This window comes from Pseudomonas sp. TWR1-1-4 (assembly GCF_049897165.1).
GTDB classification, from domain to species: Bacteria; Pseudomonadota; Gammaproteobacteria; order Pseudomonadales; family Pseudomonadaceae; genus Aquipseudomonas; species Aquipseudomonas canadensis.
Window position 1 is genome coordinate 57672 of the sequence record NZ_JAFCVS010000008.1, and the last position, 230686, is coordinate 288357.

General features: G+C 61.5%; 198 protein-coding genes, 1 tRNA gene and 5 pseudogenes (2 of these 204 only partly in view). 88 read left to right on the plus strand and 116 right to left on the minus strand.

What is annotated here, in order from left to right:
* Together ACP7C6_RS24830 and ACP7C6_RS24835 are read right to left on the minus strand one after the other, a co-directional pair.
* Positions 1 to 2735, minus strand: partial view of an amino acid adenylation domain-containing protein gene (locus ACP7C6_RS24830; protein WP_426109356.1) — the start only. It extends 5047 nt beyond the left edge of the window; the window shows 2735 of its 7782 coding nt (coding positions 1–2735); it begins with the start codon at positions 2733 to 2735; its stop codon lies beyond the left edge, outside the window.
* Positions 2736 to 2738: 3 nt separating this feature from the next.
* Positions 2739 to 13739, minus strand: a complete 11001-nt coding sequence (locus tag ACP7C6_RS24835; RefSeq protein WP_426109357.1) for an amino acid adenylation domain-containing protein — start codon at positions 13737 to 13739, stop codon at positions 2739 to 2741.
* A 209-nt stretch (positions 13740 to 13948) separates the two neighbouring features.
* Here ACP7C6_RS24835 and ACP7C6_RS24840 point away from each other — a divergent pair, with 209 nt between their 5' ends.
* Complete coding sequence (locus ACP7C6_RS24840) at positions 13949 to 14200, plus strand: type II toxin-antitoxin system HicA family toxin (protein WP_122684445.1); 252 nt, start codon at positions 13949 to 13951, stop codon at positions 14198 to 14200.
* The gene (locus ACP7C6_RS24845) at positions 14197 to 14562 is read left to right on the plus strand and encodes a type II toxin-antitoxin system HicB family antitoxin (protein WP_068936147.1); all 366 of its coding nucleotides are present in this window, start codon (positions 14197 to 14199) and stop codon (positions 14560 to 14562) included. Before ACP7C6_RS24840 ends, ACP7C6_RS24845 begins: the two co-directional genes overlap by 4 nt.
* On the opposite strand, the gene ACP7C6_RS24850 is transcribed toward ACP7C6_RS24845, so the two are convergent.
* Entirely contained in the window at positions 14563 to 15735 is a 1173-nt protein-coding gene (locus ACP7C6_RS24850; RefSeq protein ID WP_068936149.1) for an MFS transporter, read from the minus strand.
* A 141-nt stretch (positions 15736 to 15876) separates the two neighbouring features.
* Between ACP7C6_RS24850 and ACP7C6_RS24855 the strand changes: the two genes are divergently transcribed.
* A complete protein-coding gene (locus ACP7C6_RS24855; protein ID WP_068936151.1) occupies positions 15877 to 16464 on the plus strand; it encodes a TetR/AcrR family transcriptional regulator in 588 nt (195 codons plus the stop codon).
* Here the strand turns inward: ACP7C6_RS24855 and ACP7C6_RS24860 are convergent.
* Entirely contained in the window at positions 16448 to 17803 is a 1356-nt protein-coding gene (locus ACP7C6_RS24860) for an MATE family efflux transporter (protein ID WP_028619828.1), read from the minus strand. The two genes, ACP7C6_RS24855 and ACP7C6_RS24860, sit on opposite strands and share 17 nt — an antisense overlap.
* A gap of 25 nt (positions 17804 to 17828) precedes the next feature.
* Positions 17829 to 18401, minus strand: a complete 573-nt coding sequence (locus ACP7C6_RS24865; protein WP_122684437.1) for a DUF2239 family protein — start codon at positions 18399 to 18401, stop codon at positions 17829 to 17831.
* 294 nt (positions 18402 to 18695) lie between these two features.
* Here ACP7C6_RS24865 and ACP7C6_RS24870 point away from each other — a divergent pair.
* Both ACP7C6_RS24870 and ACP7C6_RS24875 read left to right on the plus strand, forming a co-directional pair.
* A pseudogene (locus ACP7C6_RS24870) lies at positions 18696 to 19196 on the plus strand (MCP four helix bundle domain-containing protein); the annotation flags it as partial.
* 417 nt (positions 19197 to 19613) lie between these two features.
* Positions 19614 to 20321, plus strand: a complete 708-nt coding sequence (locus tag ACP7C6_RS24875; protein ID WP_426109471.1) for a methyl-accepting chemotaxis protein — start codon at positions 19614 to 19616, stop codon at positions 20319 to 20321.
* Between the two features lie 253 nt (positions 20322 to 20574).
* Here ACP7C6_RS24875 and ACP7C6_RS24880 read toward each other — a convergent pair whose 3' ends face one another.
* Positions 20575 to 21723: a hypothetical protein gene (locus ACP7C6_RS24880; RefSeq protein ID WP_426109358.1), complete on the minus strand. Its 1149-nt coding sequence runs from the start codon at positions 21721 to 21723 to the stop codon at positions 20575 to 20577.
* 298 nt (positions 21724 to 22021) lie between these two features.
* Positions 22022 to 22852 carry an IclR family transcriptional regulator gene (locus ACP7C6_RS24885; RefSeq protein ID WP_028619825.1) on the minus strand — a complete coding sequence of 277 codons (831 nt, stop codon included), beginning with the start codon at positions 22850 to 22852 and terminating at the stop codon, positions 22022 to 22024.
* Positions 22853 to 23095: 243 nt separating this feature from the next.
* Here ACP7C6_RS24885 and ACP7C6_RS24890 point away from each other — a divergent pair, with 243 nt between their 5' ends.
* Genes ACP7C6_RS24890 through ACP7C6_RS24920 form a run of 7 tightly spaced genes read left to right on the plus strand, consistent with a single transcriptional unit; the run spans position 23096 to position 29535 of the window.
* Positions 23096 to 24124, plus strand: coding sequence for an ABC transporter ATP-binding protein (locus ACP7C6_RS24890; RefSeq protein WP_426109359.1), 1029 nt, complete (start codon positions 23096 to 23098; stop codon positions 24122 to 24124).
* Complete coding sequence (locus ACP7C6_RS24895; RefSeq protein WP_028619823.1) at positions 24121 to 24966, plus strand: ABC transporter permease; 846 nt, start codon at positions 24121 to 24123, stop codon at positions 24964 to 24966. Before ACP7C6_RS24890 ends, ACP7C6_RS24895 begins: the two co-directional genes overlap by 4 nt.
* 4 nt (positions 24967 to 24970) lie before the next feature.
* Positions 24971 to 25765, plus strand: coding sequence for an ABC transporter permease subunit (locus ACP7C6_RS24900; RefSeq protein ID WP_122684427.1), 795 nt, complete (start codon positions 24971 to 24973; stop codon positions 25763 to 25765).
* Positions 25765 to 26055 (plus strand): (2Fe-2S)-binding protein, encoded by a 291-nt coding sequence (locus ACP7C6_RS24905; RefSeq protein WP_426109360.1) that lies wholly within the window; start codon positions 25765 to 25767, stop codon positions 26053 to 26055. The genes ACP7C6_RS24900 and ACP7C6_RS24905 overlap by 1 nt, the downstream gene beginning before the upstream one ends.
* The gene (locus tag ACP7C6_RS24910) at positions 26052 to 27395 is read left to right on the plus strand and encodes an NAD(P)/FAD-dependent oxidoreductase (RefSeq protein ID WP_311895643.1); all 1344 of its coding nucleotides are present in this window, start codon (positions 26052 to 26054) and stop codon (positions 27393 to 27395) included. Before ACP7C6_RS24905 ends, ACP7C6_RS24910 begins: the two co-directional genes overlap by 4 nt.
* The gene (locus tag ACP7C6_RS24915) at positions 27392 to 28489 is read left to right on the plus strand and encodes an NAD(P)/FAD-dependent oxidoreductase (protein WP_426109361.1); all 1098 of its coding nucleotides are present in this window, start codon (positions 27392 to 27394) and stop codon (positions 28487 to 28489) included. The genes ACP7C6_RS24910 and ACP7C6_RS24915 overlap by 4 nt, the downstream gene beginning before the upstream one ends.
* 14 nt (positions 28490 to 28503) lie before the next feature.
* Entirely contained in the window at positions 28504 to 29535 is a 1032-nt protein-coding gene (locus ACP7C6_RS24920) for an ABC transporter substrate-binding protein (protein WP_028619818.1), read from the plus strand.
* Here ACP7C6_RS24920 and nadE read toward each other — a convergent pair whose 3' ends face one another.
* Genes nadE through ACP7C6_RS24935 form a run of 3 tightly spaced genes read right to left on the minus strand, consistent with a single transcriptional unit; the run spans position 29536 to position 32223 of the window.
* On the minus strand, positions 29536 to 30345 hold the full coding sequence (gene nadE / locus ACP7C6_RS24925; RefSeq protein ID WP_338569700.1) for an ammonia-dependent NAD(+) synthetase: 810 nt from the start codon (positions 30343 to 30345) through the stop codon (positions 29536 to 29538).
* A 1-nt stretch (position 30346) separates the two neighbouring features.
* Complete coding sequence (gene pncB, locus ACP7C6_RS24930) at positions 30347 to 31564, minus strand: nicotinate phosphoribosyltransferase (protein ID WP_028619816.1); 1218 nt, start codon at positions 31562 to 31564, stop codon at positions 30347 to 30349.
* Between the two features lie 11 nt (positions 31565 to 31575).
* On the minus strand, positions 31576 to 32223 hold the full coding sequence (locus ACP7C6_RS24935; RefSeq protein WP_028619815.1) for a nicotinamidase: 648 nt from the start codon (positions 32221 to 32223) through the stop codon (positions 31576 to 31578).
* A gap of 147 nt (positions 32224 to 32370) precedes the next feature.
* Between ACP7C6_RS24935 and ACP7C6_RS24940 the strand changes: the two genes are divergently transcribed.
* A complete protein-coding gene (locus ACP7C6_RS24940; RefSeq protein ID WP_122684417.1) occupies positions 32371 to 33063 on the plus strand; it encodes an NUDIX hydrolase in 693 nt (230 codons plus the stop codon).
* A gap of 105 nt (positions 33064 to 33168) precedes the next feature.
* On the opposite strand, the gene ACP7C6_RS24945 is transcribed toward ACP7C6_RS24940, so the two are convergent.
* Together ACP7C6_RS24945 and ACP7C6_RS24950 are read right to left on the minus strand one after the other, a co-directional pair.
* Entirely contained in the window at positions 33169 to 33942 is a 774-nt protein-coding gene (locus tag ACP7C6_RS24945; protein ID WP_426109362.1) for an L-iditol 2-dehydrogenase, read from the minus strand.
* Between the two features lie 18 nt (positions 33943 to 33960).
* Complete coding sequence (locus ACP7C6_RS24950) at positions 33961 to 35220, minus strand: ABC transporter substrate-binding protein (RefSeq protein ID WP_426109472.1); 1260 nt, start codon at positions 35218 to 35220, stop codon at positions 33961 to 33963.
* Positions 35221 to 35481: 261 nt separating this feature from the next.
* Between ACP7C6_RS24950 and ACP7C6_RS24955 the strand changes: the two genes are divergently transcribed.
* The 3 genes from ACP7C6_RS24955 (at position 35482) to ACP7C6_RS24965 (ending at position 38563) form a co-directional block, all read left to right on the plus strand.
* Positions 35482 to 36420 carry an AraC family transcriptional regulator gene (locus ACP7C6_RS24955; protein ID WP_123476620.1) on the plus strand — a complete coding sequence of 313 codons (939 nt, stop codon included), beginning with the start codon at positions 35482 to 35484 and terminating at the stop codon, positions 36418 to 36420.
* Positions 36421 to 36575: 155 nt separating this feature from the next.
* Entirely contained in the window at positions 36576 to 37523 is a 948-nt protein-coding gene (locus ACP7C6_RS24960; protein ID WP_028619810.1) for a nucleoside-specific channel-forming protein Tsx, read from the plus strand.
* Between the two features lie 14 nt (positions 37524 to 37537).
* The gene (locus ACP7C6_RS24965) at positions 37538 to 38563 is read left to right on the plus strand and encodes a purine-nucleoside phosphorylase (protein ID WP_122555194.1); all 1026 of its coding nucleotides are present in this window, start codon (positions 37538 to 37540) and stop codon (positions 38561 to 38563) included.
* A 9-nt stretch (positions 38564 to 38572) separates the two neighbouring features.
* Here ACP7C6_RS24965 and ACP7C6_RS24970 read toward each other — a convergent pair whose 3' ends face one another.
* The 3 genes from ACP7C6_RS24970 to ACP7C6_RS24980 form a co-directional block, all read right to left on the minus strand.
* Positions 38573 to 39532, minus strand: a complete 960-nt coding sequence (locus ACP7C6_RS24970; RefSeq protein WP_028619808.1) for a quinone oxidoreductase family protein — start codon at positions 39530 to 39532, stop codon at positions 38573 to 38575.
* Positions 39533 to 39562: 30 nt separating this feature from the next.
* Entirely contained in the window at positions 39563 to 39736 is a 174-nt protein-coding gene (locus ACP7C6_RS24975) for a DUF1427 family protein (protein WP_122684409.1), read from the minus strand.
* Between the two features lie 89 nt (positions 39737 to 39825).
* Positions 39826 to 40590, minus strand: coding sequence for an AraC family transcriptional regulator (locus tag ACP7C6_RS24980; protein ID WP_028619807.1), 765 nt, complete (start codon positions 40588 to 40590; stop codon positions 39826 to 39828).
* A gap of 146 nt (positions 40591 to 40736) precedes the next feature.
* Here ACP7C6_RS24980 and ACP7C6_RS24985 point away from each other — a divergent pair, with 146 nt between their 5' ends.
* Complete coding sequence (locus ACP7C6_RS24985) at positions 40737 to 41009, plus strand: hypothetical protein (protein WP_068936173.1); 273 nt, start codon at positions 40737 to 40739, stop codon at positions 41007 to 41009.
* Positions 41010 to 41038: 29 nt separating this feature from the next.
* On the opposite strand, the gene ACP7C6_RS24990 is transcribed toward ACP7C6_RS24985, so the two are convergent.
* The 3 genes from ACP7C6_RS24990 to ACP7C6_RS25000 all read right to left on the minus strand — a co-directional run bounded on the left by ACP7C6_RS24990 (position 41039) and on the right by ACP7C6_RS25000 (position 42244).
* Positions 41039 to 41209 (minus strand): metallothionein, encoded by a 171-nt coding sequence (locus tag ACP7C6_RS24990; RefSeq protein WP_016977247.1) that lies wholly within the window; start codon positions 41207 to 41209, stop codon positions 41039 to 41041.
* 89 nt (positions 41210 to 41298) lie between these two features.
* Complete coding sequence (locus ACP7C6_RS24995) at positions 41299 to 41751, minus strand: DMT family transporter (protein ID WP_068936175.1); 453 nt, start codon at positions 41749 to 41751, stop codon at positions 41299 to 41301.
* Positions 41752 to 41755: 4 nt separating this feature from the next.
* Positions 41756 to 42244 (minus strand): DMT family transporter, encoded by a 489-nt coding sequence (locus ACP7C6_RS25000; RefSeq protein WP_028619804.1) that lies wholly within the window; start codon positions 42242 to 42244, stop codon positions 41756 to 41758.
* Between the two features lie 118 nt (positions 42245 to 42362).
* On the opposite strand from ACP7C6_RS25000, the gene ACP7C6_RS25005 reads away from it, so the two are divergent.
* From ACP7C6_RS25005 to ACP7C6_RS25015, 3 genes are all read left to right on the plus strand, one after another.
* On the plus strand, positions 42363 to 43295 hold the full coding sequence (locus ACP7C6_RS25005) for a LysR family transcriptional regulator (protein ID WP_028619803.1): 933 nt from the start codon (positions 42363 to 42365) through the stop codon (positions 43293 to 43295).
* A gap of 141 nt (positions 43296 to 43436) precedes the next feature.
* Positions 43437 to 43796 (plus strand): type II toxin-antitoxin system Phd/YefM family antitoxin, encoded by a 360-nt coding sequence (locus ACP7C6_RS25010; protein ID WP_240035868.1) that lies wholly within the window; start codon positions 43437 to 43439, stop codon positions 43794 to 43796.
* Positions 43793 to 44170, plus strand: a complete 378-nt coding sequence (locus ACP7C6_RS25015) for a type II toxin-antitoxin system VapC family toxin (RefSeq protein WP_426109363.1) — start codon at positions 43793 to 43795, stop codon at positions 44168 to 44170. The genes ACP7C6_RS25010 and ACP7C6_RS25015 overlap by 4 nt, the downstream gene beginning before the upstream one ends.
* Before the next feature lie 24 nt (positions 44171 to 44194).
* Here the strand turns inward: ACP7C6_RS25015 and ACP7C6_RS25020 are convergent, their stop codons facing one another.
* The 3 genes from ACP7C6_RS25020 to ACP7C6_RS25030 form a co-directional block, all read right to left on the minus strand.
* Positions 44195 to 45517, minus strand: coding sequence for an Nramp family divalent metal transporter (locus tag ACP7C6_RS25020; protein ID WP_028619800.1), 1323 nt, complete (start codon positions 45515 to 45517; stop codon positions 44195 to 44197).
* A gap of 41 nt (positions 45518 to 45558) precedes the next feature.
* Positions 45559 to 47112 (minus strand): DUF726 domain-containing protein, encoded by a 1554-nt coding sequence (locus tag ACP7C6_RS25025; protein ID WP_426109364.1) that lies wholly within the window; start codon positions 47110 to 47112, stop codon positions 45559 to 45561.
* Positions 47113 to 47215: 103 nt separating this feature from the next.
* Positions 47216 to 48013 (minus strand): AraC family transcriptional regulator, encoded by a 798-nt coding sequence (locus ACP7C6_RS25030; RefSeq protein ID WP_028619798.1) that lies wholly within the window; start codon positions 48011 to 48013, stop codon positions 47216 to 47218.
* A gap of 107 nt (positions 48014 to 48120) precedes the next feature.
* Here ACP7C6_RS25030 and ACP7C6_RS25035 point away from each other — a divergent pair, with 107 nt between their 5' ends.
* The 5 genes from ACP7C6_RS25035 to ACP7C6_RS25055 all read left to right on the plus strand — a co-directional run bounded on the left by ACP7C6_RS25035 (position 48121) and on the right by ACP7C6_RS25055 (position 53335).
* Entirely contained in the window at positions 48121 to 48906 is a 786-nt protein-coding gene (locus tag ACP7C6_RS25035) for a crotonase/enoyl-CoA hydratase family protein (protein WP_016977256.1), read from the plus strand.
* Positions 48907 to 48985: 79 nt separating this feature from the next.
* Complete coding sequence (locus tag ACP7C6_RS25040; protein WP_028619797.1) at positions 48986 to 49945, plus strand: diiron oxygenase; 960 nt, start codon at positions 48986 to 48988, stop codon at positions 49943 to 49945.
* 45 nt (positions 49946 to 49990) lie between these two features.
* Positions 49991 to 51895: an asparagine synthase (glutamine-hydrolyzing) gene (asnB, locus tag ACP7C6_RS25045; protein ID WP_028619796.1), complete on the plus strand. Its 1905-nt coding sequence runs from the start codon at positions 49991 to 49993 to the stop codon at positions 51893 to 51895.
* A gap of 53 nt (positions 51896 to 51948) precedes the next feature.
* A complete protein-coding gene (locus tag ACP7C6_RS25050) occupies positions 51949 to 52851 on the plus strand; it encodes an EamA family transporter (protein ID WP_028619795.1) in 903 nt (300 codons plus the stop codon).
* Positions 52852 to 52933: 82 nt separating this feature from the next.
* Positions 52934 to 53335, plus strand: a complete 402-nt coding sequence (locus tag ACP7C6_RS25055) for a RidA family protein (RefSeq protein WP_426109365.1) — start codon at positions 52934 to 52936, stop codon at positions 53333 to 53335.
* Here ACP7C6_RS25055 and ACP7C6_RS25060 read toward each other — a convergent pair.
* Positions 53325 to 54221 carry a LysR family transcriptional regulator gene (locus ACP7C6_RS25060; RefSeq protein WP_426109366.1) on the minus strand — a complete coding sequence of 299 codons (897 nt, stop codon included), beginning with the start codon at positions 54219 to 54221 and terminating at the stop codon, positions 53325 to 53327. The two genes, ACP7C6_RS25055 and ACP7C6_RS25060, sit on opposite strands and share 11 nt — an antisense overlap.
* Positions 54222 to 54253: 32 nt before the next feature.
* Positions 54254 to 54559 carry an XRE family transcriptional regulator gene (locus tag ACP7C6_RS25065; protein ID WP_122555195.1) on the minus strand — a complete coding sequence of 102 codons (306 nt, stop codon included), beginning with the start codon at positions 54557 to 54559 and terminating at the stop codon, positions 54254 to 54256.
* Between the two features lie 186 nt (positions 54560 to 54745).
* Between ACP7C6_RS25065 and ACP7C6_RS25070 the strand changes: the two genes are divergently transcribed.
* Together ACP7C6_RS25070 and ACP7C6_RS25075 are read left to right on the plus strand one after the other, a co-directional pair.
* Positions 54746 to 56554, plus strand: coding sequence for a monovalent cation:proton antiporter-2 (CPA2) family protein (locus tag ACP7C6_RS25070; protein WP_305384790.1), 1809 nt, complete (start codon positions 54746 to 54748; stop codon positions 56552 to 56554).
* 72 nt (positions 56555 to 56626) lie between these two features.
* The gene (locus ACP7C6_RS25075; protein ID WP_028619790.1) at positions 56627 to 57181 is read left to right on the plus strand and encodes a hypothetical protein; all 555 of its coding nucleotides are present in this window, start codon (positions 56627 to 56629) and stop codon (positions 57179 to 57181) included.
* Between the two features lie 131 nt (positions 57182 to 57312).
* Here ACP7C6_RS25075 and ACP7C6_RS25080 read toward each other — a convergent pair whose 3' ends face one another.
* The 4 genes from ACP7C6_RS25080 to ACP7C6_RS25095 are packed head-to-tail and all read right to left on the minus strand — an operon-like array spanning position 57313 to position 59995.
* A complete protein-coding gene (locus tag ACP7C6_RS25080) occupies positions 57313 to 58032 on the minus strand; it encodes an alpha/beta hydrolase (protein ID WP_028619789.1) in 720 nt (239 codons plus the stop codon).
* A gap of 11 nt (positions 58033 to 58043) precedes the next feature.
* A complete protein-coding gene (gene cobF / locus ACP7C6_RS25085; protein WP_028619788.1) occupies positions 58044 to 58799 on the minus strand; it encodes a precorrin-6A synthase (deacetylating) in 756 nt (251 codons plus the stop codon).
* Between the two features lie 45 nt (positions 58800 to 58844).
* Positions 58845 to 59399 (minus strand): histidine phosphatase family protein, encoded by a 555-nt coding sequence (locus tag ACP7C6_RS25090; protein ID WP_426109367.1) that lies wholly within the window; start codon positions 59397 to 59399, stop codon positions 58845 to 58847.
* Positions 59400 to 59452: 53 nt separating this feature from the next.
* On the minus strand, positions 59453 to 59995 hold the full coding sequence (locus tag ACP7C6_RS25095; RefSeq protein WP_028619786.1) for a DUF4865 family protein: 543 nt from the start codon (positions 59993 to 59995) through the stop codon (positions 59453 to 59455).
* A 93-nt stretch (positions 59996 to 60088) separates the two neighbouring features.
* Here ACP7C6_RS25095 and ACP7C6_RS25100 point away from each other — a divergent pair, with 93 nt between their 5' ends.
* On the plus strand, positions 60089 to 60955 hold the full coding sequence (locus tag ACP7C6_RS25100; protein ID WP_426109368.1) for a LysR family transcriptional regulator: 867 nt from the start codon (positions 60089 to 60091) through the stop codon (positions 60953 to 60955).
* Here ACP7C6_RS25100 and ACP7C6_RS25105 read toward each other — a convergent pair.
* The 11 genes from ACP7C6_RS25105 to ACP7C6_RS25155 form a co-directional block, all read right to left on the minus strand.
* Positions 60952 to 61929, minus strand: coding sequence for a LysR family transcriptional regulator (locus tag ACP7C6_RS25105; protein ID WP_426109369.1), 978 nt, complete (start codon positions 61927 to 61929; stop codon positions 60952 to 60954). The genes ACP7C6_RS25100 and ACP7C6_RS25105 overlap by 4 nt on opposite strands.
* 51 nt (positions 61930 to 61980) lie before the next feature.
* Positions 61981 to 62922 carry a peptidylprolyl isomerase gene (locus ACP7C6_RS25110; protein WP_068936195.1) on the minus strand — a complete coding sequence of 314 codons (942 nt, stop codon included), beginning with the start codon at positions 62920 to 62922 and terminating at the stop codon, positions 61981 to 61983.
* Positions 62919 to 63371: a YbjN domain-containing protein gene (locus ACP7C6_RS25115; RefSeq protein ID WP_426109370.1), complete on the minus strand. Its 453-nt coding sequence runs from the start codon at positions 63369 to 63371 to the stop codon at positions 62919 to 62921. Before ACP7C6_RS25115 ends, ACP7C6_RS25110 begins: the two co-directional genes overlap by 4 nt.
* A gap of 20 nt (positions 63372 to 63391) precedes the next feature.
* Positions 63392 to 64018, minus strand: coding sequence for a hypothetical protein (locus ACP7C6_RS25120; protein ID WP_028619781.1), 627 nt, complete (start codon positions 64016 to 64018; stop codon positions 63392 to 63394).
* Positions 64019 to 64036: 18 nt separating this feature from the next.
* A complete protein-coding gene (locus tag ACP7C6_RS25125; RefSeq protein WP_016980093.1) occupies positions 64037 to 65737 on the minus strand; it encodes a putative porin in 1701 nt (566 codons plus the stop codon).
* 41 nt (positions 65738 to 65778) lie between these two features.
* A complete protein-coding gene (locus ACP7C6_RS25130) occupies positions 65779 to 66483 on the minus strand; it encodes an energy transducer TonB family protein (protein WP_068936199.1) in 705 nt (234 codons plus the stop codon).
* Between the two features lie 3 nt (positions 66484 to 66486).
* Positions 66487 to 66912, minus strand: a complete 426-nt coding sequence (locus ACP7C6_RS25135; protein WP_016980095.1) for an ExbD/TolR family protein — start codon at positions 66910 to 66912, stop codon at positions 66487 to 66489.
* Positions 66913 to 66923: 11 nt separating this feature from the next.
* Positions 66924 to 68723: a DUF2341 domain-containing protein gene (locus ACP7C6_RS25140; RefSeq protein WP_068936201.1), complete on the minus strand. Its 1800-nt coding sequence runs from the start codon at positions 68721 to 68723 to the stop codon at positions 66924 to 66926.
* A 24-nt stretch (positions 68724 to 68747) separates the two neighbouring features.
* Positions 68748 to 70331, minus strand: coding sequence for a ShlB/FhaC/HecB family hemolysin secretion/activation protein (locus tag ACP7C6_RS25145; protein WP_028619778.1), 1584 nt, complete (start codon positions 70329 to 70331; stop codon positions 68748 to 68750).
* 59 nt (positions 70332 to 70390) lie between these two features.
* Positions 70391 to 70984: a transposase gene (locus tag ACP7C6_RS25150; protein ID WP_028619777.1), complete on the minus strand. Its 594-nt coding sequence runs from the start codon at positions 70982 to 70984 to the stop codon at positions 70391 to 70393.
* 945 nt (positions 70985 to 71929) lie between these two features.
* Entirely contained in the window at positions 71930 to 72394 is a 465-nt protein-coding gene (locus ACP7C6_RS25155; protein WP_028619776.1) for an Lrp/AsnC family transcriptional regulator, read from the minus strand.
* A 158-nt stretch (positions 72395 to 72552) separates the two neighbouring features.
* Between ACP7C6_RS25155 and ACP7C6_RS25160 the strand changes: the two genes are divergently transcribed.
* From ACP7C6_RS25160 to ACP7C6_RS25170, 3 genes are all read left to right on the plus strand, one after another.
* Positions 72553 to 74340 carry a tyrosinase family protein gene (locus tag ACP7C6_RS25160; protein ID WP_426109371.1) on the plus strand — a complete coding sequence of 596 codons (1788 nt, stop codon included), beginning with the start codon at positions 72553 to 72555 and terminating at the stop codon, positions 74338 to 74340.
* Positions 74337 to 76070: a hypothetical protein gene (locus tag ACP7C6_RS25165; protein WP_028619774.1), complete on the plus strand. Its 1734-nt coding sequence runs from the start codon at positions 74337 to 74339 to the stop codon at positions 76068 to 76070. The genes ACP7C6_RS25160 and ACP7C6_RS25165 overlap by 4 nt, the downstream gene beginning before the upstream one ends.
* 67 nt (positions 76071 to 76137) lie before the next feature.
* Positions 76138 to 77727, plus strand: a complete 1590-nt coding sequence (locus tag ACP7C6_RS25170) for a hypothetical protein (RefSeq protein ID WP_426109372.1) — start codon at positions 76138 to 76140, stop codon at positions 77725 to 77727.
* A 105-nt stretch (positions 77728 to 77832) separates the two neighbouring features.
* On the opposite strand, the gene ACP7C6_RS25175 is transcribed toward ACP7C6_RS25170, so the two are convergent.
* From ACP7C6_RS25175 to gspG, 9 genes are all read right to left on the minus strand, one after another.
* Positions 77833 to 90405: a filamentous haemagglutinin family protein gene (locus tag ACP7C6_RS25175; protein ID WP_426109373.1), complete on the minus strand. Its 12573-nt coding sequence runs from the start codon at positions 90403 to 90405 to the stop codon at positions 77833 to 77835.
* A 184-nt stretch (positions 90406 to 90589) separates the two neighbouring features.
* Complete coding sequence (locus ACP7C6_RS25180) at positions 90590 to 91771, minus strand: substrate-binding domain-containing protein (RefSeq protein WP_426109374.1); 1182 nt, start codon at positions 91769 to 91771, stop codon at positions 90590 to 90592.
* 316 nt (positions 91772 to 92087) lie between these two features.
* Positions 92088 to 93299: a type II secretion system inner membrane protein GspF gene (gspF, locus tag ACP7C6_RS25185; protein WP_426109375.1), complete on the minus strand. Its 1212-nt coding sequence runs from the start codon at positions 93297 to 93299 to the stop codon at positions 92088 to 92090.
* Positions 93299 to 94717, minus strand: a complete 1419-nt coding sequence (gene gspE / locus ACP7C6_RS25190; protein ID WP_068936209.1) for a type II secretion system ATPase GspE — start codon at positions 94715 to 94717, stop codon at positions 93299 to 93301. The genes gspF and gspE overlap by 1 nt, the downstream gene beginning before the upstream one ends.
* Before the next feature lie 796 nt (positions 94718 to 95513).
* The gene (gspD, locus tag ACP7C6_RS25195; protein WP_122724559.1) at positions 95514 to 97781 is read right to left on the minus strand and encodes a type II secretion system secretin GspD; all 2268 of its coding nucleotides are present in this window, start codon (positions 97779 to 97781) and stop codon (positions 95514 to 95516) included.
* On the minus strand, positions 97778 to 98290 hold the full coding sequence (gene gspM, locus ACP7C6_RS25200) for a type II secretion system protein GspM (protein WP_426109376.1): 513 nt from the start codon (positions 98288 to 98290) through the stop codon (positions 97778 to 97780). The genes gspD and gspM overlap by 4 nt, the downstream gene beginning before the upstream one ends.
* On the minus strand, positions 98283 to 99341 hold the full coding sequence (gene gspL, locus ACP7C6_RS25205) for a type II secretion system protein GspL (RefSeq protein WP_426109377.1): 1059 nt from the start codon (positions 99339 to 99341) through the stop codon (positions 98283 to 98285). Before gspL ends, gspM begins: the two co-directional genes overlap by 8 nt.
* Positions 99338 to 100207: a type II secretion system minor pseudopilin GspK gene (gspK, locus tag ACP7C6_RS25210; protein ID WP_164673008.1), complete on the minus strand. Its 870-nt coding sequence runs from the start codon at positions 100205 to 100207 to the stop codon at positions 99338 to 99340. Before gspK ends, gspL begins: the two co-directional genes overlap by 4 nt.
* An 8-nt stretch (positions 100208 to 100215) precedes the next feature.
* Positions 100216 to 100665 carry a type II secretion system major pseudopilin GspG gene (gene gspG / locus ACP7C6_RS25215; protein WP_028619764.1) on the minus strand — a complete coding sequence of 150 codons (450 nt, stop codon included), beginning with the start codon at positions 100663 to 100665 and terminating at the stop codon, positions 100216 to 100218.
* Positions 100666 to 100813: 148 nt separating this feature from the next.
* Here gspG and gspI point away from each other — a divergent pair, with 148 nt between their 5' ends.
* On the plus strand, positions 100814 to 101179 hold the full coding sequence (gene gspI / locus ACP7C6_RS25220) for a type II secretion system minor pseudopilin GspI (RefSeq protein ID WP_068933882.1): 366 nt from the start codon (positions 100814 to 100816) through the stop codon (positions 101177 to 101179).
* On the opposite strand, the gene ACP7C6_RS25225 is transcribed toward gspI, so the two are convergent.
* Positions 101166 to 101597, minus strand: coding sequence for a type II secretion system protein N (locus ACP7C6_RS25225; protein ID WP_028619762.1), 432 nt, complete (start codon positions 101595 to 101597; stop codon positions 101166 to 101168). The two genes, gspI and ACP7C6_RS25225, sit on opposite strands and share 14 nt — an antisense overlap.
* A gap of 93 nt (positions 101598 to 101690) precedes the next feature.
* On the opposite strand from ACP7C6_RS25225, the gene gspH reads away from it, so the two are divergent.
* Both gspH and ACP7C6_RS25235 read left to right on the plus strand, forming a co-directional pair.
* Entirely contained in the window at positions 101691 to 102143 is a 453-nt protein-coding gene (gene gspH / locus ACP7C6_RS25230; protein WP_353631484.1) for a type II secretion system minor pseudopilin GspH, read from the plus strand.
* On the plus strand, positions 102140 to 102760 hold the full coding sequence (locus tag ACP7C6_RS25235; RefSeq protein WP_028619760.1) for a type II secretion system protein GspJ: 621 nt from the start codon (positions 102140 to 102142) through the stop codon (positions 102758 to 102760). Before gspH ends, ACP7C6_RS25235 begins: the two co-directional genes overlap by 4 nt.
* On the opposite strand, the gene ACP7C6_RS25240 is transcribed toward ACP7C6_RS25235, so the two are convergent.
* Genes ACP7C6_RS25240 through ACP7C6_RS25250 form a run of 3 tightly spaced genes read right to left on the minus strand, consistent with a single transcriptional unit; the run spans position 102757 to position 104922 of the window.
* Positions 102757 to 103683, minus strand: coding sequence for a FecR family protein (locus ACP7C6_RS25240; RefSeq protein ID WP_028619759.1), 927 nt, complete (start codon positions 103681 to 103683; stop codon positions 102757 to 102759). The genes ACP7C6_RS25235 and ACP7C6_RS25240 overlap by 4 nt on opposite strands.
* A gap of 37 nt (positions 103684 to 103720) precedes the next feature.
* On the minus strand, positions 103721 to 104266 hold the full coding sequence (locus ACP7C6_RS25245; protein ID WP_016980117.1) for an RNA polymerase sigma factor: 546 nt from the start codon (positions 104264 to 104266) through the stop codon (positions 103721 to 103723).
* Positions 104263 to 104922 carry a TonB family protein gene (locus tag ACP7C6_RS25250; RefSeq protein WP_050587947.1) on the minus strand — a complete coding sequence of 220 codons (660 nt, stop codon included), beginning with the start codon at positions 104920 to 104922 and terminating at the stop codon, positions 104263 to 104265. The genes ACP7C6_RS25245 and ACP7C6_RS25250 overlap by 4 nt, the downstream gene beginning before the upstream one ends.
* 202 nt (positions 104923 to 105124) lie before the next feature.
* On the opposite strand from ACP7C6_RS25250, the gene ACP7C6_RS25255 reads away from it, so the two are divergent.
* The 4 genes from ACP7C6_RS25255 to ACP7C6_RS25270 all read left to right on the plus strand — a co-directional run bounded on the left by ACP7C6_RS25255 (position 105125) and on the right by ACP7C6_RS25270 (position 108709).
* Positions 105125 to 105424 carry a hypothetical protein gene (locus ACP7C6_RS25255; RefSeq protein WP_122724538.1) on the plus strand — a complete coding sequence of 100 codons (300 nt, stop codon included), beginning with the start codon at positions 105125 to 105127 and terminating at the stop codon, positions 105422 to 105424.
* A 94-nt stretch (positions 105425 to 105518) separates the two neighbouring features.
* Entirely contained in the window at positions 105519 to 106412 is an 894-nt protein-coding gene (locus ACP7C6_RS25260) for a VOC family protein (protein ID WP_028619756.1), read from the plus strand.
* Complete coding sequence (locus tag ACP7C6_RS25265) at positions 106409 to 107800, plus strand: alginate export family protein (RefSeq protein ID WP_028619755.1); 1392 nt, start codon at positions 106409 to 106411, stop codon at positions 107798 to 107800. Before ACP7C6_RS25260 ends, ACP7C6_RS25265 begins: the two co-directional genes overlap by 4 nt.
* A 90-nt stretch (positions 107801 to 107890) precedes the next feature.
* Positions 107891 to 108709 (plus strand): alpha/beta fold hydrolase, encoded by an 819-nt coding sequence (locus tag ACP7C6_RS25270; RefSeq protein ID WP_028619754.1) that lies wholly within the window; start codon positions 107891 to 107893, stop codon positions 108707 to 108709.
* 54 nt (positions 108710 to 108763) lie between these two features.
* Here ACP7C6_RS25270 and ACP7C6_RS25275 read toward each other — a convergent pair whose 3' ends face one another.
* Positions 108764 to 109150, minus strand: a complete 387-nt coding sequence (locus ACP7C6_RS25275) for a DoxX family protein (RefSeq protein WP_305384756.1) — start codon at positions 109148 to 109150, stop codon at positions 108764 to 108766.
* Positions 109151 to 109227: 77 nt separating this feature from the next.
* Positions 109228 to 110103: a LysR family transcriptional regulator gene (locus ACP7C6_RS25280; protein WP_068933888.1), complete on the minus strand. Its 876-nt coding sequence runs from the start codon at positions 110101 to 110103 to the stop codon at positions 109228 to 109230.
* A 186-nt stretch (positions 110104 to 110289) separates the two neighbouring features.
* Here ACP7C6_RS25280 and ACP7C6_RS25285 point away from each other — a divergent pair, with 186 nt between their 5' ends.
* Positions 110290 to 111276: an NAD(P)H-quinone oxidoreductase gene (locus ACP7C6_RS25285; protein ID WP_028619751.1), complete on the plus strand. Its 987-nt coding sequence runs from the start codon at positions 110290 to 110292 to the stop codon at positions 111274 to 111276.
* Here ACP7C6_RS25285 and ACP7C6_RS25290 read toward each other — a convergent pair whose 3' ends face one another.
* From ACP7C6_RS25290 to ACP7C6_RS25300, 3 genes are all read right to left on the minus strand, one after another.
* Positions 111277 to 112401, minus strand: coding sequence for an alkene reductase (locus ACP7C6_RS25290; protein ID WP_068933892.1), 1125 nt, complete (start codon positions 112399 to 112401; stop codon positions 111277 to 111279).
* Between the two features lie 79 nt (positions 112402 to 112480).
* The gene (locus tag ACP7C6_RS25295) at positions 112481 to 113158 is read right to left on the minus strand and encodes a type 1 glutamine amidotransferase domain-containing protein (RefSeq protein WP_122815046.1); all 678 of its coding nucleotides are present in this window, start codon (positions 113156 to 113158) and stop codon (positions 112481 to 112483) included.
* A complete protein-coding gene (locus ACP7C6_RS25300; RefSeq protein ID WP_236318341.1) occupies positions 113155 to 113784 on the minus strand; it encodes a TetR/AcrR family transcriptional regulator in 630 nt (209 codons plus the stop codon). The genes ACP7C6_RS25295 and ACP7C6_RS25300 overlap by 4 nt, the downstream gene beginning before the upstream one ends.
* 159 nt (positions 113785 to 113943) lie before the next feature.
* Here ACP7C6_RS25300 and ACP7C6_RS25305 point away from each other — a divergent pair, with 159 nt between their 5' ends.
* The gene (locus ACP7C6_RS25305) at positions 113944 to 114888 is read left to right on the plus strand and encodes a GlxA family transcriptional regulator (RefSeq protein WP_123474095.1); all 945 of its coding nucleotides are present in this window, start codon (positions 113944 to 113946) and stop codon (positions 114886 to 114888) included.
* Here the strand turns inward: ACP7C6_RS25305 and ACP7C6_RS25310 are convergent.
* A complete protein-coding gene (locus ACP7C6_RS25310; RefSeq protein WP_122815048.1) occupies positions 114866 to 115372 on the minus strand; it encodes a GNAT family N-acetyltransferase in 507 nt (168 codons plus the stop codon). The two genes, ACP7C6_RS25305 and ACP7C6_RS25310, sit on opposite strands and share 23 nt — an antisense overlap.
* Before the next feature lie 179 nt (positions 115373 to 115551).
* On the opposite strand from ACP7C6_RS25310, the gene ACP7C6_RS25315 reads away from it, so the two are divergent.
* Positions 115552 to 116421, plus strand: a complete 870-nt coding sequence (locus ACP7C6_RS25315) for an undecaprenyl-diphosphate phosphatase (RefSeq protein ID WP_426109378.1) — start codon at positions 115552 to 115554, stop codon at positions 116419 to 116421.
* Here ACP7C6_RS25315 and ACP7C6_RS25320 read toward each other — a convergent pair.
* The 6 genes and pseudogenes from ACP7C6_RS25320 to ACP7C6_RS25345 form a co-directional block, all read right to left on the minus strand.
* Positions 116414 to 116503 (minus strand): annotated as a pseudogene (locus ACP7C6_RS25320) (outer membrane lipoprotein carrier protein LolA); the annotation flags it as partial. The gene ACP7C6_RS25315 and the pseudogene ACP7C6_RS25320 sit on opposite strands and share 8 nt — an antisense overlap.
* A gap of 8 nt (positions 116504 to 116511) precedes the next feature.
* Complete coding sequence (locus ACP7C6_RS25325) at positions 116512 to 117468, minus strand: Dyp-type peroxidase (RefSeq protein WP_028619744.1); 957 nt, start codon at positions 117466 to 117468, stop codon at positions 116512 to 116514.
* Between the two features lie 50 nt (positions 117469 to 117518).
* Complete coding sequence (locus ACP7C6_RS25330; RefSeq protein WP_028619743.1) at positions 117519 to 118337, minus strand: sugar phosphate isomerase/epimerase family protein; 819 nt, start codon at positions 118335 to 118337, stop codon at positions 117519 to 117521.
* 1 nt (position 118338) lies between these two features.
* On the minus strand, positions 118339 to 119538 hold the full coding sequence (locus tag ACP7C6_RS25335) for an NAD(P)/FAD-dependent oxidoreductase (protein ID WP_426109379.1): 1200 nt from the start codon (positions 119536 to 119538) through the stop codon (positions 118339 to 118341).
* Positions 119539 to 119540: 2 nt separating this feature from the next.
* Complete coding sequence (locus ACP7C6_RS25340) at positions 119541 to 119861, minus strand: MocE family 2Fe-2S type ferredoxin (protein WP_028619741.1); 321 nt, start codon at positions 119859 to 119861, stop codon at positions 119541 to 119543.
* A gap of 136 nt (positions 119862 to 119997) precedes the next feature.
* The gene (locus ACP7C6_RS25345) at positions 119998 to 121083 is read right to left on the minus strand and encodes a fatty acid desaturase family protein (protein WP_426109380.1); all 1086 of its coding nucleotides are present in this window, start codon (positions 121081 to 121083) and stop codon (positions 119998 to 120000) included.
* Positions 121084 to 121246: 163 nt separating this feature from the next.
* Here ACP7C6_RS25345 and ACP7C6_RS25350 point away from each other — a divergent pair, with 163 nt between their 5' ends.
* Positions 121247 to 122296 carry a LacI family DNA-binding transcriptional regulator gene (locus tag ACP7C6_RS25350; protein WP_426109381.1) on the plus strand — a complete coding sequence of 350 codons (1050 nt, stop codon included), beginning with the start codon at positions 121247 to 121249 and terminating at the stop codon, positions 122294 to 122296.
* Positions 122297 to 122333: 37 nt separating this feature from the next.
* Here the strand turns inward: ACP7C6_RS25350 and ACP7C6_RS25355 are convergent, their stop codons facing one another.
* Positions 122334 to 124298, minus strand: coding sequence for a sigma-54 interaction domain-containing protein (locus tag ACP7C6_RS25355; protein ID WP_028619738.1), 1965 nt, complete (start codon positions 124296 to 124298; stop codon positions 122334 to 122336).
* Positions 124299 to 124482: 184 nt separating this feature from the next.
* Between ACP7C6_RS25355 and ACP7C6_RS25360 the strand changes: the two genes are divergently transcribed.
* From ACP7C6_RS25360 to ACP7C6_RS25370, 3 genes are read left to right on the plus strand one after another with little or no spacing between them, the layout of a single operon-like run.
* The gene (locus ACP7C6_RS25360; RefSeq protein ID WP_426109382.1) at positions 124483 to 125487 is read left to right on the plus strand and encodes a Gfo/Idh/MocA family oxidoreductase; all 1005 of its coding nucleotides are present in this window, start codon (positions 124483 to 124485) and stop codon (positions 125485 to 125487) included.
* Positions 125484 to 126263 (plus strand): TIM barrel protein, encoded by a 780-nt coding sequence (locus ACP7C6_RS25365; protein ID WP_068933906.1) that lies wholly within the window; start codon positions 125484 to 125486, stop codon positions 126261 to 126263. Before ACP7C6_RS25360 ends, ACP7C6_RS25365 begins: the two co-directional genes overlap by 4 nt.
* A 19-nt stretch (positions 126264 to 126282) precedes the next feature.
* The gene (locus ACP7C6_RS25370; RefSeq protein WP_236318331.1) at positions 126283 to 127209 is read left to right on the plus strand and encodes a sugar ABC transporter substrate-binding protein; all 927 of its coding nucleotides are present in this window, start codon (positions 126283 to 126285) and stop codon (positions 127207 to 127209) included.
* 131 nt (positions 127210 to 127340) lie between these two features.
* Here the strand turns inward: ACP7C6_RS25370 and yghU are convergent, their stop codons facing one another.
* The 3 genes and pseudogenes from yghU to ACP7C6_RS25385 all read right to left on the minus strand — a co-directional run bounded on the left by yghU (position 127341) and on the right by ACP7C6_RS25385 (position 129878).
* Positions 127341 to 128174, minus strand: a complete 834-nt coding sequence (gene yghU / locus ACP7C6_RS25375) for a glutathione-dependent disulfide-bond oxidoreductase (protein ID WP_068933910.1) — start codon at positions 128172 to 128174, stop codon at positions 127341 to 127343.
* A gap of 44 nt (positions 128175 to 128218) precedes the next feature.
* A pseudogene (locus ACP7C6_RS25380) lies at positions 128219 to 128601 on the minus strand (agmatine deiminase family protein); the annotation flags it as partial.
* Positions 128602 to 128651: 50 nt separating this feature from the next.
* Positions 128652 to 129878 (minus strand): MFS transporter, encoded by a 1227-nt coding sequence (locus tag ACP7C6_RS25385; protein ID WP_323990144.1) that lies wholly within the window; start codon positions 129876 to 129878, stop codon positions 128652 to 128654.
* Between the two features lie 65 nt (positions 129879 to 129943).
* On the opposite strand from ACP7C6_RS25385, the gene ACP7C6_RS25390 reads away from it, so the two are divergent.
* Entirely contained in the window at positions 129944 to 130942 is a 999-nt protein-coding gene (locus ACP7C6_RS25390) for an AraC family transcriptional regulator (protein WP_236318357.1), read from the plus strand.
* Between the two features lie 37 nt (positions 130943 to 130979).
* Here the strand turns inward: ACP7C6_RS25390 and ACP7C6_RS25395 are convergent, their stop codons facing one another.
* From ACP7C6_RS25395 to ACP7C6_RS25405, 3 genes are read right to left on the minus strand one after another with little or no spacing between them, the layout of a single operon-like run.
* Positions 130980 to 131639, minus strand: a complete 660-nt coding sequence (locus ACP7C6_RS25395) for a class I SAM-dependent DNA methyltransferase (RefSeq protein WP_311895618.1) — start codon at positions 131637 to 131639, stop codon at positions 130980 to 130982.
* 38 nt (positions 131640 to 131677) lie between these two features.
* Positions 131678 to 132499, minus strand: coding sequence for a pyrroline-5-carboxylate reductase family protein (locus tag ACP7C6_RS25400; protein WP_161634138.1), 822 nt, complete (start codon positions 132497 to 132499; stop codon positions 131678 to 131680).
* Positions 132500 to 132534: 35 nt separating this feature from the next.
* Complete coding sequence (locus tag ACP7C6_RS25405) at positions 132535 to 133473, minus strand: DMT family transporter (protein ID WP_122724504.1); 939 nt, start codon at positions 133471 to 133473, stop codon at positions 132535 to 132537.
* A 95-nt stretch (positions 133474 to 133568) separates the two neighbouring features.
* Here ACP7C6_RS25405 and ACP7C6_RS25410 point away from each other — a divergent pair, with 95 nt between their 5' ends.
* Positions 133569 to 134537, plus strand: a complete 969-nt coding sequence (locus ACP7C6_RS25410; protein ID WP_028619727.1) for a LysR family transcriptional regulator — start codon at positions 133569 to 133571, stop codon at positions 134535 to 134537.
* Here the strand turns inward: ACP7C6_RS25410 and ACP7C6_RS25415 are convergent.
* Entirely contained in the window at positions 134522 to 135316 is a 795-nt protein-coding gene (locus tag ACP7C6_RS25415; protein ID WP_071489123.1) for an SDR family oxidoreductase, read from the minus strand. The two genes, ACP7C6_RS25410 and ACP7C6_RS25415, sit on opposite strands and share 16 nt — an antisense overlap.
* Before the next feature lie 16 nt (positions 135317 to 135332).
* On the minus strand, positions 135333 to 136232 hold the full coding sequence (locus tag ACP7C6_RS25420) for a LysR substrate-binding domain-containing protein (protein ID WP_028619725.1): 900 nt from the start codon (positions 136230 to 136232) through the stop codon (positions 135333 to 135335).
* 144 nt (positions 136233 to 136376) lie between these two features.
* Between ACP7C6_RS25420 and ACP7C6_RS25425 the strand changes: the two genes are divergently transcribed.
* From ACP7C6_RS25425 to ACP7C6_RS25435, 3 genes are all read left to right on the plus strand, one after another.
* Positions 136377 to 136763, plus strand: coding sequence for a hypothetical protein (locus tag ACP7C6_RS25425; RefSeq protein WP_426109383.1), 387 nt, complete (start codon positions 136377 to 136379; stop codon positions 136761 to 136763).
* A gap of 11 nt (positions 136764 to 136774) precedes the next feature.
* A complete protein-coding gene (locus ACP7C6_RS25430) occupies positions 136775 to 137377 on the plus strand; it encodes a glutathione S-transferase (RefSeq protein ID WP_308908686.1) in 603 nt (200 codons plus the stop codon).
* Positions 137378 to 137445: 68 nt separating this feature from the next.
* Positions 137446 to 138120 carry a glutathione S-transferase family protein gene (locus ACP7C6_RS25435; RefSeq protein ID WP_426109384.1) on the plus strand — a complete coding sequence of 225 codons (675 nt, stop codon included), beginning with the start codon at positions 137446 to 137448 and terminating at the stop codon, positions 138118 to 138120.
* On the opposite strand, the gene ACP7C6_RS25440 is transcribed toward ACP7C6_RS25435, so the two are convergent.
* From ACP7C6_RS25440 to ACP7C6_RS25495, 12 genes are all read right to left on the minus strand, one after another.
* Entirely contained in the window at positions 138117 to 138605 is a 489-nt protein-coding gene (locus ACP7C6_RS25440; protein ID WP_028619721.1) for a flavin reductase family protein, read from the minus strand. The genes ACP7C6_RS25435 and ACP7C6_RS25440 overlap by 4 nt on opposite strands.
* A 16-nt stretch (positions 138606 to 138621) precedes the next feature.
* A complete protein-coding gene (gene gabT, locus ACP7C6_RS25445) occupies positions 138622 to 139926 on the minus strand; it encodes a 4-aminobutyrate--2-oxoglutarate transaminase (protein ID WP_068933922.1) in 1305 nt (434 codons plus the stop codon).
* A 71-nt stretch (positions 139927 to 139997) separates the two neighbouring features.
* Positions 139998 to 141686: an NAD(P)/FAD-dependent oxidoreductase gene (locus ACP7C6_RS25450; RefSeq protein WP_426109385.1), complete on the minus strand. Its 1689-nt coding sequence runs from the start codon at positions 141684 to 141686 to the stop codon at positions 139998 to 140000.
* A gap of 26 nt (positions 141687 to 141712) precedes the next feature.
* Entirely contained in the window at positions 141713 to 142222 is a 510-nt protein-coding gene (locus tag ACP7C6_RS25455; RefSeq protein WP_050587944.1) for a hypothetical protein, read from the minus strand.
* Between the two features lie 20 nt (positions 142223 to 142242).
* Positions 142243 to 143352: a beta-ketoacyl-[acyl-carrier-protein] synthase family protein gene (locus ACP7C6_RS25460; protein WP_028619719.1), complete on the minus strand. Its 1110-nt coding sequence runs from the start codon at positions 143350 to 143352 to the stop codon at positions 142243 to 142245.
* Positions 143353 to 143383: 31 nt separating this feature from the next.
* Positions 143384 to 144067 (minus strand): hypothetical protein, encoded by a 684-nt coding sequence (locus ACP7C6_RS25465; RefSeq protein ID WP_028619718.1) that lies wholly within the window; start codon positions 144065 to 144067, stop codon positions 143384 to 143386.
* A 9-nt stretch (positions 144068 to 144076) separates the two neighbouring features.
* Positions 144077 to 145519, minus strand: a complete 1443-nt coding sequence (locus tag ACP7C6_RS25470; protein WP_050587943.1) for a class I adenylate-forming enzyme family protein — start codon at positions 145517 to 145519, stop codon at positions 144077 to 144079.
* A gap of 1 nt (position 145520) precedes the next feature.
* A complete protein-coding gene (locus tag ACP7C6_RS25475) occupies positions 145521 to 145790 on the minus strand; it encodes an acyl carrier protein (RefSeq protein ID WP_032864610.1) in 270 nt (89 codons plus the stop codon).
* A 42-nt stretch (positions 145791 to 145832) separates the two neighbouring features.
* A complete protein-coding gene (locus ACP7C6_RS25480) occupies positions 145833 to 147095 on the minus strand; it encodes a cation:proton antiporter (RefSeq protein ID WP_426109386.1) in 1263 nt (420 codons plus the stop codon).
* 160 nt (positions 147096 to 147255) lie between these two features.
* A complete protein-coding gene (locus ACP7C6_RS25485) occupies positions 147256 to 148455 on the minus strand; it encodes an MFS transporter (protein WP_028619716.1) in 1200 nt (399 codons plus the stop codon).
* 14 nt (positions 148456 to 148469) lie between these two features.
* Positions 148470 to 148853 carry a RidA family protein gene (locus ACP7C6_RS25490; RefSeq protein WP_028619715.1) on the minus strand — a complete coding sequence of 128 codons (384 nt, stop codon included), beginning with the start codon at positions 148851 to 148853 and terminating at the stop codon, positions 148470 to 148472.
* Between the two features lie 442 nt (positions 148854 to 149295).
* Complete coding sequence (locus tag ACP7C6_RS25495; RefSeq protein ID WP_236319045.1) at positions 149296 to 150063, minus strand: SDR family NAD(P)-dependent oxidoreductase; 768 nt, start codon at positions 150061 to 150063, stop codon at positions 149296 to 149298.
* 137 nt (positions 150064 to 150200) lie between these two features.
* Here ACP7C6_RS25495 and ACP7C6_RS25500 point away from each other — a divergent pair, with 137 nt between their 5' ends.
* Positions 150201 to 151349 (plus strand): aldose epimerase family protein, encoded by a 1149-nt coding sequence (locus ACP7C6_RS25500; protein WP_426109387.1) that lies wholly within the window; start codon positions 150201 to 150203, stop codon positions 151347 to 151349.
* A 114-nt stretch (positions 151350 to 151463) separates the two neighbouring features.
* Here the strand turns inward: ACP7C6_RS25500 and araH are convergent, their stop codons facing one another.
* The 7 genes from araH to ACP7C6_RS25535 are packed head-to-tail and all read right to left on the minus strand — an operon-like array spanning position 151464 to position 159801.
* Entirely contained in the window at positions 151464 to 152432 is a 969-nt protein-coding gene (gene araH / locus ACP7C6_RS25505; protein ID WP_068933932.1) for an L-arabinose ABC transporter permease AraH, read from the minus strand.
* Between the two features lie 9 nt (positions 152433 to 152441).
* On the minus strand, positions 152442 to 153944 hold the full coding sequence (gene araG, locus ACP7C6_RS25510; RefSeq protein ID WP_122684335.1) for an L-arabinose ABC transporter ATP-binding protein AraG: 1503 nt from the start codon (positions 153942 to 153944) through the stop codon (positions 152442 to 152444).
* Positions 153941 to 154945 carry a substrate-binding domain-containing protein gene (locus tag ACP7C6_RS25515; protein ID WP_010211214.1) on the minus strand — a complete coding sequence of 335 codons (1005 nt, stop codon included), beginning with the start codon at positions 154943 to 154945 and terminating at the stop codon, positions 153941 to 153943. The genes araG and ACP7C6_RS25515 overlap by 4 nt, the downstream gene beginning before the upstream one ends.
* Before the next feature lie 36 nt (positions 154946 to 154981).
* A complete protein-coding gene (locus ACP7C6_RS25520; RefSeq protein ID WP_028619710.1) occupies positions 154982 to 155845 on the minus strand; it encodes an SMP-30/gluconolactonase/LRE family protein in 864 nt (287 codons plus the stop codon).
* Positions 155846 to 155881: 36 nt separating this feature from the next.
* A complete protein-coding gene (locus ACP7C6_RS25525; protein ID WP_028619709.1) occupies positions 155882 to 157462 on the minus strand; it encodes an aldehyde dehydrogenase (NADP(+)) in 1581 nt (526 codons plus the stop codon).
* An 11-nt stretch (positions 157463 to 157473) separates the two neighbouring features.
* Positions 157474 to 158463 carry an AraD1 family protein gene (gene araD1 / locus ACP7C6_RS25530; protein ID WP_028619708.1) on the minus strand — a complete coding sequence of 330 codons (990 nt, stop codon included), beginning with the start codon at positions 158461 to 158463 and terminating at the stop codon, positions 157474 to 157476.
* A gap of 15 nt (positions 158464 to 158478) precedes the next feature.
* Positions 158479 to 159801, minus strand: a complete 1323-nt coding sequence (locus ACP7C6_RS25535) for an MFS transporter (RefSeq protein ID WP_028619707.1) — start codon at positions 159799 to 159801, stop codon at positions 158479 to 158481.
* A gap of 192 nt (positions 159802 to 159993) precedes the next feature.
* On the opposite strand from ACP7C6_RS25535, the gene ACP7C6_RS25540 reads away from it, so the two are divergent.
* On the plus strand, positions 159994 to 161730 hold the full coding sequence (locus ACP7C6_RS25540; RefSeq protein ID WP_028619706.1) for an IlvD/Edd family dehydratase: 1737 nt from the start codon (positions 159994 to 159996) through the stop codon (positions 161728 to 161730).
* Positions 161731 to 161778: 48 nt separating this feature from the next.
* A complete protein-coding gene (locus ACP7C6_RS25545) occupies positions 161779 to 162501 on the plus strand; it encodes a FadR/GntR family transcriptional regulator (RefSeq protein ID WP_016978830.1) in 723 nt (240 codons plus the stop codon).
* Between the two features lie 64 nt (positions 162502 to 162565).
* Here the strand turns inward: ACP7C6_RS25545 and ACP7C6_RS25550 are convergent, their stop codons facing one another.
* A complete protein-coding gene (locus ACP7C6_RS25550; RefSeq protein ID WP_426109388.1) occupies positions 162566 to 164692 on the minus strand; it encodes a TonB-dependent siderophore receptor in 2127 nt (708 codons plus the stop codon).
* A gap of 200 nt (positions 164693 to 164892) precedes the next feature.
* On the minus strand, positions 164893 to 165984 hold the full coding sequence (locus tag ACP7C6_RS25555) for an NADH:flavin oxidoreductase/NADH oxidase (RefSeq protein WP_068933938.1): 1092 nt from the start codon (positions 165982 to 165984) through the stop codon (positions 164893 to 164895).
* A 78-nt stretch (positions 165985 to 166062) separates the two neighbouring features.
* Between ACP7C6_RS25555 and ACP7C6_RS25560 the strand changes: the two genes are divergently transcribed.
* Entirely contained in the window at positions 166063 to 166374 is a 312-nt protein-coding gene (locus ACP7C6_RS25560) for an ArsR/SmtB family transcription factor (protein ID WP_122724449.1), read from the plus strand.
* A 7-nt stretch (positions 166375 to 166381) separates the two neighbouring features.
* Here ACP7C6_RS25560 and ACP7C6_RS25565 read toward each other — a convergent pair whose 3' ends face one another.
* Genes ACP7C6_RS25565 through ACP7C6_RS25575 form a run of 3 tightly spaced genes read right to left on the minus strand, consistent with a single transcriptional unit; the run spans position 166382 to position 168517 of the window.
* Entirely contained in the window at positions 166382 to 166576 is a 195-nt protein-coding gene (locus ACP7C6_RS25565) for a hypothetical protein (RefSeq protein WP_028619702.1), read from the minus strand.
* A 10-nt stretch (positions 166577 to 166586) separates the two neighbouring features.
* A complete protein-coding gene (locus ACP7C6_RS25570) occupies positions 166587 to 167627 on the minus strand; it encodes a GGDEF domain-containing protein (RefSeq protein WP_426109389.1) in 1041 nt (346 codons plus the stop codon).
* A 26-nt stretch (positions 167628 to 167653) separates the two neighbouring features.
* The gene (locus tag ACP7C6_RS25575; protein WP_028619700.1) at positions 167654 to 168517 is read right to left on the minus strand and encodes a hypothetical protein; all 864 of its coding nucleotides are present in this window, start codon (positions 168515 to 168517) and stop codon (positions 167654 to 167656) included.
* A gap of 370 nt (positions 168518 to 168887) precedes the next feature.
* Here ACP7C6_RS25575 and ACP7C6_RS25580 point away from each other — a divergent pair, with 370 nt between their 5' ends.
* The 5 genes and pseudogenes from ACP7C6_RS25580 to ACP7C6_RS25600 all read left to right on the plus strand — a co-directional run bounded on the left by ACP7C6_RS25580 (position 168888) and on the right by ACP7C6_RS25600 (position 175960).
* A complete protein-coding gene (locus ACP7C6_RS25580) occupies positions 168888 to 169778 on the plus strand; it encodes a bestrophin family protein (protein ID WP_016978827.1) in 891 nt (296 codons plus the stop codon).
* 146 nt (positions 169779 to 169924) lie between these two features.
* Positions 169925 to 171004, plus strand: a pseudogene (locus ACP7C6_RS25585) (cache domain-containing protein); the annotation flags it as partial.
* Between the two features lie 96 nt (positions 171005 to 171100).
* Positions 171101 to 171868 carry a methyl-accepting chemotaxis protein gene (locus ACP7C6_RS25590; protein WP_370468632.1) on the plus strand — a complete coding sequence of 256 codons (768 nt, stop codon included), beginning with the start codon at positions 171101 to 171103 and terminating at the stop codon, positions 171866 to 171868.
* 359 nt (positions 171869 to 172227) lie between these two features.
* Entirely contained in the window at positions 172228 to 174636 is a 2409-nt protein-coding gene (locus ACP7C6_RS25595; RefSeq protein WP_068933944.1) for a glucose/quinate/shikimate family membrane-bound PQQ-dependent dehydrogenase, read from the plus strand.
* A 58-nt stretch (positions 174637 to 174694) separates the two neighbouring features.
* Entirely contained in the window at positions 174695 to 175960 is a 1266-nt protein-coding gene (locus ACP7C6_RS25600; RefSeq protein ID WP_122684322.1) for a carbohydrate porin, read from the plus strand.
* A gap of 2 nt (positions 175961 to 175962) precedes the next feature.
* Here ACP7C6_RS25600 and ACP7C6_RS25605 read toward each other — a convergent pair whose 3' ends face one another.
* Positions 175963 to 177132, minus strand: a complete 1170-nt coding sequence (locus tag ACP7C6_RS25605) for a XylR family transcriptional regulator (RefSeq protein ID WP_308908675.1) — start codon at positions 177130 to 177132, stop codon at positions 175963 to 175965.
* Between the two features lie 138 nt (positions 177133 to 177270).
* On the opposite strand from ACP7C6_RS25605, the gene xylA reads away from it, so the two are divergent.
* From xylA to ACP7C6_RS25625, 4 genes are all read left to right on the plus strand, one after another.
* A complete protein-coding gene (gene xylA, locus ACP7C6_RS25610) occupies positions 177271 to 178587 on the plus strand; it encodes a xylose isomerase (protein WP_028619695.1) in 1317 nt (438 codons plus the stop codon).
* Positions 178588 to 178832: 245 nt separating this feature from the next.
* Positions 178833 to 179825, plus strand: coding sequence for a D-xylose ABC transporter substrate-binding protein (gene xylF / locus ACP7C6_RS25615; RefSeq protein ID WP_028619694.1), 993 nt, complete (start codon positions 178833 to 178835; stop codon positions 179823 to 179825).
* A gap of 5 nt (positions 179826 to 179830) precedes the next feature.
* The gene (xylG, locus tag ACP7C6_RS25620) at positions 179831 to 181375 is read left to right on the plus strand and encodes a D-xylose ABC transporter ATP-binding protein (protein ID WP_426109390.1); all 1545 of its coding nucleotides are present in this window, start codon (positions 179831 to 179833) and stop codon (positions 181373 to 181375) included.
* Positions 181376 to 182512 (plus strand): sugar ABC transporter permease, encoded by a 1137-nt coding sequence (locus ACP7C6_RS25625; RefSeq protein ID WP_028619692.1) that lies wholly within the window; start codon positions 181376 to 181378, stop codon positions 182510 to 182512.
* A gap of 250 nt (positions 182513 to 182762) precedes the next feature.
* Here ACP7C6_RS25625 and ACP7C6_RS25630 read toward each other — a convergent pair whose 3' ends face one another.
* From ACP7C6_RS25630 to ACP7C6_RS25640, 3 genes are all read right to left on the minus strand, one after another.
* Complete coding sequence (locus ACP7C6_RS25630; protein ID WP_028619691.1) at positions 182763 to 184013, minus strand: glycoside hydrolase family 68 protein; 1251 nt, start codon at positions 184011 to 184013, stop codon at positions 182763 to 182765.
* A gap of 251 nt (positions 184014 to 184264) precedes the next feature.
* Positions 184265 to 185203 carry a pectate lyase gene (locus ACP7C6_RS25635; RefSeq protein WP_028619690.1) on the minus strand — a complete coding sequence of 313 codons (939 nt, stop codon included), beginning with the start codon at positions 185201 to 185203 and terminating at the stop codon, positions 184265 to 184267.
* A 240-nt stretch (positions 185204 to 185443) separates the two neighbouring features.
* Positions 185444 to 186943 carry a CoA-acylating methylmalonate-semialdehyde dehydrogenase gene (locus ACP7C6_RS25640; RefSeq protein ID WP_028619689.1) on the minus strand — a complete coding sequence of 500 codons (1500 nt, stop codon included), beginning with the start codon at positions 186941 to 186943 and terminating at the stop codon, positions 185444 to 185446.
* A gap of 109 nt (positions 186944 to 187052) precedes the next feature.
* Between ACP7C6_RS25640 and ACP7C6_RS25645 the strand changes: the two genes are divergently transcribed.
* The 5 genes from ACP7C6_RS25645 to ACP7C6_RS25665 all read left to right on the plus strand — a co-directional run bounded on the left by ACP7C6_RS25645 (position 187053) and on the right by ACP7C6_RS25665 (position 191176).
* Positions 187053 to 187994, plus strand: a complete 942-nt coding sequence (locus ACP7C6_RS25645) for a LysR family transcriptional regulator (protein WP_068933959.1) — start codon at positions 187053 to 187055, stop codon at positions 187992 to 187994.
* 133 nt (positions 187995 to 188127) lie between these two features.
* Positions 188128 to 188391, plus strand: coding sequence for a hypothetical protein (locus tag ACP7C6_RS25650; RefSeq protein ID WP_426109391.1), 264 nt, complete (start codon positions 188128 to 188130; stop codon positions 188389 to 188391).
* Positions 188392 to 188475: 84 nt separating this feature from the next.
* The gene (locus tag ACP7C6_RS25655) at positions 188476 to 189420 is read left to right on the plus strand and encodes an ornithine cyclodeaminase family protein (protein WP_426109392.1); all 945 of its coding nucleotides are present in this window, start codon (positions 188476 to 188478) and stop codon (positions 189418 to 189420) included.
* On the plus strand, positions 189417 to 190550 hold the full coding sequence (locus ACP7C6_RS25660) for an NAD(P)/FAD-dependent oxidoreductase (RefSeq protein WP_068933964.1): 1134 nt from the start codon (positions 189417 to 189419) through the stop codon (positions 190548 to 190550). The genes ACP7C6_RS25655 and ACP7C6_RS25660 overlap by 4 nt, the downstream gene beginning before the upstream one ends.
* On the plus strand, positions 190550 to 191176 hold the full coding sequence (locus ACP7C6_RS25665; protein ID WP_426109393.1) for a helix-turn-helix transcriptional regulator: 627 nt from the start codon (positions 190550 to 190552) through the stop codon (positions 191174 to 191176). The genes ACP7C6_RS25660 and ACP7C6_RS25665 overlap by 1 nt, the downstream gene beginning before the upstream one ends.
* Positions 191177 to 191297: 121 nt before the next feature.
* On the opposite strand, the gene ACP7C6_RS25670 is transcribed toward ACP7C6_RS25665, so the two are convergent.
* A complete protein-coding gene (locus ACP7C6_RS25670; protein ID WP_426109394.1) occupies positions 191298 to 192074 on the minus strand; it encodes an ABC transporter substrate-binding protein in 777 nt (258 codons plus the stop codon).
* A gap of 260 nt (positions 192075 to 192334) precedes the next feature.
* Between ACP7C6_RS25670 and ACP7C6_RS25675 the strand changes: the two genes are divergently transcribed.
* The gene (locus ACP7C6_RS25675; RefSeq protein WP_323990099.1) at positions 192335 to 194017 is read left to right on the plus strand and encodes an AMP-binding protein; all 1683 of its coding nucleotides are present in this window, start codon (positions 192335 to 192337) and stop codon (positions 194015 to 194017) included.
* 4 nt (positions 194018 to 194021) lie between these two features.
* Here the strand turns inward: ACP7C6_RS25675 and ACP7C6_RS25680 are convergent, their stop codons facing one another.
* Entirely contained in the window at positions 194022 to 196187 is a 2166-nt protein-coding gene (locus ACP7C6_RS25680; RefSeq protein ID WP_426109395.1) for a TonB-dependent receptor, read from the minus strand.
* 104 nt (positions 196188 to 196291) lie between these two features.
* Between ACP7C6_RS25680 and ACP7C6_RS25685 the strand changes: the two genes are divergently transcribed.
* The 10 genes from ACP7C6_RS25685 (at position 196292) to ACP7C6_RS25730 (ending at position 208556) form a co-directional block, all read left to right on the plus strand.
* Positions 196292 to 197464 (plus strand): MFS transporter, encoded by a 1173-nt coding sequence (locus ACP7C6_RS25685; protein ID WP_426109396.1) that lies wholly within the window; start codon positions 196292 to 196294, stop codon positions 197462 to 197464.
* 36 nt (positions 197465 to 197500) lie between these two features.
* Positions 197501 to 198016, plus strand: coding sequence for a sigma-70 family RNA polymerase sigma factor (locus ACP7C6_RS25690; protein WP_028619680.1), 516 nt, complete (start codon positions 197501 to 197503; stop codon positions 198014 to 198016).
* Complete coding sequence (locus ACP7C6_RS25695; RefSeq protein WP_426109397.1) at positions 198017 to 198985, plus strand: FecR domain-containing protein; 969 nt, start codon at positions 198017 to 198019, stop codon at positions 198983 to 198985.
* Between the two features lie 102 nt (positions 198986 to 199087).
* Positions 199088 to 201442, plus strand: a complete 2355-nt coding sequence (locus ACP7C6_RS25700) for a TonB-dependent siderophore receptor (protein ID WP_426109398.1) — start codon at positions 199088 to 199090, stop codon at positions 201440 to 201442.
* A gap of 20 nt (positions 201443 to 201462) precedes the next feature.
* The gene (locus tag ACP7C6_RS25705; RefSeq protein ID WP_305385533.1) at positions 201463 to 202596 is read left to right on the plus strand and encodes an ABC transporter substrate-binding protein; all 1134 of its coding nucleotides are present in this window, start codon (positions 201463 to 201465) and stop codon (positions 202594 to 202596) included.
* Positions 202593 to 203621, plus strand: coding sequence for a FecCD family ABC transporter permease (locus ACP7C6_RS25710; RefSeq protein WP_028619676.1), 1029 nt, complete (start codon positions 202593 to 202595; stop codon positions 203619 to 203621). The genes ACP7C6_RS25705 and ACP7C6_RS25710 overlap by 4 nt, the downstream gene beginning before the upstream one ends.
* Entirely contained in the window at positions 203615 to 204370 is a 756-nt protein-coding gene (locus ACP7C6_RS25715) for an ABC transporter ATP-binding protein (protein ID WP_311895597.1), read from the plus strand. Before ACP7C6_RS25710 ends, ACP7C6_RS25715 begins: the two co-directional genes overlap by 7 nt.
* A 151-nt stretch (positions 204371 to 204521) precedes the next feature.
* Positions 204522 to 204977 carry a (2Fe-2S)-binding protein gene (locus tag ACP7C6_RS25720; protein WP_028619674.1) on the plus strand — a complete coding sequence of 152 codons (456 nt, stop codon included), beginning with the start codon at positions 204522 to 204524 and terminating at the stop codon, positions 204975 to 204977.
* Positions 204977 to 207196 (plus strand): xanthine dehydrogenase family protein molybdopterin-binding subunit, encoded by a 2220-nt coding sequence (locus ACP7C6_RS25725; RefSeq protein ID WP_028619673.1) that lies wholly within the window; start codon positions 204977 to 204979, stop codon positions 207194 to 207196. Before ACP7C6_RS25720 ends, ACP7C6_RS25725 begins: the two co-directional genes overlap by 1 nt.
* Before the next feature lie 16 nt (positions 207197 to 207212).
* A complete protein-coding gene (locus ACP7C6_RS25730) occupies positions 207213 to 208556 on the plus strand; it encodes a c-type cytochrome (protein ID WP_426109399.1) in 1344 nt (447 codons plus the stop codon).
* Between the two features lie 2 nt (positions 208557 to 208558).
* Here the strand turns inward: ACP7C6_RS25730 and ACP7C6_RS25735 are convergent, their stop codons facing one another.
* Together ACP7C6_RS25735 and gabP are read right to left on the minus strand one after the other, a co-directional pair.
* Entirely contained in the window at positions 208559 to 209635 is a 1077-nt protein-coding gene (locus tag ACP7C6_RS25735; protein WP_016978374.1) for a GlxA family transcriptional regulator, read from the minus strand.
* A complete protein-coding gene (gene gabP / locus ACP7C6_RS25740; protein ID WP_426109400.1) occupies positions 209632 to 211041 on the minus strand; it encodes a GABA permease in 1410 nt (469 codons plus the stop codon). The genes ACP7C6_RS25735 and gabP overlap by 4 nt, the downstream gene beginning before the upstream one ends.
* Positions 211042 to 211300: 259 nt before the next feature.
* Between gabP and ACP7C6_RS25745 the strand changes: the two genes are divergently transcribed.
* From ACP7C6_RS25745 to ACP7C6_RS25770, 6 genes are all read left to right on the plus strand, one after another.
* Entirely contained in the window at positions 211301 to 211756 is a 456-nt protein-coding gene (locus ACP7C6_RS25745; RefSeq protein WP_068933981.1) for a GNAT family N-acetyltransferase, read from the plus strand.
* A 110-nt stretch (positions 211757 to 211866) separates the two neighbouring features.
* Positions 211867 to 213024 carry a serine hydrolase domain-containing protein gene (locus tag ACP7C6_RS25750; protein ID WP_426109401.1) on the plus strand — a complete coding sequence of 386 codons (1158 nt, stop codon included), beginning with the start codon at positions 211867 to 211869 and terminating at the stop codon, positions 213022 to 213024.
* A gap of 70 nt (positions 213025 to 213094) precedes the next feature.
* The gene (flgG, locus tag ACP7C6_RS25755) at positions 213095 to 213880 is read left to right on the plus strand and encodes a flagellar basal-body rod protein FlgG (RefSeq protein ID WP_068933984.1); all 786 of its coding nucleotides are present in this window, start codon (positions 213095 to 213097) and stop codon (positions 213878 to 213880) included.
* A gap of 64 nt (positions 213881 to 213944) precedes the next feature.
* Entirely contained in the window at positions 213945 to 214694 is a 750-nt protein-coding gene (locus tag ACP7C6_RS25760) for a response regulator (RefSeq protein WP_068933986.1), read from the plus strand.
* Positions 214691 to 215752 carry an ATP-binding protein gene (locus ACP7C6_RS25765; RefSeq protein ID WP_068933988.1) on the plus strand — a complete coding sequence of 354 codons (1062 nt, stop codon included), beginning with the start codon at positions 214691 to 214693 and terminating at the stop codon, positions 215750 to 215752. The genes ACP7C6_RS25760 and ACP7C6_RS25765 overlap by 4 nt, the downstream gene beginning before the upstream one ends.
* A 220-nt stretch (positions 215753 to 215972) precedes the next feature.
* Positions 215973 to 216302, plus strand: a complete 330-nt coding sequence (locus tag ACP7C6_RS25770) for a hypothetical protein (RefSeq protein ID WP_311895592.1) — start codon at positions 215973 to 215975, stop codon at positions 216300 to 216302.
* 40 nt (positions 216303 to 216342) lie between these two features.
* On the opposite strand, the gene ACP7C6_RS25775 is transcribed toward ACP7C6_RS25770, so the two are convergent.
* Positions 216343 to 217275 carry a glycine betaine ABC transporter substrate-binding protein gene (locus ACP7C6_RS25775; protein WP_426109402.1) on the minus strand — a complete coding sequence of 311 codons (933 nt, stop codon included), beginning with the start codon at positions 217273 to 217275 and terminating at the stop codon, positions 216343 to 216345.
* A 156-nt stretch (positions 217276 to 217431) separates the two neighbouring features.
* Here ACP7C6_RS25775 and ACP7C6_RS25780 point away from each other — a divergent pair, with 156 nt between their 5' ends.
* The gene (locus ACP7C6_RS25780; protein ID WP_426109403.1) at positions 217432 to 219468 is read left to right on the plus strand and encodes an FAD-dependent oxidoreductase; all 2037 of its coding nucleotides are present in this window, start codon (positions 217432 to 217434) and stop codon (positions 219466 to 219468) included.
* On the opposite strand, the gene ACP7C6_RS25785 is transcribed toward ACP7C6_RS25780, so the two are convergent.
* On the minus strand, positions 219465 to 220136 hold the full coding sequence (locus ACP7C6_RS25785) for a TetR/AcrR family transcriptional regulator (RefSeq protein ID WP_068933995.1): 672 nt from the start codon (positions 220134 to 220136) through the stop codon (positions 219465 to 219467). The two genes, ACP7C6_RS25780 and ACP7C6_RS25785, sit on opposite strands and share 4 nt — an antisense overlap.
* 140 nt (positions 220137 to 220276) lie before the next feature.
* On the opposite strand from ACP7C6_RS25785, the gene ACP7C6_RS25790 reads away from it, so the two are divergent.
* Positions 220277 to 221053 carry a hypothetical protein gene (locus tag ACP7C6_RS25790; RefSeq protein WP_311895591.1) on the plus strand — a complete coding sequence of 259 codons (777 nt, stop codon included), beginning with the start codon at positions 220277 to 220279 and terminating at the stop codon, positions 221051 to 221053.
* A 407-nt stretch (positions 221054 to 221460) separates the two neighbouring features.
* Here ACP7C6_RS25790 and ACP7C6_RS25795 read toward each other — a convergent pair whose 3' ends face one another.
* The 8 genes and pseudogenes from ACP7C6_RS25795 to ACP7C6_RS25830 form a co-directional block, all read right to left on the minus strand.
* Positions 221461 to 221748, minus strand: coding sequence for a hypothetical protein (locus ACP7C6_RS25795; protein ID WP_376713299.1), 288 nt, complete (start codon positions 221746 to 221748; stop codon positions 221461 to 221463).
* Between the two features lie 166 nt (positions 221749 to 221914).
* Positions 221915 to 221990 (minus strand) — tRNA-Gly (locus ACP7C6_RS25800).
* A 63-nt stretch (positions 221991 to 222053) separates the two neighbouring features.
* On the minus strand, positions 222054 to 222614 hold the full coding sequence (gene pgsA, locus ACP7C6_RS25805) for a CDP-diacylglycerol--glycerol-3-phosphate 3-phosphatidyltransferase (protein WP_003232771.1): 561 nt from the start codon (positions 222612 to 222614) through the stop codon (positions 222054 to 222056).
* A gap of 32 nt (positions 222615 to 222646) precedes the next feature.
* Entirely contained in the window at positions 222647 to 224470 is a 1824-nt protein-coding gene (gene uvrC / locus ACP7C6_RS25810) for an excinuclease ABC subunit UvrC (protein ID WP_122684278.1), read from the minus strand.
* Between the two features lies 1 nt (position 224471).
* Positions 224472 to 225113 carry a response regulator transcription factor GacA gene (gene gacA / locus ACP7C6_RS25815; RefSeq protein WP_016977368.1) on the minus strand — a complete coding sequence of 214 codons (642 nt, stop codon included), beginning with the start codon at positions 225111 to 225113 and terminating at the stop codon, positions 224472 to 224474.
* 151 nt (positions 225114 to 225264) lie between these two features.
* Positions 225265 to 225635 (minus strand): annotated as a pseudogene (locus tag ACP7C6_RS25820) (helix-turn-helix domain-containing protein).
* Between the two features lie 134 nt (positions 225636 to 225769).
* Positions 225770 to 226201, minus strand: coding sequence for a GNAT family N-acetyltransferase (locus ACP7C6_RS25825; RefSeq protein ID WP_426109404.1), 432 nt, complete (start codon positions 226199 to 226201; stop codon positions 225770 to 225772).
* Between the two features lies 1 nt (position 226202).
* Complete coding sequence (locus tag ACP7C6_RS25830) at positions 226203 to 226952, minus strand: carbon-nitrogen hydrolase family protein (protein ID WP_426109405.1); 750 nt, start codon at positions 226950 to 226952, stop codon at positions 226203 to 226205.
* Positions 226953 to 227565: 613 nt separating this feature from the next.
* Here ACP7C6_RS25830 and ACP7C6_RS25835 point away from each other — a divergent pair.
* Positions 227566 to 228636: a 3-deoxy-7-phosphoheptulonate synthase gene (locus tag ACP7C6_RS25835; RefSeq protein ID WP_426109406.1), complete on the plus strand. Its 1071-nt coding sequence runs from the start codon at positions 227566 to 227568 to the stop codon at positions 228634 to 228636.
* A 130-nt stretch (positions 228637 to 228766) separates the two neighbouring features.
* Here ACP7C6_RS25835 and ACP7C6_RS25840 read toward each other — a convergent pair whose 3' ends face one another.
* Both ACP7C6_RS25840 and ACP7C6_RS25845 read right to left on the minus strand, forming a co-directional pair.
* A complete protein-coding gene (locus ACP7C6_RS25840) occupies positions 228767 to 229468 on the minus strand; it encodes an NAD(P)H-dependent oxidoreductase (protein WP_308908660.1) in 702 nt (233 codons plus the stop codon).
* Positions 229469 to 229477: 9 nt separating this feature from the next.
* A protein-coding gene (locus ACP7C6_RS25845; RefSeq protein WP_426109407.1) for an ABC transporter ATP-binding protein crosses the window boundary here: on the minus strand, positions 229478 to 230686 show its 3' portion. 411 nt of this gene lie beyond the right edge of the window; the window shows 1209 of its 1620 coding nt (coding positions 412–1620); its start codon lies beyond the right edge, outside the window — the gene reads right to left on this strand; its stop codon occupies positions 229478 to 229480.

Here is a 230686-nt window from a genome sequence, read left to right on the forward strand (position 1 = left end):
TCACCCAATTCGATGCGCAGGCCACGCAATTTGACCTGATGGTCGATACGCCCGGCGTACTCAATCACGCCGTTGTCGCGGTAGCGCGCCAGGTCGCCGGTGCGGTACAGGCGTTCGCCCTTGACGAACGGGTGAGCGACAAAACGTTCGGCGGTGAGCGCCGGTCGACGGTGGTAACCCCGCGCCAGGCCGATACCGCCCAGGTACAACTCGCCCAGCACGCCCACCGGCACCGGTTCGAAGTTGCTGTCGAGGATGTAGCAACCGAGGTTGGCAATCGGACGGCCGATCGGCACCGCATCGCGGCCTTCGTCCGCGCAAGTCCAGTGGGTCACGTCGATGGCCGCTTCAGTCGGGCCGTACAGGTTGAAGAGTCCGGCGTGCGGCAGCTTGGCGAAGACCTGTTGCTGGGCATCCACCGGCAAGGCCTCGCCACTGCACACAATGCGTTGCAGGCTCTGGCAGGTCGACACCGCCGGATCCTGCAGGAAGGCCTGCAACATCGACGGCACAAAGTGCAGCGTGGTGACCTGTTGGTGATTGATCAGGTTGATCAGCTTGGCCGGATCACGGTGATCACCCGGCGCGGCGACCACCAGGCGCGCGCCAGTCATCAGCGGCCAGAAAAACTCCCACACCGACACATCAAAGCTGAACGGGGTCTTTTGCAGCACGGTATCGCCGGCGTCCAGCCCATAGGCTTCCTGCATCCATTGCAGGCGGTTGAGCAACGCCGAATGACGGTTGCCCGCGCCTTTTGGCTGACCGGTGGAACCTGAGGTGTAGATGACATAGGCCAGGTTTTCGCCATCCAGGGCAATGCTGGGGTTGGCGTCGCTGTAGCCTGAGCAATCCGACTCACCCAACACCAGGGTTTCCAGGCCTTGGGGAATCGGCAACTGATCACGCAGATGCGCCTGGGTCAGCAGCAGTTTCACGCCACTGTCTTCCAGCATGTACGCCAAGCGATCACGCGGGTATTCGGGGTCCAGCGGCACATAGGCGCCCCCGGCCTTGAGTACGGCCAGCAAGCCGACCACCATGTCGATCGAGCGCTCCACGGCCAACCCTACCAGCACGTCCGGCCCTACGCCGGTTTCAATCAGGCGATGGGCCAAGCGGTTGGCGCGGCTATTCAGTTGGGCGTAGCTCAGGGACAGGTCGTTGAAGCACAAAGCCGGCGCATCTGGCCGTGCCAGCGCCTGGGCTTCGATCAACTGGTGCACCCACTGCCCTTGCGGATAGCCGCGCTCGGTGGCGTTCCATTGATACAGGATGTGCTCGCGCTCATGGGCGTCGAGCGTCGCCAGGTCCTGCAAAGGCAATGCGCTGTTCGCCACCGCGTCACGCAGCAGGCCCAGCCAATGCTCACCCATCCGCGCGACAGTCGCGGCGCTGAACAGGTCGGTGGCATAGGTCAACGAGGCCCAGATGCCCTCGCCGCTTTCCTGGGTATCCAGGCTCAGGTCGAACTGGGCGCTGTGGCTGTCCAACTCCAAGTTGGCCACGCTCAGGCCAGGCAGTTGCTGTCCTGCGGAATGCGAACGGGCCTGATGGTTGAACATCACCTGGAACAGCGGGTTGTGGCTCAGGCTGCGCTCGGGTTGCAGCGCTTCCACCAATTGTTCGAAGGGCAGGTCCTGGTGAGCCTGGGCCTCCAACGCACGGCGCTTGGTGTGCTGCAGCAACTGGGCAAAGCTCATCTGGCCATCGAGGTCGGCCTTGAGTACTTGCGTATTGACGAAGAAGCCAATCAGCGATTCGGTCTCGACGCGGTTGCGGTTGGCAATCGGCACGCCGACGCGAATATCCGGCTGGCCGCTGTAGCGGTACAGAAACGCTTGGAAGGACGCCAGCAACAGCATGAACATCGTCACGCCTTCGCGCTGGGCCAGGGCCTTCAACCCCTCGACCAATGCCGGTTCCAGCGCAATATCCTGACGCGCGCCACGAAAGCTCTGTTGCGCCGGGCGTGGCTGGTCGAACGGCAGTTCCAGCACCGGCTGCGTGCCGCTGAGCAGTTCACGCCAATAGGTCAGCTGACGGGCCTTCTCCCCCGCTTCCATCCAACTGCGTTGCCATAGCGCGTAGTCGGCGTACTGGATCGGCAGCGGCGCCAAGGCACAGTCCTGCCCCTGGCTGTAGGCGGCGTAGAGCTGCATCAGTTCCTGCACCATCACGCCCATCGACCAACCGTCGGAGACGATATGGTGTTGCACCAATACCAGCACGTGCTCCTGGTCACTCAGTGCAAGCAAGCTGACACGCAGCAAAGGCCCCTGCTGCAAATCGAAGGGACGGGCGATTTCAGCTTCTACCGATGCCTTGAGGTTTGCCTCGTCAACCGCGCTTTCAGCGATCTCGATGACAGCCTGTGGGAGTACTGCCTGGGCGCGCTGCTCACCGTCCAGATGCAGACGGGTGCGCAGGCTTTCATGACGTGCCACCAGGGTGTCGAAGCTGCGTTGCAGGGCCGCCTTGTCCAGGCGCCCGCTCAGGCGCAGGGCACCAGGGACGTGATAGGCGGCACTGTCCGGGTCCAACTGCCAGAGAAACCATTGGCGTTCCTGGGCGTAGGACAGCGGCAGGTGCTGGCCGTCCTCGCGGACCGAGGCGATCGGCAGTTGAGCGAAGCTCATGCCCCGGCTTTGCAGGCGCTGGTAAAACTGCTGGCGCTGTTCCAGAGGCAGGCGAAGAAAGCGCGAAACCAGATCGATGTTTGGGTTGGAAAGCATGGGTCAAATCGCCTCTAGTTCGCTCAAAAAGTCACGAAGATCATCAAAATCTTCCGCGCTGCCAGCGCGGAAGGTGGCGGCGGCCTGCACATAGGCGCGCAGCGTTTCGGTCTGGAACACTTCCACCAACGGCACTTCCAGGCCCAGATCGGCCTGGACCCGCGAAGTGATCTGGATCGCTAGCAGGGAATGGCCGCCCACTTCAAAGAAGTTGTCGTTCAGGCCGACCTGCGGCAGGCGCAATATGTCGGCCCAAATCGCCGCGATCTGCTGTTCCAGCTCGGTTTCGGGGGCCACGTAGGCCTGTTGCAGCAGGCTCGTATCCGGTTCGGGCAGGCCCTTACGGTCGAGCTTGCCGTTGGGGGTCAATGGCATTTGTGCGAGGAACATGAAGTGCGCGGGCACCATGTAATCCGGCAGATGGGTTTTCAGCGCACGGCGCAAGGTTTCGCGCAATTGGGTTTCATTGGCGAGCGGGCCCTCGGCCGGCACGACATACGCCACCAGTTGTTTGCCGGTCGGAACGTCCTGGGCGACCACCACGGTTTCGCCAACGTTGTCCTGCTCACGCAGGCGCGCTTCGATCTCGCCCAGTTCGATGCGGAAACCACGGATCTTCACCTGATGGTCGACACGCCCGAGGTAATCCACCACGCCATCCGGACGGCCACGGGTCAGGTCGCCGCTGCGATACACGCGGCTGCCAGGTTTGCCGAATGGGTCCGGCACAAAACGCTCGGCAGTCAGTGCCGGCCGTTCCAGATAACCCCGTGCCACGCCTTCGCCGCCCAGGTACAACTCGCCAGCTACGCCGATGGGTTGCAGGTTGAGTTGCGAGTCCAGCACGTAGCCGCTGCGGTTGCCCAGCAAGGTGCCGATGGGGGCATAAACCGCGCCGCATGGATCGCCACGGCGAGCCTTCCACAGCAACGGCGTGACCACGGTTTCAGTCGGGCCGTAACCGTTGAACAGGTAAGTCGGCTTGAGTGCGCGCCAGGCCAGGTCGTAGCTGGCCTGGGCTACCGCATCACCGCCAAAGCAGTACACACGCACTTTGGGTGGGTTGCCGTCACGCTCGGCATGCTCGGCCAACTGTTGCAGGTACACCGGCGGGAACACCGCCATGGTCACATTGTGGCGGTGCATTTGTGCGTAGGTGTATTCGGGCAGCCACAGGCTGTCGTCACGGACCAGCACGCTGGCGCCATTGATCAGCGGGTGCATCCAGCCTTCGTGGGAGCCGTCGAAGGCGAACGACATGAAGTGCAGTTCGCAGTCAACCGGCGATGTTTCATAGCGCTCGCCGGTGGCGATGATGTGCGCCACCAAAGGACCGTGGGACACTGCCACGCCTTTTGGCATGCCGGTGGAGCCGGAGGTGTAGATCACGTAGGCCAGGTTATCGCCGTCCAGCTTCACGTCCGGCGCAGTGTCGCGGTAATCGGCCCAGTCTTCGGTGCGATCAATCGCCAGGGTGTCCAAGCCCTCGGGAATCGGCAGTTGCTGCAACGCGCGGCTATGGGTCAGCAACAATTGCGCACGGCTGTCTTGCATCATGTACAGCAGGCGGTCACGCGGGTATTCAATGTCAAGCGGCACATACACGCCACCGGCTTTCATCACCGCGAGGAACGCCACCAGGCTTTCGGCACTGCGTGGCATGGCAATCGCCACGCGCACTTCCGGGCCGACGCCACGGGCGATCAAGGCGTGGGCCAGGCGATTGGCCTGGCTGTCCAGCTCGCCATAGCTCAGGGTTTGCGCGTCGAATTTGACGGCGATCGCCTGGGGGTTTTCCCTGGCGCGATCGGCTACCAATTCATGCACAAGACGCTCGGCCGAGAAGCCAGCGTCAGTCTGGTTCCACAATCGCAGGATGTGCTGCCGTTCATCCTCGCCCAGCAGGTTCAATTGGCTGATGGGCTGTTGTTGATCGGCAACCATTGCCTGCAACAGGTTCTGCCAATGGCTGCCCATGCGCGCGATGGTCGCAGGTGCAAACAGATCGGTGGCATAACTCAGCGATGCGCCGAGCTGGTTCCCGGACTCCTCGATGTCCAGGATCAGGTCGAAATGCGCGGCGGTTTCATCCCAGGTCACCGGACTCATGTCCAGCTGCGCCAGGCGCTGCAAATGCTCGCCGGCCAGGCTGATGTGGTGGTTGAACGCGACCTGGAACAAGGGGCTCAAGCTCAGGCTACGCTCGGGTTGCAGGGCCTCGACCAGTTGCTCGAATGGCAAATCCTGATGCGCCTGGGCTTCCAGTGCGCGCTGTTTGACCTGGGTCAATAGCTGCCGGACAGTGGTCTGCCCGTCGACATCGGCCTTGAGCACCTGGGTATTGACGAAGAAGCCGATCAACCGCTCGGTTTCGACCCGGTTACGGTTGGCAATCGGCACACCGACACGAATGTCCTGCTGGCCGCTGTAGCGATGCAACAACGCCTGGTACGAAGCCAGCAGCACCATGAACAGTGTCACACCTTCGCGCTGGGCCAGGGTCTTGAGGCTGTCGACCAGCGTAGTCGGCAGCGCAATATTCAGGCGTGCACCCCGATGGGTCGGCACCGCCGGACGCTGGTGATCGAACGGCAACTCCAGCACCGGCTGCTCACCGCCCAGCAGGTCACGCCAGTAATCGAGCTGGCGCGCTTTTTCCCCGGCCTCCATCCAGTCACGCTGCCATTTTGCGTAGTCGGCATATTGGATCGGCATCGCCGGCAATTGCAGCGCCTGGCCTTGGCTGTAGGCGGCGTAGAGCTGCACCAACTCGTCGACCATCACTTGCATGGACCAACCGTCGGAGATGATGTGGTGCTGCACCAGGACCAGCACGTACTCCTCTGCTGCCAGGCGCAGAAGATTCACACGCATCAGCGGCCCCTGGCGCAGGTCGAAAGGTCGGGCTACCAGCGCTTCAACCCTGGTCTTGAGCTGGGCCTCGTCGGTAGGTTCCGACACCAGCTCGATCCGTGCCTGCGGGCTGACCACTTGTACCGTGCGGTCGGCCTCTTGCTGCAAGTGCGTGCGCAGGCTGTCATGGCGCGCTACCAGGGTATCGAAGGCACGTTGCAGGGCCACCTGGTCCAGCGGACCTTTCAAGCGCAGCGCACTGGGCACGTGATAGGCCGAACTGTGCGGGTCCAGCTGCCAGAGAAACCACTGACGCTCCTGGGCGTAGGACAGCAGCAAGGGTTGAGTGCGGTCTACCGCTACCAGCGCCGGTGCCGAACCCTGGACGTCGCCCAGGCAGCTGACAAAGTCGCCAAGCACAGGCTGTTCAAACAACGTCTTGAGCGCGACTTCGATGCCCAGGCCGTGACGCACCCGAGACACCACCTGCGTGGCGAGCAGCGAATGACCACCCATTTCGAAGAAGTGATCGTTGAGCCCTACCCGCTCGGCGCCCAGCACCTGGGCCCAGATGGCAGCGATGCGTTGCTCCTTCTCAGTCACGGGCGCGACCCATTCGGCCAGCGAATGGCTGGCATCCGGCTTGGGCAGCGCGGCACGATCTACCTTGCCGTTGGGGCTCAAAGGCAGGCGTTCCAGCACCAGTAGATGCGCCGGCACCATGTAGTCCGGCAGCTCCTCGCGCAGCACGGCCTTGAGTTGGGTGCGCAGTTCGGCTTGCCGGGATTCGTCGAGCGCTTGAGTGGCCACGACGTAACCCACCAACTGGTTGTCCGCGGCGATGACCAACGCCTCGCGCACACTGACCTGGGCCAGCAGGCGCGCTTCGATTTCGCTCAGTTCGATGCGGAAACCACGGACCTTGACCTGATGATCGATACGCCCCACGTACTCGATCATGCCATCGGCACGGTAACGGGCCAGGTCACCGGTGCGGTACAGGCGACCAGTGCCGTCGGTGCAAAACGGATCAGGAATGAAACGGTGGGCCGTCAGGTCCGGGCGGTTGAAGTAACCCCGCGCCAGCAACGGGCCGCCGATCACCAACTCGCCCGCCACACCTACCGGCACCGGGTTGAGGTTGGCATCCAGCAGGTAGATGGCACGGCCATCCAGCACGCGACCGATCGGCATCATCGACGGCAGGGCTTCACGGCCATCCACATAGGCAGCGCAGTCCAAGGCGGTGGCGGTTACCGTGGCTTCGGTGGGGCCATAGGTGTTGAGCAGGCGCACATGCTCCAGGCCCGCTGCCCGCCAGGCATTCAAGCCTTCCGGCGGCATGGCTTCGCCGCCGATGTGCAGTTGGCGCAGGCGTCCGTAGTCACGCGGGCCCCGGTCGGCAAAGTCGCGCACCAGCAGCAGCCAGTAGGCCGTGGTCAGGTCGACCACGGAGATGTCGTGTTCGATCAGCTGTTGATAGAAGGTGTCGCTGTCCCACAGGTCGCCGCCGCGTACCACCACCGCAGCGCCGCAGCACAGCGCCGGGTAGAGTTGCTCGACGAAACCATCGAAATTAAAGGTGCCGAACTGCAGCACGCGGTCATGGGCTTGCAACGCAAACAACTCGGTGAAGACTTCCACATGCCGAGCCAGGGCGCCCAGATCGATGCCCACGCCTTTTGGCCGGCCGGTAGAACCGGAGGTGAACATCACGTAGGCCAGGTTGGCCGGCTGCGTGCTGGAAGACGGATTTTCGCTGCTGTAATCGACGAGCCAGTCGACTCCGGTTTCCAGGCAAACGAGGGTCAGATCCTCGCTGAGCGGCAACTGCTCCACCAACGGCTGCTGGGTCAGCAGCAGTTGCAGACCGCTGTCCTCGATCATGCACTGAAGGCGCTCGGCTGGGTATTTCGGGTCCAGCGGCACATAAGCGCCGCCGGCCTTGAGCACCCCCAGCAAGCCGACGATCATCTCCAGAGAGCGGTCCACCGCAACACCCACCAGGGTGTCGGCGCTGACGCCCAACTCGATCAGGCGATGGGCCAGTCGATTGGCGCGCACGTTGAGGTCGGTGTAAGTCATGTGCTGCTGATCCAGGATCAGCGCGGTGTTTTCCGGGTGCAATGCCGCTTGTTGTTCGAAGCGTTGCAATACGCTGGCCTTGGCGGGCTGAGCAACACCCCGCGGGTTCCAGTCTTGCAGCACGCGGGTGTATTCGTGTTCCAGCAGCAACGGCACGGCGCCCAAGGCCTGTTCCGGCGCACTGGCGAATTGCTGTAGCAAGCCCTGCAGGTAGGCGCCGATGTGCTGCACCGCGTCGGCAGCAAACTCGGCTCGCAAGTATTCCAGGTGCAGGCTCAGGTGCTCGCCGCCCTGCACAGTGAGGGTCAATGGGTAATTGGTGCGCTCCTGATGGCTCACAGCACTGAAACGCAAGCCGCTCTCCCCCGACTGCTCCAGGCTCTTGGCCACCGGGAAGTTTTCGAACACGACGAGCGTGTCGAACAGCGCCTCACCGGCCGAGCCGGCCCAACGCTGGATGTCGAACAGCGGCGTGTGTTCGTGGTCACGCATTTCCAGGTTCAATGCCTGAACGCTACGCACCCAATCGCTGACGCTTTGCGCCGGGCTGGCGGCAGCAATCAGCGGCAAGGTGTTGATGAACAGGCCAACCTGCTGCTCGACATTCACCAGCTGCGCCGGGCGCCCGGATACCGTGACCCCACAGACGACGCTGGACTGACCCGTGTAGCGCTGCAACAGCAACAACCACGCCGATTGCACCAGGGTGTTGAGGGTCACTTGATGGGCACGTGCGAAAGCGGTCAGGCGCTGAGTCTGAATGACATCCAACTCACACAGGAGTTCGCCGTATTCGTCACCCGTGTGCGCGGCGCTTTTGGCCACAGCACGTGCCAGGTGCGTCGGTTCTTCCAACTGCACCAGGCGCTGGCGCCAGAACGCTTCGCCCACCGCAGGGTCCTGCTGTTGCAGCCATGCAATGTGCTGGGAAAACGCCGCGCATACCGGCGGCAGCGCCTGGCCCTTGCAGGCTTGCAGCACTTCATTGAGGACCAGGGCATTACTCCAGCCATCCATCAGGATGTGGTGGCTGGTGTAGATCAAGTGCCAGTGGTCTTCGCTCGTGCGGACCAGCGCCACCCGCAGCAACGGCGGGCTCGCCAGCTCGAAGCCCTGGCGATGGTGCTCGGCGGCCAGGCTGTCGAGGGCCGCCGGCAGATTCGGACGGTCGCGCCAGTCGTATTCGATGAAGGGCAAGCTGACTTGGCGATGCACCACTTGCAGGGCCTGGCCCTGGTCGTCTTGCCAGACAAAGCCGGTGCGCAACATGTCATGCCGTGCCAGCACTTGCTCCCAGGCGCCTTGAAATACTGCAACGTCCATCCCCTGCACGTCGGCGCGCAATTGGCTGACATAGACGTCATCCTCACCTTGCTGGTAGAGGCTGTGGAACAACATGCCCTGCTGCATGGGCGACAGTGGATACAGGTCTTGCACGCTCCGTGCAGGCAGTGCCAGGTCGTCCAGCTGGGCTTGGGTCAGGTGCGCCAGGCTTACATCGGCCGGTGTCAGGCCGCCGTGCTGCGGGTTGAGGCAATGCGCGATCAACGCCAGCAGTTCCTGCTGGTAATCGTCCGCCAGCTGCTGGATGGTTGCTCTGTCGAACATCTCGCGACTGAACCCCCATTGCAGGGCCAATTCGCCGCCATACACCTGCCCTTCCACCGTCAGCCAATTGGCCAGCGGCGCCTCCGGGTCCTGAGCCTGACCGCTGCCCTGGGTCGACGGAACGAACAGCGCCGACTCGTTGAATTGGCGGTCGAACTGGCCCAGGTAGTTGAAGGTGATGCGCGGCGCGGCCAGGCTCGATAGGGCTTCGCGGGCCTCAGGCGTTCCGAGGTAGCGCAGCAGGCCGTAGCCGATGCCCTTGTGTGGCACGGCGCGCAGTTGTTCCTTCACTGATTTGATTGCAGCCGACAGCTCGCCATCGGCTTGCAGGCGTACCGGGAACAGGCTGGTGAACCAGCCGACGGTGCGGCTCAGGTCGACGGTGTCGAACAGGTCTTCGCGGCCATGGCCTTCCAGCTGGATCAGCGCCGCGGGCTGTTCGCTCCAACGGCTGATGACGCGCGCCAGTGCGGTCAGCAGCAAGTCGTTGACCTGGGTGCGGTAGGCCGCTGGGGCGTCTTGCAGCAGTTGACGGGTCTGTTCGGCACTCAAGCGGATTTCGACTTTGCTGCCCAGGCGGTTTTGCAGACCGCCCTGGGGGTTATCGCACGGCAAATCGGCACTCGCAGTCTGGGCCTGCCAGTACGGCAGTTGGTCATCCAGCGTCTGCGCGTGGGCCTGCAATTGCTGCGCCCACCGCTGGTAGGCGCTGGTCTTGGCCGGCAATGCGACGTTGCGGTAAGCCTGTTGCAGGTCTTCGAGCAGGATGCGCCAGGACACGCCGTCCACCGCCAGGTGATGCACCACCAGCAACAAACGTTGGGCGCCGTCGGCCATCGTGACTAAGGCCGCACGCAACAAAGGGCCCTGTCCAAGATCGAGACTGCGCTGGGCCTCGTCGCAGAGTACGGCCAACTCAGCGTCGTCTGCGACCTGGGTTTGCCACAACCCGGGCGTAGTCACCGACTCGGCATGGGCTTGCTGCCAACCGCCAGCTTGTTGCACAAACCGCAGGCGCAGGGCGTCGTGGTGGTTGATCAGTTGGGTCAAAGCGGCTTCAACGCGCGCAGGCTCCAGGGTTTCCCGTGGCGTCAGCAGCAACGACTGGTTCCAATGCTGGCGCACCGGAATCGCCTGCTCGAAAAAGCTGCGTTGCACGGGCGTGAGGATCACCTCGCCGGTGACCGCCCCCTGGTCGATGACCATCGCCTGCTCGAAGCTTGCCACCAGCGCCAGGCTGCGCACGCTCTGGTACTGGAACAGGTCCCGTGGACTGAGGCGAATACCCGCCTGGCGCGCACGGCTGACTACCTGGATGGAGATGATCGAATCACCGCCCAGCTCGAAAAAGTTGTCTTCCAGGCCGATCTGCGCCACCCCCAGTACATCGCTCCAGATCGCTGCCAAGGCTTTCTGCAGGTCGTTTTCCGGTGCGACATAGGCCTGCTGTGGCGCGGCGTCCGGCACTGGCAAGGCCTTGCGGTCGAGTTTGCCGTTGGCGGTTACCGGCAGCTTGGCCAGGTACACCAGATGGGTCGGCACCATGTATTCCGGCAGGCTGCTAAGCAGCCAAGCCTTGAGATCGACCGGCGCCTGGTCTTCCAGCACCAGGTAGGCCACCAATTGCTTGCCGCCTTGCACCAACACCACGGCTTCGCGCACCGAGGGGTGTTGCATCAGGCGCGTCTCGATTTCACCCAACTCGATACGCAGGCCACGCAGCTTGACTTGATGGTCGAGGCGGCCGAGGTATTCGATGACGCCATTGGCGCGCTGACGCACGCGGTCGCCCGTGCGGTACAGACGCGTGCCGTCACCGAAAGGACTGGGCACAAAACGTTCGGCAGTAAGTGCCGGACGTCGATGGTAACTACGGGCCAGACCAGTGCCGCCCAGGTACAGCTCGCCGCTGACGCCAGCGGGAACCGGATTGAGCTGGGCATCGAGCACGTAGGTGCCGAGGTTGGCGATAGGCCGGCCAATGGGCACGCTGTCGGCGCCTTCGTCGACACAGGTCCAGTGGGTCACGTCGATGGCTGCTTCGGTCGGCCCGTACAAATTGAACAAGCCCGCCTGAGGCAACTTGGCAAATACCTGCAATTGCGCATCCAGCGGCAAGGCTTCGCCACTGCACACGATGCGCTTGAGGCGGGTGCACGCTTGCACTCCCGGCTCATGGATAAACGCCTGGAGCATCGAGGGCACGAAGTGCAAGGTGGTGATGCCGTGCTGCCCAATCGTCTCGATCAGGCGCGCCGGTTCGCGATGCTCGCCGGGCGCTGCGACCACCAGGCGTGCGCCGGTCATCAGCGGCCAGAAGAACTCCCACACCGAAACGTCGAAGCTGAACGGGGTTTTCTGCAGGACCGCATCGCTGGCGTCCAGGCCATAGACCTGCTGCATCCAGCACAGGCGGTTGACCAGCGCGCGATGGCTGTTGCCGGCGCCCTTGGGCTTGCCGGTGGAGCCCGAGGTGTAGATCACGTAGGCCAGGTTCAGCGCGTGAAGCGTAACGTTTACCGATTCGCGGCTGTAGCCATCGAGCCAGTCGGCAGGCTGGTCCAGGACAATCACTTGAATGCCCTCGGCAGGCAGCACTGGCAACAGGCTGTGCTGGCTGAGCAACAACTGAATGCCGCTGTCCTCGACCATGTAGGCCAGGCGTTCCTGGGGATACTCAGGATCCAACGGAACGTAGGCGCCACCCGCCTTGAGAATGGCCAGCAGACCGACCACCATTTCGATGGAGCGCTCGATGCAGATCCCGACCAGCACGTCCGGACCTACACCCTTCTCGCGCAAGGCATGGGCCAGCTGGTTGGCGCGGGCATTGAGCTGGGCATAGGTCAGCGCTGTGGCGCCGAACAACAGCGCGGGCGCGTCGGGCGTGGCCCGCACCTGGTCTTCGATCAGGTGATGGATGCCGCGCTCGGTCGGGTAAACCTCGGCGGTCTGGTTCCAGGTGTGGACCAGCACTTGCTGCTCATCCGCATCCAGCATCGGCAGTTCACCGATGCGCTGCGTACCGTCGGCCCCCATGGCCTGCAACAGACGCACCCAATGCCCGGCCATGCGCTCGATGGACGCCGCGTCGAACAGGTCATTTGCGTAGGTCAGCGCGGCGTAGAGGGTGCCGGATTTTTCATAGGTATCGAGGGTCAGGTCAAACTGAGTGGTGCGGCCTTGCCACTCCACCAGCGCCAGCTCCAGGCCGGAGGCCGTGCTGACGCTCGCAATGTCGGCCACCACCGGCTGATGGTTGTACATGACCTGGAACAACGGCGTATGGCTGAGGCTGCGTTCGACCTTGAGGGCCTCCACCAGGCGCTCGAACGGCAATTCCTGATGGGCCTGGGCGCCCAGTGCATGCTCCTTGATGCTTTGCAGCAGCTCAGTGACAAGGGTTTGCCCGCTCAGCTCGGTGCGCAGCACTTGGGTATTGACGAAAAAGCCGATCAGCCCTTCGACTTCAGTACGGTTACGGTTGGCGATTGGCACGCCGACGCGGATGTCGCCTTGCCCGGTATAGCGATGCAGCAGCACGTTGAACGCACCGAGCAACAGCATGAACAGGGTAACGTTGTGTTTTTGCGCAACGCTGCGCAGTTGTGCAGCCAGCGCGGGTTCGATCGCGAAGTTATGGCGCGTGCCCTGGTAGCTCGGCATGGCCGGGCGTGGGCGATCCGTGGGCAACTCCAGTACCGGGTGCTCATCGCCCAGGCGCGCCTGCCAATACTCCAATTGTCGAGCCTGCTCACCCGCTTCCAACCAGCGACGTTGCCACAGGGCATAATCGCTGTACTGGATCGGCAAGGCCGGCAGTTGCGGTATTTCATTGCGCTCATGAGCGTCGTAGCAGCGAATGAACTCCTCGATCAGCACGTTCATCGACCAACCATCGGAGACGATGTGGTGCAGGGTCAGCAGCAACACATGCTCCCGCGTGTCGAGCTTGAGCAATTGCACGCGCAGCAACGGGCCGTTTTCCAGGTCGAACGGCAGCAGCGATTGACGGACCGCGGCGTCGTTGACGGCCTGTTCGCGTTCGGCGGTAGCGAGGTGGCTGAAATCGACTTGCTCGACGGCCAATGACGTCGCCGTCGGCACTTGCAACAGGCGCTCGTCGGCCTGGCGCTGGAACACCGTGCGCAGGGTTTCATGCCGCGCGACCAGGCTCGTAAACGCTTGCTCCATCGCTTCCAGGCTCAACGTGCCTTTGAGGCGTACAGCACCGGGCAAGTTGTAGGCGCCACTGGCCGGGTCCAACTGCCAGAGAAACCACATGCGCTGCTGTGCATAGGACAGCGCCTGGCGATCCTCCGCTTCCACCCCTGCCGGAATCGGAAACCGGGAAAAATCCACACCTTCTTTCTGCAAGGCCTGCAGGAACAATTGGCGTTTTTCCAGGGGCAACCCGATAAACCGGCGAGCAAGTTTCAAGGAGTCTTCAGCATTCATTTCTTGGAGTCCGGAGCAATAGGCGGGAAGCACAAAGGCACGTCGTCCCTATAAAACGAACCGGACAGGGAAAAATTAGCGGGGAGTGGAAGGCGTGGAGCGGGGTGTCATTAAGGGTTACATCAATCTCGGCAGAGACACCCGAACCCGAGCTAGCATTGACGAACACCACTTTTTGCAACTACATTTAGTTACACGCAGGGAACGCCGTGTCCAAAAATGAAAAGCTGCTCGCCAAACTGCTCAATGAGCACATGGCATTTACCTGGCCTGAGCTCGTAACGCTGCTGCTACGGCTGGGCTACACACAGATTGAAGGGGCTGGAAGCCGGGTCAAGTTCGACATCGGCGACCCCAGTGCAATGATCACCTTGCACAAGCCTCACCCTGGCAACGAACTGAAACACTACATTCGGCGCCAGATCATTGAGCAATTGAGGTCAGGAGAACTGATTCAGTGAACAACCAACTGAAACACAAAGGCTACATCGGCTCTATCGAAGCCAGCGTCGAAGACAACTGCCTATTCGGCAAGATCCTGTTCATCAAGGCACTGGTGAGCTACGAAGGTAAAACCGTCGCAGAGCTGGACGCTGCATTCCGTGAGGCGGTGGATGACTACCTCACCACTTGCCAGGCCCTCGGGCAGCCACCGGAGAAGCCCTGCAAGGGCTCCTTCAATGTCCGGGTCGGCCATGACTTGCACTTGGCGGCTGCCCTGGCGGCGACCCGCAAAAAAGTGACCCTCAATGACCTGACACGCCAGGCCTTGAATGAGTTTTTACAACATCATGGCAATGACGCATGCCCTGCGGTTAGCTGATCACCCCAAGCGCCGATAACCCAACACTGCCGCCCCCAGCACCACCGCCCCCGCCGCCAACGCCACGTAGAACCCGCTGGTGGCGCCGAAGTGGTCGATCATCCAGCCGGAACTGGCAGCGCCAATGGCCACGCCGATGCTGAGGCCGGTGATCAGCCAGGTCATGCCTTCGGTCAGGCGGCTGGCGGGTACGATCCGCTCCACCAGGGCCATGGACACGATAAGGGTTGGGGCGAAGAACAACCCAGAGATAAAGATCGCCACGGCGAGCCCGGGAATGTTGGTTACCAGAAGCAACGGCAAGGTGGTCACAGCCGTAGCCACGCCACAGAACAGGAACTGCCGAGGCAACGACACCTTGAGTTTCAGGGTACCGAACGCCAGCCCTGCCAGGCACGAGCCAATGGCGTATACCGACAGCACGATACTCGCTGCCGCTGGTTGGCCCTGATGCTGGGCAAACGCGACGCTGACCACGTCCACCACGCCAACAATCACACCCATGGCCAGCAGCAGGATCATCAGGATCAGCACCGAGGGTGACGCAATCAGCCAGCGACCGTGGTGGCCCTGATGTGCATGCACAGGCGGTTCGGTCTCACGCTGCAATACAAAGGTGGTGACACCCACCGCCAGCAACAACGCGGCGACCAGAGGCCCCGCCTCCGGAAACAACACCACGCTCAACCCGACCGAAATCGGCGGGCCGATAATGAAGCACACCTCGTCCAGCACCGACTCCAGGGCAAACGCGGTTTGCAGCTTGGGCTGGCCCCGGTACAACTCGGTCCAGCGCGCCCGCACCATGGCCGACATATTGGGCATGCATCCGGCCAACGCGGCGAACAGGAACAGCAGCCAGTTCGGTGCTTGCAGCCGAGTACACAGCAGCAACATCAACAGCGCCCCGCCGCCAATCAATGCGGCAATCGGCAGCACTCGGCCTTGACTGTACTGGTCCACCAGCCGCGACACCTGCGGCGCACAAAACGCCGTCGCCAAGGCGAAAACCGCCGCGACCGAGCCCGCCAGGCCATAGCCGCCATGTACCTGCGAGAGCATGGTGATCAAGCCGATCCCCGTCATTGATACCGGCATGCGCGCAAGCATGCCCGCCAGCACAAAAGCCCGGGCGCCAGGGACTTGGAACAACTCGGCGTAAGGGTTTGCCATCTTGCTCGACCTCTTCATGAATGCCCTGGAACTTGCTATTCACAAGAATCGAGGCAAAATACATACGGTGCGTATGTGACAAATCATGCTTAACATACGCAGCGTATGTCAATCTTTCCCTTGCCGATTGTGAGCCCAACCATGAGCCGTGCCCGTGCCGAAATGATCGAAGACACCCGCGCCCGGCTGATCGCCAGCGCGCGTCAGGCTTTTGCTACACAAGGTTACGCGAATACATCGATGGACGACTTCACCGCCCGTGCCGGTCTGACCCGAGGGGCGCTGTACCATCACTTTGGAGATAAGAAAGGTTTGCTGGCCGCCGTGGTTGGCCAACTCGACAGCGAGATGGATGCGCGTTTGCAGCGCATTTCAGATGAAGCTGAAGACCCCTGGAGCGGCTTTTGCGAACGTTGTCGTGCCTACTTGCGTATGGCACAGGACGACGAAATCCAGCGCATTGTGTTGCAGGATGCGCCGGCCGTCCTGGGCGACACCGGCGCCCAGCAACATTGCGTGGAGTCATTGCGCCAGTTGCTGGAGGCGCTGATGCAGGCCGAGGTGATCCCCTGCGTCCCGAGCCTTGCACTGGCGCAATTGATCAACGGCAGCCTGGTCAGTACCGCCCTGTGGATCGCCCGGGATGAACACCCGGACGAGCGGCTCGAACAAGGCCTGCAAGGTCTTGAACTGCTGCTACGCGGCCTGAGCCTCACACCAACCGCTTGATCTGCTTGTGCCGCCACACCAACCGGTAATACGTAGTCTGCAAGGCCAGCATTGCCAAGTAGGTCACGGGGAACGCCATCCACACGCCTTCCAGGCCAAAATGCGCGTTGAACAAGTACGCCATCGGCAGTTCGACGCAGAGCACGCAGAAAATCGAGATCACCACCGGCATCAGCACCACGCCGCTGGCACGCATGATCCCGCCAACCACCGCCTGGAAGCCAAAAACCAAGATGCTCCACAGCATGATGTGCAGCAGGTGTTCAGCCTTGACCCGTGCCGCATCGTCGGTAATGAACAGCCCGAGCAACCAGTGGGACAACACATAGCCCAACACAATCAGGCCTCCGGTAAGGCACAGGTTGATCAACAAACCGGTGCGCAGAATCGGCCCGATACGCTCTAACCGCCCAGCACCAATCGCCTGCGCACCGAGGATCGAGGCAGTGATGGCGATCGACAACGCCGGGAACTGCACGTAGTTGACGATCTGCGTCACCGCGCCATACGCCGCCGTGGCCTGGGAGCCGTGGCCGTTGACCAGGGCGAGGATGACCAATTCCGACAGTGACAGCACCACCATCTGCAGGCCGGTAGGCAAGCCGATGCGCAGGACTTTGCCGAGAATCACAGGGTCCAGGCGCAAGGCCGCGAGCAGTTCGCGGTCCGGCGCCATCACATGGTTTTTATGCCGAAGGCGCAAGATCAAAAACAGCATGGCCAACGCGTTGCCCACCAGCCCGGCATACACCGCGCTCTGGATGCCCATGGGCGGCAGGCCGATCCAGCCCCCAATCAGTGCCGGCGTGAGCAGCAGGCCGACCAGGGTCGACACCATCAGCGCCAGCAACGGCGAGATCGTGTCGCTGACGCCGCGCAGCAACTGGGTGTAGAGGATGAACACCAGCAACAACGGCATGATCAGCATCATCTTCTGGGCATAGCCAACCGCATCGTCCAGCACATCAACCGGCGTGCCCAACGCCTGCAATGCGGGACGCGCAAACAGACTGCCCAGCACCGCCGCGGTCACCCCCACCAGCGCCCCCAACGTCAGGGTTGCGCCAGTGATCACCTTGACCATCGCCGTTTCCTGCGCCCCCCAGGCCTGGCCGATCAGCACCGAGGCGCCCGCCCCCAGGCCGATCACCAGGGCAATGAAGAAAAACACGATGGGAAACATGCCCGACACCGCCGCCAGCGCCTGGGTGCCGAGCATCTGCCCGACATAGATACCGTTGAGCGTGCCGGAAAAACTTTGCAGGAAGTTGGACAGCACCATGGGTGCCAGAAAGATCAGGTAGATCTGCCACAACGGCCGTTGTTGAGTGACTTCCATGAGGGTAGGGATCCAGGAATGGTGATCAGACTGGGAACGCGTTGCGCGTCAGCCAGGCCAAGTAGGTTTGCACGTCCACCGGCCAGTGCGCGATCTTGCCGGAGAAGTCCGTTGCGTCAAACGCAAACAGCGCGCGCGAAGCCTCTTCGAAACCGGGCAGGTCGCCGCCGATGGCGCTCATGAAACGATACCCGGCCTCCTTGGCCTGGCGTATCTGATCACGGGAAGCATGGGCAGTGCGAGCTTCATCCACCAGCCGGCGCAACGCAGCCGATGCACCGCCGCGCTGCTGGCCCAGCCATTCCCAATGACGCGGCAATAACGTGACTTCGCGTGCGACCACGCCCAGTTTAGGGCGCCCGACCGAGGGTGCAGCAGGAGGCTCATCGGGTACTTCGGCCTGGAGCGGTTGTGCGGGCGCATAGCCTGCCGGCCAGGGGAAATCGACTTGGAGGCCGGTGGCGTCATCGAATACCAGAAAGCTGCCCGCAGCATGATCAAGACTGGCGAGTATATCGGCAACGTCGGCGTAGGGACCCGCCGCTACACGCTGGTGGCCAACGAAGGCAGTGCACGTAGAAAGGTTTTGCGTAGGCATAGCTATTACCCGGATATTAATTGTTTTACCCGGATTATATTAGCCAAAGTTTTAGGAGATGCAAGGACTCTTGTGGTGAAACTCCTAACGGCTCACCCCTGAGCGGCGAACTAAATCGGATAACGTAGGAATCCAGGTTTTATTCCATCAATTCGCTCGATGGCAGAGTCAGTAATTTCTGATTGGACGCGTGACGGGCCTATCGATAGATTCCCCAGCGAAGATAGCTTTTAGCCATCACCTTTAACTCCCCTGAATATCGAGCTTTCCATGAAAAAACCTATCTCGTTGGCGATGCGTATCGGACTGGGCTTTGCGTCCATTCTGTCGTTGCTGGTGTTGGTCACTGCCGTCGGTATTCAACGCGTGGGTTTCATCGACAGCACACTCAAGGACGTGGCCGAAAAAGCCGCCGTGGTGCAGCGCTACGCAATCAACTTCCGTGGCAGCGTGCACAACCGCGCCATCGCCATTCGCGATGCGGTACTGGTCAAGGATGAATCGTCGCTCAGCCGTCACCTGGCCGAGATCGACCAGCTCAAGCGCGATTACCAGGACTCCGCAGTGATGATGGATCGCCTGTTCGCCAACACCGTCGCAAGCGCTGCCAGCGCCGAAGAATCCCGTCTTTTGGCGGATATCAAAGCCATCGAGACCCAGGCCCTGGCCTCCACCGAGCGGGTGATCAGCCTGCGTCGCAGCAATGACATCGCCGGCGCCCAGGACTTGCTGCTGGCCCAGTCGTCGGCCCATTACACCGAATGGCTCAAGCGCGTGAATGCCCTGATCGACTTCGAAGAAGCCCAGATCAAGCAACGCCTGGACACTGTGCAAGTCGCCGCCGGTAACTTTGCCGTGCTGATGCTGCTGGCCAGCGCCGTGGCAATCATCTTGAGTGTGCTGGTGTCCTTGTTGATCATCCGCAAGGTCAAGGCCACCCTCGGCGCCGAGCCGGAGGACGTCGCCGAGGCGATCCGCCGCCTGGCCAATGGCGACTTGAACCAGCCCATCGAAACCCGCTACCCCGACAGCGTGATGGGTATTTTGAAAAACGCCCTGGCGCGCCTGGGCGACACCATCACCGAAGTGCGCTCGGCAGCCCAGGCCCTGCGTCACTCCTCGGTCACCCTGTTGTCAGTGGCCAGCGACAACCGTCAGCAGATCACCCTGCAGACCAGCGAGGCCCAGCATGTGGCCGCCGCGATTACGCAAATGGCAGCCTCGGTCAGCGAGGTTTCAGGCTACGCCTCTGCCGCGTCCAAGGCGACCATTCTGGCAGACGCAGAAGTCGAGAGCGGCCACCGCTTGGTGGGCGAAGTGACCGTGGCCATCGAGGAGCTGGCAACCATCCTCGACCAGGCCACCAGCCGGGTCAACCAAGTGTCCAGCGACAGTGAAAACATCGAAACCGTGATCGAAGTGATTAACGCCATCGCCGCCCAAACCAACCTGCTGGCACTCAACGCGGCCATCGAAGCCGCCCGGGCGGGTGAACATGGCCGTGGCTTTGCGGTGGTGGCCGATGAAGTACGGTCGCTGGCGACGCGCACCCAGGAGTCCACCCAGGAGATCCGCGACATGATCGGCAAGCTGCAAAGCGGCACCCAGGATGCCGCCGACATCATGCAACGCAGCCGCAGCCTGGCCCAGGTCACCGTGGCGCAGACCCGCGACTCCCAGTTGTCATTGGGCAAGATCAGCCAGGAAGTGGGTGCGATCAATGCGATGAACGCGCAGATCGCCAGTGCTTCGGTACAACAAAGCGCGGCGGCGGAAGAAGTCGCGCAGAACGTCACACGCATCCATAGCTCCACCGTGCAATCGGCGGCGGGCTCCGAGCAAGTGGAGCATTCCAATCAGGAACTGGCGGAGCTGGCGGATCGCTTGAGTACCAAGGTGGCGTTTTTCAACGTGGCCTAGGGGCCGCCGGCCCTCTAGCCTCCCTCGGCCAGGCGACCTTCATGCTCGCCGGCCTGCAGGTGCGCCCCGAGCGCATGCGCAAGAACTTCGACATAACCCAGGGCCTGATCGTCACCGAAGCCGTGAGGCGACCGGAAAGGAGGATCAGCCCCAGCTGAGCCAAGTGGGAGAAAGGGTCGCAACTGGCGATGCAAGGTTGAAGACGCAGCCCACGGCACGGGCTGCATTTTCACTTGCATGCTCAATCAGGTCACTATTTTGCCTGTTTCTCTTTAATCACGTAATTGACATTATCCATATCAAACCTTTCGTCCTCGTAGCCCCTACCGCCCTTATTATTGGTACCTATATCCACTTCTTTCATCAGGCCCGGGCGACGGAGAAGTTCAGCCGCAAGTCGAGATTTATCAGTGGGAGGAGACGCCGCAGCCGCTTCTTTAAGACTATCGAAGCTGATGTAGTCATCTTTGCCCCAATACTGTTTGAATTTATCTTTAAGGGCCCCAAGCAAGTCCACGTCACTCATATTTTCATAATTCAGTGCAGCAGGTTGGTGGGACACCCGCTCAATAGTATCGCGCCCAATCAACCCGTCAGCTTTATCAGCATCGTGGTCGGAATCCAGGTGGCGATTAATCTGCGGCCGACTGAGGATCTCCTTGGCCAACAGGGTCATCCGATCGTCTACGGGGTTGCCAGTCAATGGCCGACCTGCGATTTCACGAAGCGATTGCTGGGTTATCTTGCCATGCTCGTTGGGATTGAAGTAGTCAAAATTATTACCCAACTCTGTCGTCAAATCTGAGTCTTTGGCCTGTTTGAAATTATTCGCGACCTCAGCATTCTGCAGGCTCATGCCGTTCGCTGCCGGTTGATAATTGCGTGCACCATAGTCGCCATATCCATTTTCAACACGACTGCGTTGCATGCCACCGTTAAACCTTGCCGGTCCACCCTGCATGCCACCGTTATACCCTGCGGGTCCACCCTGCATGTACGCTGCCTCCTGGGCCTCGTACGCATAGACCGCCTCATGCGCATCACCCTGGCTGATCAGACCATCTTCATGGCCGCCATGGTTGATACCATCGAGTAAGTTACTCATTCCTGGACGGCTAAGAATCTCCCTTGCCAGCATTGTCATTTGATCGTGAAACGGATCACCGATCAGCGGACGATTGGCAGCATGTTGAAGCGTTTCCTTCGTGACGAAACCGGATTCTTCCTGGAAATAAGGGAAGGCGTTGACAAAGTCTCGCGCCACTAACGAATTGGGGACTGGCCGAGCGGCCTCCATTGAGTTACTCATTGCGGGCTGATAACCAAACCTGGCGCGACCTTCCGACGGGCAAGATTGCGGGTAGTAAGTTTGTGTGGGCTGACCGAAAGGAGTATTTATCATTAAAACACCTCAGATAGTTGATGCAATTAAGCTGACCAACGCCCAAGTCAGCGTTGAATCAACAGCCATCTGTGGCAATTTGTAAAAGGACAGTTCCGTTAAACACGAACAAAAAAATTGATTTTCTGAATAACTAACACGTACCCAGAAAGTCTAGTACTGCCTAAGTAAGCGCCTGATCGTTACCCATTCCACACCCCAGCCGATGGTGCCGGCGATGAGGGATGACAGAGCATTGAATGGAACCTGTGTATGTGCAGTACGGCGGCCAGGTCGGTAACGTGGACCGCCATCTGAACTACCCACCAAAGGTCTGCGAAGGCCTGCGCAATGTCGGATCAAACGGATTGATCCTCGGCCCGATCGCAGCCGCTTCACGCTTGAGCAACTCCACCACCATCGGCAAGCGGCTCGGCCCCAGCCGATCACTGATGGTTGCGACACTCAGCGCCGCCACTGCATGCCCGTCGCGATTGAGGATCGGCACCGCCAACCCCGCCATGCCTTCCAGCACCCCGGTATTGCGTGCCGCATACCCAAGATTGCGCACATTCTCAACTTCCGAGCGCAACAGCACTTCGTCATACAAGTGGAAGTCCTTGAGCCGTGGCAGGTTGAAGCGGATCACCGTCTCGCGCTCTTCCTCCGGCAAGAATGCCAGGATCGCCAGGCTGCCCTGCCCCACGCCCAATGCCACACGCCCGCCGATGTCCCCGGTGAAGGTACGGATCGGGTACGGGCCTTCGCTGCGGTCCAGGCAGATCGCATCGAAGCCTGAGCGCGCGAGCAAGAACAGCGAATCCCCTAATGACGCACTCAGGCGCAACATACTCGGCCGCACCAGATCACGCAGGTTACCGGTCTTGCCTGCATTCGCCGCAAGCGCGAAGAACTCCAGGCTCAGGCGATAGCGCTTGCTGCGCGCGTCCTGCTCGACCATGCCTTCGTCCATCAGGCTGCGCAGCAGGCGGTGGGTGGTCGGTTGGGACAAGCCAACCTGTTGCGCGAGCTGGGTCACGCGTTCGCCGCCCTCCGGCACGTCACCCAGGGTGCGCAGCAGCGCGAACAGTCGGGACACCCCACCGGGGCCGACTTCTTTGGCGCTATCATTTCGTTCAGTGGAATCCATAACAACCAATCCCTAAGTAAATTCCGGTGAGTGAATAAATATGAAAATAATAGTCCATTCAGTGAAATACCATCTTCCGCCCATCCTAGTCTTCGTCCTAATCTGCGTCCACAGGGGCGACATGAACAACTAACGGCAGCCGACTCAAGATCGAGCGCCAACGCACCGGCAACACTTCATTCGCATCTGCCCAAAACAAAAAAGCGCGTTTCGACGCGACTCAAAAAAAGGTGGAACGCAGACATGGCATTTCTCCAACTCCACGCCTTGAGCAAACGCTACGGCGCCGTCGATGCGGTGGTCGCCACCGACCTTGCAGTGGAAAAAGGCGAGTTCGTTTCCCTGCTCGGCCCGTCGGGCTGCGGCAAGACCACCACCCTGCAAATGATCGCCGGCTTCGTTGACGTCAGCGGCGGGCAGATCCTGCTCGACGGTCGCGATATCACCCATGCCAAGCCCGCCAGCCGTGGCCTGGGCGTGGTGTTCCAGAGCTACGCGCTGTTCCCGCACATGAGCGTGCGCGACAACGTTGCCTTCGGCCTGAAGATGCGCAAAGTGCCGACCGCCGAGATCGCCAGCAAGGTTAAGACGGTATTGGAACTGGTACGCCTGGCGCCGCACGCCGACCGATACCCACGTGAGCTGTCCGGCGGCCAGCGCCAACGTGTGGCCCTGGCCCGCGCCCTGGTGATCGAGCCACCGGTGTTGCTGCTGGATGAGCCGCTGTCCAACCTCGACGCCAACCTGCGTGAAGAGATGCAGTTCGAAATCCGCCGCATCCAGTGCGCCGTGGGCATCACCACCTTGATGGTCACCCACGACCAGGCCGAGGCGCTGTCCATCAGCGACCGCGTGGTGGTGATGCAGGCCGGACGTGTGACCCAGATCGACGCGCCGTACAAGCTCTACGAACATCCGCGCACACGCTTCATCTCGGACTTCGTCGGCAAGGCCAACCTGTTGCCGGGCGACTATGACCAGCTGGGCACTCCGCAAGTGCGTCACGAAAGCGGTGACGGCGAGCTGACCCTGAGCCTGCGTCCGGAAAAGATCCAACTGGTGGACGCCGGCACCGGCCGACTGCAGGGCAAGGTGCTCGACAGTTACTTTTTTGGTAGCCAATGGCTGTATCGCATCCACACTAGCCTTGGCGAAATCACCGCGGTGCGCAGCAATGACGGCAGCGCGCCGCTCGGTTGCGGGGCGGCGGTGGGCCTGGACTGGCAAGCCAGCCTGCTGCGCGTGTTGGCAGCGGATGAGGTGCGCGCATGAGCCGGGGCTACCTGTTGTCGTTACCCGCCCTGGTGCTGTTTGTCGGGTTGCTGATTCTGCCGCTGGGCCTGACGCTGGTGTTGTCGTTCAACGTGTTCGATTACCAGGTGGGTGTGAAGGCGGATGAATGGACCTTCGCGCATTACCTGTCGTTGTTCAGCGATGCGTACTTCTACGAAATTTTCTGGCGCACCTTCTGGATCAGTGCCTTGGTCACCTTGCTCTGCGTGGTGATCGGCGTGCCCGAGGCGTACATCCTCAGCCGCATGGGTACACCATGGCGCTCGATTTTCCTGATCCTGATCCTCACGCCGCTGCTGATTTCGGTGGTGGTGCGCGCTTTTGGCTGGAGCCTGCTGCTCGGCGCGGACGGGCTGGTGAACCAAGTCATCCAATTCCTTGGCGGGCGCCCGGTGAAGCTGTTGTATACGCCGTTCGCGGTGATCATCGCCCTCGTGCACGTGATGCTGCCGTTCATGATCATCCCCGTGTGGACCTCCCTACAGAAACTCGACCCGTCGGCGGAACAGGCGGCGTTGTCCCTCGGCGCCAGCCAAACCACGGTAATGCGCAGGATTGTATTACCGCAGGTGATGCCCGGCGTGCTGTCCGGCACGCTGATCGTGTTCGGCCTGGCCGCCAGTTCCTTTGCGATCCCCGGCCTGCTCGGCGGACGCCGCCTGAAAATGGTCGCGACCGTGGTGTACGACCAGTACCTCTCGGAACTCAACTGGCCCATGGGCGCGACCATCGCGGTGGTGCTGCTGTTGGTCAATCTGCTGATCATGCTGAGCTGGAACCGCATGGTCGAAGGCCGCTACAAAAAGTCCCTGGGGGTTTAAGCGCATGTCCAGAAACGGTCCTTTGGCCCTCGGCTTTCACGCGCTGGTGGTGCTGTTCATGATGGCGCCGCTGGTGGTGGTATGCCTGGTGGCCTTCACCCCGGAAAACACCTTGAGCCTGCCCACGTCGGGCTTCTCCCTGCGCTGGTTCCGTGCGGTGTTCGAGCGCGCTGACTTTATCCAGGCGTTCTACAACAGCCTGATCCTGGCGTTTACCGCCGCGAGTCTGGCCACCTTGATTGCAGTGCCGGCCGCCTTGGCGATCAGTCGCTATCAGTTTCCGGGGCGCAATTTTTTCAGTGCGTTGTTCCTGTCACCCATCATCATTCCGCACCTGGTGCTCGGCGTGGCGATGTTGCGCCTGTTCGCACTGATGGGCGTGAACGGCAGCTTCACCTGGCTGATGCTGGCGCATGTGGTGATCATCACCCCGTATGTGCTGCGCCTGGTGTTGGCCGCGGCGATCGGGATTGATCGCAGCGCCGAGCAGGCCGCCGAGTCCCTGGGCGCCAGTCGCTTTACGTTGTTTCGCCAGATCACCCTGCCGATGATCCTGCCGGGGGTGGCGGGCGGTTGGTTGCTGGCGTTCATCAACAGTTTCGATGAGGTGACGTTGTCGATCTTCGTCAGCTCGCCGGCGACCCAGACCCTGCCGGTGCGCATGTATGTGTATGCCACCGAATCCATCGACCCGATGATGGCGGCGGTGTCGGCGCTGGTGATTGCACTCACGGCGGCCACCATGATCCTGTTGGACCGGGTCTACGGCCTGGACCGCGTGCTGGTAGGGAAACATTGATGGCCCTGTTCAAACGCCTGGCCGAAACCCAACGCCCTGCCCTGGCCTTCACCCTGGATGGGCAACCCGCCAGCGGTTTGCTCGGTGACACCTTGTTGACCGCCGTGCTGACCTGCGCCGAACACCTGCGCGGAAGTGATTTCAGCGCCGAACGACGGGCCGGTTTCTGCCTGATGGGCGTGTGCCAGGATTGTTGGGTGCGACTTGAAGACGGGCGTCGCGTACGCGCCTGTTCGACGCTATTGGAAGAAGGCCAGGCCATCCGCCGCGATCCGGGGCGCCAGTCATGAAGCCTGTGGTGATTGTGGGCGCAGGCCCGGCCGGGATCAGCGCGGCGCGCACGTTGCTCGACCATGGCATCAGACCTTGCCTGGTGGATGAAAGCCTGCGCGGTGGCGGGCAGATTTATCGGCGTCAGCCACAGGGATTTCAACGCACCGCCAAGCAGCTTTACGGATTTGAAGCACGCAAGGCCGAGGCCGTGCACCGCACAATGGATGAGCTGGCACCGCTGATCGACTACCGCCCGGAAACCCTGGTGTGGAATGCCGAGGACGGGCGCCTGGATATGCTCAACAACGGCCGCGCAGAAAGCATCGAGTACGCGCAACTCATCGTCGCCACAGGCGCCACTGACCGCATCCTGCCCGTACCGGGCTGGACCCTGCCGGGCGTGTACAGCCTTGGCGCGGCGCAAATCGCTTTGAAGTACCAGGGCTGCGCCATCGGTGAGCGCGTGGCGTTTTGTGGCAGCGGGCCGTTGCTCTATCTGGTCGCCTATCAATACGCCAAGGCTGGGGCCAAGGTGGTGGCGGTGCTCGACAGCGCGCCGTTCAGTGCCCAATACCGTGCCTTGCCAGCGTTGCTCGGACAACCGACGACCTTGGCCAAAGGCTTGTATTACCGCGCCTGGCTGACGGCCCATGGGATTCCCGTGCATCAGGGCGTCACGCTTAAACAGATCGACGGAACGCAACGGGTCAGCGGCATTCAATGGGGTGATCAGACTCTGCCGTGCGACGCCGTGGCTTTCGCCCATGCCCTGCGCAGCGAGACGCAACTGGCGGACTTGCTTGGCTGTGAGTTCACCTGGAATGCCCTTAACCGCGCGTGGCTGCCACAACGGGACAGCGCCGGACGCAGCAGCGTCAACGGCGTGTACCTGGCGGGCGATGGGGCCGGGATCATGGGCGCGGACGCCGCGCAAATGGCCGGTGAACGTGCAGCACTGGCGGTGCTGGAGGACTCGGGTGTTGCCATCGATCAGCGCCGCCCTGCTGTGCTGGAGCAACAATTGGCGGCCATCCAACGCTTTCGTCATGGTTTGGAAACCGCGTTCCCTTTTCCAGAGAACTGGGCAGTCGAAGCCCCCGATGAATTGATCCTCTGTCGCTGCGAAGAAGTCCGCGTCGGCGACGTGCGCGCGGTGGTGGATGAGGGCCACTGGGAGATCAATCGCGTCAAGGCCCACTGTCGCGTCGGCATGGGCCGCTGCCAAGGCCGGATGTGCGGGTTGGCGGCGGCGGAAATTGTCGCAGAGCGCAGTGGCCGGGCCATCGAAAACGTCGGCCGCTTGCGGGGCCAGGCACCAATCAAGCCGCTGCCGTTTGGCGTGGAGGTGCAGCCGTGATTGATGTCATCGTATTGGGCGGCGGGATTGTCGGCGCGTCGGCCGCGCTGATGCTGGCGCAGAAAGGCCAGCGCGTGGCGCTGGTGGAGCGGGATTTCTGCGGCTCACACTCCAGCGGCGTCAACTACGGCGGCGTGCGGCGCCAGGGTCGGCCCTTGCACCAGTTGCCACTGTCGCAGCGTGCCCACCAACTGTGGGCAGACTTGCCGGGATTAATCGGTATCGATGGCGAATACGTGCGTTCCGGGCATTTGAAACTGGCGCGCAGTCACGCAGATTTCGGCGCCTTACAAGCGTATGCCGAGCAGACACAAGGATTTGACTTGGGCTTGCAGTTGCTGGATTACGTCGAGCTGCGCGCGCGATTCCCCTGGGTCGGTGACATCGCCGTCGGTGCCTCGCTGTGCCCGGAAGACGGCCACGCCAACCCCCGCCTAGTGTCGCCCGCCTTTGCCCGCGCGGCGAAACAACGCGGCGCTCACCTGTATGAACAGTCGCTGGTCACGCGTATCGAGCATGACGGCCAGGACTTCCAGGTGCACTGCGCCAACGGTCTGCATCTACAAGCACCGTGGCTGCTCAATTGCGCCGGGGCGTGGGCAGGTGCGGTGGCCGAACAGTTTGGCGAAGCGGTGCCTATGACCTCGGCACACCCGGCGATGCTGGTCACTGAGCCCTTGCCGGTGGTGATGGACGTGAGCACGGGCGTCGAAGGTGGCGGGATCTATGCGCGACAGGTTGCCCGGGGCAATTGCATCCTCGGCGGCGGTCGCGGCTTTGCCCTCGGCCCGCAGCAAGCGCGACCAGGGCAAGCTGCGGTGCTGGAGATTCTGCGCAGTGCCGGCGAGCTTTACCCGTTTCTCAAGGGTGCCCAGGCCATCCGCACCTGGAGCGGCACCGAAGGTTACCTCCCCGATCATGAACCGGTGATCGGCCCCAGCAGCACCCAACCCGGCTTGCTCCACGGTTTCGGCTTTGCCGGCGCCGGGTTCCAGCTTGGTCCCGCCGTCGGTGAAGCCCTGGCAGAGATCGTCTGCACCGGTGCCAGCCGCCAACCTATCGAAGCGTTTTCCATCCGTCGTTTCCAAGCCTGAGAGGAAAAACATCCATGAACCCACGTATTGCGCTGTCCTGCTTGTCCCTCGCCCTGCTCGCCTCAACGGCCCACGCCGCGCCCACGCTGTACCTGGGCATGAACGGCGGCACCATGGAACGGGTCTACGCCGACAAGGTGCTGCCCGCGTTCGAAAAGACCAATAACGTCAAGGTGGTGATCGTGCCCGGCACCTCGTCGGACATCCTTGCCAAGGTCCAGGCCAACAAAGACAACCCGCAGATGCACGTGATGTTCCTTGACGACGGCATCATGTACCGCGCAATTTCCATGGGGTTGTGCGACAAGCTGGCGCCAAGCCCGACCCTGGAGCAGATCCCTACCAAGGCGAAGATCAAGGAACAAGCCGTGGCCGTGACCCTCGGCGTCACCGGCCTGGGCTACAACGCCAAGATGTTCAAGGAAAAAGGCTGGGCCGCGCCCACCTCCTGGATGGACCTGGCCGACCCGCGCTTCAAGGACAAAGTGGTGTTCCAGTCCCTGGCCTCCTCCACCTTCGGCCTGCATGGCTTCCTGATGTTCAACCGCATCCAGGGCGGTGACGAAACCAACGTCGACCCGGGCTTCAAGGCCTGGCCAAAAACCGTTGGCCCCAACGTGCTGGAATACATCGCCAGCTCCGCAAAGATCTCCGAAATGGTGCAGACCGACGAAGCCGCGATTTTCCCGCTCACCCCGACCCAAGTCGCCACCCAGAAACTGCTCGGTGTGCCCATGGAATATGCGCAACCCAAGGAGGGTGCGGTGGTGCTGAACGTGGCTGAGTGCGTGATTGCCCGCAACGACCAGCCGGAACTGGCGCAGAAGCTCGCCGCGTTTTTGCTGACCGCCGAAGCCCAGGCCCCGGCGCTGGAAGAAGGCGATCAGATCCCGTCTAACCCGACCACGCCGACCACCGACAAGACCCGCGCCCGGGTAGAAGCGATGCAAGGTTATTTGCAGACCGCTATTTCGATTGATTGGGACCAGGTCAACCAGGCGCGGCCGGAGTGGAATGCACGGTGGAGTCGGTCTATCGAACGTTAATCAAAGGGGAATAATCGGCAGCGCGCGTTTGTGCGCTGTCTTGCTGTACGCGCCCTCGACTAAGGTTCTCACCCGCTCGCTCACCGGTTCGCCCATCAGGTAGGCGTCGATTTCTGCGTAAGTGCAGCCGTAAGCGTGTTCATCCAGCTTGCCCGGCACAAGCTCTTCCAGGTCGGCAGTCGGATGTTTGTGCACCAACTTGTCGGGGGCGCCGAGGGCCGTGGCGAGCAGGCGCACCTGGGTTTTGGTCAGGCCCGACAGTGGCGCCAGGTCGCAGGCGCCGTCACCGAACTTGGTGAAAAACCCCATCAACGCCTCGGCGCCGTGGTCAGTGCCGACCACCAGGCCGTTGTGCAGGTTGGCCACGGCGTACTGGGCGATCATCCGTGCGCGTGCCTTGACGTTGCCCTTGATGAAATCGACATGGGTGGCGCTGGCCTCGGTGGCGGTCAGGCTGGCCATGAGTCCGTCGACGCTGGCGGCGATGTTGAGGGTGTCGATCTGGTCCGGGGTGATGAAGTCCAGGGAGGCCTGGGCATCGCTTTCGTCGGCTTGGGTTTTGTAAGGCAGGCGCATGGCGATGAAGCGCGCGGCGTAGTCTTCGTCGCGCAGTTGCTCTACGGCCAACTGGCACAAACGGCCAGCCGTGAGGGAGTCAACGCCACCGCTGATGCCCAGTACCAACGCCTTGCTGCCGGAGCCGAGCAAGGTGGTCTTGATGAAATCTATGCGCCGTTGGATTTCCTTCGACTCACCGCCTTTGACCAGTTGCCGATTGATGTTCAGTTCCTGTGCGATACGTTCTTGCATGTCACACCTCCACGCTGCCGACATTGAACACTTGTGCTGCATACTGCAAAAACGAGGCGTCTTCGCAAACGTTCTTGATCGGGTCATCCGAGAATTTCACCACCGGTTCGCCGTGCACCCGCACCAGTTTCATCACGATGCTCAGCGGTTCGACGCCCTCCACATCGCAGGCCAGGCTGGTACCCATGCCAAAGCCGAATTTGGCCTTGCCACGCACGTGACGCAGGATCGGCAGGCATTTTTCGAAGTTCAGGCCGTCGGAGAACATCAAGTCCTTGGTCATCGGATCGATGCCCAGCTGCTTGTAGCGCGCCAGCACCTTGTCAGCCCAGACGATGGGGTCACCGGAGTCCTGGCGCAGGCCGTCATACAGTTTGGCGAAGTAAAGGTCGAAGTCCTTGAGGAAAAAGTCGGTGCTGATGCAGTCAGTCAGGGCAATGCCGAGACGGCCACGGTATTCGCGCACCCAGTTTTCCAGCGCGGCGTTCTGGCTTTCGCGCAGGCGGCCCAGTTGCTGGTGCACCATCAGCCATTGGTGCGCCATGGTGCCGATCAGCGGTAGGTCGAATTCGTAGGCCAGGTGCGCATTGCTGGTGCCGACGAACTGGCCGGGAAAGTCGCGGCGCATGATGTCGACCACTTCACGCTGGGCCTTGAACGACAGGCGGCGCCGGGTGGAAAAGTCAGACACACGCAGGTCGGCGAGTTCTTCGCGGCTGAGGTTTTTCTGCAGCCAGTCGAATTTCTGGTAGAGCTTGCGGGTGACATCTTCCAGGGTCACGTCGGGGTATTTGCTGCGGTTACGCAGCTCACTGACCAGGGCCAGGACCGGCTGTTCGAACATGATGCAGTGCAGCATCGGGCCGACCACGCGGATGTTGAGTTGGCCATCGATTTCGCTGACGTGGATGTAGCGCAGGTTGAAGCGGAACAGACCGAGGAATCGCTCGTAGTCCGGGGTAAGGTATTCGCGAAAGCGTGGATTGAACAGAAAGCGCAGCTCACCTTCGCGCATACGCAGGCTGGCGAGTTGCTCCAACTCGGCACGAATTTCGGGAATCAGGTGGCCGAGCTTTTCCTTGGACCGCACGATGAAGTTGTACTCCACATCGACATTGGGGTACTGGTGCAACACGGCCTGCATCATGGTGAAGGTGTAGTAGTCGGTGTCGAGCAACCCCTGGATAACGGGCGTTTCGTAGTCGTAGGCACTTTCCATGGTATGTCTCCTTAACGCGCGGCCATCGCGGCCAGTTCTTCGCGGGTGCTGCTGATGACGGCACCGGCCTTGAGTAACTCGTTGACCGCCTGTACACCGCCCTCCTGCGTAATGCCTCTGCACGCCGGCAAGTGCAGAACCACTTCCAGGCCAGCCTTGAGCAGTTGCAATGCGGTGGTCTTGACGCAGTAGTCCAAAGCCAGGCCGCCGACGATCACGCGGGTCACGCCCTGGGCTTTCAGGTACTCGATCACGCCGGTAGAGAGTTTGTCGTGCAGGTCGTGGTAGCAGGCGCCGTAGGGGTGCAGGTCGGGTTCGACGCCTTTCCAGATGAAGTAGTCGTAGTCATAAGGCGTAGGCAATTCGTCGAGCAAGGTGAAACCCTCGGTGCCGGGTACGCAATGGCTGACCCAGGTCACATCGGCGTGGGTCAGGCCGGTGGCTTGCAGCATCTCGCTGTGCTGCGACACCACCCAGGGCGCATGCGGGGTGTGAGCGTCTTTGCTGCCGACGCGATGGCCCGCCAGACTCGCCATGTAGTTGAGCTCGGCACCGATCTGGTCGCCGCCGGCCACAGGCAATTCGTTGGGGCACAGCGGCGTGAAGCTTTTCTGGGCGTCTACGTCGAATGAAGCGATGGCGGATATCGAGAGGGTCATGGTGGTTCTCCTGTGGCCTGGAAACAAAAGTACACGTCATGTACTTTCATTGCAAGAAACATCTGGTTATCTATCCTGGAGCAAGTCCATGACATATCTGCTCGATTCGTTAGACTGTGCGTCATCGCTGTCTAGAAGGACGTCAACATGCCCCTGAGCCCCTACCTCCACACCGTCGACCTGTGCGTATTGTTTTATTGCCGCGCCTGCGGGGAACTGAAATTGCTGCTGAACAAACGCGACGCCGAGCCCTTCGCCGGGCACTGGGCGCTGCCGGGCGTGGTGGTGAATGGCGGCGTGCAAGACCTGAGCCTCAAGGACGCGGTGGAGCGCTTGCGCGCGAGTGACAAGGTCGGACTTGATCTGGCCTGGAGCGAGCAAGTGGGCACGGTGGGGGATGCGTTTCGTGATCCGCGCTGCTGGTCATCGTCCACTTACTACCTGGCGATCGTGGCGGATGAGGTAGAGCTGGGTGAGCATCAGGCCTGGTTTTCACTGGCGGGGGTGGCGGATGGCAGCATCAAGCTGCCGTTCGATCACAACAGCATCGTGGCCGCCGTGCAGGAACGCTTGTTTTCCAAATCGCTGTACAGCAGCTTGCCGCTGATGTTCCTGGGCGATGAATTCAGCGCGCCGGAAGCGACCACGATCTTTTCCCTGGTGCTGGCGCGGCCGGTATTGAAGACCAGTATTCGCCAGCGCTTGCTGAAGCTGACTGAAGCGGGGTACCTGCGCGAGACGGGGCGCAAGAAGAATGGTGAAGGCGGCAGGCCCCAGGCGACGGTGGAGAAACTGAAGCCTGGGGACATTTATTTCTTTGATCGCAGTTTTGCCGAGTGAACCACCCTCTGTAGGAGCCGGCTTGCCGGCGATGGCGGCCTTGGGCATTGCGCAGTTTTCAAGGGCCTCATCGCCGGCAAGCCGGCTCCTACGAGGTTTTTTGGGTCAGCTCATCCAGTTGCCGCCATCGACGTTGTAAGTCTGGGCCACCACGTAGTCGGACTCTTTCGAGGCCAGGAACACCGCCATCCCGGTCAGATCCTCCGCCGTGCCCATCCGCCCAAATGGTACGTCGCCCCCTACCCGCTTTTTCTTCTCGCCAGGCGCCAACCCTTCATGCTTGGCAAACAATGCATCCACCCCATCCCAATGCTCGCCATCCACCACTCCTGGTGCGATGGCGTTGACGTTGATCCCCTGCTTGATCAAATTCAACCCCGCCGATTGCGTCAAACTGATCACCGCCGCCTTGGTCGCGCAGTAGATTGCCACCAACGGCTCGCCGCGGCGTCCGGCCTGGCTGGCCATGTTGATGATCTTGCCGCCATGGCCCTGGCTGATCATCTGCCGTGCGGCGGCCTGCAAGGTGAAGAGCGTGCCGGCGACATTGATCGAGAACAGCCGTTCGTAGCTGTCGCGGGTGATATCGACAATGGGCGCCAGGTCGAACAGCGCGGCGTTGTTGACGAGGATATCCAGCTTGCCAACCTGGGCGACCACTGCGGCAATCGCACCGTCGATGGACGCCTGGTCGGTGACATCCATGGCGACGGCATACGCCTGTGGGCCCAGCTCAGCCGCCGTGGCCTGGGCCCGTTGCAGGTTGATGTCGGCGATGGCCACGGTGGCGCCTTCGGCGATGTAGGCCTGGGCAAAGGCGCGGCCGATGCCACGCGCCGATCCGGTGATCAGCGCGCTCTTGCCTTCAAGTCGTTTCATGAAAAAGTCCTGTTGAAGTTATTTCGGGTAGCCGGCGCGTTTCATTTCGCGCTCGGTGGTGGACTGGGCTTCCAGCAGGGCCTGGTCAACCGACATGCCACCGGTCAGCGCCGCAGAGAACAGCTTGCCGACCGAAGTGCCAATGGCCTGGAACTCGGGAATGGTCACGTACTGGATGCCCACGTACGGCACCGGCTTGGCCGAAGGGTGCGCGGGATCGGCGTGCTTCATCATTTCCAGGGTCACCTGGGCGAATGGGGCAGCCTTCAAGTACGCCTCGCTGTAGGTAGATTGTCGGGTGCCCGGCGGTACGTTGGTGATGCCTTCTTTATCAGCGACCAGCTGGATGTACTCCTTGGACGTCGCCCAACTAATGAAGGCCTTGGCAGCGTCCTTGTGCTTGGATGTGGCCGGAATTGCCAGGGACCAAGCATACAGCCACGAAGAACCTTTATCGGTGACTTCGGTAGGCGCGGCAGCGAAACCGACGCTGTCGGCGACCTTGCTCTGGCTCTTGTCGGTGGTGAAGGAACCGGCGACGCTGGCATCGACCCAGATCGCGCATTTGCCGCTGTTGAACAGCGCCAGGGTTTCGTTGAAACCATTGCTGGACACACCCGGCGGGCCGTATTGCTTGAGGGTGTTGACATAGAAGTTGGCGGCCGCCGTCCACTCGGGGCTGGTCAGCTCGGGCTTCCACTGCTCGTCGAACCAGCGTGCACCAAAGGAATTGGCCATGGTGCTCAGCAAGGCGATGTTCTCGCCCCAGCCGGCCTTGCCGCGCAGGCACATGCCGTATTGGCCCTTGTCCTTGACGGTGAGCTTGGCGGCGAACTCGCCGAGCTGCGTCCAGGTAGGATGCGCGGGCATGCTCAACCCGGCCTGCTTGAACAGGTCGGTGCGGTAGTAGGTGACGGTGCTTTCGCCGTAGAACGGCAAGGCGTACAGGGTGTTGTTGACCGACAGGCCCTGGCGTACCGAGGGGAAGATATCGTCGGCGTCATAATCGGCCGGCAGTTGGGTCAGGGGTTCCAGCCAGTGCTTGGCGCCCCAGAGTGGGGTTTCGTAGGTGCCGATGGTCAGCACGTCGAACTGCCCGCCTTGGGTGGCGATATCGGTGGTGAGGCGCTGGCGCAGCACGTTTTCTTCCAGCACCACCCAGTTGAGCTTGATGTCCGGGTGCTGTGCTTCGAACACCTTGGACAGGCGCTGCATGCGGATCATGTCGCTGTTGTTGACCGTGGCGATGGTCACGGTGTCGGCGGCGTGGCTGGGCATGGCCAGCGTCAGGCTGGAAAGCAGGAACAACGCTTGCGGGAGCTTGGACATAGCGGTTTCTACCTGTTGTTTTTGTTGTTGAGGGCCGATTACAGCAGCTTGGCCAAGCCCCCACAAACGCCTGGAGGATGGGCGACTGATACTTTTTTAACCTGGATATGAACGTTAAAAAAGTATCAGTGCCAGGCAAAACCAGGGGTAGCGCGCCCATGACTGAGGCGCGTATTTTGGAGCGCTTCCAAGAATCATAAGAATCCCGCCATGCCCATCAGCCGCGCCAAGCTGTTCGAGCACCGCCCCGCCGAACTCGAAGTGATTTTGCCCGAGCCGGACCACTGCTTCCGCTGGTTCGAACATGACTACCCCTACGACCTGGCGCGCTGGAACCACCATCCCGAATTTGAAATCCATCTGATCCGCCAAGGCAGCGGCAAACTGGTCGCGGGCGACTACATTGGTGCGTTCAGTGCCGGGCATGTGGCGCTGATTGGCCCCGACCTGCCCCATGACTGGATCGGTGAACTCGCCCCCGGCGAATACCTGAGCGGGCGCGACGTGGTGTTGCAATTCGACGGTGCCGCCCTCCTCGCCCTGCGCAAGACCCTGCCGGAACTCGGTGACCTGCAACCGCTGTTCGAGCGTGCCCGGCGCGGGCTGGAATTCACCGGCGACACCGCGTTGCAGGCTGCGCACTTGATGGAAGCCATCGGCGCCGCCCACGGCCTGCAACGCTTGATCCTGTTCCTGCAACTGCTCGACACCCTGAAGAACGCCCCGACACAACAGGCCAAGGCCCTGGCCAGCCCGTGCTATGCACCGACGTTGGATGCACGCAGCGCCGAACGTATCAACAAGGCGTTTGACTATCTGATGCGCGAGCTGACCGGCGATGTTCGCCTGTCGGTGATCGCGCAACAGTTGGAGATGAGCGAGCCGGGCTTCTCACGCTTCTTCAAGCGCAACACCGGCCACGGCTTCATCGACCTGATGCGCAAGTTCCGGGTGCAGCGCGCCTGCCGATTGCTGTTGCAAAGCGACATGTCGGTGGCGGATATCTGCTTTGAAGTGGGCTACGCCAACCTGTCGAATTTCAACCGGCACTTCCGTATCGAAATGCACCAGACGCCGAGTGACTATCGACGGGAAACAGCGATGCACCTGTTCCAACGCATTGAAAAAATGACACCCAATCAATTCTGACCAAAAGGTCGACTAAATCCCGTTTTTTTCAATTTGATCAACCCATTGAGAAAACTTGGTACAGCCTGTGCAAACGTTTGCGGTACGAACTTGCCTGCCAAGTTCACCCTTACCCGGAGAATCGGGTTCAAACCGCGTACGAATAGGGATTTTCAATGCACTCCACCTCAAGGCGTCCTGCCTCCTTTGGTGTTTCCTTGCTACTGGCCGCCGTTACGGGAGTACTCAGCGCCCCCATTTTGGCGCAGGAAAAACCCGTGGATGACTCAGCACAGGGCGAAACCCTCAGCCCGCAAGCCAGCCCGGCGAAAAAAGGCGCGTACCTGTCGGAATGGTTCAACCAGGACCTGACATTGATTGGCAGCAAAGACATCAGCTTCGGCCCCAAGCCACAGGATGATGTCTACCTGGAATACGAGTACTTCGGCCGCAAAGGGCCGTTCGAGTTGTACGGCTATGTCGACGTGCCGAAGATTCTCACCATCGGTAACAGTAATGACAAAGGCGTGTGGGACCATGGCTCGCCAGTGTTCATGGAGCACGAACCGCGTATCTCCATCGACTACCTGGCGGGCCGTAGCCTGGCCTTCGGCCCGTTCAAGGAATGGTATGTAGCGTTCGACTGGATCTACGACCATGGCAGCCGCAAGGAAAACCGCGCCAACACCTTATACAGCGGCCTCGGCACCGACATCGACACCCATTCGCGGGTGAACCTGTCGGCCAACTTCTACGGGCGCTACCAGTGGGAAAACTACGGCGCCAGCAATGAATATTCATGGGATGGCTACCGTGCGCAGATGAAGTACATCGTGCCCATCGGCAAATTCGATAACGGCGCCTCGCTGACCTACATCGGCTTCACCAACTACGATTTCGGCTCCGACCTGCACAAGGACAACCCGGCGCGCACCGCCAACTCGCTGGTCGCGACCAATGTGTTGCTGTACTCGTTCACCCACCTGCGTTTCACCCTGGTCGGCCGTTACTTCCATAACGGCGGCAACTGGGAAGACGGCAGTGAGTTGAATTTCGGCGAAGGCAACTTCCGCGCCCGTTCCGACGGCTGGGGTTACTACGCCGGCGTGGGCTACCAATTCTGATAGAGGAGCTTTAGATGAACGCGTTTACACGTTTCTCCATGGCGGTCGGCCTGGCGCTGCTGCCCCACGTGGTGCTGGCCGATACCGCACCGATCAAACCCAAGGTGATGTTGATCACCATGTTCGCCCCTGAGGCGCAAACCTGGATCGATCGCCTGGAACTCAAGCAGGAAGTCCGCGTGCCAGGGCTGTCCGCCGAATACCCGGTGATCCGTTGCAACACCCAGGACGTGTGCCTGCTGGTCACTGGCATGGGCCAGACCAACGCCGCCGCGTCCACGCTGGCCTTGGCCTTGTCGCCCAAATTCGACCTGCGCCAGAGCTATTTCCTGATCGCCGGGATCGCCGGCATCAGCCCCAAGCACGGCACCATCGGCACCGCAGCCTGGGCCCATTACCTGGTGGAATTCGGCACCCAGTGGGAGCTGGACTCACGGGATGCGCCCAAGGATTGGCCGACGGGCTATATCGGCATCAACACCAAAGGTCCCAACGAAAAACCACCGTTGGACTACAAGACCGAAGTGTTTGAGCTGAACCCCAAGTTGCAGGCCAAGGCGTTTGCCTTGTCACAAAAAGTGGAGCTGACCGAAAGCAAGGAGTCCGCCGCCTGGCGTAAACACTACCCCGCCGCCCCGGCCAATCAACCGCCGCAAGTCACCCGCTGCGACACCCTGGCGGGCAACACCTGGTTTTCCGGTACACGCCTGAGCGAACGCGCCGAAGTCTGGACCAAGTTGCTGACCGACAACAAAGGTGAATACTGCACCACCCAACAGGAAGACAACTCCACCTACGAAGCCCTGCTGCGCGCCAGTCGCGAAGGTCTGGTGGATATCCAGCGCCTGGCGGTGGTGCGTGCAGGCTCGGACTTCGACCGTCCGTACCCTGGCTACAGCGAAGTGGACAACCTGCTGAAGTACGCGGATCAGGGCGGTTTTGTGCCGGCGCTGGAAAACCTGTACCGCACGGGCAACCCGTTGGTACAGGCGATCCTCAAGAATTGGTCGGCGTGGAAGAACGGTGTTCCCGAGGCCTGACCACCAGGATCAAGGCAGAAAGATGATTTTGTCTGCGCTGCCTTGATTCACGGCCTCATAGCACTGCACCCCATCGGCCAGCGCCACTTCATGCAGGCCGGTGGGCAACGGCAACAAGCCCTCATCAAAGAAACGCCCGAACTGCTCCAGCATTACCGCGCATTGCTCGCAGTTGTAGAGCAACGAGTTGATCCCCACCACCGAGCCGCCTTTGCGGTACAGCGCCAGCGCCGGCAGTTGTACATGACCGTCCACCGGCGCGGCGATGATCGCGATGCGACCGAACGGCGCCAAACCTGCAACGGCCGCCGGCAGCCAGAAACCGGTGGTGTCGAAGATCACATCAGCGCCGCCCTTGAATACCGCATTGACCTGCGCACCGAGCTCTTCCGGTTTGCCTAAGGTAACCGCTTCACAACCTTGCGCCTGCAATACCTCGGCCTGCTCTGGCCGACGTACAGCGGCCAGCACCTGGGCGCCACGGATTTTTGCCAGGGCCAGGGTGGCGCTGCCGACCGCGCCATTGGCACCGATCACCAACAGGCGCGTGCCTTGGGTCACACCACTGCGCTCGAGGGCGTCCCAGGCGGTGGTATAGGGCACACCGAGGCTGGCGGCCTGGGCAAAACTCAAATGGCTGGGCTTATGCGCCACGCCCTTGGCCGGCACAGTGAGGTACTGGGCGTGGGAACCGTCGGCAAAAAAACCCAGGTCACGGCCAGTGCCCCAAACCTCTTGGCCCAGCAGTTCCTGCGGTCCCTCCACCACCACACCGGCAAAATCACGACCGGGAATGCGCGGCAAAGTGGTGTAGGGAAAGCGACCAAGCACGTTTTTGACGTCACTGGGGTTAAGGCCGGCGGCCTTGACCTGCACCAGTACTTCACCGGCGGCCGGCACCGGGGTGGCGACATCAACGAAGCGCAGGGCGGCGAGGTCGCCGGTGGCGGAAAATTGCAGTGCTTTCATGGCCAATATCCATCGAAGTGAAAAAAGAGATCAGGAGAACCAAGTGCTCACCAGCTGTCGCCCCATGGGCCAGAGCTTTTCACCCAGCAACATGCCCATCAGGCCCACCAGGGCGATGGCCGGCGGTGCGGGCGAACGGAAATCCAAGGCGCCATAGATCACGCCGACAAACAGGCCGATGGCGAGGGAAATCAAGTAGTTCATGGGGGTAGCGCCTTGTGGGTGGATGCGCTCAGTGTAGAGGGCACCTTCCTGAAGCATCGGCCAAGTGCTTCAGAATTTCGGCCAACTCCTCAGCCGATGTACTGCGAAGGCGCTATACCGAGTTCGCGGCGGAACATGTCGCTGAAACTGCTGGGGGAATAGCCGAGGGAGCGTGCGATCGCACTGACTGGCTGGCCCTGGATCAACTCCGCCACCGCCGTGGCCAATTGCACCTGGCGGCGCCATTCGGCAAAGCCCATGCCCAGGTTATTCTGAAACAGCCGCGACAAGGTACGCACACTGGCTCCGGCGGCTTCGGCATGCTGTTCGAAAGCAATCTCCAGCGATGGCGCAGCCATGACCGCCTGGCACGCACTGATCAGTCGACGGTCGGCATCCACCGGCATCGCGATGCGGATCTGCGAGCGGCGCGCCCGCTGCAATTCCAGCAAGGCCAGGCTGACCACGGCGTCGTAATACGCCGCATCGCCGTTATCGCCCTGGTCCACCAGCGTGACGATCAGTTCACGCAGCAACCCACCGACCTCGATCACCTGCACCTGGCTGTCCAATGTGGCCGCCAGTGCCGGACGCAAGTAGATATTGCGCATCTGCAAATCCGACACCACGCGAATTCCGTGTTCCACCCCGGGCGGCAGCCAGACGGCACGCTGCGGCGGCACCACCAGGGCTTCGCGCGGCGTCTCGACCCACATCACGCCGCTCATGGCGTAGAGCAATTGGCCCCAGTCATGGCTGTGGGGCTCAACGTACAGTCCACGCGGATAGGTACGCGCCAAGGGCTGCACGGGGACGGCGTGATCACTGAGGTCGGGAGGCGCAGCCAGGGCCATGATGTACACATCAATCAAGTGTGAGCCGCCATGGTAATGACCACCGTTCGACAATCCGAGTGAATTTTTACGGGTCACGCGGATCATTGGCTTATACCGACACAGCTCGGAAGCGTGCGCTACAGGCTTGATCAAGGAGAGAGACCATGGATGCAATACTGCCGGTCAACGGCATGGCACGGATCGACTACACCCAGGACACCCTGTTCGGGCCGATTACCCGGCATGTCGAATGCCAAGTGAGCTTGCAACACCAAGCGGGTGGGACGGTACTGAAAGTGTTTCAACCGTTGCCGGACGATCTACGTGAGGCGCAGACGGTGGTGTTTGCGCTGGAGGGACGACGTACCCGTGGCGTGGTGAAGCATCGTCGACACCTGGCCGACCATAGCCTGCGGCTCGAACTCGAACGCCAATAGGAGCCGGCTGGCCGGCTCCCGCAAACACATCAACCTTTGGCGGATTTGGCGCACTCGCACCCGGTTGCCGCCGCACACGGCTCACCATGCGCATGGTGCTCCGCACAGCCCTGACAGCAATAGCCCTTGCCGTCCTTCATTACCGCGTCAGCTCCCAGCACACACTTGCAGTGTGGGCAGGCACAGGTCTTATCTGGCATGGTCAGACTCCTTTTTCTTGGTCGTCCCGGTGCGGCGGGCGCCGGCACCTTAATGAGTGACTGCGGCCCGTCGGCGATGGTTCAAACCGTCAGTCGGCGCGGGTATTGCTGCGGTACATGAACACCAGCGCAAGGGCCAGGCAGACCATCGCCACAATCCGCGCACCCGACAATTCAATCGCCGGATTGCCCAGCCAACCGAAGTTGTCGATCAGCATGCCCATGCCCAATTGCCCGACGATCACAGCCACCGTCGCTACCGCCGTGCCGACGACAGGCACCGCGCCGACCATCACCATCATGTACACCACTCCGAACAAGGCCCCCGTGAGTTGCCATTTCGGCACATCCAGCAAGCTCACTGCCTGGGCGGGTTCAAAGAACAGGATCAACAACGCAGTGACAATCGCGCCCACTCCAAAAGTCACCAGGCTGCCGCGCAATACACCCACCGCCTGGCCCAGGCGACCATTGATGGCGGCCTGCACACTCAACACCGCACCTGCGGCGACTACTACTACCAGTAACAGAATCAGGTTCATCGCCTTAACCTCGCGCAATCAAAACAAGTGCCACCACAATCAGCGCCAGGGCAATCCAGCGCTCGCCATTGACCCGCTTGCGCGCCGCCCCGAACCAGCCGAAATGATCGATCAGCACGCTCTTGCCGACTTGCCCCGAAAGAATCGCGATCATGGTCATCGCGATGCCGATATGCGGCGTGGCCAGGGTCAGCACCACCACGTAGATCGGCCCCAGCAAACCGCCGATCAACTGCCAGCGCGGCAACTCGGACAACGCCGGGCCCTTTTGCGGGCCACTGAACAGCAGCAGTAGAAACAGGATGGCCGAGCCCACACCAAAGATGCTCAGCGTCGCCCACAAATGCCCCACCTGCACACCCAATGGCCCGAGCAGGCCCGCTTCAACCGACAAACCCATGCCAGCCACGATCACCAGCGGCAAAAGCAGTAGCCGCAGGACGTTTTTTTTCGGCTTGGCTAACGCCACGCCCTCGATGGAACTTGCTTGCATACACCACCTGCACATCTACAAAGGATTGGATGGCGAGCATTATCCGGTGGCCGTCCTGTGCGATAAATGGGAGCATACCAACAACACCTTTGCGCAAAACGCACAGCCTGGAGGCACGATGCAAGGCTTGAATGAACTGAGCTTCAAGGCGCTGCGCCTATTCGTCGCCGTACTGGACTTGGGCAGCTTTTCCGAAGTGGCGCGCCGAGAGGGCCTGGCGCCCTCTTCCATCTCCCGGCAGATCCAACTGATGGAACAGGCCCTCGGCCAGCAACTGCTCTACCGGCACACCCGCGCCGTCAGCCCTACCGAAGCCGGGCGCTTGCTCGGACGACATGCGCGGTTGATGCTGGAACAACTGGAAGCCGCCGGCCAGGCGCTGCAGGAACAGGAAAGCGAACCCAGCGGCCTGGTGCGCATCAATGCGCCGATGGTGTTCGGCCAGCGCCATCTCTCTCCTTGGCTGGGCGAGTTGTGCCGGCGTTACCCGAAGCTGCAACTGGATATCCAGCAAACCGACACCTATGTCGACCCGCTGCAAGACGGCACCGACCTGCTGTTCCGCATCGGCGTGCTCAACGACTCCAGCATGCAGGCGCGCATCTTCGCCCCTCAACGCTTCCGCATCGCCGCCAGCCCGGCCTACCTGGCCCGACACGGCGCACCGCAACATCCTGACGAACTGATCAACCACCAGTGCCTGGCCTACAAAGGCATTACCGGCCAGCAACGCTGGTTTTTCCGCAAGGGCCAGGGCGACTGGACACCTTATAGCGTCAAGGGCCCGATCACCGGCAACCATGCCGACACGCTCACCTACGCCGCCGAGCAGGGGCTGGGGCTGGTGGTGTTTCCGTCGTGGTTGATCGGCGACAGTTTGCGTGCGGGCGCTTTGCGGGCAGTGCTGACGGAGTACGACGTGGCGACAACATTGGAGCCGCAGCAGATTGCGGCACTGTGGCCGGGGAGCCGGCGCTTGTCGCTGAAGGTGCGGACGGTGATTGATTATTTTGTGGAATGTTTTGGAGGGGTGCCGTATTGGGATCGGTGACTTTTCCAAGTCGAGAAGAATGTCGCTATGAAGGAAATTTCCTTACAGAAATAGGTAGGTCCGTTCTGATTTTCCGGGCCAGTATTTCTAGCCTCTGCATGCTGAGGCAGACTCTGACGATATTTTTTTGAGAGAGCTGCCATGGAATTCACTTACCCCAAAAAATCGCGCGCTGCGCGAGCCGCTTCAGTCAGCGGTCTGGCCGTCTTTGATAGTGCACGTAGTTTTGGCTATATTTGGCCAAAATGCGGAGATAAACACATGACAACCGTACCTCTGGGCGAAGCGAAAAATAATCTGTCGAAGCTGGTTGATGAAGCTGCCGCCGGCAAGATCATTACCATTGCCAAACATGGGCGTGCGATGGCTCAGCTGGTGCCCGTCGGCAAATCCAAGGGCCAGAGAATAGGTGCAATGAAGGGCAAGCTCGTCATTCCTGAAGACTTCGATGCACCTTTGCCTGACGACCTACTGGATGCCTTCGAAGGCAACCGCTTATGAGAATGTTGCTGGATACCCATATTCTGCTTTGGACGCTGAGTGAAGATCCTAAGCTATCCAGCAAAGCCAGGAAGCTGATTGAGAACGCAGCAGAGATTTACATCAGCGCTGCAACATTCTGGGAACTGTCAATTAAGGTCGGCCTGGGGAAACTCACCGTCGATCTGGATGAAATCCGTGAGTACTGCCTGGAAAGCGGATTCGTCGAACTGCCCATCATCTCAGAACATGCGATCGCGGTGAAGGACCTTGAGCACCGTCACAAGGATCCGTTTGATCGGCTCATCGTTGCGACCGCCATCAGCGAGCCCATGAAGCTATTGACCGCCGATCCGCAGGTCGCCCAATACACGTCCCTGGCAATCCTGGTGTGAATCGTCCCGATTGCTTCGTTGTGTCTACCCAAAGACCCACTGCCCAATCAACCAGGCATTCGCCCCACTGATCACCGCGAACAGAAACCACGCCAGCAAGCGTGTGGGTAGGCGATTCACGAACGGCCCCATCAGTTGCTTGTCACCGGTCATGCGGATCAGCGGATACAGCGCGAACGGCAACTGCAGGCTGAGCACCACTTGGCTGAGGATCAGCAATTTGCCGATGGCATCGTCGCCCATCAGCCATACCCCCAGGAACGCAGGGATCAGCGCCAGGCCACGTGTGATCAAACGCCGCTGCCAGCAGGGAATACGCAGGTTGAGGTAGCCCTCCATGATCACCTGCCCGGCGATGGTGCCGGTAAAGGTGGAGCTTTGCCCGGAGGCCAGCAAGGCAATGCCAAACAGAATACTGGCGAAGGCACCACCAACCAGCGGATCAAGCAGGTGGTAGGCATCCTGTATCTCGACCACGTCAGTGTGGCCGGTCTTGTGGAAGGCTGCGGCAGCGAGCACCAGGATCGCGGCGTTGACCAACAGCGCGAGCGCTAGCGAGCCAATGGTGTCGATACGCGCCAACTTGACCGCGTCCTGTTTGCTGGCCAGATCCTTGCCGATCAGCCGGGTTTGCACGATGGAGCTGTGCAGGTAGAGGTTATGAGGCATCACCGTGGCCCCGAGGATGCCGATGGCCAAATACAGTGGTGCAGCATCGCTGATGGCCGACAATGACGGGGTGAAACCACTGAACACGTCCGGCCAGAAAGGTTTGATCAGGACCAGTTCGATGAAGAAACACACGCCGATAGTTGCTACCAGCGCCAGCATAATCGCTTCAAGGCGACGGAAACCGCGGTTCTGCAAGGCCAGGATCAACAAGGTATCGAAGGCAGTGATGACAATGCCGGTGGTCAGTGACACCCCCAGCAGCAGGTGAAAGGCCAGGGCACAGCCGAGTACTTCGGCGAGGTCAGTGGCAATGATGGAGATTTCCGCAAGCACCCACTGGGTGCGTGCGGATCGCTTGCTGTAGCGCTCGCGGCACAGTTGCGCCAGGTCTTTTCCGGTGGCAATGCCCAACCGCGAGCACAGGCACTGCACCGCCATTCCCGCCAGGCTGGCCAGCAACACCACGAACAGCAGGTTGTAACCATAGCGTGAGCCGGCCTCGATGGCCGTGGCCCAGTTGCCTGGGTCCATGTAGCCAATGGAGATCAGCAAGCCTGGTCCGGCGAACATTAGCGCGCGCTTGAAGAACGAAGCCTTGGGGTCAACGGCGACGGAACCGGCGACTTCCGGCGGGCAAAAGGGGGCGGTAGCGATTTTTGGCAGGCTGAATTTCACGCGGTATCCCAGGCAAACACACTCGATAGAGACGCAGCTTATCAGTCAGATGCGACCGTGCGCATCACCGTCTCCCGCGGCAAGTCGAACGCTTCGACCACTTGCACCACAAGGTCCATCTCCTGGTTCAGCGCTTCACGCTCCATGCGCTGGCGAATCACACCTATCACCAGCACCGCCAGAGTGGTAATTGAATACGCCGGGCCGGAAAACGCGCGTACCCCGCTCACCAACAGCATCGCTGCGGCCAGTGCCTGGCCCACCACCGGGATGGCCGTGGCCGCGCCACGACGCAGGATAAACCCGGTCAACCCGGCGAGCGCCGTGCCGCTCAACGCGGTGGTCGCCGATCGGCCGACATCGAAACGGTTGAACAAGCCCTGCTCCTTTTGCGCGGCGGCCTTGAGTTCGGCGTCGAACACCTGGCGGTCGGCGTTGCTGAGTTTGTCCTTGTACTGCTCGATGAGCTTTTCGGCGACCTGGGCTTCAAGGTCGGCCAATTCGACGGTATTGAGCGGCTCATCGAACTTGATACCCAGCCGCTGCACCACATCTTCGGCGATCTGGCGGTAACTCACGCCGTGGCCACGGGCCAGGTTCATAAAGGTATCGCCGCCCATGCGCTGCAACTCGATGGCCAGCTTGAGCGGCTCGCGCACTGTGGCGTCGATAGTCGCACTGCGCTTTTGCGCCATCAGTTCAGCGAGAAACTTCAACTCCTCGGGCCGCGCCTGCACCAGCGCCGGAAACAGCTCCGCGTCCTCTTCGGCAAAACGCACCTGCGGGCTGCGCTGGTCGGAGCGGATCATGCCGCGCCGCTCGTGCAACAGGTCGGTGTACTGCACCACCGTCTGCAACTGCGGCCAGTAGGCGGCATGATCGAAGGTCGCCAAGTGCACGTTGGTGACCTTGGCCTTGAGCGCCGGCGTCACCGGGATCGCATAGCGGCCGATGCAACGCTCGGTATCCGGTTTCAGGGCCAGCGCCCAGTCTTTGCTGGAGTGGCAATTGATCACGCGCCCGTTGAGCGGCGCCGATACATCATCCCACGGGCTCGACGTGCAGATCGCCCCGCCCATCAACAGCAGATTGTCCAATGGCAGTTCACGGGCGATCTCGGGATTGGCGAGCAGGCTCTTGACCAGAATGCGTGCGCCAAGGGAATGGCCAATCAGGTTGATACGCCGGACTGCCAGGGACTCGCCGTGCAGGTAATTGGCCAATTCGGGCAGCAAGCTCCTGGCGACCTCGTCCACCCGTGCCTCGACGCTTTTGTAGTGATCGAGGAAATACGCAATTGCCTTGCCCACCCCGACAGTCGCCGCGCCCAGGCTGCCGCCGCCAAGCATTGCGCCGATCACATCCTTGAACGGTGCAAACAGGTTTTCCAGGAAATGCCCCGCCGGCCAGAACAGCATCAGGTTGGTGGAGCCTTCGATGCCCGCCAACTGCGCCTTGAAGCTGCCCAGCTGTTGTCGGTTGAAGAACGCCGAATAACCGTGGACATAGAGATTAAGCACATCGCCCTGGGGCTCACCACACATCAAGAACGTGGGCTTGCGGGTGCGGTGCATTTCATCCCACTGGTGCTGCATGGGGCAATGACTCCTGGTGACAAGGGACGGCGATAGTAACAAAGGGCGGGGTTCAACGTCGTACCGCTGGGGGAAAATGCACCGCATTGGCCTCTTCGTCCTTTCAGAACAGGGAGGCGGCCTTGGACTTGGCCAGGTAACGCGCCGGTGAATCGCCCAGATTGCGGCGGAATACCGAAGTGAACGCGCTGGAACTGCTGAACCCCAACTCGAACGCCACATCGGTGATGGACGAGCCATGACTGAGCCGCGCCGTCGCCTCCAACAGGCACACCTGCTGGCGCCAGGACACAAAGGTCATGCCCGTGCATTCACGGAAGTTACGGGTGAAGGTGCGTCGGCTCATGCTCGACCAGTCGGCCATCTCGCAGATGGAGATCTTCTGGGTCGGGGCTTCGAGAAAGCGCTGACAAGAACGAGCCAGACGTGCTTCGGAGGGCAACGGCGCACTGAGGGGCAACTCGGGCATGGCGCCGATTTCATCGATCAACAGGGTCAGCACGCAGCGATCGCGAACACTGGGCGAGGCCGATGGCCCAATCGCCAGCGCCGCCTCCAGGAGATGGCGCAACAGCGGCGAGACGCCAAATACCTGGCAATAGTCCTGTAACCCTGCGCGCCGGGCCGCGTCGTCGTCCAGGTAAGTATTGAGCATCACCACATCGCCGCGCATGTGCATCTCATGGGAGACGCCGCCTGGCACCCAGATCGCGCGCTGCGGCGGTACGACCCAGTTACCGAGGTCAGTGAACATTTTCAGCGCACCGGTGGACGCATAAGCGAACTGCCCACGGCGATGGGTATGCCGTGGAAACACCGTGCCGGACGGGTACTCGCGCAGCGTCACCACCGCTTCGGGGCTGTCGGGTTCGTACGGGGAATAAGTGAAGGTCGGCGGCATGGCCCGATTTTGTCAAAGTATGACCTGACATAGCAAGCGGGCCACTACTCTGCCACCTAGAATCGTCGCTCCCCAAGTTGGGTTCATCTCGAAGGGATATTCGGAAAATGAGTGTCAAAAACTACTTGGACGTACGAGTAGACGGCGCCGTTCTGATGGTGGGTCTCAACCGCCCGCAGAAGCGAAACGCCATGTCTCTGGAAGTCATGCACGAACTGCGCGATACCTTCACCAATATGCCTGAAGGCATTGGTGCCGCCGTGCTCTACAGCACCAGCCAGCATTTCTGCACGGGGCTGGACTTGTCGGAGATCCGCGACCAATCGGTCATCGACAACGTCCAGGCCTTCCGCGAATGGCACAAAACCTTTGAACTGATCCAGTTCGGCAAGGTGCCCGTCGTCGCCGCCATTACCGGTGCCGCCATCGGTGGTGGCCTGGAAATCGCCACGGCCTGCAGCCTGCGCGTGGTGGATGACAGCGCCTTCTTCTCGCTGCCCGAGGCGATGCGTGGCCTGTACGTCGGCGTCGGCGCCTCGGTGCGCTTCCCACGCATCGCCGGCATCGCCCTGATGACCGACATGATGCTCACCGGCCGCACGCTCTACGCCAAGGAAAGCTATGAGCGCGGCGTAGCCCAGTACCTGGTGCCGGTCGGCCAGGCGGTACTCAAGGCCACCGAGTTGGCGCACAAGATCGCCGGCAACCTGCCCATGACCAACTACGCGGTAACCCACGTGCTGCCGCGCATTGTCGATCAAAGCCAGCAGGACGGCCTGATGACGGAAGCCTTGATTGCTGCCGTGGTGTCTTCGGACATCCGCACACAGGATCGCCTGGCGGACTTCCTGGATCGCAAGAAGGACAAGATCCAGACCGCGCCAGCGGTGTAACTCCCGGTCGTGAACGTTGCCGAGCGCACCTCGGCAAACCATGGATGGCCTTCACAATCACTATCAACCTGGTGAAACCATGTTTCAGCACAGCACTCAAGACGATCTTTATCGCAGCAATGACGCGACCGATGAACGATTGATCAAAATCGAACGCAGCTGGCACAAACGCGCACAGATCAAGCTCGATTCCCAACGGCCGGATATCCAGCTTGACCTGCAGGCGCCGGACTTTCTCGAGGCCCTGTTACCTTTCGCCCATGATCCGCATTACCAGCACTACCCCCACGCCCTGAAACTGCTGATCCTGTCGGCCGGCTGGGTGATCTATAACCAGAAAACCATCGCCATCGAAACCGAAATCATCTGCCCGTCCTGCATCGACCTGCTGCAGTTGGGCCCGCGCCTGAGCTCCGCCAGCGCCGCGACGATTTCCGAAACCCTGGCGGATGAGGCTTATCACACTCTGTTTTCGATCAACATGTGTGAGCTGGCAATTACCCAGCGTGGCATGCGCATCAAATGGCCGGAGCTGGAACTGACCCGCCACCTGAACCAGGCCCAGGCCACCCTGTCCGAAGCGGATTTCAAGATCTACCGCCTGGCCTTCTCGCTGGTCTCGGAGACATTTATCAGCGACTACCTGGCCGACCTCAGCGACGCGCCGGAGATCCAACCGGTGTTTCGCCATGTGGTGGCCCTGCACAAAAAAGACGAGCTGGTGCACAAGCACATCTTCCCGCTGTTCGTGCAGCAGGTGGTCGGAGACTTCACCGCGCAGCAAACCGCCTTGTTCACCCGCGGCATCGCCAACTCCATCCGGATCTTCCCGATGCGCGAGATTTCGGCGTGGCGAATCATCCTGCCGCAACTGCTCGAAGTGTTCGGCGACCAATCGCTGCTACTACCGACTCAATTTACCGAGACCGGCGAAGCGGACTACTCGGCCATGCCCGAGATTCTCAGCTCCATTGGCATACACCCCGACGCGGTGCTGCCTGAGCTGCCAGTGATGAGCGAACCGGTCACCACCGTTTGAAACCAGCGTGCTGCTGATCAATACAAATTCAATAGAGTAATTGTCATGTGTGGATACATTGGCGTCTTTGCCAAACAACCTCGTGCGTTCAACCCGAACATGTTCGATGCCGCCCTGCGTGCAATCCATCATCGCGGCCCGGACAGCTCCAGCCAATGGTTCGACCCCCAAGGCCAGGCCGCCTTTGGCTATGTGCGCCTGGGACTGGTCGGCCTGGGTAACGGCACCCAGCCTATCGTGGCCGACGAAGGCGACTTGGTGATGATGGTCAACGGCGAGTTCTATGACTATCAACGCATCCGCGCCGAACTGGAGAGCGATGGTTGCCGCTTCAAGACCTCGTCCGACAGCGAAATCGCCATGCACCTGTACCGCCGCCATGGCGTACGCGGCCTCAAGCAACTGCGCGGCGAATTCACCATCCTGATCTTCGATCGCCTGCGCAAAAAGCTGTTTGCCGTGCGTGACCGGGTGGGCGTCAAGCCGCTGTACTACACCGAGCATGAAGGTGCCTGGTACTTCGCCTCCGAAATCAAAGCCTTGCTAGCAGCCGGTGTACCCGCGCAGTGGGACCACGAAGCCTACGCCAATCGCGGTTTCATCCTGCGCGACCGGACTGTGTTCAACAATATTCGCAGCGTGAAACCAGGTTGCTGGATCATCGCCGATGAAAGCGGCCTGCAAACCGAACAGTACTGGGACTGGGACTTCCCGGATGCCCAAGCCACCGAGCAGCGCAGTGAAGCCGAGATGATCGAGTCCCTGCGCAACACCATCGAAGAGTCCGTACGCCTGCGCCTGCATGCCGATGTACCGGTCGGAGTGTGCCTGAGTGGCGGTCTCGACTCGTCGGCCATGCTCGGCATCGCCACCGAGCTGACCGGCCAGCCATTGCAGGCGTTCCACTTGTCGTTCGAAGGTGAGCAGGCCTACGACGAACGCCAGTACGCCGAAGTGGCCGCACGGCATAACCGTGCCCACCTCAATGTGCTGTCGGTGAACTCCTCCGACATGGCGGATAACTTCGAAAATGCCCTGTGGCACGCCGAAATGCCCTTCGCCAACGCTCACAGCGTGGCCAAGTACCTGCTGTGCAAATATGTGCAGAATCAGGGCATGCGCGCCGTACTCACTGGTGAAGGTGCCGACGAAGTCTTCGGTGGCTACCCGCACTATCGTCGCGACATGGTGTTGTACAACCACGAAAACCAGGACCCGACCGCGATCGCCGAACTCAGCCGACGCCTGCATGCCAGCGAAGATCGCTACCTGCCCGGCGGCAAAAATGATGTGAAATGGGTGCAGGACGAACTCGGCCATGGCGTGTCCTGGCTGCAAACCCAGTCGGCGCTGTTCGGCCCCCTGGCGCAGTTGTACAGCGATGACTTCCGTGAGCGTTTCAGCAATACCGATGCCTATCGCGAGTTCTACGATCGCCTGAGCCCACGGGCGCTCAACGGCTGGGAGCCGGTCAACCGTTCGCTGTATATGGTGGCCAAGTCCAGCCTGCCCAACGTGGTGCTCACCTCCCTGGGAGACCGCATGGAAATGGCCGGCAGTCTGGAAGGTCGACCACCGCTGCTCGATCACCAAGTGATTGAGGCCGCGTGCCGCCTGCCAGTGAACATGAAAGTGCGCGGCGCCACCGAGAAATACGCGCTGCGCGAAGCCATGCGCCCTTATGTGCCCCAGGCTGTGCTGGATCGCAAGAAGCAGTACTTCCGCGCCCCGCCGGCATCCGAAAGCCCGCAATCGAAGCTGTATGAAATGATCAACGACGTGTTGAGCGGCCCGGCATTGAATAACGTACCGTTCTTCGACCCGCGTAAAGTACGCGCCTTGCTGGCAACCCTGCCAAGCTTGTCCACCGCCCAACGCGCTTCGGCAGACAACCTGCTGATGGAAATCGCCGGGCTGTGCCTGATGCAAAAACGCTTCGCCTTGAACTGACTTCCCGGCGGCACCTCGCGATCGCGGTGTGCCGCCTGACCCAAGGAGGGTCCATGCTGAAAAAACATCTGTCTCTTGCCGTGCTCGTCACCCTGGTATGGGGCGTCAACTTCCCCATCACCAAACTCGGCCTGCGCGCCATCGACCCGTTTGTACTCACGGGTATCCGCTTCGCCCTTGCCGCCCTGCCGCTGGTGTTCTTTATCAAGCGTCCCGCCGTCAAATTCAGCTACGTGGCCGCCTATGGCTTCATCTTCGGGCTGGGCATGTGGGGCGTGATCAACTATGGCATCCAGGTGGGCGTGAGCCCCGGTATTGCCTCATTGATCATTCAACTCAGCGTGTTCTTCACCATGGGCTGGGGCTTTTTGCTGTTCAAGGAAAAGATCCGTGGCGCGCAGATGCTCGGCGCCGTGCTGGCCTTGATCGGCCTGGCGGGAATCATCTCCACCCAGGAAGGTAACCACGCGGTGCTGGGCGTCATGCTGATCGTGCTCAGCGCGGTGGCCTGGAGCGTGGGCAACGTGATCATCAAGAAATCCGGGGTGAAGGAGATCTTCTCGTTCATGGTGTGGGCCAGCCTGATCCCGCCGATCCCACTGTTCCTCACGGCCTGGTTGATGCACGGTAGCGCCGCGTTCGAAGGTTTGCAGGCCAGCCTCGACCTCACGGCTGTTTTGTCGATCCTGTTCCAGGTGTACCTGGCCACGCACTTTGCCTACTGGGGCTGGAACTCGTTGCTCAAGCTGTACCCGGTATCCACCGTGGCGCCGCTGTCGTTGCTGATTCCGGTGTTCGGTATCACCAGCTCGATGCTGATTCTGGATGAGCGCATTTCCACGCCGAACCTGATCTCGATCGGGATCATCATCGTCGGGCTGGCTGTAGGCCTGTATCGCAGGCCAGCCAACCTCGCGCCCGTGGAACCGCAGCCAATTGTCCACATGGATAGATAGTCATGGCATAAATTCGGTATTTTGTTTGTATATTGAGTGCTTTAGCTTGGGTCCAGTCCTGTACTGAACCGAAGGAAATACCATGAGCACGCCTGAATTTTTTGTCACTTCCGGCTACGGCGATTACATGCGCGAGCACCTGCATTACTCGCAGGCGGTAAAAATCGGCAATCGCGTGGAAACCTCAGGCCAAGGGGGCTGGGACGATGAGATCAAGATCCCCGCCGCCCTGGCCGACGAGATCGCCCAGGCGTTCCACAACCTGGAACGCACCCTTGCTACTGCCGGCGCCAGTTGGGAGCACGTGATTCACGTCAACTCCTACCACGTCGGTGGTTTCCCGCCCGAAGTCAACGAAGCGATGGTCAAACACTACCGCCAGTACATGCCCCACCATGCGCCGATCTGGACGCAAGTCGGCGTCGAGGCCCTGGGCCTGCCGACCATGCGCGTGGAAATCCGCGTGACCGCGATTATTCCCTGACCCCGAACCTGCGGATCACCCATTCGACAAACACCTTGAGCCGCGCGCTCTGGTGACGATTGGGTGGATAGAGGATGTGCAGCGGCGTGGCTGGACGCGACCACTGCGGCAGCACACTGACCAATTGGCCGTTGTCCACATAGTACTGAACGATGGCCTTGAAATGCTGCCCGACGCCCAGGCCGGCGAGCAGCATTTCCTTGAGGCCGTTGCCTTCATTGGTGGAATAGGCGCAATCGCCCACTTCGATGCGCCTGTCACCCTGCTCGAAAATCAGTGGTTCCGCTTTACCAGATCCGGCAAAAAAATAGCCGGCCTTGAGGTGGTTGAGCGCCAGATCCTCCGGGGAAAGCGGCACACCTCGGCGCTCCAGGTAATCAGGGGCCGCACAGGTCAAATACTCCAGGTCGGTCACCTTACGCCCGATCATCGCCATGTCATCCAGCTTGCCGGCGCGGATCACGCAGTCCACCCCTTCCCCCACAATGTTCACCGAACGATCACTGATACCCAAGGCAATGGTGATATCGGGATACTCGCGATGAAAATCCACCAGCGCCGGAATCAGCAGGCAATTGGCAAACGACGCAGGCGCATCCACCCGCAGATGCCCGCCGGGCTTGAGGACTTGCCCACGGATGGCGCTATCCACTTCGTCCAATTCTGCGACCAGGCGCCGGGCATGTTGGTAATACTCCAACCCCTCGGACGTTGGCGCCAGAGCCCGTGTGGTGCGGTGCATCAGCTGGATGCCGAGGTGCTTCTCAAGGTCGGTGATCAGCTTGCTCACGGTGGAGCGCGGCAGCGTCAACTGGTCGGATGCACGACTGAATGAGCTGGTTTCGACGACGCGAACAAAGGCACGCATGGCGAGAAGTTGGTTCACAAGGATGACCTTCTGGATAGCTGCAACCGCTTTCAGCAGGCGAAATTGTCGATCTTGACCTGACCATCGGGAAACGTGGCAATAATCTCCAACTCGCCGCCCATCGCGCGGATATAGTCGCGCAACGTGCTGATATACATGTCGGTGCGCCGCTCCATCTTGGAGACGGCCGCCTGGTTGATGTTCAGTGCTTTAGCCAGGCTCGCCTGGCTTAACTGCTGGGCTTTGCGCAGCTCATGCAGTGGCATTTCCTGCAGGTGCTGCTGAAACAACAGCTTGGCTTCGACGCGCGATTGCGGCGTCATGCGCGCTTGCAGTTCAGCGAATTTCTTAGGCATGGTGACGACCCTTCCAACCAGAATTCGACCTCACAAAATATTCCACCAAAGGAATAATAAATTCAACCTGTCGAACAGCGTTTTACCTGAGTCTCTACCCACCCCGCTCAAAAACACAATTTTCGAAATGTAAAAAGCGCTCTAATACACCCTTGTTGATTGGTTTTAGAGATCCTGGAGTTCGCAATGCCCCATGAAGGCAACCTGTTACAAGCAGCTGTGGTGTTCCTGCTCGCCGCCGTGCTGACCGTGCCCCTGGCCAAACGCCTGCAACTGGGCGCAGTGCTGGGCTATCTGTTCGCTGGTGTGATTATCGGCCCGTCGGTGCTGGGTTTGGTGGGCAATCCGCAAAGCGTCGCGCAATTTTCCGAGCTGGGCGTGGTGTTGCTGTTGTTCATCATCGGTCTCGAACTGTCGCCCAAGCGGTTGTGGGTGATGCGCAAGGCGGTGTTCGGCGTCGGTCTGGCGCAAGTGCTGCTGACGGGCCTGGTGATGGGCGTGGTGGCTTTGTGGCTGTTTGGCCAGTCGTGGAACAGTGCGATCGTGCTCGGTCTGGGCCTGGCGCTGTCGTCCACCGCGTTTGGCCTGCAGAGCCTGGCCGAGCGCAAGGAGCTGAACCAGCCCCACGGCCGCCTGGCCTTTGCGATTCTGCTGTTTCAGGACATCGCCGCGATCCCGCTGATCGCCATGGTGCCGCTGCTGGCCGGCAGCGATCACCCGACCACCGAAGCCCAGGGCCTGCAGCATGTTTTGCAAATTCTCGGCAGCATCGCGGTGGTGATCATCGGCGGACGCTACCTGTTGCGGCCGGTGTTCCGCATCGTCGCCAAGACCGGGCTGCGCGAAGTGTCCACCGCCACCGCACTGCTGGTGGTGATTGGCACGGCCTGGCTGATGGAGCTGGTGGGCGTGTCCATGGCCCTCGGCGCCTTCCTCGCCGGCCTGCTGCTGGCGGACTCGGAATATCGCCACGAATTGGAATCCCAGATCGAACCGTTCAAGGGCCTGCTGCTGGGCCTGTTCTTTATCAGCGTGGGCATGGGTGCCAACCTCAGCCTGTTGCTCAGCTCGCCGCTGGTGGTGATCGGCCTGACGCTGCTGCTGATTGGCCTGAAACTGCCGCTGCTGTATGCCGTGGGCCGCATGGTCGGTGATCTCAATCGCGAAAGCGCCCTGCGCCTGGGCGTGGTGCTGGCGGCGGGTGGCGAATTCGCCTTCGTGGTATTCAAGATCGGCCGTGATCAAGGTTTGTTCGAACCGCACCTGTACGACATCCTGGTCCTGACCATCACACTCTCCATGGCTGTTACGCCGCTGCTGTTGCTGGTGTGCCCAAAGCTGTTCAAGCCCAAGGTCAAGCCGGTGGAAGTGCCCGAGGAATACCGCACCATCGAAAGCGACGCGCCCCGCGTGGTCATCGCCGGCATGGGCCGTATGGGCCAGATCGTCGCGCGGATCCTGCGCGCGCAGAACATCTCGTTCATTGCCCTGGATACCTCAGTGGAAACCATCGAACTGACCCGCAGCTTCGGCGGCATGCCGGTGTTCTACGGCGACCCGCAACGCCCCGAGATCCTGCACGCGGCCAAAGTCGACCAGGCGGAGTTCTTCGTGATCGCCATGGACGACCCGGAGATCAACATCAAGACCGCCGAACTAGTGCGCAACCTCTACCCGCACATGAAGATCATCGCCCGCGCACGTAACCGCCAACACGTGCATCGCCTGGTGGACCTCGACGCGTCACCGATTCGCGAGACCTTCTACTCCAGCCTGGAAATGAGCCGCCGCACGTTGGTAGGCCTCGGTTTGAGCCAGGCCCAGGCCGACGCGCGCATCACCCGCTTCAAGAACCACGACCTGCAAGTGCTGGCCGCACAACACGCGGTGTACGACGACGCCGCCAAAGTGATGCAAACCGCCCAGGAAGCCCGGGCAGAACTGGCGCGGCTGTTTGAGATGGACCGACTTGAGGAAGAGTCCGACAAGGTGTGAGGCTATGGGTGAACGATTTTGCGAATTTTCTGACAGAATACGGCGCAATTTCGTTCACCCCTGGAGCGCTTCATGGCCACTTTCACCAAGACCGCCGTCCTGCTGGCCCTCGCGTTGGCCGCGGGCAGTGCATTTGCCGCGTCCAAGCCGACCACGCAAACCATCTCCACCTTGGGTGGCAAGTTCACCTTCAACCTGCCCAAAGCCTACGCCGCCGACACCCTGCCGGCTGGCAAGGCCGAGGATGGCACCGCTGACACCCAGGGTACGATGTATGCCAACCAGACCACTAAAAGTGTGGTGATCGTCGCCGAAACCGTGCGTAACGATGGAGTAACCATCGGCGACAACGACGCGCAATTCCTGGACGGCGCCGTGGCCGGGTTCGTCAAGGACCAGAGCGCAGCACTGCCTGACTTCAAGAAACAGAGCGAGAAAAAACTGACGTTCAAAGGCCTCGGCCTGCGCCAGGTGGACAGCACCGCCACCCAAGGCGGCGGCAAAACGCTGAACTCCACGTTCCTCGGTGGTTCGGGTAATCACCTGCTGGTGATCCAGGCGATTTCGCGGGCGGATGATGCCAAGGGGCATGCGGCGTTGGTGAAGCAGATTACCGGCGGCAAATAACCCGGTCTACCAAGCAACACATAACCAAAGTGGGAGCGGGCTTGCTCGCGAATGCAGTGTGTCAGTCACCGATGTTTCGACTGACCTACCGCATTCGCGAGCAAGCCCGCTCCCACATTTCTTAACGGTGTTTATTTCAGGCTTTTTTCCAGCCAGGCTTTCAGGTCCTGCACTTCCGCCTCGCTGATGGTATGCGGCATGCCGGGATACCCATGAAACTCCGGCTTCAACCCCAACCCCGTCAACACCTCATTCGCCCGCGTCCCCGACACATAGGGCAGCGCCTGGTCCAAGGTGCCATGGCCGATAAAAATCGCCAATTTGCCCAATGACGCATCCGGCTTCAGTTCAGCCTTGAGCACCGGGAGCACGCTGCCGCTCAACGCCGCAATGCCGCGCAGCAGTTCCGGCCGGCGCAGGCCCACCTCATAGGACATGATCGCCCCCTGGCTGAAACCCACCAGGAACACCCGATCCGGTTGGGTGTGATATTTGGCGGTGGCTTTGCCGACAAAGTCTTCGATCAACTGGGCGCTGCGTTGCAGGTCCGCCGTCTCGCCATCGTAATCGCCGTTGCCGGGTATCTTGGTAAACCAGCGATAACCGTGGGAATCCACTGGCATCGGCGCACGGGCCGACAAGTAAGTCCACGTGGAGGGCAGCGCGTCCTTGATGCCGAACAGATCTTCCTCGTTGCTGCCAAACCCGTGCAGGAAAATCACCAGCGGCTGGTTGCGTGCATCACCCTGGGTTTGTTCCAGGTAAGACAGCGGCAAGTCCGTATGCAACCTCTCGTCGGCATGGGCGGTACCGACGACCAGCGTCAGCGCCAGGGCAACCAGTTTGAGCATGGGGCATCACCTCAGGGTTTACGTAACAGATAAGTGTCCATGATCCAGCCATTGTCCAAGCGCGCCGCCTTGCGCACCCGTTCGATTTCTTCTGCGACTTCGCTGACTTTGCCGCTGATCAGTATCTCATCCGGCGTGCCCAGGTAGGCGCCCCAATAGATCTCCAAGTCCTGGTCCGCCACGCTGCGGTAGGAGTCTTCGGCGTCGAGCATTACAACCAACGTGTCGGCATCACTCGCCTGCCCCGCCGCCAAACGGCGCCCGGTAGTGATCTCAACGGACTTGCCAATACGGTTCAGCGGTACTTTGTGCTGGGCGGCCAAGGCTTGCACACTGGTGATGCCCGGGATCACTTCGAACTCGAACTCACTGCGGCCACTGGCAAGAATCGCCTGCAAGATGCGGATGGTGCTGTCGTACAGCGCAGGGTCGCCCCAGGCGAGGAAAGCGCCCACTTCACCGTCAGCCATTTCTTCGTTGATCATGCGTTCGAAGGTCTGCTGCTTGTCGCGGTTGAGGTCCTGCACGGCGGTGGTGTAGTCGATCTCGCCGCGCACCCGCTCGGGGCAGCTGGCCTCGACGAAACGGTAGCCAGGCTCGGTGATGTAGGTCTCGCAGATCTCGCGACGCAGGTCGATCAACTTGTCTTTGCTCTGACCCTTGTCCATCAGGAAAAACACGTCGGTGCGGTTGAGCGCCTTCACGGCCTGCATCGTGATGTAGTCAGGGTTGCCGGCGCCAATGCCGATGATCAGGATGCGTTTCATGGGTTGCTCTCATTGCGGGGCGTGGATTTTGCCATGTTCGGGCAGCTAGGCGTGAGTTTCCAGGCGCAGTCGCCAGACGTCGTTGAAGCGCAGCTCAGTGGCGGACAACGGTTCGACGTCGATCAGGTAGAACATCGAGATCGGAAATTCCATGACGTACAGCATTGCCGCACGGATCACGAAGGGATGGGTGATGGCCACGACGTGGCCGGGTTGGGTTTCGAGGGATTTCATCCAACGGCATACTCGTGCGCAGACTTGGTCCACGGATTCGCCGCCATGCGAGGCACTGGCGCTGTTGCCAAGCCAATCCATCAACTCGTTGCGATCTATCGCGTCGATGTCCTTGCCCTTCCACCGACCAAAGTCAGCATCGCGCAAGGCTTTTTCGACTTGGGGATGCCTGCCGAACAAACCTGCTGTCTGTCGGGTACGCGCCTCGGGACCGCACAATAAGCGCAAGTTTTTCTTGTAGCGGCCGGCAAGGGACAAACCCGCATTTCGCCAATCCATCGCAACGGACTCGTCATCGGGAAAACGCCCCTTTTTTTGCTGGAGAGTCACGGCATGGCAGATAAGTGTCAAACGAGTGGCCGGCATCACAGAGTGCTTCAACGACAAGGATGAGGCCACCAAGACTGGCGCAGTTCTCGCTAGGGCGCAACGCCTTGTGCCAGATAAAGCACCTGGTAACCCGCGCCAGGATATTCGGCGTCCAGCGCCTTGGCGGACAGCGTAAACCGCACCAACCGCCACGCTTGCACATCCAACGCGAGGAACACTGCGAACGTGTCACTGTGCTCAGCCACCTGCTGATTACGCTGTTTCTCCTCGGCCAAGATCGCGGCGCGGTTCGCCCCTGGCGCCAATGCCCACTCCTCGCGATACAAACTCAACGCGCCCTGTGCCGGGCCACGTTGCAGGTCCAACGGCAACCAGCTCTCGATATGTGGGCGGCCAAAGCTGTCGAGCACCTTCTGAAAGCGCTCACCCAGCAGGAAGTCAGCCGCCTGCAGCGGGTCGGCCCAGAGGTAAACCGACGAATACACATTACCCCCGCGCTCCTGGGCGATAAACGCCTTGAACAGCAACCCCTCGGCGTTATCCCACAACGGCCCCAATTGCGCGGCGCGTCGGCGGATCACGCCCATGTCGTAGTCGGCAGGCAAGCGATGTGAATACTGTTTGGCAAACATGGACAAACTCCTGGGCAAGTTGAGTGTTTAGCTTGCGCAGCGACGATGATTTCAACAAGATATCAACCGATATAAGTGCGATAAGGATCTAATATGACTGACGCACCCAAACCGCTGGATATCGACACTGTCCAAGCCTTCGTGCTGGTGGCCGATTTCGCCAGCTTCACTCGCGCCGCCGAAGCCCTCGACACCTCCCAGGCAGCGATCAGCCTCAAACTCAAACGCCTGGAAGAACGCCTCGGCTATCGCCTGCTAGAGCGCACGCCACGCCATGTGCGGTTGTCGCCCCAAGGCGAACAATTCATCGTCGCGGCCCGCGCCCTGCTCAATGCCCATGAACGCGCCTTGGGCGATATGAACAGCCACGCGCCGCGACGCCTGGTGATCGGCATCAGTGATCACGTGGCCGGCCCGGACTTGCCGACCTGGCTCAATCGCCTCGCCGCTTACGATCCGTTGGTGATCCTTGAAGTGCGCATCGCCTCCTCCCGCGAGCTGGTCGCCGCCTTCGACCGCAGCGAACTTGACGCCGTGATCGTGCGCAACGAGGGCGACCGCCAGGATGGCGACGTGCTGGCGGTGGAACGCTTCGGCTGGTTCGCCGCCCCCACCTGGCAACACAGCCCCGGCACGCCCCTGCGCATGGCCACAATGGCCGCGCCCTGCGGCGTTCGCCACTTGGCCACACGCGCACTGGATGAGGCACGCATCGACTGGACCGAAGTGTTCGTTGGCGGCGGTGTCATGGCCGTGGGCGCCGCCGTCAGCGCCGGATTGGGCGTCGCCGCCCTCGCCCATCGCGTTGCGCCGGCAGGTGCGGTGGAAGTGAGTGAGCAATACGGGTTGCCCGCCTTGCCCGTGAGTGAGGTGGTACTTCACAGCCGCATCACCGATGTGCGCTCACGGGAAACACTGCGTGCCTTGAGCGCGACCTTTCGCGGCGTGCTGCAACGCTAATCAAACCATTCGCGTCGGCCTTCAAAGGTGCCGATGATCAACTCCACAATCATCCGCACCGCCTCCACATCCGCCACCTGCGCATTCACCGCCAGCCACACCTGGCGCTGCATGCTCTCGGCCAACAACCCCGGCAACGCCACCAGGCCCCGGTCAAAACTGCTCATGTAATGTGGCAGCAACCCAATGCACGCACCGCAACGAATCATCTCCAACATCAGCGAATACGCATGCACCTGCACCACCGCCGCCAAGCGCTGCTGCACCCCCCGGTTCCACGCCTGCAACGCGCCCACCTGCGCATCAGGCTGCCATTGCACCAGCATGTAGTCGTCGAGGTCTTCGACACTGTCCGGGCGTGTGGTCAACCGCGAATAACGCTTGGCGATATGGGGTAAGTAATGTAGGCGCGCCAGGGCCTGTGGCGGCTCGGTGGCAAAGCTCGGTCCAGGCACGGGGCCATCGGTGTCCGACAGCCATAGCACCACATCCACATCCACCGCTTGCAGCGACAACTGGCTGTCGATGGAGATGATCTCCAGGCGCACGCTGGCATTGCGGCGCAACAAAGCGATCAGGTCGCGACCAAGGATGTCGTGCAGGATCGGTTCGGCCACTGCCAGCCGAATCAACGGCTGCTCCGTGACCGGCAAGCGCCGTTCATGGGCCAGGGCAATCAATTGGGCCTGCAACTGCTGGCCATCGCGACTGAGCACCAAGCCATTGCCCTGGTAGGTGAACAGCGAATGCCGTAAATGTTCTTCCAACTGCGCCAGGCGCTTGCGCAACAGCGTCGCCTTGATATTCAAGCTGCGCGCCGCCTGCATGAAGCAGCCGCAGCGCGCGCTCACCAGAAAGTAGCGCACCACCTCCGGCTCGATCTCATGGGCCAGGGCCAGCCAGCTACTGCGTCCCTCGGTGGGGGCGCGATAAGAGGACGGCCCCTGGGGGGCGGACGGTTCTAGAAATGCCATGGGAGACTCCCTGTCTTGTCGGTCTGTGCATCCAATGCGGGTTGACGCGGGTTACTCCAGCACCTTGTTCAGCTCGGCGCCGTCGATACTCAGGGTTGCGGTGTTGAGCATGCCTTCGAGGTACGCCTTGGCGATCTGCTCCTGACGTTGGACACGCAGGGCCTGGGTCAGGCGCTCGCGCAGTTCGTCGAGGGTCGCAGTACGCGCCGGTTGCTGGCCGGTGAGTTTGAGCACATGAAACCCCGCCGCGCTCTGCACCACGTCCGACACGGCGCCGACCTTGAGGCGCGACACGGCATTGCGCACTTCCGGCACCAGCTGTTGCAAGGGTTGCATGCCTGAGTCACCGCCGCGCGCGGCGGAGTCGGTGTCCTGGGAAAACTGCGTGGCCAGGGCGGCGAAATCACCTGGCGCGGCCTGGGCACGACGGCTCAGTTCCTGGGCCTGGCGGCGCACGTTGTCGACGGTTTGCGGGTCATTGGTCGCCAGGAAAATCTGGCTCACCCGGTACAATGGCGGCGTCACCCATTGCGACTTGCCACTGTCGTAGGCCTGCTGCAACTCCGCCGCGCTGGGGTAATCGGCCGGCACCTGGCTGACCGAGAGCATGTAGTCGCGAAACACGATCTGCTCGGCGGCGGCGCGGGTCTGCTGTTCCACGTCCGGGCGCTGGCGCCAGCCTTGGGCGTCGGCCTGTTCGAGCACCGCCTTTTGCGCCAAACGTGAACGAATCCAGGTTTCCAACGCACCACGGTTACCGCGCAACTGCTCACGGGACTCGGCAGGCAGGCTGGCCAGCACGGTTTTCAGTTCCATCAGGTCGATCTGCTGATTGCCCAGGCGGGCCACCGCCGGCCCGGCCGATACAGGATTGATCACCGGCGCCGGTTGCTGCGCCGCCACCGGGTCACTGCCCGGCCGCAGGCTCAAGCCCACCGCCACCACCAGCAAGACCAACGCACCCGCGCCGACCATCAAGGTAGGTTTCTTCACAATACCGGCGCCTCGGCTTCAGCCTGCAACTGCGCGGCCTGCTGGCTGTATTCACGCAGGTAAACGATAAATTCCTGTAACAGGCGATCCCACAACTCCAGCTGACTGCGCAGGTGCGTGGCGCCGACGCCCGCCACCACCACGTCCATTTCCATCAACAAAAACTCGCCCTGCACCGACAACCGCGCAAAGCGTCGCGACGCGTTCCACACCTGCGCCAGACCTTCAGGCAATTCGCCCTGGATGCGCAGCGCACAGCTGTAGGTGAAATCCACATAGCTGCCCTGCTCCACCGCCGGGTTGCCGAAACGCACGGCAAAACCGATGCCCTGACTGGCGCTGAGCAATTGCACGACGCCATTCTGTTCGGTGTGGTTGACGCGGTAGCCGGCTTCCTGCAGCAGTTCGGTGAGGCTCTGGGTGGTGACGCTGGAGATCAATTCGTTCATGGTGATTTCTTCCCTGTCGATCAATGATTGGCGGTTGCCTGGGGCGCATCGAAACGGCTTTTGTACAAATCGTCGCCAAAGCCCTGGGCGAGTTCCTCGAACTTGACCCGAGCGCTGCTGGCGAAGGGCTGGCGAATACTCATCACCTCGGCCACGTCGATTTTTTCGTAGGCCGCGAGCAACTGCTGGGCCACGCCGTACATCTGTTGATTCTTGACTGAACATTGCTGCACTTGTGTGTCACGTTCGCTCAGTTGCGCCTGCAAGCGCGCACGCTCGGCCTCTTTGCCCTTGGCCAGCACCAGCAGTTCGTCATAGGCCTTCTTGAACTTGCCGATCTGCTCGTTGCTGGCCGCCACCTGGGCCTGAGCTTGACTGTGCAGGCTCTGTTGCTGGCCGGCCATTTGCTCGGCCACGCCACGCACCTGGGCGAGTTCGGTCGTCAGCTGCTTGATTTGCGCCTGGGCCTGCTTGGCCTGGTTTTCGGCCGCAATCCGCGCGGCGCTGGCCTGGGCCTGTTCGCTTTGCAGGGCCTGCAATTGCTGGGTAGTGCTGCGCAGTTGCGTACGCAGGCGTTCCTCCATGCCTTCAGCCGACGCGCCGGTGGTGACCAGCAGCAGCAACAGCCCGCAGATTCGCGTGTTCATGTGGCATCTCCGTGCGCATCAAAAGCGCGTGTTGAGTTCCAGTTGCATCACATCGACTTCGAACGGCGCGCCATACACTTCAGACGCGCTTAACCAACGCGCACTGGCGTAGATGTTCTTTTCGATGCCGTAGTTGGCGCCAATGAAATACCCCTTGGCGTTGGTGCCGCCCAGGTGGAACGACGAATCGTTGAAGCCGTCAGGCAGTGCGTCAGGCTGGATGTATTTGTAGCCGGCCAACACGTTCCAATCGCCGCGTTTGCGCATTTCCAGCGCGCTGCCGAGGGTGAACGACACCATCAGCGCATTGCCGCCACTTTCAAACTGGCCCTTGCTGTTGATGTTGTTGACGATCTGGCCTTCGCTGCGCTTGAGCATCTCGCCCTTGTCGTAGGCCAGGTTGTGGATGAAGTTGCCTTGGGTGCGCAGCTTGAAATCGCTGGGCAGCTCGGCATCCCAGGCCAGGTTCAGGTCGAGCACATCGAACTTGGATGCCAGGCCGACGAACTGCGGTTGCGGGGTCAGGCCTGGGGTGGCTGGATTCGGCGTAATGTCGCGTAGCAGGAACACGCTGTTGCCCTTTTGCATGAAGGCCAGGCGCGAGCCGTCACTGTCACACGCCGGCTGGCCGGACCACGGCTGGCAAGCGCCGGAGCGTTTACCTTCGATATCGTCAAAGTGGTAGTAGGCCAGCGCGCCCTTCAGGCTGTTTTCGCGGTTGATCTTCCAGTTGGCGCCGATCTGCCCACCAAACAGCCACTTGGTGTCGCTGTCTTCCTTGTCGAAACCGTTGCTGCTGGCCGAGTCGGAGGTGTACTCCACCGGGAACGCGCCCAAGGTGCCGAACAGGCCCCACTGGCTATTGAGCGTATGGTTGAAATTGGCGGCGATACCGTCGAAGTTCAGGTCGCCCGAATACATCATGTCAGTGGAATAGAACGGGTTGGCGAATCGCCCGGCGGTGAGGGTCACGTCCGGCGTGGCCTTCCAACTCAGGTAGCCCTGATCGAGCCAGATGTCTTTCTTGCCAAAGCCGCCGCCCAGGGTCTGGGTGGTGGACACCGGGTTGTTGTCAGAGCCGGTGCCCACACGGATGCCGGCCGTCCAGTCCGGTGACAGCACGGCTTTCATGCCCAGGCGCGCGCGCAGGCGGAACAGGTTTTCGCGGTCCTTGGTGGTGTTGAGCAGCGGCGGCAGCTTGGTGTTGGTGTCTTTGTTGGTGTCGTACGGGCCGCTTTCATTGAGCTTGGCGTAGTCGACGATCTCGTTGCTGTTATTGCCCGAAAAATAGCGCGACTCGTCCCGCAGGCGGATATCGCCATCAAAGCTGATACGCGAGACCCAATCCGGGAAGGTATTGGGCTGGGCCCAGTTTTCCTGCTTGGCGGTGGCCATGACCTCGGCCTTGACCTGATCACGGATCTGATCCTTCACCGCCTGCGGCACGTACTGCACACGCACGTCACCCGGCGCAGCGGCGGGGCCTGCGGCCACCACCGGCGCGGCATTGGCCTGGCGGGCCTGCTGGGCCTCTTTTTCGGCCTGGGCGATCAGGCCGTTGGCGGTGTCCTGGGTCAGCACGCCTTGCTGCACCAATAGGCGGATCAGGTTGATGGTGACGTTTTCCGAGGGTGCGACCGGGGCTGCAGCCGCCTGGCCGACCAGGGTCGCGATGACCATGCCGACCGCCAGGGTCAGTCGATTCACGGGGGAAATCATGTGTACGCAACTCCTGTAAAAAACCGTAAAAAAGGGTTTGTTCAATCCGGACGCCGGCCCTTGAGTGACAGGCGCATGGGCAGCGTCAGCGACGCCGGCGGCTTCTGTGTGGCACGCGGTGCCTGGATCAAGGCGAGCATCTGCGCGTCGGTCTCGGCATCCCCGCTGGACTTGGTCACCAAGGCTTTGGTGACCTGGCCATCGGCGCCCAACCACAGGTCTATCTGTATCGAGAACGCCTTCTTGCGCAGTTCAGGGTCTTCGCGCATCAGTCGCTGATAAGTGCCGGCCAGGTACTGCTTGTAAGTGCCCGTTCCCAACCCACCGCCACCACTGCCGGCCATGCCGCCGCCCTTGCCGGCGCCGATGTTGAAACCGTCGTTGCCGGACTGGGCGTCGCCGTCGATCTGCATCGGGTTGGCCAGGTCTTCGTTAGGCGAAGGCGGCGCTTCCTCGGCTGGCTTGACCTCTTCGGGTTCGGGGCTTGGCACCGGTTCCGGGATTTTTTCTTCGACCTGGGGCTCAGGCTCCTTGGGCTTTTCCGGCGGTGGTGGCGGTGGCGGCGGCAACGGGATAATCGTCGGCACCTTCGGTGCTTCGCGGCGCACGCCACTCATGTCATTGGCCCATTGCCACAAGAACCAGGCCGCCACGGCACCCAGCAACAGGCCCACGCCCCACTTCAACGGGCGCAACGGCGGCTTCTTCTTAATGGGCAAGGGCGCGATCGGGATCTGTGCGGTCATGTCTCAGCCCTGACTCGGTTTGCCGGTAACCAACCCGACCTGGGACAGTTCCAGCCGACGCAGCAGGTCGAGCACTTCGATCACCTTCTGGTACTGCACCATCGCATCGCCACGCACGATCACCGGGAAATCCGGGTTCAGCGCTTTCTCGATGCGCAGGCGTTCTTCCAGCTCGCCGAGGGTCACCGGGTAGGCGTCGAGAAACACCTGGCCACCGTCGTTCACGGAGATGGCCTTGGTCTTGGCCTCCGACAACGACACCGAAGCGCTGGCCTTGGGCAAGTGAATCTGGATGCCCGAGACCTGAGCGGTGGCGGTGAGGATAAACATCACCAGCACCACCATCAGCACGTCCACCAGGGGCGTGATGTTGATACTGTCGACGGCGGCATCATCGTCATCGTCGTGGGAGGTATTTACGGAAGCCATGGCAGATCTCCTCAGGCCGGAACAGCGGCGTGATGGTCACGACGGTGCGCGGCTTCACTGTGCTGGCTCTCGCCGTGCATCTCCGCCAGGCGGGTGATGAACTCGTCGACAAACACACGCATGTCCGCGCTGACTTCCTTGTTGCGCGTGATCAGGCGGTTGTAGCCAAACAGCGCCGGGATCGCGACAAACAGGCCCATGGCCGTGGCCAGCAACGCCGCCGCCATACCGGGAGCAATCGCATTGATGTTCACGTCACCGGCCATGGCCGTACCGAGGAACACCACCATGATCCCCAGCACTGTGCCGAGCAGGCCGATGTAGGGGCCGCCGGCGATGGCGTTGGACAGGGTCGAGAGCTTGGAGCTGAGCGCCTGGTTTTCGCGGGTGCGCACGCCGTCCATCGAGCAGCGGATGGCTTCGATGGTGGCGGCCGAGACCGACGAGGTGTCAGCGCCCTGGGCACGCCGGGTGCGGATCTCCTTGACCGCTACCAGGTACAGGCGCCACAGCGAAGAATGGGCCAGGCGCTCACCCAGTTGGGCGTCGTCGGCGTACATCTCCAGGCGGGTACCGATTTGTGAGAAGTGCTCGCGGAACACCTCGTTGGCGCTGCTGAGGCGGCTGACCTGACGGTTCTTACGCAGCATGATGACCCACGACTGGAACATCATCGCCACCAGCACCAGGATGATTACCCAGGCATCCACCGGCACCGCGTTGAGCAAGAAGCCCAGGCTGCCGAAACCAAAGCCGGACTGTTCTTCATCCACGCCATAGGCCACCAGTTTCGACTCGGCGCCCTGGGCGCTGGCATCGGCCAGCAACAGTGCCGCCGGACGCGCCACCTTGGACAGGCGCAGCTCATCGATGGCCCCGGCGAATGGCAGGTGCGTGGTGCCCGCTTCCGGCAGATCGGCACCAATGGCCAGTTGGGTGTTGAACGCGGGCAAGGCAACAGCCAGGGTGGCAGTCTCGCGGCCATTCACATACAGCGTGACCTTGTCACCCTCAGAGGTGAACGCCAGGTGCTGCCATTGGCCGGGGTTCAAAGGTTGAGTCGACACGGCGCGCTGGCCGTCGATGTCCACGAACGGCATGCCCTGGTTCAGACCCAGCAACAGGCTATGGGCACCATCACGTCGGGCCAGCACGACTTGCTCGCCGCTGGCTTGGTCCAGGCGCAGCCAGGCGCTGAAGGTGAACGCGCCACCCGCAGCGTGTTGCAGCGAAGGGCTGGCCGGCAACATCAGCGGTTGACCGCTGAACTGCAAGGCACGGCCGATCACACCGTCGATGCTCGCACCGGTGGCGTTCAACGCGGTGTTGGCGTAGGCCGTGGTGTCGCGGGCCGGTGTGCCGTTGGCCCCGTCAAAATGGTAGAGCGCGGTGTAGTTCGGGTCGAACGTCAACTGGCCGTTGGCGGTGGCCGGGGCCTTCTGGTTGCCGTAGTACATCCACAGGTCCTGACGCTGACCGCCTTCGACCTTGGGCACATCGACCCAGATCAGCGCCATGCCCATCAATGGGTCGAAGCTCTCGATCTGGTGGTTGAACACGGTTTTGTCATCGGCGCTCACAAAACGCAGGTCGGCGCCGTCATCCTTGACCCCGTCAAAGGTGAAGTTGCCGGTGTGCAAGCGCACCAGCAGCGCGGTACGGCCCAGGGCCTGGTTGATCGCGGCGCCTTGGGCGGTGGTGTCCACCGAAATCTGTTTGCGGTAGTGCCAGTCGTCCTGCCACCAGGCGTGGGCGGTGGCTGGGAGCGTGAAGCCCAGGCAGATCAACAGGCTCAGGAATAGGCGTTGCATGGGTGAAGTCTCCGGAAGAAAAAGTCAGAAAGTCGCCTGCACACTGAAGTGCAGTCGCGAGTCCTGTTTCTGGGTGTTCGGTCCATCAAGCAGCGGGTAGCCCCAATCCAGGCTGCCGGACAACCATTTGCTCAAACTGGCGCGGGTGCCCAGGCCGACACTGGCCAGGCTGTATTCGTCTTCTTGCTCGGGCAGCGGATCATGCAGACGCATGCGCGCGCCTTCGGCGAACGCGTAGAAGCGCCACTCCTGCACATAACTGCCGAGGAACTTGGCCAGGGACGGCGTGCGCAGTTCCTGGGAGAGCAAGTACCCCTCATCCCCGGTACGCTCCGCCGCCAGGTAGCCGCGCACCGACGTAGCACCGCCGGCGGAATACTGCTCGTTGGACACCAGCGGCCCCGACGCCAACTGGAAGCCGCCCTTGGTCGCCGACTGCCAATCGTTGGCGAAGGTGTAGGTGTAATTCAGGTCGCCCTTGAGCACGGCAAAACTGGCGCTGGCCTTGTAGCGTTTGTATTCGAACTCTTCGGCATCGCTGCCGTAGCCGAAGAAGGCGCGCGTGCCCACTACCAGGTTCAAGCCCAGGCCCAATTGCGATTGTTCGGTATAGCGAAAGCCGTTGTAGCCCAAGGTGAACGGCGCATATTTGAGGGGCACCTGGTCGCTGCTGGAACCGAACTTCATCTGTTCGTCGAAGTCCTTGAAGTCCACGCCAAACGAGAACGAGTTGGCCCAGTTGCCCGCCGCCGGCAGGTTGTAGATGGCCGACACGCCGTAGGAATGCCCTTTGCCCAGCACGTTGCTGCCGCCGATGGTGGCGATGTTGCTGTCGGACTGGTAGCCCGAGAACTGCACGGTCCAACGCTCGTTGAGCGGGGCGCTGTAGGAGCCCGACCAGACCTTGGCATTCTCGGTGTCCTGGGGCGCGGTGAAGTAGGTCAGGGAAATGCTGTGGCCCAGTTGCCAAAGGTTGTCGTACCCCAGGGTCGCCACCGAGCGCAGTTTCTCGGTGTCGGCGCTGTAGTCGTTGTTCAGGCCGATACTGGCGTGCCAGGGGTTCTGGTCCTCCACCTGCAAATCCACATCCATGGTGCCGGGGCGTTGACCCTCGCGTACCAACGGCGTGACCTGGCGCCCAGCGCCGCGATTGAGGCCCGCCAACTGGGTTTGCACCGTGGCGAAGTCCGGCACCGCGCCCTCCTCCAGGGCCGGCACCTGCTCGCGGATTTCCACTGGCGAATAGTGCTTGGCACCGACCACACGCACCCGGCCGACCTTGGTCTCGCTGACCTGCAGATAGACGATACCGTCATCGACCTTCTGCTCCGGCAACTCGACAAACACCGACTGGTAGCCACGCGACTGGTAGATCTTCTGTAACGCATCGCGCGCGCCTTCGATATCGCCCAAGGTCTTCTGCGGCCCCAGGAACGGATACACCGCCTCCTCGATCGTCGCCGCATCCAGCACCGTATTGCCGCGCACGAAGTACTCGTTGACGTCGACCTTGCGCGCGCCCTCTTCTTCCTCCGCCAACACCGGTTGCGCCAGGCTCCCCAGCGTCACGCAACACAGCGCCAACGTTAATTTGAACAGATGCTCCACACCGCCCCCTGACTGTCTGATTTTGTGCGCCATCGCCGGACGCCCGGCGTGCGGCTGGCTCAATTGCTGGTGATCGAGGTGCTGCCGTGGCGTGCCAGCCAGGTGTGCAACAGGGCGAAGTTCAACGAGAACTCCGGCATGTGCAGCAAGGCGCCACAAAACACGTCACCGATGATTTTCTGGATGAGTTGCACCGCACGCGGGTTGTTGAGCAGCGTGGCGATGTCGCGGGTCAGTACGTGAATGCTCCAGACCTTTTGGTTGAGGTCCAGGCCGACGAACCAGCGGAACAACAGGTTGTAGTTCAGCTGTTCGTGCAGCTGTTGTTCGCTGGGCACCGAGTACAGCAGTTGCAGCAGGAGGATCTGCAGCACGGTGTGCGGGGCGATCGACATTGCGGGTTCGGCGGTGAGCCAGTCGCGATGCTGGTCGAGCACTTCGTCGATCTGTGGGCGCAGCAGTACCAGTGAGTGGCCTGCCGGGATGTAGCTGGACACTTCCTTGCGAGCGCCTTGCCAGTCTTCCTGGGAGACGATCCAGACCCAGGGTGCGCCGTAGCGATAGACCGACACCGGCTTCTTGCGCGCCGCTTCGACGATCTTTGACAGGCGCTGGTCGAGCTCCTGCATGCCCACTTTCGAGTAACGTTCCATAGTTCCCATCGCCCCACTCCTGGCATCCTGCTTGCGGCTGAAAAGCCCAACATTCTGGTGGGCTCAAGCGCGTTACACAGAGGAGACGGGAGTGGCCGGGGACTACCGAACTTTTGTCATGAAAGCTTCATTTTGGATTGGGTGGGGGGCAATTTCTGGTTGTGTACATATCCATTTCTTCGGTAACGGCTACTTAGGGTTCCGCTCTTACAGCGGGTCACTTTTGGAAAAGAGCCCCAAAAGTAACCAAAAGGGCTCTTGCCCCAACACTCGGCACCTCGCTTAGGCTCGGTGTGCCCGTAATCCGACAGTGATTTGGGGGGCCGCCGCCACGCGCCATCCATGGCGCGGGGCGGCTAAACCGGCATCCCTGCCGGTTTACCCCCCAAATCCCTGTCGAATTCCGGCCAGCGTGTTTAACGGGGCGCCTAAGATCAAAATCAAAAGCAAAAGCACAGCGGCCTGACAGCCGGCTTGAGTGGTGTGAAGCAAAGGCAAAAGCAAACGCGGTCCTGTAGGAGCCGTGGGGACGCCTAGTTCTTGCCGGCGATGGTCTTCAACGATGACGGAAGTACATCTGGATAAACGCGGCGGTCTCACGTTTTTCGCCGGCAAGCCGGCTCCTACAACACCGCGTATCCACGATGCGAAGCGAGTCGCTCTGGATCTTGATTTTGATCTTAGGCGCCCCGTCAAACACGCTGGCCGAACGCAGGCTTGAATCCGTGGGTAACCCGGCAGGACGCCGGGTTAGCCGCGCTGGGCCAAGGATGGCCCATCGCGGCGGCCCACGGATTCAAGCCGGAGTGAGGGCACACCGAGCCTAGGCGAGGTGCCGAGTGTTGGGGCAAGAGCGTTTTGCTTACTTTTGCGCTTTTCAAAAGTGAGCCGCTGTAAGAGCGGAACCAATAGTGACCGTTACTCAAATAACGGATATGTACTCAATCAAAACCCCACCCCCTGCAACGGCAACTCATAAGACTTCTTAACCGTCCGAACCACCAACGTAGAAGAATAAGTCCGAATCGGAATATCCCGATAAATCTCCAAAAACCGATAGATATACTCGGTATATTCCGCAGCATCCCGAAACTTCGCCACCATCACAAAATCAAACTCCCCCGTCATCAAGTAGCAGTCCTGAATCTCCGGATGACCAGAAAGTATGTGCTGCATCCTGCGATCAATATCATTGCTATCCCTATCCAACTTGATCAGAAAAAACGCCGTCACCTGGATCCCCAACTTTCGCTCATCCAAGACCGCCACTTTCGCCTTGATAATCCCCGCGCTCTCCATGCGGCGAATCCGCCGGTAACAACTGGTGGACGATAGCCCCACACTGTCACTCAACAACTCCAGGCTCTGGTCGCAATCCTTTTGCAACTTGCCCAGGATTTTCAAATCCATGGCGTCTGTCATCGGTTCCAAATCGTCCTTGAAAATTGCAATGAATCCGTCGCAATGACGGGCCAATTTGCACAAATCCTGCGCAGTGGCTAGTTAACATCGATTCAGCTTAGCAGCCCGGCCAACACCTGGCCTTACGGCGGCATGAGAGGGATCTTATGATAGTCGCGAAACCGACATGGACCGCTGATATCCAAGGACTTTTCAGCGCTCCCTACTGGATACCCGTCAGCCAGCGCGCCGCCGTTGCGGCCACCTGGATCGGCTGCATGAATGCCTACGACGTGTTCCTGGAAGACCCGGCGTCGGTCAAGACCTGGTCGCAGACCATCTACCAGCACCTCGCGTCGCGCAACATGCCGCTGACCACCGACCAGCAGCAATTCTGGCCGATCGATGCCTTGGAAACCTTCCGCCTGTGGGTCAACCAGGGTTGGCGGCTGGACAGCATCTCGCCCTTCGACCCGGCCGAACGCATCCCACCACCGGCGTTGCCGCACCCGGTCAAGCGCGTACGCCAGGACATCCGCTCGCTGAGCGTCGACGAACTGAACCTGTACCGCGCCAAGCTGGATGACGTGATGCATATCGGCGACCCCGACAGCGGTTCGCCCTGGCAGCGTTACGCCTACATCCATACCAACTGGTGCCTGCATTACCAGGAAGCCTTCGCCCTGTGGCATCGCGCCTACCTGCTATATCTGGAAGCGTTGATCGACTGCGCGATCCCTTACTGGGACTGGATGGCCGTGGACGCCAGTATCGACGGCAGCCCCCAGGCCGGCCTGCCCCAAGCGTTCCTCGATGAAACCTATGTGCACCCGCACACCGGTGAAGTGCGGCGTAACCCATTGCGGTATGCGGCGGCCAAGGATGGCTGTTCCAAGGTTTGCGCCACCGCTCCGGTCGGCGACGTGGATTGCCTGTATGTGCAGCGCAACCCGCTGTTCTATACCCAGGGCGAGGCCTTTCGTTTCGAGCGCACCCAACTGTATGGCATGAGCCGGATCTTTCAGCAGCAGGTGGTCGATGCGCTGGCGTTCACCACGTTCAGCCAGCCGCAAGGCGTGCCGGGCTACCCCTGGGCCAACATCACCAGCTTCGACCCGCCGCAACCGAATGACCTGTACCCCAACCGCGCGCTGAATTTCGACGGGCTTTACGAGCAGCCCCACGACAACTATCACGGCTGGATCGGCGGTGACATGGCCGACAACGCCTACACCGCGTTCGACCCGGTGTTCTGCGCCTATCACGCCAATATCGACCGCATGCTGGAAGTCTGGATCCGCGCCAACCCGGCGGCGCAGTACACCACCCAGTGCCTGTTGCAGCCGTTCGCTGGCCATCAGGCCGACGAGGTGAGCTTCACCAGCGCCGACGCTTGGCGCTACACCACCCTCGGCGATATGGCCCAGGACAGCCGGCACATCGGCTACGACTACGGCACCCCGATGGCCCCGCAGTTTGGCGCGGCGAAAGCTGCGTGCTGCCATCAAAAACCGGCTGCCATCACCGGCCCCTGGGTGGTGTTCGACCATGTGCGCTGCACCCACGACACCTACCTGATCGACGTCTTCCTCAATCAACCCGACGCCACGGCGCAACAGGCGAATGCCGACAACCCGCATTACGTCGGGCGCTTCAGCCGCATCGGCATGGGCCTGGTGGATGACAAGGGACGCTGCATCACCCAAGGCGTCTCCCGCGCCCTGAACGCCGCGCGCAACGTCAAGGCGCTGAACCTCAAACCGACCGATAAAGCGCAGTTATCGCTGATCGTGACCCATCCCGATACTGGCCAGGTGTTGACGCCCGATGCGTACGCGCCCCTGCCTGGCTTTATCGCCCAACTGGTGTGGGACGACCCACGCCAAACCTCTGCCGGCCCCGCTCCGGACGCCGGTTGCTGCTCCACCAACACCAATGCTGGAGAACCAACATGAGCACGCCCTTCACCCAATTCACCTCCCCCGCCGAACAAGCCCCCAAGGACTACAACAAGCTGGGCCTGGAGAATCAACTGCCCACCTTCGAAACCAACTGGAACAACAACGTCACCGGCTGGACCCAGATGTCGGTGATCGGCAACCCCTGGTCCAACCTCAACGACGCACCGCGCTCGGGCTACTACAACCCGATCGAAAGCGGTTACGGCACGCAGACGCCAGTGACCATCACCTGGCAGCCCTTCCCCAATCGTCTGTGGACGTTCTTCTACAACAACGGCGCCGCCGTGGTCCCGCAACTGGGCGGCAAGGCCATGACCCTGGACCAGGTGATGCAGTTGACCGACCACGGCCAGATCACCCTCAACAACACCCTCTATTCGCTGTACCCGGACCCCAAGGCGACCCAACTGCAGATCCCCAGCGTGCTGTGCAAGTCCATCAACTGGAACGGCCCCTACGCCGACTTTTCACCCTCGGGCCCACGGGGCTGGCTGGATGAATACTGCGAGTGGTCGATCACCCGCGATCCCGACGGCAACATGCGCAGCATCATGTTCACCAGCGAGAACCCGGCGTACTTCCTGACCATGTGGAACATCGACCCGCAGGCCGTGCTGGGGCTGTACAAAGCCTATGTCGACCCACAGGTGAAGATCGAAGACCTGTACCTGCGCTACACCGCCAACGGCCCGACCGGCAAGGCCGGTGATCCGGTGCTTGACCCCACCACCGGCCAGCCCGCCTACGACACCGTGAACAAATGGAACAGCGGTACCGTGCGCATTCCGGGTGTGTCAGGCGGCGCGATGCACCTGACCTCAGGCCCCAATACCTTGAGTGCCGAGATCTACCTGGCGGCAGCGGCCACCATCCTGCGGCCGATCAAAAGCAGCGGCAACCAACAGAACCTGATCTGCTGCGCCCAATACGGGCAGAACTACCGCAACTCCGATCCGCATATCGGTTTCTCCGCCAACCAGGAGGCCGTCAAAGCCCTGATTTCCTTGACCAACCCCATCGGTCTGTACCTGCAACAACCGAAGTCCTTCAGCACCTGGAAAGGCCCGCAAGGCCAGGATGTGAGCAGCTACTGGCGCATCACCCGTGGCACTGCCGGCACCGGGCCGAACAACTCCGACCAGATCCTGCAGGCCGTCTTCGAAGTGCCGCAAAGCGCGGGGTTCTCGATCAACGACATCACCATCAACGGCACGCCGATCGACTACGTATGGGTGATCGCCAACGAGCTGAATGTGGCCCTGAGCGTAACCCCGGCGCCACTCACCGCCACGCCCCAAGAGTGCGATTGCGTGGCAGCCAACAACACCGATGCGCAACCCTGGCCTGTGCAATTGCTGCCGATTGACCTGTTCTACGGTCAGTCCCCCAGCGACTTGCCGGCCAGTTTTGCGCCCGGCAGCTCGGGCCAGTTCGTGCTGGTGGTGCAAGGCGCTGACCCAAGCACCACGGCGGCAGATGCGCGGGTGCAGTTTTCCAACCCTGGGATCACGGCTCAGGTCACGAAATTCCTGCCGGATGCCTCGGCGATTCCAGGGCAGACCGACAGCGGCGGCACCCAGGGCTACATCATGACCGTCACCGTCAGCAGCAACGCAGCGCCGGGGCTGGTCAGCGTGCGTGCGCTGAACCCCAGCGAAGCCGCCAACCCCAGCGCCACGCAGCATCCGTGGGAAAGCGGCCTGGCGCTGGTGCCTGTCGCCTGAGTACCGCTTGGCCGCCCATGCCTGGCGTGGGCGGTCGCCTCTTGAGTCTTGAGCAAGGAATGCGACCATGAACGGATGGCTTCGCCCGCTGCGTCGGGCACGCTTGAGTGTGTTGTGCTGGATCACCTGCGCCCTTCTTCCCCTGCTGGGCACCACGCCGGCCAATGCGGCCTCGGACGCCCAGAGCTGCGTCAGCCAACTGGTGTTCGATCCCACCAGCGGCGGCTTCCTGCCGGTAAACAACTTCGGCACCGAGCAGGACTTTCTCAACTGTTTCGGCTGGCAGTTGTTCATCGCCATGAACTGGCCGGTCAACCCCGGCTGGCCAGCCAACCCGAGCCTGGCCGGTGAGCCGGACACGCAAAGCACCGTGGCCCAGTTCGGCGTGCCGCCAACGCCCGGCCAGCCCATGAGCAATGCCCCGGTGTGGGCCAGCTACAAGGACGCCAGCGATATCTTCCTACCCGGTGCGCCCAAGCCCTCCGGTTGGGGCGTGGAAACCCTGGTGCCGTCCAATTGCACCGCCACCGGCAACCTCAAGGCGTTTTCCACGGGCGCACGTAAATTCATTACAGCCACGTCGGAAAGCGCGATCAACCGCAAGCACCGCTTCCACTTATCCAGCGGTACCCAGGTGACGCTGCCCGATTCGATCATGGAAGCTTCCGGCGGCTGGCTCACGGACCAGTCGGGCAACCTGGTGTTTTTCGAGCGCAAGGTCGGCAAGGCCGAGTTTGATTACATCGTCGAAAACGGGCTGTACGACGCCGCCAACCAACTGATCGTGGCGCAGAACAGCGACAACCGGCACCCCGCAGGCCTGTCACTGCCCGCAGGCAAACTGGTGCGCGAGCTGCCGGCCCAGGCGCTGCCCCAAGAAGAACTCGGCGCCCTGGAACTCAAGGCAGCCTGGCGCGTGCTCACCAACAAACCCGAGCTGTACGGGCGTTACCTGACCACCGTCGCCTGGCTGCAGCGCCCCGACACGCTGCAATGCACCCAGGAAGTGGTGGGTCTGGTGGGCCTGCATATCATCAACAAGACACAGACCCAGCCGAACTTCATCTGGACCACCTTCGAGCAGGTCGACAACGTGCCGGACAACGGCACAGCAGGGCCCCAGGGCTACAGTTTCAACAATCCGGCCTGCACGGGTGATGCCTGCACGCCCAACGTTGCACGGGTGCAGTGCGATGCCACCCACACGCCGCCCAACTGCACGCCCCTTGATCAGCCAGTGCAGGCCACGCGACTCAATGCCACGCCCCAGGACCTGCAGGTGCTGAACACGGCGGTGCAGCAGACTTTCGCCCAGAAAACCCAGGGCCAATCAGTGTTCCAGTACTACAAACTGGTGAATGTGCTGTGGTCCAAGACGCCCAACGCGCCCAACGATCCCGGCCCTGGACCCAACGTGCAGGTGCCGCTGTCCTATGGGCCGTTTGTCAGCGACCAGAGTGTCGTTGTCGCCAACACTACGATGGAAACCTACGTGCAGACAGACAACTGCAACGACTGCCATCAGTACGCGGCGATTGCCGGCGGGTCCAAACTGGCGTCGGATTTCTCCTTTCTGTTTGGCAATGCCGACTCGGCGAAGAACACGCGCCTGATCAAACGCATCGAGGCGTTCAAGACCCTTAAGGATGAGCCGTAGCCGCAAGCCAAACACGGGGCGCAATTGTGGGGGCTTGTAGAGGTGAGGGGCTGCTTCGCAGCCCAGCGCGGGGCAAGCCCGCTCACCACAGGTCCTTCTGTAAATCTACAGGCTGATCTGCTTGCGCTCCTCATCCGTCAGCCGCGCCCGCGCCTGTTCACTCAGCGGCCCCGCGCCCAGTACCTGCACCGGGCTGTCGGGGTTGTAGCCGGAGGTTTTCTGCGCTGGCGCAGGTTCCTGTGGCAACGGCTCGCTGCCGAGGCTCAACACCTCAACCGTCATGATCGACGGCCGGCCCTGCTTGGACGCCGCCTGCTGGCTGCGCGCGGCGTCTTCCGCGGCCTGGGACGCCGCCGCCCCGGCCGCGCTGGCTGATGTCATGGCGTTGGTGTTGACCGCGGCAGACACCGGCACCCCGGACGACTTGCCCTGGCTCTGGATGTTCGCTGCGTTCACCACGCGCAAGGCGGCGATGTTGACGTTGCCCGACACACGAATGCCCGCCTCGCCCGCATCGATGGTGCCCAATGGCGCGATCAGGTCGATGTCTCCTGCCGGCACTTCCGGAATCGGGTTGAGCGTGGCGATCCCCGCACCGGTACTCGGCACCGACGGCGACAGGCCCACATTGCCCCAGTTGTCATAGACACGCTTGGGCGGCGTGTACACCACAGTGGTCTTGGAGCCGCGACCGGCGTTGATGTCACCCTCGCTGGTCCAGCCCATGATCGAACCACCGAAGGTGGTCATGATGCGGCTCTGGCCGAGCAGAATGCTGCCCATGGAATACAGCTGGATATCCCCCGCACCTTGAGTGATCACACCCGCCGTCGACGGTGGCGCCTCGCCTTCGATGCCGAAGGTCTGGCTGCCGCCTGGGGTAAGCATCTGGATCGAGCCACCGAAATTGGTGTGCACGCCCGAGCCGCCGAACAGTGTGATGTCGCCTTTGTAGGTAATCGGATTGCCGGCCACGTCCTTGTCGGGGAACAGCGCTGCAATGGCGGCGCGGCCACGCAGGTAGCTGCCCTGGCGCACGCTGCCGTCGGTGTTGTACTCGCGCCCTGCGGCCTTGAGTTCGGCAAAGTACAGGTTGCGGGCAAACACTCGTTGCTGCTCGGCGGGCAGCGCCGCGTAGTAGGCGCGTGCCTGCTCGGTATCGCCAACAAAACCGAAGCGCTCGGCGAGCCAGGTGACCAACTCGTTTTCGTACGTCTTGGCGACCTTATTGCCCTGAATCGACTCGCCAGGCTGCGCCAGGTTGGCGGGGTTCAGGTACGCCTCGACGAAGCGCAGGTAATCCGGCCCGTGGGGGCCGACGCCCGCCTGCATGACGATACTCGCCCCAGGACGGTTGTCCCCGGCCAACAGGGGCCCGAGGCTGGTCACGCTGGACTCGCCCAACGCCCCGGAACCGGTCAGGAGGATATTGCGCCCCGCCGACAGTTCCAGCAGGCCGGGGCCGGCGACCTGGAAGTTGCTGTACAGAATGTCGCGGCCGGCGGACACCACGGAGATGTCGTTGGGGGTGTTGTGAATGATCAGGTTGTCCTGGGGGAACATGGTTAAGCCAGCAGGCGAGCTCTGACCGAAGCGCCGACCGCTGCTGACGATATCCCGTCCCGCCATCATCCATACCGGCCCATTGCCCTCATACCAGGTCTGGCCTTCATGCAAGCTGCCCGCCGTTGTACCGAAGGTGATCACGCGGCCACTGCTGACACCGACCAAATCGCCGTCTATTGCGTAAAAACGCGCAGGCTCAGCATTGCCATCGGGTGACAGCCCAGCCGTACCCGGCCCGAATACAAACAACGGCTGGCTGCCCGAGTTGCCGTTGGCCGACAGGTTACTGGCCTTCACTGTGTTGCCGATGCGGCCCTGGTACGCCGGATGCCAAGGGGTCGCCATGGTGCTCTGGGCTGTCCCGGATTGGCTGACGGTCATGCCACCGGCGTAGATCGAATCCTGGGCCAGGAACTGCAATTGGCCGTTCTCGCCGGGCGCCAACAGCAGTGGGTAAGTGTAGTTGTCGTCGCCATTGGCCTGAGTCTCTGCCGCCTTACCGTAATACAGACTACCGCCGGCTGCCGTGGCCCTGACGATCGATGGATAGACCACCGCCAGGTCGGCCGTCGCGTCGGATCGACTGAAGGGCGTGAGGTTGCCGCCCAAGGAAAACAGGTCGATCGACGTGCCCTTGGTCCACAGTGTGAACCAACTGGTACCAGTGCCCTGTTCAGCCCCTTGAGCGAAGGGGGACAGGTGGGAGAGTACGACTCGCCCAGGGTCTTCGACGTTCTGCACCACCAGGTCACCCAGGGTCTGCAGATTGAACGTCGCATCACCCGGCACCAGGGTCATTCCACCGCGAGCAGCGCCGCGGGTCGCGACCAGTGGATCATAGGCACGGGTTTCGCCGGGGCTCTGGAACCTGGCGATACTGCCATACATCATGTCGACACTGCCCACGGTGGCGCTGCGAAATTGCACGTCACCTCGCAAGTTGACCAGTACACCATCACGATGGTCAGCGGTGCCGGCAACGCTGGCCGGGTTCAGTGCCCCTCCGATGCGCACGCGCAGGTCACCGCCACCGGTCAACTGCAAACTGCCATCGCTGGCGACCCGGCCCGTACTGCCCACAGCCAACACCAGGCCCTGGCTATGCGGGTTCGCCTCGACATGGCTGGCGCTGTAGCCCAGCGTGTTCAACACGCCGGCATCGCCGCCGACGTTGACATCCACGTTCCCGCCGCCAAGGGCACCGAAACCGGTGAAACCGAGCATCTTGTCCGCTGCCGTCGTTGCGGTGTAGCTGCCGAAATTGATCCACCAGGCCGTCGGCTGGGCTTGCCCGCCCGTCCCCACGTCGCTGCTGCCCTGGCGCCACAGCCAATTGCCGACGGCAGCGGAGTCCACCCCTGCATCCTTGGGGTTGGGTCGCGCGGGGCTCAACGCGGTGAGGCTGGTGATATGACCGGCCAGGTCCCCTCCGACATTCAGCGTCAGGTTGCCCCCTGCCTCCGGGTACCAGGCCCGATACAGGCTGGTAGGCGAGCCATTGACAAACTTTTCAAAGAAGCTGCCGGGGTCGCTCAGCACCGTTTTACTGGACGGGTCAGTGCCTGTCGGCGTCGCCTTGGGCAGGTTGTAAGGGTCGCCGGCAAAGGTACCGGTCGACGAGGTGCCGGCCGTGTAGACGCCGTACAACGAATCCATGCTCAGGTTGCCCGCACTCAACAATTCCAGGTCGCCGGTGCCGGTGCGGATGACGCTGAATCGCGTGCTGGAAGGTGTGGCGGCGTATTCCTTGTCCGCCTTCAGCAGGCAGAACTCAGGCGCACTGCCACACACCTCAGCCACAGTCGGGTAATCAATGCTTTGGAAAAACGCATCGGTCATCTCGGTATTGACGACCACAGTGACGCCTTGACTTGCCAACTGATCAACAGCGTATTGGGTGAATACATAGGTGACCTTGGGCTTGCAGTACTCCGGCGTTGCGGCACAGAAGTCCTCGATTGAACCCAGCTCGAAGCCATCGAGTACCGCCTGATCAATCGGGTCGCCTTCCTTGACGACCACACCGGCAAAGCCCATATCAATGACTGCCTGGGCGGTCCAGGTTTGTACGCCTTTGGCAGGTATTTCCTTGGCAAACATGCCGTAGTGGTTATCCGCCAAGTGAATGTCACCACTGCGCGGGTGGGCTTGCAGGATACGGCTGTCAGCCGCCTCGGTATCGGCGCCCGCTACCAGGCGCAACGACCACGATTGAGTGCCTTCGGCCAGCATCGGCGAGATCGCCCACACCTGGCCGGCGCCGCCGGAAACCCCGACGCGCAGTTGCACCGACGTCGCCCCGTTGGGCAACTTCACATCGGTGCCGGCGGGGATTAGCCCGCCTTTTGGCAAGGCCTTGGTGCCGCTGAGCAGTACGATGTTATTGCTCAGCGTTGCGCCGTGCACCGTGGGCAGCGGCACGCCTTTGGGCCAGATCATGGCTTGCAGGCGGGTGCCCTCGGTCAACAGCGTGCCGGCGCCCAGTTGCGTGCCCGCCACCAGGGTTTGCGCCTGGCTGAGCAAGGTGCCAGCGGCGAACAGCAGGTTGCCGCCAGCATCGCGCACATCCGCCGACAACACGCTACCGGCGGGCACCACCAGGTCCTGAGCCAATGTCGCGGCCACCGGCAAGCGCGTGCCGGCCGCCACGGTCAACCCTTTGATCGGCAGGTCGTAGTTAAGCGTGGCGCCGGCTGGGAAGGCGGTGCCATCGGCGAGGGTCACGCCATTGCCCGGCACCACGATATTTCCGCCACTGAAATCGACACCCGGCAACAGCACCCAGCCTTTGTCATCCTCGGACACCGGCGGCTTGGCGAAACCGTCGTTGATGCTGCCGTAGATATTCAGGTCGCCGCCGGCACGCAGGGTCAGGCTGCCGGACTCGCCGCTGCCATACACCGCGTTGTTCTTCTGGCTGGTGGGGTTGAGGCTGGCGTAGCGATAGCCGGACAGGTCCAGATCGCCTTGCACCACCAGGTCGCCGTCCGGGGTCTTGCTGACGATTTCCACGCCTGGGCGCAGGTGGAAGGCATCGGCATACGTGGCGTTGTTCAACCCGGCGAGTTTGTTTTGCAACAGATCGTTATTGAGCAGCGCGGCATTGATAAAAGCCTCGCTCAAGGCGTGCTTGCCATCCAGGTAGCCTTGGGTGATTTCCTGATACGGCCTGCCGCTGGCGGTCGGGTCGGTTTTCTCCGGGGCATCGTCGTAGGTGGCCATGCCGTTGAGGGTAATCGAGCGCGCGCCCTGAATAGTCAGGCGCCCGCTGGCGTCGATATTGATGTCATTGCTGCTGCCGTCCGGGTTGAACAACCGTGGCGCGTTCAGCTCCAGGGTGCCGCGATTGCGCCCATCGTTGCCGGTCGCGCCGTCGGTGCCGTGGCGCAGGTCGATGCGCACGCCATCGGCCAGGGTCAGTTGGCCGGTGCCGGAGCCCAATACCACCATGGCGCGGTTCGGCGCGTCGATGATCTTGCCGTAGCTGTCCACGCGCAGCTTGCTGCCATGGGCGTCGAGTACCGCCGTGCTGTCCAGGGTCAGGCCATTTTTGCCGGCCAGGTTAATGCTGCCGACCCGCTCGCCGCTGGCGTCCACCAGGCCATTGACGCGCAGGCTGCCGTTGTCCACCGACACGCTGATGGTGCCGGCCTTGAGCCCGTTGCCGATGGTCAGGTCACCCTGCTTGAGCTGGAAGCTGCGCGCGCCGAACACTTCGCCCTGGTTGAGGCGCTGGTTGAGCTCGGCGAACTGTTGGTCGAGGGCGCCGCTGCTGCCCAGGCGTTGCGCCTGGATTTCCACGGTGCCGGCCTGGTATGGCATTGAAGTGCCGCCGGCCAGGTAGTGGCCGCTGCTGCTGCCGAGGATTTTGCCTTGCAGGTCGACGATGCCACCGGCCGCGTCCGTTGCCACGGCACGCAGTTTGCCGGCCTGGTTGTTCTTCGCGGACAGGTCGATGGTCGACCCCGCCGCCTGCAGGATATTGCCGCTGCGGCTGTCCAACAGCACATCGCCGCCCCAACCGTATTGGGTCACGTCGTTGAAGGGAATGGCGCGACCGGCCACGTCGATCAACGCGTCATCGGTCAACACCACATCGCCACGCGCGCTGAGGCTGACTTTGCCGCTAGGCAACACCACCGCGCTGGCCAGCCGAATGCTGTCGCCGTGCAGGGACAGTTCGGCCCCCTGGCCACTGGCCGCACCACGCGGGCCGGCGGAGGCGCCGATGTCGATCGCACCGCCCGCCTTGATCACGTTCACCGAGCCGGCTTCACCGGTCATCAACGGCGTGCGGATAGTCAGGTTGCCGCCGCTGTACTGAAAGCCGCTGACCGGGTCGTAGGCGCCCTGGCTCTGGTACACCGACAGGCTGCCCTTATGGTTGGCCGTGATGCGCTCGCTGGCGTTCAGATTGACGTTGGCAAAGCCCAGGGCCAGGCGGTCGAAGCTTTTCACGTTGCTCGGCTGGCCAAAGGCGCCATAACCGAACTCGATCCGCTCGGCGTTGACATCCAGGCGCCCGCTGCCGGTGCCCGCGCCACCCGCTACCACCGCGCCCGGAGGCGTGATCGCGCCCAGCCAGATCAGGTTGGCGGTGTGGATCGTCGCCACGTCGTTGGCACCACCGGCACCGTACAGGGCCGGGGTGGACAGCATCAGGTTGCTCAGCAGCGATTTGCCGGTGAGCGGGTCATAAGTGTCGAGTACCGCATTGCCGTAGAAGTTGAACCCGTCGCGGGCCGAGAGCTGCAGGGTTTCCAAGGCAGGTGCGCCGAACTGCGTATCGCCACGCAGCAATCGATCAAGCAGCGCCTGGCTGAGCGTCAGCCCGGCCGGCAAGCGATTCGCCGCCGCCGCTGCGGCCAGGGCGTCGGCGCTGCCCAGGTTGATGGTGCTCACGCCCAGGTTCAGGTGACGGGTGCCGTAACGCACCTGGTCGCCGAGTTGAAAGGTGCTGTCGGTCAGGGCCACGATGCTGCCGTTGGAGTACAGCCCGGTCTGGCCACTGCACGCACCGCTGCTGCAGGCACCGATGTTGATCCCCTGGCTGATCACACTGCCCACCTTGGGCGCACTGATCACGTTGAGCAGGCCATTGGACACCGCCAGCATGTTGGCCACCTGGTAGATATAGCCGTCGCGGGCATCGTAGCTGGCATTACCGCGCCCCAGGGTATTGATCGAAGCACCCTGCTCCACGACGATGGAGCCGGTATCACTCACCAGGAACACTTCCGGCGCGGCAAGGGTTGCGCCATTACGCAAGATCACGTTGCTTTGGGCGCGGTTGACCCCGCCCGCCAAGTAAATGAAGTTCCCGGACTGGCCGTACTCCACAGCCGTCATCCCACCCACCATCAGCCGCGAAGCACCCAATGCATTCAGGCTATCGGCGTTGAAGGTGATGCCGGCGAACCCTGCTGTCGCCGCCTGTCCTGCGCCAACCACTTCGATCCCTTGCTGACTGCGGTCGATGACTGCCACCGTGCCGCCATACCCACCCGATGCCGCGCCAAAGCGCCCGATACCCTGGAACGAGAAGGCCTCGGCGCCGTCTCCCGGACGCAGGGCCAGTTTCAAGGTTTTCGCGTCGGCCTCCAGCATCGGCCGTGGCACGCCCAACCTGGCCGCATCGGCCCTGGCGAACTGGGCGTAACTGGTTTCGTTGTATTGGGAATAGCGCCGCAGGGTATCGGCCGAAGTCAGGATCAATTGGCTGGCCACGCTGTTGCTGATCCCGGTATGGGCAATCGAAAGGTGCCCGGCAGTGGCCCACGAACCGTTGCGCATCAAGGTGGTCGCGGTGCCGCTGCCCAGCCCGGCCAGGCCGTTGATTTCGACGCGGAAGGCGCCTGGCATCAACGCGTAGGTCGACGGCATCAGCGTGTACGTGCCCGCCGGCAACCCCGGCACACCGGCGCCGATGGTGATCTGCTGACCAACCAATGGCGTCACGGCCCCGCCCTCTCCTGCGACCGGCGCGGCGTCCGGCTGTATCCCCGGCACAATGGCATAGATCGGGTTGGTGGACAGTCCCGGCAGCACGAACCCGCCATTGGCGCCAAATTGCACCAACGGGCTGTAGCGCGCATCCGTAGAACCACCGCGCCCGGAAACAAAGCCGGCGCCCAACAGATCGCCTCCGCCGGACAAGTCCAGGGTGGCGTCCGGCAACACGCTGATCGACTTGCCACCCAGCACGACACCGACATTCAGGTCAACTTCACGGGAGGGCAGCCCTCCCTGACCGATAAATTTTACCGTTTTACCGTTGTACTTGTAGACCTGGCCGTCCAGCGTTCCGCCGTAGGGCAGCACCAGGCCCTTGCCACTCACCGAGGTCAGGCTGCCGGGCAGCAGTTGCACCACGCTGCTGCCCATGCTGCCGATGTCGATCAACCCCAAGGGCGCGCGTACCACGCCCCCTTGGCGCACGGTGGCCGCGCCCAGTTGCAGGCGGCCGAACGCCGAATACGGGATAGGCGCATCGGCACTGCCCACGCGGCCAATGGTCAGCGTACGCAAGGGATCGAAATCCAGGTCAAGGGAGGTGGTGGTCGACTGCCCAAGGTAGCCGGCGATGACGCGGGCACTGACTTCACTGGCCGGGTACAGCTGCGCGGCGCGCAAGGTCATATCGCCCTGGGTCAGCAACTGCGTGCTGACACCGGTAATGATGTCGTTCTCGGCTGCACCGGCGAGAAAACGCAGGTCGCCCTGGCTGGTCAGGTTGACCTGATCGAACCCGCGACGCTCAAGGCTGGCCTGGCTGTTATCTGCCCGGAACAGACTGCTACGGTTACCGAAGATGACATTGCCACGCACGTCGATCAGGCTGCCGGAGGCATTGAATTGCGCCTCGGTTGCCCGCTGGGACGGGGCCGGCAGCACCGGAATCGGTCGCACATAGAGGTCCTTGCCCGTCTCTTCAGGCGCGAGGAACCCCGCCAGCAGCAAATACGGTGCCGACAGATTGATGCGCGAGTTGCCCGCTGCGGTTTCGCTGAGGCCGTAACCACGGCTATACAGGCGCAGGCTCTGGCCCATGTTCAAAGTCAGGTCGCCATCAACGCTCAACAGGCCGTTGCTCATCAGCGCCAGGTTATCGAAACCGCCCGCGCTGACTTGATCCACACCCAACCGACCATGCCCGTACTCCAGACTGGCGGCCGCATCTTCCGCGGTGCCGGCCAGCGCCGTCGGCTGATACACCTGACCCAACACCAGCTCACGCACCTTGAGGACGCGGTCAGTGACGGACGCCTTCTGGTAATACGGGGTGTCCAACGCCACATTGAGACTGCCGCCCGCCGCCCCGGCGCCACCGGCCCTGGCGACAAAACTGCCATCCAGGTACAGGCCATTATTCGACGCCAGCGTAATACTGCCGCCATTGCTGGCCGCTTGCACGGCGCCCTGCCCCGCCACGTTTATCAGGGCTTGGGTGCCGGATGCCTCCAGGCGTGCGCCGTTACGCACCACCACGAACAAGTCACTGGCCTTGGCCAGGCCGGTGTTGAGGTCGAACGTGCCGCCAATGTTGATGCTGCCGCCGTCACGCACCAGGCCATAAGTACGCCCACGGTTGTCCACCGCCGTCGCCGCCCGAGCCGCGACGTCGATCACCGCCTGCTCGCCGACCCAGATCGAGCGGCCATGGCCGATGGCATTCACGGCTTCAGAAGCACCCGTCGTCAAGCCGCCCAGGCTGACACTGCCGCCCCAGGCGTTGAGCGTGCCGTCCAGCGTCAATTGGCCGACGCTGCGCAAGTTGATCGCCTGGCCGGGGTCCACATTGATGACCGCGCCTTGGCCCACAGTGAGCGCCGTGGTCGCCAGTTGCGCGGCGGTGGAATTGACATGGCCGGCGGTAAGGCTCAAGCCGGCGCCACGGCGTTGGGTCAGCACACCTTTGGTGGCGTCTTCCTGATACAGCGGCGGCGTCCAGCGTTCCAGCGCGGTGGCTGGATCGCTACCGGTTGGCATACCTGAAGCTTGAGCACCTAATCGGTAAACCGGCAGGCTGACATCGACCTGAGTACCGTCCGTGACGATCAGCCCTTCATTACCGGTGATGTCGTAGGCCGAGAAGCCCTTGTTGAAGAAATCACCGGCCAGTTTCAGGGTGTCGCTGCCCACTGCATTGGCGCTTTCGCCGATCTGTACCTTATGCGCCTGCAACGCCAGGGTGCCGCCGCCGTTGACGCCGTAGCCGCGAATATCACCCTCCAGGGCCAGCTCACCGAGGGCGCCCAGGGTCACATTGCCGCCCTTGCCGCCAGTGAGTTTGCCATCCACGCCGAGGGTGGCACCGGAAGACGCATCCACCACACTGCCGGCGGCCAGGTTCACGTTGCTGGAACTGCGCAACGACACCTTGCCACCGTTCACGTAGGCCACACCCGCGCTGGCGACCGGGTCCAGCGCCAGGTTGTTCCAGCGGCCACTGGTGTCCAGCTTGACGCCAGCAGCGACGTTCACACTCGAACCACCGGCCAGGATCGTATCCGCCACCGCACCGGCCTTGAGCGGATCGACCTGGCTGAGAATGTTGCCGGCGCTGATACTGCCGCCGTGGGCCGTGAGGTTGGCATCGATCTGCACACCCGGCCCGAACAAGGTGATGTCGCCACCGTCCGCCACACTGAGCGCGCCATTGACGGTCACCTGCTGCTTGGCAGCGACCTTGACCGCGCCCAGCTGATAGCCATTGAGCTGATCGCTGTCGAGCAGGATCTTGCCCTGGCGATCGAGCGGCAGCACGGTGCCTAGGTCCAGGCCTTCGGCGATTTTCTGGGTGTTGCTGTCGATCAGTACCTGGTCGGAGGTACCACTGAGGGCATAGCGCAGCGTGCCGGTGGTTTTGTTGTAGATCGGAATGTATTGGCCAATGATCAGTTGCGCACGCTGGGCCCTGGCTTTCTGGGATTGCTGGTAGCCGTCGAGATTGATGTTGGGTGCCTGGGTCTGGCGGTCCCCCTGGAACACATCACTGATCACCTGGCCTTCCAACACTGCGCTGGCGGTGCCGACGACCAGCTTGCCGGCATCGCGGCCCACGGTGTAACCGGCTTCGTAACGACGCTGGGGAGCGATCAGCGGGTTGTAGTAATACTCGGTCTGGCCCCAGCGCGCGCTGTTGTCTTCATAGCCCTTGTAGAAACCGGAGTAGAGAATGTCCCCCGGCGCTTTCGACAGCTCATACAAACGGCCATTCGGGCCTTTGAGCCAGGTCTGCTGGATGTAACCGGCCTGCACATCCACGGTGCCGCCCGACAGGTTGATCTGCGCGCCCTGTTGGGTCACCACCTCCTTGCCGGTAAAGGTCACGGTGCCGCCCTGGGCCATCCACTCGCCCACCGAGTGGCCCTGGGTGCCGAGGTAACCGCCCACTTCCAGCAAGCCCCCGGCGGTGTACCAGCGATCGGTGGCGTAGCCGTTGGTGCCGGCCGGTACAAACACCAGCTCGCGCAGGTCGACCCACACGTCATTGTTGATCAGTTGCCCGCCGTCGCGGTTGACCGGCGCATCGCGCTGCTCGTTGCCCTGCACGTTGATCTTGATGTTGTTGGCTTCCATCGCCACCTTGACGCCGATGGCACCCGACACGTCGATCATCGCACCATCACGCACCAGGCTGCGCTGGCCGGCGCTGACCGCTACCTGGCCGCCGGTAGCCAACGTGATCGAACCTTTTTGGAAGTCCACGGTGCCGCCGCTGACAATCTCGATGCGCGACTGATCGGTGCGGTCAACCACGGCGCTGAGGTTGTTGAACTGCCCGGTGATCAGGTTGGCAGGCGTGCCGTCGAGCTTGATCAGGCCGTTGTCTTTCTGGCTGTTGAGCGCCGTGCTGCCGCTGGCGTCGAGCAGGATCGCGGTGGTGCTGCCCTCGCCCAGGGTCACGCTGCCGTTGGTGTCGCTGGCGGCGTTGAGCAAGTGAATCGTGCCGCGTGTATCGACCGAGGTGCTGGCCAGGGCCACGCCATTTTGCTGCACCTGGTGACCGGTCAGGGTGATGTCGCCAGTGGAGGCCATGATCAGGCCGCTGTTGGTGACTTTACCGGCGGTGCTGCCAGCCTTGAGGCTGGTCGCCACCTCATTGCCACGCGTAGTGGAACGGTCGTTGCCCGCTGTGCCGGCCCCTTTGCGAATGTAAAAGCTGTCGCCGGCCGCCAGGGTGGTCTGGCCCTTGGCGGTGATGATGGTCCCGGCGTTTTCCACCTCGCTGCCCAGCAGCAAGGCATAGCCGCCTGAGTCCGTGGAAGTGGCGGCAGTGCGTGTCTGGATCAGCGCGCCGCGCTGTACTTCCACCTTGCCCGCCGCGTCGGTGAACGTGGGTTGGGTGCCATTGGTGTCGACATACAAGCCGCGCTGGGTGAACTGGTCATCCGTGATAGTCGCGGCCGCCGCCACCAGGTTACGCACGTTGACCTGGCTGGTGCCGCTGAAGACCACACCGTTACGGTTCATGATCATCACCGTGCCGGCGCCGTTGATCTGGCCCTGAATTTCGCTGGGGCGCGCATTGGGGTCATTGACGCGATTGAGCACGGCCCAGCTGGACTGCTGCTGGAAGTCGACAGTGGTATTGCGCCCGACGTTGAAGGTTTCCCAGTTGAGGATCGCCTTGTCGGCGGTCTGCTCGATGGTCACCGTGGTCTTGCCGCCAGATTGGCTCTGGGTGGGCCCCTTGGCGTTGGTCCAGCCCTGGCTCAGGCTGTTATCGACCTGCAGGCCGCCCTTGCCCAAGCCATCGGGGATGTTCGAGACCTGGCCGAACGCCGCCTGACGCCCCGCCGCTTGCGCCGCCTGCTGGGCCGCAATCGCCGCGACACTGGTGTTCAACGTGCTGATGGAACGCGCCAACTGCTGCTTGACCTGTGCCTGCTGGTTCAGCGAAGGAATCCCCGGGACCTGGCCGGCACCGGTGCGCGCTGCCGTGCTCGCCTGGGACGCGCCCTTGTCGGCAAACCAGCCGGAACTGAACGCCGTGGCCGCTTGGGCATTACCGGCCACCATCAACAAGGCAATGGCCTGGGCCAAAGGCTTGAGGCGCAGGACTGTCACTGGGGCTTTGAGGTTAACCGGTGATTTGCAGCGAACCATCTGGAATCTTCCTTCTTTGTTATCGCGCTGGGGCCAAGACAGGCTCACGTATGAGGGTTAGGCGGTTGGCGAGGCGCGGGACTGAACTTCTGTCACGCAAAGTTCATGCAGGGCTGTTAACGCAAAAAAATCAGCAACGGCACAGGCCGTTGCTGATCGGTGTTGCAGGTCGTTGAAGCGAGGGTTACAGCGGACGACCAATGGCGTTGCAGACGCTGGTGTTGCCGATGCCTTGAGCGTTGGAAGCGGTGGCGAAGGTGTCACGCACGGCTTTTTTCCAGTTGGCTGGCAGCGGTACGAAGCGGTTGTTGCTGATGGCGGTGTCGTTGTTACCGAAAGCACCGTAGTGACGGGCGAAGAAGCCGCGCACTTGGGTGGTCTGGGTAGCGTCGGCGTAGCACTGGCTGAAGATCAGGTTAGTGAAGCCCAGGATCGGGTAGCCGCTGGATGGGTAAGCGAAGGTGGTTGGACCGCTTGCAGTGGCGGCAAATACCGGCACCCAGTTGTCCGGGTTGGTCGCGTCGATGAACGAGCCATCCGCACGGGCTTCGGTTGGCGCTGGAACCAGGCCGATCGCAGCCGATACGTTGGCAGGTGCTGGGGAAACACCGCCAACCTTGGCCACTTTGGTGGCGTCATCCAGACCGGCCAGGGTGGGCGCAGCGTAATCCGGGCTCATGTAGGTGATACGGCCTTCAACGGCGTTCAGTGCATCCATCACGCCCTGGCTGCCAGTGGCGGCCACAGCCGTCGACGGCAGACCACCGCCGTAGCTCGAGGAGAAGGTGGTAGTCACTGCGAAAGGCTTGGCTTCGGTGCATTTGGCATTCAGGAAGCGCGTGAACAGCTCAGTGGTGCCGCTGGACTCGCTGCGGTACACCAGGGCGATCGTGCCAGTGCGGCCGGAGTTGGTGATCTGGTTCCAGTTGGTCAAACGACCGGAGAACACGCCGCACAGTTGGTCAACGCTCAGGTCAACCGCGTTGGTGCCGGCCTTGTTGAACGGAATGGCAACCGAAGTGGCTACCGAAGGCACTTGGATCAGTTTGCCCCAGGCCGGTTGCTTGGCAGAAGCATAGGTCGACAGCTCAGTAGCGGTCAGCTTCGAGTCGCTGCCAGCCCAGTGCACGTTCTTGTTAGTCACGCCAGCCACGAACTTGGTGTAATCGTTGGTCAGGAATGCAGCCTTGCCGTTGCCGCTGCCCACGCCGATGTACGGAGCGAAGCCAGTGGTGAGTACACCAGCGGTTTGATACAGCGGCTGTGGCAGGGTTGCGCCGCCGCCGTTGATGTCAGCCATTGCAGCCTGGGCCGAGCACAGTGCGGCGAGGGTCACGGATACCGCGAGAACGTTGCGCTTAAACATGAAGAATCTCCTTTCGTCGTGTTTGTACGTTTGGGGTAGAGGGCTCTTGCATGACGCCATGGCTTCTGCCCCAAGCCCTTTTGCGGGGGTGGCCAGGGGTTAAAACCATGGGAGAGAAAGTCGCAGTTTCCGATGACGGTTATGGGAAAAAACCTCGGGAGGAACACCTTGATTTCTAAAAAGATTCTCGGGTGTTTTGGTCACGGTTTTGAGCGGTTTCGGCGCAGGTGACAGCGAGGTTTCAGCAGCCATGGCTGGAGGCCGCACAGGGTGTGAAAATATGACGCAATAAGGAACCCGAGGTCGGTCGGGTGAGCTAGGTGACCAGTTGATTTATTTCAATGATCGGCAACAGCACCGCCATGACAATCACCAGCACCACCGCGCCCATCACCACGATCATCAGCGGCTCCAGCAACGCGGTCATGCCCATGGCGCGGCGTTCGATATCCCGCGATAAAGTCTGCGCCGCACGCTCGAGCATCGGCGGCAGCGAGCCGGTTTTTTCGCCGCTGGCGATCAGGTGGATCAACACCGGCGGGAACACCTTCTCCACCGCCAACGCCGGGGCCAGGTTGACGCCCTCGCGCACCTTGGCGGTGGCGTCGTTGACGCACTGGCTCAGGCGATCATTGGACAGGGTCTGCCGCGCCGCTTCCAGGGCGCGCAACAGCGGCACCCCGGCACCGCCGAGAATCGCCAGGGTCGAGGCAAACCGCGCGGTGTTCAGGCCCAGCACAAAACGCCCGATCAGCGGCAGGCGCAACACTCGGCTATGCCAACTCAAACGCGCCACCGGGTTGCGCAAATACAGGCGCCAGCTCCAGAAACCGCCGACGATCCCGGCAAAACACAGCCAGCCCCAGGCGCGGATAAAGTCACTGGCGTTGAGCATCGCCAACGTCAGCCCCGGCAGATCCTGGCGCGCCTGGGAAAACGCACTGACCACCTGCGGCACCACGTAGCTCAGCAGGAAAATCACAATACCAATGGACACCAGCCCCACCACGCCAGGATAGATAAACGCAGTAAGGATCTTGCCACGCAGGTTGTTGCGCTCCTCGATGTAGTCAGCCAGGCGCTCCATCACTTGGGCCAGGTCGCCGGACTCCTCCCCCGCCGCGATCAACGCGCGATAAATCGACGGAAAATCCCGTGGCCGCGCCGCCAACGCGTCCGCCAGGCGCATGCCGCCGCGTACGTCGGCGCGCACAGCGGCCAGGGTCTGGGCAATGTGTTTTTTCTCGGCCTGCTCCACCGTGGCATTCAAGGCCGCTTCCAACGGCAGGCTGGCGCCCAACAGGCTCGCCAGTTGCCGCGTGGCCCAGGCCAGGTCGTTGTCCGACAGTTTGGCGGTGAACAGGCTGCTGCCCGCCGCTGTTTGCTGATTGCCTTCGATCTGCACCAGCAGTGCGGTCAAGCCCCGGCTGCGCAGGCTGGCAAATGCCGCGCTCTGGCTATCGGCCTCCACATGCCCGGCCTCGACTTTGCCGCTGGCATCGGCGGCTTCATAGCGATAGCGATTCATCAGGCGTCCCGTGTCACACGCAGGATTTCTTCAGGTGCAGTGGCGCCGCTGCGCACCCAGCGCTCGCCGTCTTCACGCATGCTGAACATCCCGGCACGGCGCGCGGCCAGGCGCAGGTCCTGCTCGTTGGCGCCCTGATGGATCAAACTGCGTACATCGTCATCGACGCAAAACAACTCATGGATACCCGTACGACCGCTGTAGCCGATCTGATTACACTGCGCACACCCGACCGGGCGCCACGTGCCAGGCGCAGCCGGGTCCTCCTGCTTGCAGTGCGGGCACAGGCGGCGCACCAGACGCTGGGCCAACACGCCGAGTAACGACGAGGCCAGCAGGAACGGTTCGACGCCCATATCGATCAGGCGGTTGACCGCCGACACTGCATCGTTGGTGTGCAAGGTTGCCAGCACCAGGTGACCGGTGAGCGAGGCCTGTACGGCGATTTGTGCGGTCTCCAGGTCACGGATTTCACCGATCATGATGATGTCCGGGTCCTGGCGCAAGATCGCCCGCAGCGCCAGGCCGAAGGTCATGTCGATCTTGGCGTTGACCTGGATCTGGCTGATGCCCGGCAGGTCGTATTCCACCGGGTCTTCTACGGTGAGGATATTGCTGGTACTCGCGTCCAGCCGCGCCAAGGCCGCATACAGGCTGGTGGTCTTGCCGCTGCCGGTGGGGCCGGTGACCAGCACGATGCCGTGGGGTTGGCGGATCAGCGTATCCAGGCGTGCCAGCAATTGCGGCTCCATGCCCAGGGTCTCCAACTGCAAGCGCCCGGCTTGTTTGTCCAGCAGGCGCATGACGACTCTTTCGCCATGGCCGGTGGGCACCGTGGACACGCGAATGTCGATGGGCCGCCCGGCTACGCGCAGGGCGATACGGCCATCCTGGGGCAGGCGTTTTTCGGCGATATCGAGTTGGGCCATGATTTTGATCCGCGAGACCAGCGCGCCGTGCAACGCTTTGCGGGGTGAGACCACGTCACGCAGGGTGCCGTCGACGCGGTAGCGCACGACGGAGTGGGTTTCGTAGGGTTCGATGTGGATGTCGCTGGCTTCGTCGCGGGCGGCTTGGGTCAGCAAGGCGTTGATCATGCGGATTACCGGGGCGCCGTCCTGGGTGTCGAGCAGGTCGGTGACTTCGGGCATGTCTTGCATGAGGCGGTCGAGGTCGACCTCGTTTTCGGCGGCGCCCACTACAGCGGCGGCGCTGCCGGTGTCGGCGTAGGCGCTGGTGAGCAGGCCGTCGAGTTCGTCGTCGCGGACCTGTTCGAGGTGGGTTTGGCCGAATTGGCGGTGGACTTCGCTGATGGACCAGCCGGGGGTTGAGGGGCACACGGTTAGTAGCATGCCCTCGGCGCTGGGGCGCAGGAGGAGGCGTTGGGATTTGGCCCAGGCGTACGGGAGTAGGCTCATTGGGTTGGACCTGTTTTTAGGTGTACATATCCGTTTTTTGGGTAACGGCGACTATTGGTTCCGCCCTTACGGCGGCTCACTTTTGAAAAGCGCAAAAGTAAGCAAAACGCTCTTGCCCCAACACTCGGCACCTCGCCTAGGCTCGGTGTGCCCGTAATCCGACAATGATTTGGGGGGCCGCCGCCACGCGCCATCCATGGCGCGGGGCGGCTAAACCGGCATCCCTGCCGGTTTACCCCCCAAATCCCTGTCGAATTCCGGCCAGCGTGTTTGACGGGGCGCCTAAGATCAAAATCAAAAGCAAGAGCACAGCGGCCTGACAGCCGGCTTGAGTGGTGTAAAGCAAAGGCAAAGGCAAACGCGGTTTCTGTAGGAGCTGGCTTGCCTGCGATGGTCGTTAACGATGACGCGGGTAAGCAGACAAAACGCGGCGTCCTCACGTTTTTCGCCGGCAAGCCGGCTCCTACAGGACCTCGTACCCACGATGCGAAGCGAGTCGCTTTTGCTCTGGCTTTTGATCTTCGGCGCCCCGTAAAACCACGCTGGCCGAACGCAGGCTTTGGAGCGTGGGTAACCCGGCAGGACGCCGGGTTAGCCGCGCTGGGCCAAGGATGGCCCATCGCGGCGGCCCACGCTCCAAAGCCGGAGTGAGGGCACACCGAGCCTAAGCGAGGTGCCGAGTGGTGGGGCGAGAGCCTTTTGGTTACTTTTGGGCTCTTCCAAAAGTGACCCGCTGTAAGAGCGGAACCATAAGCCGCCGTTACCGCAGCAACGGATATGTACACGGTCAAGACCTTCAAGGCCGCCCCCGAGGAATCGCCTTCTCCACCGAAGGCAACTGCGGCGCCTGCACATCCGGCATCGCCCAACTATGCTCCGGCTGCAACCCCCCTTGCGCCCGCCGCATAAACTCATACCGATTCAACGTAATACTGCGCCCCGCCCCACTGTCCCGAATAATGTAAGGCCGCAAAAACACCATCAGATTGGTCTTGTTCACACTGCGCTTTTCATTCCTGAACAACGCCCCCAACCCTGGAATATCCGACAACCACGGCACCGCATCATTACTCTGGCTATACCCATCCTGCAGCAACCCGCCGAGCACCATGATCTGCCCGTCATCCAGCAAAATACTGGTATCGATCGCCCGCTTGTTGGTCACCGTCCCTGCCTCCACCGACGCCCGCGTATCCACCGTACTGACCTCCTGGTAGATATCCAGCTTCACCGTACCGCCCTCGGAAATCTGTGGCCGCACATTCAGCTTCAACCCCACCTCCTCACGCTGCACCGTCTGGAACGGGTTGTTGCTGGTGCCCCCGCCGCCAGTCACATAACTGCCGGTGACAAACGGAATCGTCTGCCCTACAAAAATGCTCGCCGCTTCGTTGTCCAGCGTCAGCAGGTTCGGCGTCGACAACACGTTGGTGCCACCCTTGCTCTTCAACGCACGCGCCAACACCTTGAGGTCGAGCACCTTGCCGATACCGGGAATATCCACCGTACCGTTGACCAAGCCCACGTTCAGCCCCTTGGGCAACACGTCGATACTGGTGGGGCTGCCCGGCTTGCCATTTACGCCGCTGCCGCCGAGATTCACGCCACCAAACCCACCCTTGCCACCGAGATTGCCGGCCTGCCACTGCACGCCAAACTCAGTGGCATCGTCTTCGCCAACTTCCACGATCAAGCTTTCGATCACCACCTGGGCGCGGCGCTGGTCGAGCATGTCGATGACTTCACGCAGGTTGCGGTACAGCGGGTCCGGTGCAGAGATCAGCAAGGTGTTGGTAGTGGCGTCGGCCTGGATGGTCACACCCCCGGCGCTGAACGCGGTGTCCTGGTCTTTGGAGGTACCACTGGCAGTGTCGGTTGAACCCGTGGATTGACCGTAACCGGATTGCACACCACTCCCGGTGGGTGTGCCGCTGCTGTTTTGCGCGTTGCCCGCGCCTTGGCTGTTCTTGCCATTGCCGCCCATGGCGCTGAGCTTGCCACGCGCGTCGTCGCTGACGCCGGAATCGCTTTCGCCGGTCAACAACCCGCGCAGCGATTGCGCCAATTTGCCCGCCTGGGCGTTGCGCAGGTACACCACGTGCATGTTGCTGGGGTTGCTCTGGGCGTTGTCGAGTTTGTAGATCAGGTTGCGCGCCAGCTCGGTGCGCTCCGGGCTGCCGGAGCGGATGATGATCGAGTTGGAGCGCGGGTCGCCGATCACGTTGATCTTCTGGGTCTGGTCGGCGCCCTGGGTTTCCAGCAGTTCGGAGACCATGGCGGCGATGTCCACGGCGATGCCGTTCTGCACCATCACCACGTCGGTGTCGATAGCGCTGGGCGTGTCGATGCCGTTGATGATCTGCGCCACCCGCGCCAGGTTTTCCGCGTAGTCGGTGATCACGATGCTGTTGTTGCCGGGGTAGGCGTTGATCGGGTTGTTCGGCGACACGATGGGCCGCAGCACCGGGATCAGGTTCACCGCGTTCTCATATTGCAGGCGGAAGGTGCGGGTCTGCATGCCGCTGCTGCCGGCGCTGTAGATCGGCCCACCGAGCAATTTGGCATCGGCTTCGGGCACCACCTGGGCCACGCCGCCGACGTCAACCACGCTGAAGCCCTGCATGCGCAGCGCCGCCAGCAGCATGTCGTAGGCCTGATGCGCCGGCACCTGGCCTTCGCTGACCAAGGTGAGGTTGCCCTTCACACGCGGGTCCACCAGGAATTGCTGGCCGGTGGCGCGGGACAGTGCGCGTACCACCGCCTGGATATCGGCGTCGACGAAGTTGAGCTGGACGGGCTGGTCACCCAACGGGTTGCGTGCCTTGACCACCGCCGGGGCATGGCCGCGTGCGCTGTTGGTGACCCGGTGTTGTACGGGAGCTTTGGGGACGGGTTCGCGCAGACGATCTTGCAGGGTCTCGCCGTTGCTACGCGTCTCGGCAAGTGGTTGGCCGAGCTCGCTGTCCACCAGCAACGGCTTGGGCGCCTGCTGGCTGCTGCACGCACTCAGGGCCAGCACCAGCAGCGGCGCGACCAGACGAAACGGGGGAACTGACCACTTCATGAAGCTTCCTTAGCGCCAAGCGCCTGATCCATGCGAACGGTCCCGGACACAGTGCCGGCCGAGTTGTCGACGGTGTCGAGGGTGCGCTGCAATCGCGCCTCGGACACCTCCAGGGAAAACGAACGGGTATTGCCCAGCAACCAACCCACCACGGCATCGGCCGGCGCGTTGTCGAAGGTCAGCCGCCAACCCGTGGGTTCCAGCGCCTGCAACTGGTAATGGCCTTGCAGACCCGCGCCATCCAAGGTCTGGCGCAGGGTGGCTTCGTCACCCTGACGGGGCGCGGCGACATCCTGCAACAGCACCTGCAAGGCTGCGGCCTGGGCGCGCAGCTTGGGGGTTTCGGCCTGCCAGTAATCGATCTTCTTCAGCGCGGGCTGCACCAGCACCAGCCAGGTCAGCAAGCTCGCCAGCACCAGCCCGGCACCACCGAGCAAGCGTTTTTCGCGCAGGGCCAGGCCGTTCCAGAGCACCTGGGCCTGGCTGCGCACTCGCTGTACTTTATTCATCGCCGGCTCCTGGCTTCTCTGCGGCCTGGGCCGGGGCAATCGTCCAGGCATGCTCATCGCGGCTGGCGGTAAACCCGGCCTGGGCCAGCGCCGCCTGCCATTCACCCTCGGCGACCGGGTTACGACTGTCGGCGAGCAATGCCACATGCAGACGCCCCTGCTCAAAGCTCAGGTTATCGACGCTGCCGACCATGAACGGCAGGTTGCTGCCGGCCAGTTGCAGCAGGCTGGTAAAGCGTTGGCCGGGGTCGGCGGCCGCACCGGTCTGGCGGGCGGCCAATTGCTGTCGGGCTTGCTGCAGGGGGTTGAGCACCACTGGCAACTCAGGAAACGCTTGACGCACCTGTTGGCTCATCAAGGCTTTAAGGCGTTGGCCGTCCTCTACCTGACGTGCGGCGTACAGGTTGAGGCCGAGGGTCCAAATGGCGGTGGCGAGCGCGACACAAGCCAGCGCCCGGCCCCATCCAACAGTCGAAGGCTGGATGAGACCGCCGTGCAAGCCCCAAGTGGGTACAGGCCCACTCCAACGCTGCGCCGCGCCTACCAGTTGCACATCCAGCGCCTGCAAGCCGAGTGGGTGCACCGCGCCTTGGTGCAGGCTGTCACGTGTCAACAGATAGCCGTCATCCAACGCAGCAGCACCCACCGGCAACGCATAAGGCGCCGGGTACAGACCGCGTAGTTTGATTGGCAATTGCGCGAGCCGCGCCAACCCGGCCTTGGGCACCCACGCGACGTGCACGCGCCCGTCGTTTTCGCGCGGGCCGTGGGCCACCTGCATCTGTTCTACCGGGCCGAGGATCAGCGCCTGCGCCGCGCAGGCCACCGCCGCCGCCGTTTTCGCGGCGGGTAGCGGTGGCAGCTCCACGCTGGTGAGCAGGCTGTCGCGCGGGTGCAGGAAACAGTCGATTGCCTGGCGGGATGTAGCCAATTGCGTCAGGCTTTCATACCCCTCTTCAATCACTGCGCCACGCTCCAACCAGGCAAATCTGACCCTGCTGTCAGCGGTCAATTGATCCAGGGGCGGCAAGCCGATGCGCAGGCGTTTCATACGCCCACCCGCGACCAGATGACCCGCGGCTGACGGTCTTCCGGGCGATGCAACAACGCGTCGATCGTCACCCGCCGCTGCTCGCGCCGGGCCTGGCCCTGCACGCGAAACCATTCACTGGTGATGCCCACCTGGACTGTGTCCACCGCCACTTGGGGCAGCCGCAGGCGATTGACAAAATCCCCACGGTTGATGAACCACTGCCCACTGTCGCGCTCGGCCACCAGCCCGTGGGCCTGGGACAGGCTGAGCTGCGGCACCACCGCGCTGAGCACTTCGGCGCTGGCGGTGTTGCCGTTGATCCAGGTCTGGCCGGGCAACACGCTGATGTAGGCCTGCATGCGCTGCAACATGACGGGGTTGAGGCCTTCAATTCCACTCAGGTCATCCAGGCTGCGTAGCATCGGGTATTTGGCGGGCGGTTCATAAGAGGCAATCACCCGCTGGCTTATGCGCCGACTCACGGCCGGATCGACGCCGATCAGCCGGCACAGCCGCTCAAAACTCTGTAACTGTTCGGCATCCACCTGCTGGCGATTGACCAGGTTGCGCAGGTTGAACTTGCCCTGCTCGTCCTCGATCCGGCCCTCAAAGTCGCCCCTTTGAGGGCGGGCCCAAGACTGGTCCAGGCGGGTCAGCACGTCCTTCTGGCGTGCGTCCCAGAGCATCTGTCGGCTGCGCTCAAGGCCACCCTGCAACAACCACTGGCCCTGGATGCGCAGCTGCTCGGCTTCCAGGCCGCGGGTGAACACGGTCTGGCGCGTGAGCATGGCGCCGGCCAACACCGCGACCACCGCAGCGATCAGCAAGGCGCTGATAATCGCCATGCCGCGCTGCTTCGCCGCTGGGGGCGAATACCGTTTCATAATGGGCCTTACAGCTGCCAGGAGCCGATATCGGCATTCACACCCTCGCCATCCGGCTGGCCATCGGCACCGAGGGAGAACACATCGACCTCACCGTTGGCGCCTGGGTTAAGGTAGTGATAAGGGTTGCCCCACGGGTCGTTGGGCAACCGCTCCAGGTAGGCGCGCCAGTTGCTGTTCTTCGCGTCCGCCGGGCGCTCCACCAGCACTTTCAGACCTTGGTTCATGTTCGGGTAGGTACCGTGGTCGAGCCGATAGAGTTTCAGCGCCTGCATCAACCCACCGATGTCCTGCTTGGCCGCCGTGGCCCTTGCCTGGTCCGGCCGATCCAGCACCTTGGGCACCACCATGGCGGCCAGGATCCCGAGGATGACCACCACCACCATGATCTCGATCAAGGTGAAGCCACGCTGCCCGCGAGGGCCTGGCAATGGGGACGTTAGGCGCGCGATATCCATCTCGACATTCCTTGGCTTGAGTGCAATTCGTGGCGCAGTGTTGCAAGAACACATGTCAGTCGTATTGAAAATCCTCGGGAGTTTCGGTCGCCAATCGGTCAACGGCCGGCGCTAGTCTGCGGGCCTGTTTCCCGGCTTTGAGAGCACCATGTACGGCCGTCGCAAGGAGCAAGGTTTTACCCTGATCGAGGTGCTGGTGGCGCTGGCGATCATCGCCGTGGCCATGGCCGCCGCCGTACGCGTGGCCGGGCTGATGACCCAGAGCAACGGCTTGCTGCGGGATAAATCGATCGCGTTGCTGGCGGCGCAGAGTCGCCTGGCGGAACTGCGCCTGGAAGGCCACTTGCGCAGCGGCAAGAAGACCTTCGAGTGCGATCAAGGCCGCCTGAAACTGCGTTGCGAGCAGACCATCAACGCCGATGGCCGCCTGTTTCAGGTCAACCTGCAGGTGCTCGACGCCAGCCGCGAAGCGCCACCCCTGGCGCGGCTGGACACCCAGGTCATGGCCGAGTGAGCAGCGGCAGCGCAGGGCCGTCCGGCAACTTGTCGAGGTTGACGCGCAGCTTCTCGCCACCGCGCTCGATCTCGACTCCATCGCCTTCGATGGCCGTCAACCGCACGCCGGGGCTGAGCCGCTCGCCCAATAGAAAGCTGCGCGGCGGTCCGTCGTTGAGACTGAGGATCGCCACCGCACCACGGGCGCCCGCCAGCACACCCGTGACCTTCACCTGCAGCGCCGTCGGCGCATTGGAAAACCATTGCAGCGCCGGGTTATCGCTGCGCGCCGCGAGTGCCTGGGGCGTGGCTTGGGGCGTGTGGGATTCTGCCGTGGTAAGCAGCAGCGGCGTCCATACCGCCACGCCCGCCAGGGCGGCCAGCACACCCAGCGCCTGCACGCCGTGGGCCAGGGTGAAACGATGGGCAAATGCCATGGGGAGGACCTCCTGTTTGTCCGTCGCACCAGCCTACAGATCAATTCGCACGCTTTTATTTCACAGACTCCCCAGTTCTCCAGGAAGCCCGCGATGAAACAGCAAGGTTTCACCCTGATCGAGCTGATGGTGGTGCTGGTGATCATCGGCATCGCCAGCGCCGCCATCAGCCTCACGATCAAACCGGACCCACTGCACCTGCTGCGCAAAGACGCCGAGCGCCTGAGCCAGTTGCTGCAAGTCGCCCAGGCCGAAGCCCACGCCGACGGCCGTCCCATCACCTGGCGTGCGGATGCCAAGGGCTATGGCTTCAACCGCCGCAGCGATGATGGGAGGAGCGTGGAGTCTTTCCAGGGCGACACCCAACTGCGGCCGCGCCTCTGGGAAAGCACGCCCATGCAGATCAACATCGAACCCCGGCAAACCCTGGTGCTCAATGCCGAATGGATCAACCCACCGCTGCGGGTGGTGCTGTCCGACGGGCAACACAGCCTCAGCCTGCAACGCGACGCCGCCGGCTTGATGCGCGTAGTGAGTCAACCATGAACACCTCCCAGCAAGGCTTCACCCTGATCGAAGTGATGGTGGCGATCATGCTCATGGCGGTGGTCAGTCTGATCGCCTGGCGCGGGCTGGACAGCGTGACGCGCGCTGATCAGCATTTGCAGGCGAGCAGTGAGCAGACGGAGGTGCTGCTGCGGGCACTGAACCAGATGCAGCGCGACATCAGCTTGCGCGCCAGTGTTGAGCTGGTTGCCACCGATGTGTCGCAAGACGAGGCACCCAAAACCGAAGGGCTGGCCGCCGTGACCGTGCGCAGCTCCGACAGCAAGGGCTTCAGGCTGGACGTGATCCGCAGCGCTCCGACGGCCGGGGATGGGCTGCAACGCGTGCGCTGGTGGCTCAAGGGCGACTCGTTGTACCGCGCCGCCGCCCCGACGCGGGACCGATACCCGCTGCCGGCGGCCAAGGATGGGGTGGTGGTGTTGACCGGTGTGAGTGACCTGCAGGTGCGAGTGTGGGACGCAGACAAGGGATGGCGACAATTGAGCGGAAATCGTCGGGAGGATCCGCTGGGACTGGAAATCAGTCTGGTGCGGCAGACGCCTCAGGGCGTGGAAAAATATCGGCAGGTGGTGGGGCCGTTGGGGTCGATGAATTAACTCAACAACACCACCCCACCCGGCAACTCCGTGCACTTCGCCCCGTATGCATCGCGAATCAACAACGCCACGCCCGCCAGTTGCTGCAGACTGAACCGTGCCTGCACCCGGCGCTGTCCCAGTTGCTTGTTAAGCAGTACAAGCATCCCAGGTCGGTACCGGTTGATCTCATCCACCACCGTCGCCAACGTGGCGTTGTTGAACACCAGCACCTGTTCACGCCAGGCCACGACTGCCTGGGTGTCGACTGTCGTCACCTCACTGAAACCGGCAGTGCTGTAGGTCAATTGCCGGCCACTGCCCAGGCTCATGCTGTTGCCGGCAGCGTCCACCGACAGCGACCCTTCGATACAGGTGACACACACGGTGTGATCGGTATGCCGCACGTTGAACCGCGCCTGCGCCGCGCTCACCCAACCCTCGCCGGCCTGGACCTTGAGCGGTTGGGCAACGTGGGCGAGCACTTCGACTTCGCCTTCAAGCAGTTCAATGCCCTGCCCCACCCGGCTGATGCGGGTCTGGGTGTTGAGCTCCAAGCTGATCCCCTCGCTTAACAGCACCTGGCGCTGCTCACCGACTTCAGTGTGATAGTCCGCGGTAAGCCCGGCAAAGCCACCCGGCACGCCGACGCGCACCATCACCACCGCGGCCGAAGCGGCAATCGCGCCGCCCAGGAACGCCCGTCGACCAAAGCTGCGCGGTTGCGCCACCTGGTCGAGGGCCGGTGTGAGGTTTTGCCACAGCACCTTGGCCTGCTCGAATGCCTGGGCATGCTCCGGGCTCTGCGCGCACCAGGCCTTGAGCGCCTTGGCATCGGCCACGGTGGCGCGGCCCGAGGTCAGCAGGAGCAGCCAATCGCGGGCTTCATCGTGCAGGGGGCTGGCGGCGGATGGCCGGGCGTTGGGGAAGCTGAAAATATTCAAGCGCGCACGTACTCACGGATTTATCAGGGACTCGACACTAAGACGGTTTTCCGGCCCCGGGACCGAACCGCTGAATCACTTTTCTTTCGAGGCGCTTGGCACAGTGGCCCAGGGCGGCCTTGATTTCCTTCTCGACCATGCGCGTGGAGATGCCGAAACGCTGGGAAATCTCAAGGTGCGGCGCCTCTTCCAGGCGCGCGGCGATGAGGATTTTGCGGCGGCGTGCCGGCAGTTCGTAAAGCGCCTTGACCAAGGATTGGATCTCTTTCTGGCCGCCCACCACCCGCGACGGGTCCTGGGCTTCGTCGGCGCTTTGCAGCAGTTCTTCCACTTCGCTGCCGGTGAGCAGGCGCGCATCGGCCTGGCGGCGGTCAGCGGCGATGTTCAGGGCCATGCGGTACAGGTAGGCGTTGGGCTGTTGCAGGTTGGGCGGCACGTCCATGCGGTCGACCCGCAGGTAGGTTTCGTGCAGCACGTCGTTGGCCAGGTCTTCCGAGCCCAGGCGCTTGCGCAAACGCACCTTGAAGTCTTCGTAGGAGGCCAGGAACAAGCTGACCATCGTACTGTGCCCGGTATTTTTCATCCGCCCCAGGTTCCTTTCGCTGCTGTGCATTCCATGCGTGTTCCTGTTGTGTCAGGCATCAGAAGTAAAGTCACCGGTTGGCGCAGTGAACTCGGCGCCGGGCGTTGGACCCGGGCTGCGCTCAGGCTGCGCACCAGTGCTTCATCGCGTTGTTCATCGCCGGTAGAACTGACCAACCGGCTGTGTTCAATCACCCCGTCCGGGTTGACCCACACCTGCACCAATGCCCGAAAACTGCCGGGCCGGGTCAGCGGCGAGCGGCACAGGCTGGTCTCGATGGCTTGCTGCAATGCCGTCGCGTAGCTGTTGTTGATCCGCGCGGCGCTGCGTGTCGCCGCCCCCTTTGTGGGCGGTGGCTGGCTGACCTGCGGGGTCTGCAAGGTAAACGCATCGCTGCGTGCATAACGTGCCATCAGGCCACTCCCTGTCAGCAACATCGCCAGTGCTTCTTGCGCCGTAAAGCGTCCGCGTACCCCGATGGAGCGCCGGCCCCGCGTCAACTCGCGGTCCACCAGCACCGCCATCCCGGTGGCGCGGCTGTAGGCTTGCAGTGCATGTTCCAGGTCTTGCGCCGGCAGGTTCAACGACAGCAGCTGTGACTCTGCCTGCGCCGTACGACCGCCGGCCAACAGCAACAGCAAGACCAGGGCGCACATGACGCGCCTCCAGACTCCCTGTTCACCCCCTGCTCTGCATCGCTGCACGGCCGACGCGCCCTAGAAAACCGTCATCCTGAGGCCAGTTTATGAACCTGATGTTACGGTGATAGCAAAAAAAACATCACGGTGATGAGAAGCCCGCTGCACTAGACTTGCACGTCATGACGGGCCACTTCTGGGCCTCGCCAGGAGGCCACTGATGAAATCTTTACCGACCCTTTCCGCGTTGTTGCTGAGTGCCGCCTTGCCTTGGCTGGCTCACGCCGACGGCTGCCCAGAAGTCACGGTGGATGGCTACAAGGCCCCCGACTATGGTTGCCTGAGCCAACAGATGGGCAATGCCACGAACGCGGCCAAGGCGGCGAAGAAGAACCGTGAGGCGCAGGACATTTCCATCGAGAAAAGGCTGCCAAACACCCTGGGGCTGTCGACGCCCGCGGCGACCGGTGTGCGCATGGGCAATACCTTCGGTACCTCGGTAAAACCGCAGCGACCTTGAAACGCTCAACCAAGCACGTGCATACAATCGGCCCCACAGCCCCGCCCCTAAGATCGTGACTTTCGATCACGCTTAAAAGTGCTGGAGAGTGGGCATGTGTAAACGAGTGAAGGTTTCCCTGGCACTGACATTGCTGGCCGCGCAGATAATGGGCAGTGCCTTTGCGGCAACACCCGCGGTGGCCGTGGCGCCACAGTACGACACCAGCCACGTCTATGTGGCACCGGCGGAGGTCGACCGATTTGCCCAGAGTTTCCTGGCCACTTTCGGCGGCAAAAGCACAGACCAAGTGGTGGTGAATGTACTGCCGGTGCCAAGCAGCACCACCTCGCAATTGCTGCAGACTCCAGCGGGCACGGTGTCGTTGTTTGGTTTCACCACGCCGATCCCGCATCCATTTGGCCAAGAGCGCAACGGTTACCTGGTCAAGGACATGGACGCCGCCCTCAAGGCCGCCCGGGAAAACGGCGCGGCGGTGATCGTCAACGACTTCCCCGACCCGATCGGGCGTGACGCGGTGGTGCAATGGCCAGGCGGCGTGAACATGCAGCTTTACTGGCACACTAAGACCCCTGAATACGCAGCGTTCCAGACCGTACCGGAAAACCGTGTGTACCTCAGCGCAGAGCGTGCCGATACGTTCATCAAATCGTTCCTCGGTTTCTCCCACGGTAAAGTCCTGGTCGATGACAAACACGCGCCTGGCGTCGATATCGGTCAAGCCAAAGGCAGTTATCGTCGTGTCGACATCGAGTCGCCATTCGGGCGCATGGCTGTGTTGGTCACCAACGGCCAACTGCCCTACCCGTTCGGCCACGAGACCACCGGCTATCAAGTGGCTGACCTGAAGGCTACCCTGGGCAAGGCCACCGGCTCTGGCGCCAAAGTGCTGGTGCCCGCATTCGACAGCAAAGGCCGTCGCAGTGCGTTGGTCGAATTCCCAGGCGGCTACGTCGCAGAGATCCATCAACTCATCGCAGTAAAATGACCCGTCGCACAGGCTGGGGCCTGGCCGTGCTGTGGCCGCTGCTCGCCGGCAGCGTCCACGCCGACGAGCAAGCGACGCGTCCGGCCATCAAGGCCAACCGCTGGCAGGAGGATTGGTCGGTACTGCAGGACCCGGCGCTGCGCACGCAGCCGCTGGACAGCTTGAAGTACATCCCGTTATCGAGCGCCGACCCGTTGACCTATCTGTCCCTGGGCGCAACCTTGCGCGAGCGTTTCGAAATGAACGACGCCAGCGGCTTCGGCGTACGCAACGTGAAACGTGACCGCTACCTGATCCAGCGTTTTCAGGTGCATGCCGACCTGCACCTGAACGAAAACTGGCGGGTATTCACCCAACTCGAAGATGTGCGTGCCTACGATAAAACCACGATTGGCGGCGCCGACCAGAACCGGGTTGACCTGCGACTGGCCTTTGCCGAATACGTGAATACCTTCAGCAGCGGTACACTCAAGGCCCGTGTCGGGCGCCAGGATTTCGCCTTCGACCTGCAGCGCTTCATCTCATCACGGGACGGGCCGAATGTGCGGCAATCCTTCGATGCGCTGTGGGCCGACTGGGAAACATCCAATTGGCGCTTCATCGGGATTGCCAGCCAGCCGGTGCAGTATCAGGACGGTCGGCACTTCGACGACAAATCCAACAGCGACGCGCGTTTCCATATGGTCCGCGTGGAACGGCTGGTGGGCGGCAAGAACGAGCTGTCGGCCTACTACGGCGTGTATGAACGCAGCGCGGCGCACTACCTGGACGCGGACGGTGACGAAACCCGACACTTGATCGACGCACGCCTGGGCGGCGCGGCCATGGGTTTTGACTGGGACATCGAAGCGATGCTGCAAAGCGGCTCGGTGGGCAACAAGGACATCCGCGCCTGGGCTGGAGGGAGCCGCACCGGCTACACCTTCGACAGCCTGGCCTGGAAACCGCGCGTGGGCCTGCAACTGGACATCGCCTCCGGCGATCGTAAAACCGGGGATGGCACCGTCGGTACGTTCAATCCGCTGTTCCCCAACGGTTACTACTTTTCTCTGGCGGGCTACACCGGCTACAGCAACCTGATTCACGTCAAACCGTCAATCACAGTCAAACCGATCGACAAGCTCAGCGTGCAAACCGCGATCGGCCTGCTCTGGCGTCAAACCATCAGCGACGCAGTGTACACCCAGCCCAATCTGCCGGTCGCCGGCACCGCTGGCAGAGGTGATCGCTGGACCGGCGCCTATGCGCAACTGCGCACCGATTATGTGTTCAGCCCCAACCTCACTGGCGCCGTCGAAGCCGTCCATTACGATGTAGGTCAGACCCTGCGCGGTGCTGGCGGCGATGACAGCAACTACCTGGGCGTCGAGCTTAAATTCAGCTGGTAGAGCCAACCCAGCACACCCGTACAAGCCCTGTATACGCCTTAGCCCAAATAGTGAAGCTACGCTTTTTTCACCTGACCCAAGGAGTTTTCCATGAGCACATTCGTTGCCAAAGACGGTACCCAGATCTACTTCAAGGACTGGGGCAGCGGTAAGCCCGTGTTGTTCAGCCATGGCTGGCCGCTGGATGCCGACATGTGGGAATACCAGATGGAATACCTGAGCAGCCGCGGCTTTCGCACCATCGCATTCGACCGCCGTGGTTTTGGCCGGTCAGACCAGCCGTGGACCGGCAACGACTACGACACCTTCGCCGACGATATCGCCCAGTTGATCGAGCACCTGGACCTCAAGGACGTGACCCTGGTGGGCTTCTCCATGGGTGGCGGCGACGTGGCGCGCTACATCGCACGCCATGGCAGCGCGCGCGTGGCCGGCCTGGTGTTGCTGGGCGCGGTGACGCCGCTGTTTGGTCAGAAACCGGACTACCCGCAAGGCGTCCCGGCTGAAGTGTTCGCCGGCATCAAGGCCGGGCTGCTGAAGGACCGTGCGCAATTCATCAGTGATTTCAACGCACCGTTCTATGGCACCAACAAAGGCCAGGTTGTCTCAGAGGGTGTGCTGACCCAAACCTTGCAGGTAGCGTTGCTGGCGTCCCTCAAATCGACCGTCGACTGCGTCACCGTATTCTCCGAAACCGACTTCCGCCCGGACATGACCAAGATCGACGTGCCGACCCTGGTGATCCACGGCGATGGCGATCAGATAGTACCGTTCGAGACAACCGGCAAAGTGGCCGCTGCCTCGATCAAGGGTGCCGAGTTGAAAGTCTACAAGGATGCCCCCCACGGGTTTGCCGTGACCCATGCGCAGCAGTTGAATGAAGACCTGCTGGCGTTCCTGAACCGCTGAAACACCTAAACCCTCCTCTCCTTATTTGGCCGGGCTTGCCCGGCCTTTTTTTGCTCAAGAGAAACGCTGAGGCAGTACCAGACGCCCTGGCCCGCTGATCAGCACCGTGGTGAAAATGATCAACAGCAGCCAACCGAACTGCGCCTCGAACAGCGTCCACTCCGGGTGCACCACCAGCAAGGCAATCAGCAGCACACACAGGATCGGCAGGCACGCCAGACGCACCAGCACGCCGGCAATGATCAGCAGCGGGCACAGCACTTCAGCAAATATCGCCAACATTAGCGTGGCCGAAGCGCCCAGATGAAACGGATCTTCGATCAGCTTCAATTGCTCGTTGTAACTCAGCAGTTTGGGCAAACCATGTACCCACAACAGGAACAGCGCTCCGCTGACCCGCAGAAACAGCAGCCCCAAGTCCTGACATTTTGAATCGTTCATGCGTACGCTCGGTAGGTCGACATAAACATCGATTGTGTCGGCCGAGGCGCCCTCACGCTTGCAAGTCTGTGCTGACCTCACTCCCCGACGCCGGCAAACGCCGCGACGATTTCATCGATCACCACCCGCACCCGTGCGGTGTGGCGCAGGTCGGCGTGGGTCACCAGCCACACGTCGTACGGCAGTGGCCGGGAGCGCTCGGGCCACAGGCGCACCAGCCCGTCACGCTCACCCGTGCACACCGGGATTTCGCCTATGCCGATGCCGGCAGCGATCGAGCGGCGCACCAGCAAACTGGAACTCAAGGCAGCAACAATGCGCCCTCGGCCCAGAGGCTCGGAAACCAGGGTCAGCTCTTTCTTGCTTTGTAGGTGAGGCTGGTAGACCACCAGGTCATGCCCCTCGAACAGGCTGCCCGGTTCGGGCACGCCGTGGCGGTCAATGTAGTCCTGGGAGGCAAACAGGCCCAACGGCCAACGGGCGATGCGACGGGCGATCAGGTCGGGGTTATCCGGACGCTGGTTGCGCACAGCGATGTCGGCCTCACGCTTGGCCAGGCTGAGCATTTGGGTGGAAGCGTCCAGTTGCACGCGCACGTCGGGGTGTTTGTCGTGCAGGCGAGCGATGGACGGAATCAGGAAGTCGATGGCCAGGGAATCGGTGGTGCTGACGCGCACGGTGCCCGTTAAACGATCATCCAGGCCTTGAACCTGGCGCTCAAGGTCGAGGGCTGAACGCTCCATTTTCTCCACCGACAGCAATGCAGCCTCGCCCACGGCCGTCAGCGCGTAGCCCTCGGACGTGCGCAGGAACAAGGTGGCGCCCAGGGACTTTTCCAGGGCGTTGACCCGCCGGCCGACGGTGGCCTGATCCACGCCCAATATCCGTGCGGCGCCGCGCAATGTGGACTCCCGGCACACCGCCAGGAACACCCGTGCATCGTCCCAGTTCATCGCGTCCTCCACTGCTGCATATATGCATTTATGTGCTGCTGAATCGCAGCATTATTGCATCATGCGACGTTGCTATCCTGTCGACCATGGAAATATCCAAGATGACCCTGCTGCACGGTTTCATTTGAATCAACCGTCGCGCAGCGTGGTCCCACTTCATACGCTCACCGCAACAGGACCCGCAAAATGCCCCTGCCTACCGACATGACCCTGATTGAAATCACCACCCCTGGCGGCCCCGAGGTGCTCAAGCCGCGCCAGGTGCCATTGCCCTCCCCGGTAGCCGGTGAAATCCTGATCCGCGTGCACGCCGCCGGCGTCAACCGCCCGGACGCCTTGCAACGCGCCGGCAAGTACCCGATGAAACCCGGCATGAGCCCAATCCCCGGCCTGGAAGTGGCAGGTGAAGTGGTAGCGCTGGGCGATGGCGTGACCGAGTACGCCGTCGGTGACAAGGTTTGCGCCCTCACCAATGGCGGTGGTTACGCCCAATACTGCGCAGTGCCCGCCAGCCAGGCGTTGCCGGTTCCCGAAGGCATGGACTGGATTCAAGCGGCGGCCATCCCGGAAACCTTCTTTACCGTGTGGGCCAACCTGTTCGGCATCGGCGGCGCCCACAAGGGCCAGCGGGTGCTGATCCACGGCGGCACCAGTGGAATCGGCACCACCGCGCTGATGCTATGCCGCGAGTTCGGCATCCAGGCGTTTGCCACTGCCGGCAGCGAAGAAAAATGTGCGGCCATTCGTGCCCTGGGCGCAGAAGCAATCAACTATCGCGAACAGGATTTCGCCCAGGTGATCGGTGATCAAGGGGTGAATGTGATCCTCGACATCATGGGAGCCTCCTACATCAACAACAACCTCAAGGCGCTGGCGATGGACGGCCGTCTGGTAATGCTGGGGTTCCTCGGCGGTGCCAAGGCCAATGAGGTGGACTTGCTGACCATCCTAGGCAAACGCGCAATCGTCACCGGTTCACTGCTGCGCGCACGGACCAAGGACGAAAAAGCCGCAATCGCCGACCAACTGCGCGAGCATGTATGGCCAGTGCTGTCAGCCGGGCGCTGCCTGCCGATGATCGACCAGGTGTTCGATTACACCCAGGCCGATCAGGCGCATGCGCGGATGGAAGGTGGGGATCATATTGGCAAGATTGTGTTGCGGGTTGCCTGATTATCCGGCGTAAACCGGGTAATCGATGTAGCCCTCTGCACCACCGCCGTACATGCCCTCTACCCGCAGCGGATTCAACGGCCACCCATTGAACAGCCGCTGCGGTAGATCCGGATTGGCAATGAACGGCCGCCCGAACGCGATCAAATCCGCCAGCCCCGCCTCTACCCATCGCGCACCGCGTTCAGCGGTGTAGCGGCCGGCGTAGATGATCCGTCCGCTGAACGTCTCGCGCACTGCACGGCGGAAGGTTTCAGGCAGGTCGGGGGCGTTGTCCCAGTCGGCTTCGGCAATGGAGACGTAGGCGATGCCCGACGCTTCCAGCACCTTGATGGCTTCGATGTAGGTGTGGTGCGGGTCGTCTTCCACCAGGCCGATGTACACGCGGTCCTGATCGGTGCCACTGAACAACGGCGAGAAGCGTACGCCCAGGCGTTCCGGCCCGACCACGGCGCTCACCGCCTCAACAATCTCACGCAGAAAACGCAGGCGATTTTCCAACGAACCACCGTACTCATCGTCACGTTGGTTGGCATGGGCCGAGATGAACTGGTTCACCAGGTAGCCATTGGCCGAATGGATCTCCACCCCGTCAAACCCCGCATCCAGCGCATTGCGTGCTGCCTGGGCGTAGTGCCCGACCAGTTCCTTGACCTCCTGCGTGGTCAATGCACGTGGCACGGGCGGCTGTTTCAACTCACCCTCGCCAGGCGCCGTTTCGATAAAGGCTTTGGCTTGCAGGGCCTGGAGGGCAGACGGTGCGATTGGCGCCGCCCCTTCTGGCTGCAAGGCGTTATGCGACACCCGACCGACATGCCACAACTGGGCAAAGATCACCCCGCCCTCGGCATGCACCGCGTCGGTGACCTTGCGCCAACCGTCGATCTGCGCCGGGGTGTAGATGCCCGGTGTCCAGGCGTAGCCCTGGCCCCGTGGCTCTATCTGCGTGCCTTCGCTGACCATGAAACCGGCACTGGCCCGCTGGCGGTAATACTCGGCCATCAAGTCGGTCGCGATATCACCCGGTTGGGCGCTGCGCTGGCGCGTCAATGGCGGCAAGACGATACGGTTGTTCAGCGTATGGTGCCCCAGCTTTATTGGGGTACTTAAAACATTGTCAGTCATCTAATCATTTCCAAATTCTGGACGTGCTAAAGCATTGGCGACTTATAAAAGTCGCCAATGAACTCAGCGGTTTATTTAATTAAGCGGTCAGTTTCAGCAGGGCTTTAGCGACATCACTGGAACTGCCAGGATTTTGCCCAGTCACCAACAAGCCATCAGTAATGACAAAGGACTGCCAGTCAGCGCCTTTCTCATACAGGCCGCCCAGCTTCTTGAATTCATCTTCCACCAGAAACGGCACCACATCGGTCAGTTCCACCGCCGCCTCTTCCGAGTTGGAGAACCCGGTGACGCGACGCCCCTTGACCAACGGTTCACCATTCACCGCCTTGACGTGACGCAACGCGCCCGGTGCGTGGCAGACAAAGCCGATGGGCTTACCAGCACGCTCGAAGGACTCGATCAGCGCGATCGACACCGGCGATTCGGCCAGGTCCCACAGCGGGCCGTGGCCGCCTGGGTAGAACACAGTGTCGAAATCGTCGGCGTTGACCGAGCCCAGTTTCACCGTGGTCGCCAGGGCTTGCTGGGCGGCAGAATCGGCGGCAAAGCGCTGAGTCTGTTCGGTCTGGAAGTCCGGCTGGTCACTCACCGGGTCCAGCGGCGGCTGGCCGCCGGCCGGTGAAGCCAGTACGATCTCGGCGCCGGCGTCCTTGAACGCGTAATAGGGTGCGGCAAACTCTTCGAGCCAGAAGCCGGTCTTGCGGCCGGTATCGCCAAGCTGGTCGTGAGAGGTCAGTACCATTAATACTTTCATTTTCCAGTGCCTCGATAGGTGTGAATGTCAGTTTCTTGCGGCTGACCCAACAACTGTCGGGTCAACCCCAACGCCTCATCAAAAGGCGCCGTAGTACGGGTGATCTTGCTCATGACGCTGGTCCCCAACCACAACGCATACAGGCGCCGCGCCAGGCTGTCCGGGTGTTGCGTAATCGCTACCGAGCCGTCTTCGACGCCCTGCTGCAAGGCCTCGGCCAGCAACCCGATGGTGCGTGCAGTGCCACGTTGCAGGGCCAGGCGCATCGGCTCTGAAAGGTCTGACACCTCCGCACCGAGTTTGACGGCAAGGCATTTGCCCGCGTCGGTGCAGCCGGTCTGGTTGTCGATCCAGCATTGCCAATAAGCCATCAACTTGGCGTGCTGGGTTAAACCCGGCAGGTCGAACAGCTGCTGCATGCCGTGCACATAGTTGTCGAAGTAGTGGTCGAGCAATACAACGCCGAACGCATCTTTGGAGGTGAAGTAGTGATAAAACGAACCTTTGGGTACGTCGGCGGCTTGCAGTATTTCGTTCAGGCCCACCGCAGAAAATCCTTTGCGGCCAACAATCAATTGCGCCGTATCAAGAATGCTCTGGCGTGCAGTTTTAGTTTCGTTGCTCATCGGATTAGACCAGTCGTCTAGTTCGTTGAGGGAATGTTAGGAGCCTGGTCAGGCTCGCACAATGTCAGATCCGCAAGGATTTCGGACATCCGCCAAAGTCGGTTGCCGTTTTCCCGGCAGCCGCCGACAATCCCTGCTCCCCCCACCCGGAGACATGCGATGCACAGCGTTGCGCTGATGGTTTACCCGAACTTCCAGTCCCTGAGCCTCAGTCTGGGCTCGGTGTTCGAGTGCGCGAACCTGCTGCGCGGCGAGCCGGCCTATGAGTTTCACCTGGTGTCGGAGAGCGGCGGCGCGGTGATGACGTCCCAGGGCTTTTCGGTGAACACCACGCCGATCCGGCCGGAGGGCTACGACACGCTGATCGTCAGCGGCTACCTGGAGTTTCGCCTGCCGGAGGCCAACCTGCTGGAACTGGTCAAGGCCGCCTCCGCCCAGTCGCGACGCGTCGCCTCGTTGTGCATGGGCATCTTCGTGCTGGCCGAAGCGGGCTTGCTGGCAGGTAAGCGCACCACCACCCACTGGATTCACGCGCCAGCCTTTCGCAAGCGCTATCCGGACATTCATTTGGAAGAAGACAAGCTGTTCGTGGTGGACGGCCAGGTGTGGACCGGTGCCGGCATGAGTGCCGGGGTGGACCTGGCTTTGGCGATGGTGGAAAACGACCTGGGCAGTGATCTGGCCCGGCGCATTGCGCGCAAACTGGTGATCGCCCAACGCCGGGGCAGTGAACAGTCGCAGTTGTCGGCGCTGCTGGAGCTGGACCCCAAGTCGGACCGCGTGCAACTGGCCCTGGCCTATGCCCGTGAGAACCTGACCCACGACTTGTCGGTAGACGCCCTGGCCGATGTCGCCCGCCTCAGCCCGCGCCAGTTCAGTCGGGTGTTCCGGGAAGAGACCGGACAAACACCGGCCAAGGCCATCGAGTCGCTGCGGGTAGAAGCGGCACGGGCGATGATGGAAACCAGTCGCCACCCGGTCGAGGTGGTCGCCCGCGAAACCGGGTTTGGTGATCGCGAACGTATGCGCCAGGCATTTTTAAGGGCGTTCGGGCAGCCGCCGCAGGTGATGCAGCAGGCGTTTAATGCAGTGCCGCCCGCGTAATCAGGTAACTCACCAACTGCGGCTCATCCTCCAGCTCAATCGTTTGCACCGGACGCGGCAGGTTATCCAGCACCGTGCGCCAGAACGCTTGGGACACTTCGTCCTGATCATAGAAGCGCACCAGCCAATCGGCCTCGCCGCTGCACAGCACCTGGCTGGCAATGGCGCGGCCAATGCCTTTGCGGCGGTAACGCTTGAGGACGAACAAGTCGGCCAACTCCAGGGCGCCAATGCCCGGCAGCTCGCTGCCTTCGATCAACAGGAAGCCAGCGATATAGCCGTCCACCAACAGCAGGTTGGCGCTCCATTGCGGGTCCTGCCAGTAGCGGACCAGGTGTTCGTCATGGATGTAGAAACGCCCATCGGCCTCGACATCTTCCTGTTCCCAGTCAGAGGATTCATAGGCGTAGTACTGGTAAAGATTGCGGATCAGCTCGGCGTGCTCCGGGCCGGTCTGGATCAATTCGACGGTGACTTCGGGCATGAGACTCTCGGTGAAAAAACACAGGGCGCCATTGTTCACAAAACCGGTGGGCAGGCCAAGAGAGCGGCCAACCTTTCTACTTGCTGAACCGATTGCAAATAGGTGTTGCCTCTACCAAAACCTTGAAACATTTCGAATAAACTCCGCGAAATTGCCGCTCTCTTTCAAGGACACGTATTTTGACAAACGCCTGTACCGCCGGCCTGGACGTGGGTTTTGCCTCCCTGGACTACCTGCAAATCTTCATCCTGGGCGTGATCCAGGGCATTACCGAGCTGCTGCCGGTGTCGTCCACCGCCCATATGCGCGTAGTACCCGCCCTGCTCGGCTGGCAGGACCCCGGTTCAGCATTCTCCGCGGCGATGCAGTTGGCGGCGCTGGCGGCAGTGGTCAGTTACTTCTGGCGAAATGTGCGCCAGGTGACCACCGGCAGCATCGACGCCGTGCGCAGGGGTGACTACAACGATCGCTGGTTCAAGCTGGCGGTGGCGATTGTGCTGGCGACCATCCCCATCGGCATCGCCGGCCTGGCGCTGTCTTCGACCCTGAACGCGTGCAACTCGCCGTTGCGCGGGTTGATGGTGATCGGTATTTCCTGCGTGGTGATGGCCGTGCTGCTGGCGGTGGCCGAAGTGCGCGCACGCCACACCCGCGAGGTGAGCGAGATGCGCCTGCGGGATGCGTTGATCGTTGGCGTTGCGCAGATTGGTGCGCTGATTCCAGGGGTTTCGCGTTCCGGTTCTACGTTGACCGCCGCACTGTTCCTCAACTTCAAGCGTGAGGAAGCCGCACGATTCTCCTTCCTGCTCGGCTTGCCCGCCATCGCCCTCGCTGGCTTGAAGGAACTGTGGGTGCTGCTGCACGCCGACATGCCCGCCCATGCCTGGCCGCATTTGCTGTTCGGCCTGGTGGTCGCGAGCATCTCGGCGTTTTTTGCGATCTGGGGCCTGATGAAGTTCCTGGAGCGGTTCTCCACCTGGCCGTTCGTGATCTATCGCGCGTTGCTGGGGATTTTCCTGATCGTAGCCGTCAGCACCGGCTTACTGTAGGAGCGAGCTTGCTCGCGAAGAATGCAAAGGCGCCGTAGCAAACCCGCAAGCCCGCGTTATCATTGACGACCTTCGCGAGCAAGCTCGCTCCTACAGTTTGCGCTCGGCCAGTTCTTCCAACAGATCGGCCGAAGGCACGAAAAACAGGCCGCCGGTGACCGCCGTGCTGAAATCCAGCAGGCGGTCATAGTTGCCGACCGGACGGCCGACGAACATGTTTTCCAGCATCAACTCCAGAGGCTCCGGCGAACGTGCATAGCCGATAAAATAGGTGCCGAACTCACCGGCGCCAGGGCGGCCGAAAGGCATGTTGTCGCGCAGGATCTTTACTTCATCGCCGTTCTTGTCGGTGATGACTGTCAGCGCACTGTGGGAATTGCTTGGTTTGGTCTCTTCGTCCAATTCAATATCCGACAGCTTGGTCCGCCCGATCACCTTCTCCTGGGCCTCCACCGTCAGGCTGTTCCAGGCTGTCATGTTGTGCAGGTACTTCTGCACCAGCACGTAGCTGCCGCCGCGAAATTCGCTGTCCTCATCACCGACAATGGTGAACCCTTCGGCCTTGCGCCCCACCGGGTTCTCGGTGCCGTCGACAAAGCCGATGATGCTGCGCATGTCGAAATAGCGGAAACCCTGGACCTCATCCACCACCTTGACGCTGTCGCCCAGGGCCGCCATCACGTGGGTGGCCAGTTCAAAGCACAAGTCCATCTGTTCGGCGCGGATATGCAGCAGGATATCCCCCGGTGTCGACACGGCTTTGCGCCCTTCCACGCCGAATTCACGGAACGGATGCAGCGCTGCCGGGCGCGGTGCGCCGAACAGCCGGTCCCACGCGTCCGAGCCAAACCCGCAGACGCAGGTCAGATTGCCCGCCGGCACGCGCTTGCCCACCGAACGCACCAAGCCGGCGATGTCCGCGCACCAGCCACGCACCGTGTCTTCACTGCCGGGGGCAACGGTGGCAACCATGAAAATCGCGCTGCTGGTGATGGGATGGCAGACGGACTGCGGCTCAAGGGGCGGCTGAACGGAGGATGGTGTCATGGTGATAGTCCAGGCTAAGGGGCGAAATTCAACCCGCGCAGATTAGCAGATCATGCCTGGCAGCTCTCCCACACGTCGCGAATCAGCGCCTGCATCTTCAGCGCTTCGGCCCAGCGATCGCTGATTTCGCGGCCGTCCGCACCGGTAATCGCATAGGGCGGCGGACCCAGTTCGCAGGTAAAGGACAGGCTCTGTGACATGTCGGGCCGGGCCAGCCAGTCTTCGATCCCGTAGCGCCACCACTGGGTAAAACGCTGTACCCAGGCTTGGTGTTGGGGGAAGTCCAGGGAGACCTGTACCTGTTCGCTGCTGGCGACACGGCCGTGGAACCCCCAGCTGTGGCGCAAAATCGTGCGGATATGGTCGTCGTCTTCAGGCGCGCCGGGCTCGGGCAGTTCACGCCCGACCACGTAGTGGGACAGATCGGCCAGCAGCTTCAAATCCGGCATTTGCGCCAGCAGGTCGAGGGTGAACAACAGGTCGTTGGTGAGGCGATAACGGTGGGTTTCCAGCAACACCGGAAAGTCCACCTGCTCGGCCAGGCGTTGCCAGCCTTCGATCAACCGGGCGGCCTCGGATTGAGTGCGCGGGCGTACGTCGGCTTGCAGGGTGAGGTGGTGGCAGCCATAGCGGCTGATCACATCCAGCGCCGCGGCCAGGTCATCCACCGATTGCGGGAACAATTGGCCCTCGATCTGCAAGCCTCTTGAGCTAGCCGCCGCGTGCAAACGCGCGACGTCAGCAGGCTGCCAGTAATGATCGGTAATGCCGTCAAAACCGGCGGCCTGGATACGGTCGAGTTGGGCGTCAAGGGCGCCAGGTTCGGTTTGCATCGCCCACAGGGATTGGAACACCAGGAATTGGCGCATATCAGCCTCGCAGCAGGGGTTTGAGGGACAGCTCGGGGTTGGCCAGGCTGGCGGGATCAAGAGGGATCCGGGCGCTGATCAGGCGCTCGCAAAGCTTGATGTCCTTGGCCACGCTGTTGCCCGGCGCCCAACCACAGGCGCCTTGTAAACGATGATCGGCATCGAGGTAAAACAGCAACAGGCCGCCGCTCGGTAATGGGCGGTTGACCACTGTCGGTGTGATTACGCCCACGGTCTGCAAACCCCAGTCGAACTGATCGGACCAGAAACCGGGCAGCGCCTCGAACGGCACTTCGCGCCCCAGCAGATTCAGCGCCGCATGCCGGCCCTGGGATTCGGCATTGCGCCAGGTTTCCTGGCGCTGATAGAGCCCGTCGAGGCGAAACTCACACACATCACCAGCGGCATAGATGTTCGGCGCGCTGGTACGCAGGCACGCATCAACACGAATGCCCTGGCCCACCTCCAGCCCTGCTGCCGCCGCCAGTTCGATGTTGGGTTGCATGCCGATGCCGACCACGACGAGGTCGCAGGGCAAGCGTTGCCCGTCTACCAACAGCACGGCATCGGCCTGGATTGACTCCAGCGCCACATTCAAACGCACCTCCACACCGTGCTCGCGGTGCAGATCCAGCAGCGCCTGGGAGATTACCGGCGGCAGCACACGCCCCGCCAGGCGCGGCCCGGCTTCCAACACCGTCACTTCACAGCCCAGGCCACGGGCCGTCGCCGCCACTTCCAGGCCGATAAAACCACCACCCACCACCACCAATCGCGTGCCGGGGCGTAAAGCACTGCGCAAGGCCAGCGCTTCATCATGGGTTCGTAGGTAAAGCACATTGGCCTGTTCCTGGGGCAATCGCCGCGCCCGGCCGCCGGTGGCCAATAGCAGACCAGCGTAAGGCAGCCACTGGCCGTCGGCGAGTTGCAGCCGATGTGGCTGCCGCTCCAGTCGAGTCACCGGGTTACCCGCGATGTGCTCGATGCCCAGCTCGGCCAGTCGCGCGCTGTCGCACAAGCTGTATCCGGCCAGATCCGCCGTGCCTTGCAACAGGCCTTTGGACAACGGCGGGCGCTCATAGGGCAAGTGCACTTCATCACCAATCAGGATCAGGCGGCCGGTATAACCTTCTTCGCGCAGGGTCAGCGCCGCCCGGCCACCGGCATGACCGGCCCCGACGATAATCAACGGAGCGTTCATCATCATGCCGTGACAGCGAGCAACACCCGCCCCGCTTCGACCCGCACCGGGTAGGTCTTGAGGTTGACGCACACCGGCGCGCCGAGGGCCTTGCCCGTACGATAATCGAAACGCCCATTGTGCTTGGGGCACTCGATCACGTGGTCCATCACCAGGCCGTCGGCCAGGTGGATTTTCTCGTGGGTGCACAGGCCGGCGGTGGCGAAGAATTCATTCTCGGCCGAGCGGTACAGCGCGTAGGTGTGCGGGCCGTGGTCGAAGCGCAGCACGTCTTCTTCGTCTATTTCGCCCACGGCGCAGACGTCGATCCATTGATCGTTCATGGTGTTTCTCTCCAATTACCTGGCGACTTTCCCACCTTGTGGTGAGCGAGCTTGTCGAACCGTCGCACCGTCACGCTGGGCTGCGAAGCAGCCCCAAAATCGGCGGCACAGTTTTGTCTGAAAGAACGCGGTGGATTTACTGGGGCTGCTGCGCACCCCAGCGCGAGCAAGCTCGCTCACTACAGTGGGTCGGGCGCTGGATGAAGTAGGTCGGATCGCTGCGCTGCTTCCAGATCGTCGGCAGGATTTCCTTGTACGCCTCGAACAGGTTGGCGTACGGCGGCGGGCAGTCGCTGCGGATCTCTTCGTGCAGTTGCGCCAAGGCGTGGTACGGCACCATCGGGTACATGTGGTGTTCGAGGTGGTAGTTCATGTCCATGTAGATAAAGCGCAGCACGCGGTTCATGTAGATGGTGCGGCAGTTGCTGCGGTGGTCCAGCACGTCTTCCGCCAGGCCGACGTGCTGGGTAAGGCCGAAGATATAGCCGAGCCAGGCACCGTAGAGGCTCGGCAGACCAATCAGCATCAGCGGTAGCCAGCTGTGCAGGTACAACGCGGTGCCAATCACCACCGCATAAATACCGACCCAGATCCGTGCCGCGCGAAACACCTTGGGCCATTCGGATTCGGGGATGAAGTCGGCTTCTTGGGCGCTCATCTTGCCAATGACATGCCGCGCCACACCGCTGAAGGTTTTCCAGGCCAGGGGCAGGTTGAACAGGCTCAAGAACATCATCAAAAAGCTTGGCGGACGCGGCTCGACGATCTCCGGGTCGCGGCCGACCACGATGGTGTCGGTGTGGTGACGGGCATGGCTCCAGCGCCACACGTGGGGTTCGAAGATGCACATGAAGCTGGCGACCTGATACAGCCCGTCGTTCATCCAGCGGGTCTTGAACGCGGTGCCGTGGCCGGTTTCGTGCCAACGCGGATTGGATGCAGTGCCGTAGAGCACGCCATAGGCGAGGAAAAACGGCACACAGGCCCAGGTGCCCCAGAACCAGTAGCCACCAAAACCGGTGACCAACAGTGCGAGCACCCAGATGGCCGTGTCGAGCAAGGCCGGGCCGTCGCGGCGCTGCATCAGTTCTTTCATGCGTTTGCGCGAGATGGGCGACTGGTACCAACAGGCCGAGACCAGGCCCTTTTCAGCCGCGCGGGCGGCTTCGGGGCCGGTGAGGCTGTAATCGCGCCGGGCGGTGTGAGCGGTGTGTTCAGGCATTGTTATTGTTCTCCGCAAGCGGGTGGTTTCAGGTGCTGTGTGAAACCCACCTTAGAGAACCAATCTTTCACCCTCAATGCCTTGAATCCATTCCCTATCAAGCTATCATCCAGGCCCAGCGGGGCTTGATAGTTTTCTATCAAGACGCTCAAAGGGGCCTGTCATGAACAACAATAAACGCCCAACCATCGCCACCGTCGCCGCCCAGGCGGGGCTCAGCGTGGCCACCGTCGACCGCGTGTTGAACGCACGTGCGCCGGTCAATCCCGAGACCGCCGAGCAGGTGTTCCAGGCGGCCGAAGCCGTGGGGTATTTCGCGGCGCGGTTGATCGGCCAGCGCATTCGCGAACGCCGGCCGACCTATCGTTTCGGCATCCTGTTGCTGGCCACCGCCCAGGCGTTCTATGCCAGCCTGGCGCAAGCCATCAACGCCGCCGCCGAACAGCATACCGGTGCCAACCTGACGTGCCAGTTCGAGTACATCGTCGATCGCACGCCCAGCGCCATTGTCGCGCAGATCGAACAACTGGCCGTGCAATGCGACGGCCTCGCGGTGGTCAGCTTTGCCCATCCGCTGATCAACGCCTGCCTCAAGCAGATCCGCGAAGCCGGTGTGCCCGTGGTTGCCCTGCTCTCGGATATCCACGAACAGGCCGAAGAACCCTACGTCGGCCAGGACAACCATGTGGTCGGCCGCACCATGGGCTGGCTGCTCGCCCGCACCTGCGGCGCTCGCAAAGGCAGCGTGGGCATCCTGCTCGGCGGCCATCGGTTTCTCGGCCACCAGGCGCGGGTCGAAGGCCTGCACAGCTACCTGGCCGAGCACGCGCCGGGGCTCAAACCGTTGGAACCGCTGATCAACCTGGACAACTGCGACATCACCGAAGAAGCCACCCTCGACCTGATCAGCCGCCACAGCGACCTGCGCGGATTATGCGTGGTGGGCGGCGGCGGCGACGGCATCATCAGCGCCTTGGCGCAGCTGCCCAAGCGGCCGGCGTTGTGTTGCATCCTGCAGGAGTCGACCGCGCTGTCACGTCAGGCACTGGGCCAGGGGTTGATCGATGTGGTGATGGATTCGCAACCGGGGCAGACGGCGACGGCGTTGGTGCGGTTGATGGTGGAGTTGCAGAGTGCAGAGGGGTTCGATCCGGTGCGGCAGCGGGTGTATGTGCCACCGCAGATTGTGACGTCGGAAAATAGGGGCAGCTGACGCACAAATCAACCTGTAGGCGCCGGCTTGCCGGCGCCTACAGCGATTTGCGGAAATCTGCAGCACTCAAGCCGAATCGACTCATCTTGTTGTACAGCCCACCCCGCGACACGTTGAGCTGCCGCGCAGCCAGACGAATGTTACCGCCGGTGCTGTTGAGCGCGGCGACGATGGCGTGCATTTCGTGGCTGCTCAGGTCCTGGGCGGGCGGCGCTTCGTGGGCGCGCAGCGGGGTGCGTTGGCGGCTTTCCAGCGGCAGATCCACCGGTTCGATCAGTTCTCCCATCGCCAGGTTGGTCGCCCGTTCGATGCTGTTTTCCAGCTCGCGCACGTTGCCCGGCCAGCCGTAGGCCGACAGCAGCGCCATCGCCTCCGGCGAAAAGCCCTGCACCGATTTACGCAACGAGCGCGCGCAGCGGGCGAGAAAATGCTGCGCCAGCAGCGCAATGTCTTCACGGCGCATGCGCAGCGGTGGCACGGTCAGGTTCAGCACGTTGAGGCGGTAGTAGAGGTCTTCACGAAACGCGCCTTCCGCGACCGCCTGGCTGAGGTTGCGGTGGGTGGCGGCGATGATGCGCACGTTCACTTGCCGCGAGTTTTTCGCGCCCACGCGGGTGATTTCACCCTCCTGCAACACCCGCAGCAGGCTGACCTGGGCATCGAAGGACATGTCACCAATCTCATCGAGAAAGATGGTACCGCCATCCGCCAGTTCGAACTTGCCCGCCGAGCCGCCACGGCTGGCGCCGGTGAACGCGCCTTCGACGTGGCCGAACAGCTCGCTTTGCACCAGGTCTCGTGGAATCGCGCCGCAGTTGACCGCCACAAACGGGCCGTTGCAGCGCTCGCTGCCATTGTGGATGGCCTGGGCGAACAGCTCCTTGCCGGTGCCGCTTTCGCCAAGGATCAGGGTGGTGGAATCGCTGCGGCTGGCGATGCGTCCAAGGTGCAGCGCGTCCTGGATCGCTCGCGAGCTGCCCTGGATGGTGTCGAAGGTGTAGCTGGCCTGGGTGCCGATGATGCGTCGGGTGATTTCGCGAATGCGGCGGTTTTCGCGCAGTGACACGATCACACCGCCCTGCTCCAGCGGGCACACCGAGACCAGGCAGGCGAGTTGGCTGCGGTTGTGCAGGAGGAAGGTGCAGTCGAGGTCGCGTACGGGTGCGCCAAGGGCGTCACTCAGTTCGCTACGGCCCAGTTGCTGGAACGGCTGCCCGATCAGCTCCAGCCCGACGCCAAACAGCTGCCGGGCATAGCGGTTGAGCGCCTTGATACAGCCGCGTTCGTCCAGCACCACCAGGCCTTCGTTGAGCACTTCGAGGACAGTCTGCTGTTCTTCCAACAGCCCTTGCAGGGCCATCTGCCGCGATACCGCGTCGGCTGCGGCCTGCACCGTGCCGAGGGTATGGAAGTGAAACCAGCCGGGCTCGGCGGTCAGCGTCAGCATGGCCACGGTCTGGCCCTGGGCATTCTTGATCGGCGCGGCGGCGCAATGCATACGGCGCTGACGCAGGCCGATGCCGAAGTTCTCCTCAGCCAGCACGTACACCAGGTGATCCTCGGCCAGCGCCAGGCCGGTGCAGTTGGTGCCTTGCACCGATTCCAGCAGGCGACTGCCCACCGGAGTGATGTCCAGCCCACAGAAATACAGGGTGGTACCGTCGGCATCGGTGAGGTTGATATGGCCGCGCGGGTTGTAGGCCAGCAAGCCATGCATGACCTGCGCAGCCGCCTCGATCAGCACGCGGTGGGTGGCCTGGGTGGCGGCCAGCGTGTGGGCGCCAACGAAGCGGTACGTATTGTCGGCCGGGTCGATACCGGCCTGGACGCTGCGCCGCCAAGAATCCCAGATCACTTGGCGCACGTGCGTCGGGCGGTCGACCTGGCCGGCCAGGCAGTCGCGCCAAGCCTGTTCCAGTGCGACAACCGGGCCATCATTCAGCGCGGCAGGCCCCAGGGCCGTGAGGTAGTCGAGGTCTTGCACGCTGAACGCCATGCTCATTGGGCGGTATCCATGTTCATGTTTTTGACATGTCAGTATAGGCATGTCATCAAAATGAACACTTTTTGTTTATAGATAATTATTAATCGTTATTTATCAACACGTTAAAAAATGGCACAAGCCTTGCTCTCACCCCTTTGCCATCAGGAGCGTCCTGCGGCCAATAACAACAAGGGGTTATTTCATGAGTACACAGAACATCCGCCTGGGCTTGATCGGTGCCGGCCGCATGGGCAGCTTCCACGGCCTGACCGCCGCGCGGCATATCCCCGGTGCCAGCCTGGCAGCGATTGCCGACCCGACGCCAGGCCAGGCCGCCCGCCTCGCCGCTGAACTGGGCGTGAGCAAGGTCTACACCGACCCGCAGCAGTTGCTCGACGACCCGGACATCGACGGCGTGCTGATCGCCGCCCCCGCCCGCAGCCACGCAGAGCTGGTGATCAGCGCCGCCCGCGCCGGCAAGGGCATCTTCTGCGAAAAACCCATGGCCATCACCCTCGAGGAAGCCGACCGCGCTATCGCTGCTGCGGCCGATGCGCGAGTGCCGCTGCAAGTCGGGTTCAACCGGCGCTTCGCCAAGAGCTTTCGCACCGCGCACCTCGATGTCGCCGCCTGCCGCATCGGCACCCCGCAGTTGCTGCGCTCGCTGACCCGCGACCCGGCACTGAACAACCCGGCCAAGTCGCCGCAATGGGTGATCTTCCTGGAAACCCTGATCCACGACTTCGACACCCTGCGCTACCTCAACCCTGGCGCGGAGGCGGTGCAGGTCTACGTGATGGCCGACGCATTGATCGCGCCCGAATACAAAAGCAAAGGCTTCCTCGACACCGCCGTGGTCGCGATCCGCTTCGACAACGGCGCCATCGCCACCGCCGAGGCCAACTTCCAGGCTGTGTATGGCTACGACGTGCGCGGCGAAGTGTTCGGCAGCGCCGGCATGCTCAGCATGGGCAGCCTCAACGATTCCGACCTGGTGCGCTACCTGGCCCAGGGCATCCAGGCCGACACCCAGCGCCTGGACACCGACCTGTTGCGCGACGCCTATATCGCCGAGCTCAACCACTTCGTCGACTGCCTGCGCAGCGGCGCCAAGCCCCTGGCCAGCGGCGAAGACGCGCGTGCGGCATTGGCGATTGCCCGCGCCTGCATCGAGTCATTCGAAACCGGCAAGGCGGTGGCCGTATGAGCCCCTTCAAGCTGGCTGTCAGCGCGGAGATGGTGTTTCTCGACCTGCCCTTTGTCGAGCGCGTACAGCGCATTCATGCGCTGGGCTTCAGTGCCGAAATCTGGAACTGGACAGACAAGGACATCGCCGCCCTGGTCGCTACCGGCGCCGACTTCACCTCCATGACCGGCTACATCAGCGGTACCCTCACCGACCCCGGCGGTATCCGCCAACTGCTCGACAGCGCCCGCGAATCCTTAGGGGTCGCCGAACGACTGAATTGCCCCAGCCTCAACCTGCACGGCACCGGCCTGGGTGACGGCGGCCTGCCCGTACAACCGGTGAGCCAGACCACCGGAGGCATGTGGCTGAGCGCATGCAAGACCCTGGAAAAAATCGCCCGCTTGGGGGAAGACGCCGGTCGTGTGTTCCTGCTGGAAAACCTCAACACGGCAGTTGACCACCCTGGCACCCCCTTCGCCCGCGCCGACGATACCCTGGCGCTGATCGAGGCCGTGGGCAGCCCGTACCTGAAGATGAATTTGGACCTGTACCACGCGCAGATCGGCGAAGGAAATTTGATCGAACTGATCCAGCGCGCCGGCAGCGCCATCGGTGAAATCCAAGTGGCCGATGTACCAGGTCGCAAGGAGCCTGGCACCGGTGAAATCCACTACCCGGCCATTGCCAAAGCCTTGCACGCCATAGGCTACAGCGGCGTGGTCGGCCTGGAAGGCTGGGCCAGCGGCGACAGCGAGCTGGCCCTGGCGCGTTTCCGCCAGGCGTTCACCCTATAACAATAAAAGGATCACCCTTATGAATCGCTATTCGTTGTTTGCTGCCACCTTGTTGCTGCTGTTCAGCCAATGGACCTTCGCGGCTTATCGCATCGGCGTGAGCATTGCCCGGGTCGACGACAACTTCATGACCTACGTGCGCACCGGCCTGGAAGCGGCCGCCAAGCAGCAGGATGTGCAGATCCAGTTCGAAGACGCCCAGGGCGACGTGGTGCGCCAGCTTAATCAGGTCGAAGGCTTCCTCAACCAGAAGGTCGACGCGGTGATCGTACTGCCGGTGGACACCGCCGCCACCGCCAACATGACCCGTGCTGCCGTGGCGGCCAAGACGCCGCTGGTGTACGTCAACCGTCACCCGGACGAACGCACTCTGCCCAAGGGCGTGGTCACCGTGGCCTCCAACGACATCGAGGCCGGGCAGTTGCAGATGCGCTACCTGGCGGAAAAACTCGGCGGCAAGGGCAGTGTGGCGATCATCATGGGCGACCTTGCGCAGAACGCCACCCATGACCGCACCGAGGGCGCCAAACAGGTGCTCAAGGAGTTTCCCGGTATCAAGGTGGTCGAGCAGCAAAGCGCCGAATGGCAACGCAGCAAGGGCATGGACCTGACCAGCAACTGGCTGCTGGCAGGCACGCAGTTCGATGCCATCGTAGCCAACAACGATGAAATGGCGATTGGCGCGGCCATGGCTTTGCAGCAGGCGGGAAAAACCAAGGGTGAAGTGGCGATTGTGGGTATCGATGGCTTGCCCGATGGGCTGGCAGCGATCAAGCGGGGGTTGCTGACGGCGTCCGTGTTCCAGGACCCGAAGGCCCAGGCTACCCAGGCCGTGCAGGCGGCGGTGCGAATGATCAAGGGCGAGGCGATTGAGTCGGAAGTGTGGGTGCCGTTTGAACTGATCAAGCCGGAGCAGGTGGCAGTGTTTGAGCAGCGCTACAAGTAGAGTGAAATACACAAATCCAAATGTGGGAGCGGGCTTGCTCGCGATTGCGGTGGATCAGCCAATGAATCTGTTGACTGACACTCCGCATTCGCGAGCAAGCCCGCTCCCACCTTTCTTACCGCGTCAGGCCTTTAGTCCAGGTCGCTGGCGTCATGCCGCTCGGCCAATTGCTCATGGGGCTCACCGGACACCCGATTCACCCGCCGGCCGCGCTGCACCGCCGGCCGCGCTTCGATCGCGTCTGCCCAGCGCAATACGTGCTTGTACTCATGCACCGACAGGAACTCCGCCGCGCCATACAAGCGACCTTTGACCAGCCCGCCATACCACGGCCAGATGGCGATATCGGCGATGGTGTATTCATCTCCCGCGATGTATTCGCTCACTGCCAGGCGCTGGTCGAGTACGTCCAGCTGACGCTTGGTTTCCATGGCGAAGCGGTTGATCGGGTACTCCATCTTGCTCGGCGCATAGGCATAAAAATGCCCGAACCCACCGCCCAGATACGGCGCGCTGCCCATCTGCCAGAACAACCACGACAGGCATTCGGCGCGGGCGGCGGGTTCGGTGGGGAAGAACGCACCGAACTTCTCGGCCAGGTACTGCAGGATCGCCCCCGACTCGAATACGCGAATCGGTGTGGCGCCGCTGCGATCCAACAGCGCCGGAATCTTGGAGTTCGGATTCACCCCCACAAAGCCGCTGCCGAACTGGTCGCCGTCGCCGATCTTGATCAGCCAGGCGTCATATTCCGCACCGCTGTGACCCAGCGCCAGCAACTCCTCCAGCAGGATCGTGACTTTCTGGCCATTAGGCGTGGCCAGGGAATACAGCTGCAGCGGGTGCTTGCCTACCGGCAGTTCCTTGTCATGGGTCGCACCGGCAATCGGGCGGTTGATGCTGGCGAAGGTGCCGCCATTTTCGGCGTCCCAGGTCCACACTTTCGGGGGTACGTAATCGGTCATGCTGACGGCTCCAGAGGCGTTTGCGATCGGCGAAGCGCTCCAGACTAAACCAAAGGTTGATGACTCGTCACACAGTGAATGCCACCACCTTGCGGTCCGGGTAGAGCCGGGCCAGCAGGTCCAGTGCCTTGCAGTCCGCTACCGGGTCGCCAAACTCCGGGGCGATCACCGCACCGTTTATCACGAAGTAATTGATGTAGCCCGCCGCAAAATCCGGATTGCCCTTGCTGAGTTCGGCCTCGACCTCGGCCTTGCTCCAGTCCGGGTGACGGTTGCGATTGATCTAGCTGCTTTCGGTCATGATACCGGTGCCCAGGCCGTCAACCTCAATCCCGCCGCCCTCGCCCACCCGTTCACTGCGAATAGGCCGGGCGCCGGTTTCCTCGGCGATCTGGGCCGCCAGCAGCGCATCCTCGTCGTGCTGCTTGTTGGGGATTGGTTTGGTCAGCCAGTTGCTGCCCCACCTGGACACCTAGCTCACAGGTGCAGCGCCACGCCCATGCCTGCCTCGGTGCGTGGCACCTGTACCCGCAGCGCAATCAACAAGGCAGCCAACAGCATCAGTACACCCGCGCCCAGAAACACCCCGCTGATGCCACTGAGACTGAACATCGCGCCTCCTCCGGCCGCGCCCGCTGCAATGGCGGACTGCACCGAAGCCACGACCATGCCACCGGCACTCTCAGCCTGGTCCGGCACGGCGCGGGCCACCCAGTTCGACCACGCCACGGGCACCCCGCCAAAGGCCATGCCCCACAGCGCCAGCAGCAACGCCTGGCCTGGGAGAGAGACTGGCAGCAACACCAGCGCCAGCGCCGCGACGCCCACTAATACCGGCATCAGTACCAACGTGCCACGTGGATAACGCACCAGCATCCAACCGGCCAGCAGCGTGCCGACGAAGTTGGCTGCGCCGAACCCCAGCAGCATCAACGCCAACCCTTCTGTCCCCACCCCCGTGGTGCTTTCCAGGAAGGGTCGGATGTAGGTGAACAGCGCAAAGTGCCCGGTGTGAACCAGCACGCAGCCAAACATGCCGATGGCGATGCCTGGACGCAGCAGCACATCCAGTACCGTGCGCAAGCGTGCAGTCCCCGAGGGCGCCAGGCGGGGCAGCGTGAACAGTTGGAACGCCAGCGTCACTGCACCGACGGCGGCGGCGGCAACGAACGCACTGCGCCAGCCATACAGACCACCGAGGTAGCTGCCCAGCGGCACAGCAACCACCGTGCCCACCGCAATACCACTGAAGATGATCGACAGCGCGCGGGGCAGCAGCGCCGCTGGCACCAGGCGCATCGCCACGGCGGCGGCCATGCTCCAGAAACCGCCCAGGGCAATGCCCAGCAGGATACGCATCAGCAGTAATACCGCCAGGCTTGAAGAGAACGCCACCAACAGGTTTGACGCAATCATCAGCAGGGAGAAACCCAGTAGCACCACGCGTCGGTCGATCCCACGCGTGAGGCCGGGCACCAGCAGCCCGGCAAACAACGCCACCACTGCCGTCACCGTCACGGCTTGGCCGGCCAGCGCCTCGGACACTCCCAGGTCCATCGCCATTGGCGTCAACAAGCTTGCCGGCAGGTATTCCGCCGTCAACAAGCCGAATACCCCCATGGCCAGGGAAAACACCGCCATCCAGGCGGGCGCATCGGGCTCAACTTGGGCAGAGTGAGCGGCTTGGGCTACACAATCATTCATCACACGACATCCTCGGGAAATTAGCGCGACGGCCAGTCTAGGTTCGCCCATCCGGATGATCTATGATGCAGACCCTTGAGTTTTTGACCAAAACCCCGAACATGACAACAGTCGCCCCTTTCAATCAGTCCTCCGGCCTTATCGACGAACTGCTGCGCGGCATGCGCCTGAGCGGGGTGCAGTACCGACGCATCCAGGCCGGACCGAGCTTCGGCATGGGCTTTGAGGCCAAACCCGGACACGCCTACTTCCACTTCCTGGCCGCAGGGACGGCCACCCTGCGAACCGACGACGGCGGCCTGTTTGAGTTGTCGGCGGGCAATGCGGTGTTCATCTCCCACGGCGGCGCCCATGCGCTGTCCTCCGATGCGGACAGGCCTGTGCAGGACATCGATGGCTTTGGCGCGACCGCGTTGGGCGATACCGTCTGCGCCGTGGATGCGTCCCCCGATACGCCCCCCTGCACCTTGCTGTTCAGCGCCTGCATGGCGTTCGAACTCGGCAGTCTCCAGGGGCTCGGCAGTCTGATGCCGGCCTTGATGCTGATCGATGCCCAGGGCCAGCGGTACCCCGGCCTGATGCCGATCCTGGCGGTGATGGAGCGTGAAGTGTCTGCTGCCCGCATCGGCTACTCCGGCATCCTCGCGCGCCTGGCCGATGTGGTCGCCGCCATGATCGTGCGGGGCTGGGTGGAATGTGCCTGCGGTAATGCATCAGGATTGGTGGCGGCGCTGCGCGACACGCGACTGGCCGGTGCCCTGCTCGTCCTGCATCAGGACCCGGGTCGCGATTGGAGCGTGGCCGAATTGGCGGCGCATTGTCATGCTTCCCGTTCGGTGTTCGCCGAGCGCTTCCAGGCCACCCTGGGCATCCCGCCCCTGCGCTACGTGACGGAGTTGCGCATGCGCCTGGCCAGCCAGTGGCTGACCCTGGAGCGATTGCCTATCGAAGAAGTGGCGCTGCGCCTGGGCTATACCTCCCAGGCAGCGTTCAGCCGTGCGTTCAAGCGTATTACCGGCCATCCGCCGGGGGCCAGCCGCCAGCGCAGCCGGAGCCCGGCATGAACGAGCGCCTCGAAGATATCCTGGCCGACGCCGGCGTTCAGGTGGTTTTTTCGAGGACCCAATAATCGGCGGTGTCGACGTTGATATAGTTACCGCGCTCGATACGCATGACCACACGCACCTTGCCGTCCTCGGCCAAACGCTCGACGTACTCGACAAAAGGTTCATGGTCCAGGTAACTCTGGCGCGTACTGACAATCAGGTAGCCAGGACTGCGCGCGACACGCAGCAGTTCGTCCAGTGCGGTGACGGCCACGTGTCCGTCGATGAACACGCCGCAACAGACCACCAGGTCATAGCGATCATCGGCGATGGCAGGGTTGCGCACGTTCAAGTCGACATCAGCCGTGAGCTGACTGTATGCGTTGGTCTTGCGTGCCTGCTCGACCATGCCGGCGGACAGGTCGACGCCATCGATCTCGCCGTAGCCGATCCCGGCCAGTTGCTCTCCTACCAACCCGGTACCACACCCGGCATCGAGAATCCGCGCACTGTGTGGCCGGCCCGATTTGACCAATGCGTGGGCCACCACATCCAGCAATTTTGCACAAACCCAGTGACCGACATACTTCTCACCAAAAGCGGTGTCTACGTAGCCTTGCGCCCATTCATCGTAGAAGGCCCGCAGCACCTCCTTTTCACCATTGAGCCGGTGGGATGCGGTCACCAATGCACTTTCCTCTGCCGTGTGTTTCATTGTCGATCCTCGATTGATGTCACGTGGGGAAATAAGCCTCAGCCCGCCAGCCGTTGGCTGCGCGCAATACCGGCGCGGAAACAGTCGGACAACGTCAAGCCTTCGCCTACGGCGTCCAGCAATGCTTCCGTCACGCCACCTGGCGTGGTGGCGCTGTGCAGGTAGTCGCGCCGGGCACGGTCATCCAGCCCCCGGGGCCTTACGGCGTTGGCCCACGCAATCACCTTGCCCCAGGGCGGCAGGTTGCACGCTGTGGCGCCCCTGGCAATGGCTTCCTGGGACACCTTGACGGCCAGGCTCTCGCAGTAGGTCAAAACAATCGGCAGGCAGGGGCCATAGACGGTAAAGGCGTCGAATTCAGCTTCCGATGGCAGGTTGATCAGTTCGATTCCCAGCCGGCGCAGCAACCCATCAACCAGGGCCGAATCGGCGCCATAACGCGCGCCGATGGCACAGGCGCCAGCAATCGTATCCGGTGCGCTGACCATGACACGGACGATCTGGGGAGGCGGCTGGAACAGGGACTTGATGCGCTCAACCGGCAAACCAGCGATAAACGAGACCAGCACAGTGCCGCTCTTGAGCTGCAGCCCGCTCAACGCCCGGTAGTCCTGAGGCCTTACGGTCAGCAGGATCAACTGCGACTCATCGACGACTCGCCGGTTGTCGGCATATCGGTCTTCCAGCCCGGCCTTCTTGAGCCTGCCCCGCGCAGCGCTGGAATGCCGATTGCTGAGCAACAGGTTGGCCCTGGGTAAGCCGGCGGCAATCAGCCCTTGGGCCAGGGCGACCCCCAAGTGGCCCGAGCCGACAATGCCGATGCGGGTGGACAACACTGTCTTGCAGTCATTCATATCCATAGCGACTTGACCCTTGACCGTTGGAAACAGCGGCATCACGCCTCGGATGCCAGGCGCGAAGTCGCTCCTGCGCGGCGCACGCTCAGGACCTCCAGCACGCTCACACCCAGGATGCCAATCAGGACCAGCAGGGCTCCGCACACGAACCACAGGTCCAACGCATCGTTGAGGACCACCACCCCCAGTGCCACGCCTGCCACCGGCGTCAACAGCTGCAGCACGGACAGGCGTGACGCAAGGTATTTGGTCAGCAGCCAATACCAGCCCAGGAAGGTCCCCAGGACCAGAACCAGGGTCTGGAAGGTCAGGTTCGCGACCACCGCACCGTCGATTTCAAAGGTGGAGTGGCCCATGAAAAAGGTCAGCGGAAAGATCAACAGCGTCGCGATACTCACCTGGTAAAACAGGGTTTTCTCCGGTCGCGCACTGGCGAGCGTCGACGTACGCACTGCAATGGTGGTGGCCCCCCAGGCGGCTCCGGACAGCAGCCCGAGCCCATCCCCCAGCAGCGTGTTGCCTTGGGCACCGTCGCCCCGCCCCATGAAGGTAATGACGATGCCAAGGAACGCCAGCACCACAAAACACCATTGGCTGCCACTGAGACGTTCCTCCTCGCGCAGGAAATGCAAGCCGAAACTCGCAAACAAGGGGCCGGTGTACAGAAACACGGTGATATGGCTGGCACTGCTGTAGCGCAAGCCTTCAGCGATGAAGATCGATTCCAGGGCTACCAGGATTCCGACCACGATACCCGCGCCGACGGTGTTATCGCTGAACAGCCCGGCACCCTGGCGATACCACAGGTAACCCCCCAGGATCAGCGCGGAAATGGCATATCGAATTGTCAATTGCATCAGCGGATCGAGCTGCGGCGCGGCCAGTTTGATCAATACCTGCTGCCCTCCCCATAACAGGCACAGGACCATCATCGTGGACACGGAAAAGACATCGAGGGATTTGCGTGTGTCGAGCATCGTCATAGACCTTGAGCCACGGCATTGAAAAACATAGGTTCAAGGCTATGCGCATCACCTCTGGCAAGTAATCGATTTTTTGCTAAGGTGCTTGCATGAAACTCAACCTGGAAAAACCTCACCGCCTCCCTTCCCTCAGCGCCTTGCGTGCGTTCGAAGCCGCCTCACGCTGCCGCACGCTCACCGAAGCCGCCCAAGAGTTGTGCGTGACCGTGGGCGCAGTGAGCCGGCAGATCCGCCAATTGGAGGATGACCTGGGGCTGAGCCTCTTTCATCGCACCGCTAACGGCGTAACCCTCAATGAGTCGGGGCAGCGCCTGGCCCGTGACGTGTCCAAGGCCTTCTCGCTGCTGCTCAAGGCCACTCAGGACATGCGCCCGCAGACCGGTGCCAGCATCGTGTTGACTTGCACGGTATCCATCACCAGTCACTGGTTGAGCAAGCGGTTGCCTGCCATCACCGCGTATGCTGGCGGTAACCTTGCATTGACGATCGACCCGAGTTCCGAAGTGCGCAACCTCGACCATGGCGATGCCGATCTGGCGATTCGCTACTGCCCGCGCGAACTTGTGTTGAGCCATTCGGCGTTGCTGCTGCAGGACCGCTACTTCCCCGTTTGCAGCCCTGCCTACCTGAACAGCCTTGGGCCTGTCGACGAACCGCTGGACCTGGTGGGTGCGCGGCTGGTCCAGTCACCCTGGTACCACGACGATCGCTTGGGCAATGCCACTTGGGACGACTGGTTCACGGCGATTGCCAAGTGCGATACGCAGACGACGGCAGCGCTTTCCTTCAGCGGTGTGGGCTATGCCATGCATGAAGTGGCGCAGAACGGCGGGGTAATGATCGGCAGTTCTGCGCTGCTGCAAGACGAATTGGCCGACGGGCGCCTGGTAGCCGTGTTCGGCGACCGCCATCAACTCACCTCCCCTTACGAATACAGGCTGGTCTGGACGCAATCGGCACACCAGTCGCATGATCAGCAGTACCTGATCAATGGCCTGCTGCGCGCCGCCGGACAACCTTCGGCCTTTGCGCCGGGTAGGGTCTACGCCCCGGGGTAGGCCCCACCGTCCATATTGATGACCGCCCCCGACAAATAGGACGCTCTTGGACTGGCCAGGAACAACGCCAGATCGGCCACTTCCCCCGCGCGGGCAAACCTGCCCATCGGGATCGATGCCTGCTGTCGCGCCAGGGTCTGCTCAAGGCTTTCGCCGCTGCGTTGAGCCATGCGCTCCAGGGTCGCCTGGGTACGGGGCGTCAGGGTAAACCCAGGGTTGATCACGTTGATACGGATGCCTTGGCAGCCATAAGCCTGCGCCAACCCCTGTGACGTGAGGATCAACGCTGCATTGGCTGCACCGCCGGCGACATGCTCGGGCATTGCCACCCGGCCACCAATGCCGACGATATTGACCACCGCCCGCAGCGACGGCTGCGCCTGGCCAAGAAAATGGGCAAGCACCGCATGCTGGGTGTTGATGTAAGGGCAGAACTTGGCGCTGAACGCCTCCAGGTAATGGGCCGGAGTAAGTTGACTCACCGGGTGTCTCGCAGCGGCACCGGCACTGTTGACCAGCACGTTGATGGCGCCATGGCGCGCGCTGATTGCGTCAATGACCGCTTGAGCCTGATCGGCGTCTGACAGGTCGCCGGCAAAAGGATGCACGTGCAGGCCCGCTTCCTCGCACACGCGTTGCGCCTGCTCAAGCCGCTGATGTGACCTCGAAACAATTGCCACCCGCGCGCCTTCGGCGGCGAAAGCCTGGGCGCAGGCCAGGCCAATGCCTGAGCTACCGCCCGCGACCACTACCAGGCGTTGTTGCAAAAACAGATCCATTCGGGCGGGGCCTCCTTCAGGCGTTTTTTCTCAGTTGGTCAAGATAACGCTCCACTTCCCCGGACAGCCAATGGGAGAATTCGCGCTGCTTGTCTTCCGAACTTTCCCTGGGTGGCCACACCAGCCAATACGGATAGGCATAGGGCGCACTCACATCGCACAACTGGACCAGCTCTCCGCGCTCGATAGCGTCATGCACCAGACTGCGCCGCTCCAGCGTGATGCCCTGCCCCAGGCGAACCGCCTCCAAGACCAGATTGGAGTCGTTGCTGCACAACCCCTTGCGTTCGTTGCCCATTTCAACGCCCGCCGCCTCGCACCAGGGCAACCATGATTCAGTGTTGTAGATGATCTCGCTGTCGATGACCTCTTGCGGTGTTTGCGGCAGGCGCCCGCTATTGAAGTGGGGGGCGGCGACGACGACGACTTCATCGTGGAACAACAGCTTTTGCTCGACCCCTTCCCAATCCCCCTTGCCCATACGGATACCGATATCCACCGATTCCTGATGCAAGTTGGAGATGGTCAAGCTGGCTTGCAGACGAATGCTGATATGAGGGTAAAGCTGCTGAAAACGTGGTAGGCGCGGTAACAGCCAGGACCGGCCAAACGACGGCAATACCGCCACCACCAACTCCCCCATCTTGGGCTGTGCCTGGATCAATCGCGTGGCTTCGGCGATATCGCCCAAGGCTTTTCGGATCTGCAACGCGTACAGCCGCCCATCCTCGCTGACACGCAAGCCCCGCCCTTCACGCACGAACAGGGTCAAGCCGACAATCTCTTCCAGCACCTTGATCTGCTGGCTGATGGCTGAATGGGTAACGTGCAATTCCTTGGCTGCCAGGGTGACGCTCCCCAACCTGGAAGTGGCTTCAAAACTGCGCAGGCAGGTCAACGGGGGGAATGCACTCATGTAAGCTAAACTAACCTATTGTGGTAAAAATTATCGATACTTTGAGGGCTACACTCAGGATAAAGTAACCTCAAATTAACAATCCTGCCAGCTGCAGGCGTCTTTTCGTTCCACCGTCACCTCGCGAACCGCGGAGCGTCTTCGATGAAAACCACGATCATGGAACAGAGCGTCTCGACCGCCCGTATCACTCAGGCTCCGCAGGTATTGCTGGCGAAAATGGCGTTGGGCCGACATTCCCTGAAATGGCTGGTGACCAAGGATCAACTACTCTCTTTCTGGTTGGAACAGCAAGCCTATGTCGTCGCGCTGAAAGGGCGTCATTGGATGACGTCCCAAGGTACCGATGTCTGCCTGGAACCCGGGGATTTCACCTGTCTTGCGCCGGGCCTGATTCTGCTGGAGGGCGACGGGGAAATCGCGCTGTTCCTGGCCGCCGACGAGGCCTGTCCTCGCGTGCGCGGGTTGCTCCTGGATCTCTACAAATACCTCAAGCATCCCCACTGCACTTTGAAAATTACCCTGACGTAAATGGAGGCTTCATGAAACTGGTTGGCATGCTGGACTCGCCCTACGTGCGCCGCGTCGCAATCTCCCTGGACCTGTATGGCGTCGACTTTGAGCATCAGCCGCTCTCGGTATTCAGCACCTACGAGCAATTTGCCCAAATCAATCCGGTCGTCAAGGCGCCCTCCCTGGTGCTGGACGATTCAACCGTGTTGATGGACTCAAGCCTGATCCTCGAATACTTCGAAGCGCTGGCGCCGGCCAACAGGAAGCTTTTGCCCGATCGCGCCAGCGAGCGCGCCCAGGACCTGCAATTGATCGGGCTCGCACTGGCCGCCTGTGAAAAAACCGTGCAGATTGTGTACGAGCATAATCTGCGCCCCGCCGAAAAGCTCCACGAGCCCTGGCTCGACCGGGTAACCGGCCAATTACTGGCAGCCTACTCGACCCTGGAAAAACGCCTGGCCCACGCGTCCGACGAAAAGCTGACTCAAGGCGCCATTACCGCTGCGGTGGCGTGGTCGTTCAGCCAGTTCACGGTCGCCTCAGTGGTCAAAGCCGAGTCCTTCCCGTACCTGCAGCGTCACGCCAAGCGCTTGGAGGAACTCCCGGCCTTCACGCAATACCCCATCCAATAAACTGGCTCAAACGCCACGCGAGCCGGTCCCCACCGGCTCCTCGTCCTGCGCCCACATGAACGCCCCCTATGTACACCGTATTTTTTTCACCTACCGCCAACGGTTATAAAATCCTGCTGATGCTTGAGGCCCTGGCGGTCAATTACGACATCTGCCACATCAACCTCGCCCGCGATGAGCAGCACCTTCCCGCGTATCTGCAGCTGAACCCGCACGCGAAGATTCCGATGCTGCTCGACCACGATACCCAGCAAGTGGTGGTGGAGTCGGCGGCGGTGCTGCTCTACCTGGCGGACAAGCACGCCCGTTTTCGCGGGACGTCGCACGAGCAGCGCTGGCAGGTGGTGCAATGGCTGATCTGGCAAGTCAGCAGCCTGGGACCGATGGCCGGCCAGAATTATCACTTCCACCATCAGGCTTCCCAAACCGAGGCATACTCGGCCAACCGTTATCTGAACCAGACCCGCACGCTGTTCCAGGTATTCGAGCAAGCCATCGCCGGGCGCGCGTTTATCTGCGGCGAATTTTCCATCGCCGACATGGCGATTTATCCCTGGCTGCGGCTGCACAAGGTGCTGCACATCAGCCTGGAGGCGCTACCTCACACCGTGCAGTACCTGCAGCACATGGCCCAACGGGACGATGTTCGACGCGCCTATGATGCAGGCGCGCCGTATCATGAGCGCACGCACGGCGACGTCGACAAGCTTACGGCCATTGCCGATCGCCGCGCGACGGGCTAGACCGCCGTGGCGTACTTGCCTGCATGAAAGATCAGCGGGTTGCCTTCATTGAGTGTGAAGCTGATGACTTCGCCGATGAAAATCCAATGATCGCCACCGTCGAACTCATTGCGCTTGATGCATTCGAACTGAGCAATCGCGCCATCGATCAACGGCAGCTGGTTTTCGCTGATTGCGTAGGGCACCTGGCTGAACTTGTCAGCGGTCGGCGTGGCAAAACGGTCGCTCAGCAGTTGTTGCTCATGGGCCAGTACATTGATCGCGAAGCCATCCGCCGCCTGGAATGCACGAGCGGTGTAAGATTCCTTGCGCAGGCTCCACAAGACCAGGGCCGGCTCCAATGACACTGAATTGAAGCTGCTGACCGTCAGCCCGGCAGGCGCGCCTCGATCATCCAGGGTTGTGACAACGGTGACCCCCGTGGCGTACTTGCCGTAGGCGTTACGCAACGCGCGCGTGTCCATCTGTTTTTCAAGCGTCTGCATTTCCCTGTCCACCTTTTCAGAGTTGGCCAACCACGGTGTGGTTGTCGATTGTCGTCAAGCATGCCGCCAGTATCTCCAGACCTTCGAGCAACACGGGCCGGGGAATGGTCAGTGGCATGAGAAATCGGATGACATTGCCGTATTGCCCGCACGCCAGCAGGAGCAAGCCGCGCTCGCGCGCGCATTGGATCAGTTGCCGGGCCAGGCGCGCAGAAGGTACACGGTGCGCCGCATCGTCAAACAGCTCCAGGGCAACCATCGCCCCCAGGCCGCGGATACGGCAATGGATACCAAGGGCGCCGGTGATTTCCTTGAGGTTGTCGCGCAGATCCTCGCCCAGTTCGCGGGCGACGTTGAGCAACCCTTGCTCATCGAATACCCGCAGGACGGCCAATGCAGCCGAGCAGGCCAGCGGGTTCCCGGCGTAGGTGCCACCGAGGCCGCCGGGCAGGGGCGCATCCATGATTTCAGCCTTGCCGGTCACGCCGGATAACGGCAGCCCGCCGGCAATCGACTTGCCGAACACAATCAAGTCGGCATGGACGCCCATTTGCTCCATCGCGAAAAAACTGCCGGTACGCCCCGCGCCACACTGTATTTCATCCGCGACCAGCACAATGCCATGCTGGTCGCACAAGGCGCGTAGCGCCACCATGAACGCCACAGGGGCTGCGACAAATCCCCCTTCACCCTGAACCGGCTCAATAACGATGGCAGCGATATCTTCCGGTGCGGCGTCGCTGCTGAAGATCCGGTAAATGCTGTTCATCGCCTCGACTACCGAAACGCCGGCGTCCGCATCCGGGAACATCGCCCGATAGACACCACCGGGCATCAGTCCCATGCCCTGGGCATAGGGGTTGACCTTGGCGGTCATCGCCAGGGTCATCAGCGTTCGGCCGTGATAGGCGCCGGTGAACACAATCACACCCGTACGGCGTGTGTGTACGCGGGCGATTTTCAATGCGCTTTCTACCGCCTCAGAACCTGTGGTCAGCAGCAGCGTCTTCTTGGCAAAATCGCCCGGCACCCTCGCGTTGATCGCTTCACACACCGCGATATAGCTCTCATAGGGCACCGCCGCAAAACACGTATGGGAAAACTGCTGCAATTGCGCCTGCACCGCGTCAACCACCTGCGGGTGCAGGTGACCGGTGTTGAGCGCTGCAATCCCGCCGCAGAAATCCACGTAGCGCCGCCCTTCGACATCCCATAGCAGCGCATTGTCGGCACGCTCCACGTACACGGCATGGGCCTGGTTGACGCCCCGGGCGACTGCCTGGGTGCGTCGCTGCGCCAATGCCTGGGTTGTATCTTGCATACCCTTGCCCTCTCGTAGATGACAGTCAAAGCGGCTCCAGCCTTCACCGGAGCCGCATGCAGTGGGGGAACTCAGCGGGCCCGATAGGCTTGCAGCGCTGCATCTGCCTCGGCAGCCTGCTGCAGGCGGTCGCCGTAACGGTAGCTGTCGAGGAAGTCGAACTTGACCGGTGCATTGCCGCGATCAAATCGTGCCTTGAGCCCGCCCGGTGCATCATTGGCCCACTTGAGCAACGAATCCGCAAACTCCTGGCTCGCGCGGGAGATGAAGCGGTTGGAGAAGTCGGCGAAATCGATCGGCAAATGCTCGCGCTGCTCTTCGAACAAGCGCTGCAATACCTCGATGGTCTGCGCCTCGCTCTGCTGGCCGGCACGGTAGGCTTCCATGGCGGTGCAGGCGGCCTCAAACAGCGCTTCGTAATACGGGCTCTCGATCGACAGGTGCCCAGCATAGGTTGCCGTCTCGAACGCCTGTTCCAACGCCTCGTTATCGCCGGTCTTGAGGTAGTCGGAGAGAATCTTGCGAAACCGCAGCACGCCAATGTAACTGCCACTGATCCACACCCTGAACCACGCATTCCAGAGTGGGAAGCTGTCGAACGCGGTAAAGGAGTTGGCCACCAGGCGGTCGTTCACTTTCACCACTTCCAGGCTGTAATCCTGATATGAGAGAAAGTCCTCCTTGCGCCAGACGTCAGTCTGGACCGCCTTGAGGATCTTCGGTGCCACCCGCGCAATCGACTCGAAGGTATTGACCAGGCCACGAGAAAACAAGGGGTCGACAAAACCCACTGCATGCCCGAGCAAGCAGTAACGGTCCCCCACGCTTTCGCGGCTGGTGTAGTTGAGTCGGGGGGCTACGGTCCATTCGCGCACCCTGGCCGCGCCCTCGAAATGCCGGGCAACGGAGGGGTGATCGTCAAGAAACTGCTTGAACTCCACCTCTGGATCACCAGCAGGACCATGCTCGTCGATATCCAACTGCAGCCCGATGCTGCATAGCGGGTTGGTAGAGTGAGGATGATTGTTGAACGGGATGATCCACAGCCATCCGCCCTTGAACATATGGTGCAACGTGCTTTGCGCCAGGGGTGTAGGCGAACCGGAAGCCTGGGTCGACGCGATGACCTCTTCGTAGAGCTTTACCCCGGTCATATGCGTGAAGATCGACCGGGTACGCGCCTGCATTTCCCGGGCGCCCTGGCGTAGCTGGTACTTGTCGGCGATGGGCGAACGGTAACCCGCCGCGTCCACCACGTAGCGTGCACTGAGCTGTTCGCGGCCCAGGTTCAGGATCATGCCGTCGGCGGTTTCTTCAATATCCTGAATCCGCGCTTGTTGCTTGATGGTCGCGCCGAGCCTGGCGGCCAGGGCCAGGTAATAGGCGTCCACATCCTGCCGGAACAGATGGGCCTCGGGGGCGATAACCGGAGTGGACACCACATCCAGCGGGTTATGTTCCTGGTGTTTGCCGTTCCAGGCAAAACTGAACGCCAACTTGATCCCGGCCGATGAGGAACCCACATGCTTGATCAGCGAATTGAGTTCGCCGGGGTAGGCCAACTCCGGTATGGCGTAACGGTTGGCCAGGATTTTCAACAGCACAGCGCTCTCGGGCACCATCGATTCGCCCACTGCAAAACGCGGATGGGTGCCGGCGTCGATGATGACCACGCTCACACCTTCCTTGGCCAGGATAGCGCCCAACATGGTTCCGGCAATGCCACTGCCAATGATGGCTACGTCGTAAGTGTTTTCCATGACAACCTCGATCGGTGGTTATTGATTCAGTGAAAGTGCGCACTTGCGCGCTGTAGGAGTTCGGTGCTGACCTGAAGTACCTCGACGCTGTCCGTCTGGGCCTCGACCAGAAACAGATAGTCGGCCTGGCCCGTGGCTAGCCAATAGTCGGCCAAGCCTCGGGCAATGGCTTGGACGTCACGTCCAGGCATGGTCAGGACCAGCGTCGGTCCCTGGAAGCCATAGCGTGTGCAACAGATGGAGGTCGCCGCTCCGGCATTGGCGTTGATAAAGTCCGAGGGCGAAACACGGTCCTTGCTGGCCAGACCTTCGACGATCTTGTCGGTGGTGGTCTTGGGATAAGCGTTGCCGTAATAAATGAACCCCACCTGAGCACGCACCGGGTCGAGGCGTTCGCGGTATTTGAGGTACAGCTCGCTGACGCTGGACAGCACGCTGTAGACCGACGGGTCAGCGCTTTTGAGGCCTTTGCGCAAGCCTTCATCTAGGTCGTTGTAAGTGAAGTTGCTGGCATGAGCACGATCCAGGATTTTCATGAGACCCTCCTTGAAGTGACTTAGCTGTAGCGTTGGAACACAAGGCTGGTATTGAACCCGCCAAAGCCGATGGTGAGGCTCAGGCCGATCTGCGCCTGTGCCTGCAATGCCGTGCCGACGGGCAAGCGGAAATCCAGGTTCGCGATTGGCGTCTCAAGCCCGTGGATGGGCGGCACGACTCCGGTCTGCAGGCTCTTGACCAAGGCAATCGCCTCCAACGCCCCCGTTGCGCCCAATGTGTGGCCAAAGGCGCCTTTCGTGGCAAAGACGATGGGCTGGTAGCCGCTGAAGTAATCGGCATAGGCTGCGCTTTCCACCCGGTCATTGGTCAGGGTTCCCGAGCCATGGGCATTGACCAGGCCGATCTGGTTACGGTGAATCCCCGCCTCCTCCAGAGACCGGTCCAAGGCCAGGCGAATACCCGTGCCTTGCTCGTCCGGCGCAGTCAGCCCGGCGGCATCGTTGGCCGAGCCACAGCCCAGCAGATAGGCATAGGGCTTGCGCGCCTCCTGCCCTTGACGCTCCAGCACCAGGAACCCCGCGCCCTCCCCCAGCAGCGTGCCGTCGTGATGCTGGTCGAACGCCCGCAGTCGAGTCGCCGACATGGTGCCCAACGCGGTATGGGCCAGGCGTTTGGAGCGGCCGAGGATATCCGCACCGCCACAGACACAGGTGTCGGCCAACCCGGCTCGGATCAGGTAAGCCCCCAGCATCAGCGCATCCGAGCCCGACGAGCACGCGGTGGACAGCGCCAACGGCTGCAAACCGAGTTGCTGCGCGGTGGTCACTACCCATTCATGCAGCGGATCTTGGTGAAACGCCAGGCTGTCCAGACGATACCCAAGGCTGGTGCCGGCAATCAGAAACTGCCGGGGGTTTTGCCCGCTGACGGCCACTCGGGCATCGTCCAATGCCGCCTTGGCCGTGCGTTGCGTCAGATCCAGCAGCCGTGCCTTCGGCTCGGCGATGTCGCTGTCCGGCAGGAAGCCTGCCAGCGTGTTCTTGAGCGGATATTCGACGGGCAGATCACGTATGCCTGTCTGACCTTCTACCAGCCGCTCCCATACGGTCTGCAATTGAGACCCTAACGCGGTGGTCCATCCGAGACCTGTCACTACAACCTTGTTCATAGTGCCTCCAGCAGAAAAATCGGGAGTCGCCTCAGCCGTAGACCCGTTGAAATTCGTCAACCGGCTTGTCGTGCACTGGCGAGGGATAGTAGTTATCAAGCAACTCGCCCGAGACCAGCTCGATGCGCCGGGCAAACGGCTCGCTTTGCAGCCAGCGGTCGCTGTGGATGAAGGTTTCGTCGATATCGGCGGCATTGAAGCCCGGCAACTGCGATGGTTCGACGATCTTGCGGCGCTTCTTGTCCAGTACCTGGGCATAGGCCGAGGCATCGAAGTAGCGGATACGGTTGTCCTGTATCAGCGCGTTGATGCAGTGCCAGCGCTGTGGCAGGTACAGATAGTTGACGAAGATGTTCCTCACCGCGTAGACCTTCTGGCCGAGCAACTGGCTGACGAGCACGCCCGCCACGTTGGCCATTTCCGAGCAGAAACACGGCAACCGCGGCCCCTCGTCGAGCATGGCGTTGAGGTAGTCCAGGGGGCTGATCGCGGGAATCACCACGTCCCGATAGTGCTCATAGCGCTGGATGCAGGCTTCCCACTGGCTCGGGTCGAACTTCAACTTGACCACATTGGGCGGGTAGGTCTCGAACTGGTCGGACTCCTGCAGCACATGGCACATGTACCGGGGAATCAATGCCATGACATCCTCCAGTGAGGACAACGCGTAGCGATTGATCACTTCGCGGGCCGCAGCCGTAAGCTGTTCATTCATAGCAGTCACCTACTTGTAATTGACGATGGAGCCGGCGTCCTGAAAGACCAGGTCAATGCGGCCGGGGCGCTCGTAGCGCTTGAGCAGTTTCAATATGTGTTGCTTGAACGAAGGGCCGTCGCAGGACGGCACGATGGACTGATCGAGCGTCACTTCCAGCTCGAATCCCGCCAGCGCCTGATGTGTCGGCTTGACCAGCGTTCGGCAACTGATGACCCCTGGCAGCGTGCGGCAGATGTGCTTGATCGCCCCAAGGTTGACCTTCTCATCGTTGATCACCAGGAAGTCCGATTTACGCCCTTTGAAAAACAGATATCCCTGCGCGTCCTGGGTAAAAATATCGCCGGTGCGCAACCATGTCGTCCCGTCGATATCGACCAGAGGCGATTTCGCGCTGCGCCCGATTTTGCTGAGCAGCAACGTATTGGATGACACCAGCAACTCCCCTTGCCAAGGGCTCTCGGACAGCCAGTCGAGCCTCACTTGGGTGCCCGCCAACGGTAGCCCCACCGAGGCATACCGGGCAGGGTCGACGCGGTGGGCGGCCAACGTCGACACGCGGGGCCCGGCTTCGGTGATGCCGTACGTCAGATACAGCTCCAATTGCGGGTTTGCTTGCAGGCAACGTTGCACCTGCTCCGCCGGTACGTGGTCGCCCCCCACGCTCAATACGCGCAACCCAGGCGGTAAGCCGGACGGTTCGCAGGCATTGATCTGACGCAACAGCACCGGTGTCAGCGAACTGACCGTGATGCGATGCGCGGCGATATCGCGGGTGTATTGCGGCAGTAAAAAGGGCGGACCGCTGATGACCAACTGGGCGTCCAGCGTCAGGGTCGCAATGGCTTGGGCCACCAGTGCCGTCGAGTAATACAACGGCAGATTGACCAGCACCCGATCCTCTTTACGCAGCCCGATGCTGTGGGCATGTCGCAGGCCATTGGCTTGCAACGATTCGAACCGGTGCACGCAACCGCTGCTGAACGACGCTGAAGTGCCTGATGTGGTGATGATGACCTCACCAGGTCGCGTCGACGGCATACGCGGCGCATCGAAAATCAGCACACTCCAGCGACCGATGAGTTCAGCCCGTGCGCCTGGCCCATGGGGAATACCATCAATGCGCAGACTCGACTTCACCAACGCCGCGGCCTGGAAATCCTCGATGATCTGCCCAAACCGCTCAGCCGGGGTAGTCGGCGCAATCAACGCCGGTACCAGGCCGCTGTTGAGCACAGCGAAAAACATGTGCAGTACATCGATCGTGTTCGGCAAGGCGATGACCACGACGTGTCCGGGCTGCAGCGGACTGGTTTGCCAGAACCTCAGGTAGTCCGTGTAAGTGTCAGTCGCTGTGCAATGATCGCCTACGGATGAGGTGGCCGAAATATTCAACAGTTTATCGGCAGGAAAGAACTCCCTGCTTCGTTCGATTGACACAAGGCTATTCATTTCAATGAGCCTCAAGCTTGTTGACAATAAAGTCAGACAGGGTCTTGCAATTAAAGAAGTTGTCGGGCCCGAACTCTTCTTCACTGATCTTAATCTTGAATTCTTCTTCGCATTGAAAACGCAGTTCGATAAAACCAATCGAGTCCACGCCCACTTCCGAGGAGAACCCCGCCTCCTCTTTTATGTGCGACTCCGGGATATCCAGGTCCAACTTTTCGGAAACAATTTTCTTCAGAATCGCGATAACTTCTTGCCGGGTATGTACGCTCATGGAAACCTCGCTTTTATCAAAGGAAACAACGGGTATTACAGGTCAGTGAGAACTTCGCGTTTGCAGCATTTCTTTCGAAAGAAATACATGGGGATCCGGGCGTAACAGACGCCGGACCAAGGGTGTCGTCGTTGCAGTAATAATCAGCGCCATGAACACCAGGATGGTGTAGGCATCGATCGAGATCAGTTTGAGTTCCAGGCCAATCGCCAGGATGATCAGCTCCATCAACCCACGGGTATTCATCAGGGCGCCGACAATGGCCGAATCGGTCCGTTGCAGACCGCTGACACGCGCCCCCAGATAGGCGCCACCGAACTTGCCAACAAACGCACACACCAGGAATACGCCGAGCCAGATCAGGTTTTCCTGACTGCCAAGGCTGGCGAACGAGGTTTTGATCCCGGCGTAGGCGAAAAATACCGGCAACAGGACAAAGTTCAGAAACCCTTCCACCTGGTTGCGCCAATAGTGAGTGAATTCAGGCACCTGCTTCATCATCAAGCCGGCGAGCAGCGCTCCGATTGCACAGTGCAGGCCCAACCAGTCAGTGACCCAGGCACACAGCAATACGTAGCTGATCACCATGGGCATGATCGCCGCGTGCTCGTCCCGCGCCTGGGCGCGGCGGATAAAGGGGATGACCAGGTAGCATGTCAGGCCATAGAAACCGACGAATGCCACCAACAGTTGCGCAGCGAAATAGCGAGCATCAAGGGGATTGCCATCCACTCGGGAGCAAAACACTATCGCGCCCAATATCACCCAGCCCACTACGTCGGTGATCACAGCCGCACGCAATGTGACGTGGGCCACCAGCGTTTCCTGCAAGGCGAGGCTCTGGACGATCCGCGTCATGACCGGCACCGCAGACACTGCCAACGCAACACCGCAGAACCAGGCGAACCCCCATTTCGAATAGGTCGGCGCCAAGTGTTCATGGGCAACCAGTGCCACGCCTACGCCTAAGGCAAAGGGCAAAACCAGCCCGAGCAGGGCAATCGCCAAGGCGGCGAAACGCCCCTGTGCCGATGCTTCGGGGTGCCGTTGATTGATGTGCACACCGACTTGGAACATCAGGAAGATCAGCCCCAGGTCGGCAACATGCGCCAACCACCCGATGTGCTGGGTTTCAAACAGGCCCACGGACTGACCAAGGGATGATTCCAGGCGCCCGAACACCGTTGGCCCGAGCACGATACCCGCGGTTATCTCGCCCACCACGCGACATTGTCCAAGGCGCTCAGCCAACCAACCAAATAGGTGACAAGCAAGTAATATAACGGCCAGTTGTATGAAAAACATAGTGAAGTACCCATGCAGTACAACGATTGAAAGAGCCACACAAGACGCCGAACTTCAGGCATGCCTTCGGCATCCAGGCACGGTTTAAACCCACCCGCCACACAGTCATTGGCAGTACAGCAGTCCATCCATCTATAAAACTTAGCGATGCGTGCGCAGTTTACTTATCAACACTATCGGCAATCGAAAGTTCGACAACTGCGCGCGCGCCAGGCGAACGCATCAAGTAGTTGGCAGCGCCGCCCGTCAACGCAAGTAAAAGACTCGTCCAACAAATACCGGCCCAGCCGAAATAAGCATGAATGACCGGCGCAGCTATCGACCCTATGGCGCCGCAGCCATAATAAAAAAACATATAAAGTGCAAACAGGCTATTGCGCTGGAGCGGATCTATTTTCAGCACGGTCGTTTGATTGGCGACTTGGGCGCTGAAGCAACCCAAGTCAAACAGCACCACTCCCGCGACAATCGCGAGCAGAGAATAGGGAAATACCAGCAACACAAGCACGCCCAGTCCCGTCATGCCGAAGCCGGCGCCAATCACCTGTCGGCTTCCCCACTTGTCTGCCCATTTTCCGGCCGGCCGAGCCATCAACAATCCTGCCAGCCCGGCCAGGCCGAGCATGCCTGCCTGTGAAGGGCTCAACGACATAGGTGCGCTGCTGACGTGGAGCATCAATGCAACCCACAACAAGCTGAAAATCAAAAACCAACAGCCTCCCAATAACGTAGCCCGGCGTAATGCCTCGTGGCGCATGAACAGAGGCGCAAGGCCGAGGAGCAATTGCCGATAACTGGCACTGCGCCGAGTTTCGATATAGGGCAACACCGCTCGACTGGCCAAGGCCAGCAGCAGCATCAGCAGCCCCACCACCACGAGCATCCCACGCCAGCCAAATTGATCAGCCAGAACACCGCCCATGAACCGCGCCAACAGAATACCGGCGGCGATACCGGCACCCACCAGCCCGACCGTGCTGCCCTTCGGGTCAATCTGAAAGCCTAGGGCGTTGAGCTGCACCGCATTGGTGGCCATGGCGCCAATCACGGCACCGAGGCCGATCATGTACAACAGGTGCGTGCCGCATGCCGCCAGCAACAATGCCAAGCCCAACACCAGAAATTGAAGACTGACCACGCTGCGCTTGTTCCGCGAATCGCCAAGGGGCACCAGCAGCATGATCCCCAGCATGTATCCAACCTGGGTACTGCCGGCGATCAAGCCGGTGGCCGACACGGGGATGTTCAACGAGACCGCGATGGCCGGCAGCACAGGCTGCAATACGTAATTGTTGGCGATGGACAGCCCTGCGGCGACAGCCACAAACCCCGTGACGAATCGCGTGTCGGATAGGCTCATATCAACGCTCTCCGTCAACGATTCCGTTGGGCAACCACTTCAATGCCCACCAGCATTTGCGGCTCGGCGAAAGGCAGCACATGCAACAGCGTGAACGCCGGCCGGATATCACGAAAGAAGGCGCCATGGACCTCGGCCGCCTGCCGCCACTCCGTCAATTGCGTCAGGTACATGCGGCTTTGCACCACGTCTGTGAGGGCGAAACCGGCGTCCTGCAGGATGCGGCTGATCTTTTCCAGGATGACGCGAGTCTGCTCGGCGACATTGGACGCGACGATGATTCCGTCGGGCCCGAGTGCGCCCGTCTTGGATATGTATAGGGTGTCATCCACTTGAACCGCCCGGGAAAACCCGAACACTTCCTCCCAGCTGGAGCCCGATGAATACCTTTCGCGCATAGTTCATCTCCTTATGAAACGGGGCCTGATGCGGCTTAGGTATGGAGCAGTGATCTTTCGGATCCAATGATCAAAACCATACGCCCGACGCCTTGGCGATGTCTAGGTTCAAGAACGCATATAGTTAACCTAAACTACCAATACGAACGATATAGACCGTTTAAAATACGATTAAATTTAAGTAAAACTACACTGTCAGTTAACATCCACTACCAGATCGAAGCGCCTTCATCGGCAAAATTGTCTTGATTTCAAGCTGTTGGCCGACAGCTCGACTGATCGGTCCGAAGGGCACCCGAATGCTCACTGGCGCGCCTGACCATTCGTCGGCTAACGCATATTGGCGGGAGGGGGAGGAGTTTATGCACAAGCGAGTTGACAGACTGCTCCTGCGCAAGAGCAGTCCATTGAAGTCGACATTCGGATGGAGGGTGCGACGCGGTTAAACCCAACCGCCATCCACAATAAAGTTCTGCGCCGAACACATCGCCGAGGCATCGGAGGCGAGAAACAACGCCATATTGGCGATGTGCTCCGGCAGCACGCTGCCCGGCAAACACTGGCTGCGGCTGATCAGTTCCTTGGCCGCATCGTCGACCCACATCGCCAGTTGTTTTTCCGTCATCACCCAACCCGGCACCAGCGTATTCACGCGGATCCGGCTCGGCCCCAGCTCCCGGGCCAGGGCGCGGGTCATGCCGTGGGCGGCGGCCTTGCTGGCGGCGTACACCGGGTAGCCGGCGGAAGCCATCATCCAGCCGACGGAGCCGAGGTTGATGATCGCCCCGCCGCCCGCGTTTTTCATCATCGGCACCACGGCCTTGGCGGCGAAGAAGGCGTGCTTGAGGTTGACGGAGATGAGCCGGTCGAACATTTCCGAGTCGACTTCTTCCAAGCTGTGGCGTACGTCATTAGCGGCATTGTTCACCAGCACCGTGATCGGTCCCAGGGAGTGTTCGAAGCGTGTGATGGCGGCCTTGTAGGCGATCTCGTCGGTGATGTCGCAGTTCACGAATTCCACCGTGTGCCCTCGCGAACTCAGCAAAGCCGCCAGGCGTTCGCCCTGGCTTTGCGCGCGGTCGACAAAGCCGACCTTTGCACCTTGCGCAGCGAAGGCGCGCACCATGAATTCGCCAATGCCTGAGGCGCCTCCAGAGATCAGGACCGTCTTGCCTTCGAGGTCGGGGTAAACAGCGTGCTGGCGGGTCATAAAAGCTTGCCTCATTTAATTAGTCTTATTTTATTTTGCAAAAATGGCGTTAAAGGCTATAAATTCGCTGCTCTATCGACAAAATATCGCACATTAGTAGAACTATTCCACTCAAAACAACAAAAGGAAGTTCGATCATGAAGCACCCTCGATACCTGCTGTCGGGCCTGGCGATGTCCATGCTGATCGCCAGCGGCGGCACCCAGGCCGCAGGCCTCACCAGTGAGCACAAGCCCTTCGGTAAAACCAATGACGGCACTGCCGTCGAACAGTACATCCTGCGCAACAGCCACGGCATGCAAGCCACGGTGATCACCTATGGCGGCGTGCTGCAGTCGCTCAAGGTGCCGGACAAACACGGCAAGGTCGAAGACGTGGTGCTGGGCTTCGACGACGTGCAGGGCTATCAAAGCGGCACTGCATTCTTCGGCGCGACCATCGGGCGCTTCGGCAATCGCCTGGCCGGCGGCGCCTTTGAGCTCGACGGCAAACGCTACCAGGTGCCGCTCAACGACGGCACCAATTCGCTGCACGGCGGCGCCCAGGGCTTCGACAAACACGTGTGGAAAGCCACGTCCGTCAAGGCTAAGGACTCGGTGGGCGTGACCCTCACCTACCTGTCCAAGGACGGTGAAATGGGCTTCCCCGGCAACCTGAAGACCGAGGTCACCTACCGCCTCAACGACAACAATGAACTGCACATCGACTACAAGGCCACCACCGACAAACCCACGGTGCTAAACCTCACCAACCACAGCTACTTCAACCTGGCCGGCGCGGGCAATGGCGACATCCTCAAGCAGGTTGCCACGTTGCACGCCAGCCATTACACACCAGTGAATGCCACCTTGATCCCTACCGGCGAACTGGCGCCCGTCAAGGGCACGCCGATGGACTTCCTGAAACCGACGCCCATCGGCCAGCACATCAAGGACGATCACCCGCAGCTCAAGTTTGCCGAGCCGAAGCAGGGTGGATTTGATTTCAACTGGGCGCTGGATAACAAAGGTGATGTGAAGCAGCTTGCGGCCGAGGTGCATGATCCTGAGTCGGGGCGGCGCTTGCAGCTGTTTACCACGGAGCCTGGGGTGCAGTTTTATACCAGCAATTTCCTGGATGGGTCGGTGAAGGGCAAGGCTGGGAAGACCTATCTGCACTGGAGCGGTTTTACGCTGGAGACCCAGCATTTTCCGGACGCGCCTAATCAGCCGAAGTTCGCGTCTACCCGCCTGAATCCAGGGCAGACCTACACCCAGAACACCGTCTTCAAATTCTCCACCGATTAAACCTGTGGGAGCGGGCTTGCTCGCGAATGCGCCGTGTCAGTCAACTCATTCGGGTCTGACACTCCGTGTTCGCGAGCAAGCCCGCTCCCACATTCAGTCTTCACAGGGCATGACTCAGCGTTGTTTCATGCGGTCGATGACCACGGCCAGCAGCAGGATTGAGCCGCGAATAACATATTGGTAGAAGGTGTCGATGTTCTTCAGATTCATCGCATTCTCGATGATCGCCAAAATCAGCACTCCGGCGATCACATGGCGGATCATCCCTACCCCGCCACTCAACGAAACCCCGCCCAGCACGCACGCCGAAATCACCGTCAGCTCAAAGCCCTGGCCAATCATCGGCTGGCCGGAGGTCATGCGCGACGCCAAGATCACCCCGGCCAACGCCCCGATCACCCCGTGCACGGCAAAGATCAGGATCTTGGTGCGGTCCACATTCACGCCTGCCAGCAACGCCGCTTCCGGGTTGCCGCCGATGGCCATGGTGTTGCGCCCGTAGGTGGTGTAGTTGAGCAGCCAGCCGAAGAACAGGAAGCACAAAATGGTGATCAGGATCGGCACCGGCACGCCAAACAACTGGCCGTTACCGAAGACAAAGAACTGATCCTGGGACACGCCCACCGCCTTGCCGTTGGCAAAGATGTACGCCAGGCCACGCACGATCTGCATGGTCGCCAGCGTGGTAATCAGCGCATTGACCCGCAGCTTGGCGATCACGATGCCGTTGATCAGCCCCACCATCAGGCCCATCAGCAACGCGGCGCCAATGCCGAGCATGACGCTGTCGGTGTCGCGCATCACAATCGCCGCCACCACCCCGGCGCAGGCGATGACCGAGCCCACCGACAGGTCGAAGTGCCCCGACGCCAGGCAGAACAGCATGGTGCACGCAGCAATGCCCACGGTGGAAATCGCCAGGCCAAGCCCGCGCATGTTCAACGGTGAAAGGAAGTTGTCGATCAGCAAGGCGCACAGCAAAAAGATACTCACGGCGGCCAGCAGCATCGCCCAGTTGTCCAGCAATGCGCGCAGGTCCAGAGGCTTGCGCGCGGTGGGCAGCACGTTGTGTTGAGTGGTCATAATCGTCTCTCAGTTCGCCAGGCTGCGCGGCAAGGCCAATTGCAGCAGGTTGGATTCAGTCGCGTGTTCGCGGGTTTGTTCGCCGCGCAGCGCGCCTTCGCACAGCACCAGGATGCGGTCGGCGATGCCCATCACTTCCATGAGGTCGCTGGACACCACGATCACCGCAATGCCTTGAGCAGCGAGGTTATGGATGATCTGGTAGATCTCGGCCTTGGCGCCGATATCGATGCCACGGGTGGGCTCGTCCAACAGCAACACTTTCATCGGCATCGACAGCCAGCGGCCGAGAATGGCTTTTTGCTGGTTGCCGCCGGAGAGGTACATGATTTTTTGCGCAGCGGTGGGCGTCTTGACCTTCATGGCCTTGATCTGCTGGTCGGCGTTACCCTGCTCCCAGCCGTCGCGCAGCAGCCAGCCAAACGTGGAATGAGCGCCCCGCGCGCTGATATTGATGTTCTCGGCGACGCTGGACAGCGGAATGATGCCCTCCTTCTTGCGGTCTTCCGGGCACAACAGCACGCCGGCGGCGATAGCATCCCGTGGTGACTGCAGATGCAGCGGCTCGCCGCAGAGTTGCAGTTGCCCGGCGCTGGCACGCTCCAGGCCGCTAAGCAGACGGAACAGCTCCGTGCGCCCAGCCCCCACCAGTCCGAACAGGCCGAGAATCTCGCCCTTGCGCACGTTGAAGCTGATCGGCTCGCGCAGGCCGGGCCCCAGCAGGCTGTCGACCTTGAGCGCTACCTCGCCGTGCTCACGCGGGCGGTAGTCGTAGATGTCCTGGATATCGCGACCGACCATGCAGGTCACCAATTGATCATGGGTCAGCGCACTCATGTCGTCGAAGGTGCGCACATAACGGCCGTCCTTGAACACCGTCACCGCGTTGCAGATACGGAACACTTCCTCCATGCGATGCGACACGTAGAGCACCACTTTGCCCTCATCCCGCAGACGCGTGATGATCGCCATCAAGCGGTCGATTTCCCGCGCCGACAAGCTGCTGGTGGGCTCATCAAACGCAATCACATGGGCGCCACGGGACAGCGCCTTGGCGATTTCCACCAGTTGGCGCTGGCCCAGGGACAGGCGCCCGAGCTTTTCGGCCGGATCGATTTCATCCGCCAACCCCTTGAGGCAAGCGAGGGCCTGCTTGCGCAGGAGCCCTCGGTTGACCACGCCAAAACGCGCCGGCAAGTGCCCGAGGAACAGGTTTTCGGCCACGCTCATTTCCGGCACCAGGTGCAATTCCTGATGGATCACTGCCACGCCGCTGGCGATGCTGTCGGCGGCATTCTTGAAGGCCATGACCTGCTCGCCGATCTGCAGCGTGCCGCTGTTGGGGATGTAGGCGCCGCCGAGGATCTTCAGCAGCGTAGACTTGCCCGCACCGTTCTCGCCCATCAACGCGTGCACCTGTCCTGGGTGGGCGCTGAAGCTGATGCCATCCAGCGCCTTGACCCCCGGAAAGGTTTTGCCGATGCCGTCAAATCGCAAGGCGGCAGCGGTCATTGCCACAGCCCGATCTTGGTCAGTTCAGCCTGGAAGTTTTCACGGGTGATCAGGGTGACCTCGTCCATGGCCGTGTACTTCGCCGGTTCAGTGCCTTTAGTGACCCACTCGTACATCATCAGCGCGGTGTTGTAGCCCTCAATATGCGGGCTCGGCAGCATCGAGCCGAAGAAGCCGCTGCTCGGTTTTTTCAGTTCGCCGATGGCGTCGGTGCCATTGATGCCGATGCCAATCACGTTGGCCGCCTTGAAGCCGGCGCTTTCAGTCGCGCGCACGCCGCCGAGCACGGTGTTGTCGTTCATGCCGCCGATGATCAGGTTTTTCGCACCGCTGGGCAGTTTCACCAGGGCCGAGTTCGTCGCGTCCATGGAGCCTGGGACATCCAGGGTCTTGGCCGCCGTAAACAAGATGTGATCCTTGGGAATGCCGGCTTCTTCCAGGGATTTGACCGAGCCATCGGTGCGCTTCTTACCGGTGTCGAGCTCGTTGAAGGTATTGATCACCGCATAGGTGTCCTTCCAGTCCCAGCCGCGTTTTTTCGCTTCGGCGGCCATGGCGGCGCCCTGCTTCTGGCCCACTTCAAAGGCGGCCATGCCCAGGTACGGCACGTCTTCCATGAAGTTGCCTTTGGCATCGACGAAACGGTCATCCACCGCGATGACTTTCAAACCGTTGGCCTTGGCTTTGGCGACGATGGCCGGGCCGAGGGACACGTCCGGCGGGCAGATCACAAAGCCCTTGGCACCGTTGGCGGCCAGGCTGTCGATGGCCGAGAGGGTTTTCTCACCGTCGGGCACGGCGATCTTGATCACGGTGAAGCCATGTTCCTTGCCGGCTTTCTCGGCAAAGGCCCACTCGGTCTGGAACCACGGCTCCTCGGCCTGCTTGACCAGGAAACCGATCTTCACTTCTTCAGCGGCCAGCAACAGCCCGCTCAAGCTCATGGCCGAGACCGCCACAGCGGCGCAGCACAGGGAACGCAAACCACGACGACGATTCATACGGGTGACTCCTTGTTGTTGTTTTTAAAGGGGGACTTATCCGGCAAAGCGGTGACAGGGTTTGCCTGGCACGTCGACCTCGATGGCCAATACCGCACCATCCAGGGGGTGATCCAAAGGGCTGGCGGCACTGGTGATATAGAGGGTGGTGAGGTTCGGCCCACCAAACACGCAACTGGTGGGGCGGCTGACGGGCAGCTCGATGATGCGGTCCACTTCGCCGTCGGGCGTGAGACGCAACAGGCAACTGCCGTCCCAGCGGGCGTTCCAGAGATAGCCGTCAACGTCCATGGCCGAGCCATCCGGCCCGCCGCGTTCGTGGGGGCCGAACCAGCGTTGCGCGGGATCGAGCTGGCCGTCCGCTTGAATTCCATACCGGTACAGCGTGCCATCCAGGCTGTCGCCAAAGTGCACGTGGCGGCCGTCGTCGCTCCACAGCAAGGTATTGGGAATGCCCAGACCACTGAGCAACGGCGTCACCTGCGCATCGGCATCGATACGGAACAGGCCGCCGGAACGCCGGATGACGGGCAGGTCTTCGCCCCGCTCGCCGATGTTGTTCTGCATGGTCCCCAGCCACAGGCGGCCCTGGGCATCGCAGCGCGCTTCATTGCCACGGTTGCCCGGTTGCGGGTCCGCGACGCACAGCAGGGTCAGGGCTTCGGTGGCCAGGTCAAGGCGATACACGCCGCTGCTCAAGGTCACCAACGCATCGCCGCTTTCACACGGGATGAAGGCCGAGACATGCTCGGGCAACTGCCACACCTGCAATTGCCCGTCCATCAGGCGCAGCGCCTGTTTACCGGCGATATTGACCCAGTACAGCGCCTGAGTGGGCGCGTCCCAGAACGGACCTTCGCCCAGCTGCGCACGGTGCGGGGTAACGGCAATACACGACATGATGCCTCCTGGATTGTTGTTGTTCTCAGGTGCGCGTTACAGCGGGTCGCGAGATGGCGTGCCATCCACCAGCCGCTGGATACGCAACGGGTTGGCGTTTTTCAACGCTTCGGGCAGCAGGCTATCAGGGTAATTCTGGAAGCACACGGGGCGCAGGAAACGGTCGATGGCCAAGGTGCCGACCGAGGTGCCGCGGGCGTCCGACGTCGCGGGGTACGGCCCGCCGTGCACCATCGAATCGCAGACCTCCACGCCGGTCGGGTAACCGTTGAGCAGGATACGGCCGACCTTCTGTTCCAGCAGCGGCGTGAGTTCGGTGAACTGTTGCAGGTCAGCCGGCTCGCCAATGATCGTGGCGGTGAGTTGACCGTGCAGCCCCTGCAAAGCCGCGCTGAGCTGGGCCTGGTCGGCGACTTCGACAAACACGGTGGTAGGACCGAAGACTTCTTCCTGCAGCACTTCATCGCCGTCGATCAACAGGCTTGCGTCGGCCGTGAACAACTGCGGTTGCGCTTGGTTGCCGGCCTGTTGGCGGCCCGCCAGGTGCTGGATGCCCGGATGTGCCAGAAGTTTTTCCAGGCCCTTGCCATAGCTGCCCAGGGTGCCGGCGTTGAGCATGGTCTGTGCCGGTTGGTCGCCGATCAGTTGCGCGACTTGCTGGGTGAACGCGGTGAATTCAGGCGAGGCGATGCCAATCACCAGGCCGGGGTTGGTGCAGAACTGGCCGCAGCCTTGGACTACCGAGGCAGTCAGGTCGCGTGCCACGCTTTCGGCCCGTGCAGTTAATGCCTGAGGCAGCACGATCACCGGATTGATGCTCGACATCTCGGCAAACACCGGGATCGGCTGCGGGCGCGCTGCCGCCATGTCGCACAACGCACGGCCGCCTTTGAGCGAACCGGTAAAGCCCACCGCCTGGATCGCCGGGTGCTTGACCAGCGCTTCGCCGACGCCGCCACCGAAGATCATATTGAACACACCGGCAGGCATCTCGGTAGTTTCGGCCGCACGGATGATTGCATCGGCAACACACTCGGCCGTCGCCATGTGCCCGCTGTGGGCTTTGAACACCACCGGGCAGCCTGCCGCCAGCGCGGCGGCGGTGTCGCCGCCCGCCGTGGAGAACGCCAAGGGAAAGTTGCTCGCACCAAACACGGCCACCGGCCCCAAGCCGATGCGGTATTGACGCAAATCCGGGCGCGGCAGGGGCTGGCGATCAGGCAGCGCTTTGTCGATGCGCGCGCCGTAGAAATCACCGCGACGCAACACGTTGGCGAACAGGCGCATCTGGCCACTGGTACGCCCGCGCTCACCCTTGATACGCGCGGCGGGCAAGGCGGTTTCGCGGCAGACCAGCTCGACAAACTCATCGCCCAACGCATCCAGTTCATCGGCTATCGCATCCAGGAACTGCGCACGACGTGCCGCACTCAACGCACGGTACTCTGGATAAGCCTGCGCGGCAGCCTTGGCGGCGGCATCGACTTCCTGTGGCGTGGCCTGGTAGAACACCTGGGGCAAGGCTTCGCCAGTGGTGGCGTCGACGCTTTGCAAGGTGATGCTGCCGTTGGCGCTGCGTTGGCCGCCGATGTAGTTGTGGCCGAGGAACGAGGTCATAGGGTTCTCCTTTAAAGGGTGATGACGTTGCCGGGTTCGAAGGCCGCATCGCTGCTGCCGACACGGTTGACCAGCGGCGCGCCGAACTCGGCCTGGCTGATCTCGAACACATCGCCCGGCTGGGTGCGGATACCGTCAGCGAATGACAGGGTCGCGGTGCCGAAGAAGTGGACGTGCACATCGCCCGGCTTGAGGAACTGGCGGTACTTGAAGTGGTGGTATTCGAGGTTTTCCAGGCTGTGGCACATGTTGGCTTCGCCGCTGAGGAATTCGTTCTGCCAGATCACTTCGCCCTCGCGCAGAATGCGGCTGGTGCCCGCCAGGTGTTGGGGCAACTCGCCCACGCGCAACTCAGGGCCATAGCTGCAACTGCGCAACTTGGAATGGGCCAGGTACAGGTAGTTCTTGCGTTCCATGACGTGATCGGAGAACTCGTTGCCCACCGCGAAACCAACGCGATAGGGCTTGCTGTCCGGGCCGATGACGTAGAGGCCGCCGATTTCCGGTTCTTCGCCGGCATCTTCCGCGAAGGGAGGCGACGGGAAGGCCGCGCCGGGGCGCACCACAATGCTGCCGTCGCCCTTGTAGAACCACTCCGGTTGTACGCCCGCCTGGCCGGACTCTGGCTTGCCGCCCTCCACGCCCCATTTGAAGATGCGCATGGTGTCGGTCAACGCAGTGTCATCCCCGGCCTGGTGCATCTTGTCCCGCGCCGAGGCGCTGCCCAGGTGGGTCAGTCCAGTGCCGCTGATCAGCATGTGAGCCGGGTCCGGGTGGTCCAGTGGCGGCAGGATTTTCAGGTCGGCCAGCAAGGTGGCGTAGTCGTAGCTGTCGCCCAGGCCCAGGCTGTCCACCTGTTGCGCCAGGCCGACACCGGCTTCGATCGCAGCCAGGGCCAGCTCGCGCACAGTGCGGGCGCTGTTGACCTCACGCACTTTGCTGCCTTCTACCACGCCGACGCGGCGCTCACCGTTACGCAATTCGAACTGAACTAAACGCATGCCATTTCTCCTGAATCAAGTACGTGTAGCGCCACGGGCACTGGCGGCAAATTGGTCGGCAGGCAGCACGTGCTTGCGCTCCAGCTGGCGGTAGACCACACCCGTCAGCAGCAAGCCAAACACCATCACTGCGGACAAAAAGTACAAGCCCGACGCCAGGTTGCCGGTGTATTCCTTGAGCGCGCCGATCACGAACGGGCCGATATAGCCGCCGAGGTTGCCCACCGAGTTGATCAACGCGATACCTGCCGCCGCACTGGCACCGGCAAAGAACCGTCCCGGTAAAGTCCAGAACACCGCCGTGCAGGAAAACAGCGCGAACGCCGCCAGGCACAGCGCGGCCATTTGCAGCACCGGCACGCTGAGCCAGGCGCTGCAGAACAGGCCGATGGCGCCCAGCACGTAGAGCACGGCGAGATGGCCGTAGCGGTCATTCAAACGGTCGGAACTGCGCGGGATGATCAGCAGGCCGATGATGCCGAAGATGTACGGCACGGCAGAGATGAAACCAGTGGTAAGGTCGCTGCCACCGAACTGTTTGATCAGGGTCGGCAGCCACAGGCCCAGGCCATAAATGCTCAAGGTCACCGGCAGGTAGAACAGCGCCAGTAGCAGCACGCGCTTGTCTTTCAAGGCATGCAGCGGGTTGCCGTGGCGGGTCTGGCCGTAGGCTTGCAGGTCTTTGGCAAGCTCACCGGTCAGCCAGGTTTTCTCGTCCTCGCTCATCCAGTTGACCTGCTTGGGGCCGTCCGGCAGGTAACGCAGCACCGGCCAGGTGAGCAGGATCGCCGGGGTGCCGATCACGATAAACAGCCACTGCCAGCCATGCAGACCAAGAATGCCGTCCATGCCCAGCAAACCGCCGGACACCGGGCCAGTGATCATCATCGCGATAGGTTGGGACAGGATGAACAGCCCGAGGATCTTGCCGCGATGGCGCACCGGGAACCACTGGGTGATGTAGTAGAGAACGCCCGGAAAGAACCCCGCCTCCGCCGCGCCGAGCAAAAAGCGCATCACGTAGAAGCTGTGCGGCCCCTGCACGAAGGCCATGCCGATGGTGATGGTGCCCCAGGTGATCATGATCCGCGCAAACCAGCGCCGCGCGCCAAAGCGATCAAGCATCAGGTTGCTGGGGATCTCGAAGAGAAAGTAGCCAATGAAGAACAACCCGGCACCCAGGCCATAGGCGGCGTCGCCAATGCCGACGTCGGCGCCCATGTGCAACTTGGCGAAACCCACGGCGGAGCGGTCCACGTAGGCGATCAGGTACAGCAGGATCAGGAAGGGAATCAGTTTCAGCGTGATGCGCCGAATAAGCCGCAGTTCCTGGCTCATGGGGTCGATCTCCGATTGTTGTTTTTATAGAAGCTCGGGGGACGCCTCTCGCGAAAATCCGCCAGGGTCATACCTCAGTTAAGACGGACTATATAGTATGACTATTTGCAAAACAACTCTTCCAAAGCAGCGTTTTTGCGCTTATGTTTAAGCACGCATAGAACATATAGTCATACAATAAGAGAATCGATCATGTCTGATAAAAAGCCCGGCCTACGCTCCGCCCAGTGGTTTGGTACTGCCGACAAGAACGGCTTTATGTACCGCAGCTGGATGAAGAACCAGGGCATTGCCGACCATCAGTTCCATGGCAAACCGATCATCGGCATCTGCAACACCTGGTCGGAGTTGACGCCGTGCAACGCGCATTTCCGCCAGATTGCCGAGCACGTCAAACGCGGCGTGATCGAGGCCGGTGGTTTCCCGGTGGAATTTCCGGTGTTCTCCAATGGCGAATCGAACCTGCGCCCCACCGCCATGCTCACGCGCAACTTGGCGAGCATGGACGTGGAGGAAGCGATTCGCGGCAACCCGATTGACGGCGTGGTGCTGCTGACCGGCTGCGACAAGACCACCCCTGCGCTGCTGATGGGTGCGGCCAGCTGCGACGTGCCGGCCATCGTCGTGACCGGCGGGCCGATGCTCAACGGCAAGCACAAAGGCCAGGACATCGGCTCGGGCACCGTGGTGTGGCAGCTCAGCGAACAGGTCAAGGCCGGCACCATTACCCTGGACGATTTCCTCGCGGCCGAGGGCGGCATGTCGCGCTCGGCCGGCACCTGCAACACCATGGGCACTGCGTCGACCATGGCCTGCATGGCCGAGGCACTGGGCACTTCCCTGCCCCACAACGCGGCGATTCCGGCGGTGGATGCACGACGTTATGTGCTGGCGCATATGTCCGGCATGCGCGCGGTGGAGATGGTGCGCGAAGACTTGAAGCTGTCGAAGATCCTCACTAAAGAAGCGTTCGAAAACGCGATCCGCGTGAATGCCGCCATTGGCGGTTCGACCAACGCGGTGATCCATTTGAAGGCCATCGCCGGACGCATAGGCGTCGAACTCGACCTGGATGACTGGACCCGCATCGGCCGTGGCATGCCAACCATCGTCGATTTGCAGCCGTCTGGGCGCTTCCTGATGGAAGAGTTCTACTATGCCGGCGGCCTGCCTGCCGTACTCCGCCGCCTCGGTGAAGCCAACCTGATCCCCCATCCGAACGCACTGACCGTCAACGGTAAATCCCTGGGTGAAAACACCCAGGACTCGCCGATCTACGGCCAGGACGAGGTGATCCGTACCCTCGACAACCCGATCCGCGCCGACGGCGGCATCTGCGTGCTGCGCGGCAACCTGGCGCCGCTCGGTGCAGTCCTCAAGCCGTCCGCCGCCAGCCCTGAACTGATGCAGCACCGAGGCCGCGCCGTGGTGTTCGAGAACTTCGACATGTACAAGGCACGCATCAACGACCCGGAACTGGACGTCGACGCCAACTCGATCCTGGTCATGAAAAACTGCGGCCCCAAGGGTTACCCAGGCATGGCCGAAGTCGGCAACATGGGCTTGCCCGCCAAGCTGCTGGCCCAAGGCGTAACGGATATGGTGCGGATCTCCGACGCGCGCATGAGCGGCACGGCCTACGGCACGGTGGTGTTGCACGTGGCGCCGGAGGCGGCGGCCGGTGGGCCGCTGGCCACGGTCAAGGAAGGTGACTGGATCGAACTGGACTGCGCCAACGGCCGCCTGCACCTGGACATCCCCGACGCAGAACTGGCGGCACGCATGGCCGACCTGGCGCCACCCGAGAAGCTGATTGTCGGCGGCTATCGCCAGCTGTACATCGACCATGTGCTGCAGGCCGACCAAGGCTGTGACTTTGACTTCCTGGTGGGTTGCCGTGGGGCGGAAGTCCCAAGGCATTCCCACTAAGTGGGATGCTATGATGCCGCGTCTTTAAGCCAGAGCCTCCCTGTCGTCATGGATCACCAGCCGCCCAAGCCGCGCAAGAGCCAGCATGCCCAGATCGTTCAGGATTTGGGCATGCACATCGTTTCCGGTCGCTTCAAGCCTGAAGAACGGTTGCCCATGGAGGCCACGCTCTGCGAAGAGTACAAGGTCAGCCGCTCGGTGTTGCGTGAGGCTACCCGCGTGCTCAGCGCCAAGGGCCTGGTGTATTCCAAGCCCCGGGTGGGCGCGGTGGTACGGCCGCGCTTGAAATGGCACCTGCTCGACCCGGACGTGCTGTCCTGGTTGATGCAATCCACGCCGCACAGCGAGTTCTTCAACACCCTGGCCGGGGTGCGGCGCATCCTCGAACCGGAAATCGCCGCCATGGCTGCGACCACTGCCACCGACGAAGACATCGCCACCATCGAGCAAGCCTACCTGGGCATGGAAACCGCGCAGACCCACGAACAGCTGCTGCAGGCCGACCTGGACTTCCACCGCGCGATTGCCGACGCCACCCGCAACGACCTGCTGGCCTACATGTGCAATATGCTGTCGCTGCCGTTGCGCGAGTCGATCAACATCACCAACCGCCGCCCGGACATCCAAGGCCTGAGCCTGCCCCGGCACAAAGCGATCCTTACCGCAATCCAGAACCGTGATGCCCTGGGTGCGCGGCATGCGTCGCTGGTGCAACTGGATGACACGCGGGTGGCGCTGGATACGGTGATGAATGTGCTCACGCCGCTCTGACCCCCAGGCCAAAACCACGCGCTATCAGGTGAACACCGCTCCCACAGGTTTACCTGTGGGAGCCTTATAGTGTGTAGGCGATCCCGACCTGAACGGTGCGGGGTTCGCCTGGGTAGGCATATACATTGCCGAACGCTCCCTCTTCATACTCGTGATTGAACAGGTTTTTCACGTCCAGGTTCAGCCGTACCTTGTCGTTGACCTTGTAGTAGCTGAGCAGGTCGACCACGGTGTAGGTGGCCATCGAGAACGGCGTATTGGAGGTCTGGCCAACGCGCTCGGCGACGTACTTGCCACCAGCGCCAAGCCCCAGGCCCTTGAGAGCGCCGTCTTGGAACTCATAGACGTTGAGTAGGCTGAAGCTGTTGCGCGGGATGTTGGCCAAACGTGAGCCAGTGCGGATGGTGTTGTCCTTTGTGACTTCAGCATCCACATAGGCATAGCCGCCGATCACGCGCCACTCGGGGGTGATGTTGCCGGCGACGTTGAGGTCGAAACCTCGACTGCGCACCTGACCGGCAGCGACACTGAAGGTTGAGTCAACTGGGTCGGTAGTGAGCACGTTTTTCTTCTCGATCTGGTAGATCGCCGCGTCGACACTGAGTTGGCGATCCAGCGCTTCCCACTTGATGCCCATCTCGTAGGACTTGCCCTTCTCCGGTTCAAAACCACCGCCTTGACGGCTGCCACCGGTATTGGGCTTGAACGAACGGGCCGCGTCCGCGTACACCGCGATGGTGTCGGTGAGGTCGTAGATCACACCCATGCGCGGGGTGACTCCGTTATCGCTGGCTTCCCAGCTTTTACCGCCTGGCACGTAGGTGTGGTAATCGTGTTCGAAGCGCTCGAAGCGTGCACCAGCCAGCACTTTGAGGCGCTCGGTCAGGGCGACCTGGTCCTGGACGAAGGCGGCGTAGGTCTTGAGGTTTTCTTTGTCGTGGGTCGGCGTGCGTGTGAGCGCCGGGCGTGGCTGGCCGTAGACCGGGTTGAAGATATCGATGGGGTAGGCACCCACCGCGCCACTGGAACGCTGGATGATCGACTTGTAGTCGTAGTCTTCGAACTCGACGCCGGTGAGCAGCGTGTGGTCGAAACCGCCGGTGGAAAAATGCCCGGTGAGGTTTAGCTGAGTGTCCTTGTCGGTCCACTCCAGCTTGCGGTAGTTGAAGTTGCGACCCAGAGTGCGACCGTCAGCGGCCAGACCGTTGGCTTCGATGGCATTGCCTTGCAGGGTGCCGTCGAGCCATTGGAAACCGCCGCCCAGGGTCCAGTTTTCATTGAGCAGGTGCTCGAAACGCAACTGGGCCATGCTGTTGTCGTTGTGCAGTTTGCCGGCGTCTTTTTCACCCCAGAAGGTGTCGCGCGAAGGCGTGCCTTTTTGATTGGGGTAACGCGTCAAGCCACGGTCCAACGGGTGATTGTTGCGCATGAAGTCACCTTCGAAGATCACCTTGGTGTCGTCGGTGGCCTGCCAGGTGATCACCGGGGTCACGCCGTAGCGCTCGGTTTCTACGTGATCACGAAAGGTGTCGCCGCCCTCGCCCACCACGTTCAAGCGATAGGCCAGGCGACCGTCTTCATCCAGCGGGCCGGACGCGTCGAGGGTGGCGCGCTGCATGCCCTGGTCATCCAGTTGGCTGCCGAGGGTCACCGTCGGCTCGGCCAGCGGTTGCTTGGAGACCACGTTGAAGGTGCCGCCGGGATCGCCACGCCCGTAGAGCATGGTTGCCGGGCCGCGCAGCACTTCCAGGCGCTCGATGGTGTTGGCGTCGGGCATGTTCGGGTAGCCGCGGTTGATCGGGAAACCATTGCGGTAGAACTCGCCGGTAGTAAAGCCGCGCACGGTGAAGGTGGTGAGCCCCTGCCCGCCGAAGTTGTTGGCACGGCCGACGCCGCCGGCGTAGTCCAGCGCGTCCTGCAAGCGGGTGGCGCCGATATCCTCGACCACCGCCTTGGACACCACGCTGATGGACTGCGGAGTTTCATGGATCGAGGTATCGGTACGCGTCGCACTCGCCGAGCGGGTGGCGTGGTAGCCCTGCACCGGGCCCTGAGCGGTTTCGTAGTCGGCTGCGCCAGTGATGCTGGTGGTTTGCAGCTCGATCGCGGCTTTTTCAACCGGTTCGACCTCCGCCCAGCTCAATGGGGAAAACGCCTGAAGCACACACACGGAAAGCAGGGTACGACGCATGAAGGATAAACCTAGTGAAAGAGCCAGACAGGACGGCATAACTGCCAATTATTGTGGCGCGCATGATAGGTCATATCATTACCGTTTGGCATCTATTCTCATTAACCACTTATCGAGTGACCGCGTTGTATCAACGCACGGCAAAAACAGCGCAAAAAAAAGCCACTCTCACGAGTGGCTTTTGTCACGCCATGACCGCCTTAGCGATAACGTTCCAACCAATGCGCATAAGGTGCAGGCAAGGTCCACGACGACTTCTCGACGCCCAACTCCTTGGCCGCGAAGTACGCCCAGTGCGGGTCAGCCAAGTGCGCACGCCCCACCGAAACCAGGTCCAGGTGCCCGGCTTGCAAGGCGCCTTCCGCCAGTTGCGGCGTGCCAAAACCCCATGCCGATGTCACCGGAATGCCGGCTTCACGACGCACGCGCTCAGCGATCGGACCCATGAACGCAGGGCCCCATGGGATATTGGTCTCTGGGATGGTGAAGCCGACGCTGACACTTAGCAGGTCCAGGCCACCGGCCTTGAAACGACGGGCCAGTTCGATGGATTCGGTGAGGGTCTGCTCGTCGCGGCCGTCATACTCGATCACGCCGAAACGCGCGGTGAGCGGCAGGTTTTCCGGCCAGACTTCACGCACGGCGGCCAGGGTTTCCAGGAGGAATCGGCTGCGGTTGTCAAAGCTTCCGCCGTAGGCGTCGGTGCGCTGGTTGGAGTGCTCCGAAAAGAAGCTCTGGCCCAGGTAGCCGTGGGCGAAGTGCAGTTCGATCCACTCGAAACCGGCATCACGCGCGCGGCGCGCAGCGTCGACGAAGTCCTGGCGCACGCGTGCGATGTCGTCCAGGGTCATGGCGCGCGGTACTTGCGGCAGGTTGGCACCGAAGGCGATTGCCGACGGTGCGATGGTTTCCCAACGGCGTGCATCGGACGCGGCCATATGGTCGTCACCTTCCCACGGGCGGTTGGCGCTGGCCTTGCGGCCGGCGTGGCCGATCTGGATGCCCGGCACCGAACCGGCAGCCTTGATGGCCTGGACCATCGGCACAAACGCCTCGGCGTGGGCATCGCTCCAGAGCCCGGCGCAGCCTGGAGTGATACGCCCTTCCGGCGCCACGGCGGTGGCTTCGACCACTACCAGGCCAGCCCCGCCACGGGCCATGCTGGCCAAGTGCACCAGGTGCCAATCGTTGACGATGCCGTCATCGGCCATGTACTGACACATCGGCGGAATAGCGATGCGATTGCGCAGGGTGACGTCTTTGAGTGTGAACGGTTCGAACAATGCGGACATGTTGACTCCAGCCAGTGGGTGGTTGATTCGATAGTTCGATGGTAATCGAACTATGGTATTCAACGATAGCCCCCTGTTATGATTCGTTTCATGCGAGCCTTCAAACACCCCCCTCTTCAAGACCTGACTCTCGAGCGCCTGCTGTACGCCCTGAGTGATCCGGTGCGCCTGGAAATCGTGCGTTGCCTGGCAGGCGTGCCCGAAGCCACCTGCGGTGAGTTGGACGGCGGCCGGCCGAAGTCGAGCATGTCCCATCATTTTCGCGTGTTGCGCGATGCCGGGTTGGTGCAGACCCGGAGTGTGGGCACCACGCATATGAATTCATTGCGCGGCGAATTGCTTGAAGAGCGCTTTCCCGGTTTACTCGGGTGCATCCTCGCCCAGCACTGAACCAGGATCAGGCTAGCGGATCGCCTTCGCCTTGCTCGACGTGCCGGCTCGGCATACCACCCAATTTGATTGCACCAATACGCCCTTGCAGTTGGTCGACAAATCGCTGCGCCTCCAGACGCGTGTTGAACATCATGCTCAAGTCACCCAGCCGTAGCAGACAACCTTCGGGTGAGTCCACGTCTTCCAATTCGATCTTCATACGTCCTCGCTTATTCAACCGCCGCAGGCAAGCGCGGCGGCACAGGTTTGCCATCCAGATGCACGCAATCCTTGCCGTTGCGCTTGGATTCATAGAGATTGCGATCGGCGCATTTGAGTACCGCAGACAGCTCGGCACCCGCCGTAAAGCGCGTCATGCCCGCACTGCAGGTGTAGTCATGGGGCGGCGCGACACTGCAGCGAATGGCATGCAGCAGGCGTAGCGCATAATCGGTCGCCGTGTGGGGGTCATCACAGACCAGTAATACGCCGAACTCCTCGCCGCCGATCCTGCCGAAACTGTGGCTGCCTCGGGTGGATTTAAGGCACGCGGCCATCGCACAGAGAATCCTGTCGCCAACGTCATGCCCGAACTGGTCATTCTTCAACTTGAAACTGTCGATATCCAACATCATGAAATAGCCGGTATGACCGGCTGCAATCAGCTTGGCGAAACTTTCCATAAAGGCGCGCCGGTTCAATAGGGACGTCAGGTGGTCAGTGTGTGCCAGTTCGCGGAACTCACTTTCAACCAGCAGCACGGAGCGCAAGTTCTTCAAGTAAGAGAAATTCAGGATGAAGCCAATAGACACTGATGACAGGCAAAATATGAACAGGTAAACCTCGACGTCAGCGTAAATACCTATCTGGATATTTGGCCACATCACCCACCAGACCAACGCTGCACATATCAGGAAATCCTGGGGCGTGATAAAGAGTACTGCGCTGCTGAGCACCAGCGTCAACGCCAGCGGCAAGGCAAATACCTGCAGTTCGAAGTTGGTGTGCAACACATAGGCGAATCCAACAGCCAGCAACACCATGTAGGCCACGCCAAGCAGTCGCCACAGGTAGAAGTGGGTCACCGTGCGGTGAAGCTGGCAGACCACCAGCAGGCCCAGCGTGACCATCAGCTTGTCCAGCCCAAACTTCATCAACGGATCAATCAGCAACACGCCCAACCAAGCGATAATCCCGATGATTTCAGCCTGCAAGATCGCCGGTGACAATAGCCTTTGCATCCGTGGCCTAAGCTTCAAATTAGCCGGCATTCGTTCATTCCCTGTACATGAGTTGCCTAATGACTGTCGGTATGACCCGATTGGAGACTGTGCAGGCTGATCGCAAATGAATAGGCCATGAAGCGTCTAACCAACACGACAAACGGCGGCAGCACTTCCAGCTGTGTCTTGGAATGAATTTTGAAATATCCCCTGTCGACCCCCTCCCGAACCAGGCGAATTACATGCGTCTTGGAGACCGATAATTTCTCGGCAAGTGAAAGATAGGAAGAAGACCGGAAACTCGCGCCGGTGTTATCCAGCGCACACGCGTCGTTATAGATAGCCAACATCAACAAGTGACCGGCATCTCGATTGACCAACCAATAACAATCCGGCAACAACTGATCCAGGGTCGAGTTACCCTCAAGGATCTTCGTAAAACCTTTGAAATAAACGGCCAGAAAATCACGGTCATCCACCCCATCCAAATGCCGAATCATCGTATTTTCCGGATAGAGCGTGCCCAGCGGCTGAACGACGGAAGTGAGCATCGCCCGCACTTCCTGGCACGCCTGGGACGACGGGCTGAAAACGCGGAAACGGCTATCCTCCGGGTGTCCCGCCACTTTCATGAACCCCAAGGCCCTGAACAGCAGGAAAATCGACTCCAGGCCGTTCCTCGAGCAAAACCCGCGCGCCACACACAATGCTTTTACTTCGGAAAGTAACGGCTCCGGCCTGGAAAAATAGGCACTTAATAGTGCAAAAGACACCATCAAACGATTGAACTTCAACGCCGTCTTGTAGAAAAACGGTCTTTTCGAATAGGGCTTCAGCAGCAGTGTGTAATGCGTGCGAATGCACGCCTCAAATTCCACATGGCATTCGGCTACGCGTGCCGAATGCTCCAGCGCCAACTTCAACGAACGACCACACATGAGAAAGAGCCCTGATCAAACAACCTGAATTCATTGATATCAATTGCACTCTTTATGCAACCAGGTCTCACAACAACTCACGTCAGAATAAAAGCCACTAATGGCGTTTTGCCTCGAAGTGCAATCTATCGTGATTAGAGTAAGGGACCCCATCGCTACCAAAATTGTTCCAATGGCCCGTAGCAACTGGGCGACCAGCAAAACTCTTGTGACATTTACTTACATATCGCCAGCGCATTCGAAAGCCAGGCGGTTTAAGCCAAATCCAGCCAAGTTGACTTAAACGTTTCAGTCTGCGGGGCGAACCTTACCCACCAGACGGCGTCCGAGCTAAGGCACTGTTGCTTACCGCTCGCCGCGAGGTCTTCGTTTGAAAGCTGCCATCCTCAAAAAGTACCGCCTGATCATCAAGACCATGGGCTACGTGGGCTGGGCGCTGTTCTGGCTGTTGCTGTGGGACGTCGCCGTCACCGTGGACTTCATGCTGTTTCTCACCGCCAAGATCAATTTACCGCTGATGCCCCTGACCCTGCTGGGTTCGGCGCTGGTGGTGCTGATCAGTTTCCGTAACAGCAGCGCCTACAATCGGTGGTGGGAAGCACGCACGCTGTGGGGCGCGATGGTTAATAACTCGCGCAGTTTTGCCCGTCAGGTATTGACGCTGCTGGACGACCCTGATGGCGAAGTCAACCCGGTCAAGGCCACCCTGTTGCGCCGCCATGTGGCATACGTGAACTGCCTGGCCGCCCACCTCAAGGGCCAGCCATGCCCTGAAGAAGTCCGCGCCTTCATTCCCAGCGAAGAGTTCGCGCGCAATGGCGCGACCAACAACTTCGCCAACGACATCCTCACCGGCTCTGCCGCGCTGTTGGCCAAGGAATACAAGGCCGGCCACCTCGACAGCATCCGCCTGGCGCGGCTGGAGTCGACCCTGGTGGACTTGTCCAACGCCCAGGGCGGCATGGAGAGGATCGCCAACACCCCACTGCCCTACCCCTACGTGTATTTCCCGCGCCTGTTTATCTCGCTGTTTTGCCTGATCGTGCCGGTGGGGCTGGTGGAGTCCTTGGGCTGGTTCACCCCGCTGGCCTCGACGGTGGTGGGTTTCATGCTGCTGGCCATCGAGCGCATTGGCACCGATTTGCAAAGCCCGTTCAACTCCAGCGAACACCAGATCCAGATGGAAACCATCTGCGAAACCATCGAGAAAAACCTGCAGTCGATGCAGCGTGATGCGCTGGGTGGCGAACGTATCGGTTAAACCCTCCTTTGGCCCTCAAGTGCGTGCTCCCGCAGTCGATACACAGGGAGTACGCATGGGCCACACCCACCTCAAAACAACACATGCGACGCTCGACGCCACTGTTTTCCCCTTGCCAAAAATTATAAATACCCGCGGGTGAAGTCATGAATATCAAGCAAAAGCTGACCTGGGCGTTTGCCGCCATCGCGTGCGTCCCGGTTATTTTGGTCGCGGTACTGGTTGTGCTGAATCTGCGCGAGGGGGCCCAGGCCAATTTCCTCGACAGCAGCGGCCGTGAGATCCGCCAGATCGACAATGGCATGAAGCAGTTCTTCGACGGCATCAGCCAAAACGTCGACTATGTGGCCAAGGACCCGCGCGTTGTCGCGGCCAAAGACCTCAAGAGCTACGCCGGGGCCGACGCAGCCCAAATCCCCCTCACCCCCACCAATAAAGAACTGCTGGAAATTTTCGACCAGTTCGCCAAGAGCCATCCGAGCACCGCCTACCTGTCCCTGGGCTTGAAAGACGGCGGCTACGCCAGTTGGCCCGACGACACCAAACTCAACAATTACGACCCACGCGTACGCCCCTGGTACCAAGCAGCCATCGCCGCGCCGGGCAAGACCGTGCGCACCGGCGCCTACTATTGGGCGCCGGACGATGTGACGCTGATCGGCACCGTACACACCGTCGCCGACGCCACCGGGAATATCCTCGGCGTGGTCGGCCTGGACGTGTCGCTCAAGCAGCTCACCGAACTGGTGCGCAACATCAAGCTCGGTGACAGCGGCTACCTGATGCTAGTGGAAGCCAACGGCAACGTGCTGGTGGACCCCAGCGATGCCAAGCACAACTTCAAACCCCTGGCCGACCTGGGCCCGAACTACGCCGAACTGGCCAAGCGCGGCGACGGCGTGACCCAGATCGAGATCGATGGCGTGGCCTACATGGCCAATATGGTCAGCTCCAAAGACCTGGGCTGGCGTTTTATCGGCCTGATCAAGCGTGACGAAGTCATGGCCGGCGCCACCCGTCTGACCTGGTTGATCGCGGCCATTGCCGCCGTATTGGCGTTGGTGTTCGCGGTGGTCGGCGCCAGCTTTGCCAGCGTCATCGTACGGCCGATTCGCGGCGTGGCCGACGGCCTGCAAGAGATCGCCGAAGGTGAAGGCGACCTGACCCGTCAGCTCAAGGTACAAGGCAAGGACGAAACCGCCAGCCTGGCCGGCTGGTTCAACCAGTTCCTGAGCATGATCGCCCAGTTGGTGCAGCGTATCGGCAACGCCTCGTCGGACCTGCAGACCGCCGCCGCCGACACCAGCCAAGTCGCCAACAACATGAACCAGGCCGCCGGCCGACAACGCGAGGCCGTGGAGCTGGTAAGCACCGCGTTCAACGAAATGGTGGCCACCGCCAACGAAGTCGCCCGTTCTTGCAGCGCCGCCGCCACCAGTGCCGACGAAGGCTACCGCGACGTGCACGACGGCCAGCACCACATCGGTGAAGCTACCGGCAGCGTGCTCAAGCTCAGCGAAGACCTGCAGAAGTCGACCCAGACCATGCAGTTGCTGGAGCAGGACAGCAAAAACATCAACACCATCCTCGACACCATCCGTTCGATTGCCGAACAGACCAACCTGCTGGCGCTGAACGCGGCGATCGAGGCGGCGCGCGCTGGGGACCAAGGCCGAGGTTTCGCCGTGGTCGCCGACGAAGTCCGCGCCCTCGCCCGCCGTACCGCAGACTCCACCGGCGAGATCGACAGCCTGCTCGGCAACCTCGCTCGTCGCACCCAGGAAGTGACGCAGCAGATGCAAGGCAGTCTCCTGGTGTCCCACACCAGCGTGGAACGTATCCAGCAGGCCCGCGACAGCTTCGACAAGATCCGCGGCTCGGTGGACTCGATCCGCGACCAGAATACCCAGATCGCCACCGCCGCCGAGGAACAGCACCAAGTGGCCGAGGAGATCAACCGCCACATCGCGCAAATCCATGCCGACGCGCAACTGGTCGAAGGCTTTGCCCACTCGGCGCAGACCGGATCAGGTCGGTTGACGGATATTTCGGCTCAGCTCAAGGGGTTGGTGGGGCGGTTCAAGTTCTGACAAATCCGCAAACGCATCACCGTGGCGAGCGGGCTTGCCCCGCGTTGGGCTGCGCAGCAGCCCCAGCAAGGTCACCGAGTTAATCCAAGGAGGTCTCGGTGTCCTGTTTTAGGGCCGCTTCGCAGCCCAACGCGGGGCAAGCCCGCTCGCCACACATTACGCTCGCGCCGTGAGAAATGAGTAGATACCTGACTCGCATTGGGTTGAGCACGCCTACACCTCTCCAACACGCGCGACATTTAGCCTCAGCCCATCATCGCAGCACCTGTAATAGTCTATTGCAGGACTCTAATGTACTAACCAGTTACTTATCTTGCTAAAATCGCGTCTTTGCCCTCTCACATTCGAGTCCTTTCGACATGAAACGAGCATCGCGCGCTGCTGGCGCCTCTAGATTCTTACTGCTGGGCCTGGGCGTGATCATCGCCCTGCTCGGCCTCGCGCTCGCCATTGGCGGCGTCAAACTGGTCAGTCTGGGAGGTTCCTGGTACTTCCTGATCGGCGGCGCAATCATGGCGATCGCCGGGCTGTTGATCGCCGGCCGCAAGCCGGCCGGTGCGTGGTTGTTCGCAGCCTTCCTGATCGGCACGGCCATTTGGGCCGTGGCGGATGTGGGCCTGGTATTCTGGCCATTGTTCTCCCGCGTATTCATGTTTGCGGCCATTGGCATGGTGGTGGCGCTGGTGTACCCGTTGCTCGTCAACCGGCCTGCACGGGGCGCCTATGCGGTGGCTGCCGTACTGGCGGTGGGCGTAGCAGTCGCGGCAGGCAATATGTTCGTCGCCCACCCGAGCGTGGCACCGACCGGCGCCGGCCCTGGCATCACCCCGGTGGCTGCAGCGGATGCGCAGAAAGACTGGGCGCACTACGGCAACACCGAAGGTGGCAGCCGCTTTGCCGCGCTGGACCAGATCAACCGTGACACGGTCAACAAGCTCAAAGTGGCCTGGACCTATCACACCGGTGATGTAGCCATCAGCGACGGCAACGGTGCCGAAGACCAACTGACGCCCCTGCAGATCGGTAACAAGGTGTTCATCTGTACACCACACAACAACCTGATCGCCCTTGACGCCGACACCGGCAAAGAACTGTGGAAGAACGAGGTCAACGCCAAATCGGCGGTCTGGCAGCGTTGCCGTGGCATGGCGTATTTCGACGCCACCGCGCCGATTGCCCAGCCGACCCAGCCCAACAGCTCGCCGATCACGGCCGCCAGCGTTCCGGCCGGTGCGCAATGCCAGCGCCGTCTGCTGACCAACACCATCGATGCGCGCCTGATCGCCGTGGACGCCGACACCGGCAAGTTCTGCGAAGACTTCGGCACCCACGGCCAAGTGGATTTGAAAGCCGGCCTGGGTAACGTGCCGGACAGCTACTACCAACTGTCCTCGGCACCGCTGATGGCCGGCACCACCGTAGTGGTAGGCGGCCGCGTGGCCGACAACGTGCAAACCGACATGCCGGGCGGTGTGATCCGTGGCTTCGACGTGATCACCGGCCAGATGCGCTGGGCTTTCGACCCGGGCAACCCGGAAGACAAAAAAGCCCCGGCCGACGGCAGCACCTATGTGCGCAGCACCCCGAACAGCTGGGCGCCGATGTCCTATGACCCGCTGATGAACACTGTGTTCTTGCCGATGGGCAGCTCGTCCACCGACATCTACGGCGTGGAACGCACCCAGCTCAACCACAAATACGGCGCGTCGGTATTGGCGCTGGACGCCTCCACCGGTACCGAAAAGTGGGTGTACCAGACCGTCCACAATGACCTGTGGGACTTCGACCTGCCGATGCAGCCAAGCCTGATCGACTTCACGCCACCGGGCAGCGATAAAGCCGTGCCTGCGGTAGTGATCGGCACCAAGGCCGGGCAGATCTACGTGCTCGACCGCGCCACCGGCAAACCGCTGACTGACGTGCAGGAAGTCCCAGTCAAGGCCGCCAACATCCCTAACGAACCCTACTCCCCGACCCAGCCAAAATCAGTCGGCATGCCGCAGATTGGCGCGCAAACCCTGACTGAATCGGACATGTGGGGCGCCACGCCGTTTGACCAATTGCTGTGCCGCATCGACTTCAAGGGCATGCGCTACGACGGCCTGTACACCGCGCCGGGAACCGATAAATCCCTGAGTTTCCCAGGCTCCCTGGGCGGCATGAACTGGGGCAGCATTTCCACCGACCCAGTACACGGTTTTATCTTCGTCAATGACATGCGCCTGGGCCTGTGGATCCAGATGGTGCCGTCGCAGAACAAGGCCCAGGCCGCGTCCGGTGGCGAAGCGCTGAACACCGGCATGGGCGCCGTGCCGCTCAAGGGCACGCCGTATGCCGTGAACAAGAACCGCTTCCTGTCGGTGGCCGGCATTCCGTGCCAGGCGCCGCCGTTCGGCACCCTGACCGCGATCGACATGAAGACGCAAAAGGTCGCCTGGCAAGTGCCGGTAGGCACTGTTGAGGACACCGGTCCGCTGGGGATCCGCATGCACCTGCCGATCAAGATCGGTCTGCCGACCCTCGGCGGCACCTTGTCGACCCAGGGCGGCCTGATCTTCATCGCCGGCACCCAGGATTTCTACCTGCGCGCCTTTAACAGCGGCAACGGTGATGAAGTCTGGAAAGCCCGCCTGCCCGTGGGCAGCCAAGGTGGCCCGATGACTTACGTGTCGCCGAAAACCGGCAAGCAATACATCGTCATCACCGCCGGCGGCGCACGTCAGTCCACCGACCGTGGCGACTACGTGATCGCCTACGCCCTGCCATAACCCCCTGTTCGCGCGGCGCCTCCCTCCGGCGCCGCGCCTTCTGTCTGGAAGAACCCGCATGACCCCCACTTCTCCTATTCCCCTTGGGCGCCTGTTGCTGGGCCTGGCCCTGGGCGCCGCACTGCCCGTGCAAGCCGATGACACCACCCTGACCGGCGACTGGGGCGGCCTGCGCCGTGAACTCGATGCACAAGGCATCCGCTTTACCGGCGACTACAGCGGCGAAACCGCCTACAACGCTCACGGCGGCCAGCACCGTTCGGCGCGTTACTCGCAGAACCTCAAGCTGGGCGTGCAGTTCGACCTGGGCAAGCTGTATGGCTTCAATAATGGCGATCGCATTCAGGTCACTATCAACGACCGTCGTGGCAACAGCGCTTCCGAGGATTTGGTGGGCAACCGCCTGCCAATCCAGGAAAACTACGGCGGCCTCTACACGCGCCTGACCGAGCTGAGCTACGAGCGCACCCTGTATACCCCGGCACTCAACGTCAAGCTCGGCTACATGGCCATGGGCAACGACCTCGGCGGCCTGGACAGCGGGATCCTGTGCAACTTCATGAACGCCGGTTTCTGCGGGCACCCGCTGAATATGTCCGGCGGCAGTGGCTGGACCAACTACCCGAATGCGCGCCTGGGTGCGCGGGTGAAATACGACTTCGCCCCCAACTGGCAACTGCGCGTCGCCGCGTTCAACGTGGACCCGGAAAGCAACGGCAATTCCAGCCGCGCCTGGAAGCTGAGCCCCAAACACACTACCGGCACCGTGGTGCCGATCGAGCTGGTGTACAAACACGCGGGCAACCTGCCGGGTGAATACAAGCTGGGCTATTACTACGACAGCTCCGACGTGAAACGCATCGGCAGCAGCAAGGAGGTCAGCGGTCGCGGCGGCCACTACCTGCTGATCGACCAGGCCGTTTGGGCTTCCGACTCCTCCGCTGGCCGCGTGCTGCACGCCTTCGGCCAATACTCCGCCGCCAGTGAAGCGGCCTCGCCGTTCAGCAAATGGTATGGCGCGGGCGTGGTGCTGTACAAACCGTTCGAAGGCCGGCCGCGTGACACCCTGGCCCTGGGTTATGGTCGCGCCGTGCCCAACCCCCGCAGCCGCGAGGTGCAGGAATTGGCCGCGTTCAACGCCGGTAACGACTACCCCAGCCTGAACAATGCAGAACAGCTGATCGAACTCAGCTACGGCTACCAGGCCACGCCCTGGCTGACCCTGCGCCCGGATGTGCAATACATCCTCGAACCGGGGGCGTTCTCAGGCGAGAACATCGACAACGCGCTGGTGCTGGGCTTGCAAGTCAAGGCCGTGTTCTAGGCCTAACCCTGCTGATACTCGCGTGGCGTACATCCAAACTCGCGGCGGAACACCGTGTGCAGGTACTGCGCGGATTTGAAGCCGCAGCTTTGCGCAATATCGGCAATCGCCAGGGCCTGATTCTGCAGGCCCTTGGCGGCCGCGGCGAGTTTGAAGCGCAGGATCTCGTCATGCACGCTGCACCCGCGTTCCTTGCGAAAATGCGACTCCAGGGATGAACGCGATATCCCCACGTACCCCGCCACTTGGGCTGTCTTGATCCCTTGGCACGCGTACTGACGGATAAACAACAACGCCTGCATCACATACGGATTGCCCAAGGGCTGATGCAGGCTGGACGCTTGCACATTGATTGCCTCCGGCGGCACCAGGATCTGCTCCGCCTTACAAGGCTTGCCGTGCAACATCTGATGCAGCAACGCGGCGGCGGTACGGCCCATGGTTTCCGTACCCTGGATCACCGAACTCAACGGCACCCGTGTGAGGGTTCGGGTCAGCGGATCATTGTCGATGCCGATCAGCGCCACCTCTTCCGGCACGGCAATCCCTGCCGTGAGACACGCTTGCAGCAACTGCCGCGCGCGGGCGTCGGTGACGGCGATGATGCCGATGGGTTTTGGCAGGCTGTGCAGCCAGGCGATTTGCTGTTCGACGGCGCTGTCCCACAGCGGCGCACTGGTGCCCAGCCCACGATAGACCTCGACCTGCAAACCGTCCCGTTGCAGCAGGCGGCGAAAGGCTTTTTCACGCTCCTGGGCCCAGCGATTGGCCTGGGCTTCAGGCAGGCTGAAACAGGCAAACCGGGTCAGGCCGGCCTCGATCAAATGTTCGTAGGCCAACTTGATCAACGCATAGTTGTCCGTGGCCACGTAGGGAATGCCCTTGGGATAGGCGCGCACATCCTCGTAAGAACCCCCAACCGCCACCACCGGCACCTTGCTCCCGGCCAGCGCCTCGCCAATCAGCGGGTCGTCGAAGTCGGCAATGATGCCATCGCCCTGCCAGCGCTCGATGCCTTTGAGGCGACACAGAAAGTCTTCTTCCAGGAACAAGTCCCAGGAGGCGCGAGTGCTGCTCAGGTAATTGCCGATGCCGGCGATGATGCCACGGTCGTAGATTTTGCTGCCGTTGAACAGCAAGGCAATGCGGTGCACGGGCGGTAGGGTTTTCATTGTTGTTGTCCTGGGCCGATCAAAACAGACTAGTCCCTGCCACGCAAAATCGCACCGTCTCTTGGTGATTTTCGTAATCGGCAGGCCGCACGCCGTTGCTAGTATCGAGCCACCGCCAAGAACAATAAGGAAAACGCCATGCCGTACTTCCCCGGTGTCGAGAAGGTTCGCTTCGAAGGCCCCAATAGCGATGCCCCCCTCGCCTTTCGCCATTACGACGCCAACAAGCTCATCCTCGGCAAACCCATGCGCGAACACTTGCGCATGGCGGCCTGTTATTGGCACACCTTCGTCTGGCCGGGGGCGGATATGTTTGGGGTGGGCACCTTCAAGCGGCCGTGGCAGCGCAGCGGCGACCCGATGGAATTGGCCATCGGCAAGGCAGACGCCGCCTTCGAATTTTTCTCCAAGCTGGGCATCGACTACTACAGCTTTCACGACACGGACGTCGCCCCCGAAGGCAGCTCGCTCAAGGAATACCGCCACCACTTTGCGCAGATGGTCGATCACCTGGAGCGCCATCAGGAACAGACCGGGATCAAGCTTCTTTGGGGCACTGCCAACTGCTTCAGCAACCCGCGCTTTGCCGCCGGCGCCGCCAGTAACCCGGACCCGGAGGTGTTTGCCTACGCCGCTGCCCAAGTTTTCAGCGCGATGAATGCGACCCTGCGGCTCAAGGGCGCCAACTATGTGCTGTGGGGTGGCCGCGAAGGTTATGAAACCCTGCTCAACACCGACCTCAAGCGCGAGCGCGAACAACTCGGGCGCTTCATGCGCATGGTGGTGGAACACAAGTATAAGATCGGCTTCAAGGGCGACCTGCTGATCGAACCCAAGCCCCAGGAACCGACCAAGCACCAATACGATTACGACAGCGCCACGGTGTTTGGCTTCCTGCATGAATACGGCCTGGAACAGGAGATCAAGGTAAACATCGAGGCCAACCACGCGACCCTGGCCGGGCACAGCTTTCATCATGAGATTGCCACCGCCGTGTCCCTGGGGATCTTCGGCAGTATCGACGCCAACCGAGGCGACCCGCAGAACGGCTGGGATACCGACCAGTTCCCCAACAGCGTCGAAGAGATGACCCTGGCCACCTATGAAATCCTCAGGGCTGGCGGTTTTAAGAACGGCGGCTATAACTTCGACTCCAAGGTGCGTCGCCAGAGCCTGGACGATGTGGACTTGTTCCACGGGCATGTGGCGGCCATGGATGTGCTGGCCCTGGCACTGGAACGCGCGGCGGCGATGGTCGAGAACGACCGGTTGCAGCAGTTCAAGGACCAACGTTATGCCGGCTGGCAGCAACCGTTGGGCCAGGCCGTGCTGGCGGGTGAGTTCAGCCTGGAATCACTGGCTGAGCATGCGTTTGCCCAGGAGCTGAACCCGCAGGCGGTGAGTGGGCGGCAGGAGATGCTTGAAGGTGTTGTGAATCGGTTTATCTACCGCTAGCACTGTGGCGAGCGGGCTTGCTTGTGGGGTGTTGGCTTGTTTGTGGTGAGCGGGCTTGCCCCGCGCTGGGGCGCGTAGCGGCCCCACTGCAGGCGATGTGTTTTTACCTGACACTCTGAGGTGCCTGGTTTTGGGGCTGCTTCGCAGCCCAGCGCGGGGCAAGCCCGCTCACCACAGCAAGCCCGCTCACCACGGATACAGTGTTTGTCTAGAGTCTTCCAACAACAATAAAAGGACGCACAATCATGAAACGTACACTCATCGCCACTGCCCTGGCCCTGCTCGCCCTGCCAGTCATGGCCGACTCAGCCCACCCGAAAATCGGCTTTTCCATCGACGACCTGCGCCTGGAACGCTGGTCCCGCGACCGCGACTACTTCGTCGCAGCTGCAGAAAAACTCGACGCCAAGGTCTTCGTGCAATCGGCCGATGCCAACGAGCAGAAGCAGATCTCGCAGATTGAAAACCTGATTTCCCGTGGCGTCGACGTGATCGTCATCGTGCCGTTCAACGCCACCGTGCTCACCAACGCCGTCGCAGAAGCCAAGAAAGCCGGGATCAAGGTGGTGTCCTACGACCGCCTGATTCTCAACGCGGACATCGACGCCTACATCTCCTTCGATAACGAAAAAGTCGGCGAAATGCAGGCCAGCGGCGTGTTGCAAGCGGCGCCCAAGGGCAACTACTTCCTGCTCGGCGGCGCGCCCACCGATAACAACGCCAAGGTGCTCCGCGAAGGCCAGATGAAGGTGCTGCAACCGGCCATCGACAAGGGCGATATCAAGGTGGTCGGCCAGCAGTGGGTCAAGGAGTGGAACCCCACCGAAGCCCTGAGCATCGTCGAAAACGCCCTGACCCGGAACAACAACAAAATCGACGCCATCGTCGCCTCCAACGACGCCACCGCTGGCGGTGCGATCCAGGCCCTGGCCGCGCAGAAACTGGCGGGCAAGGTGCCGATCTCCGGGCAGGACGCCGACCTGGCCGCGATCAAGCGCGTGATCGACGGCACCCAAACCATGACGGTGTACAAGCCGCTCAAGCTGATCGCCACCGAAGCCGCCAAGCTCTCGGTGCAACTGGCGCGTAACGAGAAGCCGACCTACAGCTCGCAGTACGACAACGGCAGCAAGAAGGTCGACACCATCCTGCTCACGCCTACCCCGCTGACCAAAGCCAATATCGATCTGTTGGAGAAAGACGGGTTCTATACCAAAGAGCAGATTGCCGGGCAGTGACCGCCATGTCCGACTACCTGCTGCAAATGAACGGCATCGTCAAAACCTTTGGCGGTGTCAACGCCCTCAACGGCATCGACATCAAGGTACGGCCGGGGGAATGCGTCGGCCTGTGCGGCGAGAACGGCGCCGGTAAATCAACCCTGATGAAGGTGCTGTCGGCGGTTTATCCGTACGGCACCTGGGACGGTGAAATCCTCTGGGACGGGCAGCCGCTCGAGGCTCAGTCGATCAGCGAGACCGAGGCGGCGGGGATCGTGATCATTCACCAGGAACTGACCCTGGTGCCTGACTTGTCGGTGGCCGAAAACATCTTCATGGGCCACGAACTGACCTTGCCGGGTGGGCGCATGAACTACCCGGCGATGATCCACCGCGCCGAAGCCTTGATGCGCGAGCTCAAGGTACCGGACATGAACGTCGCGCTGCCGGTGTCGCAGTACGGCGGCGGCTACCAGCAATTGGTGGAAATCGCCAAGGCCCTGAATAAACAGGCGCGCCTGTTGATTCTCGATGAGCCCTCCTCGGCCCTGACGCGCTCTGAAATCGAAGTACTGCTGGACATCATCCGCGGCCTCAAGGCCAAGGGCGTGGCCTGCGTGTACATCTCCCACAAGCTCGATGAAGTGGCGGCGGTGTGCGACACCATTGCGGTGATCCGCGATGGCAAGCACATCGCGACCACGGCCATGGCCGACATGGACATCGCGCAGATCATCACCCAGATGGTCGGCCGCGAGATGAGCAACCTCTACCCCACCGAGCCGCATGACGTAGGCGAGGTGATTTTCGAGGCGCGCAACGTCACCTGCTATGACGTCGACAACCCCAAGCGCAAGCTTGTGGACGACATTTCCTTCGTGCTCAAACGCGGGGAAATCCTCGGCATTGCCGGGTTGGTGGGCGCCGGGCGTACGGAACTGGTGTCGACACTGTTCGGCGCCTACCCAGGGCACTACAGCGCCGAGGTGTGGTTGGACGGCCAGGTGATCGACACACGCACGCCGCTCAAATCCATCCGCGCCGGGCTGTGCATGGTGCCCGAGGACCGCAAGCGCCAGGGCATCATTCCCGACCTGGGCGTGGGCCAGAACATCACCCTGGCGGTGCTCGATACCTATGCGCACATGACGCGGATCGATGCCGAAGCCGAACTGGGCAGCATCGACCAGCAGATCGCACGCATGCACCTGAAGACCTCCAGCCCGTTTTTGCCGATCACCAGCCTGTCCGGGGGTAATCAGCAAAAGGCCGTGCTGGCGAAAATGCTGATGGCCAAGCCCAAGGTGTTGATCCTCGACGAACCCACGCGGGGCGTGGACGTGGGCGCCAAATATGAGATCTACAAGTTGATGAACGCCCTGGCGGCCGAAGGGGTGTCAATCATCATGGTGTCCTCGGAGCTGGCCGAAGTACTCGGGGTCTCCGACCGCGTGCTGGTGATCGGCGAAGGCCAGCTGCGCGGTGATTTCGTCAACAACGGCCTCACCCAAGAACAGGTGCTCGCGGCTGCGCTCAGCCATAACAATAATGATCGGAAGACCGCGTAGATGAATCAGCTCAAACAGCTGTTTACCCGCTACAAAATGCTCGCCCTGGTGATCGCCGTAGCGGTGATCTGGCTGTTTTTCAGCTGGCAGACCGAGGGCGGGTTTCTCACACCACGTAACCTGTCCAACCTGCTGCGGCAGATGTCGATCACCGGGATATTGGCGTGCGGCATGGTGCTGGTGATCATCAGCGGCGAGATTGATTTGTCAGTGGGGTCATTGCTCGGGTTGCTGGGCGGGTTGGCGGCGATCCTTGATGTGGTTTATCACGTGCCGCTGCTGGCCAACCTGAGCCTGGTGGCGTTGTGTGGGCTGATGATCGGCGTGGCCAACGGCTACATGACCGCGTACCTGCGGATTCCTTCGTTTATCGTTGGCTTGGGTGGGATGCTGGCATTTCGCGGGATTCTGCTGGGGATCACGGGCGGTACCACCATCGCGCCGGTTTCGCCGTCGCTGGTGTATGTGGGCCAGGGGTATCTGCCGCATTCGGTGGGTATTGGGCTCGGCGTCTTGTTGTTTGCACTGACGCTGTTCCTCACGTGGAAACAACGACGCAATCGCGCGCTGCATGGTCTTGCGGCACATTCCCTCGTGCGTGATCTGGTGCGCGTGGTACTTATCGGCGCCGTGCTGGCCGGGTTCGTCACCACGCTCAACAGTTACGACGGCATTCCCGTCCCCGTCTTGCTTCTACTCGTGCTTCTGGGCGTATTCAGCTACGTCACCAGCCAGACCGTGTTCGGCCGCCGCGTCTACGCGGTGGGCAGCAACATGGAAGCCACGCGCCTGTCGGGCATCAACGTGCAGGCGGTGAAGCTGTGGATCTTCGGCATCATGGGCGTGATGTGCGCCCTCGCCGGCCTGGTCAACACCGCCCGCCTCGCTGCCGGTTCGCCGTCGGCGGGGAATATGGGCGAGCTGGATGCCATCGCTGCGTGTTTTATCGGCGGCACGTCCATGCGTGGCGGCTCGGGCACGGTGTACGGCGCGTTGTTGGGCGCGCTGGTGATTACCAGCCTGGACAATGGCATGTCGATGCTGGATGTGGACAGTTACTGGCAGATGATTGTGAAGGGCAGCATTCTGGTGTTGGCGGTGTGGGTGGATGTGAGTACGCGGACAGGTCGTAGGTAACGGTCCGGAAAAACACCGAAGCTCCCACATTGAGAGGTGGCGTTAGCGGCATTCGGTCATGGTTTGAGAAGCGCCAGCAAGGCGTGTCGCGTTTAATTGCAGGACGTTTCCTAGGCAATCTTTGTCGCCTTGTGCCTGCAGGAATCAATGGCGAGCCTGCGATCCACCCTCGCGCGCCTGAAGCCATCAACAGCGCAGGCATAAAAAACAGGCGTAAAAAAGCCACTCCGAAGAGTGGCTTTTTAGTGAGTTACTGGCTCAACACAACATCGCGCATCGCCGGGATGTAACCGTAGTCGTAAGCCTCCTGCACAAACGAGCGATCGCCTTTCAATACAATCCTCACGGTGGGTGCTTCGGTGCCGCCGATGCGGTAGTCATCGCCGCTGGTGGGCACGCTGTCGATAAACGAGGTCACCAGGCCATTGGGCATCACGCAATGGGAATACGTCTGGAATGGCTGCGAAGGCGGATTGCCAAGCACCAGGCCGGAAGCGTTCATCAGCGTATAGGGACCAAACAGGTGATCACTGACAAACCCATAAACGCCATCCGGGCCGGTCACGCCGTCCGCGTAAGTGAATTTGTGGCTGATGGTGAACAGGTAATACTTGTCGTCCTGGAACACATAGTGCGGACGCTCGGTCTGGTCGTTGACCCCCACGGCAGTGACCAGGGGCGGCAGAATTTCCCACTCGTCACCGTTAAGGTCTTTGGCCACGGCGATGCCGATGCAGCCAACCTGATAACGTGCCCCGCCGACATCTTCATGCCCTGGCGGCACCAGGCCTATTTCATTCGGGCCCACTTCGTGAGTCCCGCGCTCGCCGGCAACGTTGCCTTCAAACACCATGTACAACTTGCCATCTTTGGGATCGATAAAGGGGCTGGGATCGCGAAAGTTCCAGGTCGAATTTTGCGCTTCGGTTTGGTAATAGATGCCGTCGGCATCAAACAGTGATTTGACCTGATCAAAGCCCTGCAGGGTAACGCCGGTATCCGACGTAACCACTTGGCCCCTGACTTTGGCAATGGTGGCGCCCGGTGTGACGCAGGTGTAGTACAGGTCGATATCACCGTTGTTATTCAGCAGGATCGGTGTGCCTGCCCATTCACGCGTGGTCGGCGAAACCCCTTCGGCCATGACCCGGCCGCCGAAGATCCAGTCCTTGCCGGTGCGCGAGTACCAATAGCAGATACGCGCATGGCCATGGCGGTCTTCCCAATCGCGCTTGATGTCGTAGCGGCCATCGGCGTTGATGAATTGTGGGTCATGGGGACGACGGTCGGCGGTCAGGGTGAAGATCACCGACCAGCCATTGACCGATACCACCGTGCCATCCAGTTCACGCAAGGGCATGGTGTCCCAGATAAAGACCGTGTCACTCATGACAGGAAAGTCAGGACTCACTAACGGCTGTGTCGTCGTCGGGTCATTCTCATTAACTTTCAGCGCATCGGCCCGTGTCCAGCGAGTGGGTGTGTGATTCGCGTGTTTCATGATGATGTCCTTTTGCTGACGCTTAAGTGACAAGCGAAGATTAAATAGCACATGACAGCCAACAACTTAATAGTGGCTGAAAGAGCAAGAGATAGTTGGCTCTGCAAGTGCGAAATAAGGTTTAACATGGAAACCTACCTGTCGCAACATGAAGAATTATTTAGATTACAAAGGCCATCACTGTATTTATATCCTTGATATAAATACAGTGGCACCCGTATTAAATGATCGTTAAGTAGAAAGCTAGCTAATCAACTACCAAAGATCAGGGCTACCGACTGGGCGCCGGCATTCTTCTGGGTAAAGTCCTTGGCTTGTGCGGCGGTCTTCAAGGTATAGCCATAGTTGGAAAGGGCCGTCCATTGCGCTTTAGGCGACTTCTGATTGGTGATCGGCGGGACACTGTTGGTATCGGTGAACGTGCCAGTGCCTTTGTCGTCCAACATGCCTTTATTTTGGCTGCCTTCGCCAAAGTAGTTACTTTCAGAAAGGATATTGGCGTTTTGTGCCAGGGTAAAACCGAGGTGGAAGTTATTGATGTAGTTGTTGTACACATGAAAATAACCGTAACGCATCAAGCCAGGCGCACGCACTTCCATGTTGTCGAAGCGGTTATGGCACAGCGTCAGGCGCGGATAACCATTGAACTCTGCTTTATTATCATCCGCCGGGTGGCCGAAGATCAGGCCATACTTGTGGCTGCCAAAGAAGCAGTTGCTGATGGTGGCATAATCGGCCTTTTCACCGATATACAGCAGTTTATCTTCACTGCCGTCAGTGGTGGACCAGCTGTGCCCGACGAAAGAGCAATGGTCAATCCAATACTTGCTGCCGTAGTTCAAGTAGACCTGAATATCATCATTGGCCTTGATATTTGCCGAATGCTTGAAGATAAGATTCTGCAGAATAATGTTCTGCGACTGCGCCGTTGCACGCAGGTGAATATTCTCCAGGGTGCGGTTCTGGAACGAGCCAATCAGGGTCTTGTTGGCGCCCATGTTGACTTTAGTCAGGCTCGACGCCGAGATATTACTGTTGATCACCAGTACCCGTGGGGTGGTATCGCCGATATTAGCCTTGAGTTGATCGAGTGTGGTGATACTGACCACAGGGCCGGACCAGCCACCTGTCACTTTTGCCGCTTGGGCGAAACCGGTCAAACCGGTGAGTTTGCTTTCTGGATAGGACATGAGTTCCCTCTCTATCAATAAAATGGCTCGGTAAGACGAGCCTGTGCATCAAGTTAATCCGTTAACTTGCACACAGTGTTTGGCAGGACTGAGGTTGCCGGGTGTTGGTCGATCAGCGCTTAAACACTGTGTTTATGTACAGTATTCTCGATTCACCGGATCGTCAACCCTTACGCAGCCAAAAAATGTGGGAGGGGGCAAGCCCCCTCCCACATTTACCCTGCTATGTTCTTTTGGCCGTTACTTGGACACAGGCATCGCAAACTCCGCGCCCTGCTCGATGCTCTCCGACCAGCGCTGCATGATCGACTTCTGCTTGGTGTAGAAGCGCACGCCCTCAGTGCCGTAGGCATGCATGTCGCCGAACAGACTCTTCTTCCAGCCGCCGAACCCGTGCCATGCCATCGGCACCGGGATCGGTACGTTGATGCCGACCATGCCCACTTCAATCCGTCGTGCAAACTCGCGGGCGATATTGCCGTCGCGGGTGAAGCAGCTCACGCCATTGCCGAATTCGTGGTCGTTGACCAGCTTGATCGCTTCGCCGAAGTCATTCACGCGCACGCAGGCCAGCACCGGGCCGAAGATTTCTTCGCGGTAGATGCTCATCTCTTTGGTCACGTGATCAAACAAAGTCGCTCCAAGCCAGAAGCCGTTTTCCAGGCCCGCTTCGGTGGGCACGTAGTCGCGCCCGTCGAGCAGCAGTTGCGCGCCGGCCTGTACGCCTTGTTCGATGTAGCCGCTGATACGCTCCAGCGCCGCGCGGGATACGATCGGGCCCATTTCGGCCTTAAGGTCGCGGCCGTCGGTGATGCGCAGTTGCTTGGCACGCTCGGTCAAGGCGGCGATGACTCTGTCACCCACATCGCCCACCAGCACGGCGACGGAGATGGCCATGCAGCGTTCGCCAGCACTGCCGTAGGCGGCGCCCATCAGGGCGTCGACGGTTTTTTCGATATCCGCGTCGGGCATCACCACCATGTGGTTTTTGGCGCCGCCCAGGCCTTGCACGCGCTTGCCATTGCGCGCGCCGGTCTCGTAGATGTATTGGGCAATCGGGGTAGAGCCAACGAAGCTCACGGCCTTGACGTCCGGGTGTTCGATCAGCGCATCAACCGATTCCTTGTCGCCCTGCACCACGTTGAACACGCCTTTGGGCAAGCCGGCTTCGCGCAGCAGTTCGGCCATGAAAAGCGACGCGCTTGGGTCGGTCGGGCTTGGCTTGAGGATGAAGGTATTGCCCGCCGCGATGGCGATCGGGTACATCCACATTGGCACCATCACCGGGAAGTTGAACGGTGTAACACCGGCCACAACGCCGAGCGGTTGGCGCATCGTCCAGTTGTCCATGCCACGGGAAACCTGGTCGGAGTGTTCGCCCTTGAGCAGGTTGGGAATGCCGCAGGCAAATTCGAGAATGTCGATGCCACGGTCGACTTCACCCTGGGCGTCGGTAAAGACCTTGCCGTGCTCGGCGACGATGATGCGCGCCAGGTCATCCTTGCGTGCACGCAGCAGGTGCAGGTATTCGAACAACACGCGGGCGCGGCGGATGGGCGGAGTGTCGGCCCAGTCGGCGAAGGCAGCCTGGGCAGCGGCCACGGCTTCGGAGACAGTTTGGCGGCTGGCCAAGGCGACGCGGCCAGTCTTTTCGCCGGTGGCCGGGTTGTAGACGTCCTGATAGCGATCATCGCGGCTCACGCGCTGGTCGTTGATGTAGTGCTCGATTGTGGTTGTCATGGCAGTAAATCCCAGGTGGGTAGCGTTGGGACACACGATAGGCTTCCGATTTGTTCCAAACCAGAGCAGAATCCAGAACTTATTGTCCATTAATGCGAACAATACAATTATGGAAAAAACTGAGATCGAAGGGCTGTGGACCCATATTCACTGGCTGTCGGTGCTGGAAGAACAAGGCACCTACACCGCCGCTGCCGCGCGTCTGGGCGTCAGTAAGTCCGCCGTGAGCCAGCGCATTTCTGACCTGGAAAAAGCCACCGGGACGCGGTTGGTAACGCGGACCACACGCAGCGTCAGGCTGACCGATGCGGGGTTGTCGCTGACCCGTGAAGTGCGCAGCGCCTACGAGCAAATCGCCCGCAGCTTCTCGTCTGTGCGCGACTCGGTCGGAGAGATTCGCGGGCTGGTGCGGCTGACGGCGCCCGTGGCGTTTGCCCGTCAGCAATTGGTGCCGCATCTGTCGGAGTTTTTGCAACAGTACCCGCAGGTGCGCATCCAACTGGATGTGTCGGACGCCCTGAGTTCTCTGGCCGCCGAAGGGTACGACCTGGCCGTGCGCCACGGTTTCCAGGTGCCGGAAACCCATGTGGCCTGGAAGCTGTGCGACACCGGCTCGGTGCTGGTCGCCACCCAGGATTACCTGCAGCGCCACGGCGAACCGCGCGAACCCGGTGAGCTGTCCACCCACAACTGTCTGTTCTACCCACGAGGCACCGATCAGCCTGCCTGGACCTTCGAACGCGGCACTAAACACGTCGAACGCCTCACCGTGCCCATCGCCGGCAGCTTCGCCACCAATAACAGTGAAGCCCTGCGCGATTCGGCGCTCAACCACCTGGGCATCGCCCTGCTGCCGGACTTCAGCGCCCATGCCGCCCTATCCAGCGGCAAGTTGGTGCAGGTGCTCAAGGGCTGGACGCTCAAGGGGGCGTTTGCCGATGAGATCTATTTGATCCGACCGTACTCGCCGCATGTGCCGAAGGCGGTGAGTGAGCTGGTCAGTTACTTGAAGGGGAAATTGTCCGGCGGGTTTCAATACAAAACCCACTAATGGCCTGGTCAAATCAACTTGAAGTGGATCTTTTTAAGGAACCAATTGGCCCGTAGGATTCTCTTGCGGCCACAACACTCCAGGCCGTTGCAGCTCCATCTCAAGGGCTCCCGTGCGGGGAGTGTTGATCATCATGAACTGGAACATCGTCCCCTCCACCGCCTTTCAAACCACCGCTGCGGTGATGTCCGCCATTGCCCTGCTCGGCTGCCAGCCACCCACGCGGGCTGACCTCATCAAGTACCCGTCGTTGCAGCAACGCTGGTCGATGATCTGCGACCCGCGCAGCAACCTCGCCGAGGCAAATGTGCAGGGCTGCCAGAATTTCCATGAGTGGCAAGCAGGCAGCCGGGGACCGGTGCTGGGCAATCTGATGAATCAGAACCTGGGTAAGTAAGGCGTCAGCTTTTTTCTCGCGGGATATTGCTCAGCAGAACTAAAAGTCCATAATGGACAAATAAGTTTATCTGCGGAGACACCGATGTCCAGCACACCCCATGTGATCCATCAGGCCCTAGCCCGCGAGTTGCTCGGTCAAATCGATGTACCGCAGATCCTGCGCAAACTGTTCCGTGACCTGGCAACCGGGCAAGCGGTGCAGCCGGCGCAACAACTCGTGGAGTTCCCGCAAGCGGCGGGCGACTTCATCAACTACCTGGGCGTACTGGCCGAGGATGGGGTGTACGGGGTCAAGACTTCGCCCTACATCGTGCGTGAACAAGGCCCGCTGGTGACGGCCTGGACCTTGCTGATGTCGATGCAGACCGGCCAACCATTGCTGTTGTGCGATGCGGGCGAACTGACTACGGCACGTACTGCGGCAACGACTGCACTGGCGGTGGATGCATTGGCGCCTTTGGCAGCGCGACGATTGGCGATCATCGGCAGTGGCAAGGTGGCCCAGGCGCACCTGCACTATGTGAAAGGCTTCAGGGATTGGCAGAGTATCAGTGTGTTTTCGCCAAGCCTGGTCAATGCATCCGCCGATGCTATCGCCCACATCAAGCATCTGGACCCACGGGTAAACATCACTCACAGCTGCGAGGCGGCGGTGGCCGATGCAGACGTGATCCTGCTGTGCACGTCGTCGGCCACGCCGGTGCTCGATCCGGCGTGCCTGAGCAAACCGGCGCTGATCACGTCGATCAGCACCAACGCTCCGCGTGCCCATGAGGTCTCGCCGCAAAGTCTCGGCGCGATGCAGGTATTCTGCGACTATCGCCGTACTACCCCAGGCGCGGCGGGTGAAATGCTGATCGCCGCTGAACAACACGGCTGGGACCCGCGCACCGTGGCTGGTGACCTACCCGAATTACTCAGCGAACAAGTGCAGTGTCCGTCCTACGACCGCCACGTATTCTTCCGTTCCATAGGCCTGGGCCTGGAAGACATCGCCCTGGCCAATGCACTCTGGAGACAGTTATGAGCCACGCAGACTTCATCATCATCGGCGGCGGCATTGCCGGCGCGTCCACGGGGTTCTGGTTGTCGCAGCACGGCAAGGTGTTGGTGCTGGAGCGCGAAAACCACCCGGCCTATCACTCCACCGGGCGCTCAGCCGCGCTGTACACCGCCGCCTATGGCACCCCGCAGGTGCGCGCGTTGACCCTGGCCAGCCGAGATTTTTTCGACAACCCACCCGCCGGTTTCTGTGAACACCCGCTGCTGACGCCACGGGGCGAAATGACCGTGGATTTCATTGGCGATGCGGCCGAGTTGAACGCCCAGTACTTGAGCGCCAAGGCCACCGTGTCGCAGGTGCAATTGCTCAGCGCCGACGAAGCCTGTGGAAAATTGCCGATCCTGCGCCGCGAAAAAGTCCACGGGGCGCTGTATGACCCCACCGCCAGCGACATCGATACCGACGCCCTGCACCAGGGCTATCTGCGTGGCATCCGCCGCAACGGCGGCGAAGTGCGCACCGACAGTCATGTGCTCGGTTTGAGCCGCGACGCTGACGGCATCTGGCACGTGCAAACCCAAGACACAACCCATACCGCGCACGTCATCATCAACGCTGCCGGGGCCTGGGCCGACCATATCGGCGGGCTCGCCGGCGCCGCATCTATCGGCTTGCAGCCCAAGCGGCGCTCGGCGTTCATCTTCGCCGGTCCCGAAGGCATCGACAGCCACCATTGGCCAATGCTGGTGGCACTGGACGAATCCTTCTACATGAAACCCGACGCTGGCATGTTCCTCGGCTCACCGGCCAATGCCGATCCCGTGGAACCCCAGGATATCCAGCCCGAAGAACTGGACATCGCCCTGGGCATCTACCAGATCGAAGAAGCCACCACCCTGACCATCCGCCGCCCGACCCGTACCTGGGCCGGCCTGCGCAGCTTTGTGCACGACGGTGATCTGCTCTCGGGTTTCGACCCGATGATACCGGGCCTGTTTTGGGTAGCGGCACAAGGCGGCTATGGCATCCAGACCTCGCCAGCCATGGGCCAGGCCAGTGCTGCATTGGTGCGTGGCGCGCCGCTGCCGGAGGCTCTGACGCAGTTCGGCCTCGACGCTGGTATGCTCTCCCCTGCCCGCCTGGAGCCCCATTGATGAACACCGCTGAACAAGACAAGGTCATGCAGAACTTCCGTGCGATGGCTGACGCCATCGCCACCCTGTTCTTCCCCCACGCTGAAGCGGTGTTGCATGACCTGCGCTCGCAAAAAGTCGATTACATCGCCAACAATCTGTCCAAGCGCAGCATCGGTGATGACTCGGCGCTGGAGGACATGCTCAGTGATGACGTCAGCGATGTGAACATAGGCCCGTACGAAAAGCTCAACTGGGACGGTCAGAAAATCCGCAGCCTGAGTACCGTGCTGCATGACCACAAAGGTCGTCGGCTGGCGGTGCTGTGCATCAACCTGAATATCTCACTGTTTGAAAATGCCAAGGCGGCGCTGGACCTGTTCCTGTCGCCGAGCAAACTGATCCCGCAACCGGACTCGCTGTTTCGCGATGACTGGCAGGAGCGCATCAACACATTTCTGCATGCGTGGATGCGCGAGCGTCAGTTGAGCCTGAACCTGCTGACCCGTGACCACAAGCGTGAGCTGGTGCTGGCGCTGCACGCCGAAGGGGCGTTCAAGGGCAAGAGCGCCTCGAACTATGTGGCCAATGTGCTGGGCATGGGGCGGGCGACGGTCTACAAACACCTGAAAGAGTTGAAGGACTGATCGACTTACCCCTTGTAGGAGCGAGCTTGCTCGCGAAAAAGTCACTGACGACGCGTTAAGCCATAATGAACGCGTTATCGTTAGCGTTTTTCGCGAGCAAGCTCGCTCCTACAGGGGGCAATCAATCGCCGTAGATGTCGGACTTGAAGTACTGCTGCGAGATCTTCTGGTACTCACCACTGGCCCGAATGCCATCGATGGCCGCGTTCAACTCGCTGACCAACTCGGTATTACCCTTGCGCACCGCAATCCCTGCACCCTCGCCCACGTATTTCGGGTCCTTGAGTTCCGGACCGACAAACGCGTAGCCCTTGCCCCGTGGCATTTGCAAAAAGTCGTTCAGGGGGATGGTGTCGGCAAAGATCGCATCCAGCCGCCCGGCCGCCAGGTCCATGTAGATCTCTTCGTTATTGCTGTAGCGCTTGACGTTGATGCCCTTGGGCTCGAACACCTCGGTGGCATACCGGTCGGTGGTGGTGGCGCGCTGTACGCCGATGGTCTTGCCCTTGAGGCTGGCATATTGGTCATCTACCACGGCGCCTTCCTTCATCACCAGCCGCGATGAGGTGAAGTAATACTTGTGGGTGAAATCCACCGACTTCTTACGGTCTTCATTGATGGTCATGGACGACAACGCCATGTCGATTTTCTTCACCTTGAGCGAAGGAATCAGGCCGTCGAACTCGCCTTCAACCCATACACACTTGACCTTCATCTGCGCGCACAGCGCATTACCGATGTCGTAGTCGAAGCCGACGATCTTGCCTTCTTCCGTCTTGGACGCGAACGGCGGGTAAGCCGCCTCAATGCCGATGCGCAGGGTTTTCTCGGCGGCCATCAAATGGCTGGAGGCAAGTAAGCCTAGGGCCAATGCGGTGATAAAGGGGCGCTTCTTCATGGAGTGTTCTCGCAAGTTGTTGTTGGTTTGGCAAGCCTGAAGAAAGAGATGAAGCCAGTTTTTTGTACTTATAATTCCATATTGGACTTTTACGTCTTTATCGTCAATCACCCTGCTTGGCGGTTCAACACCCATGACTTTTTTGCACAACGCAACGGTGTTTTTGAGCGTTCTGCTCTGATTTCTGCGTGCCTATACTCGGTCCAGCTTCTCGGTTCAGCCGAGGCAAAGTCCCACAACAATAATTAAGGACAGCCACCATGACCCAGCCCTTCCTGGCCGCTCGGGATTTTCTGCTCGCTCACCGCACCGACTACGCCACCGCCGTACGGGATTTCCGTTGGCCGCAACTGGGCGAATTCAACTGGGCCCTGGACTATTTCGACGCCATGGCTGAGGGTAATGCGGCGGATGCGCTGTGGATCGTAGAGGAAGACAACAGCGGGCAGCGCTACAGCTTCCAGCAACTGGCTACGCGCTCCAACCAGGTGGCCAACCACCTGCGCGCCCTCGGCGTGCGCCGGGGTGATCGTGTGTTGTTGATGCTCGGCAATGATGTGGCGTTGTGGGACACCATGCTTGCCGCATTCAAGCTCGGCGCGGTGGTCATCCCGGCCACAGCGTTGTTGAACCCCGATGACCTGCGCGACCGCATCGAGCGCGGGCAGGTTCGTCACCTGGTGGTGGGTGAAGCACATGTGCACAAGTTCGCCGGGCTGGCGGACGGTTGCAGCCGCGTCTGTGTGGGGTCTGCCCCTGCCGGTTGGGTCGCGCACAACGCGGCCTTTGAATACCCCGAGCAGTTCGAGGCCGAAGGCCGCACCCTGGCCACCGATCCGATGCTGCTGTATTTCACGTCCGGCACCACGTCCAAGCCGAAGATGGTGCTGCACAGCCACCAGAGCTACCCCGTCGGCCACCTGTCGACCATGTACTGGATCGGCCTGCAACCGGGCGACCTGCACCTGAATATCTCATCACCGGGTTGGGCCAAGCACGCATGGAGTTGCCTGTTCGCCCCGTGGAATGCCGGCGCGTGCATCTTTATCCATAACGTCGCGCGGTTCAGCGCGCCGGCCTTGCTCAGTGCGTTGGAACGCTACGGCGTGACCAGCCTGTGTGCGCCGCCCACGGTATGGCGCATGCTGATCCAAGAGGATCTCGCCAGCTACAAATCACGCTTGAGCCTGCGCGAACTGGTAGGCGCCGGTGAGCCGCTGAACCCGGAAATCATCGAACAGATCCAGCATGCCTGGGGCCTGCCGTTGCGTGATGGCTTCGGCCAATCGGAAACCACCGCGCTGGTGGGCAACACACCCGGCCAGGTGCTCAAGCCCGGTTCCATGGGCCGCCCGTTGCCGGGCTATCAGGTTGCGCTGCTCGACCCGGATGGCAATCCTGGTACTGAAGGCGAAGTCGCCCTGCCCCTGGACGCTTGTCCGCTCGGCCTGATGCTCTGTTATGAGGACAGCCCGGAGAAAACCGCCGAGGTCATGCGTGACGGCTACTACCGCACCGGCGACACCGCGCAGATCGACGCCGACGGCTACATCACCTTCGTCGGTCGCGCCGACGATGTGTTCAAGGCCTCCGACTACCGCATCAGCCCATTCGAACTGGAAAGCGCCTTGATTGAACACCCGGCGGTCATGGAAGTGGCCGTGGTGCCGAGCCCCGACCCGGTGCGCCTGGCCGTACCCAAGGCGTTCCTGATCCTGGCCCACGACGAACCGGGCAGTGCCGAGCTTGCCCGGCACATCCTCGCCTTCGCCCGCGAAAATCTCGCCCCTTACAAGCGGGTGCGACGCATCGAGTTTGTCAGCGAGCTGCCCAAGACCATCTCCGGAAAAATCCGCCGCGTGGAGCTGCGGCAGATGGAGGTGGTGCGGCGCCAAAGCGACACACGCGGTGAACAGGAGTATTTCGAAGAGGACTTTGCCTGACCGGTCAGAAGTCCACCGTGGCCGACAGCTGCAAGGTGCGCGGGTAACCCGGCGAGAAGGCGCCGTACGAGGCCACGCCCGACCAGTACTCACGGTCAAACACGTTCTGTACGGTCGCGCGGAAGGTCGTTGGCCGGCCTTCGATCTTGGTCGCATAACGCGCGCCGGCATCGATGCGCGTCCATGAATCCAGTTCCTGGGTGTTGGCCTGGCTGACGTACTGGCTATCGGTGTAGATCACACCGCCGGTGAGGGTGAAGCCTTCCAGCCACGGCGTGTCCCACTCGGCCCAGAGGTTGGCCTGGATATCCGGCACGCCTACCGGTTTATTGCCACGGTTGGCGGCAGTCGCGGACCGGGTCAGCTCGCCATCGAGGAAGGTCACGCCGCCCATCAAGCGAGTGCCGGGCGCCACTTCGCCGAACATGCTCAGTTCGAGGCCTCGGTTACGCTGTTCGGCCTGTACTGAATACACACCGTTGGCGCCCAATTCGCCGCTGGGCTTTTCAATCTGGAACAGCGCCACGGTGGTCACGAAGGTGCCGTGCTCATACTTCACGCCAAGTTCGTGCTGCTTGGACTCGTAAGGTGCAAACGTCTCGCCGGCATTGGCAGCGGTACCGGGGGCGATATCACCTTTGCTTAGGCCTTCAACATAGTTGTAGTAGAGCGACACATCCTCCCAAGGCTTGAGCACCACCCCCACCAACGGCGTGGTGGCGTTGTCTTTGTAGCGCGAGCTGACCACACCGGTGGCGCTGTAGTTGCGCGACTCGATGTCCTGGCGGCGCACGCCCAACGTCAGCTGAATGCGGTCATCCAGAATCCCCAAGGTGTCGGTCAGCGCCACGCCGGACAGTTCCGATTCGGAAATGCGCAGCACCTTCGGCGTGTTGATCGATTGCTTGGGCGTGTCGACCGGATGGTAGATGTTGGAGCGGATCTCCGTGCCGTTGGTGATGCCCCGCGACAGTTCATCTTGGTAACGGGTCGCCATCAATGTGGTGGTGTGGGTGACCGGCCCCGTGGCGAACAGCCCGCGCAGGCCCACGTCAGCGGTCGAGCGGTCGACGTTGAATTTATAGTAGCCCGGGATATTGCTGGTGTCGCCGGCGTCATTGAGGATGCGCGGCACCTGGTCGGACATGCGCTTCACATCCGACTTGCCGCCACCGGCATGGACGAACACGGTCAGGTTGTCGTTGAGGTCGTATTCGCCGCCGAGCAAGGCCGATTGCTCCTTGGTATCGGACCAACCCCATTTCTGCGGCAGGCTGGTGCGGCCATTCGGCGCGGACGGAACTTCTACTCCTGGCGCAATGGTGAAGGGCCGCGAGGCGCCCTCCCAGCTTTCCTTCTGGCTGATGTAGTCGAGGTTCAGGCGCAGGCGCTCACCGCGATAATCCAGGGCAATGGCGCCGATACCGACGTCGCGGTTCTGGTTGTCCACGGCGGTATCGCCGCCCTGCAGGCTGCCGTTGAAGCGCACGCCAAACTGGTTTTCGTCACCGAAGCGTCGGCTGATATCCAGGTGACCGCCCACTTGGGAGTCCGAAGCGTAGCTGCCGGTGAAGCGCGTCAAATCCTGGTCCAGCGGGCGCTTGGGCACGATGTTGATCACCCCGCCCACGCCGCTGTTCGGTGAAATCCCGTACATCAACGCGCCCGGTCCCTTGAGCACTTCGACGCGCTCAGCGTACTCGGTAAACGCCCGGTAGTTGGGCGCCACGCCGTACACACCGTCGTAGGCCAACTCGCCCAGGTTGCCCTCGCCGATGGCAAAGCCCCGGATGAAAAACGAATCGACAATACCGCCAGTCTGGCCGGTTGAGCGCACCGAAGGATCCCGCTCCAACGCATCGGCCACGGTCACCGTTTGCAGGTCGGCCAGGGTCTTGGCGGTGTAGCTGGTGACGCTGAACGGCGTGTCCATCACGTCCTTGTTGCCCAGCATGCCCAAACGCGCGCCACGGGCGACCTGGCCACCGGCGAGTACCTCCGGCAAGTCGGTGGGGCCGTGGTAAACGGCGTTGACGTTCGTCGCGTCAAGGGTCAGGCTTTGCGCGCTGTCGTCGGTCGACGCCTGGGTGGCAGCCCAGGCGTTGGTGCTGGCGGCGGCGAGCATCAGGGCAGTACGGACAGCGAGGGTTAACCGGCTGGCAACGGGCATGGCATCAGGGTCCTTTCATCGTGAGAAATGAGCATTACCCCTGATGCCAGCCGACGCGGGAAAAAGTATCAGCGTCCCGCACGTTTTTTTACCGAGACCGACTCATGCCAACCACCCGTGTCCTGATTTACCTGCTGTTCACGATCCAACTTGTGTCGATGGGCGCCATGGAAATGAGCGGCCCATTCTGGCCCTTGCACCTGCGCGGGCTGACCGATTCCGACACCCTGTTCAGCTTCGCCAGCATCGCGGTGTACGTGGGGCCGATGCTTGGCATCCTGCTGACCAGTGCGTTCTGGGGCCGTATCGGTGATCGCTACGGCCACAAGCTGATGATGATCCGCGCACTGGTCGGGCTCACCTTGACCCAACTGGGACTCGCGCTGTTCAGCGACCTTTGGACCATCCTGATCCTGCGCTTCCTGCAGGGTGCATGCGCCGGGTACATCGCCCCGGCGCAGGCGTATGGGGTGAGCATAGAGGCGCATTCGCGGCGGGCGCGGCTGTTTGCGCTTTTGCAGATTTCCACCAATGTCGGCTCATTGCTGGGCGCGGTGGTGGGCGGCTTGATCCTCGACCATGCGACGTTCTTCTGGATCAACCTCAGCGCCGCCGCACTCTGCGCGGTGTGCACGCTGGTGGCGGCGGTGACTTTGCCGGATGTTGCGCCGGTCAAGAAAACCGCGTCCGCTGACAAGGGTAGTGTGTGGCAAGGGTCTGCGTTACTGCCGCTGCTGAGCGTGATGGGCATTCTGCTGCTCGCGCGAATGCTGCCGCAGACTTCGTTCTCGCTTTATGTGAGCAGCACCTTCGCCGTGAGCAACGCGGTGGTGGGCCTGTGCTACGGCTTGCTGGCGCTGGGGTTTATCCTGTCGGCCACGGCTTGGTCGCGGCATTTCGAGGGCCGTACGCAAGCCGACACGCTACGGCGCATCGCTTACGTGGTGCTCGGTTGCATTGCCCTCACCGGCCTGGCCGGGGTCACCCGCGAACCTGTGGTGTTTGTGTGCACCTACTTCATCTGGGGCGTGCTGTTGGGCGCGACCACCCCGGTGCTGACGGCGCTGATCTCCAAGACCGTCGATAGCTCCCGTCAGGGCCATGTGCTGGGCCTCGCCCAAGGCACCGCGCAGTTCGCCTCGATTACCGGCATCTGCCTCGGCGGGTTGCTCAGCCAGGTGTATGGCCTGGCGTACACCTACCTGTTCGTGTGCCTGGCGTACGCAGTGGCCTGGGTTGCGATTCTCGCGTTGCGTTCCCACAGGGTTGTCCCTTAGCATTGGGAATACTTCTCAATTGCACGGATCCGCGCCATGAGCGAAATCCTTACCGCCGATAACCAGCAGCACCTGCGCGCGATCGAGGCCCTATACAGCGGCCATCACGGTTGGCTGTACGCCACGCTCAAGCGCAAACTCGGCAACGCCATGGACGCGGCCGACCTGGCCCAGGACACCTTCACGCGCATCCTCGCCTCCCAGGTCACGGTGATCGACCAGCCACGGGCGTACCTGAGCTGTGTGGCCAAGGGCATCCTGGTCAACTGGTATCAGCGCAAGGCGTTGGAACGCGCTTACCTGGAGGCGCTCGCCAGCGTGCCGCCCCATGAAGTGCCTTCGCCGGAAGCGCATTTTGTGGTGCTGGAGACCCTGCACGAGATCGACGCGATGCTCGACGCCCTGCCGTCACTGGCCAAGCGGGCGTTCCTGCTGTCGCAACTCAACGGCCTCAAATACCAGGACATCGCCGAGCAACTGGGCGTATCGCTGATCACCGTCAAACGCTACATGAAACAGGCTTTTGTGCAGTGCCTGATGCTGGTGGAATAAGTGCTCAGCCTGCGCAAGCAACCCCCGTTAGCCCCCGAAGTCCTCGAAGAAGCCGCCGAGTGGCTGATGCGCTTGAGCGAAGGCGGCCTCAGCGACCACGAACGCGCCGAATGGGAGCGCTGGAAAGCCAGCAGCCCCGAGCGTGATCGCGCCTGGGCCCGTGCGCAGTTGCTGCAAAGCAAGTTGGACGGCCTGCCGCCGGCCCTGGCCATGTCGGCACTGGATCGGCCGAGCCACCCGGAACGCCGTGCAGCCCTGGGCAAGCTGGCCCTGCTGCTGGCGGTGATGCCGGTCGGCTGGGGCAGTTGGAAACTGGCGCACACCCAGCAGTGGACCGCCGACTACCGCACCCGCGTGGGCGAGCGTCGCGAATGGGTCCTGGCCGACGGCTCGCGCATCACCCTCAATACCGACTCCGCCATCGACGTGCTGTTCGACAGCCAGCAACGCCTAGTGCACTTGCGCGAAGGTGAAATCCTGGTGCAGACCGCCCAGGATGCATCCCGCCCGTTCCTTGTCAGCACCGGCCAGGGCCGCATGCAAGCCCTGGGCACGCGTTTTACCGTGCGCGAATTGAACGCACGTACCCATCTGGCCGTGCTCGAAGGCGCCGTCAAAGTAATGCTGGCCGACAACCGCCAGGTGGCGCCGTTGGTGGTCAACGCCGGGCAACGCATGGATTTTTCCGCGCAGACCTTTGGCTCGCTCACCCCCACCGACCGCAATGTCGGGGCCTGGGCCCAAGGCATGCTGATGGCCGACAAGATGCGCCTGGCGGATTTCGTCGCCGAGCTGACCCGCTATCGCCGAGGCTTCGTGCGCTATGACCCGACGATTGCCGAGCTGCGCATTTCCGGCGCCTTCCCCATCAGCGATACCCAACGCACCTTGAACATGCTGGTGCAGACCTACCCAGTGCTCGTCAGCGGCCACTTGAACGGCTATTGGGTCACCCTGTCGCCCGCCTGAGCGGGCGCGAAAAATAAAACACCGCTCGGGTGATACTTTTTCCGATCTCGACTGGCACACACAGGAACCCCCCTTTTCCTCTCGTCCACAGGGCTCCCTTTGATGCTTGTGATTCGCAGCGCGCTGCTCAGCCTGGCCCTGGCCAGCGCCGCCATGGCCGCGCAGTTGGATGCGGTCGCGGTCCGTGCCTACCAGATCGCGCCAGGCCCGCTCGGCGCCACGCTGTCGAGCTTCGCCGTGGACGCGGGCATCGCCCTGTCGTTTGTCCCGGCCCTCACCGAAGGCCTGACCAGCCCTGGGCTGTCCGGTACTTACTCAACCCAGGAAGCCGTCACCCGCCTGTTGGCCGGCAGCGGCCTGGACATGGTGTTGCGCAGCGACGGCACCTACACGCTGGTGCAGCGCCAAGTCACCCTCTCGGACACCACGGTCAGTGGCGTCGAGCTACGCGCCAATAGCCTGCCACCGTTGTATTCAGGCGGCCAAGTGGCCGTCGGCGGGCGACTGGGCATGCTCGGTAATGCGGATGTGATGGACGCACCGTTCAGCGTCAGCACCTACACCGCCTCGTTGATCAAGGACCAGCAAGCCACCACCGTGGGCGATCTGCTGGAACGCGACTCCTCGGTGCGTTCCACCGGGCAGACCGGCGGCATTGTCGACTCGTTTTTCATCCGTGGGTTTCCGGTGGGCGAAGGCAACCTCGGCGAATTGGCGTTCGACGGCGTGTACGGCGTGGCCTCCAACTACCGGGTGTTCACCGAATACGCCGAACGTATCGAAGTGGTGAAAGGCCCCGGCGCGCTGCTCTACGGCATGTCACCCAACAGCGCGGTGGGCGGAGTGATCAACGTGGTGCCCAAGCGCTCGCTGGAGGAAGACCTGACCCGCTACACCGCCAGCTATGCCCAGGATGCGCACGTCGGTAACCGGATCGACATCAGCCGCCGTTTTGGCGGGGAACGCCGCTTTGGTATGCGTCTCAACGGCGGCGTGCAACAAGGCGACACGGTGATCGACAAGCAATCCCGTGAAGTCGGCATCGGTGCGCTGTCCCTGGATTATCAGGGCGACAGCCTGCGGACCAGCCTGGACCTGATTTCCCAGGAAGAAACCTTCGACGCCGCGTCCCGACCGTTCCTGATCGCCTCCGGCGTAAAGATTCCCGACGCCGCCAATGGCCGTACCAACGTCAGCCAGGACTGGGGCTGGTCGCGCACCCGGGACAAATCCGCCCTGCTCAGTGGCGAGTACGACCTCACCGACAACTTGACGGTGTTTGCCCATGCCGGTGGCGGCAAATCGGCGGTGGCGCGCCTGTCCGACCAGACGCCAAGCATTATCAACACGGCCGGCGACACCTCATCGATCCCCGGTTATTACCGCTTCGAAGTGCAGCGCTACACGGTGGATGCCGGTGCGCGCCTGCGCTTCGACACGGGGCCGATCAGCCACAGCGGTACCCTGCAAGTCACCCGCTATCGCGATGAGCTGTCACGCGGGATAATCTCCGGCGCGGCGGTGCTGTCGAATATCTACCACCCGGTCGGGCGCCCCAAACCCTCCATCGCCAAGCCGGACGCGCCGAAAGTCTCCGCCACCGAGTTATCCGGCGCGGCCATTGCTGACACCCTGTCGATACTCGACCAACGCGTGCAGGTCACCGTGGGCTTGCGCAAACAGAACATCCAGTCCCATAACTACAACGCCGCCGGTGCCGTGACCACGGCCTACGACGCGAGCAAGACCACGCCGCTGTTCGGCGCGGTGGTCAAGCCCTGGGAGCATGTGGCGTTCTACTACAACTACCTCGAGGGCCTGAGCAAGGGCGATGTGGCACCGTCCAATGCGGCCAACGCTGGGGAGATCTTCGCGCCTTACGTTTCCAGGCAGCATGAAGTCGGGGTGAAGCTCGATTACGGCACCTTCATGTCGACGCTGGCGCTGTTCCAGATCCAGAAACCCACGGGTGAACTGGCCCTGGGACGCTTCTCGGTGCAAGGCGAACAACGCAATCGCGGCCTTGAACTGAGCCTGTTTGGCGAAGTCGCCCCAGGCACGCGCCTGCTCGGTGGCGTGACCCTGCTGGATGCACAGCTCACCAAAACCAGCATCGCCGCCAACCAGGGCAACACCCCGGTGGGCGTGCCCGAAGTGCAAGCCAACCTCTGGGCCGAATGGGACACCCCGTGGGTCGAAGGGCTGACGTTGACCAGCGGCGCGATCTATACCGCCAGCCAGTACGTCAACCAGGCCAACACCCAACAGCTGGATGCCTGGACCCGCTTCGATGTCGGCGCGCGCTACAGCACGCGCATCGCCGAGCGTCCGACCACCTTCCGCGCCACGGTGCAGAACCTGTTCGACCGCGAATACTGGTCCGGTGTGGCCTCCTACGGCGCGTTTTCCCAGGGTTCGCCACGCACCCTCCTCCTGTCGGCCACGGTCGACTTCTGATACCTGCAAGGGCTCACATGATGCGTTCGATTGTTCGATGCGGCCACGTTTTGGCGGCGCTGTTGTTCACCGGGTTGCTGGGAACGCCTGCGCTGGCGGCGCCCGCCACCGTCACCGATTTGCTCGGCCGCCAGGTCAAGGTCAATCTGCCGGTGCAGCGGGTGATTCTGGGCGAAGGCCGCCAGTTGTACCTGGTGGCGGCGCTGGATACGCAAAACCCCATCGAGCGCATCGTCGGCTGGCGCAAGGACCTGATCCAGTCCGACCCGGACACCTACAACGCCTACCTGCGCAAATTCCCCGAGATCGCCAACATCCCCACCTTCGGCGGTTTTGAAGACGGCACCTTCGACATCGAACAAGCGATTTCCCTGCGGCCCGACGTGATCATCCTCAATATCGAGGCGCAACACGCCACCGATGACGCGCGCTACATCGAGAAGCTCGACGCCCTGAGCATTCCGGTGGTGTACGTGGACTTTCGCAACCAGCCCATGACTAATACCGAACCGACCATGCGCCTGTTCGGCCAGTTGTTCGGCAAAGAAGACCGGGCCGAGGCGTTTATCACGTTCCGCAACCAGCAGATCCGCCGTGTGACCGAGGTGATTGCCGCGCAGCAGCCCAAGCGCCCCGACGTGTTCATCGAGCGCATCGGCGGCTACACCGACGATTGTTGCCTGAGTTTCGGCGATGAGAACTTCGGGCTTTTTGTCGAGATGGCCGGCGGTAACAACATCGCCAAAACCATCATCCCCAGCACTTTCGGGCAACTGAATCCTGAGCAGGTGATCGTGGCCAATCCGGACCAGGTGGTCGTCACCAGCGCCAACTGGGAGGCTTTCGCGCCGGGCGGCCATTGGGTCGGCGTCGGCCCCGGCGCAGACATGGACCAAGCCCGGCATAAGCTGGCGTGGTACACCCAACGCCCGGCCTACGCCGGGATCAAGGCCCAGCAGACCCAGGCCTTCCACGCGATCTGGCATCAGTTCTACAACAGCCCGTATCAGTTCGTGGCGATCCAGCAATTGGCCAAATGGTTTCACCCGACGCTGTTTGCCGACCTCGACCCGGAAGCCGCGTTTCGCGAGTTGCATGAACGATTCCTGCCGGTGCCCTACGCGCCTGGTTACTTCGTGAGCCTCAAGCCATGACCGCCTACCGTCAACTGGTGCTGCGCAAACGCCTGATCCTGGCCATCCTGACCCTGCTGTTGCTGTGCAGTGTGTTGCTGGATTTGGCCCTCGGCCCGGCGCGCTACAGCCTCAGTGAAGTGCTCGGCGCCCTGCTGTCGCCGGACAGCGCGGCGCCCCAGGTGCGCGTGGTGATGTGGGATATCCGCCTGCCGGTCGCGCTGATGGCTGTGGCGGTCGGCGCGGCGTTATCCCTGGCCGGGGCGCAGATGCAGACGATCCTCAACAACCCGTTGGCCAGCCCGTTCACCCTGGGGCTTTCCGCCGCCGCCAGCTTTGGCGCGGCCATGGGATTGGCCTTTGGCGTGGCACTGTTTCCGCTGGCGGCGCAGTACATGGTGCCGGTCAACGCGTTCATCATGGCGATGCTGTGCGCACTGCTGATCCACTTCCTGAGCCTGCGCCGTGGCGTCACCGCCGAAACCATCGTGCTGCTCGGCATTGCCCTGGTCTTTACCTTCAACGCGCTGTTGGCGCTGGTGCAGTTTTTCGCCACCGAGCAAGCCGTGGCGGCCGTGGTGTTCTGGACCATGGGCAGCCTGACCAAGGCCACCTGGCCTAAGTTGGGCGTGATCTGCCTGGTGATCCTGATCACCCTGCCGATCTTCGCCAAACGTGCCTGGGCCCTGACCGCCCTACGCCTGGGCGACGACAAGGCCGCCAGTTTCGGTATCAACGTGCGCAGCCTGCGTTTCCAGACGCTGATCATGGTCAGCCTGCTCGCCTCGTTCCCGGTGGCCTTTGTCGGCACCATCGGCTTTATCGGCTTGGTCGGCCCGCACATCGCCCGCATGCTGATTGGCGAAGACCAACGCTTCTTCCTGCCCGCCTCGCTGCTCACCGGCGCGTTGATTCTGTCGGCCAGTTCGGTGGTCAGCAAAACCCTGATCCCCGGTGCGATTTTCCCGATTGGTGTGGTCACCTCACTGATCGGCGTGCCGTTCTTTATCTCCCTGATCCTGAGCGGGAAGAAAAACTCATGGTAAGCATTCAGTTGCAGGATCTCGGCGCCAGCTACGGCCAACGCAGCATCATCAGCGGCGTGTCCACGGCCCGCTTTGTCGGCGGCCAGGTGGTGGCGGTGGTCGGGCCCAACGCGGCGGGCAAGTCCACCTTGTTCAAGCGCATCGCCGGGTTGATCGACGGGCCGGGCCAGGTGATCCTCCAAGGTTCGACAAAGGGCTCCCAAGCCATCAGCTACATGCCCCAGGGCCTGAATGCCAGTGCGCGGTTGACCGTGTACGAATCGGTGTTGCTGGCACGCAAGCAACTGTCCCCCGCCTGGGCCGTGCAGGATGACGAACTGGCACTGGTCGAGGAAATGCTGGCAGCCCTGGGCATCACCGGATTGTCCATGCGCAACCTCGGCGAACTCAGTGGCGGCCAGCAACAGTTGGTGTCCATCGCCCAGACGCTGGTACGCGAACCCGACGTGCTGCTGATGGACGAGCCCACCAGTGCCCTCGACATGCATCGGCAGGTGCAGGTGCTGAACTTCATGCAGGCCCTGGCACGCAAGCGCCAGGTGATCGTGTTTATCGCCCTGCATGACCTCAACCAGGCGCTGCGTTTTGCCGACCAGGTGCTGGTGATCGCCGACGGCACCGCCCACGGAAGCGGGCCGTGCCATCAGGTGATCAATGCGCGGATGCTGCGCGAGGTGTACAAGGTCGAGGCGCGCATCGAGCGATGCAGTCGGGGCCAGCCTCACATTTTGATCGACGACATCGTCTGACTGGCCCATTTCTCTTGAATACTTGCCTGATCCTCCGACTTATCGACTAACGGATAGATAGCCCTTGTGCACTGGTCTAGAGTTCGTCGATAAGCGGCCAGTGCATTGACTATCAAAAAGGCCGCACCTACCGTTGATCAGCAGGTGAGCCATGGAATTACGAATCAACCAAAAGGCCTATCAGGTCGATGCCGACGCCGACACGCCATTGCTGTGGGTGATCCGCGATGACCTGGGCCTGACCGGCACCAAGTACGGCTGCGGCCTGGCCCAGTGCGGCGCCTGTTCGGTGCTGGTGGATGGCAATGTGGTGCGCTCCTGTGTCACGCCAGTAGCCGCCTTGGTCGGGCGTGAGATCACCACCATCGAGGCAATTGAAAGCGATGAAGTGGGCAAGCGTGTGGTCGCGACCTGGGTCGAGCATCAGGTCGCGCAATGCGGCTATTGCCAGTCCGGGCAGGTGATGGCGGCCACTGCGCTGCTCAAGCACACCCCCGCGCCCAGCAAGGCGCAGATCGAGGCGGCGATGATCAACCTGTGCCGCTGCGGCACCTATAACGCCATACACGCGGCCGTCGACGCCCTGGCCAAACAGGAGGGCGCTTGATGAGCATCCTCAACGAACTGCTGGATGCACCGGTCAACCTGTCGCGCCGCCGTTTTCTGGCGAGCACGGCCGTGGGTGCACTGGTCATTGGTTTTGGCCTGCCACTGGGCTCGGGCCGGGTGCAAGCCGCCACCGCCGCTGAACGCGGCACCCAGGTGCCGGCGTTCCTGGAGATTCGCCCCGACGGCACAGTGCGCCTGCTCAGCCCGTTCATGGAAGGCGGACAAGGCACCCACACCGCCATGGCGCAGATCGTCGGCGAAGAACTGGATGCCGACCCCGCCACTTTCATCGTCGAAGCCGCCCCGCCCGGCGAGGCCTATGTGGTGATGGAGAACGGTATGCGCATCACCGGCGGCAGCATGTCGGTGCGCATGAGCTACCCGACCATGCGTCGCCTTGGTGCCCTGGCCCGGGCGATGCTGCTGCAGGCTGGCGCTAAACAATTGGGCGTGCCGGTTGGCGAACTGACCACCCAGCCCGGCCGCGTGGTGCATGCGGCGTCCGGACGTTCGCTGGGTTATGGCGAACTGGCCAGCAGCGCGCTCGACATGCCCGTGCCAGATCCCGCCAGCATCACCCTGCGCGACCCGAGCCAGTTCCGCTGGATCGGCAAGCCGGTCAAGCGCCTGGATGCTTACGACAAATCCACCGGCAAGGCGCTCTACAGCATCGACCTGAAAGTCGACGACATGCTCCACGCGGCGGTACAACATGCGCCACGCCTGGGCATGACCGTCGGCAGCCTGCGCAACCAGCCTCAGGTCGAAGGCATGAAAGGCGTACATTCGGTGCACGTGTTGCCTGGCGCGGTGGCGGTGGTGGCTGAACGTTGGTGGCACGCCAAGCGTGCGGTTGAAGCGATCCAGGTCGACTGGCAGGAAGCGGCCGCCGACTCGACATTGCGCGTCATGCCAGCGGACTTTTCCAGCGACAAGCACTTCGACTTTCTCGCTGCCCAGCAAGGCCCGGTCCGCGACGACGAGAACGAAGGAGACGTCGCCGCCGCGCTGAAAGGTGGCAAGACCCAGCTCGAGGCGACGTATCACAACCAATACCTCAACCACGGCCAACTGGAGCCGCCGTCAGCCCTGGCGCGCTTCAACCCGGATGGCAGCCTGGACATCTGGCTGCCCAACCAGGCGCCGGACATGTTCCGCGCCGACATCGCCAAGCGCACCGGCCTCGACCCTGCGCAAATCAACCTGCACTCGCCGCTGCTCGGTGGCTTTTTCGGCCGGCACTTCCTGTATGACTCGGCCAACCCCTACCCGCAGGCCATTGCATTGGCCAAGGCGGTGGGCCGTCCGGTCAAGCTGATCTGGAGTCGCGAAGAAGAATTCTTGCGCGATGTGCTGCGCCCAGTGGCAGTGGTCAAGTTCCGCGCCGCGCTGGATGACAAAGGCTTGCCGGTCGCCATTGAAGCCGTCAGTGCGACCGAAGGCCCGACCGAAGCCCTCGCTGGCAAACAGGGCGATAAAATCGACCCCACGGCGGTTGAAGGGTTATCGGGCAAGTCCTACGCCATCCCCAACAAACGCATCGCGCAGATCTATGTCAAAGGCGCGCCCATGCTCGGTTACTGGCGCTCGGTGGGCAATTCGCTCAACGACTTTTTCTACGAGTCGTTCCTGGATGAGCTGGCGGACAAGGGCGGGCATGATCCCTATGAGCTGCGCCTGCACCTGCTGCGCGACAACCCACGGCTGACCACCTTGCTGCAAGCGGCGGGTGAACTGTCCGGTGGCTGGAAGCGCGGCCCCTTCACTGCCGAGGATGGCACTCGACGCGCACGTGGCGTGGCCATGGCCTCGCCATTCGGTTCCCACACGGCGGCGATCGCTGAGGTGTCCATCGAGAACGGCAAGGTCAAGGTGCACGATATCTGGCAAGCCATCGACCCCGGCAGCATCGTCAACCCGGCGATTGTCGAGGCCCAGGTCAATGGCGCCGTGGCGTTGGGCTTGTCCCAGACCTTGCTGGAGGAAGCGGTGTACGTGGACGGCAAGCCACGGGCGCGCAACTACGACTTGTATCCGATCCTGGGGCCCGCGCAGATGGCACGGGTGCATGTACGGATAGTCGAGAGTGGCGAAAAGATGGGCGGTATCGGCGAGCCGCCGTTGCCCGCCGTGGCTCCGGCCGTGGCCAACGCGGTGGCGCAATTGACAGGCCAGCGCGTGCGCAGCCTGCCCTTGAGCCGACACACTTTTAGCTGACCTTCAGGAAACGCCCATGAACAACCGTCGATTCGCAAGAACCGCAGGCTGGCTGGCGCTGCCCTGCCTGGTCGCCGCAGGCCTGCTGGCCTGGTACGTCACCCGTGAACCGGCTACGCCGTTCGAACAGGAACAGGCCGGAGCCCGCTTCGAGCCCGCCTTGGTCAGCCGTGGCGAGTATGTCGCCCGCCTCAGCGATTGCGTGGCCTGCCACAGTCTGGCGGGCAAGGCGCCGTTCGCGGGGGGCCTGGAAATGGCTACACCGCTGGGGGCGATCCACGCCACCAACATCACACCGGACAAACAGACAGGCATCGGCACTTACAGCCTGGCCGATTTCGACCGTGCGGTGCGCCATGGCGTAGCACCCGGCGGCCGCCGGTTGTACCCGGCCATGCCCTACCCGTCCTACGTGAAACTCAACGATGACGACATCAAAGCGCTGTACGCGTTTTTCATGCAGGGCATAAAACCGGCCAACCAACCGAATATTCCCAGTGATATTCCCTGGCCGCTGAACATGCGCTGGCCCATCGCCCTGTGGAACGGCGTGTTCGCGCCCACCGCGACTTACGCGGCCAAGCCCAATCAGGACGCCCTGTGGAACCGTGGTGCCTACATCGTCCAAGGCCCCGGCCACTGCGGCAGTTGCCACACGCCCCGCGGCCTGGCCTTCAATGAAAAAGCCCTGGATGAATCCGGCGCGCCGTTCCTTGCCGGCGCGCTGCTCGACGGCTGGTATGCGCCGAGTCTGCGCCAGGACCCCAACACCGGATTGGGCCGCTGGACTGAGCCGCAGATCGTGCAGTTCCTCAAGACCGGACGCAACGCCCATGCGGTGGTCTACGGTTCGATGACCGAGGCTTTCAACAACTCCACGCAGTTCATGCAGGACGAGGACCTGGCGGCCATCGCCCGCTATCTCAAGTCATTGCCCGGCGACCCGCAGCGCGACGGCGCACCCTGGCAGTATCAGGCGGTGGCGGCGGTTCAAGACGCCCCCGGCGCCCACACTTACGCCACCCGTTGCGCCTCTTGCCATGGTCTCGACGGCAAGGGCCAGCCCGAGTGGATGCCGCCCCTGGCCGGCGCCACGTCAGCACTGGCGAAAGAAAGCGCCTCGGCGATCAACATCACCCTCAACGGCTCGCAACGCGTGGTAGCGGCCGGCGTGCCGGATGCCTACCGTATGCCGGCCTTCCGTGAGCAATTGTCCGACGCGGAAATCGCCGATGTACTGACTTACGTGCGCAGCACCTGGGGCAATAACGGTGGCACGGTGGATGCCAAAGCGGTGGGCAAGTTGCGCGGGCACACTGACCCGGCGAGCAGCAGCCCGATCATCCTGCACATGCGCTGAGTTCAGGGCTTCAGGTTTTTCACGCTGGCAAACGTTGCCTCTCCCCGCGCCTGCTCCAATACGTTCATGGGCGCGGGCGTAGGCAACGCATGCATCACCGGCTTGAGCACGATGGATCGCTCGCTGTCGGTGACGGAGCGCTCGTCGCTGGGCGGCACACCGAAGTATTCGCGGTAGCACTTGGAGAAGTGCGGCGTGGACACAAAGCCGCAGAGCACGGCCAGTTCCACGATGGAAATGGGCGTCTGCTTGAGCAACTGCCGCGCCCGGATCAGCCGCAGCCTGAGGTAGTAGCGCGATGGCGAACAGTGCAGGTATTTCTGGAACATGCGCTCAAGCTGGCGACGCGACAACGCGACATACGCAGCCAGCTCATCCAGGTTGATCGGTTCCTCCAGGTTGGCCTCCATCAACGCGACGATTTCCTGCAGCTTGGGCTGCTGGGTGCCGAGCATGTGCTTGAGTGGCACGCGCTGATGGTCCTGCTCGTTGCGGATACGCTCGTACACAAACATGTCGGAGATGGCCGCCGACAGCTCATGCCCGTGATCACGGCCGATCAGGTGCAACATCATGTCCAGAGGCGCCGTGCCGCCCGAGCTGGTGAGACGGTCGCGGTCGAGGCTGAACAGGCTGGAACTGACCGTCACCCGTGGAAACGCCTCCTGCATGGCCGCCAACCATTCCCAGTGCACGCTGCATTCATAGCCATCCAGCAAACCGGCGCGCGCCAACACAAAGCTACCGGTACAGATACCGCCCAGTCGCTTGGCGTAACGCGCCTGGCTGCGCAACCACTTGACCAGCTCACCCGTCACGGTGCCCTGGATGCCGATGCCACCGCAGACAATCACAATGTCGGCGGACGGCACGCTGAGAATCGAACCGTCCGGCGTGATGGGCACGCCGTCACTGGCCCACACGGGATTGCCGTCCGGGCTCGCGGTGTGCCATTTGTAGAGTTCCTGGCCCGAGAGCTGGTTGGCCATGCGCAAGGGCTCGACCGCCGAGGCCAGTGACATCAGGGTGAACTGGTCCAGCAGCAAGAACACGATGCTGCTTACGGGGCGGCCACTCATGGCGGTGAGGCTGCGGCCACTGGTTTTTGCGTGCGTTCGGGCTGCCGCGCGGTGAGCAAGCCGACCAGGGAAATCATCAGGGCCAGGCCGATGGTCGATGACACTTCAAAACGGTGTTCAGGCGTGACCAGCATCACCGTCAATGCGGCACAGATGAACGCAATGACCAGCCAGGTCAGCCAGGGAAACAGCCACATCTGGAAAGTCAGCGTGACGTTGCGCTGGCGCAGGATCTTGCGCATGCGCAACTGCGACACGGCGATCACCAGGTACACCAGCAAGGCAATGGCGCCCGAACTGGCCAGCAGAAACTGGAACAACCCGGCCGGCGCGAAGTAACTGAACAGGGTCACGCCTGCGCCCAGGATGGTGCTGGCAATCACCGCGGCCCTCGGCACGCTGGCCGCCGAGGTCTTCTTCATCAACGTGGGGGCATCCCCGCGCTTGCCCAGGGAAAACAGCATGCGCGAGGCAATGTAGATGGAGGAGTTCATGCAACTGGCCACAGCGATCAACACCACCCCATCAACCAGCAGCTTGGCGTGGGGAATGTTCATCAGCTCCAGCGCGCGCTGATAAGAGCCTACCGAGGCGAGCAACGGGTCATTCCACGGCACTACGGAAATCACCACGAAGATCGACAACAGGTAGAACACACCAATGCGCCACATCACCGAGCGCGTGGCCCGGGCGATGTTCTGCGCCGGGTTACTGGACTCAGCCGCCGCGATGGTGACCGCCTCGGTGCCGATAAAACTGAACATGATGGTGATAAAGGCCCCAACCACCGCCGACAGTCCGTTGGACGCGAAACCGCCGTGTTCCTCCATCAACCGGCTCAACCCACTGACCTCGCGCTCGGGAATCCAACCCATCAGCACCGCAAAGCCCAAGCCGATGAAGCCGATGATCGCGATCACCTTGGCCATGGCGAACCAGAACTCGAACTCGCCGTACTTGGACACGCTGAACAGATTGGTGACCACCAACAAAAAGATCGACAACAAGGCAAACAGCCAAGCGTCGATCTGCGGGAACCACTGGTTGAGAATATGCCCGGCGGCCAGGGCCTCGATGGGGATCACCAGCACCCAGAACCACCAGTACAACCAACCGATGGTGAAGCCGGCCCAGCGCCCGATGGCCTGGTCGGCATAGGTCGAGAAAGACCCGGTATCGGGGTTGGCCACCGCCATCTCCCCGAGCATGCGCATGACCAGCACCACCAGCGTGCCAGAGAACAGATAAGCCAGCAGCACCGCCGGCCCCGCCGCCGCAATCGCATGCCCGGAACCGACAAACAACCCCGCGCCGATAATGCCTGCAATGGAAAGCATGGTCACATGACGCGGCTTGAAGCCTTGCGCCAACTGGCCGTTGGAATCGTTGGAATTCAGGCTATTCATTGTTTTTGTTGTTCTCGGTGATCGACGTCAAGGTGTACTGACTGAAGAGTCAGGCGATCATCATTTCTTAATGATGGGTCACCTTACGCGGCCTGAGTTCATCAAAAATAGCCTGGGAGCGGCGGGAGTTGGTCTGATATCGACATTAGGCTGGGCAAAAACCAGAAGGCAACGTTGGAAAGGAATGGTGTTTCCAGGTCAGCAACCCATGGAGTAGGCTCTGTCAAAGCAGTACTCCAACATTGGCAGGACGCTTGCAATGCCTAACGACAGCAACTACGCGAAAGATCCCATTCGCCAAGCCACACCCGACGACGTGCGTGCCCTGATCCAACTGGACACCTACGCAACCGCCCACACCCATCGCCGCGTGTTCATCCATGATGCCGTGGTTCGCCAACAATGCCTGGTTGCCGTCGACACCGCTGGCCGATGCGCCGGTTACCTGGTGCTGACCCATGACTTTTTCGATCATGGCTTTGTGGCGCTGGTCGTCGTGTCGCCGGCGCATCAGCGTCAAGGTGTGGCGCTGCGGTTGCTGGCGGCGGCGCAGGCGGCATGCAAGACGCCCAAGCTGTTTGCTTCGACCAATGCGTCAAACACCGCAGCCCAGGCGCTGTTTGCAAAGGCTGGATTCGTGCCGAGCGGGCAGATCGACAACCTGGACGACCACGACGCTGAGCAGGTGTATGTGAAATTCATCCACCCCCTGTGATTGCGTTCCCCATCGGCTCCACGCCCTCTCCATCGAACCTCCCGTAAAACTCCACCCCCCTTGTGCATACTGGCGCCTCCCAAAACAGCGACAACGTTTTAGAGGTCTGCATGCTCCGAATTCTTGCGACTAGCCTCCTGCTGATGTCGGCGCCCACGGCGATTGCAACGCCGCTCACGGCCGAACAGCTTTCGGCCATCGACCGTTATGTAACCTCGCAAATGGCCCGACAGCAGTTGCCGGGGCTTGCCCTCGGTGTGTATCGAAACGGCCACACCGTATTCGCCAAAGGCTATGGACTGGCGAATGTGGAACTCAACGTGCCCATGAGCGCGGACAGCGTTTTGCAATCCGGCTCGGTGGGCAAGTCCTTTACCGCAACGGCCGTCATGATGCTGGTGGAACAAGGCAGGGTTGGCCTGGATGACAGCATCCGGCAGTATTTTCCCGAAGCGCCGGCCAGTTGGGCGCCAATTACAGTAGCCAACCTGCTGTCCCACACGTCCGGGCTGTCGGCCTATGACACGCCTGCGCTGCAAAAACCCGGCGCACCGCTGGATATCCGCCAGGACTTTACCGACGCCCAACTGACGGCGGCCATTGCCAAACTGCCGATCAACTTCAAGGCGGGCGAAGGCTGGGCGTACGAAAACACCAACTTCGTATTGCTCGGCATCCTGATCCATCGCGTCAGCGGGCAGCCCTATGGCGAGTTTCTCCAGCAACGTATTTTCACACCGTTGGGCATGACCTCGTCGCGCGTCATCTCAGACCTCGACCTTGTGCCCAACCGTGTCTCGGGTTACGAAAAGGTGGACGGTGTGTTGAGGAACCAGGAATGGGTCTCGCCGACGTTCAACGCCACCGCAGACGGCACGCTCTACTTCAGCGTGCGCGACCTAGAGCGCTGGGACCGTGCCCTTTACGATGAAACTCTGCTGAAAAAAGCCTCATTGAGAAAAATGTGGACGCCCTACCGCTACGCCGGCAAACAGCGTGCGCAAGGCTATGGTTTCGGTTGGGAAATTCGCACGATCAACGGGCACCCCGTGGTCGAGCACGGCGGCTCCTGGCAAGGCTTTACCTCGTCTATCGCGCGCTACCTCGACGACAGGCTGACGGTGGTGGTACTGACCAACCTGGATGCCGAGCACAGCTACCCGGAAGTCATCGGGCGTGACGTGGCGGGTTTGATCGAGCCTGGCCTAAATGAGCATGGCCGGAAAAAAACGTCCCTCTCCATCATTCCTCCACAAAACCTCCCATGAATGCGCACGTTGGCTGTGCACAATCAGGTTCATCACAGTGCCCCATCGAACGGGTCGCGCGGAGAGCCCAATGATTCCAGCCCTGTACGTCGCAAAAACCGGCTTGTCGGCCCAGGACACCCAGCTGACGACCATTTCCAATAACCTGGCGAACGTCTCGACCACCGGTTTCAAACGCGATCGTGCCGAGTTCCAGGATTTGCTCTATCAAATCAAGCGCCAGCCGGGCGCGCAATCGACGCAAGACAGTGCGTTGCCGTCGGGCCTGCAACTCGGCACCGGCGTGCAGATCGTCGGCACCCAGAAGAACTTCAGCGCCGGCAGCCTGCAGACCACCGGGCAACCGCTGGACCTGGCCGTGAATGGCCGGGGGTTTTTCCAGGTGCTGCAACCGGACGGCACCCTCGGCTATACCCGTGACGGCACCTTTCATCTGAACGCCAATGGCCAGGTGGTCACCGCCAGCGGGTTCGCCCTGGAGCCGGCCGTTGTGGTGCCGGACAACGCCAAGACCTTCACCGTCGGCCAGGACGGCACGGTGTCCATCACTGTGGCCGGCAACCCCGCGACGCAAGTCATCGGCAACCTGCAGACCGCCGACTTCATCAACCCGGCGGGTTTGCAGGCAATCGGCAACAACCTGTTCCTGGAAACCGCGTCCAGTGGAGCGCCCCAAGTCGGCACGCCGGGGCTCAACGGCTTTGGCACCACGTTGCAACGCTCCCTGGAGACTTCGAACGTGAGTACCGTTGAAGAGATGGTCAACATGATCACCACGCAACGGGCCTATGAGATGAATTCCAAAGTGATTGCCACCGCCAACCAGATGTTGGGCGCACTCACCCAGAAGCTATGATCAACACATGACAGCGTGGGCCATGGAGCGGCAATCACGACAAGGCCTATTCACCGAGCAGACTATGAACGATTACCCCGTTGCATCAACACCCCGGCCCAACAGCATCCGAGAGAACCAGGCCTTGGTGCTGATCGCGGAAGACGAGCCCGAGATTGCGGATATCCTGATCGCCTATCTCAAGCGCAGCGGCTTTCGCACCGCCCACGCCCTTGATGGCCGGCACGCGCTGGAACTGCACCTGAGCCTCAAGCCAGACCTGATGCTGCTGGATGTGCTGATGCCCCATGTCGATGGCTGGCAAGTCCTGGCCGAAGTGCGCCATCGCGGCAACACTCCAGTGATCATGCTGACCGCGCAGGACCAGGACATGGACAAGTTGATGGGTTTGCGTATCGGTGCCGATGACTACATCGTCAAGCCATTCAACCCGGCCGAGGTGGTGGCACGTACCCAGGCGGTTCTGCGGCGCTCCGTCAACTACAAATCCGGTGTCGGCGCCAGCGTGTTGCGCGTGGATGGGTTTGAAATCGATATCGAAAGCCATCAGGTCACGGTGAACATCGAAGGCAACACGTTGCCGCTGCTGCTGACCGTCACCGAGTTCAGATTGCTGGCGCAGTTGGCCCGAGCGCCGAAACGCGTGTTCAGCCGCGCAGAATTGTTGTCGCTGTGCTCGCCGGAGAGCGACAGCCTGGAACGCACGGTCGACAGCCATATCAGTAAGTTGCGCCGCAAGATCGAAGACCTCGGGCTGCAAGGCGTGCCGGCGAGCATTCGCGGGGTGGGTTATCGGTTCGGGAGTGGCGCGTGAAACTATTCAATGGCTTGAGCCGCCAGATCATCTTGTCCATGTCGGTCGTGGTGCTGTGCGTGATCGCCTTGGCGGTGATCGGCTCCTATGTGTTCTACGCCCTGCTCTGGACCTACTGGCCACTTACGGACGAGCAGGTCGATGAATGGATGCCGGCCAATGCCGAATGGGCGTGGATGGGCTTGACCACCTGCGTCAGCCTGGCGGTGGGCGCACTCGTGGCCACCAAGTTATCCCGTCGCATCCTGATGCCCTTGAACTCGGTGGCCGAAAACCTGCGCAAACTGGCGGACGGCGACCTCGATGTGCAGGCCGTGGCCGGCGACGAGTCCATCGGTGAGGCGGCTATTTTGGTGAATGACTTCAACAGCATGGCCCAACGTTTGAAACGCATGGCGCAGGAGCAGGCGTTCTGGAACGCGGCGATTGCCCACGAACTGCGCACGCCGCTGACCATCTTGCGGGGGCGCCTGCAAGGTTTGGCCGAGGGCGTATTCGAGCCGGACACAGCGCAGTTCTACAGCCTGCTCGGGCAGGTCGAAGGGCTGGCGCGGATGATCGAGGACCTGCGCGTGGTGGGTCTGGGTGACAGCGGCTACCTCGAAATCAACGTGCAAGAGGCCGACCTCGCCGCAGGGGTTGAGGACGATGTGCGGCTGTTCGAACCGAGCCTGGCCGCTGCTGGTTTTACCCTGCAACTGGACCTGCAACGCCGCATTCTGCGCTGCGATCCCGCGCGTATCCGCCAGGCCTTGCTGGCCCTGCTGGACAACGTGCGTCGGCACGCGACACCGGGCAACGTCAACGTGCACCTGAGCACGCGTGATGGCGTTCATTACCTGAGGGTACGCGACGACGGCCCAGGCATTGATGAGGACTTTGCAACGCACCTTTTCGAAGCCTTTCAACGCGGCGAAAACTCTCGCTCACGCGCCCAGGGTGGCAGTGGCTTGGGCCTGGCGGTGGTGCGTGCGATTGCCATTGCCCACGGCGGCGCGGTGACGTGTCGAAAAATGGAAAACGGCGGAACGCTGTTTGAACTCAGCTGGAACCTTTGAGTAAACCAGGCCCCGCCATGTGCATCTTGTCCATGATGTTCAAAAAAAACCAACGCTATCGATGCTTTGTCTTATTGAACGCCGAGCATGTTTGCATTGCGTTCAAAAGCTGCGTTGCAACGCCTCGAAACGGGCATTGGATAGAAGTTGAACGTATCAACCTGTCGTGGCTGGGGCATCCCGTCCCCAGCCGTGCCCGGATATCTTAACGAGTGTGAACATGAGCCCTTCCCTATCACTCCTCGAAGAGTCGCTGCGACTGCACACGGCCCGCCTAAAACGGCTGCAAAGGTTCTGGGTGCCGCTGCAACAGCGCGCGCCAAAGTGGGTGCTGGCGCTGTGGATCATCGGCGTTTTCGTGTCACTGGCGACGCAATGCTGGTGCCATTGGTTCGTGACCGCGCCGCTGATCTGCGTGTTGATCGTCGCAGAAATCGTGATCGACGAGGCGCAGATGACACTTCAGTTGCGCACCGATGCCGTTCGCGATTCGCTGCGCGCAGCTGTGGCGAGCGGGCTTGCCCCGCGTTGGGTTGCGAAGCAGCCCTGAAACCTGTCACCGCGTTCCTATTTGAAAGAATGCGCTAAACCTAATGGGGCCGCTCCGCGCCCCAGCGCGGGGCAAGCCCGCTCACCACAACCGTCGCAGGATTGAACATCCCCTCAAAACGCACCTTGTTCGCCGCGTAATACGCCGCCACCGCCTTGTCTGCCGTACTCTCCCGCGCCTGCATCATCAGCGCTTCGAGGTCGGCCTGAGGGATGGAGAAATGCGCAAAGAAGTACGCCACCTCGGGGTGTTGCTGGCTGAAGCCTTTACGGGCCATGGCGTGGATCTGCTCCGCGCCGCCGAAAACCTGCTTGGGATCATCCAGATAGCGCAGCGACCATTTGGAGAACATCCAATGCGGGCTCCAGGCGTTGACCAATGACCACTTGTCGCGCTTGAGATTGCGGTCCAGCTCGTTGAGCATGCCGCTTTCCGAAGACCCCACCAGTTTGTAGCCCCTCAGCTTGTAATCCTCAATCGCCTTGACGGTGAGCTTGTACTGGCCGTTGCCGACTTCGGAGGTAAAGATCTTGCCGTCGAACTTCTCGCGGATCCCGGGTTTGTTCAGGTCTTCCACGCTGGAGACTTCCGCCACCGGCACCGAAGTGGGTACAGCCATGCCGATTCGCCCTTCATACAGCACGCCAAGGTCTTCAAGCCGGTCCTTGTACTTGTCGTAGAACGCCTTGTGAGTGCTGGGCAGCCAGACCATCGGGATCAGGTCGATATTGCCGTTGGCCAGCGCCTGGAACTGGATGCCGATGTCGGCCATCACCAGCTTGACCGGTTGCTTGAGGTGTTCCTGCAAGGCCGTACTGGCGAGCTTGACGGTGATTTCCGTGTCGGACCAGTTCACCCAACCGATGCGGACCGGTGGTATCTCCTCTGCGTGGGTCACCGCCGCACTGGCGCCCAGCGCGAGGCCTAGCAGGTAGGCACAGGCTTTTTTCCGATAGTGCACACGAGCATTCATCAGACGTTCTCCTAAGGGATTAGGCCGATCTTAGCGACGACTGCAGCGCATCGCAATAAAAATGTACATGCCTGTAGAGCATTATTGACACCCATGTACATTTATCCTAGTTTCAGATCGCCGAGCCTGATGATGCCCACTACGGAGCACCGAATAATGTCCAGCGATCCCCTGCTGCAGCCCTACAAAATCAAGCACCTGACCCTGCGCAATCGCATCATGACCACGGCCCACGAACCGGCCTATCCGGTGGACGGCATGCCGCAGACGTTGTACCGCGCCTACCACGTCGAACGCGCCAAGGCCGGCGTGGCCTTGACCATGACTGCAGGCTCCGCCGCCGTATCGCGGGACAGCCCGCCGGTGTTCAATAATGTGCTGGCGTACAAAGATGAAGTGGTCGGCTGGTTGAAGGACCTGACCGATGAGTGCCACGAACACGGCGCCGCAGTGATGATCCAGCTGACGCACCTGGGCCGACGCACACGCTGGGACAAGGCCGACTGGCTGCCGGTGGTCTCGCCGTCACACCGTCGTGAAGCGTCACACCGCTCCTTCCCGAAGAAGATGGAAGACTGGGACATCGAGCGGATCATCAAGGACTACGTCGATGCCGCCGAGCGCATGAAAGCCGCCGGGTTGGATGGCCTGGAACTGCAAGCCTACGGCCATTTGATGGACCAGTTCTGGTCACCGCTGACCAACGAGCTGGACGGCCCTTACGGTGGTTCGTTGGAAAACCGCATGCGCTTTACCTTCGACGTCCTGCGCGGCATTCGCCAGCGCGTCGGTGAAGAATTCCTGCTAGGCGTGCGCTACACCGGCGACGAAACCGTGCCGGGTGGATTCACCGCCAGCGAAGGCCTGCAGGTTTCGCACATGCTCAAGGACAGTGGGCTGGTGGACTTTCTCAACGTGGTACGTGGGCATATCGATACCGATGCTGGGCTGACCGACGTGATTCCGATCCAGGGCATGCGCAACTCGCCGCACCTGGATTTCGCCGGCGAAATCCGTGCGTCCACCGGCTTCCCCACCTTCCATGCGGCGAAAATCCCGGACGTCGCCACCGCACGCTACGCCATTGCGTCGGGCAAGGTGGACATGGTCGGCATGACCCGCGCTCATATGACCGACCCGCATATCGTGCGCAAGATCATCGAGCGCCGTGAAGAAGACATTCGCCCCTGCGTCGGCGCCAACTACTGCCTGGACCGCATCTACCAGGGCGGCGCCGCCTACTGTATCCACAACGCGGCCACCGGCCGTGAAACCAGCATGCCCCATGACATTCCCAAGGCAGCGGTGAAGCGCAAAGTGCTGATCATCGGCACGGGCCCTGCCGGGCTGGAAGCGGCCAGGGTTGCCGGCGAGCGCGGGCATGATGTGACAGTACTGGAAGCGGCGGACCGGCCCGGCGGGCAAATCCGCCTGACCGCCCTGAGTGAGCGGCGTCGCGAGATGATCGGCATCATCGACTGGCGCATGGCCCAGTGCGAACGCCTTGGCGTGAAATTCCACTTCAACACCTGGGCCGAAGCCGAGACGGTGCTGGCCCATGAGCCGGACGTGGTGATCGTCGCTACCGGCGGCATGCCGCACACAGAGGTGCTGGCTCAGGGCAATGAATGGGTGGTGTCGACCTGGGACATTATTTCCGGCGACGTCAAACCGGGGCGCCATGTGTTGATCTTCGACGATGCCGGCGACCATGCCGCGCTGCAAGCCGCCGAGGTGATTGCGCAAAGTGGCGCCAGCGTCGAAATCGTCACCCCGGACCGTGCGTTCGCCCCGGAAGTCATGGCCATGAACCTGGTGCCCTACATGCGCAGCCTGCAGGACCTGGATGTGACCTTTACCGTGACCTATCGGGTCGAGTCGGTGGAGAAACGCGACGGTCGCTTGCTCGCCCGCTTTGGCAGTGACTACGGCGCGGTGCACAAGCAACGGGTGGTCGACCAGGTGGTGGTCAACCATGGCACGATTCCCCTGGATGACCTGTACTTCGACTTGCGCAAGCATTCCAGTAATGGCGGCGCGGTTGAGCAGCAGGATTTGATTGCAGGGAACGCGCAGAACATCGTGACCAACCCTGAAGGTTGCTTCCAATTGTTCCGGATCGGCGATGCAGTGGCCGCACGCAATACCCATGCGGCGATCTACGATGCGTTGCGGTTGGTCAAGGACCTCTAAAAACGCTCAAACACCCCCGGTGTGGTTTCGGCATAGCCAAACGCCCCATAGAAGCGGTCCAGTTCACGCCGCTTCAAGGCCTTGCCGGTGAACACGCTGACATACTGGGGAATACGCCGGAACCGCACCACCACCTCCTCGGTGGTGTTCATCGAGATATAGCCGATCTGCGTCAGGTAGATGGTCCGGGCACGCACATCAGCCGCCTCTTCATCGTAGCCAAAACGTCGGAACATCCCGGTCAGGGCATTGATGCGGGTGTCGTCAGCCTGCGCGATTTCTGCCGCGACTTCCGCCGATTGCATCGCCCAACTGCGTACGGCAAATTCGAATTGTGAGTCGAACAGCTCCGGGTTCAGCCAGCATTCGAAGACGTTGAGAATGGCTTCGGAAATACTCTCGGCATAGCGGTCGCACTGGTGCACAAGGTTGCCGGTGTTCTTGTCGCGCCATCGGGTCAACAACGCAGCAAGCAGTTGCTCCCGATCTTCGAAAAACCAATAGAAACTGGTGCGTGACAAGCCAAGCTGCTTGGCCAGGGGCATCACGCGCACGGCGTCGATACCGGACTCTTTCAGGGCCGCGTAGGCGGCGTCCAGCCACACATCGACCGAGCCGCGCCAGCCTGTGTCCTGGTTCTTGCCTCGCGGTTTTGCGGGTTGCGACATCCTTGGGTCACCTTTACCTGGGAATTGCCGGTCACTCTACACGCCCCCATCCACGAGTGCAGTTCGTCGGCTAAAGCGCACGAAGAAAAAATCCCAACTACTGTATTTATGTACAGTCAAATAACTTCGGGATGAGCATCATGAGCGACGATTTGAAGCAGTCAGGTTCTACTACCACCTCGCACCCCACCACCACATTCGAACAGGCCAAAAACGGCCGAGCCCTGGATTTCACTTGGGCGCCTGACGCCGACACCACAACCACCATCGTCTCGGCGGATTGTGTCGACTATCGCGTCAATACCGCCCAAGGCAGCCCGACCGGTGACAGCCACTCCATTGCACGCCTCACCTATGCCCAAGGCAATGGGGGTGGCCAAGTCGGTACGCTGTTTCTGGAAGAGGTGCGGGCGGGCGTACGCGCCAACACCCAGATCGGGCTGTTGGTAGGCCGCAAATGGGCGCTGGATGCCGACGCAGCGGATACCGGCAGCATTGGCACCTACGTGGTGGAACAGTTCGATGACATGCGCGCCAGCGTCAACTATGTCGGAGCGTTCGCCCGCGTCTTTGCCGATCCCCGGATGGTCAGCTATCACGCCGGGGGCCATGTGCACACCAATATATCGATCACCGGCAGCAGAGCCCTGACCATGGCGGATTCAGGTAAGTCGATCCTGGTCATCAGCAACACGGACGTTACGCTGACAGTGGGTGACGACGTGACTGAAGGCTTCAGGGCCACGTTGATCCAGGCGGCAGCCGGCAAGATCAACATCGCCGGATCGAGCAGCCATACGCTGTACAGCAATGCCGGAAACCGTACACGCACCCTCAACCCGCTGGATGAACTGGAGGTCAGCACGTTTCCAGGGGGGCCGGTATTCCTGGCTTTTCGGGTCAGGCCTGCGGCTTGATGTACACGCTCGGATCTGATGTAGCAGAGGTCGAACACCGCGACAGGCACCATAAGCAGCGCCACGGTTGGGTGCTGCCAGAACACTACCTATACGCTATTGAGGCCGTCGGTGGTGCGGCGGTTGGTCATGGCAAGGCGAACGACAGCCCCGAAGCAAAACGCACTGAGGCGTATCAGGACCTTATGCGCATTCGACGGGGTATGTCTGACATAGATGTCGCGCCGTCATCTTGCGCCGAGCATTGCGAGTAACCCGAAAGCTGCCCTCGACCGATCCATGCAATAGCATTGCGGACGAATTGCCTGCGTGATTCAACTGCCCGTCGACATCGGTTTCCAGGCTATCCGGACTGGGGTCAATGGCATGCCAGGGCAGCATGATGAAGGTGAGCGCGGGTAGTAATGTCAACGGCGCCTGTAACTTTTCTGCCCGGAAGGTGTAAGGCAATAAACCCCACCTCGCGGGCCAGTGCAGTAAGCACCACTGCCGCAGCCGCAGCTATCCGCACGGCCCGGCAATGCCTGCAACGCAGGCCGCGCCTGGCGATTGCCAATGTAGGCTTGGCAGCTTTTTTTCGATGCACTAATGGAGCCGTCATTGCACAGAAAAATGTCACCGTCACAGCCCACAATTCCACCCTTGCGACCTGAGCAAGGCGTATTGGCCGCCAGGCTGATCGTGCTCGACAGCATCAAAACGAGGCCCAGCGTGACTTTAAGGTGATGAGAACGAGACATTGGGGCCACTCAATTAAAGTGGCTATATGCTATCAATCTTTAACTGGCTTTCAAAATAGCCGTGGTCCTTAAATTCCGGGCAAAAAAAAGCCACTCGTTAGAGTGGCTTTTTCTTTGTGTTTGGAGCGGGAAACGAGACTCGAACTCGCGACCCCGACCTTGGCAAGGTCGTGCTCTACCAACTGAGCTATTCCCGCGTCTTGGTGATGCGCATTCTATAGAATTATCGGAACCCGTCAACCCTTTGATTCAAAAAAGTTTTATTTCTTTTCAACGGTAGTGCGCAGATGCGGCCAGGCAGCGCGTAAATACTGGAGCATGGACCACAAGGTCAGGCCAGCGGCGATCAGCAGCAAGGCGTAGCCAGTCAGGACCCAGAAGGAGAAGTCCGACGGGTTGGCCAGCAGGATAACCAGCGCAAGCATTTGCGCGGCGGTTTTCCACTTGCCCATGTTGGACACGGCTACGTGAGCGCGGGCGCCGATTTCGGCCATCCATTCACGCAGGGCCGAGACGACGATCTCGCGACCGATGATCACGGCGGCTGGCAAGGTCAGCCACAGGTTGCCGTGTTCTTGCACCAGTAGAACCAACGCGACGGCCACCATGAGCTTGTCGGCCACCGGGTCCAGGAACGCGCCGAACGGCGTGCTCTGCTCCAGGCGACGGGCCAGATAGCCGTCGAGCCAGTCGGTGGCGGCCGCGAAGGCGAACACGGAGCTGGAGGCCGCATAGCTCCATTCGTACGGCAAATAGAACAACAGAATGAAAATCGGGATAAGCAGGACGCGTAGAACGGTGATCAGATTAGGGATATTCATCGGCACAACTGGCTACGAGGTGGAAAGGCATTCTATTCGCTGTGCAGATTCGCATAAATCAACTCAGCGAGCTTTTTACTGATACCGGGTGCTTTGGCTATTTCGTCAATGCTGGCACGGGATAGCTCTTGCAAGCCACCAAAATGTTTAAGCAAGTCGCGTCGTCGTGTCGGCCCGACCCCCGCAATCCCTTCCAGGGTTGAGGTTCGTCGGGTTTTGCCACGCCGGGCACGGTGGCCGGTAATGGCGAAACGGTGGGCTTCGTCACGGATCTGTTGGATCAGGTGCAGCGCAGGTGAGTCGCCCTTCAAGGTGAACTCATGGGCGGCATCATTCAAGTACAACGTCTCGAAACCGGCCTTGCGCGTGGCGCCCTTGGCCACGCCGAGCAGGATCAGATCCGGCACCGCCAGCTCGTTGAGCACGTCGCGGGCCATGGACAACTGCCCCTTGCCGCCGTCCACCAACAGGATATCCGGCAGTTTGCCCTCGCCGTCCTTCAGTTTGCTGAAGCGTCGTGTCAGGGCCTGGTGCATGGCGGCATAGTCATCGCCGGCGGTGACGCCTTCGATGTTATAGCGCCGATAATCGGATTTGATCGGCCCTTCCGGCCCGAACACCACACAGGACGCCACGGTGGCTTCGCCGCTGGAGTGGCTGATGTCATAGCACTCCAGGCGCTGCGGCGGCTCGTCCAGGTTGAGGACTTCGGCCAGGGCATCGAAGCGCGCGGCGACGTGCTGTCGATTGGCCAGGCGCGCACCCAGAGCCTGTTCGGCATTGGTCACGGCCAATTGTTGCCAGCGCGCGCGGGTGCCGCGTACACGGTGGCTGATATCCAACTCGCGGCCGCGCAGTTCGTGGATCGCCTCGATCAGCGTGGGGAAATCTTCATGCACCACGTTGACGATCAGCTCCGACGGCAAATCGCGTTCGGGACTGCTGACGTAGTACTGGCCAAGGAAAGCTGCCATGACTTCGGCCACTTCCTCATCTATACCTGTCTGCGGGAAGAAGTTCTTGCTGCCCAACACCCGCCCGCCACGCACGCTGATCAGGTGCACACAGGCGCCGCCCGGGTTGACGAAGGCCGCAATCACGTCGACGTCGCCGGTGCCGCCCTCCATGCTCTGCTGGTCCTGCACGCGGCGCAGCAGCGAAATCTGGTCACGCAGCTCGGCGGCGCGCTCGAAGTCCAGGGTGCTGGCGGCCTGCTCCATGGCGCCGGAGAGCTCATCGGTCAAGGCATTGCTGCGGCCTTCAAGGAACATCACCGAATGGCGCACATCCTCGGCGTACTCCGCCGGTTCGACCAGGCCCACACAAGGCGCCTTGCAACGCTTGATCTGGTATTGCAGGCAAGGCCGTGTGCGGTTCTTGTAGAAACTGTCTTCGCACTGGCGCACAAAAAATGTCTTTTGCAGCAGGCTCAGGCTCTCGCGGATCGCGCCCGCACTGGGATAGGGTCCGAAATACTTGCCCTTCTGCTTCTTCGCGCCACGGTGAATGCTCAGCCGCGGGAAGTTGCCGTCGGATAAAAACACATAGGGGTAGGATTTATCGTCTCGCAGCAGGATGTTGTAGGGCGGCCGCCACTCCTTGATCAGCGTCTGCTCAAGCAGCAGCGCTTCGGTCTCATTGGCGGTGATGGTGGTTTCGACCTGAGCGATACGCGCCACCAGCGCAGCGGTTTTCGGCGCGAGACCGGTCTTGCGAAAGTAGCTCGCCAGACGGTTCTTCAGGTTCTTGGCTTTGCCGACATACAGCAGGCGCGCCTCGCTGTCGAACATGCGGTACACGCCGGGGCGGCCGCTGCAGGTCGAGAGAAAGGCACTGGGATCAAACGGCGTGGTCATGTCAGGCGCTGGCGTCCACCATGCCGTGGCGCACCGCGAGCAGGGTCAATTCAACATCACTGCTGATGGCGAGCTTCTCGAAAATGCGATAACGGTAGGTGTTGACGGTCTTGGGCGACAGGCACAGTTTGTCAGAGATGCTCTGCACCTTCTGGCAGCCGACGATCATCAAGGCAATCTGGATTTCCCGCTCCGACAGCGCATCGAACGGTGAGTCGCTGACGGGCTGGAAGGATTTGATGGCCAATTGCTGGGCAATCTGCGGGCTGATGTAACGCTGGCCGGCAAACACCAGGCGAATGGCTTGCACCATCTCCGCCAGGCCTGCGCCCTTGGTCAGGTAACCCGCCGCCCCTGCCTGCAACAAGCGCGTCGGGAACGGGTCTTCTTCACACACAGTGACCACCACGACTTTGATGTCCGGATGGCTGCGCAACAATTTGGTCGTGGCACCAAGACCGCCTATACCGGGCATCTTGACGTCCATCAGCACCACATCGGGTTTCAACTCCCGAGCCTTGATCAGGGACTCTTCCCCGGACTCGGCCTGGCCGACTACTTGCAGGCCATCGATGTCAGCCAGCATTCGTGTAATGCCTGTACGAACGAGATCATGGTCATCGACTACTAGCACCCTAATCAAGCAGACACCTCGCGATATGGTCTTATAGGTTGCTGAACACCTTAGCAAAAAACCAAGGCGCAGACCTAGCTGCAAGCGTCATATATATAGTGTTTGAACACACAGTAGCCGCCCACCGAGAAGTGGACGGCTCTATTTACTGGGCAGCGGGTCAGGAATCCTGGGGCTGCGGCTTGGTTTTTCCATTATGCGCAAAAGAAAGAATGCTCGGCCAGGGTCGAGGTCAAACGGCGGATAGCGTCTTGGTCCTCCTTGAACATGGCGCGCCAGTCCGCCAGGACTTTCTCTTCGATCTGGCTCAGACTTTCCAATTGAATCGGGGTTGCCGTACCCGTCAACACGTACAACACATCCACACCTAGTTTGCGCCACAAGAGACAAGTAGTCCGCCCTAGGTGCCCGTCCCCCACGTTCGTATTTCACTTGTGCATTGGCTTCAACACCACCTATTTCACCAAAAACCCTTTGCGACAGGCCAAGCCGTTCTCTTTCTTGCCTCAAGCGCGAGCCTATTCCACTCATTTGAATGCCTTTCCAAATTTTTCACACTCATAAAGGTAGTTAGTTCCAGCGTACGCCCATGAACATGACGTTGAAACGACGTAGGAAGGTCGCCTCCTTGACCAATATGCGCTGATTGGAATGGGCCACAGAAATTAGCTGGATGGGCAGGCACGTTCCATGCGCCAGAAGCAATCCTCCTCACCGACAATGCTCAAGCCCCTGCGCTGATAAAGCCTCCTGGCCGGATTGGTCTTGAATACGGTCAAACGCAACAGACCCAACGCCTGCGCCTTGGACGCCATCTGCTCCAACACCCAACTGCCTGCGCCAAGTCCGCGGCAGGCCTGGAGCATGTGCAGCTCGCGAATATAGAGCGCGCGGCTATCGCGGCTCAGGCTGACAAAGCCCATCACGACATCGTCATTGCAGATCAGCCAGTTTTCACGGCCGCCCCAAGCGACGTCGAAGCCATCGTTGGACCACATCAGGTCGTATTGCTGGTAGTAGCGGCTCATGGCCTCGAAGGTCAGGATTCTGGCGAATGGCAGGTCCCGATCAGTTGCCGCGCGCAGTTGGAACGCCATGTTAGACAGCCACCACTTGCCCAGCCCACTGCCCACCCTCACGACGGGCAATCACCAGCGAGTCGCCGACACCGGAGGCGGCGGCGACTAAACCGCCATCAGCCGCCCAGATAGCGCTGCGACCAGCGCAGACATAACCACCGGATGGACCACCATGGTTGGCCATCAACACCAGCAGCCCATGTTCGGCCGCATAGCCTTGGAGCAATGTGCTATCAGTCGCGTAGCCGCCCTCGCTGATCAGCACACCAGCGGCATAAATCGTAGCACCCGCCTCAGCCGCCCGACGTGGATGGCTGGCATGGGAGAAGTCCGCGCATACCGCCAAAGCTATCCGATCATCCCCCCACTCCAAGGCCGAACCGCCTTGCCCTGGGACAAACGCAACCTCTTCGCCAGGGTGCAGGTGCTGTTTGGTGTAGATCGCCAGCGAGCCATCCACCCCTAGCACCAGTGCGCCGATCAACACGCCCAAGCCAGGCGCCAGGCGGATGGGCATGCCCACTACCGCCGTCAACCGCAGCTCCTGCGCCATTTCGCGCAGCGGCTTCAAGACCCTGTCGCCTGGCTCAATCGCTAACCCGGCCGCCAGGGACGGTTCATAACCTGTCAACGAAAGCTCTGGAAACACCAGCAACTGCACACCCTGCTTGGCCGCCGCACGCATGAACACCAGGTGCCGCTCAATATTGGCCGGCAGATTGCCCGCGATAGAAACGGATTGTGCAGCAGCAATGGTCAAGGCGGTCATGGTCGCGTTCCAGCAATCATTGTCAGAGTGTGACCAGCATATCGGCACTCTCCCATAGCCGTAAGTCCCCCACGACGATAGAAATTTCTGATTGAAACCACCCGTGCGCGTCGAGTAAGCTCTTCCCATCATTTGGAGACACACCATGTTGCAACTCACCCACACTCAGGTTTGCTCTGCTGCCAGCGCCCCGCGCTCGGTGTCGGCTACCCGTGTGAACGGTTCGAGCGCACTGGTCAGCTTTTATTTTGGGTATTGGTTTAGCCACTGGCGCGCCTGATACCTGAAATCGGCGCCCACTACTCAAGGGGTCGCCTACCAGAGAAATCTAACCCCCGGTCGGCTCCCCGACCGGGGGTTTTGTTTTTTCAGCCTCTAAAACTTTTTGAAGAACACTTAAAGGACACACGACATGAACTACGCCACCTATTACCGCTACGACACTTCCACTGCATGGCGATTTAGCCAGCTCCGCTCGGGACAGCCTGCCGCCTCCGATCGGTCACCTCTTGGTGGCAAGCCAACACATGTAGCCAATACGGCCAATTGTCGAACACCCCAGTAGGGCAGAGCGCGCGGGAACAGCCCGCCGCTTGCCCAGGAAGCCTTGAACATGAATTCTGCCACCGCCGCTCTGCCGATTTCTGCACTGACCAGCGCCAATGAAGCCCTGACCCAGCGCCTGCCCAGCTCCCTTGAGCTCAAGCACCAACTGCCTCTCAGCCCGTTCCTCAACGAACAAGTCCACGCCCATCGCCAAGCCGTGCGCGCCATCCTCAATGGCGAAGATTCGCGCTTGCTGGTGATTGTCGGCCCGTGCTCGATTCACGACCCTGAGTCGGCCATGGAATACGCACGCAACCTGAAGAAACTCGCGCTGGAAGTCAGCGACCAGATGCTGCTGGTGATCCGCGCCTACGTCGAAAAACCGCGCACCACCATCGGCTGGAAAGGCCTGGCCTACGATCCTCATTTGGACGGCAGCGATGACATGGCCGCCGGCCTCACCCTGTCCCGCGAACTGATGCGCGAAATGCTGCGCCTCGGCCTGCCGGTCGCCACTGAGCTGCTGCAACCTATGGCAGCCGGCTACTTCGATGACCTGCTCAGTTGGGTCGCGATTGGCGCGCGCACCACCGAATCGCAGATCCACCGCGAAATGGCCAGCGGCCTGGGCATGCCCGTGGGCTTCAAGAACGGCACCGACGGCGGCGTCGCGATTGCCTGTGACGCGATGCGCTCGGCATCCCACCCGCACCGTCACTTCGGCGTCGACAGCCAGGGCCACCCGGCGATCATCCAGACCCCAGGCAACCCCGACACGCACTTGGTGCTGCGCGGCGGGCACCGTGGGCCGAACTACGATGCGCAAAGCGTGGCGCAGGTGAAGCACGACCTGGCCAAGTCCAAGGTAGCGGCGCGGATCATGGTCGATTGCAGCCACGCCAACAGCGGCAAAGACCCATTGCGCCAACCGGCGGTGTTCAACGAGGTGCTGGAACAGCGGTTGCAGGGCGACACCTCGCTGATCGGCATGATGCTCGAAAGCCACCTGTTCGAAGGCTGCCAGCCGTTGAGTGCGTCGATGAAGTACGGCGTGTCAGTGACCGATGGTTGCCTGGGTTGGGATGGCACCGAGCAACTGCTGCGCAGTGCCGCCGAAAGATTGCGGAAACAACGCTAAATCATCAGGCATGTGAAGATCAAAATGTGGGAGCGGGCTTGCTCGCGAATGGGGTCTATCAGTGCCAAATGTACTGGCTGATCCACCGCTTTCGCGAGCAAGCCCGCTCCACATTTGAACTGTATTCAGCTCAGGGAATTGGGTACAGCGCCTCATCAAACTGCTCAAGCTTCGGAAACACCAAGGGCTGCTCATCCGCCAGCCCTTGCAGCCGTTGCGCATACTCCACCAGGAAATCCTGCCGTGCCTCGGCGCTGATGTACGGCACATGCCATGCCACAAACGGCGCCAGCACGTCATACCCTACATACGCCAACGTCCCGCGCAGAATTGGCCGCAACATGTCCTCCAGCGGTCCATGAATCGCGCCCTCGCCAAACATATGCTCGCGCCCGCCCAGGGTCACCGTGACCATCGCCCGCTTGCCCGCCAGGCCGCCTTGATCGTAAAAGCGCTTGCCGCCGTAACACACGCCCGACACCAGCACCCGGTCAATCCAGCCCTTGAGCATGGCCGGTGCGGAGAACCAGAAGATCGGAAAGTTGAGGATCAGCAGATCTGCCCACAACAGCTTGTCCAACTCGCCCTGGATATCCGCGGCGATCGACTGCTTCTTCACCCCCAGCCGCTGCTCCAGGGCATACACCAGGTACTCGGGATTTTCCCGCGATGAAAAGTCCGCCGCCGACGCCACCGGGTTCCACTGCATGGCGTACAAATCGCTGACCTTTACCTCATGCCCCTGGCCTTCCAGCGTGGCCACCGCCTGATCGCGCAAGGCAGCGGTGAATGACTGCGGCTCGGGGTGCGCGTGAACAATCAAAACCTTCATACAAACTCCTCAAACGGTGTGCGCCGCCCGTTGGGCCAGCAAATGATCGAGCCAGTCGGGGTCCATCTCGGGCTCCGATGAAAACAGCAGGCCGGTGTAGTCCTGGTACGGCGGGGTAAAAATCGCGCTGCGAGTGCCCTGGTCCACCACCCTGCCCCGCTGCATCACCACCACTTCGTCGGCGATGGCGCGCACGGTGGCGACGTCATGGGTGATAAACAGGTAGCCCACACCCAGTTGCTGCTGGAGGCGGTTGAGCAACTTCAGCACGCCCTCGGCCACCAGTTGATCGAGGGCCGATGTGACTTCATCACAGATGATCAGTTGCGGGTCGGCTGCCAAGGCGCGGGCAATGCAGATACGCTGCTTCTGGCCGCCGGACAATTCCCTCGGTTGGCGCTCCATGAACACCGCCGGGTCCAGTTCGATCATCTCCAGCAACTCGGCAACGCGGGCGCGCATCGCCCTGCCCTTCAGGCCCAGGTAAAACGTCAGCGGCCGGCCGATGATATCGACGATGCGCTGACGCGGGTTCAGCGCGGTGTCGGGGATCTGGTAGATCATCTGGATGCGCCGCAATTGCTCCTTGGTTCGTCGCCGAAAATCCACCGGCAACACCTCGCCGTCGTACAGGACCTGCCCCGCCGTGGCCGCCAACAGTCCGGTAATCAACCGCGCCGTGGAGCTCTTGCCACTGCCCGACTCGCCGATCACCGCCAGGGTCTGGCCGCGATAGAGCTTCATCGACACGTCATGCAGCACCGGTTGATGACCGTAACTGGCGCTCACTTGGCGCACCTCCAACAGCGGTCGATCCTGCGTCGGGCAAGCCTTGGGTTCGGTGCGAAAACTGCGCACCGCCCACAGGGATTTGGTGTAGTCCTGCTGCGGCTGGCTGAGCATGCTGCGGGTGTCGGCCTCTTCTACCAACTTACCGTGGCGCAGCACCATGATACGGTCGGCCATCTGCGCCACCACCGCCAGGTCGTGGCTGATGTACAGTGCGGCACTGCCGTAGGTTTTCACCGCATCGCGGATCGCCGCCAGCACTTCTATCTGGGTGGTCACGTCGAGGGCCGTGGTGGGCTCGTCAAAGATGATCAGGTCCGGGTGGCAAGCCATGGCCATCGCGGTCATGACACGCTGCAACTGCCCGCCGGAGACTTGATGAGGATAACGCTGGCCAATGGTTTCCGGGTTGGGCAGGCGCAGCACGCG

Coding starts and splice junctions, on each gene's coding strand:
- ACP7C6_RS24835 (WP_426109357.1), bottom strand. CDS start 13,739: ATGAATGCTGAAGACTCCTTGAAACTTGCTCGCCGGTTTATCGGGTTG.
- ACP7C6_RS24850 (WP_068936149.1), bottom strand. CDS start 15,735: ATGGCAAACCCTTACGCCGAGTTGTTCCAAGTCCCTGGCGCCCGGGCT.
- ACP7C6_RS24855 (WP_068936151.1), top strand. CDS start 15,877: ATGAGCCGTGCCCGTGCCGAAATGATCGAAGACACCCGCGCCCGGCTG.
- ACP7C6_RS24860 (WP_028619828.1), bottom strand. CDS start 17,803: ATGGAAGTCACTCAACAACGGCCGTTGTGGCAGATCTACCTGATCTTT.
- ACP7C6_RS24865 (WP_122684437.1), bottom strand. CDS start 18,401: ATGCCTACGCAAAACCTTTCTACGTGCACTGCCTTCGTTGGCCACCAG.
- ACP7C6_RS24875 (WP_426109471.1), top strand. CDS start 19,614: ATGGCAGCCTCGGTCAGCGAGGTTTCAGGCTACGCCTCTGCCGCGTCC.
- ACP7C6_RS24880 (WP_426109358.1), bottom strand. CDS start 21,723: ATGATAAATACTCCTTTCGGTCAGCCCACACAAACTTACTACCCGCAA.
- ACP7C6_RS24885 (WP_028619825.1), bottom strand. CDS start 22,852: ATGGATTCCACTGAACGAAATGATAGCGCCAAAGAAGTCGGCCCCGGT.
- ACP7C6_RS24890 (WP_426109359.1), top strand. CDS start 23,096: ATGGCATTTCTCCAACTCCACGCCTTGAGCAAACGCTACGGCGCCGTC.
- ACP7C6_RS24895 (WP_028619823.1), top strand. CDS start 24,121: ATGAGCCGGGGCTACCTGTTGTCGTTACCCGCCCTGGTGCTGTTTGTC.
- ACP7C6_RS24900 (WP_122684427.1), top strand. CDS start 24,971: ATGTCCAGAAACGGTCCTTTGGCCCTCGGCTTTCACGCGCTGGTGGTG.
- ACP7C6_RS24905 (WP_426109360.1), top strand. CDS start 25,765: ATGGCCCTGTTCAAACGCCTGGCCGAAACCCAACGCCCTGCCCTGGCC.
- ACP7C6_RS24910 (WP_311895643.1), top strand. CDS start 26,052: ATGAAGCCTGTGGTGATTGTGGGCGCAGGCCCGGCCGGGATCAGCGCG.
- ACP7C6_RS24920 (WP_028619818.1), top strand. CDS start 28,504: ATGAACCCACGTATTGCGCTGTCCTGCTTGTCCCTCGCCCTGCTCGCC.
- nadE (WP_338569700.1), bottom strand. CDS start 30,345: ATGCAAGAACGTATCGCACAGGAACTGAACATCAATCGGCAACTGGTC.
- pncB (WP_028619816.1), bottom strand. CDS start 31,564: ATGGAAAGTGCCTACGACTACGAAACGCCCGTTATCCAGGGGTTGCTC.
- ACP7C6_RS24935 (WP_028619815.1), bottom strand. CDS start 32,223: ATGACCCTCTCGATATCCGCCATCGCTTCATTCGACGTAGACGCCCAG.
- ACP7C6_RS24940 (WP_122684417.1), top strand. CDS start 32,371: ATGCCCCTGAGCCCCTACCTCCACACCGTCGACCTGTGCGTATTGTTT.
- ACP7C6_RS24945 (WP_426109362.1), bottom strand. CDS start 33,942: ATGAAACGACTTGAAGGCAAGAGCGCGCTGATCACCGGATCGGCGCGT.
- ACP7C6_RS24950 (WP_426109472.1), bottom strand. CDS start 35,220: ATGCCCAGCCACGCCGCCGACACCGTGACCATCGCCACGGTCAACAAC.
- ACP7C6_RS24955 (WP_123476620.1), top strand. CDS start 35,482: ATGCCCATCAGCCGCGCCAAGCTGTTCGAGCACCGCCCCGCCGAACTC.
- ACP7C6_RS24960 (WP_028619810.1), top strand. CDS start 36,576: ATGCACTCCACCTCAAGGCGTCCTGCCTCCTTTGGTGTTTCCTTGCTA.
- ACP7C6_RS24965 (WP_122555194.1), top strand. CDS start 37,538: ATGAACGCGTTTACACGTTTCTCCATGGCGGTCGGCCTGGCGCTGCTG.
- ACP7C6_RS24970 (WP_028619808.1), bottom strand. CDS start 39,532: ATGAAAGCACTGCAATTTTCCGCCACCGGCGACCTCGCCGCCCTGCGC.
- ACP7C6_RS24975 (WP_122684409.1), bottom strand. CDS start 39,736: ATGAACTACTTGATTTCCCTCGCCATCGGCCTGTTTGTCGGCGTGATC.
- ACP7C6_RS24980 (WP_028619807.1), bottom strand. CDS start 40,590: ATGGCCCTGGCTGCGCCTCCCGACCTCAGTGATCACGCCGTCCCCGTG.
- ACP7C6_RS24985 (WP_068936173.1), top strand. CDS start 40,737: ATGGATGCAATACTGCCGGTCAACGGCATGGCACGGATCGACTACACC.
- ACP7C6_RS24990 (WP_016977247.1), bottom strand. CDS start 41,209: ATGCCAGATAAGACCTGTGCCTGCCCACACTGCAAGTGTGTGCTGGGA.
- ACP7C6_RS24995 (WP_068936175.1), bottom strand. CDS start 41,751: ATGAACCTGATTCTGTTACTGGTAGTAGTAGTCGCCGCAGGTGCGGTG.
- ACP7C6_RS25000 (WP_028619804.1), bottom strand. CDS start 42,244: ATGCAAGCAAGTTCCATCGAGGGCGTGGCGTTAGCCAAGCCGAAAAAA.
- ACP7C6_RS25005 (WP_028619803.1), top strand. CDS start 42,363: ATGCAAGGCTTGAATGAACTGAGCTTCAAGGCGCTGCGCCTATTCGTC.
- ACP7C6_RS25010 (WP_240035868.1), top strand. CDS start 43,437: ATGGAATTCACTTACCCCAAAAAATCGCGCGCTGCGCGAGCCGCTTCA.
- ACP7C6_RS25015 (WP_426109363.1), top strand. CDS start 43,793: ATGAGAATGTTGCTGGATACCCATATTCTGCTTTGGACGCTGAGTGAA.
- ACP7C6_RS25025 (WP_426109364.1), bottom strand. CDS start 47,112: ATGCAGCACCAGTGGGATGAAATGCACCGCACCCGCAAGCCCACGTTC.
- ACP7C6_RS25030 (WP_028619798.1), bottom strand. CDS start 48,013: ATGCCGCCGACCTTCACTTATTCCCCGTACGAACCCGACAGCCCCGAA.
- ACP7C6_RS25035 (WP_016977256.1), top strand. CDS start 48,121: ATGAGTGTCAAAAACTACTTGGACGTACGAGTAGACGGCGCCGTTCTG.
- ACP7C6_RS25040 (WP_028619797.1), top strand. CDS start 48,986: ATGTTTCAGCACAGCACTCAAGACGATCTTTATCGCAGCAATGACGCG.
- asnB (WP_028619796.1), top strand. CDS start 49,991: ATGTGTGGATACATTGGCGTCTTTGCCAAACAACCTCGTGCGTTCAAC.
- ACP7C6_RS25050 (WP_028619795.1), top strand. CDS start 51,949: ATGCTGAAAAAACATCTGTCTCTTGCCGTGCTCGTCACCCTGGTATGG.
- ACP7C6_RS25055 (WP_426109365.1), top strand. CDS start 52,934: ATGAGCACGCCTGAATTTTTTGTCACTTCCGGCTACGGCGATTACATG.
- ACP7C6_RS25065 (WP_122555195.1), bottom strand. CDS start 54,559: ATGCCTAAGAAATTCGCTGAACTGCAAGCGCGCATGACGCCGCAATCG.
- ACP7C6_RS25070 (WP_305384790.1), top strand. CDS start 54,746: ATGCCCCATGAAGGCAACCTGTTACAAGCAGCTGTGGTGTTCCTGCTC.
- ACP7C6_RS25075 (WP_028619790.1), top strand. CDS start 56,627: ATGGCCACTTTCACCAAGACCGCCGTCCTGCTGGCCCTCGCGTTGGCC.
- ACP7C6_RS25080 (WP_028619789.1), bottom strand. CDS start 58,032: ATGCTCAAACTGGTTGCCCTGGCGCTGACGCTGGTCGTCGGTACCGCC.
- cobF (WP_028619788.1), bottom strand. CDS start 58,799: ATGAAACGCATCCTGATCATCGGCATTGGCGCCGGCAACCCTGACTAC.
- ACP7C6_RS25090 (WP_426109367.1), bottom strand. CDS start 59,399: ATGCCGGCCACTCGTTTGACACTTATCTGCCATGCCGTGACTCTCCAG.
- ACP7C6_RS25095 (WP_028619786.1), bottom strand. CDS start 59,995: ATGTTTGCCAAACAGTATTCACATCGCTTGCCTGCCGACTACGACATG.
- ACP7C6_RS25100 (WP_426109368.1), top strand. CDS start 60,089: ATGACTGACGCACCCAAACCGCTGGATATCGACACTGTCCAAGCCTTC.
- ACP7C6_RS25105 (WP_426109369.1), bottom strand. CDS start 61,929: ATGGCATTTCTAGAACCGTCCGCCCCCCAGGGGCCGTCCTCTTATCGC.
- ACP7C6_RS25115 (WP_426109370.1), bottom strand. CDS start 63,371: ATGAACGAATTGATCTCCAGCGTCACCACCCAGAGCCTCACCGAACTG.
- ACP7C6_RS25120 (WP_028619781.1), bottom strand. CDS start 64,018: ATGAACACGCGAATCTGCGGGCTGTTGCTGCTGCTGGTCACCACCGGC.
- ACP7C6_RS25125 (WP_016980093.1), bottom strand. CDS start 65,737: ATGATTTCCCCCGTGAATCGACTGACCCTGGCGGTCGGCATGGTCATC.
- ACP7C6_RS25130 (WP_068936199.1), bottom strand. CDS start 66,483: ATGACCGCACAGATCCCGATCGCGCCCTTGCCCATTAAGAAGAAGCCG.
- ACP7C6_RS25135 (WP_016980095.1), bottom strand. CDS start 66,912: ATGGCTTCCGTAAATACCTCCCACGACGATGACGATGATGCCGCCGTC.
- ACP7C6_RS25140 (WP_068936201.1), bottom strand. CDS start 68,723: ATGCAACGCCTATTCCTGAGCCTGTTGATCTGCCTGGGCTTCACGCTC.
- ACP7C6_RS25150 (WP_028619777.1), bottom strand. CDS start 70,984: ATGGAACGTTACTCGAAAGTGGGCATGCAGGAGCTCGACCAGCGCCTG.
- ACP7C6_RS25155 (WP_028619776.1), bottom strand. CDS start 72,394: ATGGATTTGAAAATCCTGGGCAAGTTGCAAAAGGATTGCGACCAGAGC.
- ACP7C6_RS25160 (WP_426109371.1), top strand. CDS start 72,553: ATGATAGTCGCGAAACCGACATGGACCGCTGATATCCAAGGACTTTTC.
- ACP7C6_RS25165 (WP_028619774.1), top strand. CDS start 74,337: ATGAGCACGCCCTTCACCCAATTCACCTCCCCCGCCGAACAAGCCCCC.
- ACP7C6_RS25170 (WP_426109372.1), top strand. CDS start 76,138: ATGAACGGATGGCTTCGCCCGCTGCGTCGGGCACGCTTGAGTGTGTTG.
- ACP7C6_RS25175 (WP_426109373.1), bottom strand. CDS start 90,405: ATGGTTCGCTGCAAATCACCGGTTAACCTCAAAGCCCCAGTGACAGTC.
- ACP7C6_RS25180 (WP_426109374.1), bottom strand. CDS start 91,771: ATGTTTAAGCGCAACGTTCTCGCGGTATCCGTGACCCTCGCCGCACTG.
- gspF (WP_426109375.1), bottom strand. CDS start 93,299: ATGAATCGCTATCGCTATGAAGCCGCCGATGCCAGCGGCAAAGTCGAG.
- gspE (WP_068936209.1), bottom strand. CDS start 94,717: ATGAGCCTACTCCCGTACGCCTGGGCCAAATCCCAACGCCTCCTCCTG.
- gspD (WP_122724559.1), bottom strand. CDS start 97,781: ATGAAGTGGTCAGTTCCCCCGTTTCGTCTGGTCGCGCCGCTGCTGGTG.
- gspM (WP_426109376.1), bottom strand. CDS start 98,290: ATGAATAAAGTACAGCGAGTGCGCAGCCAGGCCCAGGTGCTCTGGAAC.
- gspL (WP_426109377.1), bottom strand. CDS start 99,341: ATGAAACGCCTGCGCATCGGCTTGCCGCCCCTGGATCAATTGACCGCT.
- gspK (WP_164673008.1), bottom strand. CDS start 100,207: ATGAAACGGTATTCGCCCCCAGCGGCGAAGCAGCGCGGCATGGCGATT.
- gspG (WP_028619764.1), bottom strand. CDS start 100,665: ATGGATATCGCGCGCCTAACGTCCCCATTGCCAGGCCCTCGCGGGCAG.
- gspI (WP_068933882.1), top strand. CDS start 100,814: ATGTACGGCCGTCGCAAGGAGCAAGGTTTTACCCTGATCGAGGTGCTG.
- ACP7C6_RS25225 (WP_028619762.1), bottom strand. CDS start 101,597: ATGGCATTTGCCCATCGTTTCACCCTGGCCCACGGCGTGCAGGCGCTG.
- gspH (WP_353631484.1), top strand. CDS start 101,691: ATGAAACAGCAAGGTTTCACCCTGATCGAGCTGATGGTGGTGCTGGTG.
- ACP7C6_RS25235 (WP_028619760.1), top strand. CDS start 102,140: ATGAACACCTCCCAGCAAGGCTTCACCCTGATCGAAGTGATGGTGGCG.
- ACP7C6_RS25245 (WP_016980117.1), bottom strand. CDS start 104,266: ATGAAAAATACCGGGCACAGTACGATGGTCAGCTTGTTCCTGGCCTCC.
- ACP7C6_RS25250 (WP_050587947.1), bottom strand. CDS start 104,922: ATGTGCGCCCTGGTCTTGCTGTTGCTGTTGGCCGGCGGTCGTACGGCG.
- ACP7C6_RS25255 (WP_122724538.1), top strand. CDS start 105,125: ATGAAATCTTTACCGACCCTTTCCGCGTTGTTGCTGAGTGCCGCCTTG.
- ACP7C6_RS25260 (WP_028619756.1), top strand. CDS start 105,519: ATGTGTAAACGAGTGAAGGTTTCCCTGGCACTGACATTGCTGGCCGCG.
- ACP7C6_RS25265 (WP_028619755.1), top strand. CDS start 106,409: ATGACCCGTCGCACAGGCTGGGGCCTGGCCGTGCTGTGGCCGCTGCTC.
- ACP7C6_RS25270 (WP_028619754.1), top strand. CDS start 107,891: ATGAGCACATTCGTTGCCAAAGACGGTACCCAGATCTACTTCAAGGAC.
- ACP7C6_RS25275 (WP_305384756.1), bottom strand. CDS start 109,150: ATGAACGATTCAAAATGTCAGGACTTGGGGCTGCTGTTTCTGCGGGTC.
- ACP7C6_RS25280 (WP_068933888.1), bottom strand. CDS start 110,103: ATGAACTGGGACGATGCACGGGTGTTCCTGGCGGTGTGCCGGGAGTCC.
- ACP7C6_RS25285 (WP_028619751.1), top strand. CDS start 110,290: ATGCCCCTGCCTACCGACATGACCCTGATTGAAATCACCACCCCTGGC.
- ACP7C6_RS25290 (WP_068933892.1), bottom strand. CDS start 112,401: ATGACTGACAATGTTTTAAGTACCCCAATAAAGCTGGGGCACCATACG.
- ACP7C6_RS25295 (WP_122815046.1), bottom strand. CDS start 113,158: ATGAAAGTATTAATGGTACTGACCTCTCACGACCAGCTTGGCGATACC.
- ACP7C6_RS25300 (WP_236318341.1), bottom strand. CDS start 113,784: ATGAGCAACGAAACTAAAACTGCACGCCAGAGCATTCTTGATACGGCG.
- ACP7C6_RS25305 (WP_123474095.1), top strand. CDS start 113,944: ATGCACAGCGTTGCGCTGATGGTTTACCCGAACTTCCAGTCCCTGAGC.
- ACP7C6_RS25310 (WP_122815048.1), bottom strand. CDS start 115,372: ATGCCCGAAGTCACCGTCGAATTGATCCAGACCGGCCCGGAGCACGCC.
- ACP7C6_RS25325 (WP_028619744.1), bottom strand. CDS start 117,468: ATGACACCATCCTCCGTTCAGCCGCCCCTTGAGCCGCAGTCCGTCTGC.
- ACP7C6_RS25330 (WP_028619743.1), bottom strand. CDS start 118,337: ATGCGCCAATTCCTGGTGTTCCAATCCCTGTGGGCGATGCAAACCGAA.
- ACP7C6_RS25335 (WP_426109379.1), bottom strand. CDS start 119,538: ATGAACGCTCCGTTGATTATCGTCGGGGCCGGTCATGCCGGTGGCCGG.
- ACP7C6_RS25340 (WP_028619741.1), bottom strand. CDS start 119,861: ATGAACGATCAATGGATCGACGTCTGCGCCGTGGGCGAAATAGACGAA.
- ACP7C6_RS25345 (WP_426109380.1), bottom strand. CDS start 121,083: ATGCCTGAACACACCGCTCACACCGCCCGGCGCGATTACAGCCTCACC.
- ACP7C6_RS25350 (WP_426109381.1), top strand. CDS start 121,247: ATGAACAACAATAAACGCCCAACCATCGCCACCGTCGCCGCCCAGGCG.
- ACP7C6_RS25355 (WP_028619738.1), bottom strand. CDS start 124,298: ATGAGCATGGCGTTCAGCGTGCAAGACCTCGACTACCTCACGGCCCTG.
- ACP7C6_RS25360 (WP_426109382.1), top strand. CDS start 124,483: ATGAGTACACAGAACATCCGCCTGGGCTTGATCGGTGCCGGCCGCATG.
- ACP7C6_RS25365 (WP_068933906.1), top strand. CDS start 125,484: ATGAGCCCCTTCAAGCTGGCTGTCAGCGCGGAGATGGTGTTTCTCGAC.
- ACP7C6_RS25370 (WP_236318331.1), top strand. CDS start 126,283: ATGAATCGCTATTCGTTGTTTGCTGCCACCTTGTTGCTGCTGTTCAGC.
- yghU (WP_068933910.1), bottom strand. CDS start 128,174: ATGACCGATTACGTACCCCCGAAAGTGTGGACCTGGGACGCCGAAAAT.
- ACP7C6_RS25385 (WP_323990144.1), bottom strand. CDS start 129,878: ATGAATGATTGTGTAGCCCAAGCCGCTCACTCTGCCCAAGTTGAGCCC.
- ACP7C6_RS25390 (WP_236318357.1), top strand. CDS start 129,944: ATGCAGACCCTTGAGTTTTTGACCAAAACCCCGAACATGACAACAGTC.
- ACP7C6_RS25395 (WP_311895618.1), bottom strand. CDS start 131,639: ATGAAACACACGGCAGAGGAAAGTGCATTGGTGACCGCATCCCACCGG.
- ACP7C6_RS25400 (WP_161634138.1), bottom strand. CDS start 132,499: ATGGATATGAATGACTGCAAGACAGTGTTGTCCACCCGCATCGGCATT.
- ACP7C6_RS25405 (WP_122724504.1), bottom strand. CDS start 133,473: ATGCTCGACACACGCAAATCCCTCGATGTCTTTTCCGTGTCCACGATG.
- ACP7C6_RS25410 (WP_028619727.1), top strand. CDS start 133,569: ATGAAACTCAACCTGGAAAAACCTCACCGCCTCCCTTCCCTCAGCGCC.
- ACP7C6_RS25415 (WP_071489123.1), bottom strand. CDS start 135,316: ATGGATCTGTTTTTGCAACAACGCCTGGTAGTGGTCGCGGGCGGTAGC.
- ACP7C6_RS25420 (WP_028619725.1), bottom strand. CDS start 136,232: ATGAGTGCATTCCCCCCGTTGACCTGCCTGCGCAGTTTTGAAGCCACT.
- ACP7C6_RS25425 (WP_426109383.1), top strand. CDS start 136,377: ATGAAAACCACGATCATGGAACAGAGCGTCTCGACCGCCCGTATCACT.
- ACP7C6_RS25430 (WP_308908686.1), top strand. CDS start 136,775: ATGAAACTGGTTGGCATGCTGGACTCGCCCTACGTGCGCCGCGTCGCA.
- ACP7C6_RS25435 (WP_426109384.1), top strand. CDS start 137,446: ATGTACACCGTATTTTTTTCACCTACCGCCAACGGTTATAAAATCCTG.
- ACP7C6_RS25440 (WP_028619721.1), bottom strand. CDS start 138,605: ATGCAGACGCTTGAAAAACAGATGGACACGCGCGCGTTGCGTAACGCC.
- gabT (WP_068933922.1), bottom strand. CDS start 139,926: ATGCAAGATACAACCCAGGCATTGGCGCAGCGACGCACCCAGGCAGTC.
- ACP7C6_RS25450 (WP_426109385.1), bottom strand. CDS start 141,686: ATGGAAAACACTTACGACGTAGCCATCATTGGCAGTGGCATTGCCGGA.
- ACP7C6_RS25455 (WP_050587944.1), bottom strand. CDS start 142,222: ATGAAAATCCTGGATCGTGCTCATGCCAGCAACTTCACTTACAACGAC.
- ACP7C6_RS25460 (WP_028619719.1), bottom strand. CDS start 143,352: ATGAACAAGGTTGTAGTGACAGGTCTCGGATGGACCACCGCGTTAGGG.
- ACP7C6_RS25465 (WP_028619718.1), bottom strand. CDS start 144,067: ATGAATGAACAGCTTACGGCTGCGGCCCGCGAAGTGATCAATCGCTAC.
- ACP7C6_RS25470 (WP_050587943.1), bottom strand. CDS start 145,519: ATGAATAGCCTTGTGTCAATCGAACGAAGCAGGGAGTTCTTTCCTGCC.
- ACP7C6_RS25475 (WP_032864610.1), bottom strand. CDS start 145,790: ATGAGCGTACATACCCGGCAAGAAGTTATCGCGATTCTGAAGAAAATT.
- ACP7C6_RS25480 (WP_426109386.1), bottom strand. CDS start 147,095: ATGTTTTTCATACAACTGGCCGTTATATTACTTGCTTGTCACCTATTT.
- ACP7C6_RS25485 (WP_028619716.1), bottom strand. CDS start 148,455: ATGAGCCTATCCGACACGCGATTCGTCACGGGGTTTGTGGCTGTCGCC.
- ACP7C6_RS25490 (WP_028619715.1), bottom strand. CDS start 148,853: ATGCGCGAAAGGTATTCATCGGGCTCCAGCTGGGAGGAAGTGTTCGGG.
- ACP7C6_RS25495 (WP_236319045.1), bottom strand. CDS start 150,063: ATGACCCGCCAGCACGCTGTTTACCCCGACCTCGAAGGCAAGACGGTC.
- ACP7C6_RS25500 (WP_426109387.1), top strand. CDS start 150,201: ATGAAGCACCCTCGATACCTGCTGTCGGGCCTGGCGATGTCCATGCTG.
- araH (WP_068933932.1), bottom strand. CDS start 152,432: ATGACCACTCAACACAACGTGCTGCCCACCGCGCGCAAGCCTCTGGAC.
- araG (WP_122684335.1), bottom strand. CDS start 153,944: ATGACCGCTGCCGCCTTGCGATTTGACGGCATCGGCAAAACCTTTCCG.
- ACP7C6_RS25515 (WP_010211214.1), bottom strand. CDS start 154,945: ATGAATCGTCGTCGTGGTTTGCGTTCCCTGTGCTGCGCCGCTGTGGCG.
- ACP7C6_RS25520 (WP_028619710.1), bottom strand. CDS start 155,845: ATGTCGTGTATTGCCGTTACCCCGCACCGTGCGCAGCTGGGCGAAGGT.
- ACP7C6_RS25525 (WP_028619709.1), bottom strand. CDS start 157,462: ATGACCTCGTTCCTCGGCCACAACTACATCGGCGGCCAACGCAGCGCC.
- araD1 (WP_028619708.1), bottom strand. CDS start 158,463: ATGCGTTTAGTTCAGTTCGAATTGCGTAACGGTGAGCGCCGCGTCGGC.
- ACP7C6_RS25535 (WP_028619707.1), bottom strand. CDS start 159,801: ATGAGCCAGGAACTGCGGCTTATTCGGCGCATCACGCTGAAACTGATT.
- ACP7C6_RS25540 (WP_028619706.1), top strand. CDS start 159,994: ATGTCTGATAAAAAGCCCGGCCTACGCTCCGCCCAGTGGTTTGGTACT.
- ACP7C6_RS25545 (WP_016978830.1), top strand. CDS start 161,779: ATGGATCACCAGCCGCCCAAGCCGCGCAAGAGCCAGCATGCCCAGATC.
- ACP7C6_RS25550 (WP_426109388.1), bottom strand. CDS start 164,692: ATGCGTCGTACCCTGCTTTCCGTGTGTGTGCTTCAGGCGTTTTCCCCA.
- ACP7C6_RS25555 (WP_068933938.1), bottom strand. CDS start 165,984: ATGTCCGCATTGTTCGAACCGTTCACACTCAAAGACGTCACCCTGCGC.
- ACP7C6_RS25560 (WP_122724449.1), top strand. CDS start 166,063: ATGATTCGTTTCATGCGAGCCTTCAAACACCCCCCTCTTCAAGACCTG.
- ACP7C6_RS25565 (WP_028619702.1), bottom strand. CDS start 166,576: ATGAAGATCGAATTGGAAGACGTGGACTCACCCGAAGGTTGTCTGCTA.
- ACP7C6_RS25570 (WP_426109389.1), bottom strand. CDS start 167,627: ATGCCGGCTAATTTGAAGCTTAGGCCACGGATGCAAAGGCTATTGTCA.
- ACP7C6_RS25575 (WP_028619700.1), bottom strand. CDS start 168,517: ATGTGTGGTCGTTCGTTGAAGTTGGCGCTGGAGCATTCGGCACGCGTA.
- ACP7C6_RS25590 (WP_370468632.1), top strand. CDS start 171,101: ATGAACCAGGCCGCCGGCCGACAACGCGAGGCCGTGGAGCTGGTAAGC.
- ACP7C6_RS25595 (WP_068933944.1), top strand. CDS start 172,228: ATGAAACGAGCATCGCGCGCTGCTGGCGCCTCTAGATTCTTACTGCTG.
- ACP7C6_RS25600 (WP_122684322.1), top strand. CDS start 174,695: ATGACCCCCACTTCTCCTATTCCCCTTGGGCGCCTGTTGCTGGGCCTG.
- ACP7C6_RS25605 (WP_308908675.1), bottom strand. CDS start 177,132: ATGAAAACCCTACCGCCCGTGCACCGCATTGCCTTGCTGTTCAACGGC.
- xylA (WP_028619695.1), top strand. CDS start 177,271: ATGCCGTACTTCCCCGGTGTCGAGAAGGTTCGCTTCGAAGGCCCCAAT.
- xylF (WP_028619694.1), top strand. CDS start 178,833: ATGAAACGTACACTCATCGCCACTGCCCTGGCCCTGCTCGCCCTGCCA.
- xylG (WP_426109390.1), top strand. CDS start 179,831: ATGTCCGACTACCTGCTGCAAATGAACGGCATCGTCAAAACCTTTGGC.
- ACP7C6_RS25625 (WP_028619692.1), top strand. CDS start 181,376: ATGAATCAGCTCAAACAGCTGTTTACCCGCTACAAAATGCTCGCCCTG.
- ACP7C6_RS25630 (WP_028619691.1), bottom strand. CDS start 184,013: ATGAAACACGCGAATCACACACCCACTCGCTGGACACGGGCCGATGCG.
- ACP7C6_RS25635 (WP_028619690.1), bottom strand. CDS start 185,203: ATGTCCTATCCAGAAAGCAAACTCACCGGTTTGACCGGTTTCGCCCAA.
- ACP7C6_RS25640 (WP_028619689.1), bottom strand. CDS start 186,943: ATGACAACCACAATCGAGCACTACATCAACGACCAGCGCGTGAGCCGC.
- ACP7C6_RS25645 (WP_068933959.1), top strand. CDS start 187,053: ATGGAAAAAACTGAGATCGAAGGGCTGTGGACCCATATTCACTGGCTG.
- ACP7C6_RS25650 (WP_426109391.1), top strand. CDS start 188,128: ATGAACTGGAACATCGTCCCCTCCACCGCCTTTCAAACCACCGCTGCG.
- ACP7C6_RS25655 (WP_426109392.1), top strand. CDS start 188,476: ATGTCCAGCACACCCCATGTGATCCATCAGGCCCTAGCCCGCGAGTTG.
- ACP7C6_RS25660 (WP_068933964.1), top strand. CDS start 189,417: ATGAGCCACGCAGACTTCATCATCATCGGCGGCGGCATTGCCGGCGCG.
- ACP7C6_RS25665 (WP_426109393.1), top strand. CDS start 190,550: ATGAACACCGCTGAACAAGACAAGGTCATGCAGAACTTCCGTGCGATG.
- ACP7C6_RS25670 (WP_426109394.1), bottom strand. CDS start 192,074: ATGAAGAAGCGCCCCTTTATCACCGCATTGGCCCTAGGCTTACTTGCC.
- ACP7C6_RS25675 (WP_323990099.1), top strand. CDS start 192,335: ATGACCCAGCCCTTCCTGGCCGCTCGGGATTTTCTGCTCGCTCACCGC.
- ACP7C6_RS25680 (WP_426109395.1), bottom strand. CDS start 196,187: ATGCCCGTTGCCAGCCGGTTAACCCTCGCTGTCCGTACTGCCCTGATG.
- ACP7C6_RS25685 (WP_426109396.1), top strand. CDS start 196,292: ATGCCAACCACCCGTGTCCTGATTTACCTGCTGTTCACGATCCAACTT.
- ACP7C6_RS25690 (WP_028619680.1), top strand. CDS start 197,501: ATGAGCGAAATCCTTACCGCCGATAACCAGCAGCACCTGCGCGCGATC.
- ACP7C6_RS25700 (WP_426109398.1), top strand. CDS start 199,088: ATGCTTGTGATTCGCAGCGCGCTGCTCAGCCTGGCCCTGGCCAGCGCC.
- ACP7C6_RS25705 (WP_305385533.1), top strand. CDS start 201,463: ATGCGTTCGATTGTTCGATGCGGCCACGTTTTGGCGGCGCTGTTGTTC.
- ACP7C6_RS25710 (WP_028619676.1), top strand. CDS start 202,593: ATGACCGCCTACCGTCAACTGGTGCTGCGCAAACGCCTGATCCTGGCC.
- ACP7C6_RS25715 (WP_311895597.1), top strand. CDS start 203,615: ATGGTAAGCATTCAGTTGCAGGATCTCGGCGCCAGCTACGGCCAACGC.
- ACP7C6_RS25720 (WP_028619674.1), top strand. CDS start 204,522: ATGGAATTACGAATCAACCAAAAGGCCTATCAGGTCGATGCCGACGCC.
- ACP7C6_RS25725 (WP_028619673.1), top strand. CDS start 204,977: ATGAGCATCCTCAACGAACTGCTGGATGCACCGGTCAACCTGTCGCGC.
- ACP7C6_RS25730 (WP_426109399.1), top strand. CDS start 207,213: ATGAACAACCGTCGATTCGCAAGAACCGCAGGCTGGCTGGCGCTGCCC.
- ACP7C6_RS25735 (WP_016978374.1), bottom strand. CDS start 209,635: ATGAGTGGCCGCCCCGTAAGCAGCATCGTGTTCTTGCTGCTGGACCAG.
- gabP (WP_426109400.1), bottom strand. CDS start 211,041: ATGAATAGCCTGAATTCCAACGATTCCAACGGCCAGTTGGCGCAAGGC.
- ACP7C6_RS25745 (WP_068933981.1), top strand. CDS start 211,301: ATGCCTAACGACAGCAACTACGCGAAAGATCCCATTCGCCAAGCCACA.
- ACP7C6_RS25750 (WP_426109401.1), top strand. CDS start 211,867: ATGCTCCGAATTCTTGCGACTAGCCTCCTGCTGATGTCGGCGCCCACG.
- flgG (WP_068933984.1), top strand. CDS start 213,095: ATGATTCCAGCCCTGTACGTCGCAAAAACCGGCTTGTCGGCCCAGGAC.
- ACP7C6_RS25760 (WP_068933986.1), top strand. CDS start 213,945: ATGAACGATTACCCCGTTGCATCAACACCCCGGCCCAACAGCATCCGA.
- ACP7C6_RS25770 (WP_311895592.1), top strand. CDS start 215,973: ATGAGCCCTTCCCTATCACTCCTCGAAGAGTCGCTGCGACTGCACACG.
- ACP7C6_RS25775 (WP_426109402.1), bottom strand. CDS start 217,275: ATGAATGCTCGTGTGCACTATCGGAAAAAAGCCTGTGCCTACCTGCTA.
- ACP7C6_RS25780 (WP_426109403.1), top strand. CDS start 217,432: ATGTCCAGCGATCCCCTGCTGCAGCCCTACAAAATCAAGCACCTGACC.
- ACP7C6_RS25785 (WP_068933995.1), bottom strand. CDS start 220,136: ATGTCGCAACCCGCAAAACCGCGAGGCAAGAACCAGGACACAGGCTGG.
- ACP7C6_RS25790 (WP_311895591.1), top strand. CDS start 220,277: ATGAGCGACGATTTGAAGCAGTCAGGTTCTACTACCACCTCGCACCCC.
- ACP7C6_RS25795 (WP_376713299.1), bottom strand. CDS start 221,748: ATGCTGTCGAGCACGATCAGCCTGGCGGCCAATACGCCTTGCTCAGGT.
- pgsA (WP_003232771.1), bottom strand. CDS start 222,614: ATGAATATCCCTAATCTGATCACCGTTCTACGCGTCCTGCTTATCCCG.
- uvrC (WP_122684278.1), bottom strand. CDS start 224,470: ATGACCACGCCGTTTGATCCCAGTGCCTTTCTCTCGACCTGCAGCGGC.
- ACP7C6_RS25825 (WP_426109404.1), bottom strand. CDS start 226,201: ATGGCGTTCCAACTGCGCGCGGCAACTGATCGGGACCTGCCATTCGCC.
- ACP7C6_RS25830 (WP_426109405.1), bottom strand. CDS start 226,952: ATGACCGCCTTGACCATTGCTGCTGCACAATCCGTTTCTATCGCGGGC.
- ACP7C6_RS25835 (WP_426109406.1), top strand. CDS start 227,566: ATGAATTCTGCCACCGCCGCTCTGCCGATTTCTGCACTGACCAGCGCC.
- ACP7C6_RS25840 (WP_308908660.1), bottom strand. CDS start 229,468: ATGAAGGTTTTGATTGTTCACGCGCACCCCGAGCCGCAGTCATTCACC.